Here is a 230686-nt window from a genome sequence, read left to right on the forward strand (position 1 = left end):
CCGGCCGCAGCCTTCCTGCGTAACACCCGCGACTGGCGCCCGCTGCTCACCGGCAAACCCGTGGGTTGGAGCCAATGGAGTGAGGGCCGCATCGCCAAAGTGCTGAACGACTGCGAAGCCTATGTGCAGAGCCTGAACGAGCGCTTCACCAACCCCAAGGGCATCAAAGACCCGGCCGCCGCAATGCAGCCACCGCCGGAAGACGCCGTCGCTAGCGAGAGCAAGGGCTGAAGCGTCGGCCTCGGTGCCGGCTGATCGCCCGGAACACTGGCCAGCGCGGCAGAACGGCCAGACTCAGAGGTCGAGCGCCTCAGCTGCCGGCCACCCTATGCGTACGACAGGCAGCGCGGCGACGTCGGTACTGGCGGTGAGCTGATGACAAATGCATTGCGAAACCAGCGCTGGAACGCCACACTCTGATTCGAAGCCGGCTGCGTGATCGTCGCGCGCTGCGCCGGCCGATCATGCGGATGGCGGCCGTCAATGATGATCGTCCGAGCTTGTCTTAACTGAGCGGACACCGCCAACAAATCGACATGGCAACCATCCATTAGCGAGCCAATTATCGATGACGCAAAGCAACCCCTTCGCCACCTCCAGCCCCGACGCTGGCATCCGGCAAGCCGGACGCACTCCTGTGACAGTCCCGCCGCACCCGCAGTGGCCCGAGCTGTCCAGCGGCGACAAAGCCGACCTGATCGCGCATATCCGCACACTGATGGCGCAACAAAAGGCGGTTCTGGTCGCGCATTACTACACCGATGGCGATCTGCAGGCGCTGGCCGAGGACAGCGGCGGCAGGGTCGCGGACTCACTGGAGATGGCCCGCTTTGGCACCGAGACCACCGCCGAGACGCTGATCGTCTGCGGCGTGCGTTTCATGGGCGAAACGGCGAAGATTCTCAACCCGGAAAAGCGTGTGCTGATGCCAGACCTGGCCGCCACCTGCTCGCTCGACGAGGGCTGCCCGGCGGATGCCTTCAGCGCCTTTTGCGATGCCAATCCTGACCGCCAGGTAGTGGTCTATGCCAACACTAGCGCGGCGGTCAAGGCGCGGTCCGACTGGGTGGTGACATCGAGCATCGCCCTGCCGGTGGTCGAGCATCTGCATGCCCGGGGTGAGAAAATCCTCTGGGCGCCGGATAAGCACCTCGGGCGCTATGTGCAGCGCATGACCGGCGCCGATGTGCTGCTTTGGGACGGCGCCTGCGTAGTGCACGAGGAGTTCAAAGGCTTCGCGCTTGAGCGCGTGCGCCGTCTGCACCCAGACGCCGCCGTGCTGGTGCATCCGGAATCCCCCGATGAAGTCGTCGACCAGGCTGATGTGGTCGGCTCCACTACCCAGCTCATCCGCGCCGTGGTGGACATGCCGCGCAAGGAATTCATCGTCGCCACCGACGCCGGCATTTTCTGGAAAATGCAGCAGCTCGCGCCCGACAAGAAGCTCATCCCCGCCCCCACCGCCGGCGAGGGCGCCACCTGCGAGAGCTGCGCCCATTGCCCCTGGATGGCGATGAACGCGCTGCAAAACCTGGCGCGGGTGCTGGAACGGGGCGATCAGGAAATTCATATCCCCGAAGACATCCGCGTGCGCGCCGTGGCGCCGATTCAGCGCATGCTCGACTTCGCGCGGGAGAAAGGCATCGGCGGCTCTGCGCAACCAAAAAGTTAGGAGCCAGCCAACCGAGGATTGCGAACTTTTTTCAGGATTGATGATGATGAAAACAATCGAGATTGATGACGACCTAGCCGCGGAACTTGAGTGCCTTAGCGATGGTTCGGTCAAATTTCCGGCGATCATCGAAATGGCTTTGCTGCGGTTCATCGAAACAGAGAAACCCTCGCGCACCGATCGCGACATCCTTGATCAAAACGCGAACACACTAAACACGGAAGCAGAAGATGTTCTCGCCTTCCAGGTGATGCCTTGAGAAGAGGCGATCTTTATCTTGTGCGTCACCCGTCGTCGCGCGACCCAAAGCGGGCAAGAGCCTTTGTCGTCGTAAGCCGACAAGTCTTGATCGACTCAAAATTCTCCACTGTCACCTGCGCTCCGGTTTACAGCCGATACCACGGTCTCTCGACTCAGGTCCAGCTAGGCACCTTGGAAGGACTGAAGCATGAAAGCGCAATCCACTGCGATGAATTAATCAGCCTTCCGAAAGCGAGCCTCACACACTACCTGGGCAACTTATCATCCGCAAAGATCCTGCAACTCAATCTGGCATTGCGACAGGCTTTGGACACCTGACAACCCTTGTTGCCCTACCCCACCCACACCCGCGCGTTGCGGAAGAGCCGCAGCCAGGGGCCGTCCTCGCCCCACTCGGGCGGGTGCCAGGAATATTGCAGGGTGCGGAACAGGCGTTCGGGATGCGGCATCATGATGGTGGCCCGGCCATCATTGCTGGTCAGGGCGGTGATGCCCTCGGGTGAGCCGTTGGGGTTGGCGGGGTAGCGCTCGGTCCCTTGGAGTGTCGATGGGTTGCCATCGGGCTCGATGTAGCGAAGCACGGTCAGCTCGCGCGTCTGTTCAAGGTCCGCATCACTGTCAAAGACCGCGCGTCCCTCGCCGTGGGCGACGGCGATCGGCAGGTGCGAGCCGGCCATGCCGCGCAGCAGGATGGACGGGGACTCGGTCACTTCCACCAGACTCAGGCGCGCCTCGAACTGCTCGCTGCGGTTGCGCGCGAAACGCGGCCAGTGCTCGGCGCCCGGGATCAGCTCCCGCAGGCTGGCGAGCATCTGACAGCCATTGCACACACCTAGGGCGAAAGTTTCGCTGCGCGCGAAAAAGGCCGCGAATTCATCCCGTGCGCGATCATTAAACAGAATGGTACGGGCCCAGCCCTGGCCTGCGCCCAGCACATCGCCGTAGGAAAACCCGCCGCAGGCGGCCAGGCCGCGAAAATCGCTCAGGCTGACATGGCCGCTCAGAATATCCGACATGTGCACGTCGAGGCAGGCGAAGCCGGCGCGATCGAACGCCGCGGCCATCTCCAGCTGACCATTCACGCCCTGCTCGCGCAGCACCGCTAGGCGCGGGCGGGCGCCTGTGTTGATCAGGGGCGCGGCGATGTCCTCGGCCGGATCGAAGCTCAGCTCGGTGGCGCCAAGGCCCGCATCATCAGCCTCGATGCGCGCGAACTCTTCATCGGCGCAGTCGGGGTTGTCGCGCAGACGCTGCATCTGGTGGCTAGTCTCGGCCCACAGCTGCTGCAGCTCGGCACGCCCGGCCTCTAGCAGCAAGCGCTCGCCGCAGCGCAGCTCGATGCGTTGATCCGCACGTGGCCGGCCCAGGCGCTGTACGCACTCGCCCAGGCCCCAGGCCAGCAGCTGCCCGTTGACCTCATCGGCCTGCGCGGCGCGCACCTGCACCACGGCGCCCAGTTCCTCGGCAAAAAGCGCGCCCAGCACCTGACTGTCCGTGGCATCGGCGCCGAGCCAGTCGCTAAGATCAAGCTCCAAGCCGCAATGCCCGGCGAAGGCCATTTCGCACAGAGTCACCAGCAGGCCGCCATCGGAGCGGTCGTGATAAGCCAGCAGCAGGCCGTCCTGGTTCAATTGCTGAATGGCGGCAAAGAAGCCGCGCAGCAGGGCTGGGTCGTCCACATCGGGCACCGCGTCGCCGAGTTGCTCATAGACCTGCGCCAGCGCTGAGGCGCCGAGGCGATGCTGGCCGCGACCGAGGTCGATCAGCAGCAGCTCGCTTCCGTTCTGAGCGGCTCCCGAATCCTCCCCGAGATCGCCTCGCAGCTCGGGCGTCAGCACACGACTAGCATCCGTCACCGGCGCCACCGCGGAAATGATGGGCGACAGGGGCGCAGCCATTTCGCGCCGCTCCGGGCCGCGCGGTCCGTCCGTCTCCCAGACGGTTTTCATGCTCATGGAGTCCTTGCCGACCGGAATGGCGATGCCCAGCTGCGGGCAGAGCTCGAGCCCGATGGCCTTGACCGCATCGAACAGGCGCGCATCTTCGCCGGGATGCCCGGCCGCGGCCATCCAGTTGGCCGAGAGCTTAATATCGCCGAGATCAGCGATGGGGGCGGCGGCGATATTGGTCAGCGCCTCGGCCACTGCCAGGCGCGCGGCGGCGCCCGCGTCGAGCAGCGCAACCGGCGGGCGCTCGCCCATAGCCATGGCCTCACCAGTCACACCCTGGTAGTCGGTGAGCGTGACCGCGCAGTCGGCGACCGGCACCTGCCAGGGGCCAACCATCTGATCGCGCGCCACCAGGCCAGTCACCGTCCGATCGCCAATGGTGATCAAGAACGTCTTGGCCGCCACCGTTGGCAGGCGCAGCACCCGCTCCAGCGCCTCGCGTAGGTCGATACCTTCCAGCGCCAGGGGCTGACAGGGCGCGGGCAGGCGCTGGACCTCGCGGCGCATTTTCGGCGGCTTGCCGAACAGCAGCCCAAGCGGCATGTCGATGGGGGTGTCATTGAGATGCTCATCGCTCAGGCGCAACTCGGGCTCCGCGCTGGCATGACCGACTACGGCATAGGGGCAGCGCTCGCGCGCGCAGATGGCGGCGAAATCATCGAGCCGATCGGCCGCCACTGCCAGCACATAACGCTCTTGGGCCTCGTTGCACCACAGCTCCATCGGCGACAGACCGGCATCGGCGCTGGGGATGGCGCGCAGCGCGAAATGCCCGCCGCGTCCGCCGTCCTTGACCAGCTCAGGCAGCGCGTTGGACAGCCCGCCGGCACCGACATCGTGGATAAACAGAATCGGGTTGAAGTCACCCTGCGCCCAGCAACGGTCGATCACTTCCTGGCAGCGCCGCTGCATCTCTGGGTTGGCGCGCTGCACCGAGGCAAAATCCAGATCCTCCGCCGAGGCGCCACTGGCCATACTGGAGGCCGCTCCACCACCCAAGCCGATCAGCATCGCCGGGCCGCCGAGCACCACCAGGGGCGTACCGGGCGGAAACTCCTGCTTAGCCACCTGCCCGGGGCGAATGGCACCGACGCCGCCGGCGAGCATGATCGGCTTGTGGTAGCCACGCAACTCGCTGCCGCCGTTGGCCAGCGGGATTTCCTGCTCATAGGTGCGGAAGAATCCAGCCAGATTCGGCCGGCCGAATTCGTTGTTGAAGGCTGCCGCGCCGATCGGCCCCTCCAGCATGATGTCCAACGCCGAGACGATGCGCCCGGGGCGTCCCCAATCCTGCTTCCCTAAATGCTCCCGGACCTGCTCCCAGGGTTGCTCGCAACCAGGCAAGCGCAGATTGGATACCGCAAAGCCGCACAACCCCGCCTTGGGCTTGGCGCCGCGACCGGTGGCGCCCTCGTCGCGAATTTCCCCACCCGAGCCGGTGGCGGCGCCCGGATGCGGCGCGATGGCGGTGGGGTGATTGTGCGTTTCCACCTTGAGCAAAATTTCGAGCCGCGCATTATGCTCGCGGTAGCGCCCGCCGTCAGGCGAGGCCACCAGCCCCTGAGCCGGCCAGCCAGCGATGACCGCGGCGTTGTCCTTGTAGGCCGAGAGCACATCGCGCGGCGCCGACTGGCTGGTGTTGCGGATCATCGCAAAGAGCGTCTGCGACTGCTCATCACCATCGATGACCCAGTCGGCGTTGAAAATCTTGTGTCGGCAGTGCTCGGAATTGGCCTGGGCAAACATCATCAGCTCGACATCGCTGGGATCGCGACCGAGCGCGCTGAAGCTCTCGAATAGATAGTCGATCTCGTCGCTTGAGAGCGCCAGGCCAAGCTCGACATCCGCCTGCAGCAGCGCCTCGCGCCCGCCGTTTAAGACCTCGATGCGCCGCAGCGGGCGCGGCTGCGGCTGTTCGAACAGCACCTCGGCCGCGCTCTGATCGAACACCAGAATTTCCGTCATACGATCATGCAGCAGCGCACCGGCATGGCGCAGCGCGTCCTGATCGATGGCATAATCAGCGCTGAGATAGTAGGCCGTGCCGCGCTCGATACGCGACACCCAGGTCAAGCCGCAGTTGCGCGCGATCTCCGTCGCCTTGGTCGACCAAGGGGTTTGAGTGCCGGGACGCGGCAGCGCGAGCAGCAACAGTCCCTCGGGCGGACTCCCTGCGGCCAGTCCTTGGGGATCGAGCAGTTGCGCGAGCCGCTCGCGCTCATGTGCGGGGGGCGACTCGCCGGATTCGTCATCCCGTGGTTCGAGCTGAACGAAATGCAGATATTCCGCCGCGAGGCGCAGCGCGCCCAAAGTGATTTGCTTCGTCCCAGCTTGGTCTGGGTCGGCTTTTTTTGCGCCGGCCTGTTCCAGCCGCTGGCGCAGTTTTTTCAGACGGAATTCAGACAGCGCTGGTGCGCCGCGCAGACACAGCATAGCGAGGTTACCTTTGGTCGCGGATAATCCGTGCCGGCCCATCTTAAGCCGATTCGCGCGAGGGCGCGAAATCGAAATCAACCGGCGGTCAGCGCATGCGAAGGTCCCGTCGATGCCTTAACCAACACTTCTGCCGATCGCAAAGACGATGTCCTTTGTCGAACGGCGTTCAGGGCGATTTTGCTATCAGGTTCCCATGGCCACGACTGACACCGATCCGGATTGGCCGGATACCTTGCATTTCCGCCCCATCGGACGCATACACTCGCCGTTCGACGACAAGTTCGGCATTCCGCGCCAGGCACGCCTGGCTCCGGCCGCGCGGGCACGACTGAAAATGCTCCCCCCCTACGATCGCGAAGAAGCCTTCAACGGGCTCGAGGGCTTTTCGCATCTCTGGCTGGTGTTCGTATTCCACCGCGACTGCCTCGCGGCGGACTGGCAACCCATGGTGCGCCCGCCGCGGCTGGGTGGTCGCGCCAAAGTCGGCGTCTTTGCCAGTCGCTCGCCCTACCGGCCCAATCCCATCGGCCTGTCCGCGGTGGCCTGGCACGGGCTTGCGCGCGACGACTCCGGCCTGCATCTAAAGCTCAGCGGGGTCGATCTGCTCGACGGCACACCGGTACTGGATATCAAGCCCTATGTGCCCTATGCCGATGCGCTACCCGACGCCAGCCCCGGTTTCACCGCCGGGCTCGAGGATGCTGTCTGGTCGGTGAGCATTAGCAACCAGGCCGAGCAACAACTTGCCGGGATCGACCCGGAAGGCACACTGCAGCTGCGCGCGCTGATCGAGCAAGTGATCGCGCTTGACCCGCGTCCGGGCTACATGGACCGCTACCCGCAGCGCGATACCTTCGCGCTGCGTTTGCATGGTTGTGACATTCAATGGCAAATTGCAGGCCAGCGTGCCATTGTGACGCGCATCACAGCGGTTACCTGAACGCGCGAGATCAGCGGTCAGCTATACTCGGGTTGTGAGTAAAACCAATTACAGGTTCCTACTGGGGAAAAACCATTGCAGATTCCGGAAGTCAATTGGGAACAACTGCGCCAGTTCCGGCTAGCGCTTGCCGTCAGCGGTGCCTTTTTTCTGCAAACCCTTCTCATCCCCGGCGTGCCTCCCGCCTGGCTGAGTCTGTTGCTGGTCACCGTTGTATGGGTCTACCAGGCCTTGCAGGCACAGCCGCACAGCAAAAACCTCGCGAGCGCATCGAGCAAAGAGGTTGCCACTCTCGCCGAAACCCGCCGCTGGGATCATGAAATCTGGAGCCTGGTGGTCGAGGTCGATGAGCTGATCAAAAACGAAATCTCCGAGCTGCGCGAAATGGTGCACCAAACCCTCGGGTTGATCTCCAATGCCGTCAGTGACCTGCAAAACAGCTTCTCCGGCATGCTGGCCGAGTCCGAAACCCAGCAGGGTCTCGTCAACAACCTGATGCAAGGCAGCGAAGGGAACCCCTCCTCGGGTGGGGAAACGCACATCGATGTTAATGATTTCCTAAAAGAAAACAGCATCCTGCTGACAGAGAACGTCGAGCGACTCATCAACATGGGCAAAAACAGCGTGGAGGTTGCCCATCAGGTCGACGACCTCTCGACGCAGATGGATGGTATTTTCACGCTGCTCGACAGCGCCAACAGCATCGCGCGGCAGACCAACCTGCTCGCACTTAATGCCGCCATTGAGGCCGCCCGCGCCGGCGAGGCCGGGCGTGGCTTTGCCGTGGTCGCGCAGGAAATTCGCAAACTCTCCCAGGACTCGGCCCAGTTCAACGACGAAATCCGCGATCAGGTGCAGCAGTCTCAACGCATCTTCACCGCCACGCGCGAGATCGTCGGGCGCATGGCCTCGCAGGACATGAGCACCTCCATCAACGCCAAGGGCACGATGGATGAGATGAGCGAAAAGGTTCAGGCCATGAACGCCATGGTCGCCTCAGGCATCGATGAGATTGGCAACGTGGTTGACCGCCTGCGCGAAAACGTCAACACCGCCCTGCGCCTGCTGCAGTTTGAGGACATTACCCGGCAAGTGCTCGAGCGCGCCGACAAGCGCATCGATTTCCTCGAGCGTTTCGCCGCCGAGCTCAACCAACTCCCCTTAGCCCAGAACGACGAGTCCGGCGAGGAGGTCGAGGCCGCCAAGACACGGCTCGAAGCGCTGCGCTCTGAGGTGGCCGACGCCGCCCACCGCGCCGTGAGCCAGCAGAACATGGCCGCCGGAGAGCTTGATTTCTTTTAGCCGGCGAACTCCTGCCAAAATGGCGCGGCATCGGCGTAAACTGATCACTTGGCAGCACGCCACCGCCCGCACCAGCCCGGGTACCAGAGACCGGAACAACCGCCACAACCTACTCCCGGGACGCCTGCCACTGGAGCATTCGCGGCCCGAGTGAACATCGGAGAAAGCCATGAGCATCACCCGACACATCGATGAATCCAAGCAGCAAGTCGTCATTAAGATCGACGGCCGCTTCGACTTCGCGCAGCACAAGGCCTTCCGTGACGCGTATCGCGATATACCGTCCGGCAGCAAGTCCTATGTAGTCGACCTGTCCTCCACCTCCTACCTCGACAGCTCGGCGCTTGGCATGCTGCTGTTGCTGCGCGAGCATGCCGGCGGCGATTCCTCGCCGGTGCGCATCCAGGGCTGCGGCGAGGATGTGCAGCGGGTGCTCAAGATCGCCAACTTTGAGAAGCTCTTCCGCCTCGATTAATGCCACCGCGTGATGCCCGCGCGCAAGTCATGCCCGCAATTCATGTTCCTGAGCCATGTTCTCACTTCATCTGCCCGAGCCATGCTCCCGAATAATCCACCGGCAGCACCCACAGTTTTTCATCCGTTCGCATGAGTAACGCCGAGACCCAGGCGCGCCCCGGCAGCCAGCAGCCAGGCGACCAACAGCTCGGCGCCCCGCGCGGCAAGGCGCTGGTCGTCGATGACGAGCCGACCAACTGCCGCCTGCTGACCCAGATGCTCCAGCGCGAGGGCTTCTCCGCCATTGAGGCCCACAATGGCGAGGAAGCCATCGCCAAATTCGACAACGAGCATCCCGATATCATCTTCATGGACGTGATGATGCCGGGCATGGACGGGTTCGAAGCCACGCGCATCATCAAGGCCCGCACCGGCAGCGAGTTCGTGCCGGTGATCTTCCTTACCGCGCTGCGCGATGAAAAATCCCTGATTCAGTGTACCGAGGCCGGCGGCGATGATTTCCTGTCCAAGCCGTTCAGCTTCGGCATCCTCAAGGCGCGCATCCAGGCCATGGAGCGCGTGCGCGATCTCCAGCGCTCCATTGCCGCCAAGAATGCAGCACTCTCCACCCTGATCGAAAAAGACCAGGAAGAGCAGAAGCTTGCCGAACGCCTGCTGAGTCGCGCTGTCAACACGCGTAACGCTGCCACCGGGCGCTATCGCTTCGTGCAGCGCCCAGCGACCACCTTCAGTGGAGATCTGGTGCTGTCACAGTACCTGCCCGACGGCGGGCTGCGCATTCTCATTGGCGACTTTACCGGTCACGGACTCGCAGCCGCCATTGGCGCCATGCCGGTGTCGGACATCTTTCACACCATGACATTAAAAGGCGTGGATGATGACCGCGTGCTGTCAGAGATCAACCGCAAACTCTACCAACTGCTGCCGGCGGACCGCTTTATGGCCGCCTGGCTGATTTCCATCGCCCACACCGGCACCACTTTGCGCTGGTGGAACGGCGGCATGCCAAGCGGTTGGATGCAAACTCGCCATGGCCTGGTCGAGCTCCACTCCCACAGCCTGCCGCTTGGCATCCTGCATCCGCTGCCGGAGCGCGAGCATGCCAATCACCTGCAGGCCGAGCCCACCGACCGCCTGCTGCTGATGAGCGACGGGCTACTCGAAACCGGCACCAAGCCAGACGAGCTGATGTTTGAGGACAACGGCTTTCCGCAGGTGCTCGAGCGCTGGAAGCACGGTGAGCCCGTCATGGACCACCTGATCGAATCGCTCGATGAGTTGCGCAGCGGCGAGCCCTTCGATGACATCACCATTGTCGAGATCCCGCTGGGTAACTCGGACTATCACTCCTCTCCGGCATCCAAGACCGCGCTCTATCAATCCGGCTGGCGCTGGTCGATCGAGCTGGCGGACGCGCGCCTCGACACCCTGCCCGCGCTTGAGGACCTGCTCGGCTCCGTGGGTCTGCTTGAGGGCCTGCACAATCACATCGGCGCGCTGCAGACCATTGTCACTGAGCTTTACACCAACGCCCTTGAGCACGGTGTTCTGAGGCTCGAGTCCAGCATGAAGGCCACCCCCGACGGCTTCGAGCTCTACTACCGCGAGCGCGAACGCCGCCTGGCTGTGCCCACGCCAGGCTGGATCAAGCTCAGCTTGAGCTACCAGCCCGGCTCTGGGCGCCAAGGACGCATCCGCATCAGCGTGCGCGACAGCGGCCCTGGCTTCGATGATGAAGAACCCCTGCAGACCGATGCCTCCCAACCTTGGGGACGCGGCATGAAACTGGTGCGCGATCTGTGCGAGTCCGTCAGCCATAGCCGCAATGGCGCCGAGGTCGAGGCAATTTATGCCTGGTAACTTTTTGCGCCTGCCCTCGCTCCACCACTCCATCCGTGACTGAGCTCCATGACTGAGCAGAAAAATCGCCAAACATCATCCGCGCTCAGCGATCGCATGCTGCAGGTCATCAACGCCACGCCCGTTGCCATCTGCATCACCAATGCCCAAGGTCTGTTTGAGTTCGTCAACCCGGCCTACTGCCACTTTTACGGCTATAGCGTCGAGGAGTTACTCGGTCAGCACTTCACCCTGGTGGTGCCGGATGAAAACAAGACACTGATGCATAAGCTCCATGACCGCTTCATCGCAGGTCACAATGAGGTGCGTGGGGAGTGGGAGGTGCTCGACCGCTGCGGCAACATCAAGCAGATCATTGCCGACGCGACCCAGATCACCGGCAATGACGGGCAGCCGCGCAAGGTCACCTTCATCATGGACATCACCGAGCGCATCCGCCACGAGCGCATGCGCGCGGACATCGAACGGCTGATGCGCCATGACCTGCGCACGCCGCTCAACGCCATTCTCAACATACCCGACCTGATCCGCGACGATGGCAACCTGACCGCCGAGCAGCTCGAACTGCTCGACATTGTCGAGCGCTCCGCGCGCACCATGGTGGAGATGATCGATGCATCGCTCAATCTCTACAAGCTTGAGGCCGGCGGCTACCCGTTGCAGGGCGAGCCCATGGACCTGCTCGAGCTACTCGCGCGCGTGCTGTCGGACTGCGAAAAATTCGCCGCCAGCCAGGGTCAGCAGGGACGGCTGCTCATCGACGGCCAGCCCGTCACCGCGGCGGATCGCTGCATCCTGCGCGGCGAACCGCTGCTGTACTACAACCTGTTCGCCAATCTGATCAAAAACGCCTTTGAGGCATCGCCCGCCGACGGGCAAGTAAAAATCAGTCTCGAGCGGGGAGGCGAAGGCGCAAGCGTCAAGATCCACAACCAAGGCTGCATCCCGGCCGAGATTCAGCCGCGCTTCTTCGACAAGTACGTCACCCAGGGCAAGAGCAGCGGCAACGGCCTGGGCACCTACTCAGCCCGCCTGATCGTCAATGCAGTGGGCGGGACTATCGGCTTCGACAGCGCCGAAGACACCGGCACCCTGCTGTGGGTCGAGCTACCCGGCGACAGCCGCGTGACTGAGCGGTCCGATTGAGGGATTTATGCAGCCAGCGCTCCGCGCAGTCGGGGCTCCAGCAGGGCGTACTCCTGCTGTAGACGCCCCACCAGATCGGCCGCTATGGTGAGATCAGGCGCCGACTTCTCGAGCTGCTCGGCTAGCTCCTGCAGGTGCGGCGCAGAGACCGCGCCGGCCAGCCCTTTCAGGCTGTGCCCCTTAAAGTGCAGCCCGCCGAGGTCCCCCGCTTCCAGCAAGACGCGCATTTCCTTGAGCCGCTCGGGCGCATCGGCCAAAAATTGTTCGATGGTGGCATCGGCGATTTCCCGATCATCGCCGAGACGGCGCATCAACTCAGCAATATCGAAACGCTCATCCCCCCCCCCCGCTGGCGGCATCCTGTGCGATGAGTCGCGCGGCATCATAGCGCACGCCGCCGTTCTCGACCGGGGTGGCCTCGGCTGGGCTGGCGGAGTCCGCTCCTGCCACCTCGGGCTCCGGCGCGCCCGGGGACGCCTGCAACTGCCCCGTGCGGAAACCGCCAGCACTTGCCGGCATGGCGTCTGCCTGAGGCTGCGTGCCCGACAGCCGACTGGCATAGGCATTGGTTTCGGTCTGCAACCGCTCGATCAGATCGCTGGCTACGCCGAACAGGCTGTCGAGCTCGGCATGCAGCTCGGCGCTTAGCGGCAGCACGTAGAGCTCGCTCAGTGCCTTCAGCACCTTCTCGGGCTGCGGTATTTCATCAGGCGAGACACTCCGCGCACCATAGCGACGGCGTTCCGTTGTGGGCCCCGCCGACAGAGCTGAGGTCTGCAACGGCGACAAGCCCGCCTCAGTGACCGCTAGCGAATCAACCCTCTCCAGCGGGTCCTCGGAGCGCATTGGCACCGCCACATCCTCGGCACCGAGCGCGGCATCCAGCTTTTCATCCATCAGCACCGCGCGGTCGCGTCCCGACGACTTGGCGCGATTCAACGCCCGATCGGCCAGCTCCAGCAAGTAGGTCGCCGGATGCGCGTCATCGGCGCGAACCGCCGCCACGCCCAGGCTCACGGTGACATGATTGGCCGCCGAGGAATACTTGTGCTCTAGCGCAAGTTCCTTGACCGCCGCGCGCATGGCCTCAGCCGTAACCCGCGCGCCTTCCAGGTCGGTATCCGGCAATAAAGCGACGAACTCCTCACCACCATAACGCGCGAGTAGATCGCCCTGTCGCTTCAGCGCGCTGCCAAGCGCCGCCGCGCCCTGTTGCAGGCAGATATCTCCCGCGCCATGGCCGTAGTGGTCGTTCAGTGCCTTGAAGTGATCAAAGTCGATCATGATCAGCCCCAGCGGCTTGCCGCTGAGACGCGCACGCTGCCACTCCTTGTGCAGCAGGGTATCGAACTTACGCCTGTTGTAAACATGCGTCAGGCCGTCGATGTAGGACATAGCCTCAAGCATGTCCGCTTTCTGGCGCATGTTGATCTGATTGCGCACCCGCGCGCGCACAATCGGCAAACTGATAGGTTTGGTGATGTAATCGGCCGCGCCCAGCTTTAGCCCGACCTCCTCGGCCGCGCTGTCGCCAATGGCGGTAACGAAAATAACGATAATATCCTTGGTGTTGTCATCCGCCTTGAGCCGGCGACACACCTCAAAACCGTCGATCTCCGGCATCATCACATCGAGCAGGATCAATGCCGGTTTGTCCGGCCCCTGCGCAATGGCCAGCGCCTCCTCACCGCCGCGGGCCTCGGAGATGTGATAGCTGTCACGCAGCATGCGCGAGAGCAAATAAACATTCGCCGGTTCATCATCGACGATCAGTATTCGGTAATCCTGCCTGCTCACGATTCTGTTACCGCCAACTTCTCCGCCAACTTCCCCACGAGCCCCGACAGGCCCCAATGCGCTCTCATCAGTTCTTCATCCTAGCTTGCCGCGCGATTTACCGCCACCACCCCGGGCTTTTTCACGTTTGAGAACCGGGCTTGGCAGCCCGCCACCCATGAGCTAGCCAGCTTGCATCATCAAGGGTCAGACAGAGCGCATCGTGCCAGTCATTTCCACTCAGACGGCGGTAAAACTTAAGCCCCATGACCAGGCTCAGCGCGTACGCGATCGTCGTCGCCGCAGCGGCACCGGCGAGCCCGAGACAGGGAATCAGGATCAGGTTCGCGGCCAGGTTAACCACAACAACTGCCAGTGCGACCAGCATGTTCAACTCCGGGCGGCCGCGCGCCGCGATATCGTTGGCAAGCACGCGATAAACCGCCATCAGCACCATGCCCGGCAGCAGAATCCACAACGGTAGCACAGCCGCGGCGTACTCGCTGCCAAATACCACATCAATCAAGGTATGCGCCAACCAGGCCAGCACCAGGGCGGCCATGGCAGTGATCAGCAACAGCCACCGGGCGATCAATGGCGTGAGCTGCTTGCGCTTGGCGTCATCGCGCGACAGTTGCGCCAGACGCGGAAGCAGAACCGTACTCACCGCCTGGGAAATCAACCACAGCTTCTCGGCCAGGGCCACCGCGATCACATACACCCCGACAGCCGCCGGACCCAGAAACAGATTAGCCAGAAAGACATCCGCTTTGTAGTTGAGGAAGGCCAGGATATTTCCGACATGCGCCTTCCATCCGTAGCCGAGTGAACGCTTCAAACAGGTTGCGACTCCCGGTCCCCTGTCATCCGCCCGAATCCATTCCGCCACCCAGCGCAGCGTCAGCCCGAGCGCCACCAGTTGCGCGACAAGCTGGGCACCGAGCAGCCCGGTCAACTCCCGGTGACCGCCAAGACTGAGACCCGCCACGAGCAGCAGCAGCATGGCCGGCTGCACCATAGCCAGCAGATTATAGCGCCCGAACGCCTGCAACCCCTGCAGCAGACTATGCAAATAGCTGTTCAGGAGCGCGAATGGGTAAACCCCGAGCGCGAGCCATAAAGCGCTGGCGTCGATGCCGGGAAACAGCCTCTGGCGTTGCCACAACAAGAGCGCTGCGCCAATGACCAGACCCACCAGGCCAACCAGCAAGAAGATCACCAGATTTGCGACAAAGAGTGCGCGCACGCCGGCCTGCTCAGTCCCCAGGTAATAGACGTTTGCCGGAGCAACGCCGAAATTGAGCAGGGACACAAGCAGCGTCGGCAACAGCAGTGCAACGGCATAAGCACCGTTCGCTGCGGGTCCGTAGACCCGGGCAATGATCACAATGGTCAACAGGCCGAACAGCGCCGCCGCAAGCTGCCTGACAAAGGTGGCACCGACATGCCCCATCAGGCGGCGCAAACCGAGCCCGCGGGTCATCTGTGGGCCTGCTGCGGCGGCGGCCCCGCGCCCGTGCGTTCTAGCAACCGCTGATAGGCGTCGACCAGGCGACTGACAACCGCCGGCTCGCCATAGCGCGCCCGGCAACCGGCACGCAGGGCATGGGGGTCATAGCGCCAGGCCGTTAAGCGCAAACGCCGCAGCGCCTGCGCCAGCGCTGCGACATCGTCCGTCGGCACCAGCAGCCCGTCCTGCTCGCGCACGATAGATTCCGGCCCACCACAACGGGTCGCGATCACTGGCTTGCCAAGCGCCAATGCCTCGATCAGCACAATGCCAAAGGTTTCATAACGGCTCGGCAGCACTAGGGCATCCGCAGTGGCAATGAGCTCAAGCACCTGCGCGCGATCGAGCACCCCGAGAAAGCGCACCCGATCGGACAGGCCAAGCTCCTCCACCATGGCCTGCAGGGCCTCGCGTTCCGAGCCGTCGCCGCCGATGTCCAGGCGCACCCTGGGGTCTGCGCGAAAGGCACTCGCAAAGGCCCGCAGCAAAACATCCATGCGCTTGTTCGGGGTCAGCAGGGCAACAGCCGCAAAGCAGAAACTATCCGTCTTCTCCCGGGCCGCATGCCGCGCCGGCAAGGGGTGATCGAGAAAAGCAGGGTCGACCGTGTTGGGCATTTCCTCCCACAGACCCACCTCCGCCCCAAGCGAGGTGCGCAGTTGCTGCGCAAATGCTTGACTGACCGCAAAACGACGCGAGGCCGCGCGCGCGGCACCGGCCGCCGCGCTCAGCTCAGTCGGCTTCAGCCGGCCGAGCGCATAACCGGAGTAATGCTCGGTCACGACAAACGGGATGCCATCGCGGCGCTGAATGCGTTGCGCCAGCACACCGGCATTTAGCAGACAGTGGGAGTGGATCACATCCGGCTGACCATGAATCGCCCGATAACGGCGATAAAGGCGCAGCCCCAGGCGCACCCAGAGCCGGATATTCCCGTAAGGAATGCCGGGTAGCCAGGCCCATGCATCGTCGCTAATGACCGGTACCTCCGGGTAGGCTCGGGCACTTGGCTTGGCAGCTGCCGCGACCATCACTGGCAGATCAGGCGCCGCTGACTCGGCGATGTCCCGTCTGCCTGAGATACCAAAGCGCCAATCCCGCAGGGAATGCAGCCGCGGGTGGATGACACCCACCTGCACCCCCTCGCGCGCCAGCGCTCGCACCTGCTGGCGCACATACACGCCAGCCACGTCATTTTCCGCGCGCGGATACCAGGTGGAGATAATTAGCAGGTGCAACGCAAACCGCTCAGCAACAGGCATCCGCTCGGGTGCCGCTGGCGACCACGCACCAGCCATCGATCATGCCTCGTTGCAACGGACGCAACGGCAGCGCCAGCAACGAACGCAGCGCCATCGCAAAGGTGGGTGCGTAAATCAACGGCAAGGTGCCGGCTGGCGTGAGCTCAACATCAGTCAGTCCGCTGCGCGAGAGGATCAACTTGAGCTCAAAAGGGGCAATGGGGTTGATATGGCCATAGGCCAGATTCGGCTCTTCGAAGCTCCAGAATTGCCCCTTATGCAGAAACAGCAGGCGGGAAAGCCAAGAGGCAGAGTTGGGCGTGCTAACAACCACCGTGCCGCCAGGCCGGGCCAGCCGCACCAGTCCGCGCACATAGGCCCAAGGGTTTTCGACATGCTCGATGACCTCGATGCCGCACACGGCATCGAAGCAGCCAGCATGCGCGTCGATGAAGTCCGCCCATTGCGTCTCGGCATTGAAATCCACCCGATGATAATCGATCGCGCGTGCTTGCTGCGCACAATCGCCATCGTTCACGTCCACGGCCGTGACCTTGTAGCCGAGATCATGCAAGCGCGCCGCCAGCGCACCCTGCCCGGCTCCCATATCGACAACGCGCGAGCCCAGCGGCACCCGTTGGCGGATGACGTGCGCGACCTGCTCATGCAGCCCTGGGTCTGCGCGGATCAATATCCCGTCGTAATACTCCAGCGGCTTTTTGCGCAAATACAGCCGGGGGCGGGCGGCACTATTCATAGTTGTTGGCAACCACGGGCAGCTTGAGCACAAAGCAGCCGCCGCCGAGTGCACCGGCATTGCTGACTTCGATGAAGCCGCGCGCTCCGTTGGCCGCGCCATGGCGCTCGGCCACCAGAGCGCAGAAATGCAGGCCCAGGCCAGTATTCCCCATCTTCGCATCCGGTGCGGCGCTGTCGTGCAACGTGCGCCGGCCCAGCATGCTTTCCGGGTAACCCGGGCCGTCGTCGTCAATCGCCAGCACCAGCCAATCACCGTCGCGTCGCGCACTCAGGCGCACGGTACTTGTGGTGTAGCGCACGGCGTTTGTCAGCACGTTCTCAATCAGCGAGCCCACCAGGTAGGCATCGAGCGTCCAGGCCAGTTCCTCATCGCAGGCGATGTTGCAAGACAGCCCGCGCTGGTCGAGCAGCGGCTTGTTGTTCAGCCAGCTGTCCTCAAGCAGCTCATAGAGGTTGGTTTGCTGAAAATTCTGCGGATACAAGCCATGATCATGGCGATAGATGGTCAGCAGCTTGGTCAGATTATCTTTCATCCGCCGCGCTTCGTACTGCAGTTGCGCGAGCGCTTCGGCCTCGGCCGGCTGCTTGGCGCGGTCGGATTCAGCCAGCGTGTCCACGGCGTTAAGCACCCGATTCAGGGAGTTTTTCATGTCATGGATGCCAATCGCCAGCACGGCGCTGAAATCCACTCCGGCATCGCTATTCATAAGTGGTCTCCGCAGTGCGCGCCGCGGCCAGTGCCGGATAGCGCCCAAGCTCGCCGATTGCGTCAACCGCCTCGGCCAGGGCGGCGCCGACGCGTTTGGGCACCGGGGCCTTGCCGAGCAGGGCGTCTAGCTCGCCGAGCAGCACGTTCTGCCCGGTGCCGTCGCTCGGCGCCAGACACAGCATTTTGCCAGCCAGCTCCCAATAACCGAGCTGCGGGTCATCGGCGCAGTTGCGGCTCATGGACTTCAAGCGCCGCTGCGCCTCGCGCATGTCGCCACGCGCCGCCAGTGCCTTGATCAGCGCCAGGTAATCCGCCGGATCGGGCAGCCCCATCTGCGCCGCGATCTGAATCGCGCGGCGCCAGGCGGGTTCGGCCAACTCGTAGCGGTGCAGCCGCATCGCCAGGCGCGCCAGCGCGCGCTGGCGGCGTAGGGATTTGGGCGAGCGCTCCAGCGCGGCCACCAGAATGTCCAGCGCTTCGGAGGAGCGGTTTTGTTGCTCGCACAGGGCGGCGAGACGATCATGCGCGGCCATGTAGTGCGGCGTCAGCGCGATGGATTCGCGATACAGCGCCTCGGCAGCCGCGGCATCTCCGCGCGCGTCCATAACCTGCCCGCGCCGGGTCAAGGCCCAGGCCAGCGGTCTTTCCGCCATCGCCTGGGTGCAGGCGGCCTCGGCGCCGTCGAGATCCCCCGCCGACAGTGCCAGCTCAGCGCGAATGTTCAGCAGCTCCAGACGATTGGGCGGATTCTCGCCCAGCAGCGCATCAAGCACCTCCAACGCGCCTCGTGGCCCCTGCGTGCTGAGCGCACGCGCGACCGGCCCGAGGGGCTCGCGACGGCGCAGTGCCCGTCCGAGGCGCGCGCGCAACAGATCCTTGGTGAAGGGCTTGGACACATAGGCATCGGGCGTGAACTCAAGCGCCCCCATGACCATCTCGTTGGAGTTCTCGGCCGTGACCATAACAAAAACGGTCGCGAGATTGATCAGCCCTTCGGCGCGCGCCTGATCAAGCAGCTGCTGCCCGTCGATGCCATCGCCGAGATTGTAGTCGCACACCACGATGTCAAACCGCTTGGCGCGCAGCGCGGCCAGGGCATCTTCTCCCGTTGCCACCGGCGTGATGTGATCAAAGCCGATGGACATCAGCATCTGGCGCAGCGTGCTGCGCATGTTCTGAAAGTCATCAACAATCAGCACCGTCTTCTTGGCCAGATTCATGCTGACACTATACCGGACAGTGCGCTATTTTTCGCTGTCTGGGTGCTTAATTGGCGGCGGGTTTTGGGGGCGGCTCCGGGGGCAGGCACCGGTCCCGGGGGACGCCGTGAATACATCCATGTAGGCTTGCGATCGCATCCATGCGATCGAACACCCCCGCGACCGATACCTGCCCCCGGAGCTCATAGTGCTGGGCTGGCGGCTGGCGGACTGGTGGACGGGTGGGCGGATGGAGGTCTCTGGGATTTGGATTTGGATTGGATTGGATTTGGATTGGGGTTGGGGTTGGGGTTGGCGTCGGGGCTCAGGCGTAAATGTCTACACCAAAAATGGCGCGCACGTATTCGCGCTCCTGGCTGGTGCTGACAGCATGGTAGGCGTCGAGAGCCTGGCGTGCCTTGGGGTTATTTTTCTCGACCTCTGGTGCCGAGGGGCGGGTGTGGCGGCGGTTGAAGCGCTCGGCCTGCTCTGGTTCGAGCACCGGGCGCGGGGTGAAGGGTGCCTGGGCGGTGCGTTCTTCGGTTGCGGTGGTTGCTGTAGGCTGCGCAACCTCGCGCTCCGCCGGCGTGGGCTGATCCCACTGACGGTAAAGGTTAACCTGGTTAAGATGGCCGGAGATCAGCATAAATCGGAGCGAGCCGGTTGGGTCCTGTCAACGCTCGTCCCAACACCCACCCAGTTGCGCAGCTGATTGCTCTCATCAGATGCAAAGCACTCGTGGGAGTATTGCCGTTGTGACGAATGCTGGCGATCTCTAAGTATAGTAGAGACAGCCGAAAACGTCCGAAGTGCCAGGACAAGCACCATATTTTAGCCCTCACAGCGAACTACAAGGCCGGATCACCGATGCAAGAGCCGCTTCCCAGCCCGGATGACATGCCCTCCCGTTTTGGCCGCGTCATGTTGTTTGCCGCCTGGATCGTCGGCCTCGCGCTGCTCGGGCTGTTCTTTCACCAGTATCTTGAGGGCGAGCACAACCCCAACCGCAACCTGGAGATATCCGCGAGCGCCGACGGGCGTGCCGAGGTGGTGCTCAAGCGCAATCGCCTCGGGCACTATGTAGCGCCTGGCACCATCAACGGCATGCCCGTGACCTTTCTGGTTGATACTGGAGCCAGCGCCGTCGCCCTGCCATTGGACCTGGCGCGCGAGCTTGGGCTGCCATTGCGCTCAGGCGGGCGCAGCAAGACGGCCAACGGTATTGTCAACACATGGACGACCCGTATCGACAGGCTTGCCATCGGCGCCCTACACGCCCTCAATGTCCATGCGGTGGTCATGCCCAACATGCCTGGGCACGAGGTTCTGCTTGGCATGACCTTTCTGCGCCGGGTAGAGCTATTTCAACACGATGGACGTCTCACCCTTCGCGCGCCAAACTAAGGCAACTTCGTCTAACAATTTTATCTTGAAACTATGCCTAATATCGAGAAACGCCTGTTCGCTTTACCTGATTTCACAATCCAGCCCATCGACAACCATGCGGTGATGCTAATTCGCTCTGACACCGGCGCGGTAGCGGCTGTAGATGCGCGTTGGCAGCATTTTTTAAGTGATCTACGTGTATTTCGCACCCTTCCCGCGCACGCCTCAGTCATTGCGAATAACATCCCTCAACTCCGCGGCCATGAAAACGGATTGGTCAATGGGTTTAAAGACCTGGTGTCACGCGGCCTGTTTTATTCTGCGGATGAATTTCTATTAAAACTCGAATCAGGTTCCTATCCCGCCTCCCCCAGTCACAAACCTTTGACACTTTGCATAAGAACCTGCAATCGCCCTCACCTCTTGCGTCGGCTTTTGCAATCTCTGGTTGAGAACGCAAAGCGTTTTAAATCACGCTGGCCGGTTGAGATATTAGAGGACTCCAAGCACTCTCATGATTGTCTTGCCAACCGTTCGCTTGCTGCAGAGTTCGCGACACAGCTAGATTTGCGCTATGTCGGACTGGAAGAACAGGAGAGTTTTATCTCGGAGTTATGTCGGCACCAGCCCGATGATTGCGACTCCCTGCGTTGGCTCCTCGACCCAAAGCATCCTGCCAACGTCAATCAACCGACGCACGGCCGGCTCTATAATCTCGCTTTTCTAATGCATGCGGGGCAGCGGATATTGTTGATTGATGACGACACCGTTCTGCGAGCGCTGCAACTGCCAAACGCTTCTAAACAGCCTATCTTTCGGATTCAACCTGCGCCCGGCGTCTTTTTTCCAGATTCAGAAACTGCCAATTCCTGCCTTCAGCCCTTCGATGGCGATCCACTAGCGGCTCACGCAGATTACCTTGGGCTCCCAATCGTTTACGCCATCAAAAGAATGACTGATTCCCGTCTTGAGCAACGCCTGCTAGAAAATCAGTCAATTGACGACATTCCGCCCCCCAAAAACAAAACCGGTATCCTTCGCTATACGCACAACGGTTTCCTTGGTGACACTGGAACAACGAGTGACCACCTGCGGTTGTATAAGCTCCGGCTAGATGCACCCGAACTTGTAGTTGACCCCGAAGCATACCTCAGGTTCAGGCATGCTCCCCGTTTTGCCTTCGGGAGCAGCGATTCACCACAGATACTGAGCGGGACCCACCTTCACCATGCGACCTGCGTCGGACTTGATCTATCTGATCTGATGCCGCCAGTCATCCCAACCGGACGGAGCGAGGATGGCCTGCTTGCGTCCCTCATGCGCTTTCTCTATCCTGCCGATGCCGGACTGCGCCACGCATTTGCACTGGAACATGGGCTTGAAGCAGTGAAACCTTGGGCTTTTGAAGCCGAGCTTCTATTTAAGCCATTTGACGTGTCGACCGCAGCCAGCCTTTGGACAAGCCAACTCCCCTCTGGGTTGGACCTCACCCCATCGCAGCGCTGGTCGCTGCTTGCCCAAACGCTTCGCAACAGCGTTGAAAGCGGCACTCTCCCTGTCCGCTTAGCTGGCATGCTAGAACAACACAGAAATGAAAGTCTTTCATTCCAATTTGCCGTCATCCACGGCGAACTCGCCATTCACACAGCAAACACACCCAACGGAATCAAGCAAATCCCGGATGACAGTCCTTGGCGACAAGAACTTGAGGCCATAAGCTATCGGCTGTCTCAGCAGCTCCGTGACAGCCATTCAGCCCCCGATACCTCCCCGGAATTGGATCGGATTTGCTCCAAGATTGATACGTATTCCCAGGCGCTTGCCCCATGGACTCGCGCCTTTGAATCTTCACAGCAATGATCTGTCACGCAGAATTTGCCGTCCATCGCATGCTGGAGCCATGCCCTCTGAGTTTTCTGTTATCAATTTCCCGTAAAACCTGAGACTTACCCAAAACATTTTTCCACAGTACGGTGGTCATGTCATGCGAATGGGCGAACGGTCAGCATCCGCCTCACTAGCCCCCCCCTCAGCCAGTCCAGCATGCGTTTCAAGCAGCTCTCGTTCGGCCAGTTATCGGCGCCTACTGTCCAATTACCTTATCAAAAGGCCTCTACCAAGAGGGCCCGGCGTCATCACAAGGTCCAAATATCTCTGAAACAAGCTATGCCGCAACGCGATAACCTACGCAATGCAGGAGAGAACATCCTTGAATACAGAGCACTCATTCTGTACCACAAAAAAAACCGGCTCTAATTGAGCCGGTTTTTTTGACGTCACAGGGTCAGCTAATTGTCTACATCAGGACTATATATATTATTCACTGACATAGATCTCTCAACATTTCCCTACGCCTTCCTCGGTGTGACTATTTCAGCTGATAGCTGTAGCCATGATTTGTCATGTCACCGGTGAAATAAGTCGCAGAGCTCGCTCTACGCATCTGCAACATAACGCCGTAAGACGGGAGGCCACGGTACTGATAGAGAGCATCTCCACCCGAGCTATTCAGCTGAAGATTGACCCAGCCGTATTGAGCGTCAGGATTATCCAAGGCTGTCTGTACATCCAGGAAACTCCCAATTGTAGACTGCAGCGGATCAGGGTCTCCTGTGACAAAGTTAATTACATTTGTCTCATACGGCAGCACGAACGGGTTGTTTGGCGCCGGAGAGAAGATTGGTCCCTCTGTCCCCATACCTTCCTCACGGTCGTAAACGTAAGCCTGAGCCGTTACGAGCGAATTGGCATTGTCGCGATCTGGATTATCTGTAGCCGTATTAACAGCAGCGAGGTTCCAGAGATTGCTGAACGGCGCAACCTGAGCCTCCGGAGGAGTAACTCGTTGCCCCGAAGCGTTTCCTCCTGCAGTCGCAACATACAGCGCTGAATTGTCGCCTCGGCAATTCAGAACGTTAACACCGTTATTTCGCCAAGCGTTATTGCCGGCTTGTACATTAGCGCAGTTTTGGTCAACGTGATATCCCTTGGTCGGGAAATTCACTACCCAGTTTGCGTACTGATCGTTGGGAGCGTAAGAAACCCATGAATTATAGACGTTGGTCCATTTGAAGCGATTCTCAACGCTGTCTAACCCAGTAATGTCCCAAAGCTTAGCCGGCATAGTCCCGAGCGTTGGCTCAAGGAAGTACACGGCGCTCTGCGCGGTCATTAGCCCATTATCTTCACCAGGTGCGCAAGCAGGCAACACGGAACTTTGATCCTGCCCTGGAGCTAGAGGCTGAACTGCTGGAGCTACTGACGAACAGACAACAGCATCTAAGTGGAGCGCTTCGGTACCAAAACCAGCACCGAGGTCAGAGCGAACGTAAACAACGTTTGCTTTCAGAGGCGCAGGATGCCTAACCGGGCCGAAGCCAATATCTGTAGCGGGGTTGAAAGTGCTGGCAGGCCCACCATAATTGGTTTGCGCACCAGAACGTTGTGCATAAATTTGGGCAGGAGTACCGCTACTGGTGTCGACCTGAGACGAGATTGCAGAGGCATTGATACTGTTCGCAGCCATTCCGTTGAAGGCACCGCCTAAGTCGGGGATAGGAGCTGCGTTCGGATCAGCGACCGACCGAGCCTGAGCGCCGGCGCAGTTGTTTGGCTGGCCTTCGGCGTTGTGAGTGATCATCCAACCGATGCCATCTGGGCCTAGATTACACCGCTCACCAGCCTTGCACTCACCCATGACTAACAGCTCGATATAACCTTCATCCATTCTGTAATTGGACTGCGGACCGCCATCGTCGTTTTGGCCTGAATATGCAAGCGCCAGCAAAGGCGCACCAGCCATAGGGACCGTTGGTGACGTGCAGCTCGTATCATTGGTCGGCTTTAGGATAGGAGCAGCACCCTCACCATCCCCAGCAGCAAGGAAACCGGTCCAGACATCATGGGGCGAGAGGAAAATGGTGAAGTCGAGCACATCTCGACTGTTCCGGGCCTCACGGAAGCGTACCTTGACGGCAAGCGCACTGTCACTAGTGTTTGTAAGGTTGATACCGGTATTCCAACCGCCATTAACCGTGTAATACGGTACGATGGCTGCTTGGCCAGTCCCAGTTGGCGAGTACCCTGTCGGCGCATTTGCGTCCTGTGCGAACATGGGTCCGGTGGTAACGAGAGCCGCGCCACCGATCGCAGCGGCAACCGCAGCACTCAGGCGAGCCTTTTTCGTATTCATCATCGTCGATATCTCCGTGCGGATAAAAAAACTATGGCTTCTGGCCCGGTTCGTCTTGAGCCATACCGGGTATGTTAAACGATTGGGACTGGTGCCACCACCCCCCTTTCTCATGCACCCACCGCTCCGTCAGGTAACGCTCAAACCGAATGGGCCTGATTTCATCGAAGTAGGTGATTTCGTGATCGACTAGAAAACCGATTTCGACTGTGTCGTCATCAATCTGCTCGATCTGGATCGGCTCGACGCCGTACCAAGTAACGTGAGGCCCGATCTGGCCAGAAAACTCTGAGGCAGTGACGGTTTCACGAAACTCTGGGGTCTCGTAGGCCCACGCCGCGGCGAAATCTCTCGCAATGAGCGCATCCCAACGCTCTTTGAAAGCCTTAATGAGGGCAACTGACTGCTCATCCTGCGGAAGATTCGGCTCTGGCCGCGACGAGAGCACAATTTTCTCGGCCTCTGACGTGGTTATTCCGACTGGGCCGAACTGTGGCTCGGCCACCGTGTCATCCGAAGCATGTGCAACGCCTGCTAGCGCCACAAGACACACCACCACAAGGGCTAGACGCGCAACTGTTGAACTGACCAGCGCGCGACACAGGAGGGCCGGGTTCATGAAATCACCCGTAGCGATTGATCTCTGCTTGACCGGAGGCCGATGGCAATTTCGCAACACTTGGAGCACCTAACAATTCTTGATCTAAGGTATTTCGGTGAACTTTAGTGCGTTGCGCCTGACCTGTCAACTGTATTTTTCCCAGAAAAGCCGATTTTTTGCAACAAATCGCAAAAAAACCTCTGGTTGCAGCGCTTACTAAAGTCTCCCCTCTAGCTAACTGTTTTGCGGTGAAAAGCCATGTACAATCTTTTCCCAACCATCGGCAAACAAAATCCCGTTAGCTGAGTTGTTATGGCAAAAAACATGCTGGTGGTAAAATCGGCAAAAATTACTCTCCTGGTTTCCAAAAAGGGAGGGCTGGAGATAGCGCAGACTCGCTGAGTTAAGCACCACGACCAATGCTGCCGGCACCGTGACAAGTTACATCTCACGGTCTCGGTCCGAAGACAGGCCCGTTTGTTGGCGTCCGCGGATCGACTGCAGGCTCTTCGCCAGTTGGCGCCAGACCGTCTCCAGGGGGCTGAGGGTTGCGTTCACTGGCAGGGACATCAGGATCCGTTTCTTTGGCTTCCGGCTGGCCGGCTGCGCTGCCGCTGCGAGGCAGTTGCGCAGTTGAGGGCAAGCGTGTGGGTGGGATAAGAGGGGGAGCATTGGCGTAATCGCGCAAAGCAAACACGCGCTCGTTATCCTGATTACGCAAGATGAGACGGTCCGCCTCAATACTGCGAACCGTCCATCCCTTCAAATCGTCTCCCGGTCGCAACCGGTGCGGCTGCGGCTCCCGTGGTAAACTAACCCAAGCCAATGTGCTGTCAGGGCTGATCAAAACGCCGCTAAAATCGAGCCCTTGCAGAGCGCTGTCGTCAACAGGCTCTGGCTCCGGTGTTCCGTTTTCGGGGCCGTCAGGGGTCTTCTCAGGCGGGCGGCGGTCGGGTAAGAACAGTGTCCGTTCAACCACTGCGGCATATTCTTCCTTCGGTGGCGGGGGGGTGAGCAGATCCGCCGCGTCAGGTAACTTTGTCGCTGGCTGCGGGTTTGCGCCCACGGTTTCAACGGAACTCAGGTCAAACTCTGGCTGATTTCTCCAGCCATACCACTGGAGCGCAAGCACAGCTGCTAGTGTGCCAGCCATTATCGCGAGCAAGATTTTCACGCCGGCAACACCGCCTCACTGCGCTTGCGAAGGTCAGACGTGTTCAACTACTGCCTCCAAGGGAGAAGCCAAATATGTCCAGGCGTAGCGTTAATTCATCGCGCTCGCGCGGATCAACCTGACCAGGACGCCGCTGCACCTGAGGCCGCAAGGGTACATTGCTCGCGGAACTGCGCAAAGACATCTGATCGACAAAGAGAAATGGACGAGCAGCTTCGATACGGTACAGAACATCCAGCACGGCTTGCGTGCTCCCTTTGAATTGTATCCGCACCCGAATCCGCTGTGGCCGCTCACTGGCATCAACAGGCAGAATCTGCGTGCTGATCGGGTCAGCACCGGCCGCGCGGATAATATCTTGCACCTGGCTTTGGAGCTGTGCACCTGCCAGTGCGGGCGTTTCAGCATCAAAATAAAACGCTCTGGTATCATCGCGATTGCGTACCTGTTCAAGCTCTGCTCGCAAGCTCGGGAGGGTTGCCAGTATGCGCTGGTAGTTTGTAATCTGCTCGCGTGATCGGTCTATGCGACTGTTTAGGTCCTGCACCTGCAGCCACCATGGCCAGATCAACGATGCAAAAACAACCAATGTAATCCCGGCAGGCACCCCCCAAGCCAACAGGCAACGAGCGCCCGGGACGCGCATCGCGATCATGGCGACGCTCGCCGGTACTGGAAGGCAATATGGAAGCGCTCCTTACCGGTTTGGGAAACCTGCATGACCGGCGAGCGGAAGGTGACCTCACTGATACCTGGCGCTTGCTCTAAAATGTTCAGCAACTCAGTCGCCTGACCGGATTCTCCGCGCACGTCCACGTCTTCGTTTCGGTAATTGACGGTCTGCACCCAGGTGTTATCCGGGAGCCGTTCGGTTAGCTCGCGCAGAAGGTCGATCATGCGCGGCTGCGCCGCTTTGCGATTAAGCACCGCGACACTGCCGGCGCGTGCGCTCTCAAGCTCTTCGCGAATAGTTGGTACCTGCTCGGCGTCCGCTCGCAAGCCTTGAAGCACTCCCGTCAGTTGCTCAAGCTGCTCCCTCTTCTGCCGAACCGGGGAATTCATGACCGCCGCAAGCAGGGCGCAAATCAGAAGCAACAGCATTATGTTAATGAGCCAGCCATAGGAACCCCGACGCGAGCGCTGTGCGTCTGGTAGCATGTTTGCGCCATCCCAGGCTCCCTGCCAGCAAAGTCGGGCAGCCGGCGATCCAAGTTGCCGCAGCCGCTCCAGCCAATGATCGGCAAGATCTCGACGACACAACGCGAGACGGACATTGAGTTGGCCGCCTCGCGGCCGAGTGCCCTCGGTAAAGACGTCGTAGTAGACTTCTTGCGAATTAAAGGGCGTCAAGCGACCCAGTTCGTAGCCGATGACTTTCCGCAGACCAGCCTTAACCTGCGCCGGTAAACTGAGTGAGCGAGTGAGTACATCTTCTGCCGGAAGCTCAAGCACGGTTTCACGCCAGCCGCTGCGTGGGCGAGTAACCAGATTGTTCAGACTGGTATCGACTCGGTCCGTCAGGACTGTGATGGGAACGCGCTCAGACTCAAGCTGCCTCAGCAACAACGCATCCTCTCCGCGCGGACTCACGATCAAGGTCGGCGCCTGTCGCTGGAGCAACCACTGACGCAAAGACCGCGGAAGACACTCCCGGAGTTCGCGACGCCAGACCCACAGCGCGTTCCCCAACCGAGTCTCGCGGAATGGAGGGAGGCGCAGGTTCATTCGCCAGTCAGTCATCGGGTACGCTTCTCGCCACAGGGAACTCCAGGCTCTCTCGGCGCCATAGTACCTCAAACGCCGACGGTCCGCTCGGAGTGGCTTCAACTAGGGCTTCCAGCATTCTCCCGCTATACTCACCGCGCGATGCAGTCACACGAATTAAGTATTCAGGGCCACCACGATCAGGCGCGGGCGCAGCTACGGCATCTGGCACTGTAGGCTCATCCCGCTCATCCACAAGCGCTTGCGCATCTTCAAGCGATATATTTTGCATGGCCGCCAGCGCTCTTGCCGAGGCAAATCGCGGCTCGAACCGCGCACTGCCAGACGTTGAACTTCCTCCAAACACCGGTCCTCTTGGCGCCCTGGTTCGTTGGCCTCCGCCGATTCTCAGGTCTGGCTCCAGAGCCTGATACAGCGCAAACGTCATTCCCCGCACCTGCAGCAACTCCTCGACGCTTTCAAACGGTTGATCAGCCGCACCGTAGCCATAGCCTTCGCTCTCGTAAACATCATCCTCAGCACCATTCAGCCCGGGGAGCTGATCCCGGTCGCGCCAATCACCGATCGCGCCGACCAGTGCATCCAGTTGATCCGGCTCAGCGCCCGCAAGTTCGAGCAAGGTACGTAACTGCTCCCCTGCAACACTATTGAGGTCGATTCGCGAAGCTTGGTTGAAAATCCGAATTGAAATTTCAAAACCATCAAGTAGCACGCGATGCGCGGAACCATTGGGGAGCCAGACTTCCTCCGGAGCGGCGAACTCAGGCTGCGACATCAGGTTCGCCATCGCAAGCGAAACCGCCCCGTCAGCCATTGCGCGGAAACGCGCACCGTCGATTTCGTTTCGCACCAGTGCCTGCTGGCTGCGCTGCGTCATGGTTAAACTCAACGCCATGATGGTCAGCAGTGACAACACCCAAAGCACCAAAACCAGCGCGATGCCAGACTGACAGCGATGGTGATGTTGGAGCGATCGACGCCTAACAAGAGATACGGGTCCGCCCACGCCCACGTGCACAGACAAACAAAGGGCGCTGGAGTTGGGGCAGCACATTGTCAATGCGTTATCTATGGCAGCCGGCACTGACAAGCTTCCTTAAAGGGGCTCAGGAATTTCGGTAGCTCCCGGCAGAGTCACCAGCGCTATGGGCCAGGCCTGGTCATCCGCTGTTAAGTCAAGCTGCACGCGCATCGGCAACCCTTCTGCGTCAGTCCATTGGTCGAACCAAGCCGGGCTCTGCTCGCCCTCTGCAACACCAAAATAAGCAAGTTTGAAGCGACCTACATCAGGAACCATCAGTGTCTGCCCATAGGCACCGCCGGCCAAATCGCGATCGCGTCCATCGACGCCTGAGTCCGGCCCAAAGCCCTCCAGTAATGGCTCCCAGGCGGGCACATCACCAGAGCCATTCAGCACGTCTGGATGGAGTAACCAACGGGTAAGCATTAAACGTTTGCCACCGCTTTCATTGTCTTGGAGGGTTAGGCGAAGGATATAAAGCCCGGGCACAGAAGCACGCGCCGACAATGGCGCAACCCATTCAAGGCGGTCCGTTTCGCCGGCAAAGATCGTCCACTTGCGAGCGTCTAACTGGACCGAAAGATCGCGCGTTTGGCGCAAACTTCGTTCGATGAAAACCCGCGCAAGCCGAATATCTGCGACCCGCTCGGAGAACGTCTCCACTCCCTCCCACGCGCGCGAACCGAGCCGCAAGCCAGAAAAGAGTAGCAGCGTGATGATGCTCAACATGAACAACGCGATAAGCAGCTCTACCAGCGTAAAGCCGCGCAAATTTGCCCGTGGCAAGCTCACGGCGATACCCTGCTCAGACGCAGACTTTCAAGAACGACTCGACTACGGCCCGAACCGCGCCCTGGCCATGTTGCCACGGAGCGCACCGAAAAAAGCCGAAACTCGCCCTCACTCTCCAGCCCGGCAGCTAAATCAGAAGCGCCAATGTGAACAATCCAATCGATCCCTTGCTCGGGATCACCGCTATAAGTCCCTTCCGATAATGGGATGTCGAGACCTACGCTGTTTAATCTGGACTCGGCCACAACTGCGGCACGCGCGTAGTCGAGACTCAGCGAGGTTGCATTCATGCTGCTCGAAAAAATTTGCAACAGCACACCAAGTGATAGCGCGAGGATTGCAAAAGCAACCATCACCTCCAGCAGGGAAAACCCGGACTGCGCGCAGCGACTCATCTCAGTCGGGCTCCCAGTCCGCAATTAGAACACGCCCAGTCAACCAGTTAACGCCGACTTGATATCCGTGGCCATCTCGCGTCAGGATCACATTGCCGCCAGTGGAACTTCCGTCGGGAAAAAAGCGAACGCCACCCTCATCATCGCCGCGCATTTCCCGCTCAGCCCCGAGTAATTTCAGATCGATGCCAGAGGGAAGCCTGCCGTCGCGCCCGGTGGCAGCAATTCGGTAGCGGTTGTCCGCGACGTTCAGAACCCAAGCCTGATCCTGCCCGGAACTAATCGCTAGCTCGCGCGTGACCCGCAACGCCGATGCGGTGCGGCGCGCGGCGGCCTTCAGCTCAACGCCTGGCAACGCAGCTGAAATCAGCGGTGGAGTCAGCGAAAGCATCAGACCTGCGATGGCAAGAACCACCAGCAGTTCAACCAAGGTGAAACCATGTTCCGAAATATTGAGCGCACGCATTTTGCGGCTTATTTCTGATCAAACAATGCCTTAGCTTACTCCCAACTTGAAATATCCCGATTGTCCCCCTCGCCACCCTCTTGACCATCTGCTCCGAAGGTGATTATGTCGAAGGGTCCGTGCTCCCCCGGCGACCGGTATTGATATTCGTTGCCCCAAGGGTCTTTGGGCACCTGTGCTTTCTTCAGATAGGGTCCTTTCCAGTTAGGAGCGTTACCGGGGTCCTTGACTAGCGCCGCAAGCCCCTCGGATGTGCCAGGATACTGCCCAAGTTCAAGCCGATAAAGATCGAGAGTAGCTGACAGATCCTCAATCTGGAGTTTAGCCGTTTTGGTTTTCGAACTCCCCAGGAATTTCATGACCTGAGGGCCAACCAGCCCCGCCAGCAGACCAAGAATGGCCAGGACGACCAGGAGCTCGACAAGCGTAAAACCACGAGAAATACCGCGGCGATGGCGAATTGTGTTTGGCATCTTAAAACCTTCTGTCAGTGACTTGCCTCAACCAGTAAGCTAGGTATTGTACCCTTTAGTTAAAAGGCTCGCAGCCGCCTTGCACGCTCATCAACATCATCCCCAGGCGAGACCCCATGGCTTCCACTGATTTTGGCTCCACTCTTGAAAGTAACCGCGCTGCCGGCACTCGCTTGGAACTCTTGCTTTTTCGGCTTGATAGCTCGCAACTCTACGGCATTAACGTCTTCAAGGTCCAAGAGGTCGTACCTTGGCAGCCAATGTCAAAAATGGCACGATCACACCCGCTAGTGCTGGGAGTAGCGACTCTTCGAAACCGTATCGTGTCCGTCATCGACCTCTCTTTGGCTATGAAGATGCCGGCCCTCCATGAGCCAGAGAAGGGCCAGATTATCGTGACTGAGTACAACCGCTCCGTACACGGCTTCTTGATTCGGCGTGTCGAAAAGATTATCCACACACAATGGAATCAAGTCCAGCAACTGCCGACCAAGCTTGGCCAAGACACCTATGCCACAGCAGTGACTCTGGTTGACAAAGAACTGGTTCAAATTCTTGATGTAGAAAAGGTGCTCGACCAGGTTGTCCAGGCCAAGACCAATGTATCGGGAGTGCTAACCGAGCAAAGAGCTGCCCAGGGTCTGCGCGTACTTGTGGTCGACGACTCTTCGGTTGCCCGCCTTCAGATCCAGCGCGCACTCGAGCAACTAGGCATTGAGTGCACACTTACCCACGACGGACTCAAGGCACTGGATTTACTCGAACAAATGATTGCCGATGGCGTCGACATCGCAGAACATTTTCTGATGATAATCTCAGACATTGAGATGCCGGAGATGGATGGCTATGAATTGACTACTCGCATCCGCGCGAATCCCAGAACCAACAACATTTACATCCTGTTACACTCATCTATTAGCGGAGTGTTCAATGTCAGCATGGTAAAACGCACTGGCGCGAATAAGTTTATTCAAAAATACCACCCTGACGATCTTGCTAAGGCAGTGCTGGGCCACCTCCAACAAAAATCACACACTAGCTGAGCGGCTCTGCACTTACCCCAACTTCCAGTCCGCACCGTTGCCATGCTGCCCACAATTGTTAGACGATCAGCACCTAAAACGCCATCGCTCATTTGCGCATCGGCATCAGCAAGAAGTCAGCCGAGATGTCGCAAAACTATTAGCTTCCAGTTGCTACATCGGCAACAGCAGGTGGTTGCACGGCGGTTGCCGGAGTGCTAGCTGAATCGCGCCTTAGAGTCTCCAGTAAATCGGTGTAAGCAGCGACTGCGCGGGAGCGCGGATCAAAAAAAGCTGGGGGCACGCCCGCCCGGCTTGCATCGCGGAGTCGGGTATCAACCGGAATGTAGCCGTGCCACAAATGTTCAGTATAGTCACGCCGCAACTGCGCCAGGCTTTCAATCGATGACCGGGTACGAGGATCGAAGTACGTCGGAACAATCGTGTAACTGAGCGAACGCTGGCGCACCCGCAACACCATGTTGATGGTACGAAGCATACGCTCGAGGCCCTTCATAGCAAGAAACTCCGTCTGGACAGGAATCACCAGGCGATCGCACACAGCGAGCGCGTTAATCAGCAGGATACCAAGTACCGGCGGACAATCGATAAGGACGTAGTCATACTTGTGTTCGAGCGGTGGCAGAAACCTCTTAAGCACTAGACCAAGGCCGTCAAGCCTTCCCGACTGCCGGTCCAGGCCAGCGAGTGCTGTCGTGGCAGGGACCAAATCCAGGCGCGGATGATCAGTAGAATAAATCAACCGACTTATGTCAATATTCCGGCGCTCCGCCGTGGCAAGGAACATATCGTAAGTGCTGAATTCCAACTCATCAGGATCGTACCCGAAGTAAGCCGACAAAGACGCATGCGCGTCGATATCAACCATCAGGGTCCGGAAGCCCCAAGCTGCTAGGAGACCGCCGAGAGCAACAGCCGTTGTTGTCTTGCCAACGCCCCCTTTCAGATTGGCTACTGTCCAGATCTCCATGTACCCTCCAGAAGTTCTTGCCGCCTTATGCATCGCAGGTCGCGCCGGCCTTTGGCTAATGACCAGCCTTTAATCTCCGCCAACATGTGCCCCGCGACCCTCAACCCACCCTACCCAAGTCTAGCCGAAAAGGCTCAGGTCAAGCGCTACCGCGCCGACGTGCTAGTCGCTATAAGCGGCCATCGCACTATGGCGAAAAATTGACGCCCAGTAGGCCGCCAGCCATCCTTAAGCAGATTCCATGCCCATTTTAACCAACTAAGATGGTCTGATGGCATCCACAGTCTGATGCGTTATATCATACCCCTTGGCCACGCTAAAGAAATGCACTGCAAATTTTGAAAGTTTTGCTTTTCAACGCACTTCGTTCCTTGGAAAATGCCGGGTTCTTCGCCGAAAAGCGACAATTGAATCAAAAAAGTGGACCCCTTGGGTCTGCGCATAGAATGACGTCACATCGATCGCTTTCAGTCTCTCCGGATTATCCATGCGAAACGGCAATCCGCTTGAGCAATGTATGTAGGGATCATAGAGATGCGTAACCAACGCCCTAGCAACATCAACAAATGAGGTATGGTTTCCCAAATCTTTGAAGGCATCCCACAAATTGGTATGCGTGTCCTCAACGACATAAACCCCATTAGCAGCCATCTGAGGATAAAGACATCCAAAGCTAGCCAACTGTTGGCTCACCCGATGCCCGCCATCGTCAATTACAATATGGAAAGGACCAAACTCTGTCATCAGCCTACGCAGAAATGCGCAATCAGACTGATCTCCGACCCGAACGAAAATATTCTGTTTTTCATCCTGAAACCTGCTGCAACTTTCCTCAACATCAATCCCAACTATTCGAGCTGAATCGTGAAAGTAATCCTTCCATAATGTCAAAGATCCGCCTTTATGAACGCCAATTTCAAGAATGCTAATACCTTCTTGTTTTTGAAAGGGCCGAAACAGCGCCTCGTAGATCTCAAAATAATGATGCCACTTCGACACGGTCCCGTCACTGCGCGCGCAATACGCACGATACAGAGCATTCGCTCGGGAATGCGGGCAACCATCCTCTTCGGCATTCAGAGTCTCCAAGTCTAGCAACCCTGATGCTTCTAAGGTGTCAGCAAGCAACCGTTCCCCTGCTGTTTTCTTGAGCAAAGTTTTACCTAGTAAACTTCTCATCTTAGACTCGTTGCAACACTACTATCAGATTAACAGTCCGATCTACGGCAAGATTACCGAAACACCCATCGTCGATAACGCGCGACTCGCGCCACACTGAAATCCAACCCAACCAGACAAACCTATGTCACTCTATGATCTTGACCGCCAACTCCGGTTCCTTCGTTTCACAAACCTTCCATGGCTAAAGCGCATTTCTCTATGGCAGGCACCAACGCGGTTGCTCTCCAACAACCTGCTACTGATATTTGGTGCTCAGCGCAGCGGCACGACATTGATGTTCATGCTCCTGACAGCCCATCCCCGCATCACTGGGCTCGATGAAAGTCACGCCCGACCAATCTACCAAAGCACCGACCTACTACCGCCATGGCCGGTAATTGCTGCCAATAGCTTTTTGCGGCAGCGAACGGTTTTCAAACTGCCTGTTAGCTCCGCCCGGATGCAAGATATCATCTCCATTTACAAAGGCTGCCAAATTATCTGGATGATTCGTCACCCTTTTTCCGTTATTGCGTCCATGCGCAATCTCACCTTTCCCGACGGTCAGAGCTGGTTAGAAAAATTCGCCTTGTCGCAGGCTAAATCAACACTTGCTCTAACCTCACCCGATGCCATCTGCGAACTTGACGTTCTTGACCACATCTCGCTCGGTGCCGCACTTTGGAAACACCGCCTTTTACTCATGGAACAATACCAACAGGGCAATGTGAATGTCTACCCAATTCGCTACGAGGAGCTGGTCACCGAATCTGAAGCGGTGCTCCGGCCGCTTCTTGCGCAACTCAGTCTATCCTGGTCAGACCAACTACTCGAACATCATCGCCTGCATCAAGGCGCCAAGTATGCCGGTTTGGCAGACGGCTCGCGCCCCCTTGACAGAGACGGTCTCAACAGGGGAAGAGAGCTAACTGATATTGAGCAGCAGAAAGTCTGGGACATAGCAGGTGATGTTATGGTTCGATACTCCTACCACTGAGCAACATAGCTGTAAGGGTCACCGACAGACCACGCAACAATCAATGTTTAAAAGCCTCTTTCTAAACCATGATTAGGCCAGGTTGGGGTACAACGATCGACTTAACCCTAAATCGCCATGCACTGAATGTCACGTTTGACCGAACTTTCCCGTGAACAAAGAACTCAGCATCTTGCCGCTAAACTACTTTATCCGCATAAGAAACTTAGGCGATAAAATCTCCCCTGTTATCGTTCAGCACATACTTAAAGTCCGTCCAATCTGGTCCAATCGCACTGACATACCACACCTGGTAGCGATCGGCAGTCTGGTCACAAGCGCCGGACCGGAGTCCTATCTATGGGGCACAGGTCTAATGTCGCCCGAACACCAAATACCCCCACTCACTCGATCACGCATCCTTGCTCTGCGGGGCAAACTCAGCGCATCCACCCTCGCACGTCACACAGGCCCTATACCGGATATTCCGTTGGGCGACCCAGGCTTCCTTTTACCTACCATTTTAGGCGTAGCAAGGTCTGCGCCAGCTTTCGAGCTAGGCGTAGTTCCTCATTATGTCGACAAATTTCATCCTACCGTAACAGCATTTAGAACCAACTCATCCATAACCGTTTTAGACATACAAACAAATCCCAAGAGCTTTCTACAGCAACTCGCTCACTGCCGCTGTGTTATTAGTTCTTCGTTGCACGGACTGATTTTTGCTGAGGCGTTGGGAATCCCCAACGCTTGGGTCGTTTTTTCTGATCAAATCGCCGGCAATGGTTTCAAATTTCGCGACTGGTTTTCCGTTTGTGGCGATTGCCCCAGTCAGCCCATCCGGGTCAGACAGCCGTTACCCATAAAGACGCTCGCCGGCGCATGCGAGTTGCATCAACCAAATATCGCCACCGAGGCTTTGCAGAACGCGCTGCGCCAACTCCCACAAAACATTCAGCAGAGACCGACTCATTTCATCCGCCCAGCGCGTCCTGCATCAAAACTAACGCCTATCTTTATCATTTCATATAACCGTGGGCGCTATCTGAAGAAAATTATCTCATCCTATTTACGATTTAATCGTCCCGTAGATATTGTGATTCATGATAACGGTAGCGACGATCCAGAAACCCTGATAATCCTAAAGAACTTACAGACTAAGGGCATCGAGGTTTTTTATCATAAGCCGATCTCACATCCGGACGAACTCAATGCAGTAGATGAAACGGTACAAGAGTATTTCAAGCGCTGGGCGGAACCTGTTCCTTACGTGGTTACTGACTCTGACATCGACATGCGACTTGCTCGCGCTGATAGCTTAGATGTCTACGATGCTTTTCTAAACCGCTTTCGGGATATCGAATGCGTTGGCCCAATGTTGAAAATTCGCGACATACCGCGCGATTATCCACTATTTAATCAAGTGATGAACCGCCATATCGAGCAATTCTGGCAACAAGAACCAACCTGGCACGATTTCCCTTTCGGATCTATCGCTGCGATCCGTGCCCCTATCGATACGACTTTTGCTTTGCACCGCGCCGGCGAGAGCTTTCGTCGATTAAAAAACGGCATGCGTCTATATTCCCCCCACGAAGCACGTCATCTTGACTGGTATATCTGCGGTGAAGAACATCAGCCGTATTCCCAGTCCGCTAGCAAGCAGATCTCCCATTGGAATTCGCGCGAGCAGTTTTCTTTGCATTGTAATACACCATTACAATACTCGAGTTTCCTTGACGTCGCCTCGCATCAGGCAGGCAGCAGACGCACTGAGATAGTGCACATCAATGCAGACAACATATTGCAGCAACGTCAAGAGTGAGCGGACAGCACTTGAGTTGAGCTTCGCTCCGTGGCGCGTTACTGCCGCAGTCTCTCATGAAGCGAGCTCAGCTCACTTATCCGTGCTATGAATTGGGATTGGCTTCTTTTCCTGTACTTATCCCGCATAAAACGGGACGCGTTTTCACCCAGCTTGTTACACAGTCTAGGTGATTTTAGCAAGCTCATGATCTTATTCGGCATCAACTCAAAAGAAACGCAACAATAACAATGTTCGGGAATTACTTTTTCTAGTCCTAGACATGGCTCAGTGACGAGACAGCAACCGAGCGCCAATGCTTGGACAATTCGCGGATATTCCGTATTCAAAGTCTGATAAGCATGCACATTAAGCACAATGCGTGACTTTCTCATTGTGTTTTCAAGATCGTCACTCTCGGTTGGCGATAGTGTAATTCCATGCTGACGCAGGTAATTAAAAAGCTTTTCACGACGCGGCGTTCTACTTCCCACAATACATAAATCCCAGAGCGGCTCATCGCGACAAGCTTTTTTTTGTTCTGGCAGGGCAATATCAACGAAAAATGGAAACACTTCGAGCGCCAATGGTGCGAGATCGAACGAAAGAATCTCTTGTTGCTCGGGAAGAAAATTCAACACCGCATCGTACATTTTTGCACGCTGAATCATTGCCTGTCGTTTTCTTTCAATCCAATCACGCGCCGATGCGTCAGTCATTCCGCGTGGAGAAAGGTCATAAAGTAAAGAAAAGTTGATAAAAACATAAGTGCTGTTCTCCTGCTTCCTGAAAGGCCCAAACGGGTCGCCGATAACCAAGACAAGAGCATTCTCAACAATCACTTTCTCTGACACGTCATCCTGAACGCGAAATTCCACCGCGGTAAGACGCCCTCCCTCGTGGCGACCGTGGCAATGCTGCTTAACCAAGAAACGCTCTAATTCATTCAGTATCCAATGAACTGTGTCACGCACATACATGTAACTTTGGCGGTTTACAATAAGGTAAGCTCTCGCAAAACACTTACCGCGAGCACGCTTAAACAATAAAGAGAAGCCTTTAAATGCCATTGGGTTTCCTGAAACTGATTCGCTCAGATGGTCATGCATTTAATATCATATTCATAGAGAGTACAGGGTGACTCTTCAGGTCCCTGGCGGTTCTAGCCATGTAAGCTAGGCAATAGTGCGATAATATTGACCGCTGGGGGATTGATCGCCCGGCGTTTGGTGCCGGGTGGCGGTCTGCGTGCATGGTGGGTTGTAGGCAGCCTCAGCGCTGAGAAGTTGGCGTACTCCCGCTGGCTGCTGGCGATCTGCTCATCGGGCAGGCGTGGCTGGTTTTTAGCCTTTGTGCCTGTGCTGACTACCGGGCTTGCGCTCGCTTTTTATGCGCCGCGACTTCGGTGGCGGCTTGTTGGGTCGATCTTGCGAGGGTGGCGTGCTGAAGGTTTCGGCTGTTCTTGGCCAGTCGCGCTGCATGGTCTTTGATCCGCTCGGCCTGATGATCCGTGACGCGGGTCAGCAACAAGAACCGCGCCAGTCAGCCAGCCCCTCCTGAAGCGCTACGTATTGAGCGGATGAGAGCGCAACGTCAGGCATGCTCTGAAGTTAAGTGACCAAGGTACCCTTTGGTAGAAGGTCCTGCACAGTTACCCCAAAGACACATAGGCCGATATGTGACCGACCGTTCACGGACATTTCGGCGAGGAGATTTTACGCTAAAAATTTGATTGGTGGGCGCGGCTGGTTTCGAACCAGCGACCCCTGCCGTGTGAAGGCAGTGCTCTCCCACTGAGCTACGCGCCCAAATTTGCTATGAGCTCGAGTTTAGCCCGCGACCATTACGCCGTCAATTACAATTTGCTTGAAGACATTCTTCAGACTCAACGTGACGCGGACAGCTTGAACGAACTCCTCGAGCCCCGAGAATAATCATCCAGCATCAGCGGCACTGCATCCGACCAGCAATCCGCCATCAGAATATTCACAAATATCCAACCCCCGGAGCGTCGCGAAGAAATAGATTCTCGAGCAAACAAATCATTGCCTGTGTCGATACCGTTGAACTGATAATGACCGTCTTAATTACTAGCGCCCCAACGTTTCGCACACCGACTCAATTAGCTGATGATTTAATTTACTATTTTGGCAACAATCGACTTAACCGCACCCGCAATTTGGCCTAAGAGAGTGCAGGAGGCGCCGGCGAGCCAAGCGAGGTTTAAATAGCTGCTGCACTTGGCGGCCGATTTTGCACGAATTGCGGAACATCGGGTGCGTGCCGCGCCCCCTCAAGAGGGTCGATCAAGAGGATTTTCGGCGTTGACCTCCCTCTCAACGACCGATAACCTGCATTATGCTCCCTACTAGATACCCCATAGATCCACAGGATGGCTTGGATTCCCTATCCGCCCGGGTCTAAATACACTTAACACTGAGGAAACACCATGATATCTCGCTTTTTTATCGCCCTGCTAGCGGCCGTCGTTCTCGCGGGCCTGCTCGCCTGAGACAGCCGACGCCCAGCTTGAGCCTTAGGTGGGCAGCTCGCATGGGTTTGAGCTAGACACCCTTGGAGACGAGCAGCATATTGATCTCTGCCGCGTGCAAAGACGCGCGTCTTGATCCCACCGCCGGCCGCATGAACATAAATTGGTTTAAGGTCATCTGCACGGGACCCGTTTGACCTGCCGGCACTGAGGGATGACCATCTGGCGCCACATGTAAGATAACAAAGCGAAAGCGTCCCTGTTTTTCCAAAACATTTCACTCGATAACGATCATGAATCTAACAAACTCTGAAGGACGCCATCGGGATATCCTTCACGCCCGGCGTACAGCGATTCTCGTCATTGGAATGCACCGTAGCGGAACATCCGCGCTAACTCGCGTTCTGAACATCTTGGGTGCCGATCTCCCAACAGACCTCATGCCTCCCGTCATGGGAAATAACGAGATCGGATTTTGGGAGTCTCTTGGCGTTCAAGGTATCAATGACCGAGTTCTCGAGTCCGCCGGGTCCGCATGGGATGACTGGCAACGCTTGCCTCCAGCGTGGTTTAATTCACCTTCTGTACGAGAGGATTTTCTAGGTAAAGCCCTGCCCTTATTGAAACACCATTTTGGTCATTCCGCTTTTTTTGTACTCAAGGATCCGCGTATTTCGCGCCTGCTTCCACTCTGGCTGGAGGCCCTTCAAGAATTCAACTGCGATGTCCGCTGCCTAATTCCTTATCGCAATCCTTTAGAAGTTTCGGCGTCGCTTAGAGCGCGTGATGGCTTTCCTTCGACTAAATCACATCTCATTTGGCTGCGGTACGTTCTTGATGCCGAGCTTTCCAGCCGACAGGTTCCGAGGGCAATAGTTACGTATGACAACCTGTTAGATGATTGGCCGAGCACTCTTGACGCGTTATCGCAGAAACTAGACTTAGTCTGGCCGCGTTGGTCTCCGACCACAAAGGATCAAATTGAAAAATTTCTTAGTTCGAGCCATCGACACCACAGCATTCCGAACGAAGTTATATTCGATCAACCACATCTTAGTCCTTGGGTTAAGGATACCCACGCCGGGTTTTGTGAGCTTGCGTCAGACCAAACGGAAAGTATCGCTTCGATAAAGCTCGACGCTGTCCGTCAAGAATTCGACCGCGCTTCGGATTCTATAGGTACTGTCTTTAATTTCGAAAAAGAAACCATGGATGCGCATCTTGCTGATCTGCGGTTGCGTAAAGAGGAACTTGAACTCTCGAATGTTGGTCATGAGTCCCACATTACACAACTGCAAGGCCAAGTAGCTGACTTGGTGAACAAAGTACAGGACCTTTCAGCGCACCTTAGCAGTGTCCAAATCGAGGCGCGCGACGCAACCAGCCTAAAGCTGGATCTGCTGACCAAACTAGACGCAATTCAATCTACGGCTGCGTGGCAACTCGCCGCCCCCGTTCGCTATGCCGAAAACCGCTTTCCAAGGTTTGTCCGTCTCTTGGCTGCTTTACCTAAATTGGTCTGGTGGACTTTGTCTTCCAAGTTGCCGCAACGTCTCCGGTTAAGAAAAGCAGCTGCCGTTCTCCTGAAACGGGGGCTATTTGATCGGAAGTGGTACGTAGAAAACAATCCAGACGTGCTCCTTCAGGGTCAGGACCCGCTAATCCACTGGCTAATCTTCGGTTGGAGAGAGGGACGGAGACCAACCCCAGAGCCAGACAGCGACTGGTTTGTGTCACTAAATTCAGAGATGGCGTCAAACGGACATAATCCTCTGGTTACCTACCTTCTAAATGATAGAGAAGCCGAGAAATCCGAACGCAAAAGTACTTCGGCGCCCGTAGGTGGTGGACTTCCGCGGCTGTATTCCCAGATGCTCGCAACGGCAGATCGAAACTCTTTTAACGCCGATCATGTTGCGGAACCTGATGCGGGCTTGGATTCGTCATTATTCAATGTGAAACTGATCGCGTTTTATCTGCCACAATTCCACCCTATTCCAGAGAATGACGAATGGTGGGGGAAAGGCTTTACGGAATGGACGAATGTTACAAAGGCTGTGCCGCAATTCGAAGGTCATTATCAACCCCAGCTCCCAGGTGAACTTGGATTTTACGACTTACGGCTCTCGGAAGTGTTACACAGACAGGTCGCATTGGCGATTCAACATGGGCTGTCTGGTTTTTGCTTTCATTACTATTGGTTTGCTGGTCGTCGCCTTCTTGAAAAGCCGCTGAATCAGTTTACCTCGGACAAGAGTATCAAGTTTGAGTTTTGTATTTGCTGGGCCAATGAGAACTGGACCCGTCGTTGGGATGGGCAAGAAAGCGAGATCCTGCTCGCCCAAGAGCATTCACCAGCAACTGACGAAAAATTCATTGATGATGTGGTCCCCCTTTTTCAGGACCCACGCTACATAACGATTTCTGGGAGACCGGTACTTATAGTCTACCGGATTGACTTATTACCCGAGCCCAAACTCACTGTGAAACGTTGGCGAACAAGGTGCCGAGAGCTCGGGTTGCCCGAACCCTACTTAATCGCAGCACGGACCTTTGGACTCAAAGATCCCCGTCCCCATGGCTTTGATGCCGCAGTGGAATTTCCACCGCATAATGTGGATGTACTGGACATTACAAAAAGTACTGCGCTTCTAAACCCAGCCTTTCAAGGGCGCATTTTCAGCTATCCTTCGCTGGTTTCGAAACAAGTCGTCCCAAAACCTAGCGAGCCGTGCAGGATATTCGGCTGCGCCTTTCCTGGATGGGATAACGAAGCTCGTAAACCAGGTAAAGGCCACGTTTTCTGGGGGGCAACACCTCGGCTTTATTCAGAGTGGTTGGACAAGTTGTGCCGCGATGCGGGCGCTCGATCCGTCTCTGATGAGCGTATCGTTTTCGTAAATGCATGGAACGAGTGGGCCGAGGGTGCTCATTTAGAGCCCGACAGACGCTTCGGATATGCGTATTTGCGCGCTACCGCTCAGGTCCTTCGCAAGCATGTATCTGCGACATCCGGTTTGTCGGGGGGAATAAATTGGTTATCCGGAGAGCCCGTGTATCGAGAAGCAGAAATTGCTGTTGTCGTACATGTTTTTCAGCTCGACACTTGGAAACATATCGCGGAAAAACTTGTGCATATACCAGAAAGGTTCGATCTCTTCATAACCTTGGTAGACGAAGATGGCGTTGATCTAGTTAGAAACAATCTTCCGGACAACGTCAGGCAGTGCTTTCTTGGTGTCACGCCAAATCGCGGGCGCGATATTGAGCCGTTTCTACATTGCCTGCCATCAATTTACAACCTAGGCTATGAGATTGCTTTGAAGGTCCATGCAAAAGGCAATACTACACAAAAAAACGGGATCGACTGGGGACTGGATTTGATCGGTAAGGCGCTTGGTTCGACTAAGGCAGCAAAGGGAATAATTAATTTAATGCGAGCCCGCCAAGGTATTGGACTGGTTTCGCCAACAGGTCACCTCCTTCCAATCGAATACTTCTGGGGCTCGGCCGAGGATGCCGAACTTAATAGACGGAATTTTGAACGACTTGCTTCGCAGGCAGCATTACCGCGATTAACAAAAGGCTTTTCTTTTCCCGCTGGATCAGTGTATTGGTTTCGACCGCGCGCATTCCACGCACTGACAACAATATCGATTAGCGACGGGACATTTCCGAGTGAGGGAGGGCAGAGAGATGGAACACCAGCTCATGCTGTCGAACGTTTAGTTGGATTAGCGGCTTCAACTGACGGGTGGAGCACCGAAGTTACAAAGACAGCGAATCCGTTTGAAGAGTCAACAAGCTGGCTCATGGGAATTGAGCGTGGCACCTACCCATTCGCACATCCAACCTTTGACGCTATCCCGTATTCTCACCCTGTCCAAGGAATCCGGTGACAGATCAATCTGGACTTGCGCGGCGCAGTGGGGCCTCCCGCGCATTTTTCAGAAAATTGTAAGCACGACGTAAAGCGTCACAATCACTTTTTTGCTACGAAGTCAGTCTGAAGCCAGCCTTTGCAACAGCATGCGCTGCCCAAGCTTGGGGATATTTCACTAGTGTCCCAACGTTTCGTACACGGTCCACGTAAGTACTTATATTTAATATACATTTAGGATTTTTCGAGAAAATCGACTTGAACGCGTCGGCTCATTTCGCCCAGCCTCCGTCCGGAATCTTTGACTGGAGGCTAATTGCGAATGTATACCGGCAAACTCGTTTTCTCACAGTTAACCGAGCATCTTCCGTTGCCGGCTTTTCGGCAGTGCGTGACGCGTTATCGTGGCAACCATAAGATCAAATCATTCTCGTGTCTCGATCAGTTCCTGAGCATGATGTTCGCGCAACTGACCTATCGGGAAAGCCTTCGAGATATTGAAACGACTCTGCGCGCGCATTCGAGCAAGCTTTACCACATGGGTATTCGTGGAGGGATATCGCGGAATACCCTTGCTAACGCCAACCAGGTCCGTGACTGGCGGATTTATGCCGACTTCACTAGCACGCTAATTCAAATCGCCCGTGGCCTCTATAGCAACGAAAAACTCGCGCTTGACCTTGAGCAGACAGTTTACGCCTTTGACTCATCCACAATCGATCTTTGTCTTTCTGTTTTTCCATGGGCGCCTTTTCGGCGCACGAAAGCGGGCATAAAACTCCATACATTACTGGACCTACGCGGTAACATACCGAGTTTTATCGCAATTTCCGACGCAAAACTGAATGACGTCAAGGCGCTAGATTTGCTGACTATTGAGCCGGGCGCTTTCTATATCATGGATCGTGCGTATCTAGATTTTGAGCGTCTTTATCGCTTTCAACTCGCCGGGGCCTTTTTTGTTATTAATCGTTGCAAAAGTAGTCGCAGCTCAAGAGAGCCCGTCCAATATGTACTTGGTATCGGGCAATCGAAAGAAACTCTTGATGAGCTTGGTTTGTTTCTGTATGGAGCGAAGAATCGCCATGAGGTGGTGTTTCATATCCTCTTTGCTGAGGATAGAGCGCTTGGCCAGTCGTGCTTTGGCGTGATTCCAAACCTGCTCATCGGGGTTGAACTCAGGGCTGTAGGCGGGCAGGAACTCCAAGTCGATGTCTCCGTCCTGCTGGTCAATGAACGCTTGGGTTTCTTTGCTGTGGTGGTAAAGCGCATTGTCGGCGATCACCATGATGGGCTTGCCGACATCCTTGCGCAGCTTCTTCAGAAACGCGATGAATCGTTGGGAATTCATGCGATCAGCGATGAAGCTGAAGCGCATCTCGCCGCGTGGGGAAATGGCACTGATGACTTTCAATCCAAAGCGTCCACCACTGTTGGCAACCACGGGCGTCTCGCCGATTTTCCCCCAAGTCGTCCCGCGATGGGCATCACTGCGCACAGCGGCCTCATCGAGGAAAAACAACTCCGCACCGCGCTGGCGTGCCTTGGCGACGGCCGCTGGAAAGGTCGTGTGGAGATAGCGCTTGCGCTGTTTCGGGTTCTGCCTGTAGGACTTGTAAATGGGCCGCTGCGGGCTCAGTCCCAAATGCCCCAGCAACCGACTGACGGCGCTTTTGCTGAGCTTAATGCCCAGTTCCCGTTCAATCACGCCGCGCAAGGTATTCAATGTCCAGAGGCAGAATTCAAACTGATACTGTTGCGGAGAACCCTGCGTGACAGCCTGATAAACCCATTGCATCGCCTCGGCAGAGACTTTTCTCGGCCTCCCCGAGCGGCGGCCTTCTTTCAATGCGTCCCACCCACCGGCGCGGTAGCGCGAAAGCCAATCAAAGACCGTGCGCTGGGGGATACGGTAGACGCGGGCCACCACATGCACCGGTTCTTGGCGAAGCACAATCGCCTCGACCACCTCTTTGCGCTTCTGATTGCGAAGCTCAATCTTAGTACTCATGCCGCAATGATACACTGCAAGAACTTTTGCAACAATTAATATACGCGCCAAATCGAATACAAAGATGCGAAGATTGCACTCTCGCCCGGTCGACAAGACAATCGGATTAAGATGCGACCAAACTGTCTCTCTAACAGGTGTCAATACGGCCTTGCGTTATCCGCAGCATCTTCGCCGCATTAAGTTCATCGATCCAGCAACGAATAAAGAACTGGTTTTCTTAACAAACAACTTTGCTTTGTCCGCATTCACGATCACAGAGCTTTATCGGAATCGCTGGTACGTAGAACTGTTTTTTAAATGGATCAAGCAACACCTGCGCATAAAAGCTTTCTTTGGCACGACTGAAAATGCAGTCAAATCGCAAATTTGGATAGCGATCTCGACATATGTATTAGTAGCAATTGTAAAGAAACGATTGAATATCAATGAAAGTCTGTATAGTTTGCTACAGGTTCTGAGCCTGACGTTGTTCGAGCGTGTGCATATAAATCAACTACTTAACCATGTTCCCGACAAATACACAGATCAGGAAAACGCTAAGCAATTGAATTTATTCGATTAAACGTTGGGACACTAGTGGGGATATTTCAATGTTTAGCCGACCGCAAAGCAAGAGCGCGGCCTATATTTTTAGAAAGCGGCCCCTGTCAGTCGGGCCCCGTCGCAAGTAACTTCTGAAGAGAAGATCGAATCTCTGACAAGAAAGCACTACAACGCGTTATCAATTTTGTCTAGTGTTGCTTACACCAACTAACCCACATTTCTCGCAACGCCCTCTCCATGTTGAAGGTAAAACTATGGCCGTCACAGAACGGCGAGTCCTGCGTTTGCAAGCGCAAGCTTTTCGTTAAAGTATCGCGCCAAACATGATCCGTTGCCAGAGCACGCGCGATAGATTAGGTATTCGCTCTCATCATTAGCAACCAAATCTGACCGCCCGATGGCCTCAAGAATACTGCGACTGACCCGGCCGACCCAGGTCCCTCTCAGGGTGACGACTGGCGTCCCCATCCACAAGGCATCGGCTGTTGTTGTTGCTCCCCCGTAGGGGGTTGGGTCAAGCGCAATGTCAATACGATTGTAGTACGCAAAGTGCTCGGCGTGCGACAGCCGTCCGACAAACTCAATGCGTTCAGGCGCGATTCCATGTTTAGCAAAACGTTCCTGAGTCTGCTTTGATACTGACAAATCGCTGAAGGCTCTATCTTTTAGGATGAGAGAAACATCTGACACTTGCTTCAGCAAACGCGCCCAAAGAGCGATCGTCTGATCGGATAGCTTAGCGCTTTTGTTAAAGCTACCAAATACAATATCGCTGTTTTTGGTCGCTCTTGGCTCAATTGGAATATCAACTTCGGGCGGGGTGTAACAGCATACCATTACCCATAACTATCCCTGACGCTGCGGTAAGCCTCCAGCGCCATGACAAAATCGGGGATGCGCTGCAACCCAATCCAGAGCGTCTTCGGTCCCGGGAACCCATCGGATTTGCGGTTGAGAAAGCCGCCCAGGGAGGCGACCATGCGCACCATGGTATCGAGCGAGGGCGGCTGCTCGGGTGGCGCTTGTTTCTGGGTGACCAGATAGACCGCCTTCCATTCCTCCTCGGCAAAGACCGCATCGCAAGGCAACTCCGGGCACTCGCGCCCGAGCATGGTCAGGTACAGCACCCGCCACGCGATGATCATGTACAAAGCGAGCGCCGGCTCCAGGCGCTCGCGCGTCTCGAGCTGCAGCTCCTCGATGCGGCAGCCACTTTTTAAGATCCGGAAAAAAATCTCCACTTGCCACCTGCAAAGATACCAGGAGAGCGTCTCGATGGCCTCCTCGGCGCTCTGCACCGCCAGATTGGTCAGCAACAGCCAGTTGAGTGGCTCCTCGCCGGCGGGTGGATTGACCTCGGTGGCGAGCAAGGCCGTGACCGTGACATCGGGCAAGGTGCGATCCGGGCGCCAGGGTGCCTTCAGGGTCACGCGCACCACCTTGATCTCCTGCTTGACCTGGCGTGCTTTGGCCCCCTTGGTGGCGGGACGCTCGAAGGTGATCTCGGTGAGCACCGCAGCGGCGTCCAGGGCCTCATTGAGCTTTCTGCCATCGGCCAAGCAGCGGTCGCGATGCTGCACCCGTACCAGCCAATCGGCGCTGTTCTCGGGGATGGGCGCTTCAACAAACAGGTCGTAGATGTCGCCCTCGCGATCGGCAACATAGGTCAAGCGCGTGTCGCTCAGTTCCTCGGCCAGCGCATTGACGCGCGCGTAGCCATCGACCCAGCGCACGCTTTCTTTCTCCTCCAGTGGGCGGCGCGAGTCTTTGTCCTGGCCCAGGCTACCGGGCTCGCGCACAAAAGTGTGCAAATCCAGCAGCCCCAGCGCGAGGCGCTCGGGCGTGACCGCCAAGGTGGGATGGATGTACATCCCATAGCGGCTCTCAAAGTTCAGTGGCCCAAGACCGACAATGCCTTTTTTGGTTGTATAGTCCAGCTCGCTGGTATCTTGGATACACAGCACCCGCGGATGCTCGCGCAGACGTTCTTCGGTACAAGCAAAATGGGGTGCGAGGATCTGCTCGGCGGTGACCGTGGGATGATCGAAAAAGCGATAGGCGGCCCGGGTCTCATACCAACCGTTGCAAGCCCCGGGAATACTTTGTGTCGGCTTGGCGCCGAGGGTTTCAAGCACCTGTTGGGCGCGATGATTCAGGCGCTTGTCGCCCAGAGAGATGTCCTGCAGTTCAGAGGCCAGCGCGATCATGCCACCACCCCCAGGGCGGCGCGGAAGTCCGCCGCCAGCGGGTAGACATAGATCGCCTTGCGCGGCAGCGCGGCCCGATGGGTGCGGTCGCACTTGCCGCGCCCGGTGGTTTCGCCCAAGTCGTGCCAGTTGGCGGCACGGTAACAGGTCCCGGCAAAGCGTGGGGTCTCGACAAAGGTCTCCAGCAGCACCAGACGCTCGCCATAGCGGGCGGGAAAGTCGACACTGACTTGCCGCGCGGCCAAGGACAGCACCTTGGAGGCGAGGTGTTTGACCTGCACCCAGGGCAGGATGAGGAAGCGGGCGTTGTTGAGCACCCGTCCCAGGTGTGCTTGGCGCTGCGCGGGCGTCCAGCCAATCCAGCGGTCGCGGGCAGCGACTTTCCAGGCCGCCGCGCCAAAGCCGATGGCGCCGAGCAGACCGCCATCCCACTGGATCAGGTAGCGCAGCTGCGCACCAGGCAGGGGACTGTAGCCGAGGTAGTGGTAGCGCTCGATCAGGCCGTTCCATAATTGCGAGGCCCTTCGATCATCAACGCGCGCCAGGCGCAAGCCGCTGAGCGCGCGCAGCGGGACGGACACTGGGATCGGTTCGGGCCGGGACTCGGGGCGCGGGACGAAGCGCCGCCCATTGCCATTGCCGCAGGTCGGTGGCGGCAGCACAATGAGCCCGGCACGATGCAACCGCAGCAGTCCCACCCGGGCACTCATGAGCTTGGGGCGGCCTTGGATATCGGTCCACTCCAGCGCGCGGCACACCCGCCGAGCGATCTCCGCGCGCAGCGGCGGCTGCGCCAGCGCGATCTCCTGGCGAATGCGCGCTAAGTCGGTCTCGTTGAAAGGGCGCCCACATAAACGGCTTGGAATCGCTTGGTCCATGGTCTCCCGTCCCCTTGCTGAAGATGAAAGGGCATCTCAGCAGAACTCGGGAGCTGTGTCCAGCCCCGGACGACGCTGGGGCGGGGAGATATGGGTAATGGTATGGTGTAACAGAGGTAACAATTCGGCATGCGCCATACCCGCTCGGAAAAGTTTGCGTCCTCATTTTCCGGCGCAACGCATGAGTCGGCTAGAATATAGTCAATTGCGGCAAGACCAGTTGTGTCAGAGTACCCAAGCCAAGTGACCTGCACTGGCGCCGGGCGTTGGGCAAATACCGGCAACCGGTTGTGCGCGGTATGGCCTGATAGGTCGATCAAAATATCAATTGCGTCTGCGCGTATCTTGTCCGCGGCGGCTCTGTCGCTCAACCCGGCAAGGTTGACCCAGCTATCCACCTTCTCAGATAACTTGTCCGTATAGCTATCGTGCTTGCGGCCTGTGTTGTAACAGACGACGTCGAAATCTTTGTGGTTATGATTTGCAAACACTCCACTTACAAAATATCCAACAGGATGTTGTCGAAGATCACCTGACACATAGCCAATTCGCAATCTTCGGGTTGGATCGGGAAGATTGCGATGTATGATCTTATCTTGGCTGGAGTTAAAGCGTTTGCCGTACTCCAACGCGGCGGAAGCGAGGGCGTTGGTGGCTGTTACTTCTGAGTAATGCAGAGTAAAAAGCCTGTTAGAGTGTGCTACCGCATTGTCGAGCGCGACTTCCAACACCCTCTGATAACAGGCTAGCGCTTCAAGATGGCAACCATAATCAGTAAGTACGTCACCGCGATTGTCATTTGCATTCACATCGTCTGGCCGTATTTGCAGCGCCGCTTCGTAGGCTGCAAGCGCATCATTCAGGCGTCCCAAACTCTGCAAGACATCACCACGGTTGTTGTGCGCCCCGGCAAAATCTGACCTGATCAGCAGGGTAGTCTCGTAGCACTGCAGCGCTTCCTCAAAACGCCCGAGGTCCTTTAGAACATTGCCTCGATTAAAATGCACTTTGGCGCTTTTCGGTCTGATGCGCAAAGCTTCATTATAGGACTCAAGGGCACCCTGCAGGGCACCAAGGTCCAGCAATGCATTACCGCGATTGACATGGCCTTAAAAAATTCTGGGCTGATTTTTAATGCGGCATCGTAAGCGGCTAGCGCATCATATAGGCGGCCAAATTTTTTAAGAACCTGCCCGTAGTTCAAGTAATAGGCGGGATTAGATCGCTCGATATTGATTGCTTTTCGGATCAGTGACTCTGCTGTTTCATGATCACCTGCCTGATGCGCGGCGAGGCCGAGCAGGTGGAGAGCGTCGGCATCTTCTGGCTCAGCGGCAAGGATGGCGCGATAGATTTCCGCAGCGGCCTGAAGATCACCGCTTTGGTGGCACTGAACACCCTGTCGCAAAAGCTGTCCTGCCTGACTGGGCTGGGATCTTGCGCGGCGCTGTCCCTTTCGCGCGGCGTTCTGCTCTGATCTGCGCTTTTTTCTATTCACTGATATCGGCGACGGGCAAATCGGACGATCATGACTTACCAGGGAATCGGCTGCCCATCGCGGAAAAAGCCCCCGCTGGGACCGTCGTCTGACAAGGTGGCGGCCCAGACGATGCCTGCGGCGCCTTCTTCGATGGAACGCGTCGCGTTGCTGCCGCCCATTTCGGTCCGCACCCAGCCGGGGCAGACGGAGTTGATTTTGATGCCGGTGTCTTTAAGTTCGTCGGCGAAGATGCGGGTGACGGCGTTCATCGCGGTTTTGGATAGCCGATAGGCGGGGGCGAAGCCATTCATGTCGCTCAACTGGCCCATGCCGGAGGAGACGTTGACCACCCGCCCTTGGCCTTGCATCAGCGGGATCAAGCTCTGGCATAGGCGCAGGGCCGACAGGGTGTTGGTCTCGAAAGCGCTGCGCAGGTCGGTGAGATCAGCGTCGAAGATGCTGGAGCCGGGCGTGCCGGGAGGCGGATCAGGGAAGATGCCGGCGTTATTGACCAGCACGTCGATGCGGCCGAATTCTTTGCTCAGGTATTTGCGCAGGGCCAGCACCGAGGGTTCCTCGGTAACATGCAGCGGGAAGAAACGCACGTCGAGGCCTTCGGCGGCGAGCTTGCCGGCGGCGCTCTGGCCCTCGGCCTCGCGACGGGCGGTGAGTATCACGCGGTAGCCACGAGCGCCGAGTTGGCGGCAGGTTTCCAGGCCAAGTCCGCGATAAGCGCCGGTGACGACGGCGACGGGTTCGGTATCCATGGGCGACGAAGGCTGATGCCAGAGTTTGTGACGGCTGGTTGTTCGAGTTGGATGTGCTGATCTTGCGGCTGAATTCTGTGCCACTGGATTATGTGCTATTGAATTCTATGCCAGTATAGCAGCCTGGAATCGAAGTCCCGCAGTTACGCATCACCAAGAGGCCAAAATCAGGACTTCGCGCATCGGCATCCCATCTGCACCATAAGCATTGCCCCACCCGCGACAGAAACCCCGCGACATGAGCTCAGCGCAAAACCCGCCTCCCGACCCGATGGACCAGATCCGCATCCGCGGCGCCCGCACGCACAATCTTAAGAATATCGACCTCGACCTGCCGCGCAATCGGTTGGTGGTGATGACCGGGCTGTCGGGCTCGGGCAAGTCGTCCCTCGCCTTCGACACCCTGTATGCCGAGGGCCAGCGGCGCTATGTCGAGTCGCTCTCGGCCTATGCCCGGCAGTTTTTGTCGCTGATGGAAAAGCCCGATGTCGATCACATCGAGGGCCTGTCCCCGGCCATTTCCATCGAGCAGAAGACTAGCTCGCATAATCCGCGCTCCACGGTCGGCACCATCACTGAGATTCATGACTATCTGCGCCTGCTGTTTGCGCGCATCGGCATCCCGCACTGTCCGGAGCATGACGAGGCGCTGGCGGCACAGACAGTCACGCAAATGGTGGATCAAATCCTCGCGCGGCCAGAGGGTGAGAAGCTGATGCTGCTCGCGCCCATTGTGAGCGATCGCAAGGGCGAGTATCAGGCGCTGTTCGCGGAGCTCAATGCCCAGGGCTTTGTTCGTGCGCGCATCGACGGGGCGCTGTGCGAGCTCGATGTGCCGCCGGCGCTGGACGCCAAGGCCCGGCATGATATCGAAGTGGTGGTGGATCGCTTCCGTGTGCGGGCGGATCGCGCGCAGCGACTCGCGGAGTCTCTTGAGACGGCACTGGCGCTGTCTGGCGGCCTGGTGCGCCTGGCGGTCATGGATGAGCCGGGCGCGCCCGAGACCACCTTCTCGGCCAACTTTGCCTGCCCCCGCTGCGGCTATAGCCTGAGCGAGCTGGAGCCGCGGCTGTTTTCCTTCAACAACCCCGCGGGAGCCTGTCCGGCCTGCGACGGGCTTGGGCATGAGCTGTTCTTCGACCCCGACAAGGTGGTGCAGCAGCCGGCGCTCAGCCTGGCCGAGGGCGCCATTCGCGGCTGGGACAGCAACAATCGCCACACCTTTCGCATGCTTCAGGCGCTGGCCGCGCATCTGGGATTTGACCTTGAGACACCCTGGCATGCGCTGCCGGCGCCGATTCAAGCCCAGGTGCTGCGCGGCACCGGGCAGGACAAGCTCAAACTCAAGCTCCCGCACGAGCGCGGCAGCGGCAAACAGCGGGTGTTCGAGGGTGTGCTGCCGATGCTCGAGCGTCGTTATCGCGAGACCGACTCTACCCTGGTGCGCGAAGAGCTTGGCCGCTATCTGTCGCGCCAGCCCTGCCCGGCTTGCAACGGCACCCGCCTGAACCGCGCCGCGCGCCATGTGCGCATCGGCGGGAAGAATCTGCCCGAGCTGTCCGCGCTGCCGGTGGGCGACTGCCTGCGCTGGTTCGACACGCTGGAATTGAGCGGCCAGCGCGCGGCCATCGGCGAGAAAATTCTGGTTGAAATCATCCAGCGGCTGCGCTTTCTCGCCGATGTCGGCCTGACTTACCTTAGCCTGTCGCGCGGGGCCGATACCTTGTCTGGCGGCGAGGCGCAGCGCATCCGCCTGGCCAGCCAAATCGGCGCCGGACTGGTGGGGGTCATGTACATTCTCGACGAGCCGTCCATCGGCCTGCATCAGCGCGATAACGCCCGCCTGCTTGATACTCTGCGGCGACTGCGCGACAGCGGTAACACGGTGATCGTGGTCGAGCATGACGAGGAAGCGATGCGCGCGGCCGATGAGATCGTCGATCTCGGCCCCGGCGCGGGTGTTCAGGGCGGGCGCATCATTGCGCAGGGCACGGCTGCGGAGATTATGGCTCAGCCGGACTCGCTGACTGGCCAGTATCTCTCAGGCGCGCGCCGCATCGAGATCCCAGCCCAGCGCCGCACGGCCGATGGCGACCGCTGGCTGCGTCTGCTCGGCGCGAGCGGCAACAATCTGCAAGAGATTGACATCGCAATCCCGGTCGGCATCTTTTGCGCCGTCACCGGCGTGTCGGGTTCGGGCAAATCCACCCTGATCAACGACACCCTCTACCCGATCCTGGCGCGCGAACTGAACCAGATCACCACTGGGGCCAGCACCCAGGGTGCGCCCTATCGCGAGCTGCAGGGACTCGAACATTTCGACAAGGTGATCGACATCGACCAAAGCCCCATCGGCCGCACGCCGCGCTCCAACGCCGCGACCTACACCGGGCTCTTTGGCCTGATTCGCGAGCTGTTCGCCGCGGTGCCCGAGTCACGCGCGCGCGGTTATGGCCCAGGCCGCTTCAGCTTCAACGTGAAAGGCGGGCGTTGCGAAGCGTGCAAGGGCGACGGGCTGATTCGCGTCGAGATGCATTTTCTGCCCGATCTCTATGTGCCCTGCGACGCCTGCGGCGGGCGGCGCTACAACCGCGAGACGCTGGAAATTCGCTACAAGGGCAAGACCATCGACGAGGTGCTGAACCTGACCGTGGAGGATGCGCTCGCCTTCTTCGCCCCGGTGCCCAAACTCAAGCGCAAGCTCGACACCCTGATGAGCGTCGGCCTGACGTACATCGCGCTCGGCCAAAGCGCGACCACCCTCTCAGGCGGGGAGGCGCAGCGCATCAAGCTCAGCCGCGAGCTTTCGCGCCGCGACACCGGCCGCACCCTCTATATTCTGGACGAGCCGACCACCGGCCTGCATTTCGAGGACGTGCGCAACCTGCTCGCTGTGCTGCATCAGCTGCGCGAACGCGGCAATACCGTGATCGTCATCGAGCACAACCTGGATGTGATCAAGACCGCCGACTGGGTGATCGATCTCGGCCCAGAGGGCGGCGATGGTGGCGGGCGCTTGGTCGCGGCGGGCACCCCAGAGGCTGTTGCCGAATTCGAGGGGTCTCAGACGGGCCGCTTTCTGCGCAGGCTTATCTTTGCTGCGGCCTGAGAAGAACGTCCGCGACAATGCGCTATCCGCAAGATCGCTCAATTCGGCGCGATTAGCGCAGCCTCGATTGCCGTCAGAACTCAGAGAAAACAGAAGGCATCACCACGCCACGCGCAGCGGCAGTTGGGCACCGTAGGCATGCACCTCGCGCACGGTCACATCCCAGCGCGCCAGGCGTTCGGCCGGGTCCGGGTGCGTGTTCACCGAATGGCGCTCGCCATGCTCGGTGCGCCCGGCGCGCGCAAGCTTGGCCCACATGCTGCGCGCCCGACTGGCATCATAGCCGCCGGCTTCGAGAATATAAGCAGCAAGATAGTCGGCCTCGTTTTCCTGGTCTTTGGAATAGCGCAGTTGTCCGACCATTGCACCCACACCTGCGCCCATCAGGGCCGAATCGGCGATGCGCGAAGACCGTTCGTCACTGGCATAGTTCCCACCGGAGGTCGACGCCGCGCCGAGCGCGCCCATGACCAGACCACCCACCAGGGCGCCGCTCATGGCATTCATTCTGGTCTCGGCAATATGATTGGCGGCGTGATGTCCCATCTCGTGGGCAATGACCATAGCGATTTCCTCGTCATTCCGGGCGTAGCTCAGCACGCCTTTCTGGATGACGATGGTGTCGGCCCCGGCGGCAAAGGCGTTGAGCTCGGGATTGGACGAGTAGCGCAGATCCCATTGGCAGTTGTCCTCACCCATCTGGTAACACATCTGCGTCGCGCCGGGCTCGAGTCGGTTGAAAATGGCCCGAACCTTGGCCTCCGCGGCGCGGTCGCCGATTGGTCTCGATCGCGGTGGCGGCATGCTACGGATTTCCTGGCTCGCCTGCCCGACCGCCGCCGGACTCACCGGCTGTGACAAATGCACCGGCGTGGCGCAGGCGCCGAGGAAAAGCGTGAGCAAGGAGGCAGTCACCAAGGCCAAGCGAGGCCAGTTGGCATGAACGCATTGATGCCGGGCTTGATTGAAGAAAGATTGATTCATCATCACAAACCGATCAGGCAGAAAACTAAAACCGCTGGGGCCAGCGCCGGGCACCATGCAATACACGCAGAATGAGAACAAGGTCACCAACTACACGATAAGCCACAATGTAAGAGGTTCCGCTGATCACCAACTCGCGGGTATCCCTGACTCTGCCCAGGCGACCAATGGACGGATTTTGCGTCAACTGAGAAACGGCTGCAAAATCCGCTCAGCCACCTGCGCGGCCGTTTGGGGATTGTCTTCGGCGATATAAGCCCTAACCGCCTGCAAATCGCCAATTGCCCGTTCGTGCCATTTTAGCCGCAACTTGGCGGCTCCAGTTCAAAGCTCGCCCCCCAACTGCGAAGCCAGCGTTCGACCTCCTCATGTTCCACGATGCGCGCCTGGCCACTCTCGAGTTCACTTACGGCATCCTGAATGGCCGCCACCTGCCAGTCCTCATGCGCGACATAGCGCTCAATGGCGTCGACCATCAGCGACCCAGGCTGGCACCCAGTCGCCTGAGCCAGCAGGTTCAGACGATTCAGGGTCTCTGACTCCAGCCGGAGCGACACGGTTTCCTTCATACCCTTACCTCAGGTGTATTGGCCGACCTAAGAAACCAAAGATTGTGGACCAACACTCCAGGCCAACACTCCCAGCAATGCACCCTGGACTTGAATCAAGGCTGCGGTATCCGGTTTTCCGGAACCCGCCCAACAAGATGAACCCGAGAATCAGCGAAAGTTCCACACCAAGGCCAGTGTCAACAGCAGCAGAAGAATGCCATGCAGGCGATAATCCCACCACCAGCGGGTTCCGGGCTCGGGTTTGGACAGCGCCGGTGACCAGAGTGCCGGCGAGCGCTCAGCGGCGCTGACCGGCCAGAGCCAGCTGGTGGCGAGAAAAATCCCGGCGCTGACAAAAAACAGCAAGCCAGCAATCAGGGTGAAATGCAGGGTGATCACACCAAGCAGCCAGAGCCCGAACAGCACTGCCGAGATCAGATGCCCGCCGAGCAGCGTCGCGAGCGCGCTGCGCGGTCCGGCGCGAGCGACAAAGGCGCCGAGCAGAAAGACTGCGGCCACCGGCGGCACCAGGTAGGACAGCGCGGTTTGCAGGTAATGGAACAGCCCCTCGAAATGGCCGATCAGGGGTGCGATGATCGCCGCGAGCAGCATAAAGAGCAGGATGGCGACACGACCGATCCAGGCGGTGCGCCTTGGGCTCAAGCTGGGCCAGGCGGGCTTGATGAAATCGAGCGTCAGCAGAGTGGCGGCTGAATTCAGGGTGGAGTCGATGCTCGACATCAGGGCGGCGACCAGCGCGGCCAAAATCAGCCCGGTCAGACCCACCGGCAGCAGCTCGGAGATCAGTGCCGGGAACACTTGATCGCCATGCTCAAGCCCAGGCAGTATCTGAATCGCCATCACTCCGGGCAGCACCATGATGAAAAGCACCGGCAGCTTGAGCAGCCCTGCCAGCAGCGCGCCGGCGCGCGCGTGGCTGATGCTGCGTGCGCCCAGCACCCGCTGCACGATGAACTGATTAGTGCACCAGAAGTAAAATCCCAGCACCGGCACGCCGATCAGGGTGCCGAGCCAGGGTAGGTTCGGGTCATCCAGCGGCAGGAACAGGTGCAGCCGCTCGGGCGGCGTGGCCGCGACCAGCGCGCCCCAGTCGAAGCCGAGCTCGGCAAAGCTGAGCCAGGTGACCAAGCAGGCGCCGATGATGAGCAAAATGGCCTGGAGCACGTCGGTGTAGACCACGGCGGCCAGTCCGCCGGCGGCGGTGTAGCTGGCGGCGACTGCGGCCAGCAGCAGCGCGGCGGTGAAGAGATCCAGACCCGGCACCAGACTGGCCAGCACCAGGGCGCCGGCAAAGAGGGTGCCGGCGGTGTCGACCAGGATATTGGCGAGCAGCGTCAGCGCCGAGAAGTAACGCCGCGCGCGGCGGTCGAAGCGGCACTCCAGCCACTCGGGCACAGTGCCGATGCGGGCATTGAGATAGAGCGGAATGAACACCAACGCCATGACGACCAGAATGGGCGCGGCCATCCATTCGTAATTGGCGACCGCCAGCCCCCAGGTGTAAGCCGCGCCGGCCAGGCCGATCAGGGTGGTGGAGGAGATGTTGGAGGCAAAGAGCGACAGCCCGACCGGCGCCCAGTGCAGCCGCCGCCCGGCCAGGAACAGGTCCTGATCATCATGGGTGCGCCGCGCGACCAGCACGCCGATGACGGCAATCAGCACGAAGTAACCGCCGATAACGGCCAGATCGACGGCGGTGAGCGAAATCTGACTGAGGTTGATCTCTTTCACACGAACCTCGGCAAGCGTTCAGCCGTCATCCCTTGCCTGTTCGGCCGTTTGCGCGAGAAAGCCATCGATTTCACATGCAATGCGTTCCATCAGTGCCTCGACCGAGGCATGGTGCAAAGCGACCGCCGCCTGCGCGCTGCCTGCCGGGTCGCGGGCCGAGAGCTTGAGATTGCGCAATTCCTCGACACGCCTGGCCAAGGCTTCGCGATCGAAGCGAATTTCCGCGCGCAGTCGCTGGATGGTGCCGTTCATAATGACTCCCCTTCACTGTCGATGCGCTCGAGAAGGCTCGGCGGCGCTTGCTCAATCTCGACTAGATCGACGGGAGCTTGGAAGATGTTCATCAAGTCTCCAAGCGCGGCGAAGTAGCGCTCGGGCATCAGTCCGGCAACGGCCAGATCCACGTCGCTGTCGGCATGGCAACGACCTGTCGCGAGGGAGCCGAAAAGCACCACCCGCGTTGCACCATACTGATCTCGCAACAAGGCAACAGCCTGCGGCAGGTGCCGGCGCAGCTCAAGCGCACGCGCGCGGCCTTGGCGGTCGGATTCTTGCGCTAAACAGCGCAAATGCGCGGCGGCTTCAGCCGGCGTTACGACCACCGGTGGCCGGGCTGCGTCTGACGCCAAGTACGCGGAACTGTCAGATCGGGAGTTGCCGAACATGCCACAACGACCTCGCTCGATTAGCTTGCTTGATTAGCTCGGGCGCGCGGATTCTTCCTCGTCCTCATGACCACTCGACTGGTCATCGCCATCAGCCGGAGTCTGCGACGCCGCTCCCGACTCATCTGACTGCGACAGCTCTGTCAGCGATGCTGGCTCTGCATCGGGCGCCGGCGGCACCTGACAGGCGGCAAAGAAGTCGTAGTGGTCGATGGCTTCGAGAATACCGGCCGCGAAGGGCTCTTGGGCGAAGTAGATGCTCTCGGTGTCGATCAGCTTGGAGAGTTCCTCGTTGTGGCGGTTGGCGACTACCACGGCCAAGGTGTTGCCGCGCATCATGTCCTCGTCGGCGCCGGAGCCGCCGGCACACAGGCAATGCTCGAGCGGAATACCCCATTGGTCCGCTACATAGCGCAGTGCTAGCCCTTTGGATGCGCGCGCGGGGACCACGTCGAGGAACTGGCCGAAGGACAGATTGAGATGGACGTTCAGGTCGGCCTGATGCAGCAGACTGCCGATGTCATCGAGCGAGGGCGCGTGCTCAGGGTCGTAGAAGAAACTGACCTTGAAGCGACTTTGCTCGGACTTTTGCTGGGGCTTGACGCCCGGCAACTCCACGAGCAGGTCGCGCACCCGACGCGGATACCACAGGTTGTCAATATGCCGCGTCCAGGAGCCGTCGGCCGTGAGCTGGGGCGCGTAATAAATCTCGGTGCCCAGGGCGGTGATGAGCACATCGGGGCGCGGAATACCGTAGCGGCGCATGATAGCCAGCGCCGAGTCCAGCCGCCGGCCGGTGGCAATGCCGAAGGTGGAGCACTTGCGGTTGTCGCGCAGGATGCGGATGAAATCGGCAAGCGAATCCGGATCGCCGAGCAGGTTCTGGTCGAGATCGGTAAAGATGGCGCGGTCGTGGTAGAGAATTCGGCGGCGTGACAAGGGCGCTTGCGGCGGCGGCTGGACTTTCTCAAGCAGCGGGTCTAGCGCTTCCATGTAGCTGTCAGCATGAGCGCTCCAGGCATAGTGCTCGCGCACCCCGGCTAGGCCATTCTGCGCCAGTTTGCGCCAGCCGCTGGCATCGCACAGCACCTTGAGCAACGCCTTGGTGATGTCCTGCTTGTCGAGAGGGTCGATCAGGATGCCGTTTCTACAGTGGTCAATGATGTCGATGGGCCCACCATCCTCGGTGGCGACAATGGGCAGACCGCTGGCAGCGGCCTCAATCAGCGTCAGGCCAAAGGGCTCGGTCAGTGCGGGATTGATGAAGACCCCGCGCGAGGCAGCGGCAATCTGGTAAAGCAGCGCGACCTCATCGGCGCTGTGATGCTTCGGATAGGCCACCCGGCCGTAGAGATCGTGAAGGTCGATCAACAGCAAAATGTCGGTCAGCACCGTCTGGGCGCCGCTGTCCATGTCGCGCAGATCATCGCGATTACCGGCGACGATGACCAGATTCGCCGTTCTTTGCAGCTCCGGCGACTCACCATAAGCCTCAACCAGGGTGGCGATGTTCTTGCGCTCATCGGGGCGCGACAAGGCGAGAATCAGCGGCTTTTTCGGCTCGCGCAGAAAGCGCAGCAGCTCGTTGCGGATGGGCGCCTTCTGCTCGCGGCCATCGGGCGGACGGAAGCGTTCCAGATCTGTCCCGGGCGGAATCACCTGCATGCGCTCGGGCTGGTAGTGATCGTAGAGCCCGTATTGTTCTTCGATCTCCTGGGTGGTGCTGGTAATCACCAGGCTGGCCGCCCCCAGGGTTTCTTCCTCGGCATTGATACGCCGGGTCATGTTGTAGCGGGTGTCGATCACATCCTGCTTGACTCCAGAGGCCAGCAACCGTCGCCGCTTAACGCGCCCAAGCGAGTGGCCGGTATGCACCAAAGGCACGCCGAGCTGGGCGGACAGACGCACACCGACATAGCCTGCATCGGCGTAATGAGAGTGGATCAGGCAGGGCAGCCGGTCGGACTCGCGCAGAAAGCTCAGCGCATTATCGGCAAAGGTGTCCAGATGATCCCACAGCTGTTCCTTGGGCAGATATTCCGGTGGCCCGGCCTCGATGCGCACAATGCGCGCGCCGTCGCCGATGGGCTCGATGGGCACGGCGTAGTCCGGACTGATATTGGGGTCATCGACCAAGCGGGTGAAAAGGTCCACCTGATCCACATCCGGGCGCTTGGCCAGCGCGCGGGCCAGCTCGATGACGTAGAGAATCTGGCCGCCGGTGTCGGCATCGCGGCCCAGTTCCAGATCATGGCCGCGAAAGAGGCCATGGATACTCAGCAGGACAATGTAACGGGAGGGCGCGTCAGCAGTCATAATCATCGTGAAAAATCATGGTGGCAGGGGATTCAAGCGGATAGGCTAGAATCACGATAAGAAGCCAAGGCTTGATGGTGGATCACCGGTAGACATTTTCCGGGGTGGTCGGCACCATAAGCCTTCAGATGCAGTCTAACAAACTCAAGCGACCTTTCTCTGCCGCACTGATTCAGCCCCTTTTCAGGCGGCCAGCTTCCGGCCCGCGCAAGATGCGCCCTGGGCACGATCGGCGAATCCGCACAGCCCTCCAACAGCACAAAACTCGGGGTACGAGGTCCATCACACCAGGTGGCAAGCCTGAGCAGACCCTATAAAGGAGCACTTAGCATGCCAAGCACTGATACCACATCGCTTTATCAAGCCTTTCCGCATTTGCGCAAAATCGACGATCTTTGGGGCACGCGTGGCGCGCGCGACCTCCTCCAATCCCTGCTTTATGACAGTCGTGAGGGCAGCCGACACGGCTTTGAGGTCGACCATGCCTCGGCACTTTTCCAGCTGCTGATGGAGCATGACAGCCTCTTTCCTCAGTTCGATGACTCGCGCAGTTCAGATCCCGGCGCCGGCGACCCCCGGTAAGCAGCTAACCTGATAGCCAGCGCCGAGCTCTAGGCGCTCCGGAAAGGCGCGCGCGCACTCAGGTCGCGCCTGCGGACAACGCGGATGAAAATGGCAGCCGGACGGCGGATGGGCTGGCGATGGCATATCACCACTGAGGCGAATCACCTCACGTCCGCTGTCTTGGTCGATGCTGGGCACGGCGGACAAGAGCGCGCGGGTATAAGGATGGCGCGGATCAGTCAGCACCGCCTCGGCCGGCCCCTGCTCGACGATGCGTCCGAGATACATCACCGCCACCTGCTGGGCCAGGTAGGACACCACTGAGATATTGTGGGTGATGAACAGATAAGCGATGCCAAAATCCAGCTGCAGGGATTTGAGCAAATTGAGAATCTGCGCCTGCACCGAGACGTCCAGCGCGCTGGTTGGCTCGTCGCAGATAATGACTTTCGGTTCCACTGCCAACGCTCTCGCGATGCAAATGCGCTGGCGCTGACCGCCGGAGAACTCATGCGGATAGCGCATCATGGCCTCCGCGCCGATGCCGACGCGCTCGAGCAGCGCCGCCACCCGTTCGCGCCGCTTCGCGGCTGATTTCTCGATACCAAGCGCCTGCAAACCTTCCCCGACAATGTCGCCGATCAGCATGCGCGGATTCATAGACGCGAAGGGGTCCTGGAAGATGATCTGCAAATCCTTGCGCAGCCGGCGCATGCGCCCTGGTGCCAAGGCGGCGAGGTCCTGTTCCCGACTGGGCTGCCTGGCTGACGCGCCGCCGCGCTTCCCAGCTGAGTTTCCAGCCGGCGCGCGGTAAAGCACCCGCCCCCCCGTGGGCCGCTCGAGCCGCAACAGCCCCTTGCCCACCGTGGTTTTGCCGCAGCCGGACTCGCCGACCAGCGCCAGGGTCTCGCCGAGGTTAAGCGCGAGATCAACCCCATCCACTGCTCTGACGTGACCGACGACGCGCTTGAACAACCCGCGGCGGATCGGGAACCAGACCTTGAGACCTTCGGCGTGCAACAACGGCTGCAACTCGGGAGCGACTGTCGCGTCGGTTCGGGGGCCGCCCGCAGAGTCGGGCTTGCCTTCAGGCTCTGACTCCAGATTGCCTGAGCTCGCAGCCCGAGGCTCAGTCACGTCAAGCCCCGTATCCGAAACAGCGCCCGCAAGGCGATCCAGGCCAGAATCAGAGCCAAGATCCGGCTCCGAGCTCGCATCCGTCGCAAACCCAGCCCGATCCTCGCGCCACAGCAGGCAGCGCACTTGCTGATCCGGGCCGGCCTGATGCCAATCCGGCAAGGTTGACGGACAGGCAGCAAACGCCAGCTCGCAACGCGGTGCGAAACGACAGCCACTGAAGGCTTGATCGAGCGGCGGCACCCGCCCGGGAATCATTGCCAACTCGCCGCCACGCTTGTCCGCCGTCGGCAGGCTTTCGAGCAGCTTGCGACTGTAGGGATGCGCCGGTGCGGCGAAAAACTCAGCACAGCTTGCCTGCTCGACGATCTGCCCGGCGTACATCACCGCCAGGCGGTCAGCCGTCTCGGCCACCACGCCGAGATCATGGGTGATTAACAGCACCGCCAAGCCGGTGTCGCGCTGCAAGCCTTTGAGCAACTGCAACACCTGCGCCTGGATGGTCACATCCAGCGCCGTGGTTGGTTCATCGGCAATCAGCAACCGCGGATTGCCGGCCAAAGCCATGGCGATCATCACTCGCTGCTTCATGCCACCTGAGAGCTGATGCGGATATTCCTCGGCTCGCCGCTCCGGGTCGGGAATGCCGACCGCGCGCAGCAACTCGACGACCCGCTCTGAGATCCGCGCATTCCTGCCGGCGCTCTGGTTCTCATGCAAGCGCACCGCCTCGCCCACCTGAGTCCCGACCCGCAGCACCGGGTTCAGCGAGGTCTGGGGCTCCTGAAAAATCATTGCCAGTTGCCCGCCGCGCAGCGAACGCATATCGCGCTCCGGCAGGTTCAGCAGTTCCTGCCCGCCCAAGCGCACCGATCCCGCAACAATGCGTCCCCCAAGCGGGAGCAGCCGCATCAGCGAGAGTGCTGTCATGGACTTACCGCAGCCGGACTCCCCCAACAACGCCAGGGTCTCGCCGGGCGCGATACGCAGATCAATGCCATCGACCACGGTCACTGGCCGCGCCGCCCCGCCAAGCTGGGTGCGCAAACCGCTGACATTCAAAACCGGATCAGGCACCGGATTGGCCTCTGTGAAATCTTGGTTGGACATTGATATTTCGCTTCGATCCGGGAGAGATTAAAGAGGCGAAACGCGGCTCGCCAGAGGGCCCCAGCAGGCTTGCTCAGGCGCGGTTCAACGACTTGAGCGCGATGCGGATGATCTCCTCGGTGGAGTCCGCCTGCTCGCTGGCGGCGCGCGCCATGCGGGTGGCATCGGCCGGGCGGTAGCCGAGCGCCTCAAGGGCATGCACGGCCTCGGTCAGCGGGCTGATCTCCGCCGTCATCTGGGGCGTGCGGCCGGTCGTGGTTGCCGCCGTGGTGCCCGCCGGGGGCAAGTCGGCGCCGAGGCGGTCTTTCATTTCGATCACCAGGCGCTGGGCGGTTTTCTTACCCACGCCGGGCACCCGGCACAGTGCGGCGAGGTCTTCGTACTGAACGCATTCCGCAAAGCGCGCGGCGTCCATGGAAGACAGGATGGCCAGCGCCATTTTTGCGCCCACGCCGGTGATTTTGAGCAAATGGCGAAAGAGCGCGCGCTCTCCCGCGCTGCCAAAGGCATAGAGTACGTGGGCATCCTCGCGAACAATCAGGTGTGTTTGCAGGGTAACCGGGGCGCCAAGCTCGGGCAGGTCGTAGAACACCGACATCGGCGCCTCGAGCTCATAGCCTACGCCCTGCACATCCACCATCAGCTGCGGTGGATGCTTGGCCAGCAAGGTTCCGCGAAGGCGTCCGATCATGGTCGAAAGTCCCGCCATGAGGCCGCCGCGCGCTTGCGCGCCGGGATACCCATGGAGTGCGCGTGACAGAGCGCGATGGCCAGGGCGTCAGCCTCGTCCTCGCCCGGCAGCGTCGTCAAAGACAGCAGCACCCGCACCATGTGCTGTACCTGGAGCTTGTCCGCGCCGCCGGTGCCAACCACAGCGAGCTTGACGGATTTGGCGCTGTACTCGTGAACATCCAGCCCACCCTTGAGGCCGGCGCACAGAATGGCTCCACGCGCCTGCCCGAGCTTGAGCGCGGCGGTCGGGTCGCGCGCAAAAATCAGCTGCTCGACGGCCATCTCATGCGGGCGGTGCTCTTCGACCAGCACGGCGATGCGATCGAAGATCAGCTCCAGGCGCTCTGGCCAGCCATATTGACCAACTCGAATGCAGCCGCTCGCAACACAGCGGCTGTGCCGCCCGTCGCTATCGATCACCGCATAGCCGGTGTTGCGTGAGCCGGGGTCGACACCCAGAATACGGTGGCGCAAAGCTGGGGGCGCAGTCATAGTGTTTTCCTGCGGCGGGCTCTTGGGTTTTTGGCGCTTTGCTTGATGGCGCCTTGGTTGATCGAAAAACAGCTGGTGGTCACGAGAAATGCCATCTTCCCTAGCCCTTGGCTGATCAGGCATCCAGCTCCGCCATGATGTCATCGCTGATGTCGGCGTTGTGGTAGACATCCTGCACGTCGTCGAGATCATCGAGGGTGTCGATCAGCTTGAGCAGTTTTTCTGCCGTGTCGCGGTCGAGTTCGACATTGGTCGCGGCATTGAAGCTCACCTCCGATACGCTGGTGTCAAAGCCCGCCCCGGCCAGAGCCTCGCGCACGGCGGCGAAGGTCTCGGGCAGGGTCACCACGTCGAGCGAGCCGTCCTCGTTGACCACCACGTCCTCGGCGCCGGAATCCAGACCGGCCTCGATCACGCTATCCTCGTCGGTGCCTGGCTGAAAGCTGATCACGCCCTGCTTGGTGAACAAATAGGCCACCGAGCCATCAGTGCCCAGATTGCCGCCATGTTTGCTGAAAGCATGGCGCACCTCAGAGGCAGTGCGGTTGCGATTATCGGTCATGCAATCGACCATGATGGCGACTCCGCTCGGGCCATAGCCCTCGTAGCGGATTTCTTCGTAATTGTCGCCGTCATCGGCGCCGGCACCGCGCTTGATGGCCCGGTCAACGGTGTCCTTGGGCATGTTGGCGCCCACGGCCTTGTCGATGGCCAGGCGCAGGCGCGGATTGGAGGAAGCGTCCCCGCCGCCCTCGCGCGCAGCGACCGTGACCTCACGGATCAGCTTGGTCCAGATCTTGCCGCGCTTCTTGTCCTGCGCAGCCTTGCGATGCTTAATATTTGCCCACTTACTATGGCCTGCCATGCGCTGCCCTCAAAATCGTCCCATCGTTACTAACGCTCATGGTGCAGCAAAATCCAGGAGGATGAAGCTGCTGTTTCGTTCCCGTAAGGTACCGGCCCGCGTCCGCAGCCTGTCGAGCGGGCTGCGGACGCGGGCTGGGTGTTCTGTTGGGCTGCAGTTTAGCATCCGACATCGAGTGAAGCCGAACGTCGTTAACGGCAGACGCAACCCGATAGCTTGCGACTGGCGTTGTCCCGGATGAGTCTTCACAGACAAGGCATTACGGACATTCATGCAGCATCACCTGAACCCTCAACGCCAAGTAACTTGGATCATGGGTTTTTTCTCTAAACAGGTTAGACTTTGACCCCAAGCGACCAATGCCGCAGAATCACAGCAGAACAGCATGAACATAGACAGCGTGCGCATCATGCTGCTGAACATCAGCCGGGAGACGTCCCAGTGTCGAACATGACGCATTTCGAGCATCCGTTGAACGAGCGCATTCGCACCTTTCTGCGACTTGAGCATCTGTTTGAAAAATATGACCATTTCCGAGCAGACGAGACCACATGGGGAACGCGCGCGGCGCTTGAAGGTCTGCTGGATATTCTTGCGATCACCTCGCGCTCGGATATCAAAAGCGAGCTGGCTAAGGAGCTCGACCGCAACGCCAACGCGCTCGGGCGCGTGCGCGATCAACCGGGCGTCGACCCGGGCATGCTCGACGATGTGCTCGCCCGTCTCGGGGCGGCGCAACGTAGCTTGCTTGCGCTTCACGGGCAGATCGGCGCGGCGGCGCGCGACGATGATTTCATGAAAGCCATCGCCCAGCGCAACAGCATTCCCGGCGGTGCCTGCAGCTTCGACCTGCCGCACTATCACCACCTGCTGACCAAATCACCGGAGGCACGCGCGCAGCTGCTCGCGCGCTGGAACACCGAGCTTGAGCCGGCCAAGAACGCGATTGATCTCGTCCTGTCGCTCGCGCGTTCAAGCAGCAACGCCCGCTCGATCACGGCGCAGCAGGGATTTTTTCAGGAAACGCTCGAGACAGGCGCGCCCACCCAGTTGATCCGCGTTGGACTCAACCCGGATCTCGACTGCTTTCCGGAAATCAGCGGACATCGCAACCGCTTCAGCATCCGCTTCCTGACTGCCCAGGGAACCGCCCGCCCCACCCAAACCGCGGCCGACATCCCATTTGAGCTGACCTGTTGCGTGTTCTGATCGTCAGTGACAGTCCCCTGCCCAACCTGCGGTAAAGATGTTGTCTGGTCGCCCGACTCGCGTTGGCGGCCGTTCTGTAGCGCGCGCTGCCGGCTGATCGATCTGGGCGACTGGCTCGACGAAGCGCATCGTATTCCGGGTGATCCGGGAACCCCTGACGAAATTGCTGACGAAGAGACTCAGACACGACAACACTGAGCGCCAAGAGACACCAAAGCTGTGGCATCAGTTGGCCACAATCCGGCGCGATGTGGGAGGGTCGGCGCCCCGGCATCAGCCAAGGCAGCCAGCCCCCCAAAGAGCTTTCAGCGCTTGATCCAGAGTCTCAAGTTGCGCGAACTAACATCCGCGTCTCGCGTACTTCCCGTAAACGAAGGCTCGACGTCCTCGGAAATTAATCGCCAACCAAGTGCGATTCTTGACCCAGCCCAAAGCAGAGTGGCAGGACCCGCCTCGAAGCACCCCAATTACCGCACAGTCCGTTGACGGACACGAACGCACATTCAAACCCGATGTCGTCCGGAAAGGGATCGCCGCATCAGCATTTTCGGGCAAGACGGCCATGGAGCCGACAGCAAGCGACCCGAGCAGAGCCAGCACTGCCGGAGACATCAGATAACCAACTTTTGTTCTAGCCACATGCATTTTAATCACCTTATTTTGTGGATTTTCAAAGTCATGAAGTCTGCTCCACGCTCATTTCCGCAAGAGCGGCTTTAATTATAGTCTGAAAATGGCAAATTTTTGCAATCCTGACGCGTTTGTGTGTCTCCGCCGGCCCGTCATGGAACACGCAGCAAAGCCACTTAAGGAAGCCACGACCACAGTTCTATCAAGAAAAAGCGTACGAGCGCTTTGGTAAAAGCGATGATCACCAAGGTCTGTCCCGCCTCGATTTTGGCATATCCGCTCATTCCGGTTTTCAGCGATTCATCTGGGTTCGGCAGCATCGCGACCACTGTGACAATGGGCCCGTAGGTTTCCATTGTTGTGTCGGGCGCAATTTCTGTCACAGCTCCCGAAAAGCCTTGGTACGGATTCATCCACGCTTTGAATCGAACTTTGCTCCCAAGATGGACATCTGAAATATCCGCCTCGGGCACACTAATTTCCACCCGAACTGTCCGTGTGTCTTCCACGACGGCAAACAGCTCACCTTCAGCGAGATATTTTGAACGGAGGTTTTGCAACGTCAGGGTAACGATGCGCCCGGTAATCGGCATGCGCAGGTAGGTGCGCCGCAACTCCTCGCGAAAATAGCTCAATTCCTCCTGCAGCTTTTCGAGTTCGGCTTGCGCCGCTGCGATTTCGTTGGGATTGACCTGCGCTTTCAGCGCATCTAAATTCGCCAGGTTTTCCGCGACCTTTTCAGAAGCAATATCGCGCTCTCGTTTGGCATCCTCGTAATTCTGGACCGAGACAGAATCATTTTCGAAAAGCCGAGCGATTCTGTCCGCCTTATCTGTGTTGTATTGGAGCTCAAGGCGGGCGATATCCAATTGCTTCTCGGCCAAGCGAATCGCTTCCGCTGAAGGCGTCGTGCGCAGGCGATCAATCTCGTACTTTTTTGCATTGACGGCCGCTTCGGTTGCCAGCACATCTTTTTGTTGCCGGTGATTGGCCATTACTGCAATCACCGTTCCCTTATCAACCATCTCCCCGCCGTTGAAGAATACTTGCTCGACGATTCCCTCCCGATCGGGATAAACCTCATGTCGAGCAAACGGCAGAATCACCGCATCGCCCCCAACCTCGTAGGCGTAAGGCAAAAACAGGCAAGCAAAGAGAAAAATCGGCAACAAATAGCGCCTGCCAAGACTGAAAATTCCTTTTCCAGAGGCTCCAGAAGCGCCGACTTGCGGTTTGACTAGACGCAGCTCTTTAAATGACTGACTCTCGGCCCCGACTCCGCTCTTCGTCGATTCCATCGGCGCAATTTGGAATCCTGGCGCCGACCTACCCTTATGGGAGCGCTGACGCAGAAAATGATGCGTCACGTAGGCAAAGAGAACAAGAAACAGCGCGACTCCAGCTCCTTGATAACTCGACTCAAGCCGCCGAGCCAGTATTGTCGCAACGAGCGCAATAAGGAGGGCGGGAAAAGCGATCGATGCCGCCCCAAACAACGCTAACGTCGGAGAGTCCTTGATGTATTTTCCGACCACGCGTGGTCGCCCAAAGATCAATCCGCGCAGTGCACTTTTTGCACGATCGTGCAAATTTGGGATCCGAGAATAATTTGCCAGGAACCGATAGCCGTCGCTAGACCACAATGGCGTCGCAGCCAGAAGAAAACTGATTGCCGCAACAAACGCCAACTTAGCTCCCACGATGGATAGAAGGCTTCCCGATGGGCGCATGGCGAGCCACAATGTCGTGCCCAAGCTGAATAGGACCATGCGCACCAGCAAAGGTGTGGCACTCAGCCACATGCGCTGCGATCTGTTTGTGTCTGGCGTTAGAAGAATCTGCGCATTGAAACGCGGGATCAATCCAAACGCTAGCACCAAACCAAAACTTGGCACATCAAGCCCAAAGTGCCGCCCAACGACCGCCCGCATGACCTGAATGCTCAGATTTACCGTAACAGCCATGAAGACCAAGTGTCCCAGCAGCCCAAACTGGAGCCTCGCAGTGGCGAGTGAATCCGCCACCAAATCCCGGTTCAACCACACAGCTACGACGGAATAGAACAGCAATACAGGGATCAGCCAAAGCGCAAAGCGAAACGGTGACATGACCCGCAGCAGAGCATCCGAAATGCGCTCTGGTCTGAGAATGTGCCAATGCCCCGCAGGCGCGGACTCCTCTGCCTCGCCTTGCAATTCCTCACCCAGGTCTAGCCGCGTTGCTTCCAGCTTGCGAGACTCTTCCGTTGCCGTCTCCGTTTTCTGAGAGTCCCCTTTCCGTGGTTGGCCTGATTGCGCCTCACCCGATAGCGGCGCAGCTAGCCTCGACTTACCCAACCGGCTGGGGGTATTCTGTACATCGTTATACTGAATCGGAGGCGCTTGCTCTTGGCTTTCATTGAGCAACCCCCAATCCTTTAACATTGAGAGAAGCTCCTCGAAGGCATCCATCCCCTCTTCCCGGCCGAATCTTGCGCGAAATTCTGCCATCAGCGTCTCAGGGTCATAGGGGCGCTGTAATGCTTCGATCAGGAAGGCTTCCTCTTCACCGAACTCGAACACTTTTCCAGAAGCCGGATCGCGGACTTGAAAAATTGCGCTATCTTCCGAACACTTCAGCAAGACGCCCCTGCGCAACCCCGGCATGGCTCGGCTGGAATTCTCTTTCATCGCATAATCACTGATGACCGATTCCCCGCTCTCACTTCATTCTCGGCCTGTCTTGGTTGAGCGCAACATCAGATATCGTGAGGCTGCAGCAGGCGATCCAAATTCTTTCACCCTCGACATCTACCACGAACGACTTAAGCCGGGAGAAAAGAAACGGTCCATTGTTGTATTTATTCACGGCGGAGGGTGGAATGGAGGAGACAAGGCATGCTTTTTGGCATCGAATGGACAATCCATGCCGGAGCATTTTGTCAGAAATGGCTACGTGTTTGCGTCCGTCAACTACCGCCTTGCTGAAAGAGCCGAATCGCCGCCTGTTGGAATTCCTGACATGGCATCCGATATTGCAAAGGCCCTCAAATGGTTGTCAATCAACGGACGACGCTATGGCGGGAGGAAGACCGAATTTATTCTTATTGGTTATTCATCCGGAGCCTACTTGGCGATGCTTGTGGCGACTCACCAGAAATACCTCAGCTGTTTTCGCCTCGGCCCCGACTTGTTATCAGCTGTCATTGTTCTCGACATGCCGCTCTTCGATATTCCAATGACGGTCCAAATTTTAGAAAACAAAGAAAGTGGACTTCCGGATCAAGAACGACGACTTCAGAGCCTTTATCAATTTTTCGGAAAAACACCTGCTGAGCAGGAAGCCCTATCGCCTGCCCATCAACTCGGACCATGGCTGACTCAGACCGCGTTCCTGATCGTTTCTGTTGGCCAGCACTTTGGACATCGCCAGTGGCTCACCAGGCGCATGGGAGAGAACTTCCAGCGACGACTTGCCAGCATTGGCGCGCGCGTTAAGCATTTACATTTTGAAGACAGGGACCACAAAAATCTCATCTTGCAATTTGACAGCGAACTGGCCAGTAGTATTGATGGCTTTCTCCGCTCCCTACCATCTCTGCCAAGTCGAGCCACTCGTGCCTGACCAACCTTGAGAATGCCCCCCGGTGTGGGAACCCATTTCTGATGAAGGAAAGCCCTGCTGTTCCTGGACGATGGATGCCACTAACCGCATCCCGGTTGGCATTAAAGCTTTCAGGCCCCCACGATTCGCCAGCAGAACAAGTCCGATTTTTGGCTCTTCAAGCCAGATGATCGCTGCACTGAACCCGGCCACCAAACCTTCTTTGAAATGCACATCCAATCCTCGCGGAGTGTGTCGAATCCGATGCGCATACCCAACCGCCAAATTAGGCTGTTCTTGCCCAACCTTATCAAGCTCGCGGTTTACCTCGGCAGCCGCGGAACTCAGAGCCCCGCTGTTCAAACCGGTTAACACCCTCAATAGGCGGTTCATGTCGTTGACGTTACTGATAAGGCCGCCGGAACCAGCTAGAACCCCCATGTCTGAAGGGGATACGGCGGTCAGCGAATCGCTCTGCTCGTCATAGCGATAACCTTGCGCGAACGCGTACCCGCTATCAGTGCAAGCCGCTACTTGCACACAGGTGCTGTTCATCTCAAGTGGCTGCATGACCACGTTTCGAATTAAATCTCTCGAGTTCCGATACCCGTAATGGTTTTGGAGCGCCATGCTCAGCATACCAATCCCAAGGTTCGAGTACCTGAAACTTGTTCCGGGAGTCATTGAAGGGCTACAACCTTTATCCCGCACACAAGCCTCCATGTTTGCTCTGCTGTAATTCTTTGCAGGCATTATTTTTCGCTCACGTGCGTCTTGGGCAGCATTATCTCGCTCTGTCAGGTTAGAAGGAAAATTTGGCAATCCGGAGCGATGCGTTACAAGCTGCTGCAGCGTGATGCGCTCGTCAATATCTAACGAATCATCCAAGAGGTCATCGACCTTGGTGGCAAGCTGTACGTCCCCGTCACTAACGGCCTTAGCCAATATCAAGGCGACAAACATCTTGGATACAGAACCGATAGCAAACAAGGTTTCGCCATCCACCTTAACCTGTTCACCAATCCGCTGACTGCCAAAACCGAGCGACAGGGTTTCGTGATCACTGACAAAGCCGACAGCTATCGCTGGCGCTTGATCCTGGGCTTGTTCTCCGACAAGAGGGCTGACAAATTGGGCGATAAGATTATTTATTTCGCCATCAGCTAGCGAAGCGGACTCACCATTCGACAGCGAAGCCCACTCACCATTCGACACCGAAGACGACTCAAAAGACGAGTCCGAAACAGAGAACGGGCGATCGTCCAAGTCGGGTAGCGGCCCCGGCGAAAAAGCGCGGCGCGAAGAAACGACCGGCGCATAGCGCAGATCAGGTAGTCGTCCCCGATTAACGGTCGTGCCTGACCCGGGATACGGTGGCGGCCAATATTGCGGGGTACCCTCTAGAGATGAGAGAGGCGCCAGCGTGGGTGGATATTGTTGATTATTTTGGGCACATGAGAGAGTTGCGGTTATTGATGTCAAGGCAACAACCGAGAGCACCGCGAAAATTTTGCGATCTTGATTCATATAAGCCCTGCGGTCTGCCGGTTCATTGAGAGACGGAAATATCGACCAAGCGCTCTAAAACCCCGATCACGGAATCGCAGAGTCCCTGGATGCTTTCTTTCTTGAAGCGTTTTTGGCCAAAAGCGAAACGAAAGACCAGCTTGCCTTTAATGATTCCAGCGCCGATCTCTATGAGGTGCCTGCGCGTTCCTTCATCAGACTCAGCCAGTTGTATTTTGCCGGTTTCCGCTAGCGCGCCCCACTCCGCATGCACATGAGACCGTTCGTCCCGCGGCGTATCCGCAGCATCGGTCTGCCCTGCGAAGTTGAATGTCACGTCAGGCTCCGGAATCGCTAGCATTGCCTGCCTGACATTTTCATCCGTGCTCAAGTAGCGCAATGCTGAATAGCTAATGCCCCGAGCAGGAATACTTTCGACGGTCTCAAGTGCCGCTTTTATCCTATGAACAAGATTCTGGGATGATTCAATGGTAAGAGTCACAGGATAAAAACTCGTGAACCAACCGAGCGAACGCGAAAGGTTTAAGTCGGTACCAACAGGCTCACGCCCTTGGCCTTCAATCTTGATGTGGATGACTGCGTTTTCAGTCCACTCACTGAACCCGATCGCAAGTCCTGCCAGTAACAGATGGCTTAGCCGGCTTTCAAAGATTACCGGAGCCCGCTCGATTAGCCTCTGAGTTTTCGCAGCTGACAATTCGCCAAAAATCGAAGATGTCGTCGATAGTGAGTGGTCCGAGCCCGGGAAATCTACCGGGAGTGGTTGTCGCTCAAGCGCGCGCGTCCAATAGGACACATCAGCCATCGCCGCTGGTGAGTTTGCAAAGTCCACCAAGGCCTGCGCCCATTCCTTGAAAGAGTTTGTCTTTAAAGGTAAGCGCGGCGTTTGAACGCTAGCAAGCTGCCGATAGACAGTCATTAAGTCTTCTACGAAGGGCGACCAGGATACGATATCCATCACAAGATGATGCACGATCAGGAGTAAACGCCCTTCCTGGTTAGACCCGGCGTTAAACCAGCATACTTTGAAAATTGGTCCGCGTTGAAGATCGAGCGAGCCGTTCAAATGCGCGAAGGTCTCGTCAATCCGCGCTGCCCAATCAGGTTTTGGCAATGCTGAGAGGTCAACCGTGCTGAAAGGAACAGAATCGATATCCAAAGAGTTAAATTGCTGCCAAGCGCCCTGGCTATCTTGGCGATACCGCATACGCAAGGCATCATGATGCGCGCTGACCGCACGAATGGCCTCTTCCATCTTGGTGCGGTCCAGTGCTGTAGGTGTCGGGATCACCATCCATTGATTGAAATAGGCCGGTTTTCTGCTTTCTTGTTCGAAAAACCAGCGCTGAACGGGCGTCAGCGGCACATCTCCGCCCACCAAGCCCTGTTCAGCCTCAATGGCAACTGTGCCAGCGCCTAGAACAGCGGCAAGCTCGGCGACGGTCTGATGCTTGAACATTTCCTGCAAGGACAATGGATGACCGGCCTCGGTGAGTCGAGCAACAACGCGGATGCTCATGATTGAGTCGCCGCCTAGCTCGAAATAGTTCGAGTGAATTCCAACCTTTTCCAGGCCAAGGACGTCCTGCCAGACGTCTGCAATCAATTTTTCGAGATCAGTTTCGGGCTCAACATAGGCATCCTCGGATTGCAGCTCGCTTGCAGTGGGCAGCGGCAAGGCGTTGCGGTCAATTTTGCCACTCGTCGTCATCGGAAATGCGTCGCACGGCACCAGAAAAGCAGGGACCATATAATCCGGCAGGGTACTTCTTAGGTATCGGCGCAGCCCATCGATGTCGGGCTGGGTTTTATCCACCGAGGTGACGTAGCCTGCGAGTCGACTGACCCCTTCGCTGCGATGCACCACCACAACCGCTTGATCGACTTCGGGATGACGCTTTAAGACAGTCTCGATCTCACTGAGCTCGATACGATAGCCACGAATCTTTACCTGATGATCCAAGCGCCCCAAAAAATCCAGCTGTCCATCAGGAAGCCACCGGACCAGGTCGCCTGTGCGATAAAGGCGCTCCCCGGGTTGATCGGAAAACGGATGGGGGACAAAAGCCGCAGCGGTCTGACCGGGCCGGTCCAGGTAACCGCGGCTCACGCCTATCCCACCGATGTATAGCTCGCCCGGCGTCCCGACAGGAACGGGTCGCATGCAAGAGTCAAGAACATAGGTCTCAACGTTCGGCAACGGGCGTCCCAACGGCGGCTTGCCGCCCGCACTCCAGCCCCATGCAAGAGTGGCGCCGATGGTCGTTTCGGTCGGACCGTAGCCGTTCATGAAGTGGCGGTTTTTTTGCCAGTGACTGGCCAAATCCGGGTCTAAGCTGTCTCCGCCAACAGTGAGGCCTTTCAGTTCGGAAAGCTCCCCAGACACCCTCGGCATAGCCTCCAACGCGGCTGCGGAGAGCGTCAAAGCGCTGATATGTTGCCTCTTCAACGTGTCGATGAGCAGCGGACCTGGCATCAATGCGTCTTGGTGGGCAAGATTCAGAGTTGCTCCGGCTACCAAGGTGCGAAAGATTTCGCCGATGGCTGCATCGAAACTTAGCGAGAGCGTCTGTAGAACCTGGCTTTCATGGTCGATTTTGAACAGAGGAATCTGCGCACGAATCACATTGGCCAGATTGCCATGCTGCACCATCACCCCTTTTGGTAGCCCTGTCGAACCAGAAGTGTAGATGACATAGGCGAGATTCTTAGAATCAATGGCTACCGGCGGCGGTGTCATTGACTGTGCCGAGTCAGCACTGGCGAGCTGATCAAGGATTAGCCGATCGCACCCGTCCGGAACTCTCTCGGCCAGCTCGGGTTGGGTCACGGCCAGAGAGACATTTGCATCCTGGAGGATATAGGCTATCCGCTCCGGCGGAAGACTCGGGTCGATAGGCAGGAAAGCGCCCCCAGACTTCATAATGCCGAGCAATCCAATGAATGTTGCCAAGGAGCGCTCGCCAAACCACCCGACGACTATCTCCGGGCCAACGCCATGTTCGCGCAAGCGATGCGCAATCTGGTTGGCGCGCTGGTCGAGTTCGCGGTAGCTCAAAGCCTCTCCGCCAAGGCGGATGGCAATCTGGCAAGGCCGAACGACGGCGTGCTCGGAGATCAACTCATGCGCGCAGCGCGTTGTTTTTTCACCTAGCCCTGACTGACTGAACTCGCGGACAATGCGGTGACGCTCTTTCGGAAGCAGCATGGGCGCATTATGCAACGCTCGGTCCGGCTCGCTAACAGCGAAGCGAATGAGTCGTTTCAAATGAGCACCCATGCGTTCGATAGATGCTCGCGAGAACAGGTCGGCATTGAAAATCAGTTTGAGCTCGAGGCGATCTTCCCGTTCCTGGGCATTGAGCACCAGGTCGAAATTTGCCGTCTCCTGCTCCGGTGCAAGCTGGCGCGTTAGTGCGTTGCCAAAACCTAGTTCCCGCTCGATTTTTTGATGAACAAACAGCACCTGGAATAATGGATTATGGCCAAGATCGCGATGCACACCGAGGCGCTCCACCAGTCGCTCAAATGGCACCTCCTGATGATCGTAGGCATCAAGACAGGTGCTACGAACTTCCTCGATGAACTCGCGGAAACTTTGCTGCCCTCTAACTCGACTGCGGATGACGATGGTGTTTACAAAATACCCGATCAGACGCTCGAGATGCGGCTGAGCACGGTTTTCAGTCGGGGTACCAACGCAGATATCGTCTTGCCCTGAGTGGCGCGCTAAAAGCACCTTGAACGCGGCCAATAACACCATGAACATCGTGGCGCCTTGTTCAATCGCGATATCCCGCAAGCCTTGTAGTAAGTCTTCCTCAAGCCAGACGCTAACTTGACCGCCGCGATAACCTTGCGCCTCTGGTCGCGGATAATCACTTGGAATCTCCAGAACACTGACTTCTTCGAGCTGGGTCTTCCAATACTCAATGTGCGCCGCGATCTGTTCTCCCTGCATCCAGTCGCGTTGCCAAATTGCATAATCAGCATATTGGATTGACAGCGGCGGTAATCGCGCGGGACGATCCTGACTGGCAGCGACGTAGAGTTCGTTTATCTCGTGCGACATAATTGCCATCGAACGGCCATCCGCGGCAATATGGTGAAGCGTCATCGACAGGGTAAAGACATCCTCTTCGCTTTTAATCAACTGATAACGGAGCACTGGCCCCGCCTCCAGGTCCCACGGGATACGGGTCTGCTCACGAAGCTTTCGCTCGACCAAATCCTGCCTGACTTCGCGAGGCAACTCGGTAAGATCCTCGAAAGGAATCGTGACAGGCTGAGCCTCCGCGATAACCTGAAAAGGCTCGCCATCAATGGCGGAAAAACTTGTCCGCAGAGTTTCATGGCGCTCAACCAGCAGCGTCAATGCTCTATCGAGCGCCGAGCGGTCAACTTTGCAACCGAAGTGGATAACGCAGGGAAGAGTATAAGACACGCTTCCCGGGTTGAGCTGATCAATCAACCACATCTGTTGCTGGGAATAGGACAGAGGCGCCTTTTTTCCATGCTCGATCTTGGTCAAATCAGGCTGCGACAACGCAAGATCCGGGATACCAGAGGCGAGACATGCGTCGATCCACGCCGCCATGTCCGTCACGGTTCGCGCCTTCATCAGGACACTGAAGGGAATCGACAGCCCGTAGCGCTTACCCAGCTCGGTGATAATGCGAACTGCCATTAAGGATTCGCCGCCAAGCTGAAAGAAATCCGATTCCGCTCCGACTTCACCGAGACCGAGAAAGCGAGCCCAAACCGCTGCTACGGACTTTTCTGTCGGCGTATCCGGTGCACGCGACACCGTCTCCTTCTCGATAATTCGAGCCATCTCCGTAACTTTGGGCTTAGGCAAGGCCCGGCGATCGGTCTTTCCATTCGGAGTTAACGGGATACTCTCAAGAGGCAGATAGAATGCGGGAGTCATGTGCTCTGGCAGCTTTTGGCGAACATGCTTGCGCAATTCAGCGGCAAGCGGAGGAACTTCACCGGTTGTGACAATATAAGCAACCAGACGTTGGTCTTCTGAAACCACGACAGCAGCCTGAGCAATTTGCGCGTGCTGTCGAATCACACTTTCGATCTCCTCCAGCTCAATTCTCAGACCCCGCAACTGAACTTGCTGATCAATCCGCCCCAGGTACTCAAAATTGCCATCCGGCAGCCAGCGTCCAAGATCACCGGTTTTGTACATACGGCTTCCGGGAGTCGAGCTGAACGGGTTGGGAAGAAATGCCTGCGCGGTCAGCTTCGGTTTTTCCCAGTAGCCATGCGCGACATGCTCGCCGGAAAAATACAGCTCGCCGACAATTCCAACCGGAACCGGGCGCAAAGCCTCGTCCAGCACGTAGCCCTGCATATTTCCCATGATCCGGCCAATCGACATCGGATCGTAAGGAAGATCTTCTGTGGTGTCGCAACGGGTAACATCCCAGATCTCCGTAGCTCCGTACAAATTCGTCAGAACAGCATCTGGCATTGCTGCGACGAAGCGCGCGGACAGATCCCCAGGCAGCGCTTCGCCGCTGCAGATCCAGTGGCGCATGCGTGGCAGCCGCTCGCCGAGGTCGGGCGCGGTATCGAGCATCGAGCGCAGCAATGAAGGCACCAATACCATGCGTGTCGAACCCGACTCCGCTAGCGCATCAACGAGTTTTGCCGGGTCTTTGACCTGGTCATCAGGGATCAGGGTGAGTGGCAAGCCATTACTCCAGGCGCTCCAAAGTTCCCACCCTGAGTCGACGAAACAGATGGAAGTCTTTGCGCAGAGTGCCTCATCCGACGCAAAAGAGTGCGGCTCGATGAACATGCGATTAACCGGCACACGATGCGGGATCATAATTCCTTTCGGTATTCCAGTTGATCCCGATGTGTAGAGCACATAGGCAAGATCTTCAGGGCTTAGCGTCAGATCTGGATTGGTTACTGGCTTAGCGGACCACGTATTCGCTTCGAGGTCGAAACAAATAATTCGCGATACCATGTCCTTAAACTGCTGCGCCCATTTTTCCTGACTGACGAGCAGCGACGCGCCTGAGCTCTCCAGCATCAGTTTCAAGCGATCGAGGGGATAATTTGGATCAAGTGGCACATAAGCAGCGCCCGCTTTTAAAATGGCCAACAAGGTGACCACCATGTCGAACGAACGGTCCAGGCAGAATGCTACCAACTGCCCCCGCCCAACACCGATTGAAATCAAGTAATGCGCAAATTGATTCGCTTTCTGATTGAAAATGCCATAGCTGTAGGATTGATCTAGGTAGTGAACAGCAGGTGCATCTGGAGTGGATGCTGCGTGCTGCTCGAACAACTGATGCAGGGCCATGTGCGCTGGGTATTGGGTGTGCGTTTGGTTCCATGACACCAGTGTGCGCCTCGACTCTTCCTTGGACACCATCGAAAGCTGTCCAACAGGCATCTCCAGGCCCTCTGACATGGATTTCAGGAGCGTCACAAATTGCTCGCCTAATTGTCCCGCGCTGCCTCTGGTAAAGCGACGGTTGTTGTAGACAAGGATCAATACCAAGCGATTCAACGCAGGCTTCGCAAACAACAAAAGCGGCATGCTTTGGTTGATTGGTGCCATCACACTATCTTCGCCTTCCTCCGCACTATCCTCCTCAGGCTGATGCGTGTTATTTATGTCGATGACCGACTCGAACAACAGACTTCCACGAGGCACTTCGCTCCAGCGTTGGATCTGAGCAAGTGGGCTGTGCTGATGCTCGCTCAGCGCAGTTTGCTGTTTTTGCACATACTTCAGCCAATCACTTAAAGGCGCTGCATCATCTACCCTTACAAGCATCGGCAGTGTATTGAGAAACATCCCCACCATCCTCTCGATCCCCGTTAAAACAGGCGACCGGCCAGACACCAGAGAACCGAAGACTACAGTCTCTCGTGCACTGTATCGACTTAGTAGCAAAACCCAGGCCGCCTGAATCACGGTATTGAGCGATACCTGACTGCGCCTCGCCATTTCCCTCAGCCGTTCAAACTCAGTGCCCTTGATTTCTAGGGGCCACTCTTCGGACTTAAGCGGGTAACCGGCCTGCCGCCCGGCACCGAGATCGTAAGGCAGCGGCGTGGGCTCACGAAAATCTTTCAGGTAGTTTTGCCAAAAACGTCTCTCGCCCTCAGGTGATTGACTCTCCAACCACCCAATGAAAACACGAAACGGGCGAGGCGGCAGGAGATTCGCTGTGGTCCCGCGCAGAATCGCACGGTAGCAGGCTCGCACCTCTTCCAGGAGAATCGGGTTCGACCAACCGTCGAGCAGTAGATGATGATGACTGAATACGAGAAAATCAGACTCCGACGATCGCTTTATCAGGAACAAACGGAAAAGCGGCGGCCGGGCTAGATTGTAGCCCTGTTGCCGATCCTGGCTGAGAATGCTACGCAGTTCGATCTTTTGCTCCCAACGCGACAAATGCGCCAAGCTCCGCTTCTCAATCCGAACCTCGACCTTTGGATTGACAATTTGTAACGGCCGATCCAACCCCTCCCAGAGAAAAGATGTACGCAGCACTTCATGTCGATCAACCACCTGTTGCCATGCTTGCTCCAACGCCCAATGGTCAATCTGATTGAGCAGATGAACGCCTTGGGAAACGTACATCCCCACGCCCTCGTCGGCCAGGGAATGAATAAGCATCCCTTCCTGTAAGGGCGAGAGTGCGTAGGTAAGCCCGCGCTCGCCTGACTCTTTGTCACTACGTGCCTCTTCCGAGATGCCTGATACACCGCCACTTAAATCTTTGCTAGGATTCCGGCTACTCATTCAAGCCATCCCTTTGCTACTGAGAGATAATCGCCCCGCCCCACCAAGGTCATTTGGTATCAACTGTTTTGACCAAAGCTCAAAAGATCTCCTGAGAGTCTCACCTGTACACCAAGCAACATGAGGCGACAGAATCGTTTTCGCACACGTGCTTAACGGATCTCCTATTGGCAAAGGCTCTTGTCGAAAAACATCTGCGCAGTAGTACCCGAGATGCCCATCCTTCAAAGCGGCGATAACTGCTTCCCCATCTACTAAGTCGCCACGCGAAACATTAATCAAAATGGCGTGCCTTTTCATCCGCTGGATAGCTTTTGCATCTAGCATCTGACGCGTTTCTTCAGTAAGCGGAATAGCAAGCACGACACAATCACTTTCCTGCAATAGTTGATCGATCCCCACCCAGGACACGTTCGCAATGGGAGGATGCCTTGCGAGATCACGTTTCACCACCAGGGTTTCCATACCCCAGCACCCACACAACTCGACAATGCGTCGCCCAATATTCCCAAACCCGACCACCCCAAGCGTCTTTCCCCGCAAAGTGAGATTCGTGGTCAGCGCTTGATTCCACTGCCCTTGCCGCACGGAGAGATCGAATTGCACAAGCCCTTTACTAGCACAAAGCAGTTGTGCCAAAGCAAATTCCGCCACCTCATTGCAATAAACGTCGTCCGGCAATTTTGTTATTTTAATGTCACATTCTGCGGCTTTACCGTGATCAATCAAGGAGGAAACGGACTGATAGAGGAAATTAATTTGACGAATACGCCCTCGCAACTTCTCCAGCAAGGCCGAGTCAAACACAAAATTGAAAACATCGACCATTAAGACGTCGATACCATCTTTTTCTATCGTTTGAACTAATTCATCTCGAGTAATATGGCCCTCACGAAACTCCCCTGCGATATATTCCGGATAGAACTTTTCAAGATTCTCTCGACAAACCCCAATATAAAGTAGCTTCATCGACTTTAATGGGCACAATCACAAAATCTATCAAAGCAAGATTGTAACCGCATCGCAATGAGATCCATATCTGCCTCATCAATAACTATTGGCGGAATAATCTTGATGCTGTTAAAGTTAACTCCACAGGCATAAACGATAACATGCTCATCCATACAGATAGACATCAGTTTCTTTGCAAGACGCTCAGAAGGTTGCCCAGACTTCGGGTCGACAACGTCAAAGGCAACCGCAAAGCCGACGCCGCGCAAATTCTTCACGCACTGCTTAGCATTAAGAAACTCTAGCTTTTTTAGAAACAAAGCCCCGCGTTCCAGAACATCATCGAATATCTTTTCTTTCTCAACGTATTGCATCAGTCGATTCGCAACGCGCAAACCAAACGAACTATTATTGAAGGTTGTTTGGAACGCCGTGCCCCGACTTGGCACATTATCGAACAATTCAGCCCGAGCAATCACAGCGCTGACCGGGAAGAACCCACCGCCGATCGACTTCGACAGCAAGACGACATCCGGATACTCGACTCCATATTGCTCATAAACAAACAACGAACCGGCACGCCCGAAGCCAACTTGAATCTCATCCATGACAAGATTCACGCCATGCTTCTTGCAGAGTTGGCTAAGCCCTGGAAGAAACGATTCTTTTGGAATTACAAAACCACCCGCGCCTTGAATTGGCTCAACAATAACCCCAGCTACATCGTGAGTGGAAAACAGCCGCTCAATAGTCGCCAAGCTTTCATCGACGGATACATCGTTATGCTGACTCGGAAAGGGTACAGATAACGTAAAGTCCGAAATTGGGACCCCATATTGCTCCTTTGCGACTAACTTTTCATCGGCAAGTGACGCTGCCGCTTCACTCACGCCATGAAAAGCACCTTCGAACGCGATCATATAACGCTTTCCACTACCAAAACGACAAAGTCGGACAGCATCGGAGACGGCGGCAGACCCCCCGATATTAAAATAGACTTTATAGCTTCTCTGATCACGCCCCACCTTGCGTGCGAGGATTTCGCTGAGCTCGAGTTTATCCTTTGAGTGGAAAGAATGGATCTGGTCGACCTCATTTACAGCCTCTTGCACAATCTTTACAATCGGCGGATAACAATGGCCAAAGTTGACCGAGCAGTAATTAAGCACTAAGTCCAGGTATGGTTCCGGATCACCATCGAACCACACCCACATCCCCTCTGCCTTCACGGGATTGACAAAACGATCATACATTTTAGATTCATCACAAGGGCACGCGTACGCATCCCTGATCGATTCATAATGACTTAATTCAGAAACAGCCATACCCTTCCCCTATTCAGGAAAAACAATCAGATTCGTATAGTTCTTGCAATAATGCGCTTTCAAGCAAAAAACCACGTCAACTCCTGGTACAGATCAGTACGAGCTCACCGCAATCAGTACATCTGCTGACATATACATTCCGCACCCGATCATTCACAGAAGCTAGACATATCTTCTTTCATCTAAAGGGAATTACTAACGTACCGGCAATTACTGCTCGCCTATTTCTCCCCCGTTACGACTTACGCAGAAGTATCATCTTCATTCGAGCCCTCTTCCCCGAGAATGTCCTCATACGGGACCAACTCTGCGAAAAGCGCCGCATATCGCTGAGCTTCTTGATGTGAGTTCTGCGTTTCTTCGGCAATTTGCTCAAACTCCTGATGCTTTTGGACCAGCCATTTGCTGTGAAGAACGGCGGCTCTGAATTCTGCTGCCGCATCTTCCCAAGAATCTTTGCGCATATATAACTCGCCAAGCATGCGATGGGCGATCCCAAGCTTCTTATCCCCCTTGGTCAAATTGACCAACAGGCGTTGCGCTTCATCTAACTCCCCGATTTTGACTTTTACCTGAGCAATTCCAAAAATCGCCGCCACTTGCGCAGGGTCAAGTTCACTGGATTTTTCAAACGCCTGAATCGCTTTCTGATATTGTTTCTCAGCAACATAACACCGCCCAAGAAATTGATGGCACTCAGCGCGTTCGGGGGCAATACCGACGGCTTTTTCGCAAGCGTCTGATGCACGGTGGTATTGTTTCAATTTGAAAAGCAGACCGGCAAGATGAAGCAGACTATTAAACGACTCCAAGGTTGCGTCTTTCAGCTTGTCAACCTCGGCGAGGGCGGCGTCTGGGTCGTCCTGTTTAAGATAGATCTCCCCAAGCGCCAGGCGCGCGCTGTCGAGTTGTGGATTGAACGCCAATGCTTGCTGCAACCAATTGATCGCCTGATCAAACTCACCTTGCCTCACATGTATGCGCGCAATACTCAACCGCGCCACGCTAACGGACGGATTAACCTTCAGCGCCTCTTGAAAATTCTCTAACGCTTTTTGATCCTCGCCCAAGCGAAGGTACGCGTAAGCAGAATGCAAGAGCGCCGGTAAGAAGTCCTTACGAATATGAAGGGCGCCCGCGTAGTGCTCCAGCGCCTCATCATCCAGCCCTCTTTTTGCGTGGACCTTCCCGAGGCCCACATAGGCCATGGCTATGTTCGGGTCTTTTTCAAGGATTGCTTCGTAGGCTGCAAAAGCATCATCAAGACGATCATCCTCGACTAGTTGCTGCGCTTCATCTAAAGCAGCCTTCAGTGGGTGACGGCGTTGCCTGCGTTGGCTTGCCGGCGGCGCAGTCGTGACTGCTGTTTCGGCGTCAACTTGAGCCTCCTTTTCCGTGTCAGCATCTTTAATTTTTACGTTCCAATTAGCCATGCGCGTCCGTCCTGCTTGCTAGGGGAAAAATTCCAGACCAAGATTAGCTATTTAATGTGACTTCTTTTCAGCTATTCTTTCGTTCTATCTTCATCCTGTACTAATTCATTCTTGAGGCTTAAGGGCCGCATATCAGCCCATACCGTCTCAATATAATCTAGACAATCTGGCTTCAGGCCTTGCTTGCCCGCATCCCTCCAGCCTAGTGGCAGGTCACGGTCCGCTGGCCAGATCGAATATTGTTCCTCATGATTAACTACAACTCGCCAAATTGTCTCGCCGACGGTGCTTGACACGCTCATCGCCACCCCTGATTGAGAAGATCAACTGAGTAAATCACGTATTTTTTTTGTTCTTGCAAATACATCATCTTCAAGGACTCAAGACGCGGACGGCAGCCTAGGGACAGATTGAAAGCTTCTGCCCTCGACTTGTCGAACAAAATTGTCATAGATTTCGAACCCGGGGGCTTGCTCATGCTCGTATTCATAACCTCGCTCCCGTTCGCTTTGCTGATCATCCTGTGTTTGGAGGTAGGTTACAAAGGAGTTCTCGAGAGGCAACCCTAGAAATATGTAAAGCCACTGCACAACATCGGCCATTTGTTCAGTCAAAGAGTAAAAGGAAAGACAAGCTTGTTTTTCCGACTCGATAACCTCTTCGCTTAGCTCTACGAGATTCTCACAATCCCTGCGCATCCTTGCCAAAAATGCTTCTTTCCACCCCTCAATCCGAATTGGATCGATATCTGTTTTCGCCATCGTCGAAATCCTAACTAAGGCCAACAAGGAATCGATGAGCTCGCCGGATGGTCGCACCAGGAGGACGAAGCGAGCAAGTGGATACATTTCAATGAGGCGAGGAATTTTTGTGTGGCTGGTTACCTCTTTTGACAAATAGATCGCGTCATCACAGGGCGCCAGGAAGGCCATTTTCTGGACTACCTTCTGATGAATTGCCAGCATTCGCGACTGACGCGCCTCGGTTAACTCCGGAAACGAATCGAGAGCAGGCAGAAGCCCGGCATACGGAAACCGCAGAAACACAAAAAGATGGTGCAAAAATCTCTCTTCGTAAAAAATTCCATCTTCTTCGTAATCGTACAGCATATTCGAATGCATCCGCATCGCTACTCGCCCAGTTTCCGTATTGGGCCAGTAACTGATTTTCTCGAGCAGCGGTTCCAGCTCTAGCCAATGCACTAGCTTCTGAACACAAATAAACGGATACCGCCATTCGAAATGGCGAATCGCGAAAAAGTTCCTCTGATCCGCAGCCAGGGTGCGATGCAGCAATGTGGTCCCACATCTTGGCTCACCAATGATGAACACTGGGCGAACCGTCTGTTCTCGGTAGTGCGGAAACAGAAGCTCGTCGATGAACCACAGAAGCGTCCAGAGAGGCATTAGGGCACCACTTCTTAGCAGAAAAAATCCTTGCTGCAACCGCGCGCGAAAACCGATCTCGGGTTGTCGTTCAGTTAAAACATACCTCCATAGCAGGGCATAGGTGCGCAGGTCAGGAAACGGAGCAAAAAGAATCGTTACAGCAACAACAATAAGAATGAGAAAAATGAATATCATCAGGCTTACGGCAGAAAATAAGCGGACAGACCGAGACAAAGGTGGATTAAATGTTTGGGGCTTATGTTATCATAATCCAGAGGTTAGCAAACTTTTCTAATACCGTCGGAATGTCCATCAGAACTGTAATCCATTAAAGGTAGTGGGGCCATCATGTCGCTGTCGATGTGCGCCCAGCAGCTTCAGGAACCCATCGGCGAAGCGCTCTAGCTTGGCCTGACCAACACCGCTGATGCCGGCAAACTCGGCGCGGTTGCCCGGGCGGTGGGCGAGGATCTCGCGCAGGGTGGCATCGGAGAACACCACATAGGCTGGCACATCCAATTCGCGCGCGAGCTTGCGGCGGTGCTCGCGCAGGGCTTCCCAGAGCGCTTTTGCTTCCGGGTCGCTGGGTGCCGTGGCGACCGGCTTGCGTGCGGCGCGCTTCTGTCCCTTCTGATCCGGGTCCTGGCGTAGCCGGATTCCGCGCTCGCCGCGCAGCAGCGGGCGGCTTTTTTCCGTTAGCCGCAGACCGCCGTGGCCTTCGACATCCACCGCGATCATCCCGGCGGCAACCAGCTGACGATAGACCGAGCGCCATTGGTCGGCGGTCAGCTCGCGGCCTATCCCGTGAGTGCTGACCTCATCGTGCCCGAAGCGGCGCATGCGCTCATTGGTCTTACCGAGCAGTACGTCGGTCAGGTAGCTGGCGCCGAAACGCTGGCCCGTGCGGTAAATACAAGATAGCGCCTTCTGCGCGGCCACCGTGCCGTCCCAGGTCGGCACCGGCTCAAGGCAGGTATCGCAATTACCGCAGGGCTCGGGGAGTTGTTCGCCGAAGTAATTCAGCAGCACCTGGCGGCGGCATTCGGTGGTTTCGCACAGGCCAAGCATATTGTCCAGCTTCTGGTGCTCGAGACGCTTGAACTGTTCCTCGGCATCAGACTCATCAATGAACCGCCGCAGCATGACCAGATCGCCGAGGCCATAGGTCATCCAGGCATCCGCTGGCAGCCCATCGCGCCCGGCACGGCCGGTCTCCTGATAGTAGGCCTCCAGGCTCTTGGGCAAGTCGATATGGGCGACGAAGCGCACGTCCGGCTTGTCGATGCCCATGCCGAAGGCGATGGTCGCGACCGCGATCAGCCCTTCCTCGCGCAGAAAGCGCGCCTGATGCACGCGTCGCTGCTCAGCCGCCATGCCAGCATGATAGGGCAGCGCCTGAAATCCCTGCTCGCAAAGAAACTCGGCTGTATCCTCGACTCCGCGACGCGAGCGGCAGTAGACAATACCCGCATCACGCGGATGCTCGCGTTGAAGAAATCCTAGCAGCTGCTGGCGCGGATTGCGCTTTTCAACAATGCGGTAGCGGATGTTCGGGCGGTCGAAGCTGGAGACGAACTGGGCATCGCGCGGCAGCCTGAGCCGCTCCAGAATCTCGTTGCGGGTTGGCGCGTCGGCGGTGGCGGTCAGGGCCACCCGCGGCACTTGGGGCCAGCGCTGGTGCAGCAGATCGAGCTGGACATACTCGGGGCGGAAGTCGTGCCCCCATTGGGAGACGCAATGCGCCTCGTCGATCGCGAACAGCGCAACGGGCAGGCGCTCAAGCAGGGCCAGAAAGCGCTCGGTCAGCAGACGCTCGGGCGCGACGTAGAGCAGGTCGAGCTGTCCGCCGAGCAGGGCGCGCTCTACCTGCTCGGCCTCGCCGCGCGCAAGCGAGGAATTCAGGAATGCCGCCCGCACCCCGAGCTGGCGCAGCGCATCAACCTGATCCTGCATCAGAGCGATCAACGGAGACACGACAATGCCCGTCCCTGGGCGCAACAGGGCCGGAATTTGGTAACACAGGGACTTACCGCCCCCGGTCGGCATCAGCACCAGGGCATCGCCACCGGCCAGTACCCGCTCAATCACGGCCTGCTGTTGACCGCGGAAGGCGGGATAGCCAAAGACGCGGTCCAGAATCTCTATTGCAGTCACGAATACGTTTTCAGTTTCGCGCCCCTCAGCCGCGTGTCTCGGAGAGCAGCCGGTCGATCAGCCCCTCGGCCTGACTCAGGTAACCACTCCCGAACAGATTCAGGTGGTTGAGAATGTGGTAGAGGTTATACAGGGACTTGCGCGTGCTGTACCCGGGCGGCAGCGGCCAGGCTTCGCGATAGGCGGCATGAAAATCGCCGCCAAAGCCGCCGAACAGTTCGGTCATGGCTAGATCCGCCTCACGGTCGCCAAAATAAACAGCAGGATCGAAGATGATGGGTGTCCCGTCGCGGTCATAGCCGATGTTGCCGCCCCACAAATCACCATGCAGCAGGGAGGGCGCCGGGGCATGGTCGAGCAGTGCCGGCAGCGCTTCCATCAAGCGCGCGCCGCGCTCCTGCAGGCGCCCGCCATGGCCATGACGCGCGGCTAGCTCGAGCTGAAAGCCCAAGCGCTGCTCGCGCCAGAAGGCAATCCAGTCGGCGTTTGGGCTATTCGGCTGCGGCGTCGAGCCAATGGTGTTCTCTCGATCCCAACCGAAGGTCTCGCGGGTGCAGCGGTGCATCCGCGCCAGCTGCCGCCCGGCCTCAGCGGCGCTGTCACCGCGCTGACGCCCGAGATCGATCCATTCCATGGCGATGAACGCGTCGCAGTCGGCCACACCGGTGCACAAGGGCTGCGGAACTCGCGGCCCACCCGCAGCCGCTAGCTCCGCCAGCCCGGCCGCCTCGGCCTCGAACATTGACAGCGTCTCGCCGCGGTTGATCTTAACGAAATAGGCCCGCTCACCGTCATCGAGCTGGTAGGCCGAGTTGATACAACCGCCACCAATCGAGCGCGGCGCGGATGGAGCGAAGGGCGTGCCGCTCGCGGCGGCGATCTGTTCGGCAATCTGCGACCAATCCATGAGCGATGCTGTATTTGTCGATATAAACGTTGATAACAAAGCAACCCGTTCAGCAAGGCTGTAACAAGCGCACCTGGTCCAGCACTTAACGCCACCGCGCGCGCAAGAATGTCATCGCTTTTCCTGAGTACACCGTTGTCGATGGCACTCGGCATTCCCTCGCCCCAGACCGCCCGGCAATCAAATCGCGCGTGGCGTTTCCAGCAGACGCTTCAACAACGGGCTGGTGCGCGGAAAATGGGCGCGGAGAAATTCCATCTGATCGGCCAGCACATGCCGCCCCATGAGATAGATGTACTCTGCATGTGTGGGCGTAAAGGGCACGGCCAACAACTCCATGCGCGCGGCCTCGGGTGTGCGCCCAGCCTTGTAGTTATTGCAGCGCACGCAGGCGGTGACAACATTATTCCAAGCATTGCGCCCACCTTGACTGATCGGACGGACATGGTCGCGCGAGAGGTGTCGGCCCGAAAAGTGCCCGCCGCAGTAAAGGCAGATATGATTATCCCGCTGAAACAGCGTGCGATTGCTGAGCGGCGGAACGTAATCGTCGCGCAGCTTGCTTGGCGCATGCTGCGCGCCATGGGTGGCGATGATGGAATGCACTTCGAGCTGGCTGCGCTCACGCGATTTCGCGTTGATACCGCCGCGCAGCAGAAAAATGGCATCCCCGCAGGAGTATGCGACCTGCCCCAGGAAATACAGCCGCGCGGCCACGCGGTAGTCGATCCACTCCAAGGGCATACCGCCCAAATCAGTTCGAAGAACTTGCTGACTGAGTAACACGATGATACGAGCCTGAATCGACGCTGATGGGTCAACGTTGGGGGATCGACGCATGCGGTGCATGATACCGCCTCTGCCCGCCAACGCAACTTCCACATGCGCATCGGGGCTTGACATCGCGACCAAGACTGTCAACAAGCGGAAATCTGGCCCCTAGCGGAATCCGTCACGCGCAGCAGAAGCCAGAAAACGCCATCAAAACCACCCGACATCAGGTCTTTCCCATTGTTTTTATTTGTTTTTCATGGGGCGATCAAAAATTGCGCAATGTTAAGAAGCGTTAATATTTTCGGCCACTTGGAACCCATGTGACAGCCTTATCCCCACAGTTATCCACAGCCATTGTGAACATCTGTCCGAAACAGCACCAGCCAGGCACGCCGACAAGCGACGGCCACATAGTCAATGATCATTGTTCAAACTGGCGGCTGATTCCCGCGCGACCAAGCATGCAGCGGTACCGACTCCCGCTGCCACCCACCATCCAGAGCCGCCAAGGACCAGCCAAGGTCCCCGCCACCCAGCACGCACCGCGATGACGCCCGCCAGCAATTGCCAAACAATTCTTCAGGTCGCGGTCGCCGCCCCGCTGCCTGACCTATTCGACTACCTGCCCCCAAGCGGCAGTCACGCAAGCCCGACACCCCAGCCTGGCATGCGCGTTCTGGTGCCTTTCGGACGCGGTCGCAGGGTCGGGTTGATCGTCGCGCTCGCCACCGAGAGCGATCAGCCGCCGGAGCGGCTCAAGGCGGCACTGACGATTCTGGACCGCGCGCCGCTGCTACAAGCCGAAGACCTGGAGTTCATTCTCTGGGCCGCCCGCTACTACCGCGCTGCGCCCGGGGAAGCGCTCTTTAGCGCGCTGCCAACCCGGCTGCGGCGGCCCGAGACTCTGCAAGGGCGCGACTTACCCGGGTGGCGTCCGACCCCGGCCGGTCAAACCGCCGAGCTTGATGCGTTCAACCGCGCGCCGCGCCAGCGCCAGAGCCTGGCCTACTTGCAGTCACATCCGGAGGGTGTCAGCCAACGCCAGCTCAATGAGACACTGGGCACATGCGGCCCCAGCCTGCGCGCGCTGGCCGAAAAGGGCCTGATCGAGGCCTGCCGAATCGCACCGCCTGCAGCTGCGTCCCCGCCCCCCAGCGATACCGGCGCAGTGATTGCGACTGCACTAACTCCGGCAACAACGCCGAAAACAGCCGCAGCCGTCATCACCGCAGTCACGCCAAAGCTTGATCAAGCCCCTAGCCCAGAACGCAGCCCATCGGCCGTTCCTGCGCCCGATCCGGCGCCTGACCCGGCAATTGATCTGGCCCAAATTCTGGCACCCGGCCCAGCACTTAACCAACAGCAGGCCGAGGCAGTCGCAGCGGTGCGCGCCAGCCAGGGCTTTGCCGGCTTCCTGCTCGATGGCATCACTGGCAGCGGCAAGACCGAGGTCTATCTGCGCCTGATCGGCGATGCGCTCGAGTTGGGCTGCCAGATTCTGGTTCTGGTGCCCGAGATCGGTCTGACCCCACAGCTCGAGCAGCGCCTGCGCGCACGCATTCCGGCCCCAATGGTCGTGCTGCATTCGGGCCTGAGTGAGCGCGAGCGCGAGGACCACTGGTTGCAGGCCGCACGCGGTAGCGCACGGGTGCTGCTTGGCACCCGCTCGGCCATTTTCCCCCCCCTGCCGGAACTTGGGCTGATCATCGTCGACGAGGAACATGACCTGTCGCTCAAACAGCAGGACGGTTTTCGCTACTCCGCGCGCGACCTGGCCGTGCGCCGCGCGCAACTGGCCCAATGCCCGGTGGTGCTCGGCTCGGCCACCCCGGCGCTCGAGAGCCTGCGCAACGCCGAGCTTGGGCGCTACCAGCGCCTGGTCCTGTCGCAACGTGCAGGACAGGCGCGCGACCCGCGCATCCTGATCACCGACATCCGTGGGCAATATCTGGACACCGGTATTGGCGTCACTCTGCATCAGCGCATCGAGGAGACCATCGGTGCCGGGCAGCAAGTGCTCTTGTTCCTCAACCGGCGCGGCTTCTCGCCAGTGCTCACCTGCCACGACTGCGGCTGGATTAGCGAATGCATTCGCTGCGACGCGCGCCTAACCATCCACCGCAATCGCGGTGAGCTGCGCTGCCATCACTGCGGCCTGATCCGCCCACTTCCAGCGCGCTGTCCTTACTGCCAAGGACCAGACTTGCGCCCGCTCGGTCAGGGGACCGAAAGGGTCGAAGACAGCCTGCGCCAGCGCTACCCCGGCATTCCGCTCGCGCGCATCGACCGCGACAGCACCAGCCGCAAGGGTGAGCTCGAGCGCCTGCTCACCGGCGCCTTGAACGGCGATTTTCGCATCCTGCTCGGCACCCAAATGCTGGCCAAGGGCCACCACCTGCCGGGCATCACACTGGTCGGCATTCTCGACCTCGACCACGGCCTCTATGGCGCCGACTTCCGCGCCACCGAGCGCATGGCGCAACTGCTGGTGCAAGTGGCCGGACGTGCAGGACGCGCGGAGAAACCCGGCACAGTCATCTTGCAGACCCGCCACCCGCATCATCCGATGCTGCGCGCGCTACTCCAGCATGGCTATGGCGCCTTTGCCCGTGCCGCCCTTGATGAGCGCCGCGCCGCGACCATGCCGCCGTTCTCCTATCAGGCGCTGATCCGTGCAGACAGCCCGCGAGAGGAAGCCGCGCTCGCCTTCCTGCGCCAGACAGCGGCCCTTGCCCGCGAGCACCAGCGCCCCGGCATCGACGTCTGGGGCCCGGCACCCGCCGCTATGGAACAACGCGCCGGCCGCCACCGCGCCCAACTCCTGCTGCAAGCCACAGAGCGCGGCCCGCTGCACCAGCTGCTCGACCGCCTGCTGCCGCCCCTGCGCGCCCTGCCCCGTCCGCGCGACCTGCGCTTCAGCCTGGATGTGGACCCGCAAGAGACGCTATAGCCTGCCTGGGCATCCGTTGAGCTGGCCTGCCAGTCTTGTCCGCTGGCGAGCGGTCAAAGAATTCCGCTACCATAGCTGTAGTTTCCCAAGCGGTCTTACACACGCATGAAGCAAGCACTCCTCCAACAGGTCAAACAAGCCTGGACCGCGATCGCGGCAGCGGATGGTCTCGACCCTGCCGCTCCGTCCGGCCGCATCCAGGTCGACCGCACCCGCGATCCCGCGCATGGCGATTTCGCCACCAATGCCGCCATGGTGTTGGCCAAGGCGGCGCGCTGTAAGCCGCGCGATCTGGCCACCCGGCTGGTGGAGCAGCTGCCGGAGTCGGGGCTGATCGCGCGCGTTGAGATCGCTGGACCTGGCTTTATTAATTTCTTCCTCGCAGAGACTGCTTACCTGAGCCTGATCCCGGACATCCTTGGCGCCGGCCCCGCCTATGGCCGCAGCGACCAGGGCAGCGATGAGCGGGTGCAGGTGGAGTTCGTCTCAGCCAATCCGACCGGGCCGCTGCATGTCGGGCACGGGCGCGGCGCGGCCTATGGCGCCGTGGTGGCCAACCTGCTCGAAGCAGTCGGCTATAAGGTGCATCGGGAATACTATGTCAATGACGCCGGCCGGCAGATGGACATCCTGGCCACCTCGGTATGGCTGCGCTATCTGGAGCTGTGCGGCGAGGAATTGCGCTTTCCGGCCAACGGCTACCGTGGCGACTATGTCTGGGACATCGCGGCATCCTTGCATCGCGAGCATGGCGATGCCTATCGCCAGGAGGCCAACGCGGTCTTTGAAGGGATACCCGAGGATGCGCCAAGCGCCGATGAGCTAAGCGAAGCGGGCGAGCCGCTGCCTGCGGCCCCGTGCGGCGACAAGGAGGCCCATATCGACGCGCTGATCGCGCGCGCCCAGCAACTGCTGGGCGATAACCGCTACCGACTGGTGTTCGAGCTGGGGCTGAACAGCATTCTCGATGACATCCGCGACGATCTCGCCCAGTTTGGCGTGGAGTATCAGGAATGGTATTCCGAGCGCACCCTGGCCGAGAGCGGCGTGGTGACCAAGGCCATCGAACGGCTGCGCGCCGCAGGACATGTGTATGAACGTGAGGGCGCGCTTTGGTTTCGCTCCAGCGACTTTGGCGATGAGAAAGACCGGGTGCTGGTGCGCGAGAACGGCCAGAGCACCTACTTTGCCTCCGACATCGCCTACCATGCCGACAAGCTCGAGCGCGGCTTCAACCGGGTATTCGACATCTGGGGCGCCGATCACCACGGCTATGTGCCGCGCGTTAAAGCGGCCCTGCAGGCGCTCGGTGATGATCCGGGCCGGCTGGATGTGCTGCTGGTGCAGTTCGCCATCCTTTACCGCGGCGGACAGAAGGTACAGATGTCCACCCGTTCGGGCCAGTTCGTCACCCTGCGCGAGCTGCGCAAGGAGGTTGGCAAGGACGCGGCGCGCTTTTTCTACATCATGCGCCGGTGTGAGCAACATCTAGACTTTGACCTGGATCTCGCCAAGAGCCAAAGCAACGACAATCCGGTCTACTATGTGCAGTATGCTCATGCCCGCATCGAGAGCGTGCTGCGCCAGGCGGCAGACAAAGGACTAGCAATCGAGGGCACGGCTGCGATGGCCAGGGGCGTGGCGAGTGACCCGGCCGATAGTGGAGCCAACAACGCAGAAAGCCCCGGTCAGCAAGGCATCAGTCAGCTCGCGCGCTTGACAGAGCCGCACGAGCAAAGCCTGCTGCGCACCCTGTCGCGCTACCCGGAGGTCGTTTTGGCCGCAGCACTCGAGTCCGAGCCGCATCAGCTCACGCATTATCTGCGCGAGCTCGCGACCGACTTTCACGCTTACTACAACGCGCATCAATTCATCGTCGAGGATGCCGACTTGCGCGAAGCGCGCGGTGCGCTGATTCTGGCGATCCGCCAGGTGCTGCGCAACGGCCTCGGGCTGATCGGCGTTTCGGCGCCTGAGGCGATGTAGTCATCACAACTTAGCTCTCGGTTTTGGGCCGGATGGCGGGCGCGGGGGTTTTCAGCGGCAGGACGCCGCTGGAAAGCCTACAGGGAAGTATTCACGGCGTCCCCCGCGACTGCCATCCGGCTCAAAACAAGCCGAAACACCTGCAATTCCTTTGTCAACCCCAACGCCCCGTCTGGATTTGGATTATGGCGAGAACCACGACAAGAAGCAGTCCATCATCGCGCAAGCGCGACCGCCCACAGAGCACCGGTGCCTTCTGGTTCCTGCTCGGCGCCCTGGTCGGCGCCTTCGGCATGGGGCTCGCCTGGATGCGGGACGCCAGGATTCCACAGCCCGCCACCCAAGCGCCGGTGGCCGAGGCGCCGAAACCGAAACCAACGTTCGACTTTTTTGAGACGCTGCCGCAAGAAGAAGTCCTGGTGCCGGTTGAGGAGGCCGCGGCCCCACAAGCACCGCGCCCGACACCCAAACCTGCCGAGAAGGCGGCGTCAACCGCGCCCAAGCCCGCCTCGACACCCCCGCCGGCCGCAGCCGCGAAATACCAGCTACAACTCGGCTCCTTCCGCGATCGCGCGGATGCCGAGCGGCGCAAGGCTGAGCTGGCCCTGCAAGGGCTCAGCGTGAACATCGTCGCCGCCGACGTCGGCGGTGCAAAAACCTACCGACTGCGAACCAGCACCTTCGACAAAGCCGGCGCCGACGCCCTGGGCAAAAAGCTCCAGGCGCAGGGCGTCAGCAGCATGGCCATTCGGGCCGATTAGCCGGTTACATCGGCAACCCCGCTCTGGTCACCCCCGACCGCCGCGACTGACCTTACGCAACAGAGCGTCCAGGGCTGAGGTCGGCAACAAGCGCCGCAAGACACCCAGCAGATGGGTTGGTAGCGTCACGGCGTAACGGGGTTTCGGCCGCGGGTGCTCGAGCGCGAGAATGAGTTTTTTCAGCACCGCCTCGGCCGGCAAAGTGAAGGGCTGCACCGCGCCTTCCTGCTCTAGGCGCTCCGCCATGCGGCGATAGGCCTCCTCGTGCGGACTCCCTGTGGGATCGACATACCGCTCAAAGGCGGTTCGCGCGTTGCCACGAAAGCGGCTCTCGATCGGACCGGGCTCGATCAGAATGACCTTGATGCCGCTGCCCGCAAGCTCCAGCCGCAAGGTGTCAGTGAGTCCCTCAAGCGCGAACTTGCTCGCCACATAGGCACCGCGAAATGGCAGGGCTACCAGACCGAGCACCGAACTGTTCTGAATGATGCGGCCGCTGCCCTGGGCGCGCATCAAGGGAATGATGCGTCGGGTGAGATCGTGCCAACCGAACAGATTGGTCTCGAACTGGGCGCGCAGCGCCTCGGGTGTCAGGTCCTCTACCGCGCCGGGCAAGCCGAAGGCGCCGTTATTGAATAGCGCATCCAGGCGGCCGCCGGTTAGCGCGAGCGCTGCCTCCAACCCGTTGGCAATGCTCGTGCCATCGGCGAGATCAAGCCGCACGGCGGCAAGCCCCGCCTGCTCCAACGCTTGGACGTCCGCAATGTTGCGCACGCTGGCGATGACCTGATGGCCGCGCCGCGCGAGCCCGAGCGCGCAAACCCGCCCGATGCCACTGGAGCAGCCGGTAATCAGAATGCGGCGTGGCTCGATCTCTTTCATGCATTTAACCTCCGTGCTGGCACCGGTGCGCCCTGATGCCTCTTGGTCCTGAGCGCATCCGGCAAGGCTTGCAGGCGCTTAACTGCGGGAGCGGCAGCCGCCGTCATCCGCAACCAGAACCTCGGCCAGAACCTCGGCCAGAACCTCGGCCAATACAGGCCGCGCGGTGCTGGTCCGAGCCGGCCCAGAATTGGGGCCTAATTTGGATTAAAAATTTTTTATCGCACCCGCTTGCTTCTGGCGCAGAACAACCCCATATTGCGCGGGTTAAACATTGCGTTAAAGCGAGGACCCGACCATGCCCATTTACGAGTATCAGTGCCAAGCCTGCGGTCATGAGATGGACGCGTTGCAGAAGATCAGCGACGCGCCGCTGACCGACTGCCCGGAATGCGGGGCACCGACACTGAAGAAGAAAATCTCGGCTGCCGCTTTTCGCCTGAAAGGCTCTGGTTGGTACGAGACCGATTTCAAAAAGGACGGTCGCAAAAACGTGCATGATTCAGGCGATAAGCCCGGAGACAAAGCCTCCTCTGGCGATAAGAAGAAAGGGGACGGCAAGCCGGCCACCACGGCCGACAGCACTAAGAAGACCGCCGCGAGCGATTCGGGCAAGTCCTCCAGCACCAGCAAGCCGGCGAGCAACAGCAAGGCCGCCTGAAGCCCACTCCCCCTCTCTTTGGCACGCGCCTCGCAACGCCATCCAGCGGATCTCTCCAGCACTGGAAGCGCCCGCGGGGCGCTTCGCACAACAGCGGCCCCAGGCGGCGATCAGGATTCAGGCCGCATCGCGCCGAGATGGCGACCGACCGCGATCCAGCTCCCGAATATGCCTAGCGCGGTGCCGCCGCCAATCAGGGCCAGGGATGGCAGCGGGCCAAGCGCGCGCAGGTGAAAGACACTCTGATAGCTCGCCGCGAGCTGATCCGCCGGCAGTTGCATCGCCGCCACGGTGAGCCACACCATCACCCAGGCCATCACACCGCTGAGCAGGCCGTACCAGGCGCCGCTGTAGAGAAAGGGCCGCCGAATAAAGCCGGTGGTCGCCCCCACCAGGTGCATGACGTCGATTTCATCGCGGCGGTTTTCGATCTCCAGGCGGATGGTGTTGCCCACCACCAGCAGTACGCCTAGCGCCAGCGCCAGGCTGAGCAGCCCGAGCGCGCGTTCAAGCAGCTCCACCAGCGCCTGCAGGCGCCGCGCCCACTCGGTATCCAGGCGCGTGAAATTGACATCATCAAGCTGCTCAAGGCCATCAAGCAGCTGCGTCAGTTGCTTCACGCCCGTCAAATGCGGTGCCGGAAATACCGAAATCACCACCGGCAGCGGGTTCTCGCTTAGCTGATCCAAGGCGGCTCCCAAGCCGCTGTATTCACGAAACTCAGCCAACCCCTGCTCGCGCGAAATCACCTGCGCGCGGACGATATCACTACGCGCCTGCCAGCGCCGTGCGAACTCCTCGGCGGCAGACTCGTCCACACTGGACTCGAGAAACACCGAAATCGCCGCTGAGCCTTCCCAGTAACCACCAAGGGCCTTGAGATTTTCTGTCAGCACAAAGAGCGAGGCCGGCAGCATCAGGGCCACCGCCATGGCCGCCACCGTCATGCCGGTTGCGAAAGGCGCGCCCAACAGGCGCCGCAAGGTCGTCACCGCATTGTCGCGATGATGCGCCATCCAGGCCTCGAAGCGAGCGGAGAACGGGCGTTGATGACGGCGCGAGCGACCTTTCATGCGCGCTTTACCAGCCACCGCTGTCCGCATCCAGGCGTCCGTCGCGTAAGCGGATGATCCGGTGTTGCATGAAGCTGACGATATCGATGTTGTGGGTGGCGATCAGCAGGGTTACACCAACATCATGAAAGCGCTCGAACAGACCGAAAATCTCCCGCGACAATTCCGGGTCAAGGTTACCAGTGGGCTCGTCGGCCAGGATGACCGGCGGGCGCGCCACCACGGCACGCGCGATGCCGACACGCTGCTGCTCACCGCCGGAGAGGGTGATAGGCAAGGCGCGTTCGAAGCGCAACAGGCCGACCTGATCCAGCGCCGCGCGCACGCGCTTGCCGATTTCCATGCGGGTCATACCGGCCACGATCAACGGCAGCGCAACGTTGTCAAACACCGTGCGATTAGACAGCAGCCGGTGATCCTGGAAAATCATGCCGATCTGGCGGCGAAAGTGCGGAATCCTGCGCGCCGGCAGATCACCGATATTCTCCCGATTGACTAGCACCTGACCTCGGCTTGGGCGATCCAGCAAGCCAATCAGGCGCAGCAGGGTGCTCTTACCGGCACCGGAATGCCCGGTCAGAAAGGCCATCTCGCCGCTGGCCAACTCAAAGCTCAAATCCTTGAGCGCATCGCCGCGCTCCGGGAACCGCTTCCACACACGCTCGAAGCGGATCATGGTCGCGTTCCCCAGAGTTGCGTCTGCCAGAGTTGGGTCCACCGGGGTCGCATTCCCCGCGCGCAAGCACCTGTGCTTGCGCCCGAGACAGGCCGCAAGAGGGTTTGTGCTTCGCGTTTTTGGGTAAGACGTCTCATCAACTCATCACCACATGCAATAGCCACTGGCCGCCGGTCACAGCACCGACGCATCTCAGGGCGACAAGAGCGCATCGAGGAATTCGTTCGGCTCGAAGTAGCGCAGATCATCGATCTGCTCGCCCACGCCAATGAAGCGAATCGGGATGTGCAGTTGATCAGCCAACGCAAACAGAATCCCGCCCTTGGCGGTGCCATCGAGCTTGGTCAGGGCAATGCCGGTCAGCGGGATGGCGCGATGAAACTCCTGCGCCTGATGCAGCGCGTTTTGCCCGGTGGTGGCATCCACCACCAGCATGACTTCATGCGGGGCATCGGGGTCGATCTTCTGCATGACTCGAGCGATTTTCTTGAGCTCTTCCATCAGGTTGCTCTTGGTATGCAGACGCCCGGCGGTGTCGGCAATGAGCACGTCGATGCCACGCGCGGTGGCAGCCTGTAGGGCATCGAAAATGACCGATGCCGAATCCGCGCCCTTACCCTGGCTGATCACCGGCACCTGGTTGCGCTCGCCCCAGGTCTGCAACTGCTCGACCGCCGCGGCGCGGAAGGTGTCGCCGGCGGCCAGCATGATGGAATTGCCCTCAGCCTGCAGCTGCTTGGCTAACTTGCCGATGGTGGTGGTCTTGCCGACGCCATTGACGCCGACCATCAAAATCACCTGCGGACGGCCGGACGCGGGCTGTCGCACGGGCGCGGCACTCGCGCTCAGGATTGCATCGAGTTCGGCACGCAGGGCCTCGACCAAGGCCGATGGCTTGGACAACTCATGGCGGCGCACGCGCCCAGACAGATCGTCGATGATGCGGGTGGTGGCAGGCACGCCGACATCCGCTGTGAGCAGCAGGGTTTCGAGTTCCTCGAGCAGGTCCTCGTCGATCTCCTTGCGACCGCTGACCAAGTCGCCGATATCGGCATTGAGGATCGCGCGAGTGCGGTTGAGTCCGGTCTTAAGCCGCGCGAACATGCCGCGGCGTTGGTCGGCTGCCGCCGCGGCTTCAGCCTCTGCCTTGGCGGCGCCAAGCAGGCTGGCGCGCGTGGCTGCCGATTCCGCTTCAGGCTTGGACTCAGGCTCCGTCGCGACTTCGGTCCCTGAGCCGGTTGCCAACTTGGTCCTGCGCTCGGGCTTGGACGTCGCAGACGGTGCAGCAGGCACTGCCTGCTCAGATGCTTTGGGCTCGGGTGCCTTTGGCTCGGGCGCCTTGGGCGGAACTGGCGCTTGGCGCTGCCCTGCCACTTTGGAGCGCGCTGGCTCCGACTCCGATTCTGGCCCTGGCTCATGCTCCGACATTTCGTCGCCACGGCCGCGCAAGCGGGCAAAAAAACCGCCCTTCTTGCCGCCTTTAGCCTCCGGCTTACCCTTCTCCCCAGCTGGCTCCCCAACGGGCTCGCCAGCCGGTTCGGCAGTTGCTTGGCGATTGGGTTCGGGAGTCGAGGTGACCGGCGCCGCCCGGGTGGCGACTAGAGCCTCATGCTTGGTAGATTCCGCCTGGGCGGGAGGCGGCACGGGCAAGACAACATTGCTTGGGCGCCCCATATCGCGACTGGAACGGATGTCTTGATCAGTGACAGCCTGGGCTCGGGCCTCGGCGGCCGCTTGCAACGCGGATTCATGCGCTGCTTGATCAGACGCGGATTGATCCGACTTCTGTTTCTTTTTCCCAAATCCAAACATGGCTTGCGACGATTTCCTGCAACCTGAGGTTGGCCCTGGAAGCGGTTCGCGTCTTCTCGCCCGCGCACCGGTTCCAGGCACTGTATCCAATGCTCCGGTATGCTAGCAGAAGGTGCCGCGCGAGTTCTGCCAGATGCCTGCTCCAGTTGTCCAATCGACTCACGGAGCACTTGTTCCAGCCCAGTTGTTCGAGCCCAGTTCGGACTTCGTTTCAAGCCCAGCTTTTCCCTATGCTGGAGTTTTCCTGCTCCCGCCCCAATAGTCCGCCCACATTCGAGCGACCATTTCGTGCTTCCCCTTACTACCGACAAAGAGCTTCATCGGAGTGCCATGAGGATTTTAATGCGTTACCCCGGATACCCCGTGCTTGCGCTGCTCGCCAGTTCGCTATCGTTCGGCGTCCTGGCAAGCCCAGTGCCAACGGACAATCTGCCTGAGGTCAAGCCGACGGCCACAGCAGCTGAGTCGGCCCCGGCATCACAGCCCCAGGTGTTGGAGCCCAAGGTGTTGGAGAAAGTGCTGGACAATGGGCTCAAGGTCCTGGTCAAACCGGATCATCGCGCGCCCATCGTCACCTCCCAGGTCTGGTACAAGGTCGGCTCAAGCTTCGAGCATGGCGGCATCACCGGCATCTCCCACCTGCTTGAGCATATGATGTTCAAAGGCACCGAGAACCTGGCGCCGGGTGAATTCTCGCGCATCATCGCGGCCAATGGCGGTGATGAGAATGCCTTCACGGGACGCGACTACACCGCCTATTTCCAAACGCTCGCCGACGACCGGCTGGAAATCTCGTTCGAGCTGGAGGCCGAGCGCATGCGCCGGCTCGCGCTGCCGGCGGAGGAGTTCGCCAAGGAACTGGAAGTGGTCAAGGAGGAGCGCCGCCTGCGCACCGACGATGATCCTGAATCTCTGACCTTTGAGCGCTTCAACGCCGCTGCCTACGAGGCCTCGCCCTACCGCATTCCGGTGATCGGCTGGGCCAGTGATCTCGAATCTGTGCAGGTGGAAGATCTGCGGGCCTGGTACCGGCGCTGGTATGCACCCAACAATGCCACCCTGGTGGTGGTAGGCGATGTCGAGCCCGATGCGGTCTTCGCCCTGGCCGAAAAGCACTTCGGCCCGCTGCAGGCGGAAGCCATCAGCACGCCCAAGCCGCGCACCGAGCCCGAGCAACTTGGCACCAAGTCGCTCACGGTGGAGGCACCGGCCAAGGAACCTTACCTGTTGTTCGGCTACAAGACGCCGGCGCTGCGTGATCTCGACCCTAGCAGCGACCAGGCCTGGGAAGCCTATGCGCTGGAAATGCTGGCCGCGGTGATCGACGACGGTGCCAGCTCGCGCTTCAGTCGCAACCTGGTGCGCGGGCAGCAGGTAGCTGCCGCTGTCGATGCCAGTTACAGCGCGTTCAGCCGCTTGTCTGGCATGCTGCTGTTCGACGGCACACCGGCCAAGGGCAAAACCATCGCCGAGCTCGAGCAGGCGATGCTCGCAGAGATTGAGCAGTTGCGCGAAGAACCGGTCACGGACGCGGAGCTCGAGCGCATCCGCAACGGGCTGATTGCCGGCAAGATCTATGAGCAGGACTCAGTCTTCTATCAGGCCATGCTACTCGGACAGCTCGAGACCGTCGGGCTCGGCTGGCAGCTCGCCGATGACTATGTGAGGCATCTCGCCGCGGTGACGCCTGAGCAGATCCAGGCCGTCGCCCAGAAATACATCCAGCCCGAGAACCGCACCCGCGCCGTGCTGGAGCCTCAGCCAATTGACGAGGCGGCACAACAGGCATCGGCTGCCACAGCCGTCGGAGGTTATCAGCATGTTCGCTAAAGTCACTGACTCTCGGCTCGGCGGCAACGCGCGGCAAAGGCGGCGATCGACCCTGCTGGCAGGCCTGCCATTGCCATTGCCGTTGCCATTGTTGGTTCTCTCGGCGCTACTGGTCAGTCATAGCGCCTTGGCCGGGCCGGAAATCCAGCATTGGATGACCGATCAGGGTGCCAAGGTACTGTTCGTCGAGGCACCCGACCTGCCGATGCTCGACATTCGCGTCGCCCTCGACGCGGGCAGCGCGCGCGATGGCGAACGCCCCGGCATCGCCTCTTTGAGCGCGGGCCTGCTGACACAGGGTGCGGGCGATTGGGATGCCGACGCCATTGCCGAGCGGGTCGAGTCCATCGGCGCCCAGCTCAGCGCCAGCACAGAGCGCGACATGACGACCGTGAGCCTGCGCACCCTGACCGACGAGCCTGCGCTGAACACCGCGATCGAGACCCTGACAACCGTTCTGAGCACACCGCGCTTCGAAACCGAGGATGTCGAGCGAGTCAAGCGCAACCGTCTGACCGCGCTGCGACAAGCCGAGCAGGACCCAGGGACGGTCGGGCGCAAGGCATTTTATCGCGCGGTCTTTCGCGACCATCCCTACGCCAGCGACCCATCCGGCACCGCCGAAAGCGTCGCCCAGCTCGCACCGGAGGACTTCCAGCGCTTCCACCAGGATTATTACCGCGCCAGCGGTGCGACCATTGCCATGGTGGGCGCCATCGACCGGGCGCGGGCCGAACGCATCGCCAAGGCGATCAGCGCCGGCTTGCCAAAAGGCGAAGCGCCGCCGCATCTGCCGCCGGTCGCGGGGCTCGATCATGGCGATACCCAGACCATCGACTTTCCGTCCAGCCAGACGCATCTTTACGCCGGTGCGCCTGGCATGAAGCGCGGCGATCCGGACTATTTTCCACTTTACGTCGGCAACCACATCCTCGGCGGCAGTGGCCTGGTGTCCTTGCTGATGGAGCAGGTGCGCGAGAAACGCGGTCTGTCGTACAGCGTTTATAGCTACTTCCTGCCGCTCGCGCAGCGTGGGCCTTTCATGCTTGGTCTGCAGACCAAGAATGTCCAAGCGGAACAAGCGTGCGAGGTGCTGCTTGAGACCCTGCGGCAGTTCATTGCGCAGGGCCCGAGCGAGAAGGAACTGGACGACGCGGTTAAAAACATCACCGGCGGCTTCCCGCTGCGCATCGCCAGCAATAGTAAGATTGTGTCCTATCTGGCCGTGATTGGTTTCTACGACCTGCCACTGGATTACCTCGACCGCCTCACCGACCGCATCCGCGCCGTGACACGGGAGCAGATCCAGGATGCCTTTGCGCGTCGCGTGCATCCCGACAAACTGCAGATCGTGATGGTGGGGCAGCCGGTCGCCGCGGCCGAGGAACCAATGGAAGACGAGAGCGGCGAGCAGACATCAACACCTGACACCGGAGCAAACGCTGGCGACATCTAGCCGGAAAGGCCCGCGTGGCGGATCGGATACCAGATCAGATCCTAAAGCGCGCTCCAAGTCGCATCGGGTGGCAGATTCACACTCACCGCGCCGCTCACATCAGCGCCAGCTGAGGCTGATCGGCGGTCGCTTTCGCGGCCGCCGACTGCCCATTCTGGATCAACCCGGTCTGCGACCAACCGGCGACCGCATTCGCGAGACCCTTTTCAACTGGCTGGCGCCCATCATCACCGGCAGCCGCTGTCTGGATGTCTTCGCTGGCAGCGGCGCGTTAGGGTTCGAGGCTCTATCGCGCGGTGCCGGGCAGGTCGTGATGCTCGAGCGCAACGCCAGAGTCGCGCACCAACTCAGCGCCAATGCCCGCCTGCTCTCAGCCGATGGGCTCGACATCCGAGAGGCCGACAGCCTGCGGTGGCTGGCCAGCGCCGAGCCAACCCCTTTTGATATCGTCTTTCTCGACCCACCGTTCGCAGAGCACCTGCTCCCCGCCACCCTGGAGCAGCTCAGCGTTCGTCCTTGGCTGACTTCAACTGCCCGGGTCTATGTTGAAACCGACGCGCGCGAGCCGCTACCCGATCTGCCGTCAGGCTGGGAGTGGTTGCGAGAAAAAACCGCCGGGCAGGTGCGCTTTGGGCTGGCAATTGCGAACACAAAAAGTTAGCCCGCCTGTATGCTTATGGTCAACTTCGTCCTGACGGAGCATGCAAAAAAACGTTGTCGCAGAAGACAGATTTCTCTGGAACTGATTGAGCGGGCAATCACCAATCCAGAGCGCATCGAGATTGACGACTTGGATCCATCTCTCATTCACGCGATCTACTCAGTTCCGGAAAAGGAGTTTCGTTCCCTCCGTGTCATCTACAATGAAGCACAAGAGCCTGTCCGAATTGTGACGGCGTTCTTCGACTCTTAGCGGAGAACTCGATGAAACTTGAATATGACCCTGAGGCTGATGCTGCTTACTTCGAAATCGCCACATCAGATGTTGCGGAAACGAAGGAACTCGAGCCTGGCATTTTCGGTGACTACGACGACGAAGGCCATCTGGTTGGCCTAGAGGTTATCGCAGTCAGCAAACGTGCAAGTTCAGCAACTTTAAAGGAAGTCGCTTAAAACGTTGCCAGGTTTACCGCCTTCCCCCGTAACTATCGCCGGTCCATCCAGTTCTGGATCCTTCAGCCCGCACCCTCGCTTGGGAGGCGCGCGACATCATTAATCCGCCGGCACCTGTGGCTGTGGCGGCGGATGGCCCGGTCGCGCGAACAGAAAACCCTGCAGGTAGTCGACTCCAGCCTCGCGCAGCCACTCCCACTCGGCGCGGGTCTCGATGCCCTCGCCGACAATGGCGATGCCCAATTCCTTTGCCATGGCCACGAGGTTAGAGACAATGGCCTGCTTGGATACCGTGCTGTCGATGCCTGTAATCAGGTCCCGGTCGAGCTTGACGATATCGGGGCGCAGCCGCTCGAGCAGAGTCAGGGAGCCGTAACCGGCGCCGAGATCATCGAGCGCCACACGAAAGCCCGCTGCGCGATACTCGGCCAAAATGCCAACCAGGTCGCGGGTGTCGGCCAGCTCTTCGGTCTCGATCACCTCAAAGACAAAACGCTCGGGCGCCCAGCCTGTCTTGCGCGCCGCGGCGATGGTGGTGCGCAGGCAGAAGGCCGGGTCGTAAATGGAGGTCGGCGTGAAATTGATGAAAATCGGCGTCTCGATGCCCAGGCGCCAGGCGTCTTCGATCGCCTGCAGCCGCGCCGCGCGGTCGAGATGGAACAGCATGTCGGCCGCGCGCGCGGCATCGAACAGCGTGCCGGGAGAGACGATGTTTCCCTCGTCGTCCAGACCTCGCAGCAGACACTCATGCGCATAGGCGCGGTCCGGCTCACGCGCATGCACAATGGGCTGAAAATGCATGGTCATGCGCCCGGCTTCCAGCATTCCGCTCAGCCATTGCCCGCGCACCAAGCCGATCCAATGCGACAGCGGCTCGACCGACGCGAGCAGCCCGACCCCAGGCTGCACGCCATCCGCCGCGAACAGCGCCTTAGTGCGCGCCAGCTCGGTCTGGCTAAGCCAGGCAGCTAATTGCTCCAGCAGCGCGGGCAGCTGCCCGCCGCCGGTTGCAATCCGGATCAGGTCGTCGCTGTTGCTATCATGTTGCCAGCCAGCCGCGGCCAGTGCCGTCAGCAGCTTTGCACGGGAATGTTCGAGCGGTGGCGCAAGCCAAAAAGACCCGGCTTCCGTCGGCAGCAGCGGAATTTGTTCACAACCGCGACATGACATGTGCACACCCCATGAAAACTAAAGAAAAGCGCGGGCGCCGCGCTATCGCTCCGTGGGGTCGCGGCCTGATTGCAGGACGCGAACACCACCCCGGTGCGACAGGATAGCGATTGGAGCAGGAGATTGCATGTGCACGGCTAGATTAAAAACCGCCGCCAGTGCGAAAGCCGCTGCCGCCACCGCCGCTGCGTTGTCGTGCCGGCCGCCGGGAAGAACCCGACCCGCGTGCTCTGCCGGCCGGATTGAACCCGCCACCCCAGTGCGAACTGCGCCCAAAACCGCCTAAGCCCGATCCCGAGCCCGAGTCGCTGCGCGGCGCGCGATAGCGTTGCTGTTCGCGCAGCACCTGCCAAAGTCCTTGGCGGTCAAGCAGGCCGTTGACGAAGCTGGCGAGCATGGTGCGAGTGAGGTCGCCATCCTGAAAACTCGAGCCCGGGCGATCATAGCCCTTTCGGACAACATCGTGACGCACAGCTTCCAGCTCGCCGAGGCGTTGGCGTTGCGGTGCAAGGCCCTGCTGCAGCCCACGCAGCGAGGCCTCGAGCAGACGACGTTGATCTTCGCGTTCGAGCAGACGCGCGACAATCCGGTCATCCTCCGGGAAAGGCGTCGCCAGTGCCTCGCGCCGCAGCGCCATTAAATCATCGTGCGCGAGCTCGGCGGCTAGGTGCGCGATGGCTTGTTTGCTGTGATCGTCCTCTCCGCTGGCAAAGCGCCCGCGCTCCTCAGCGAGCTGGCGCTCCTCGGCCATGGCGGTCTCGATTTTTTCATCGAGCGCGCTCAAGGCATTCTGCTCGCTGTCCAGTTCCGCATCCAGCGCGGTGATGCCATCGGCTTGCCGCGCCCCGTCCTCAAGCTGTTCGAGCGCCTCCAGCGCAGCATCCGCCGCGGTCTGAAGTGCCTCGGCATGCTCGCGCAGGCGCAGGGGGATTTCGCGCAGGCGGGCAAAATTGGCGCGCGCATCCGCGTAACCAATCAGGCGCGCGACCTTGGCGTCCAGCCAGCGGGTCAGCGGGTTGCCCTTTTGCTCCGTGGTGGCATAGCGGCGCTTCCAGAGGTACATAAAGAGCGGATCAGCACGGTAGGAGGTACCCTTGGCTTCTTCCTCCTGGGCACTTTCGTCGGCTTTTTCCGCCGCATGCATGGCGGTGCGCTCGGCCTCGGTAGCACGTTCGCGCGCCTGACGGTAGTCGGGGTCTTCATCAAGCCGCGCTTGGGTGCGCGCCTCAGCGGCATCGACAGCGTCGGCGGCTTGCTCCACACGCTCGGCCTGGATCTCGCCTTCGGCCGCGAGCTGCTCGCGCTGGCGCGCCGCAGCCGTAATCCGTTCCTCAAGCTGGTGCAAGGCCTGTTGCCGTGCCTGTAGCAGATTCAAAACCTGCTGCTCGGCCGCGTCCATATGTCGCTCCAGCTCGCCGCGGCTTAACTGGTCGACACGGGTGGCCGCCAACGCGCGATAGTCCTCGACATCGGCCTGCTGCAGCTCGAGCAGCGAGCGCTGAGCCGCCTCCAGGCGCGTCTCGGTCTCGTTCAGCGCGCGGCGTTGCTCGGCCAGGCTCTGGTCGATGGATGCCAGCATTTGCCGTCCTGGAATCATGTCAGACCTCTACCATTTGGTTATGGCACCGCCGGTTGTCGGCATCCGATACTCTGGCTGCAGCGCCCCGAGCGGCTTGTGACCAAACTCGGCGTTCTGAATGATGCCGTCGTCGCGCTTGTCTTCGGCGATGCGCTCGAAGGTCGGGTGATCGACGCGCAAGCCCCAGGCCGAGACGGTCTGTGTCTTGCCAGTCTCCTCGCTAGTGACCGGCACCTCAAGCGCCCGACCGGCAGGGTCGATCGCCTCGACAACAATGTAATAGTTGCGCGCCTGGGTATTGATGTCGGGCACCCGCCAAACACCGGTGCGCTCGCCGGGACGATTGACGATGCGAAGCTGGTATTCCTGTGCCAGCAAGGCCTGCATGGCGTCCAGCTTGGCCAGCGCCTGACGCGCGCCCTCGCGGTCATCCGCCGCGACCGCGAACCGGCCGGCATCGCGCAGACGCTCGGCTTCCTCTCGCGCAGTCTCGGTGCCGGCTAAGGCGATGGTGTCCGCGTAAGCCGTGGCAATGCGCTCCGGCAGGGCGGCAGCGGGCGCGACCAGGATGAAATAGTAAAGTGCCCAGCCAAGGCAGAGCACGCCCAGTGCGCCGAAGAGCCATGCCCCCCAGCGCCCGCGGCTGACGTAAATCCGCGCGAAGCGCACCGCCCAGCTGTCGGGCGGCGGCCGGTAGACGAAGCGGTCCTCCTTGAGCGCGGCCACGCCCTCGTCGAGGATGTGCTCGGGCACCTCGATGCCCTGCCCCTGATAGATGCGGTGCAGCCGTGCTTTCAGGTCCTGCTCCCGCCCCGCCGTATCGAGCTCGCGCGCGGCCAGCTGCTGACGACGGCGCAAGGTGTCCACCACATCCATCGCCAGCATGACGTCGTCGAGCGGCGCCTTGTCCACGGGCGCACTCGCCGCGCTATCGGCGCCCGCGGCCTTCATGCCGGGCCGACCGCCAGGCCCTTGCCCTGCTCAGCCAAGCGCGCCAGCTTGCGCTTGCCGTCTTCCACGGCGTTACGGATTTCATTGGCATTCGCGGTGCTTTGGACGCGCATCTCCTCGATAATCTCGTGCGAGCGGGTCTGCCAGTCGACCACTGAGTCGACCAGCTTTTTCACCGCATCGGCGCGCACCGTCGGTCCGTAGCCGGCGCGCACCGCCGCCTCCTGCACCTGGCCGCCGATGTCGGCGAGCACTTCGAGCGACTGACTGACGCCTTCCTTCATCGCCTCCACCGTGCGGGTGCCTTCGTGCAGGCCGAACATGCCGGTGAAAGAGGCCGTCAGAGCGGTCAGCACCACCTCGTTGGTGCTGAAAAAGCTCACCGCCTGCGCATAGACCCGCTCCTTGGCAGTGGTGGTCTGCAGCAGCCGCGCCATCACCACCTCGGAGGTGTTGTAGGCGATGGTGAGGTTGTCGGCCAGGTCCTTGGCGATCTGATAGCGCTTCTCCTCACCTTGCAAGGCGCGCACCTTCTCGTCGCGCGCCAGCTCGAGCTTGGCACGCGCGGCCGGGTCCTCGGTCTGGTTTTTCTCAGTCGCAGCTGCTTGAGCATGATCTATCGTGTCCATGGCCGCCTTGACCTCCGCCTTGGCGGCATCGAGCCTGCCCTCGGCGGTCTTGAGCACCTCAAGCGCGAGAATCTCGGACTCCTTCAGCGCTCCGCGAAAATCCTGATAAGCCTCCAGAATCTTGCGCTCGCGCTGGATTTGATCGCTGGTCGCGGCGGTCACATCCAGATAGGTCTGCTTGATCTTGTCGAAGCGGCTCGCAATATCGCCACGGGTGGCTTTCATCCACACATTGCCCAGCCGCTCGAAGGTATCGAGCTTACCGTCTTCGATCTGATCTACCATCGTTTTAGCATCGTCACGGATGCTGTTAAACGCACTGGTAATCTCCTGATAGCGCTCGCCAATCTCCATGGCCTGCACTTGCACGCGCACCACGTCGTTGAACAGCGACGCCTGACTCAGGGTGCGCGCGATCGCCGCTACACGCGCTTCGTCAAGATCGGAAATCTGACCAAGCAGCGCAATGATGGGCGCCCGCTCGTCGCGCTCTTCTGACAGCAGGCCGAGATCCTGCAGCCGGGTCATCGCCCGGTCAAGATATTGCATGGGGGTGGCACTCATGATCCTTCCCTCAAATTACCGGTCAGCTCGCGTCGTGCGGAATGCGAATTTTCTGGCCCGGGTAGATCAGATCCGGGTTCTTGATCACCTCCCGGTTGGCCTCAAAAATCCGCCCATAGGCGTTGGCATCGCCATAAAAACGCTTGGCGATCGCCGAGAGGGTATCGCCGGATTCAATCAGATAAAATTCCACCTTGGGCGCGGATGCGGCATCCGCCGACGCTGGCACCTCAAGCGCGTCCACCTTCACCTCGGCAACGCCCTGGATGTTTCCGGCCATCAACACCGCCTTCTCCATGGCCTCCGGACTGTCCGCCTTGCCCTTCAGCGAGACCACGCCATTGTCATAGCTGACGTCCAGCCCGCTCAGGCCCGGATTGTCCTGCTCGATTTCCTGCTTGATCTTCTCGCTCGCCTCTGCTTCCTTGCCAAAGACCTTCTTACCCACGCTTTTTGCAAAATCGAAAAGTCCCATTGCTCTGTCCTCCGCTGGATTGTGTGGCTGAAAATAGGGTCGGCCACTCCAATTGGAAGCCGGCCGCAGCAGCAGCAGTTTACTGGCATTCCATGACGGGCGTGAGTGCGCAATGGGTCATTGGCGAAATGTCCACCCCCTGCAAGAGTCAACGCCTGTCGCATAGATGAACTAGACTCAGGGGAAAGCTTAAGGTTGCGTTCCACGCCGCCACTCGCCGCGCCGCTCAGAGGCGCCAGCAACCTACCGCCCGCCCGCCACCGCCGGAGGTCACCATGTCCGCACTCGCCATGCTCATCCCCAAGCGCCAGCCCGCCCCGGTCTGGAACTCCAACTTACAGCCCCTGGACCTAGAGCTCGAGCAAGGCGTCGATCTGCCCGTTCTCGGCACCGTCGCCGCCGGCCTGCCCATCGAGGCACTCGAAGACCGCGAAACCATCCGCGTCCCCGCCCACATGACCCGCAAAGCCAGCTATGCCCTGCGCGTGCGCGGCCACTCCATGACCGAAGACCAAATCCAGGATGGCGACATCATCATCGTCGAGCAACGCCAGAGCGCCGAGAACGGCGAAACCGTGGTCGCCCAGATCAACGGCGACCACGTCACCCTCAAGCGCTTCTACATCGAAGCCGACGGCATCCGCCTGCAGCCCGCCCACCCCGACATGCAACCCATCTACCTGCGCCACGAGGAGCTTGAAATCCTGGGTATCGTCACCGGGGTGATGCGGTTGACGCTTTAGACGGATCGCCGCGCTCTGGATCAGCAAGAGTTCACCGAGCAAGCTCCGATCCTGCAGCAGGGTTACCGATCCGACTCCCGCCATATCCTGGTGGAAGCTGAATGCCGGCGCTTCTATCTCGGGCATGGCCGCAACACCGGGGCTGCACCGAAGCGCGGTTGTGGGAGAATAGGATGGTCTTCCTTCCCATCGCTGGAGCTCGATTTTGATGAAACCTGCCTATTTGCTGTCTCTGCTGGTGCTGGCCGTGGTGGTGCTCGCGCTGTTCGATCGGCCGGCCACCCGCCCGTTGCCGCAAACCGCTGCGGTCGATGCGGCGACTGCTCAAGCTGCGGCGCCCAAGCCGGCGCCTGCCGAACCAAGCCCGGATGAGGTACTGCGCAAGAAAGCGCTGTCCGCCGGACTCAAGCCGCTGCCAGAAGGTCCGGGGCCGATCACGGACAATGCGCTGACGCCGGAGCGTGTCACGCTCGGCCGGCAACTGTTCTTCGAGCCACGTCTGTCCGCCAGCGGGCTGATCAGTTGCCACACCTGCCACAACCTGGCGCTCGGTGGGGACGACAATATGCCCACATCGGTGGGGCATGGCTGGCAGCGCGGGCCGCGCAATGCACCAACGGTCTACAACGCGGTCTATAACACCGCCCAGTTTTGGGATGGCCGCGCCGAGGACCTGAAAGCCCAGGCCAAAGGCCCGATTCAAGCTGGCGTGGAAATGGCCAACGTTCCGGAGCAGGCGGTCGCGACCCTACGCAGCATGCCTGAGTACATCGAAAGTTTTAGCGGCGCCTTTCCAGACGCTGCCGAGCCGCTCAGCTTCGACAATCTCGCCAAGGCCATCGAAGCCTACGAGGCCACCCTGGTCACGCCGAATGCGCCCTTCGACCGCTGGTTGCAGGGAGAGGATGACGCGCTCGACCCACAGGCCAAGCAGGGTGTGGCGCGCTTTATCGACAAGGGCTGCACTGCCTGCCACAACGGCGTGAATGTCGGCGGACAGGCGTATTTTCCCTTTGGGCTGATCCGCAAGCCGGACGCGCATATTCGCCCACCGGGAGACAAGGGGCGCTTTGCAGTGACCCACACGCCGAGCGATGAATATGTCTTCCGCGCCGCGCCACTGCGCAACATCGCGCTGACCGCGCCCTACTTCCACTCCGGGCAGGTCTGGTCACTGCAAGAGGCCATCGCCGTGATGGGATCGGCCCAGCTGGGTATCGACCTCACCGACGAAGACATCGCCCCCATCGCCGCCTTCCTGCGCAGCCTGACCGGAGTGCCGCCCAAGGTCGACTATCCCATGCTCCCGGTCGAAACGGCCGAGACTCCCAAGCCGCGGCTCTAACTCATGGCGGTGGACACACCGCAGCAACTACACGGGATGGCGATCTCGGCAGCAATGATGCCGCCGAGATCGTCGAGCTGATTGGCCATACTCACCATGTCCTGTATGCGATGACCCAGGGTTCTACTCACCGAAACAGCAGCTTAACCCTCCCTAGTGGTGCCGCACCATGAACCTTGGCAACCAGGGTATGGCTCAGTAGCGGCCTCCGGTTTTCAGCAGATAGTTGCGCATTTCGGCACTTTCTAAGTTCATGCGCATCAGGTTGCGGTGGGTGATGCGGAAGATTGCGCGCATGAGCTTATGCGCGAGCCGCGGTTCTGGCTCGACGAGGGTGTCGAACGCCTCGGGCTCGAGCGTCAGCACGACTGCGGGCCTGTCAGCGCGCAGGGCCGCGCGCCTGGGTGCACCATCAACAAAGGCGCGCGTGCCGGCGCATTCCCCAGGCCGCATGACATAGACGCTTTCCTCACGCTCGCCAACCAGCTTGCAGACATTCAGGCGACCACTGGCCAGCACGAAAAGAGTTGGTCGCTCCTCGTTTTCCGCGACCAGGGTCTCGCCTGGTTCGAGCATCACTTCGCCCATCAGCGCGGTGAGGCGGCGGGCTTCTTCCTCGGTCAGCTCGGCTCCTAGAACCGATTCGCACAGCACTTGGATTTTTTCATCATCAGTCATGGTGTATTTCCTCGGCAGCGTTGCGGAGATTGCTTGGCAGCTTGCGCGCGCGGACTGTTTCAGCCGGCATTGCTTGTGTCAGCTAGCGAGGCCGGGGTAGTCCGTGTAACCTTCCGCGCCGCCACCGTAGAAAGTTGCCTGATTCGGCTCGTTGTACGGACCATTGCGGCTGATTCGATCCGGCAGGTCCGGATTCGCCAGGAACAGCCGCCCAAAGGACACGCAATCCCCATCGCCGGCGGAGATGGCCGCGCGTGCCCGCTCTGGCGTGTAACCTCCATTCAACATCAGAACCCCATCGAAACGCTTACGGGTGAAATCGCGCATCTGCTCCATGCGTGGCTCGGCGCCGGCCATGACATCGGTATCGGCAATCTCTAGCACGGCAATGCCCAGGCGGTTGAGATGATCGGCGACGGTGCCGAAGGTCTCGGCCGGGTTGGCATCGGCCATGCCGTTCAGGCCAAACAGCGGGGAGAGACGCACGCTGACGCGCCCTGCCGGCACCTCGGCTAGCACCGCGTCCATCACCTCAAACAACAGCCGGCAGCGATTGGTCAAGCTGCCACCATAGCCGTCGGTACGGGTGTTGGTGTTGCTGGCCAGGAACTGATGCAGCAGATAGCCATTGGCGCTATGCACCTGCACGCCGTCAAAGCCGGCCGCCATGGCGTTGCGCGCCGCGCGGGCGTAGTCGTCGATGGTGGATTTGATCTCAGCCGCGGTCATGGCCTGCGGCGGGGAGACCGGTGTCAGACCGCCACGGCCTTCGGCATCGACAGTGAACACTTGGCAACTATCACAGTGGATGGCCGATGGCGCACGCGGCGCCTCGCCCGGATGCAGGGACTCGTGCGACATCCGCCCGCAATGCCACAGCTGCAGCAGCATGCGCCCGCCGGCGGCATGCACGGCATCCGTCACCAGACGCCAGCCGGCGACTTGCTCGTCGGTATAAATCCCGGGCGTCAGTGCATAGCCGGTGGCGATCTGGGAGATATTGGTCGCTTCCGACAGGATCAGTCCCGCACCAGCGCGCTGAGCATAGTAATCGGCATTCAGTTGCCTGGGAACATTGCCCGGCTGCCCGGCACGCGAGCGCGTCAGGGGCGCGAGAACGATGCGATTGGGCAGCTCAAGCGCTCCAGCGTTGAGCGGGGAAAACAACGGGTCATCAAGGTGATTTTTCATTTTTTTGCTCTCTCCTGCCTGCTCTCCAACAGATGGTAAACGGATGGCCGGTCAGATGAGAATCTCTGACGCCAAGTGTCATCATCATATCGCCCATCGGCTGAGGGGCGCGGCAGATTAACAAATCGTCATGGTTCGAGGCTTGCCCAGAGGCGTCTGTCTGCATTAGAAATTGCGCCGCCTGGCGGATGCTGAAGCGCAGCGCTTCGCACGAGGTGCCAACGCGCGCGCCGTCTGCCGATTGAATTCTAAGGAGAGACGCCATGATCGAAGTACGCGACCTGAGCCGCCATTATGGCGCGCTCAAGGCGGTTGACCAGGTGTCGTTTGACATCGGTCGCCGTGAGATCGTCGGCTTGCTCGGCCACAACGGGGCTGGCAAGACGACCATCATGAAGATGCTGACCGGGTTTCTGGAGCCAAGCCGCGGCACCATTCGCATCGCGGGGCTGGATATCGCCGCCACCGCTCGACAGGCGCAACAGGGCTCCCGCATAGCCCCGCGTATTCAAGTGCAGCGCCACATCGGTTATCTGCCTGAGAACTGCCCGCTTTACCCGGACATGACGGTGCTGGATCACCTGGATTATCAGGCAGCCCTGCATGGCATCTCCGGCGCTGCACGCGCCAAAGCGATCCGCCGCGCGGTCGCGCGCACCGCGCTCGAGGCCAAAGCCAGGGCGCAGGTCGCCACCCTATCGCGCGGCTATCGCCAACGCCTGGGCGTGGCGCAGGCGATCCTGCACGAGCCGGATATCCTGATCTTGGATGAGCCGACCAATGGGCTGGACCCATCCCAGATCCACCACATGCGCGCGCTGATCCGCGAGCTGGCCGAGCAGGCGACGGTCATCATCTCCACTCACATCCTGCAGGAGGTCGAAGCCATCTGCGAGCGGGTGCTGATTATGCGCGCCGGGCAGTTGGCGCTGGACAGCAAGCTCGGCGACTTGGCTGGCGCGGCACGGCTGCTGGTGACCCTGGATCAGCCCGAAGGCGCGGCGCGTGAAGCGCTGGCTGCGGTCGACGGAGTGACCGGATTCGCACCGTTGACAGCGACTGATGGGCACTCGAGCGGGCAACACAGCTACGCCCTGGGCACCGCGGATGCCAGCGCGCTGGCGCCACGCATTGCCCGGCTGATCAACGAAAAAGGCTGGTCTTTGTATCGGCTGGAGCCGGAGCGGCATGATCTGGAAGCGCTGTTCAAGGCCGTTTCCAGTCAGGAGGTGACTCATGGCTGAGATCCAGCGCATCGTCCGCAAGGAGCTGTCTTATTACTTTGGCTCCCCGGTGGCCTATCTGTTCATCGGCGCCTTTCTGGCCGCCTGTCTGTTCGTATTCTTTTGGGCCGAGGGCTTTTTCGCCCGCAATATCGCCGACACCCGGCCATTGTTCGACTGGATGCCGGTGCTGCTGATCTTCCTCGCCGCGGCGCTCACCATGCGGCTGTGGAGCGAGGAGCGCCGCGCGGGCACCCTGGAGCTGCTGGCCACCCTGCCGGTGCCGACCTGGCGACTGGTGCTAGGCAAATTTTTGGCGGCATGGGCCTTGGTCGCGGTAGCGCTGGCGCTGACCTGGCCGCTGCCTATCACCGTCGCCATCCTCGGGCCGCTCGACTGGGGGCCGGTGTTCGGCGCCTATCTGGCGACCTTGCTGCTGGCCGCCGCTTATCTGGCAATCGGCATGTTCGTCTCGGCGCGCACCGATAATCCCATCGTCGCGCTGATCGGCACGGCACTGATCTGTGCCGTCTTTTATTTGATCGGCTCCCCGGCGCTGACCGCCCTGGTTGGGCACAGCGGCGGCGAAATCCTGCGGCTGCTCGGCAGCGGCTCGCGCTTTGCCTCCATCACCCGCGGGGTGATCGATCTGCGCGATCTTTACTATTACCTGAGCATTCTCGGCGTCTTTATGGCGCTCACCATCGATAGCCTCGAGCGGTTACGCTGGGCGCCAGACTCCGACCGCCCAGCGGCACATCACCGCTGGAGCCTGATCGTCGGTCTCACGGCCGCCAATCTGCTCGCGGCTAATCTGTGGCTGCAGCAGGCCAACTTTCTGCGCGCCGATCTGACTGCCGGCCATGTCTACACCATCTCCGATGCAACCGAGAATTACCTGAACCAACTCGAGGAGCCGCTGCTGATCCGTGGCTACTTCAGCGCCGAGACCCATCCGTTGCTCGCGCCCCTGGTGCCCCAGCTGCGCGATCTGCTGCGCGAGTATCAGGTCGCCGGCAAAGGCAAGGTGCAGGTGGAGTTTGTCGACCCGGCCGAGTCGCCGGAGCTTGAGCGCGAAGCCGGTGAGCAATATGGCATCCAGCCGGTGGCCTTTCAGACTGCGACCAAGTATCAAGCCTCGGTGGTCAATTCCTATTTCGACATCCTGGTCAAATACGGCGATGAATACACCACGCTCGGCTTCCGCGACCTGATCGATGTGAAGGCGCGCGGCGAGACGGACCTGGACGTGCAACTGCGCAATCCGGAATATGACCTCACCCGCGCCATCAAGAAAGTGCTCTACGGCTACCAGAGCGGCGGCGACCTGTTCGCCGGAGTCCCTGAGGCCAATGGCGAGCCCATCCACCTGCGCGCCTTCGTCTCCGACCCGGCCAGTCTGCCCGTGCCGCTGCCGGAAGTGCGCGCGGATCTGGAGCAGGTCGCTGCCGAGCTGAGCGATCAGGGCGGCGAGCGTTTTGACTTCGAGCTGATCGACCCGGCCAGCGATCCCGCGCTGGCCGACGAAATCGCCGAGCGCTATGGCATCGCGTCCTTGATCCTTGACCTACTCGACCCGACGCCCTTCTATTTCTCCCTGGTGCTGGAGCAGGGCGAAACCGCCGTGCCCGTGCCGCTGCCGGAGGAGCTGGACAAAGCGGGCCTTGAGCGGGCGCTGGAAGCCGGAATCAAGCGCTTTGCCCCCGGCATGCTGCGCACCATCGCGCTCTACACGCCCGAGCCCGCGGGCGGTGGCTTCATGGGCGTGCCAGCCGGCCCCGGTTACCAGCTATTACAGGAGAGCCTGCGCCAGAGCTTCAACCTGCGCCAGACGGATCTCGCCGACGGCCAGGTGCCGACCGACGCTGACCTGCTATTGGTAGTCGGCCCCAAGGACTTCGATGAGAAACAGCGCTTCGCGGTCGATCAGTTCCTGATGCAGGGCGGCACCGTCGTGATGGCCGCCTCGCCCTTCGATGTCGATTTGAGCGGCGGGCAGATCAGCGCGCGCAAGCAGCCCACCGGGCTTGAGGGTTGGCTCGCGGGAATCGGCCTGGAATTGGAGCCCAGCCTGGTGCTGGACGCGCGCAACACGCCCTTCCCGATTCCGGTGCAGCGTGATCTTGGCGGTTTCCAGGTCGAGGAGATTCAGATGCTCGACTATCCCTACTTCCCCGATCTGCGCGGGGACAGCCTGTCGGCCGACAACGGCATCACCGCCAACCTGGGGCAGCTGACCATGAACTGGGCATCGCCGATTCGCATCGGTGCGAGCGCGAGCGCGGAAGCCGAAGCCGACGCCCAAGATCAGCCCATCGCACCCGCTGACCTGAGCAACCGTGTCGCGGTGCTGCTGCAAAGCTCGCCCGATGCCTGGACCAGCGAGTCCACCGAAATCCAGCCGAATTTTGATGCCTACGGCCCGCTGGGCTTCCCAACGGGTGACGACATCGGCCGCAAGACGCTTGCCGTCGCCGTCAACGGTCCGTTCAAGTCCGCCTTTGCCGGTCAAGCCTCACCGCTGCTCGCGGATGGGACGGATGCGAAAGACGCAGCGCAGGCTGACACCGATGCAGTGGATGAGAACAACGCCCCGCTGGGAGACGATGACAGGCTCGACGCCACCGCCGGCGACAGCGAAGAAGACGCCGATATAGCAGCCCCGCCACCGGTCATCTCTGCCGTGGTCGATCACTCCCCGGCCGCCGCGCGCCTGATCCTGATCGGCTCGACCAGCTTCCTGACCGACACCGCCATCAGCCTGGCGTCCGAGGCCACCCAGAGCGGTTATCTCAAGCCGCTCGAGTTAATCGAGAACGCGGTTGAGTGGTCGCTGGAGGATCGCGGTCTGCTCGCACTGCGCGGACGCGGCCAGTTCGGCCGGCTACTCGAGCCGGTTGGACGCGACGGGCGCATGTTCTGGGAATATCTCAACTACTTGCTCGCGCTGGGCGGACTGGTGCTGCTGTATGTCGTGCACCGCATCCTGCGGCGGCGGCACCAACAGGCCCAGGCAGCCATTCTGGAGGGATGATACATGGCTGAGACAACACGAGATAAAGCAACCGCTGAGGCTTTTGAGCGCGCAGCGCCCGAGGATGCACGCCCAAGTCAAGCGCGGGAACCAGCAAGCTCCAGCTCCGGTTGGCCGGCCGCGCTGCGCACTCCGCTGGTGATCGGCCTTGGCGCCCTGCTCGGGGTGCAGCTGCTGCTCGCGGCAGTCACCAGCGGCGGCAGCCACCTGGCACCGACCGCGACCAACACCGCGCTGGCCGCATTCGACGCCAAGCAGATCGACAGCATCGAGATCGCCACCCCGGAAGGCGAGACTGCGCTGATTCTGAGCCGAACCGGCGACGGCGACGGCGACGGCGACGGCTGGGACATCCCAAGGCTCGGCGACTTCCCGGCCGACAGTACCCGCGTCGATCAGTTGCTGGAAGCCCTGGCTGGGCTGCAGCGATCGCTACCCATCGCCACCAGCGAGGCCGCGCGCGAGCGGTTCAAGGTCGCGGATGACGCCTTTGCCGAAAGCATCACACTCAAGCGCGGCGATGATAAGGTCGCTACCCTGATTCTCGGCGACTCTCCCGGTTTCCGACGCCGTTACCTGCGTCCCGCGGACGACGATGGCGTCTATGACGTGCGCTTCGATGTCTTCAACCTGTCTGACCAGCCCGGCGAGTGGATCGCCCGCGACCAGTTGCGCCTTGCGCGCGAGCAGATTCAACGCCTGTCCGCCGATGGCTGGAGCCTGAGCAAGGACGACGACACCTGGAACCTGACGGGTGCCGACAACGAAGGCCAGCTCGACCAAGCGAAAGTCGAGGCGCTGCTGACCACCTTGGCCAATCTCAGCTATCGCGAGATGCTGGGCACCGAAGCTCCCGACGGCTTCGACCTCGCCGCGCCCACCCTTGCGCTCGAGATCGGCCTGGCCGATGGCGACAACCAGCGCTATCTGATCGCCCCTCGGCTGATCGCCCCCCGTCCAATCGCCGATCAACCCGGCGACACGGAAGGTTCCGAGGATGCAGCTGGGGCCAGCGCCGGTGGTGATACCGCTGTTGAAGAGGACTTTGTGCTCAAGGTCGAAGGCCGCCCTTACTACTTTCTGCTGTCGGACTTTGACCTCGGCCCGCTGCTCGGGCTCGATGCCAGCAAGCTGCTCAAAGCACCGCAGCCGACTGATCCGGCGGCATCTGATTCGCCTTCAGCTGCCGGTAGCGCAGAGACAACGGCTTCGCCGCCCCCAGAGCCGTCCCCAGAGCCATCCTCGGAGCCGCCCCCAGAGAATGACGCCATGTGAATCACAGCAAACACACTCGTCCCTCTGCTATGCTGATGTTTTATCGTCCCCCTGAGCCGAGAACTCATGCGCAGCATCGTCTACCCTGGCACCTTCGATCCGGTCACCAACGGCCACAGCGACTTGATCGCGCGCGCCGCGCGGCTGTTTGATCATGTCGTGGTCGCGGTGGCAGAAGATTCGAGTAAAGCCTCGACCTTCACGGTCGCGGAGCGCCTCGAGATGCTTCGCGGCATCGCAAGCAATCACAGCAATGTGGAAATCACCTCTTTTTCCGGACTGCTGGTAGAGTTCGCGCGCGGCCTCGGCATCCCTGTCATCATGCGCGGGCTGCGCGCGGTGTCGGACTTTGAGTATGAGTTCCAACTCGCGGGCATGAACCGGCGCATGGCCGCGGATATTGAGACGTTATTTCTGACACCGGCCGAGCAGTACGCCTATATTTCATCATCCCTGGTCAAAGAGGTCGCGCGGCTCGGGGGCGATGTGTCCAGTTTCGTGCCGCCGAGCGTCTATGCTGCATTGCGCGAGCGCTTTCGCTAAACTGAGCGGGACCCGATCTTGAAACTGCCACTCAGCGAACATCAGGAGTTTTTCCCATGGCATTAATCATCACCGACGAATGTATCAACTGCGACGTCTGCGAGCCCGAGTGCCCCAACGGCGCCATCTCTCAGGGCGACGAAATCTATGTGATCGAGGCGGACCTCTGCACCGAGTGCGTCGGCCACTACGAGACATCGCAATGCGTCGAGGTCTGCCCGGTCGACTGCATCATCACCGATCCGGAGCACACCGAGACCGAAGACCAGCTGCGCGCCAAGTACGAGAAAATCACCAGCGAGAACGGCTGAGTCCGCTCGCTCTGTGGCGCGATCCGCTGTCGCCGGATCGCGCCATCTCCTCTCCGCTTCCCGCAACTGCATCCTTCCCATGCCTAGAAGCACCCGACGGTCGCTCCTCCCACGGAGCGCCGCGTTATTGCTGTGCGCCGCCGCTTTTCTCGCGGCTTTTCCCCCGGCTTCGACCCCGGCCTGGGCCCAGCCCAAACTCCCGCCCGCCGCGGCGATCGCAAGCGCCCATCCGGCCGCGACCGCCGCCGGCGAGCAGGTGCTCAATGCTGGCGGAAATGCCTTCGATGCCGCCATTGCAGTGGCCGCGACCCTGGCGGTGGTCGAGCCTTACAGCTCCGGACTCGGCGGCGGCGGTTTCTGGCTGCTATATCTGGCCGATGAAGACCGCAGCGTCTTTGTCGATGGCCGCGAGCGCGCGCCGCTTGCCGCCAACCGCGACATGTACCTCAATGCTGCGGGCGAGCTGGTGCCGGATTTATCACTGAACGGTCCACTGGCGGCCGGCATCCCGGGCGTTCCGGCTGCGCTCGATCATCTGGCCGCTCAATACGCTCGCCTGCCCTTGGAGCAAACTCTTGCTCCAGCCATTCGTCTGGCGCGCGATGGCTTCCCGGTCGACTCACATTACCGTCGCTTGGCCGAATGGCGCCTTGAGGTGCTGCGCGCTTCCCCGGCCGCGGCCGAGCAATTTCTGGTCGACGGCCAGGTGCCCGCCGAAGGCTATCTACTGCGCCAACCAGCCCTTGCGACCGCACTGGAGCGCATCGCCGCGCGCGGTCGCGATGGCTTCTACACCAGCGAACTGGCCGAGCAACTGGTCAATGGCGTGCGCGAAGCCGGCGGCATCTGGACCATGGAGGATCTGCGCGACTATCGGATCATCGAGCGCGCGCCCTTTGTCTTTCACTATGGCGACTGGACCATCACCAGCGCCCCGCCGCCATCCGCCGGTGGAGTCGGCCTGGCGCAGATGATGCGGATGCTTGAGAGCCTGGAGTCCGAAGGTCAGGAGCTAAGAGATCGCGACCGCGTCACGCGCACGCATCTGATCGTCGAGAGCATGCGCCGCGCCTATCGCGACCGCGCTGCATTCCTCGGCGATCCGGACCAGATCGAGATGCCACTCACGCGATTGACACATCCCTACTATGCGGCCGGACTTGCCCGTGATATCGACCCGAGCCACGTCACACCCAGCATTATTTCGAGCGCATCGGAAGGGTCGAGCGGACCAAAGGCGCCGACGGACGTCCCAAGCGAGGGCCAGGACACGACCCATTTCTCCATCCTCGATGCCGCCGGCAATCGCGTGGCGGCAACCCTCAGCATCAACTACCCCTTCGGCTCTGGCTTCGTCCCGCCCGGCACTGGCGTGCTGCTGAACGACGAGATGGACGACTTTGCCGCCCAGCCAGGCGTTGCCAATGCCTACGGGCTAGTCGGTGGCGAGGCCAACGCCATCGCACCCGGCAAGCGCATGCTCTCGAGCATGAGTCCGACCTTCGTTGAATCCGACCAGGGCGTCGCCATCCTTGGCACGCCGGGCGGCAGCCGTATCATCACCATGGTGCTCAACGCCATCCTGGCGCTGACCGAGGGCGGCACGCCGGACGACTGGGTTGGCGCACCGCGCTTTCATCACCAATATCTACCCGATGTGATCCAACATGAGCCGGACGCCTTCACGGCCCGCGAACAGGCGGAACTCCAGGCTATGGGGCATCGGCTGAAAACAGTCGACCCAGCCATGTTCGGCAACATGCAGCTGCTTTACTGGGATCGCGCGCGCGCCGAGGTGCAGGCGGCCTCTGATCCGCGCGGCCATGGCACGGCGGTCGTGCTACCCGCTCGCCAACCAACCGCAGCTGCCAGCAAATAGCATCGCACTCGCAAGCTCGGCTGACCTGTGAGAGTCGGCCGCAAACACCTCTGAGGAACTCATACCATGTCCCGACTTTTCATTGTTCTACTCGCAGCCTTTGCGGTCGCGAGCCTCAGCCTGCCCGATACCGCGGATGCCAAGCGCTTCGGCGCCGGGCGCAGCCTCGGCAAGCAATTCACCATGCCGCGCAAAGCCCAGACGGCCCCGCGCCAGTCCGAGCAGCGCACCAACCAGAGCCAGACGCAACCGGGCGCCACGCCGCCGCGCCAGAGCGGCGCCAGCCGCTGGCTCGGCCCGCTCGCCGGTCTGGCCGCCGGCGGCCTGCTCGCCTCGCTCTTCTTTGGCGACGGCTTTCAGGGCTTTCAGATACTCGATTTCCTAATCATCGCCGCACTGATCTTCGGCGCAATAATGCTCTTCAAAGCCCTGCGCCAGCGTGGCACCGGCGGCGGTCTAGGACACCCCATGGGTCGGGTCGCTACCGCTGGCGCACCCGGGCATGCACGCCCACCTTCGCTGGGAGATGCCGCACTCGGCGGCAGCGCGCAGACCATCGCCACCGCTGCTAGCACGGAAGAAGCCTCCCCGACCTGGTTCGACGCCGGCGCCTTCGTCGAGGGCGCCAAGACGCATTTCATCCGCCTACAGGCAGCTTGGGATCAATCCGACTTCCGCGACATTCGCGATTACACCACGCCGCAACTGTTCGCCGAGATCAAGCGCGAGCGCGAGGCACTCGGCGACGCACCCAACTACACCGAAGTCGTCACCCTGGACGCAGAGCTGCTCGGCGTGCAGCGCGACGCCGACCTGGTTGTCGCCAGCGTGCGCTTCACCGGCCTGGTCAGAGAAGACGAGAATGGCACCGCTAACCGCGTCGACGAGGTCTGGCATGTGCAACATGACTGGAACAGCCCCGAAGGCGATTGGGTGATCTCCGGCGTGCAACAGCAGGGCTGAGTCTGGCCGTGATTCCTGCCCAGCCGCCATCACCGAGACCGCATCGCCATGAAATTTCCCTACGGCACGGCTGACTTTCACAAAATTATCACCGAGGGCTACTACTACGCAGATCGTACCGCGCACATTCGCACGCTGGAAAACGCCGGCGAGCAACTCCTGTTATTGCGCCCGCGCCGCTTTGGCAAAACCGCCTGGCTGACCACGCTGGAGAACTATTACGATCTGGCCCGTGCCGGGGAATTCGACGCCCTGTTCGGTTCGCTTGCCATTGGTCGCGACCCTACCGCGCGGCGCAATCAATACTTCGTGCTGCGCTGGGATTTCTCCATGGTCGATGCCAGCGGCAGCCTGGCGGAGATTCGCCAAGCCTTGCACAATCACATCAATGGTCAGGTGGCCGATTTTGGTGTTCGCTATGCCCAACAGCTTGGTGGCCCGCTGCGCGATCATCCCAGCGATGGCCTGGTGGCCCTGCGGGCCGCCGTCAGTGCCGCCCGCACCCAAGGGCATGATGTCTATCTCCTGATCGACGAATACGACAACTTCGCCAACGAACTGATGCAGGGGCGGCACGCGGATTATGAGGCGTTGGTTTCTGGCGAAGGTCTGCTGAAAACCGTATTCAAGGCCGTCAAGTCCCTGGCCTCCGGTCAAGGCATCGACCGGGTGTTCATCACCGGGGTCTCGCCGGTGGTGCTGGCGGATATTTCCAGCGGCTACAATGTCTCGAAAGACATCAGTCTTGATGCCCGCTTTGTCGATCTGTGCGGATTCACCGAATCCGAAATGGCCGCCGTGCTGGATCAGCTCGCCGCCGAACAAAAGCACGCTCCGGAGTGGTCGGCACGCATGCTGGAAACCATGCGCACCTGGTACAACGGCTATCGCTTCGGCTACGAACCCGGCCCCGGTCTCTACAACCCGACCCTGGCGTTGTATTTCTTCGATGCCCTCGCCGCCACCGGGCTGCCGCCACGGGAGATGCTCGACAATAACCTGGCGATGGATCGCAACCGCATCGACTTCGTCGCCCGTCAGCCGCATGGGCAGGAGTTGATCGGCGCTGCGCTTGATCCTGAGCATCCGCCAGTGATCGCCAGTCTGGCGCACCGCTTTGGGGTCGAGGATCTGCGCCGCGCGCCCGGGGATGCACCTTTTCTTGGCTCGCTGCTGTATTTTCTTGGCGCACTCACCCTCAGGGATCAGACGCCAATCGGCGAGCTGGTCATGGGCATCCCCAATCTGGTCATACGCAAGCTCTATGTCGAAAAGTTCCGTGATCAGCTCTTCCCCGAGTATCCCGAACGCGAAAGCCTGCGCGCGGCAGCCAAAGCGCTCTACACCCAAGGCAACCTCGCTCCCCTGATCGAGGTGCTGGAAGCCAATCATCTGCAGGTGTTCGATAATCGCGACTATCGCTGGTCGAACGAGCTGACCGTCAAGACTGTGTTTCTGGTGGCCTTGTTCGCCGACATCTTCTATGTGATGGACTCGGAAACCGCCATTGCGCGCGGCCATGCCGATCTGTCACTGATGGTGCGCGAGGAGATGCGCCGCTTCGCGCTGCTCGATCATCTGTTGGAGTTCAAGTACCTGAGTCTTCAGGATCTCGGGGAAAGCGCAGAGCGCCTGCGGCAGCTATCGCGCGAAGAACTCAGCGCACGGCCCCAGGTCGCCGCCCTGCTCGACGAGGCCGAAGCCCAGCTTGCCCGCCACCGCCAGGAACTCGAACCGGACTACGGCGGGCGGCTGCGCCTGCACACCCATGCCGTGGTGGCGCTGGGGTTCGAGCGGCTGCTGTGGCGCAGCACTCCGGACGCGGCCTTGTGATTCACAGACGGCCATGCGCCGCCAAAGCGATCACAGCAACGTGATTGATTGGCGGCGCTTGGAGCGTTGGCACCGGGGTCAAGGCTGTCGCTCAGGCTGACGGCAGTGATCGAGCGGGGGCTGGAGCCCAGGGCTCACTATGTGAAGCTTCACATAGCGACCCTTAGCAGACATTTGCAAATGGCTGCGCTCGTAAGGATATGTGGCAGAAATGAGACCGGTTCATTAGCACTCCAGATTGACAGTTCTGTTGCTTGGGATGGTCTGTGGATCGCAGGCAAGTCTGGCGTGCCGAGGCCTAAAGGATCGACGTTGCCCCAAATAGATCTTGGAAAGCCGCGATGTCGAGTAACTGCGCATCGTCGCTGGCGCTGAGGCCCGTCAGCTCGATCCGCACCAAGCCGCCTTCCCCTACCCAGTTAAATTCCACCATACCGTCGTCGAAATCATCGTTCACCAGCGTCGGGGCATTGCCGCTGGGAAACGCCAGGACGTCACCAGCACCAAAACCGGCAATGCTGTAGTGATAATCGCCAGGGTGAATGTCGAAATAGAAGTCTCCTTCACTGGCATCGCTGGGGTTTGTGTTGCCAGCAGTCACCTCGACTGTCGTCATCGGCGCAATCCCGCCATCGGCTTGGATCATGACGCTCTGGCTCACTTCATTGGGGGCAGCCCCAGCGGCCGGCACCGTCGTTCCAAATTCTGCCGCCAACGCGCTAAAGCTCAGCGGGGTCTCGGTATTATCGCCGAGATAGTAGTTGAACGATTGGGGTTGACCGAGAAAGGTGACGGTCTTGCCCAAGACTGAGAACTGCACGCCGTCGGCAGCAAAGCGCACAGAATCCACCAACAGCCCGGCTGGCAGCCGAACCTCACTGATTTGATTGTCAACCACGGTCACCGACTCACTGAGGTCGAGGTCCAGGATGTAGGTATCCGTGCCGCCAAAGTCGAGCACCTTATCGTAGGTGCCGGTGATGGAGAAGGTGTCGTTACCCGCGTCAAGATACTTGATCATGATGTAATCCCATTGTGTTAAAGCTGTCCAATCAAACCCACATGCCCCTGATGCAGGCACCGCGGACAGGCAAGGCGTCCGGGGCAGCCCAAAATCTCTTGGGGGGCTTGGGGGTAGTAATCACCACGAAAGCGCATCCTGTTCAATGATGCCCGCGCGCTCACTCGCCAACGCCGCCCGCCCCAGGCGCATCTGGTTGCCGTCGTACCACAGCGGCGCACTCACATCGGTGAAGAGCAGCTCGGTGCCATCGGCATCCCCTTGGGCGCGGATGGTCGCGACCCAGCGGTCATTGCGGGTGATCTCCGCCCCATTGCCTTGCTGGCGGAAGCGGTAGTCACCCAGCGCGCCGTCGAGATGCACGCGGTCGATGTTTTGGTCAACCTCCACGCCGGGGGTGCCAACCAAGCGCAGGGTATCGCGCGCGGGGGTGCCATAGGCGTCAGCAAGCTCGGCCAGATGCACCACGGCATTGGGCTCGAGCAGCAACCGGTTGGGACTGAGGTTGTCACTGAAGGGTCCCGTCCCGGCTGCCGCCGCCGGGTCGAAGCTGTCGCCGAGTTCGCTGGCATCGAACTGTTGGGCTCGGCTGCTCAGCGGTTGATGACCCAGTAACACCTGCTGGCCGCTGAAGTGCAGCCAGGTGCCGCCTTCATCGGTGGCCACTGCGGTGCCGTGCGCGCCGCCTTGGACGACGATGCGGGCGCTGCGGTTGGGGCCTTCGATCCAGACGGTGTTGCCGGCTTGGCTGAAGCGGTAGTCGCTGAGCGCACCAGGCAGTTCGATGCCGTCGATGTTTTGGTCGATCCAGCTGCCGCGTCCGCCTTCCAGACGCACCCATTCTTGGCCCTGTTGGCCATAGACGTACAGGCGTTCGTAGAGGCTGATGCCGTTGTTCACCGGGAGCAGGAGGCTGGCCATCTCGCCGCGATAGCCGGGGCCGCCGGGATCGACGAGGGTGCCGTTGGTGAGGCCGTCGGCGTCATAGGGGCCTCCGTCCTGGAGTTGGTAGTCGAGGCGGATTTTGATGCCTTCAGGGGTGACGGCGGTGGCGATGTTGTCCCAGGCGCCGGTTTGCCGATTGCGGTAGTAGTAGCCGTTGACGGCGGCGTCGTTCTCGACGTAGACGGAGAAGTCGAGGGTGGCGCCGGGCTCGAGCCCTTGGACTTGGAAGGCGATTTCGCCACAGCCGAGGGTGAGGTCTTCGGGCAGATCATCGGGTGGCTCGCGGCGGGTGACATCGCTCAGCTCGGTGCCAACGGGGGCGGCGAGGGTGACGAAGCGCGGGCGTTCGCGTTCGGGACAGTCGGCCCCGGTGAAGGCGCTGACATGGGCTTGTTCGACATCGGGGATGCCGTCGCCATTGCCATCGCCCTGGGTTTGACCGTCGAGACTGAGCACCTGGCCTTCGACGGCATCGGGAATGCCGTCGATGTCTTCATCGGGCAGTTGCGACCAGATCTCATCACTGGGGATGTCGGGGTCGGGATTATAGGGCGGCAGGCCGTCGGCATTGGCGCCGCACCAGGTGCTCGCTCCGCCGTGCTGACCGCTGCAATTCCAGAACCAGGGGCCGGTGCCGGCGATGGCGCCGGCGGTGCCGCTGGCGCACAGGTTGCTGCTGGGGCGGGTGGCGAAGGTGGCGCCGCTGGCGGAACCGCAGCGGCCGTCGACTTCGGCGGTGGTGGCAGTGCAGGAGGCATCAGTCCCGCCGTAGAGGCCACTACAGGTCCAGGACCAGGGGCCGGTGCCGGTGACCGCACTGGGGACGCCTAGGTTGCACAGGATGCTAATGGGCGCGACCGTGAAAGCTTCGCCCTCGGCGCTGCCGCAGCGGCCGTTGATGGGGCTGGGAGTGCCGCCACCTCCACCACCGCCGCCCCCGGTGGATTCAAAGATGACGGAGACGGTCTTGGCCTCCTTCACGTTGCTCAGGGTGCAGGGGTTGGTGCTGCCGGAGCAAGCTCCGCCCCAGCTGCTGAAGCGGTAGCCGCTGTTGGCGGTGGCGGTGCATTGGCTGTCATCGCCTTCAGGGACTGGATTGGGAGTGCAGCTGATGCTGCCGCCAGTGCCGGCGTTCTCGGTGATGCTGTAGCTGTTGGTGGCGCAGGTCACCGCCACATCGGTGACATCGGCCATGACATTGCTGCCGGAGCCGTTGCTAACGGTGCAGGTCTGCCCGTTGGGCTGGGTCAGCACGGTGACCGCGTAGCTGCTCCCGGAGGCGACCGCGGTGTCGAAGGTGAAGGCTTCGCTGGCCGAGACGGTCTTGTCATCAGTGCCGTTGTTCTGCAGCACCACCGATTGGCTCGAGGCCAGCCCGGAGACGGTGCCGCCGATGCTGTAGAGCTGAACCACCTCAAGGAGCACTTTCCCTGAATCGCTCGTGGTATCGATCGTGGCCGAATAGCCGGCGGGCAGTGTGCCGACCGCTAAGGTATTGTCGGTCAGGCTGCCGGTGTAGGTAATCAGGGTATAGGTGCCGGCGCCAAAGCTCCCGAGATCGGTGACATTGAGGGTGCCATCCAGGGTCAGGTCGCCGGTAACGGCAATCAGGTCGCTATGGGTGCCGGCGGTGCCGCTGGGGTCGCCAAGCTCGTAGTCGAGCACCGAGCTGTTGTTGAGCGTGAGCGGGCCGAGGCTCAGGGTGCCGGCGGATTTGCCGGGTGCCAGTGCGGCGCCGTCTGCAACTGTGACGCCGCTGGCATTGGTCAAGCCGCCGCTGCCGCCGACGGTGCCGGCATCAACACTGAGGCTGCCGGTGAAGTTGGGATTGGCGTCGTTGATCCGCAGGGTGCCGGCGCCAGTCTTGGTCAGCGCGCCGGTGCCGGCGATGGCGGCGGTCTTGGTGGTGTCGTCATCGCCATCGGCGATGCCGAGGGTCTTGCCATCCGGGACATTGATGGTGGTGGTGCCACTGTCGTAAACAAAGAGCACCTCGCCCTGAGCCTGGCCGTCCTTGGCGCCGCCGCCGTTGTCATTGCCACCCTTGCCGGGGGTGAGCGCATAGCTGCCGCTGAGGCTGATCCCGTCCAGGGTCAGGCTGCCGCCGTTGGCAACGAAGAAGGCCCCGCCGAGCGCGGCACCGCCGCCGCCGTCGGCATTGGCGCCGCTGCCGCCAGCGCCGCCGTAGCTGCCGTAGCTGCCGCCGGTGCCGGCGTTATAGCCGCCGCCGCCACCGCCGCCGAAACCGCCGTCGCCGCCACTTTGCCGCAAAGATGGGTGGTCGTCGTTCCGCGCGCCGCCACCACCACCACCAAAGCCGCCGTCACCGCCGTCGACCGGGTTAGCGTTTCCGGTTCCGCCCCCGCCGCCGAAGACGCCGCCAATGCCGCCGTTTTGGTTCATGCCACCGCCACCGCCGCCGCCGAAGCCACCTTTGCCACCGCCGCCGCCGAAGCCACCACTACCACCACCACCGCTGGCGCCGCCATCGCCACCTGTGTTGTATTTGCCTCCGCCGCCGCCGCCAAGGGGGGCACCCTGATCACCAGGACCACCGCCGAAGCCAGCGCCGTCTCCGCCCTCGCCGCCGCCTCCGGTGCTGCCGGACGCATTGTCCTTGGCTCCGCCGCCGCCGCCGGCGTAAGAGGCTGTGGCGTCCGCGCCCATGCCCTGTTGACCGCCACCGCCACCGCCGTATTGGCTGTCTCCAGAACCCGCGCTACCGAACTCTCCGCCACCACCACTGCCGGCACCACCCTTGCCCCCAACAGCAGCATAACCGCCACCGCCGCCGCCACCTATGCCGGCATCGCCGCCCGCGCCTTGGAGGCCGCCACCGCCTCCACCACCTCCTTCGGAGATAACTGCTCCGCCATCGCCCCCGGCGCCGCCAACCGCGGTCGCGTTCGTGACGGTGACCCCGCTCAGCCCTGCATTGGCACCGTCGTAAACGAGCACCGCGGCACCGGCGCCAAGACCGCCACCGCCACCCCCGCCTGTGTCCGACCCATTCACTCCGCCGTCGCCCCCAGCTCCACCGGTGGCCCTGACATCGGTGATGGTGAGGTTGGAGATCTGGGTGGTGCCGCCGGCGACGACGAAGGCGCGGTAGGTATTGTCACCATCAAGGGTGTGCCCATTGCCGTCGAGCGTGAGGTCGCCGCGGATCATCGGCAGGACGTTGTTCAGCTTGATGTCGGCAGTAAGCTGGATGGTGCTGTAGTCAAGCGTCGTGCCAAGCACAGCACTGTTGCTGATGTCGAAGATGGCGTTGCGCAGGCAGGCCTCTGTACTGACCTGGAGCACGCCGCTCGTGGCGGTGCCGCAGTCGCAGTTGGTGGGATCAAGCGACCAGTCGCAAGGCGCGGCCCAGAGCGCGCTGGGGCCAATCGCGATCGCGACGGCGAGCGTGAGTGGGTGGCGGCGGAAGGCGTTTGCTTGGGTCATGACTGCAGTCCCCTTGTTTTGGACAAATTCAAGGTCGTTTGCGACAGCGCGCAACCAAGCTCGCATGGCACGCGAAGTCAGCGGCGCTATTTGGCCGGCGTCGCAAGCGGCATTGGGTTTGTGCGGCTTTGATCCAGTCGGGCGATATCACGGCGATCCTGGTTCCTCGTCGCTGCACCGCTCGGATGCTTTACAAGGAGCCTAATTGGCTGTTTTTGATCTGACTAGGTCATTTTGCGCAAGACTTGCAGCTGGGGACCAAAAAAAATGCAATCACCAATATCGCCGGGCGCGGCTCAGCCTGGGGCGGGCCAGGGCCGCGAATGGCCGCCGAGGCGGGATCGGGATTCAGCGCGCCAGGGTGGCGGACGGGGGCTCTTTGTACAGCTCGCGATAGGCGCGCGCGAAGCGGCCAAGGTGCATGAAACCCCAGCGGGTGGCGATTTGGGTGACCGAGGTGCCCGCGGCGGTGGTGGCGACGAGTTCGGCGCGCGCGCCGTTTAGGCGCAGCAGGCGCAGGTAGGTGTTTGGTGTCAGCCCGAGCTGGTCGTGAAAGGCGTATTGCAGGGTGCGCGCGGAGACGCCCGTGTGCAGGCATAAATCGACCAGGCTGGGGTTGGCGCCCAGCGCGAGCTGCTCCTCCATGTAAGCCTGCGCGCCGCGGACAATGTGCAGGCCCCGGCGGCGGGCATGCAGGCTCGGATGGTTGCTGGGGATGACCTCATCGGCGGCGCTGACGGTGAGCAGCACCAGTTCCAGCAGGTTGCGGCGCAACGCTTGCACACTGGCACCGCGGTGGCCGGTGCGCGGATCGCGGGCGATGGAATTGAGCGCGCGCAGACTGAGCTGGAACGGCACCCTGCCTGCCAGCCCGAGGGACTGCAGCCCACCGCCGTTGGCCAGGCGCTCGGCCAGGGGCTCATCCAGCGCGGCAAGCCCTTTGAGCAGCGCGGCTTGGTCGAGGCGGACATAGCGGGTAGAGATACCGCCGGGGACGACGGCGTCGAACACGGTGTCTCCGGGCATGAAGAACAGCTGATCGGCAACGTCCGCGGCAAATTGGGAGAAGCGGGCCTTGCCGGCAGTGTGATCGATCAGGGAGACGGTGCAAGTGCCCGGCGGCATGACGCCGACTTTGTGAATATCCTGGCTTTGGTGCTCGCGCACGATCTCAATGCCGTCCAGGTCGACCCGCTCCAACAGACCGGAAAAGCGCCCCGCGCTGAGCTGGCGACAATTGAATTCAGACATCCAGGTCTGTTCATCGGCGGCCTGGGAGGCGTCGATGAGGGCATGGCGCTCGGGTTGCCAGATCTGGGGCCTTGGGCCACCGCGCGGTTGGGGGCTGGTGGCTGGAGCGGTGTTGGAGGACATCAGGAAATTGGCCAGCGGCAAGCCAACTGACATAGCGCATTGACAGGAAATGCTTTAAGCCTATGTCAAGATTCCACAACTGGCTATCCTGGTTTGTGGTGATTTTTGTCGATTGGCTCACGATTGTGGAACTCGGAAGGGACAGGGCTGCGGCCATGTCTTCGCACTCAAGGCGCTCAGCTCGCCTCGAAAAGGCACCTCCAAAAGACGCCATTAGGTTTTCGGTTTGGAGTCCATCAAAAATACGCGCAGGCCGCGTGCCAGGGTGGCTGAAGGGGGCTCCTTGAACACCAGGAACCCGCCTTTGGCTATTGCGATTTCTGCGGCGTTTTCCATACTTTAGCGTTGGCAGCTGGGGCAATAAAAGCTCGATCGCTGCCCGATGCGCGCGAGGCGGATGGGCGTGCCGCATTGGTGGCAGGGCTCGTTGGCGCGAGCGTAGACACGCAAGTGCTGGGCGAAGTACCCGGGGGTGCCGTCCTCGCGCAGAAAGTCCCTGAGGGTGGTGCCGCCCTGCTCGATGGCCTCGCCGAGCACCTGTTTAATGGCGGCGGCAAGGCGCTGGTAGCGTGAGAGGCTGATGCGACCGGCGGCGCGGGCAGGGTGGATGCCTGAGATGAACAAGGCCTCGTTGGCGTAGATGTTGCCAACGCCGACCAGCAGGCGGCTGTCCATGATCAGGCTTTTGACGGCGGCGCGGCGGCCGCGGGAGATCTGATGCAGGTAGCTGCCGTTGCAGGCGTCCGACAGAGGTTCTGGCCCGAGGCTGGCGAGCAACGGATGGGCCTCAGCCGGGTCGGGAATCCATTGGAAGATGCCGAAGCGGCGTGGGTCGTGCAGACGCAGGCAGGGGCCAGTCTCAAGCGTCAATTCGATATGGTCGTGCGGGCGATAGGCGGTGCCCTCGGGGACCAGGCGGAGGCTGCCGGACATGCCAAGATGCGCGAGCACAACGCCTTCCTCCAGCGACAGCAGCAGATATTTGGCGCGGCGGCGCAGGCTGATAATCCGCTGACCGGGCAGGCGTGTTTCGGTCTCGCGCGAGACCGGCATGCGCAGGCGCCCGTCGCGCACCAGCACTCGGCGAATACGCTGGCCGGTCAATGCCGGCGCGATGCCGCGCAGGGTGGTTTCGACTTCGGGTAATTCGGGCATGCGCGGATGGGCGGTCTGAGGAGTGCTGCCGGTTAATCCGAGGTGGCTCGGGAGGCAGCAGCAGCGGGGATGCCAGTTGGTGCCTCACTTGATGTCTCAATCGCGGAGTCACCAAGAGCCGCATCTGGGCCAGCGGTCGAGCTAGCATCTGGAGCACCAGTCGCAACACTTGCCGCGTCTTCGGTGGGCGCGCGAGCGGCATCTTGGGCAGTACCAGCCGCGTCGGTATGCTCGGAACCTGGAGATTCGGTGCGCAACAGATAATCCTCTGGCGGCGTGAGCAGCGGCAGCAGCCAGCGGTCGTCGATCAGCAGGATGTCATTGCCCGCTTGCAGGTAGCGGCGCCGGTCGATGGGCTCGGCGGCGCCGGCGCGCAGGTGGATGTCATTGAGGTCGAGCTCCAGCCAGGGGTCAGCCAGCCCTAGATCGGCGAGCGCCGCTGGCGCATCCCGCGCGTCACCAGCATCGCTGTTGCCAACGCCGAATGCCCGCGTGGCCGGGGCGCGCAGCAACGCGGCCAGGCGCTCGGCCATGGTGTCGTTGATCCGACCCTGCAGGGGCCCGTGCATGGTCCAGCCCTCTGGGGCGGCCACAAGCTCAAGCGGCGTCTCCTGCCCGTGGCGGATGCGGATGCGCGTGACGGTCTCGGGTGTCAGACCCACCACATCCGCCAGACCCTGCGCCGGCTCCGGCTGCCAGCGCGCGAGCAGCAGGAGCAGCGCGCAGGCCAGCAGCAGCGCGCCATTGATCAGCCAGCGACCGCTCATGGGGTGTTCCTCCGTTCAGCCATGCCGTCGGCGCCAGACGCTGGCCAGTGCCAGCAGTAAAAACCCAAGCGGCAGAATAACCAGCGCGAACAGGCTAATGGCGAAAGCCTGGCCGGTCGTCAGCGCAAGCGGCTGATCGTTATGATCCGCCTTGGCCTCCATCAGCTCCTCGCCGCCAAGCCAGCGCAGCAGGCGCAGGCCAAGCTCGCGATTGGCGCCGCGCTCGAGCGCGGCATTACTGAGAAAATCCCCGTCCCCGACCAGCACCAGGCGCTGCTCGGCCAGCGCGGAAGCCGCCATGGCGCCGCCGCCCGCGCGCAAGGCGCTAGGCACCGCGCGCTTCAGGGCGAGCAGAAAGGGCAGCGGTCCGGGCTGCTCTCCCAGATCGGCATCGCGCGCGATCTTACCGCGGATGGGTCCGGTTTCGTTCCAGCTTTGCTCGCCGCTCGCCAGTTCGGCGACCAGCTGCCAGTCGGGGGCCAGACGGGATGCGAGATCGGGCGCGAAGGCCACAGCGCCGGGAAAGAAAGCCGGCGCACCAAGCCCCTGCCACAGCGCATGCGCCGGCCAGTCCGCGACCACGGCGACATTGGGCGCCGCAACATCGAAGGCGCTGCCAGCCGCGTCGACGATTTGCCCCGGCAGTCTCTCGATGCCGAGCGCTTCCGCCAGGGGCGCGAAGCCCAGCCAGTCGCCCGGATCGAGCAGCCACAGCAGATTGCCGCCGGCCGAGACATAGTCGATCAGCGCCTCGGCCTCGCCGGGAAAGAGCGCGATGGATGGGGTACTGAGCACCAGCACGTCGGTATTCGTCGGGATGCGGCTCAGGCGTGCCAGATCGACCGGCTGCAGACGAAAACCGCGTTGCTCCAGCCACTGCCCCAGGCGGCCGATGTCGCGACCGGTGCCGCCGCTTGGGCTGCGCTCGCCATGGCCTTCCAGCAGCGCGATCCAGGGCGCGCGCGTCTGGCTCAGGCGCGCGATGGCGTTGGTCAGCGTCGGCTCGTCCAGTCGGGCGAGACTCTCGCGCCGGCCTTGATAGTCAAGCACCAACTGTCCAAGCAGGCGCACGTCGAACTCGCGCGCCAACTCGGGAGCACGAATTGGGTCGATATAGTCAACCTTCACCTTGTCGCTGGCACGGCGATAGCGCATCAGCACCTGCTCGATCTCCCGCACCAGCGGATGATCCGGCGCGACGAAGACGCGCAGCGTCAGCGGCGACTGAAGCGCGGATAGCACTTCCAGACTTTCGGTGCTCAGGACGTTGCGCCCGGTGCTCGACCAGTCCCAGTAAATTTCATGCCGCGCCAAATGCCACCCAGCTAACAACACCAAGGCCCACAGCAGGATGACATAGACAGCATCCGCCAGGCGCCGGCTTAGCTGGCCAGCGCGGGATGACGCAGCCGGTTTGTCTTGCCGATCCGTGATTGTCATAGGGGCGCGGGTTGAAGCAAATGATTCATCCAGCCAATCTGGCACTGTCATTGAAAACGCAGGTTGGCCAGCCGGCGCTCAGCCATTGCCAGGAAGCAGGCGGCGAGCAGCAGGAAATAGCCGAGGTCACTCAGGCGCACAGCACCGATTAGAAACCAGAACAGGTGCTGGCCCCAGGACAACCAGTCGAGCAGACCCAGGCTCAGGGTTGCCGCGGTCTCGGCGCGATTGATGACCGACAGCAGAATCAGGATACCGTAGGCGATCACGGCCGCCGCCGCAGGCTGAGCACTCAGACTGGCGGCGAACAGGCCGACCGCCGCGAACAGCAGTCCCAGCAGCCAGAGGCCGAGGGTGGCGGACAGGCACAGGCCGAGATCCACCGGCGCGCCAAGTGCCAGCGACAGACACAGCAGCAGCGGCAGCAACGCCAGTGCCAGCAGCACCACGGCCAGCGCCAGCCATTTGCCGAGCAGAATCTCGAACGAGGATAGCGGAGCGGCGGACAACAGCAAGTAGCGGCCATCGCGCAGCTCGCCACTCAGCAGTCGGCTGGCAAGCAGCGGTGCGATTAGCAGCAGCATCACGGCAGCTGCACCGAACAACTCGCGCACCAGTTGCCGATTCAGCGCGCCGATGGAGATTTGCTCCAGGCTGTCCGGATCGACCCCGACAAAGGGATCGAGCAGATTCAGAAACACCCAACCCAGGATGACGGAGCAAGCGGCCAGCAGCAGCCAGACCAGGCCAGTCTGGAACAGCGTCAGGGTTTCGCGTCGAGCAATGACCCACAGCATGACTTGCGCCCTCAGTCCGCCTGATCCGCCAGGCCGAAGCTGTCCAGGAACAGTCGTTCGAGATCACTGGGCTCCGGGCTCAGCTCGGCCAGGCCAAAGCCACGCTCGACCAGGGTGCGGCTAACCTGCGCTGGCGTGCAACCGGCCTGCAATTGCAGCCGAATGCGGCCATCCTCCAGCGCCTTCGCACTGGCCACCGGCTCTAGCGCCTCCAATGCGGCCGGCGTGCTCGGCGGCACCAGGCGCACCCGAATCTGTTGAGAGACTTGCCCCCCTCCAAGCTCACCGCGGTAGAGCGCGCTGCCGTCGCGCAGCATCAGCACCGAGGTGCAGAGATGCTTGATTTCATCGAGCCGATGGCTCGAGAACACCACAGCGCAGCCGCGCTCGGCACGGCGGCGGATCAGCCCTCTGAGCTCGCGGCTTTGCAGCGGATCGAGCCCATCGCCCGGCTCGTCGAGCAGCAGCAGCGGGGGATCATGCAAGAGCGCCTGGGCCAGACCGGCGCGTTGGCGGTATCCTTTTGACAATTTCCCGACCAGTCGCCCTTTGACGGTCTCCAAGCCACACTCGGCGATCACGCTCGCGACGGCCTCAGCCAAGCGCGCGCCACCCAGGCCATGCAGGCGGCCGCAGTAATGCAGATACTCGTGCAGACGCAGATCAGGATAAATCGGCGCCCGCTCCGGCAGATACCCGAGCTGACGCTTGGCCAGCCTTGGCCGCCGCGACAGATCGGTCCCGAGGATGCGAATACAACCACTGCCAGGTGCCAGCTGACCAGCCAGCATTTGCAGACAGGTCGTCTTACCGGCACCATTGGGGCCGAGCAGACCCAGGATCTCGCCGCGGGCCAACTGCAGCTTGAGCCCCCGCACCGCCTGACGGGTGCCAAACTGGCGACTCAGCGCCTCGACTTCCAGGACCTTTTCCATTTGCCTTATTTTCGCCTGCCTTTTTCCGCCTACCTTCTGCCGTCCGCCCTTTTTCGCCAATCAGTGGGTCGCTTTTTGCCGATGAACCATTGAATAACAGAGCATTTTTAACCGAGCAAGCGCGCTGGACAGCGTCAATTCAGCCGCAACCAGCTTAACCCAAATTTTCCGCCGGATGCGTCCGCAAATCATTCCTCACCACGATCCACTCGCCACTAAAACCACTAACCACCACCATGCTACTTGGCGTCGACACCGGCGGAACCTTTACCGACTTTGTGCTGTGGCAGGATGGCCGGCTGCGGCTGCACAAGTGTCTATCGACACCGGCGGCGCCGGAGCAGGCCATCTTGCAGGGTATTCGCGATCTCGGCCTGGTGCCGGAACACTTGCGCATGATCCATGGCTCGACCGTGGCCACTAATGCGGTACTGGAAGGCAAGGGCGTGCGCACCGCCTATGTGACCAACCAGGGCATGGGCGACCTGCTCAGTATTGGCCGCCAGGCGCGTGAAGAGCTTTATGCACTCGAGCCCAGTGTGCCGCCGCGACCCGTGCCACGCGCACTGTGCCTTGAGCTACCTGTCCGACGTGCAGCCAATGGCGACATCATCGAACCACTGAGCGAAGACGCACTGACGGCAGTGCGCGCATCGCTCAGCGCGCTGGCACCGCAAGCGGTAGCCATCAATCTGCTGTTTTCTTATCTCGACAGTGAGGACGAGGCCCGCATCGCCGCGGCCGTGCCGGAGGGGATTTTCGTCTCCCGTTCGTCCGAAATCCTACCCTTGCAGGGCGAATACGAGCGCGGCATCGCCACCTGGCTGAACGCCTGGGTCGGGCCGATCCTTGCCGGTTACCTGAAGCGCTTGCAGCAAGGGCTGCCAGGCGCCCAAATTCGCGTAATGCAGTCGAGCGGCGAGGCCCTGGCCGCCGAGCAGAGCGCGCGCACCGCGGTGCGCCTGCTGCTGTCCGGGCCGGCGGGCGGCCTGGTCGGTGCGCGCGCGGTCGGCGAGCAGGCGGGGCTGCACCAGTTGCTAAGCTTCGACATGGGCGGCACCTCGACCGATGTCGCTCTGATCGACGGCGCGCCGCGCCTGACGACTCAGGGGCGCATTGGCTCCTATCCGGTGGCCTTGCCCATGGTCGACATGCACACCATCGGCGCCGGCGGCGGGTCCATCGCGCGACTCGACGCCGGCGGCCTGCTGCTGGTCGGACCGGAATCCGCCGGCGCCGATCCGGGGCCTATCTGCTATGGCAAGGGCGGAACTCAAGTCACAGTCACAGATGCCAATCTGGTGCTCGGGCGTCTGCGCCCGGAGGCTTTTCTCGGCGGGCGCATGCGACTCGACACCGATGCCGCGCGCGCGGGTCTTGCCCGACTCGGTCAGGCCATGGGTATGAGCGCCGAGAATGCTGCGCTGGGCGTGATTGCCATTGCTAATGAGCACATGGCCGGGGCCTTGCGGGTGATTTCAGTTCAGCGCGGCATCGACCCGAAGGGTTTCACACTTTGTTCTTTTGGCGGCGCCGGCGGTCTGCATGTCTGCGCGCTCGCCGAGGCACTGGAGATGGATACAGCGCTGGTGCCAGCCCATGCCGGGGTGCTCTCCGCGCTTGGCATGCTGGTCGCGCCGCCTGGGCGGGTGTTGACTCGTGCCTGGCTGCAGCAGCTCGATGCCTGCGATAGCGACGACATTCTGAAGGCACTCGATGATCTGGCGCGCCAAGCCAGCGCAGAACTGGTCAGCGAGGGCATTGAGCAGGCGGAGTTGACCACGGAGCGCTCGGTTGATCTGCGCTACCTTGGGCAGTCAGCGACGCTCAATCTTCAGTGGCTCGGGCGCAGTAAAACAGAGCAAGCCTTTGCGCGCCTCCATCAGCAACGCTATGGCCACCTGCTCGAGCGACCGGTGGAGATCGTCAATCTGCGCGTGCGCCTGACCGCGCCGCCGGCGCAGATCGCGCTGGGGCTGGATGGTCACGAGCAAAGAGACGGAGAGGTGTCAGCCGGGGTGGATGCCCCAGCTGAAATTGGGCCAGCTGAAAGCGCCGCTTATGGCGCCGACAAAGCAGCAAGGGTGTTGCAGCGCGCAGCAATGAAACGGCAGGAGACAGTCACCGGACCGGCGATTGTACTCGACCCGGTCTCGACGACCTGGATTGCACCCGGCTGGCAGGCCAGATTGGATGATGCAGCAAATCTGCGGCTCAGCCGGGCCTGGGCGGCCCTGGGCGGTTGAACCCTAGTTGGTCGAACGCGGCTTGTCCTTAACCGCTTATTTGATCTTCCCTTCTTTGTACATCACATGCTGGCGCACGACGGGATCATATTTCTTGATCTCCATCTTGCCGGGCTGATTGCGCTTGTTCTTGGTGGTCGTGTAGAAATGACCTGTGCCGGCACTGGAATTCAGCCGGATTTTATCGCGAGCGGCTTTTGCCATTGCTCATCTCCTAAAGCGTGTTTAGATCTTTTCCCCGCGGGCGCGCAGCTCGGCGACCACGACCTCGATGCCTTTCTTATCGATGATGCGCATACCCTTGCTGGTGACGCGCAGGCGCACCCAGCGCTTTTCCGCCTCCACCCAAAATCTGTGGTAGCGCAGATTCGGCAAGAAACGGCGGCGGGTCTTGTTGTGGGCGTGAGAAACGTTATTCCCGGCCAGCGGACGTTTGCCGGTGACCTGACAGACTCGAGACATGACGGCTGACCTCGTAGAGAAACTGAAAGTGCGGGGCCTATGGCGCGCGAGTTGGTCGCACGCGCGTGGGCCGCGCAGCAGAGGGGCGCGCGGAAACCGCGCCGATGTGAACCGGAAAATATAGCTTCCCGGGAGAAATTGGTCAAGATATCGCAGCACAAAACGCGCTCCGCTGTGATCCAGCCTGCCCCAGACGCGAAATTCCCTGCTGAATCGCGGCCATTTGCTAGGCTTGATGATAAAAAGGGCGCGTGTGGAGCCAATCAGCGCGCGACGCTTTTCTCAAGAACAAGCACTCAAATAACAAGCTCGCCTAACAAGCTCGCCCGTCCTGTGCGGAGTTAAGCACCGCCAGAGGCAAGGCCCTGAACACAGCCCTGTGCAGAACAACGGGGCAGAACAAGGGGGCAAAACAAGGGGCCCGACACGAGGCCTGCAAAAGAGCACACCACTGAGTAGATCACGGGTAATAACATGTTCAACCTTAAGAACGTTCGACTCCAACCCAAGCTTATTGGGCTCATGCTGATCTCGAGCCTGGTGCCCTTGATCATCGTTGCCTGGTGGAGCGCGCAATCGGCGCGCGATGCACTGATGCAGGACGCCAACGGCCGCCTCGAGGCGGTGCGCGGGATCAAGCAGGGCCAGATCGAACGCTATTTTTCCGAGCGCGAAGGCGACATCAGTGTTCTGGTCGACATCGTGCGCAAAATCCAAGCCGATGCAACGGCCGCAATGGCGGCGCTGCACACCGAGAAACAAGAGCATATCGAGCGCATTTTCGCGCGCTGGAAAGAACAAGTCACCCAGGTTGCAGCGAACACCGACCTGGCAGAGACCATCGACGTACTGACAGGCAATCAAGCGCCTTCAAGCTTTGACGGTTTGTTTGGCGCTAACCAGGCTGAGGCCTCGAATACTGCTGATCCTGGGCAGGAGCGCGAGCAGCTCAAGGCGCTCGCGGAGGAACTTGGCTGGAGCGATCTGCTGCTGCTCGATCGCAATGCGCAGATTCTCTATTCGGCTGCCGACGCCGAGAGCATCGGGGGTTCCGCCGAAGGTGCGCTAAAACGCGGCATTGAAGCGCTACAGGGTGACTCTGCCGAGCAGTTGGCCATCGCTGACTTTCAGCCCGATCCATCCGCCGATGGCCAACAGCGGGCTTTCATGGTGGCGAAAATCGCCGGCGCGCGCGGGCGCCTGAGCGGCTATGTCGCCATGCCAATCTCAGCAGAAGCGCTGAATACCGTCGTGCAGGCACGCGCCGGAATGGGCGAGACCGGGGAGAGCTATCTGGTCGGAGCCCTTGATGGTGAAACCGCCTTTCGCAGCAACATGCTCACCATGGGCGACGGGCGCTATGTGATCGGCACACCCATTTCGACCCCTTACATCGAACAAGCGCTCAACGGCGAGAGCGTCACTAGGATCTTCACCGACAGCAGCGGCAAGCTGGTGTTGGTCAACGGCAGCCCGCTCGACATTCCCGGTCTCGACTGGGCCATTATCAGTAAACGCAACCTTGAGGAAGTCCTGACCCAGGCCGCACCAGGAGAGAGCGAGGATATCTTCGCCCGCTTCGTGGAGCACTATGGTTACTATGACCTGTTTCTGATTCATCCAGAAGGTGAAATCTTCTACACCGTCGCCAAGGAAGCGGATTACATGACCAACATCGTCGATGGCGAGTTCAAGGACTCGAACCTCGGCGAGCTCACGCGGGAGGTCCTGCGCACCCAAAAATTTAACCTGGCGGACTTTGCCCGTTATGCGCCATCGGCTGGCGCGGCGGCGTCCTTCATCGCCACGCCGATGATGAAAGGCGACCGAGTAGAAATGATCGTCGCCCTGCAAATGCCACTCGCCCCGATCAACGCCATCATGCAGCAGCGCGATGGCATGGGCGAAACCGGCGAAACCTACCTGGTGGGCCAGGACAAGCGCATGCGCTCGGACTCCTTCCTCGACGCGACAAACCGCAGCGTACAGGCGTCGTTTAAGGGGACGGTGGCGGACAACGGCGTCGACACCGACGCCAGCCGCGCAGCGCTGGCGGGCGAGACCGACACCCGCATCATCATCGACTACAACGGCAACCCGGTGCTGTCGAGCTTCACGCCGGTCAAGGTCGGCAACACCACCTGGGCGCTGCTCTCGGAGATCGACCGCGCCGAGGTGATGGCACCGGTATGGCAGCTCATCCGCAACATCGCCATGATCACCGGGTTCTTTGTTTTGGTCGTCGTGGTGATTGCGCTGACCTTTGCCCGCAGCCTGAGCAAGCCGCTGGTCGAGGCGGTCGGCGTGGCCAAGCTGGTGGCCGACGGTGATCTGCGCGCCAATGTCGCGAGCGATCGCAAGGATGAGATTGGTGAGATGCTGACCGCCATGCATAACCTGGTCGAGCAGCTGCGCGGGATCGTCGGCGACGTGCTGACGGGAGCCGACAGCTTGAGCTCCGCCTCCAGCGAGGTCAGCTCCACCGCCCAGGCCCTCAGCCAGGGCGCCACCGAGCAGGCCGCCAGCGTCGAGGAGACCACGGCGAGCATTGAGCAGCTCAATGCCTCGGTACAGCAGAACACCGAGAATGCGCGCGTGACCAATGGCATCGCCAAGAGCTCGGCCGATGAGGCACGCGAGGGCGGCGAGGCGGTCAACCGCACCGTCAAGGCGATGAAGGAAATCGCCAGCAAGATCGGTATGATCGAGGAGATCGCCTACAAGACCAATCTGCTCGCGCTTAATGCGGCGATTGAGGCCGCGCGCGCTGGCGAGCACGGCAAGGGCTTCACCGTGGTGGCCGCCGAGGTGCGCAAGCTGGCCGAAAACAGCGGCACGACAGCCCAGGAGATCAATCAGCTCGCGACTAACAGCCTGTCGATTGCCGAGGATGCCGGACGGGTGCTCGAGCAGATGGTGCCCAACATCGTCAAGACCGCCGAGTTGGTGGAGGAAATTACCGCCGCCTCCGGCGAGCAGGCATCCGGCATTGGTCAGATCAACGAGGCCATGGGCCAGCTCGACAAGGCCACCCAGCAAAATGCCTCATCGTCTGAGGAGCTGGCAGCCACCGCCGAGGAGCTCAGCGGTCAGGCCGCGCAGTTGCAGGAGACCATGGCCTTCTTCAAAGTATCGGGCGGAAAGCAGCAGCGCGCCACGGCCAGCAAGCAGCACGCGACGGCCAGCAAACCGCGCGCGTCGGCACAGCGCCATGATGACTTTGCCGGCCAGAGCAGCGATGATGACACATCTTCACAAGACTTCGAACGCTTTTAGGCGGAGACCCGAATGACAGAGGCAACTGCATCCCAGCAGCAGCGCAGCGCTGGAACCGACGTCGCCGACGAGGCGAACCAGTATCTGACTTTCTCGGTGGCGGAAGAACGGCTTGCGATGCCAATCGACGCTGTGCAGGAAATCATCGAAACCCCGCAGATCACCCAGGTGCCGATGACGCCCGACTACATCCGTGGGGTCATCAACCTGCGCGGCAATGTCGTGCCCATTGTCGATCTCGCCGCACGGCTCAATCGCGGCGCGGCGACCCTGTCCAAGCGCAGCTGCATCGTGGTGGTCGAGGTGGAGTCCAACCGCAGCAGCTATGTGTTTGGCATGCTGGTCGACGAGGTCAAGAATATTCTCGACATTCCGCGCGAGAACGTCCGCCCGGCGCCCACCTTTGGCTCCGACATCAGCACGGACTTCATCCAGGCCATGGGCCGGGTGGAGGATGTGTTTGTGATCATCCTCGCCATCAACCATGTGCTCTCGGTGCAGGAACTGGCCGAACTGCAGAAGATGACCGAAGGCGCCAGCCTCAGCGTGCCGGAAGTCGGCGGCTGACCTGCGGCTGCCCGCCCCCTGTGATGTTGTCGACTTGAAGACCGCGCCGGGCTGGATCGCGAGCCCGGCTGCGGCCGGTTCAGGACCGGTCCGGATAAAGCGGCGGCAGCTCCGCTTCAGCGTCGGTTGCCCGCGCATCCGTCTGCCCCAGGGCAACGCGGACCTGGTCCCAGAAGCCCTGGCCTGACCAATCCTCCCCCGGGGGCGCATAGAGCGCACGTTCCAACTCCACAATGGCTGCTTCGGCGCCTTGGGCTGCCGCAGCGCCTGTCACCCCCGGCTGGTCCCGTCCGCCGAGTCGCCGCGCCAGCATGCCGAGATTCAGCGGCGGATCATCCGGCCAAAGTGCTCGGGCGAGTGCCAGCAAGGCATCGGCGGTAGCTTTCGGGTCATTGTCCGCCGCCGCCTTGCGCACGGCCTCCCGCAAGGCGCTCTGGCGCGGCTGGCGCCCGGTTGGGCTGATGGCGGCGCCCTTGGCGCTGCCTGTGACTGCAGCCGACGCCCTTGCGGATTGATCACCACCCTGCGCCGCGCTGCGTTTCCCGAACGCGACCATGGTTGCCACACCCGCGGCTGCCAGCGCAAGCAGCGCGAGCAGGGCGCCGAGCAGTCCGCCCCAGATGTCAGAGCTGCCCGCACCTGGAGAGGCGGTATCGCCACGGTCTTCCGAGTCGGGCGTCATCTCACCGGAATCCGCGACCGCGGGGCGGTCGGGTTGGGCTTCAAAATCCGGTGTGGCCTCGACCGCTTCGCGATCGGGCGGAGCCGCCGCTCCTCCTGCAGCCGGCGCGACCTGCAGGCTGAGCGCCGGCACAACTGTCTCGCGTTCGCTTTTCGCCTGAATGTCCCACCAGCGCACCTTCAACTCCGGCAACTTGAGCGTGCCGGGCTGGGTGGGAATGAGCGTCACCGCCTGTTTGCTGACGGCATAGACCACCTGGCCATCGGTGCGGGTTTCGTTCTCGGTCGGCTCACGATAGGTGCGCACAGCATCTGGCACCTGCATATCGACATCCGGGATCTGACTGCCAGCAAGTCCTTTCGCGGTCAGCGTCAGGGTCCGAGTGACCGGCTCGCCGACGCGCAGCGCAGGCGGCTGACCAGCCCAGGAATCCGCAACCGTCAGCGCCTCAGCCGGCAGCCAATGACCGCCGCCGAAATCATCCGGTCGTGCGGCGACCTCAATCGTCAGCGCCCGGCTCTGTGCCCGCACCTGCTGGCCCGGCTGCAACATCGACAGTGGGTCGCTCGAAAAGTTGGAGCCAAAGGGAAAATCCTGAAACATGCGATCCAGACGCGGATCGCCGGAAGTTCGATTCCCGTTGCCAGCCGTGCTGCCAGAACGGCCTTGGGCGTTGGGCGTCAGCTCGCCCTCGAATACCACAGGCGGGATACGCAGCTCACCGCTGCGCTCCGGGCTCAGGCTATAGCGCCGCTCAATCACCTGATACTCTCGCCCATCGCGATTGGCGCTGTAGCGCTGATCCGGTCCCAGCCGCTCAAGCACCGCGCCATCAGCACGCGGATCGGTCAGGGTGCCGCCGCGAAGCGGCAGGGCGCTGTAGAGGCGCACCACCACCGGCAACTGCTGCTGCACCATCACCGGCTCATTGCTCGCCACCCCATCAGGCCGCTCAAGTTCGAGTTCGACAAAGACATCATCCCCCGGACCACCGAGCGCGCCCTGCGGAACCTCCGTCACCTGCACCTGAATCGGCCGGGTTTTCTCGGAGCCAACTTCAATCGCCGGAATGGTCAGCTCCCCCAGCCGTTTCGGGCCCAAGGTGATGCGCCACTGCAGGCTGCTGCTCGCGCGTCCATTGACGATGCTGATCTGCGAGCTGCGGCCAGTGCCAAGGATGTCAAAGTCCTGCTCCAACGGCCCAAGCTCCGGCTCGATACCCTGCCCCTGCCCTTCGGCCTCGATGGTCAAGGTCAGCGCATCGCCCTCATAGACCTGCTGACGGTCCACCATGGCGCTGACAGCAGCGCTGGCAAGCGCTGGCCAGACAAGCCAGGCGCACAGGAGCAGGGTGACGGGACCGAACCTCAAACTCCGCGCCGAGGTCTGGAGCACCTTTTTCTTAGCTCGCGCCATCATTGCTTGCGTCCCTTTGAAAACTGATAGGTTGCGCTGATTTCCGGAATTGATGATCTCCGGCCATCGGTCATTGAACAGGGTCCGAACAGTGATTGGACCACAGGCAACAAGAATCTCCCACTCTGTTGGCCGAGAGCGTCATCAGCATCCACCATGCCTACCAGGGCTCTCCCGCCGCGACGCCCTGCTCCGGGCCGGCACGCTGACTGTATTGATAGAGGAATTTTCGCCGCAGCAGGCCAGCCGGGTCATCGGGGATGCGTCTGAGCCACTGATCGGCGGCGGCGCGCGCTTCCTGCTCTTCGGGGCTTTGATCGGCGGACTGACCGGCAGCCGCGGCTTGTTCGTTTTCGTCTCCTGTCTCGGCGTCGGCTGACTGAGCCGCCTCGGCCGCGGCGCGATAATCCTCGGCCGCCTGCTGCTCAGCTTGTTGATCGCGGCCGGACTCGATCTCGTCTTCGCCAGCAGGTTGGTCCTGATCGGCGCCGCTCTGTTGCTGTTGCGGCTGTTGCGCGTCAGATTGTTCGTTCGTATCGCCGTCGGAAGGCTCTTGCCCGGCATTCGCCTTATTCTGCTCTTCTTGCTGATCATCTGGCCCGCCGGATTGCTCCTGTTCGGAGCCGTCCTGTTGGTCGTCGCCTTGCGGCTGATCGCTGTCGCTTTGGCCAGACTGGTTCTGTTCAGACTCATTTTGGCCGGACTCGCCCTGATCTTGATTCTGGCCCTGATCTTGGCCTGACTCCTGATCTTGCTCCTCGTTTTGGTCGCCGGAATCTCCGCTCTGCTGCTCTTGTTGCTGCTGTTGCTCCAGCGCCGCCTTGACCTGGTCGCGATTGTAACGGGCGTCCTCCTGCGCCGGGTCCTGCGTCAGCGCCTCTTCGTAGGCAGCCAGTGCGTCCTCGAGCGCGCCGGCGCGCGCCAGAGCATTACCGCGATTGTAGTGGTCGGTGGCGGTTTCGCCGGCGGCGAAATCCTCCGCGGCAGATTGATAGTCACCGGCGCGATAGGCTGCGGTGCCACGGCGTTGCGGATCGCGCGCCAGTTCACGTGCGCGCTGGTGGTCTTGCTCCGCCATGGCTTGGGCGGCTTGCTGATCCGAGCGCCACCACAGATCGTCCCAGCCGAGTGCTTGCGCGGGCGCGGGTGCCAGCGTCAGCATTGGTCCGAGTACGAATGGCAAGGTCACCAGCAGCCAGCTGCGGCGAAAGGCCAGAGCCGCCAGCGGCAGCAGGGCCAACACGATCCAGGGACCGAGCGGATACCAGGCCTGGGCCTGGTTCTCGGTCAAAACCGCCGGCAGCGCGCGCCCGGCGGTGCTTGAGCGCAGCACGGTGGCCAGGTCGCGGTCGTCGGAGGTCAGCGGGGTATAGGCGCCATTACCCGCCCGCGCCAGCGCGCGCAGCGCGTCGGTGTCCAGCTTAGCCATCACCGGCCCCTCGGCACGGCGCACGCCGGGCACTGGCGCGCCCTCCTCGGTGCCGACACCGATCACCGCCAGCCGATAGCCTTTGGCCGCCAGCGCCTCGGCCGCCGCGCGCGCGCGGGAGTCACCGGCATCGTCGCTAATCAGCACCACCTCGCCACCCTGAGCGCCGGCCTGCTCCAGCAGCGCACCGGCACGCTCAAGCGCAAGATCGGGTCGGCTGCCAGCTACCGGCATGATCTCCGGCTGCAGCGCCTCGAGCATGGCCGTGATGGTGGCGGCATCCTGGGTCAGCGGCGAGACGGTGAAGGCGTCGCCGGCAAAGGCGATCAGCCCGACGCGACCATCCTTCACCCGAGCCAGGATATCGGCCACCTTGTAGCGCGCGCGCGCCAAGCGGTTCGGCGTCAGGTCTGCAGCCAGCATGGAGCGCGACAAATCCAACACCACGACGCGGTCGGCGCCGCCTGAGTAGGTCGGCACAGGCTTGCGCTCGAACGTCGGATTTGCCAGCGCCAGCGTGGCGATCAGCCAACCGAGGCCGAGCAGCATCAAAGGCAGCCGCGCCGCAAAGCGGTTGAGCTCGGCCGGCTCGATGGTCAGCACCGGCAACAGCCGCTCGTCGATCACCCGGCGCCAGGCACTGCTGGCGCCTTGGCCGCTGGCGCTCAGCCACAACAAAAGGGCCAGCGGCATCAGGGCGAGGAGCCACCAGGGATTGAGAAAGTGAAAATCGCTGAACATGGTTTGGGTGCGTAGAAGTGCTTTGTCGATTAAAGACTCTTGTTGACTGGCGCGTGCTGATTGGCGCGAGTCCTTTGCTCCGGCGCGCTCGCACCCGGCACGGACAGCCTGCCGTTGGAGAGCGCCTTGGCCAATGCCGCCAGCGCACTCAGCGCGAGCGCCAGGCCAAGCGGCCAGGCGAAGAGCTCGGCGACCGGGCGGAAGCCTTCCTGCTCGGACTCGACCGGCTCGAGCTCATCGAGCAGGGCGTAGATCGACTGCAGCTCGCGCAGGTCGCGGGCGCGGAAGTAGCGCCCACCGGTCTGCTCGGCAATGGCCTTGAGCGTGCGTTCGTCGAGCGGATTGCGCCCAAGCGACATGCCGAAGGGGCCGCGCGGATCGGAGCCGATGCCGATGGTATGGATTCTCACGCCAGCCTCGGTGGCCAGCTCGGCGGCCTTGTCTGGCGCGATGGCGCCAGCGGTGTTGGCGCCGTCCGTCAGCAGAATCAGCACCCGCTGCTCGGCAGGCTGATCGCGCAGGCGCTTGACGGCCAAACCAATGGCATCGCCAATGGCGGTTGCGCGTCCGGCGAGTCGAGTAGCGGCCTCGAATAGCAGCGTGCGGACGGTTTCGCGGTCGAAAGTCAACGGGGTTTGCATATAGGCCTGCTGGCCGAACAGAATCAGGCCGACGCGGTCACCCTCGCGGCGCTCGATGAAATCGCTTGCGACCGCTTTCACAACGGTGAGCCGGTCGGTCACCCGCGCGCCGATCACCATGTCCTTTGTTTCCATCGATTCTGAAATATCCACCGCCAGCATCAGATCGCGCCCGGCCAGCGGCAACGGCAGGGGCTCACCGATCCATTGCGGCCGCGCGGCAGCTAGCACCAGCAGCAGCCAGATGAGCAGCGCCAGCAAGACCAGCAGCCCGGTAGGCCGAGCACTCGATGCCTCCGGCCCGCGCATGACCAGGGCATAAAAAGGCACGCGCAACGCAGCGCCGTCGAGCGCGGGCGCGCGCGCCAGCAGCCAATAGGCCAGCAAGGGCAGCGGCAGGGCAAAAAAGGCCCACCAGTGGGCGAAGCTGAAGGTCATGGCAAGAAACTGAAGGTCATGGTCGTTGGTGCCCCTGACTTAAATCTTGGGCTTGCGGCTCGCGTTGGGCCGGGTGACGGTCGCGGGGGACGCCGTGAATACTTCCATGTAGGCTTCACGGCGGCGTCCTGCCGCCGAGACCCCCGCGCCCGTCACCCGACCCAACACTCAAAGTCCATCCGTGCTGTTAATCTAAAGTTCATGCGTGTCGGTGCTCAACGTTGCTTCGTTCTGGTGCTCGCAGTTCATCTGTGATTCTGCATAAAGTGCATTCGTGCTGGCAGTCGCGGTCCATTTCTACCGGCAATCAAAGCACATTCTTGGTCGCGAGCTTCTTCGTGGGCAGAGGATGGAGGTCCGACACGAAATCTTTACTTTACTCACCATTCCAACCCACCAGGTCATAAGGATCATAGGTTCCTTGCCAGCCAGTCGCGAGCCAGCGCGCGCAGCGCCGGGGCATCGCAGTCGGGGGCCGGGGCATAGGCGCCTTGTTCCAGCACCCGGCCGGCGCCTTTGGCGAATTGTCCACTGCCGCCGGTTTGGTCGAGAAACGCAAGCCAGGCAGCGCCGGTTAGCTCCGCGACCTGCTCACGTGGGAAGCGGCGCAGGGCGACGCGCTTGAGTAGCGCGGAGACACCGGCGATGAGCTGCTCGCAGTCATCGACGGCGGGCAGGCTGGCCAGCTCGCGCAGGACCCGATTGCGCAGCCTGCGGCGGCGCCACCAGCGCCATGCCAGACGCCCGAGCCATAGCAGCAGCGCGAGCAGCAGCAGGCCTAACAGCCACCAGCCGGGGGCCGGCGGCCAAAGGGACGGCAATCCAGGCTCGTGGATGTCGCGCAGGTCGAGCTGCGCGAGCAGCGCGGGGTCTGCCTTCATGCGGCGGCCTCCCGGGTCGCAGCGGCCCGTGCCTGGACGCTTGCCGGCAGCGCCAGAGCGCGCGTCAGTGCGATCGCCGGGTCATCCTGGGTCATGCAGCGCTGCAGCGGAACACCGCAGCGTTCGATCAAGGCGCGCACCTGGGTGCGGCGCTCCTCGAGCACCCGGTGATGATCGCGGCGGAGCGACGCGCTCAGGGTATCCAGCAGCCCGGTGCGGCGTCCGTCGCTGATGCGGTAACGCCCTGGCGGCGGCGGCGCGAGCTCGAGCGGGTCAAGAATTTCAATGGCGAACAGACTGTTGTGGACGGCGAGCTGGCTCAGATGGCGCTCGGTCTCGGCATCCGCTGAGACGAAGTCCGACAGCAGCCACACAAGGCTGCCGGGGCGAATCACATGGCGCAGGCGCGCGAGCGCGCGGCTCAGCTCACCCGCGTGCAGGGTGTCGGCCAAGCCGACCGCCGGATTGCCGGCATCGACCAGGGTGCGGATCAAGCGCATCTGCCCGCGACGTCCGCCAGCGGGCTGAATCTCGCGATGCTCGCCGTTGAACAGCAGGGCGCCAACGCGGTCCCCGCGGCTGACCGCGGACCAGCCAATCAGCGCGGCCAGGCGCGCGGCCATCACGGATTTGAACGCCCCGCGGCTAGCGAAGAACATGCTCGGGCCGAAGTCGGCGACCACCACCACCGGGCGCTCGCGTTCCTCATCGAACACCTTCACATGGGCGTGCCCGGCGCGCGCGGTGATGCGCCAATCCATGTTACGGATGTCATCGCCGGCCTGGTAATGGCGCGATTCGCGATAGTCCATGCCGCGCCCGCGAAAGCGCGAACGGTGCTGCCCGGCCAGGACCGAGCGGGTGAGCCGACGCGGCGCGCCTGCAAGCCGAGCGGCGCGCGCCTGCAGGGCGATCAGATCGCCGGCATCGACACGCCAGTCCGCATCAGGCGCGATTTGGGGCCTGGGGAGGTTCATGGGGTGTGCTTGCTCCAGGCCAACTGCCGTCTTGCCGATAAAACATCCGCTTCGATCATGAGCCAGAATCCGAGGGGCCTAATCTGCGTGTTCCAGTGTCGAGCATTGAGACCGATCAAATCAGCGGCACGCGCTTGATGAGCTCCGCGACGAAGCGATCAACCGTGATGCCCTCAGCCTCAGCGGCATAGCTCATCAGCACCCGGTGGCGCATCACATCGAACACCGTGGCATGGATATCCTCAGGCGTCACATAGTCGCCACCACGCAGCCAGGCCCGCGCGCGAGCGCAGCGGTCAAGCGCGATGGTCGCCCGCGGACTGGCGCCATAGTCGACCAGCCGCGCCAGTTCGCTGTCATAGGGAGCCGGGTCGCGCGTGGCCAGCACCAGCTGGACCAGATATTCCTCGAGGTTATCGGCCATGTGCAGATCCATCGCCTGGTCGCGGGCGGCAAAGATCTGCTTTTGGCTGAGCAGGGGCGCAGGGACTTGCTCGCGATGGGCGCGACCGCGCGCCTCATTGCGCGCGATGGCGAGAATCTGGCGCTCGGTGTGAGGATCGGGGTAGCCGACTCGCACATGCATCAGGAAGCGGTCGAGCTGGGCCTCCGGCAACGGATAGGTGCCTTCCTGCTCGATGGGATTTTGCGTGGCCATGACCAGAAAGGGCTCGGCCAACGGATAGGTGCGCCCGCCGACCGTGATCTGACGCTCGCCCATCGCCTCGAGCAGCGCGGACTGCACCTTGGCCGGCGCGCGGTTGACCTCGTCGGCCAGCACCAAGTTATGGAACAAGGGTCCGGGCTGGAACTGGAAATCCCCCGTTTCTGGCCGGTAAATGTCAGTGCCGGTCAGGTCTCCCGGCAGCAGATCGGGCGTGAACTGCACGCGCTGAAAATTGCCCTCGATGCGCGCGGCAAGCGCCTGAATGGCCGAGGTCTTGGCTAGCCCCGGCGCGCCCTCGACCAGCAGATGGCCGGAGGCCAGGAGCGCAATCAGCAGCCGTTCCACCAGTGCGTCCTGGCCGACGATGCGCGCGGCCAGTTGGCGGCGCAGCTCGGCAAAGGCGTGCGCAACATCCACCGCCTCGGTCGCGGCCGTCCGCGGGGCACTTGCCGGAGCGGCCGGTCTTTGAGTCGCTGTCATGCATAATCTCCATTCAATGTGATCATTCCGATGCGCTTCGGTCCCACCGCTGGCAGCCCGGCATCCAAGTCCAGACACCCAGGGTCATCGCCGCCGAGTTGGCACAGGCTCGCGCACAGCCTCGTTCAGAAACAGGATAGCCCGTAATGTTATGCGACTGCCTTAACATCCGCGTGCGAAAACATTACCGAGTGTTAAGGTAACCCATGACCAGCACCCGGACACTGCCGGGAACAGCCCCCCGGATATCCGCTGCCGGCGAGACCGACTATGAGCAACGATAAGCAACGATGAGCAAGGGCTCCCTGCTTGCGCGCGGCATGCGCGCTCTAATACTCACTCTCTTTCTGCTGCTGTTGGGCTCGATTCTGGCCGTCGCCGCCTTGCGCTGGTTCAATCCGCCGACCTCGGCAGTCATTGTCCAACATTGGGTAAGCGAGCACCTCGCAGGGAAGGAGCCGCCGGTGGTGTATCACGAATGGGTCGACAGGGATGCCATTGCCCCATCGCTCAAGCTCGCGGTGATCGCCGGCGAGGATCAGCGCTTCCCCGAGCATCTGGGCTTCGACCTGATCGAGCTTCAAGCCGCATGGGAAGATTTTCGCCAGGGAGAACGGCTGCGTGGCGCCAGCACTATCAGCCAGCAGACCGCCAAAAACCTGTTTCTTTGGAACGGGCGCGATTATGCCCGCAAGGCACTGGAGGTCTGGTTTACCCTGCTGCTGGAAACCCTGCTGACCAAGGAACGGATTCTCGAGCTCTACCTGAACATTGCCCAATTCAGCGCCGACACCTATGGCGTCGGCGCCGCAAGCTGGCGCTATTTCGACCGCCCCGCTGCCGCCATCAGCGCCGAACAAGCCGCCCGCATGGCCGCGGTCCTGCCCAACCCGCGCATTTACCGCCTCGATCAGCCATCAGCCAAAGTGCGACAGCGCGCACGCTGGATTCGCCAGCAAATGCACCAGCTTGGTGGCGAGCGCTATTTGCGGCAGCTAGGGCATTGATGAAAATAGAGAATCGCAGTCACAGCGCCTTGCTCGCACAATTTCGCTAGCTGGCGGCCCATAGAGGGAGTCAATCCGCAATCTGGAGTGATTCGACCCACAGATAGATGGTCCCGGATGCATTTCGATCAACTTCAGCAACCAACCTGACCTTGGTGTCCGGGCCGATCTTCCGGTTTTGCCAGACAGGCGGCTCGATCTCGACCCGAACCTCACCCGTCTGATCCCGGAAGGTATAGTAATCCTCTCTGAGGTGGGAAAGGATGTTACCCGTTACAGTGACATAGGTGTCGACAGGGGCCTTTCGCGCGTCCTCGACCGTACTCACTCGACCGCTCGCCGCCGGCCCCGTGAACTGGGCGAAGGCCGTTGAAGATAGAAGCAGACATCCAATCACCAGCAGCACGGAACTTTTCACTTCTCACCTCTTTCGTTAACAATTTGGGAGTCGAACTGAAACCAGGATGGTAATGGTTTGTCCGAATTTCAATCCTGTAGAACTGCTGCCCGAGATCCGGCATGCTTTTGACGATAAACCACTTTTTTGGGGGTTGCTGTTGAACCATTCCCGTGATCCTGACAATGACCAAGAGCGGCTGGTTCGCGCGCTGTTTTCGCGTCGCCGGCCTGTCACCAGCATCGTCATCACCGGCTTGGTGGGTTGCGATCAGTCGCTCCTTCCGGATTTGACTGCCCGCCATGCTCGCAAGTCAGATGCGCCTGTACCATCTTGAGTTTGCCGTAAGAAACGTCGTCGCCGAGGCTTTCCTTGACCGGCGTGAGCGCTTCGGTGCCGATCTGGGCGAAGACGGTGGTGATGCGCGCGAGCTTGTCTTGGTCGACGAAATCGGTGACTGCCAGCTCTCCGGTGCCAATGAAGTGGGCCAGATGGCCTTCGATGGTGGTGGTTTTCAGTGAGCGTTCTGCGGCGATCTCGGCGATGCCCAGGCCCTCGCGGTAGAGGCGATAGCTGAGCCGGCGACTATCGCCGGGCTGGACTTTGGTCTTGGGCTGGTTCTCGGGGTCGCCCCCTGATGGACCCTGATGCGCATCCGGGGGCGGATGCTGGGCGACAAGCTGAAGGATCTCCGTGCCATAACGCTCGGCGGTGCGCATGCCGATGCCTGGGATGGCGGCCAGGGCATTCAGGCTGTCGGGGCGGTTGGCGGCGATCTCGCGCAGCACGGTACGGGTCAGGATGCGATAGCGAGTTTCGCCGGTGCGCTCTTCGTCGGCTTGCTTCTGCTCGCGCCAGTGGCGCAGCCCGTCGAGCAGGGGATCGTCTTTGCCCTTTGCAGGCTGCGCGCTCGTGCCTTTCCTTTGTCGCGCCCCGGTGCGGGGATCGTCAATCTTGGCTTTCGCCAGCGCCACGAGATAGGCCTTGGCGGAGAAGCCGTGGGTGCAGCTCGCGATGCCGGCGGTCTTGATCGCGAGCAGTTTGCGCAGTTCCTCGACGGCCTGGCTGAGTGTCTTGCGCAGCGCCTTGTTGTCGGTCTCGCATTCCAGGTCGGCGAGCCAGGGAGCAAGTCCCTCTGCAAGCTTAGCGGTGAAATAAGCCGAGGCCTTGCGCAGTCGCTCTTGCAGGTCGGGATCGCCCTCGGGAATCCGGTCGGTGCGAAAGCGGTGCTCCAACTCGCGGCGGAATTTGGCGCTGACGGTGACAAGCTCGTCGCTGATCCGACGCTCGAGCGTGTTCATGGCCTCGATCGGGTCGTTGGACTGAGCGACGCCCGCACCGTGCAGGTCGATGACGCGATGATTCGTGCGCAGCAGGCCAAGCAGCCGCCGCAGCCGAGCACCGAGCTGGTCGAAATCCCAGCACTCGCGCAGCAGCCGCTGCTGGTAGTCGATGCGCGCGGCATCGAGCTGGTCCTGGGTGGGCGGTTGCCGGGTAGCCTCATCGACATAGTGGGAGACGCGCTGGTCGGTCTTGACCGCGTGGCGTGGGATGGGCGCGCTCAGCACCAGACCCTCGAGCGTCTTGCAGCGGCTGAGGCCCACATAGACCTGGCCATGAGAGAAGGCCGCGGCGGCGTCGATGATGGCGCGCTCGAAGGTCAGGCCCTGGCTCTTGTGGATGGTGATGGCCCAGGCGAGACGCAGCGGGTATTGGGTGAACTTGCCGATGACCTCCTCGGTGATGGCCTTGGTGTCGGTGTCGATGCTGTAGCGGATGTTCTCCCAGGTGGCGGGCTCGACGGTGATGTCGCCATCATCGCCAGGGCAGCGCACCAGGATGCGCTCGCGCTCCAGACGCGTGACGGTGCCGATCTTGCCGTTGAAGAAGCGTTTGTCTTCGCCGCTGTCGTTGCGCACAAACATCACTTGCGCCCCCTGCTTCAGCGTCAAGGTGGCGGCGGTCGGGTAACTGTGGGCCGGGTAGTCGTCCTCGATCTCTGCCTCGAACTCACGCGGCTTGGCGGCGAGGGCGCGCAGCCGGGTGTCATTGATCTGATCAGCGGCGCGGTTGTGCGTGGTGAGCGTGATATAGCCATCCGATTCCCTGGGCGCGAAATCGGGCTGATAGCGGGCATTGAGCTGCGCCAGCGCCGCCTCATCAAGCCGGTTGTCGCGCACGGCATTGAGCAGCGCGATAAAGTCGGCATCGGATTGGCGATAGATGTGCGTGAGCTCGATGGGCACCACTTCCATTGCCGCCAGTGCCCGGCTGCTGAAAAAATACCCGGAGCTGTAGAAGTCCCGCAAAATAGCCCAGTCCTGATCTGGCACCACGGGCGCGAGCTGATGCAGATCGCCGATCATCAGCAGTTGCACGCCGCCGAAGGGCGCATCGGTCGCCCGCTCGCGCCGCAGCATGAAGTCGACCGCGTCGAGCAGGTCGGCGCGCACCATGCTGATCTCGTCGATAATCAGCAGATCGAGGCTGGCGATGATGTCGCGCTTTTGCCGGTTAAAGCGCCGCTCCGCCGCCTGGCGCTGGGCCTCGCTGCCGGGCACGAAAGGCCCAAATGGCAGCTGAAAGAAGGAATGCAGAGTCACGCCCCCGGCGTTGATGGCCGCCACCCCGGTCGGCGCGGTGACCACCATGCGCTTGGGCAGATCCGCCTTAGACATGATGTTTTGACCTGCCCATCCTCAACGCATGTAGGTTATGTTGAGGATGGAGAACCACCGACACAGAGCCACCTTGAGGAGAGCAGGTCATGAAGCAGTTTAACCCAGCAACCGATCGCATCGAGAGCGCATCGTCCCTATCCGCCTTGCTGCACGGGAGTAACCAGCCGGAACACAAGCACGGCGCCTATATTGGCCTGGATGTGCACAAAGACACCATCGCCGTGGCGGTGGCTGAGCCGGGACGTCAGGAGCCGATTTATCGTGGCGAGATTGCTAACAAGCCCAAGAAGATCGAGCAACTCATCGCCCGTCTGAGCGAAGCCTATGATGGAGCGGTGCTGTTGTTCTGCTACGAAGCCGGTCCCTGCGGGTATGGACTCTATCGCCAGCTTCTCGCCAGCGGCCATGATTGCCAAGTCGTTGCCCCATCGCTGATTCCCAAGAAAGCCGCCGAGCGCATCAAGACCGACCGGCGCGATGCGCTGAAGCTCGCGCGACTGCTGCGCAGCGGCGATCTCACCGCGGTTTGGGTTCCCGACCAAGAGCAGGAGCGCATGCGCGATCTCAGCCGCGCGCGCGATGATATTAAAGCCCAGGAACGCAAAGCCCGTCAGCAGCTCAACGCCTTTTTGCTGCGTCACGGTCACCACTGGCCCACCGGCAAGACGCGCTGGGGTGCGGCGCATGAGAACTGGCTGGCCGGACTGAAAATGGCCGATCCTTGGCAGCAGGTGGTGCTACAGAACTACATCGACGCTGAGCGGGCCGCCGGTGAGCGCGTCGCTCAGCTCACCGATCAGCTCATGCGCGCATTGCCGGAGTGGTCACTTGCCCCCGTGGTTGACTCCCTGGTGGCGCTGCGCGGTATCGACAAGCTCGCCGCGATCGTGCTGCTCGCTGAACTGGGCGATATCAGTCGTTTCGACTCCCCGCGCCAACTGATGGCCTTCCTCGGACTGGTCCCCAGCGAGCACTCCAGTGGCGGACGGCGGCGCCAAGGGGCGATTACGCTCACCGGCAACAGCCACGCCCGGCGCATGTTGATCGAATCGGCCTGGAGCTATCGCTTCCCGGCACGCCAGACCAAGCATCTCCGAGGCAAGGCCGTGAACGCCTCAGCCGGGGCCAGACGCATCGCCTGGAAGGCGCAGGTGCGCCTGTGCGGGCGCTACCGCACGCTCACCGGTGCCGGCAAAAACACCAAGCTGGTGTGCGTGGCCATTGCCCGGGAGCTGGCCGGTTTTCTCTGGGACATCGTGCGCCAGGAGATGCCTCAAGTGAACGCCCAAGCGGTCTGATCAGTGGCCGCATGTTGAGCCAATGCTGACAACCCGCTGACGCAACCCCAATCGATTCAACCATGGAGAACCCAACAGACACCTTGATTCAGGGCATCCGCGGCCGGTGTGGAGAACCCTTGTTTGGGCTATACCGGTGGTGCGCGGGAGAATCCCATCATGGGCATCCCACGTGCCGATCCCTGCTCTTAGAGAAAGGCCAGCTCCGCGACGCAGTGAAGTCCGGTGGTACCCAATCCACGTATATCAGCATGATCCACCGTCGCAGTCTGCCGCTGGGTGCCCTGAGCCAAGGTGTTTGCCATCACCGGCCCGAGAACAACGTTTTCGAAAAAAGACAAAGAAGAAGAGGTGGTTAAACAATAGTTACTACCAAACATTGACAGGTCAAAACATATCAGCCCATATTTAACATTTCCACGCCGAAAATCGGCGTAAGTCATTGAAGTTTTCTCTGGAGAGAAAATAATATCCTGCCGGATCAGTGACTTGAAACTGGCGACCCAAATGTAGTGCCATAATATTACGGAGCCCCATTGACGCGCGCGCCCGCGCAGCGGAGCATGCGTGCATGTACATTCGCCGCACCACCATCAAGAGCCGACGCACTGGTCAGCCGTACTTCACCTATCGGCTGGTGGAGTCGGTGCGCGAAGCCGGGCGGGTGCGCCAGCGCACGGTGCTGAATCTCGGCCGTCACTTCGAGGTCCCGCGCGGGCAATGGCCGGCCTTGGCACGGCGCATTGAGGCCTTGGTGGGCGGGCAGTCGGAGCTGTTCATTGACCTCGATGCCCGTTGGGAGCCGCTGGCGCAACAGTTGGCGGCGCAGGTGATTCGCGCCCGCGCGGGGGAGGATCCCTCCGAGGGGAGCGCGCCCAACTTCCAACGGGTCGATGTCGAGACAGTCGATGTGGTGCGCCCGCGCAGTGTCGCGGTCGAGCATGTCGCCTTGGCCGCCTGGGGGCAGATGGGCTTGGATGAAAAACTCACGGCTTTGGGCTTCAGCGGCCCGCAACGCGCGGCGGCCATCGGCAATGTGATCGGTCGCATGGTGGTGCCGGGTAGCGAGTTGGCGACCCATCAGTGGTTGCAACAGCGCAGCGCCCTGGGCGAGTTGATCGACGTTGATTTCGCCGACCTGGATCTGATGGCGCTCTACCGCATCACCGATCGGCTGCTCGCCCACAAACCGGCATTGGAGTCCTTCCTGTATGCCCGCGAGCGCGATCTGTTCGAACTTGATGAAGTGATTACGCTCTACGACCTGACCAATACCTATTTCGAGGGCAGCGCCAAGCATAACGCCAACGCCGCCTTTGGCCGTTCGAAAGAAAAGCGCAGCGACTGCCCGCTGGTCACCCTGGCGCTGACGCTCGATGCCAGTGGCTTTCCCAAACGCAGCGAGGTGTTCGCTGGGAACGCCGTGGAAGCCGAGACGCTGGCAAAAATGCTGCGTGCCTTGACGCCCGAGCAACAACGCACCCCACCGACGGTGGTGCTCGATGCCGGCATTGCCACCGAGGAGAACATCGCCTGGCTGGTGGCGCAGGGCTACCGCTATGTCGTGGTCAGCCGAAAGCGACATCTGCAGTTCGATCCCGAGGCGGCCTGTTTGATCAAAGAAGACGGCCCACTGACCATCCGCGCCCAGCGGGTAGTCAAGAAAGAAACCAACGAAGTCGAGCTGTATTGTCACTCCAGCCAACGTGAGCTCAAAGATCGCGGCATTGCCGATCGCTTCGCGCAACGCTTCGAGCAGGCCCTGCAGCAACTCGCCGATGGGTTGCACAAGCCAGGCACCGTCAAGCGCTTTGAGAAAGTCATCGAGCGCATCGGGCGGCTGAAGCAGAAATATCCGCGTGCCGCGCGCTACTACGAGATCAGCGTCGACCCCGATGAGAAAGGGAAAAAGGCCAAGGCCATCCGATGGTCGCGGATCACCCCGGTCGATGACACCTTGCCCGGTGTCTATTGCCTACGCACGAATCAAACCGAATGGGATGAAGCGCGCCTATGGCACACCTTTGTCATGCTCACCGATCTGGAAGCGGTGTTTCGCTCCCTGAAGTCGGAACTCGGCCTGCGCCCAGTCTATCACCATAAAACCGACCGGGTTAGCGCGCACCTGTTCATCTCGGTACTAGCCTACCATCTGGTTCATACCCTGCGCTTGCAGCTGAAAGCCGCTGGCATTCATCTGAGCTGGGAGGGCATCCGCCGTGAGCTCGATGGGCAAGATCGCGTCACGGTTGAGCTCAAGCGCGACGATGGGCGCACCCTGCATATTCGCAAAGCCACAAGGGCGGAGCCGCGCCAGCAAGCCATTTACGATGCCTTGGGCGTGAGTGATCGCCCGGGTGGACAACAGCTGACTTTGATCTGAATGAGCAGCACCGGCGGCAAAATCGCAAATGTAGTGCCATAACGGACATCTGTGTACACTTATCCTGCTGAAAATCAAGATAATTCTGTGACCAGTTGTTAAATATGGGTTAAGGCTGTGCAGAAAGGTCGTCTTTCCGGTACCAGCCTTGCCAGTCAGGAAGATACTGCGGTTGGTGTCGCGGACGAATGCCTGGGCCAGCTGTAATTGCAGGTTGTCCGATGCCACCCCATGCGCCCCCTTAATGGCTCAGCCCATTGGTCCGGCCGCGCGTTTTTCCAGATGCCTAGAATAGGCCCGTCAACCTGAATCCACTCGCGCCTGCTCCACCGCGGCGGAGACGCGCACGCTGAGCAGGTGTACGCGGCGGCTGTCGGCGCGCAGAACGGTGAAGCGGAAGCCTTCGATCTCGATGCGCTCGCCGCGCACCGGGAGCTTGCCGAGGGCATGCACCACCAGGCCGCCGATGGTGTCGACATCGTCGCCGGCAAGGGTGCTTCCGAAGTATTCGTTGAAGTCCTCAATGCTGGTGCGGGCCTTGACGGTGTATTCCCCCTGGCCGCGCTTGAAGATGGCGGCGCCTTCGTCGAAGTCGTGCTCGTCTTCGATCTCGCCGACGATCTGCTCGAGCACGTCCTCGATGGTGGCAAGGCCGGCGGCAGCACCGTATTCGTCGACCACGATAGCCATGTGGTTACGGCTGCCGCGGAATTCCTTCAGCAGCACGTTCAGGCGCTTGCTCTCGGGCACGAAGATGGCGCTGCGCAGGTGGTCGCGGATGTTGAATGGGCGGGTATTGGTCTTGGTGCAGTAGGAGAGCAGGTCCTTGGCGAGCAGAATGCCAAGCACTTCGCTTTTGTCCTCGCCAGTGACCGGGAAGCGGGAGTGGGAGGATTCCACGGCGACGGCGAGAATTTCCTCAAGCGGAGCTTCGCGACGCACGGTCACCATTTCGGCGCGCGGGATCATGATGTCCTCGGCGCGCAGGTCGGAGACCTGCAGCACGCCCTCGATCATGCTCAGCCCATCGCGGTCGAGCAGCGCGGCGCGTTCGGCGTCGCGCAGGATGTCCAGCAGTTGGTCTTTATCGCGCGGCTCGCCGCCGAGCAGCCGGCGCAGACGTTTGCGCCAGCCGTCCCCGGGCGAGCCGCTACGCGGTCGGTCGTTACTCATCGGCTCCGTTGCCTGTTTCATAGGGTGGCTCGAATCCTAACCCGGTCAGGATGCGGGTTTCCAATGCTTCCATGTCAGTGGCTTCATCGTCGAGTTGATGGTCATACCCGAGCAGATGCAGGGTGCCGTGCACCACCATGTGCGCCCAGTGCGCCTGTGCGGGCTTGCCCTGATCGGCTGCCTCGCGAATCACCACCGGGGCGCAGATAACCAGATCGCCCAGCAGGCCAGTGAGTGGCACGCCGGGCGGGTGCTCGAAGGGAAAGGACAGAACGTTGGTCGCACCGATGCGCCCGCGGTAGCTGCGATTGAGCGCGGCGCTCTCGGCCTCATCCACCAGGCGGATGGTCATTTCGAGCGCGGGCGACACCCGGCCAGCAGCAAGCGCGGCGGCAGCCCAGGTTTCCAGTTCCAGAGCGGCCGGCACTTCCGCCAGAGTGGCACATTGCAGGTCGACAACCAGCGGGGATTCAGCTCCGGGATCTGCGCTGGATTCGGTGCGGAGGTCCGCGCCAGCGTCAGGGCCAAGGCCTTTGCCAGAGGCTGCACCAGCATTAGGGTCGACATCGGTGCCAGAGTCCGGTCGAGATTCGGGCGGGGCCGCGGAAGCGGAATCGGGGGACATAGTTGCGGACGACATGGTCACTTCACTCATCAGGCACCACGGCGCGCCCGGCGCCTGAGTCACCGTCGAAATCGGAACCAGAACCGGCATTGCCCTGGCGCTGCTCGTGATGATCGTAGGCGTTGACGATGCGCTGCACCAGGGAATGGCGCACCACGTCGCGCGAGTTGAAAAAGGTAAAGCTGATGCCGTCGACCTCGCGCAGCACATCCGCCGCCTGACGCAGGCCGGAGGGCTGGCCGCGCGGCAGGTCGATTTGGGTCACGTCGCCGGTGACCACTGCCTTGGAGCCAAAGCCGATGCGCGTTAAAAACATTTTCATCTGCTTGGGCGTGGTGTTCTGTGCCTCGTCCAAAATGATGAAGGCGTCGTTCAGGGTGCGCCCGCGCATGTAGGCCAGTGGCGCAACCTCAATGACATTGCGCTCAATGAGCTTGTTCACGCGCTCGAAGCCGAGCATCTCGAACAGGGCATCGTAGAGCGGGCGCAGGTAAGGGTCGATCTTCTGCGCCAGATCGCCGGGCAGAAAACCCAGGCGCTCGCCCGCCTCGACCGCCGGGCGCACCAGCAGCAGGCGGCGCACGCGCTCGGTCTCCAGTGCCTCGACCGCGCTGGCCACCGCCAGATAGGTCTTGCCGGTACCGGCGGGGCCGATGCCAAAGTTAATGTCATGGCGCAAGATAGCGTGCAGATAGGCCTGCTGGCTCGGCCCACGGGCGCGTATCAGGCCGCGTTTGGTTTTGATAAGAATCTCGGGCAACTCGGGCTCGTTCACGACTGCCTCGATGCCGGACTGCTGCCAAACCTGCTGCAGGTGGAGGTGCACGGTCTCGGGGGAAAGAGCCTCTTCATCCGTCAGCGCATAGAGTTCGCGCAACAACTGTTCGGCATGGGGCAGGATCGCGCCCTCGCCGATCAACCGGAAGCTCATGCCGCGGTTGTTGATCTCGATGCCAAGGCGACGCTCGATCAGACGCAGATGCTGATCGAACTGTCCGCACAGGTTGGCTAGGCGGACATTGTCCTCGGGAGCAAGCTCGAGATCGAGACTGTCTGGGGTGCTGGGACTGCTCAAGGGAGAGTGAGGGGGGTGGCGCCTGCGTTATCGCCCGGGAGTCCGCCTGGAAACCCATCGGGATCAGGGCCGAGATCCAGGCCAGGGTTGGTGCCAAGATTCGCAGCAGAATTGGCGACTGGACCGAGCCACTGCCCGCGCAGCGAATTGGGCAAGGCCTCGGTGATATGGACATCGACGAAGGAGCCGATCAGCTCGGCTGGAGCGCTGAGATTGACCACCCGGTTGTTCTCGGTGCGCCCGCTGACCTGCTTCGGGTCGCGTTTGGATGGGCGCTCAAGCAGCACTCGCTGTACGCTGCCGACCATGGCCTGGCTGATGGCTTGGGCCTGGCTGTTGATCAACGCCTGCAAACGCTCGAGGCGCGCTTGCTTGACTGCGCGCGGGGTGTCGTCCGGATAACTGGCGGCCGGCGTGCCGGGCCGGGGACTGAAAATGAAGCTGAAGGACTGATCGAAGCCGATGTCTTCAATCAGCTTAAGCGTGGCTTCAAAGTCGGCCTCGGTCTCGCCCGGGAAGCCAACAATGAAGTCAGACGAGATGCTGATATTCGGCCGCACCTCGCGCAGGCGGCGGATCTTCGCACGATATTCCAGCGCCGTGTGGCCGCGCTGCATCAGCGCAAGGATGCGATCCGAGCCGCTCTGCACCGGCAGATGCAGAAAATCTACCAGCGCCGGCACTTCGGCATAGGCCTCGATCAGCTCGTCGGAAAACTCCACCGGATGCGAGGTAGTGAAGCGGATGCGCTCAATGCCGTCGATGGCCGCGACATGGTGGATCAGCAACGCCAGATCGCCGGGCTCGCCGTCGTCCATCAGACCGCGATAGGCGTTGACGTTTTGCCCGAGCAGATTGACTTCGCGCACGCCCTGTTCGGTAAGCCCGGCGATTTCCGCGATCACGTCATCGAAGGACCGGCTGAACTCGGGGCCGCGGGTGTAGGGCACCACGCAGTAGGTGCAGTATTTTGAGCATCCCTCCATCACCGAGACATAGGCGCTGGGTCCCTCAGCCCTGGGTGCGGGCAGATGATCGAATTTTTCGATCTCGGGGAAGGAAACGTCAATCTGAGTGCCAGCGCGCACGGCATCGAGCATGCCCGGCAGCCGGTGCAGCGTCTGGGGGCCAAAAATAATGTCGACAAAGGGCGCGCGCTCGCGCAGAGCCTCTCCTTCCTGACTGGCCACACAGCCGCCAACGCCGATAACCAGATCTGGCCGTCGGGTTTTTAGCGGACGCCAGCGCCCGAGCTGGGAGAAGACTTTCTCCTGTGCTTTCTCGCGGATGGAGCAGGTGTTCAGCACCAGGACGTCCGCGTCCTCGGGCTGGTCGACCCGTATCATGCCGTGCGATGCCCGCAATACGTCCGCGATGCGCGCGGAGTCGTATTCGTTCATCTGGCAGCCCTGGGTCTGAATGTAGAGCTTTTTGGTCATCAAGAAGATAACAACGGCGACTTCGCCGTATGGACAGGGCGGACAAGGCTAGACCATTGTCCGCCCGCGGTCCAGTGGCAGGCGCCAAGCGGTGTCGCTGTGAGAGTGATAACAGATCTAATGTTCGGTTTTGGGCCGGGTGACAGGCGCGGGGGGTTTACAGCCTTACTACTTCTCGCGTGGGAAAGGCCAGGCCATCAGGCCGCCTTCCATCACCTTCACATTGCGCCAGCCGTGGGCCTTTAGGATGGACGCCACCTCATAGCCACGCAGGGAGATTTTGCAGTAGAGAATGAGCTCCTGGTCCTTATCCTGCGGGAGTTCATCGAGCCGACCGCGGATCGCGCCCTGCGGAATCAGGGTTTCCCCGATGCCAAGGCGCATCTGCTCGAACTCGACTGGGTTGCGGGTATCGAGGATGAAGACATCCTCCCCGGCGTCGACCTTGCGCTTGACCTCGCTGACCGAAATGCCCTGCATGCGCCCCTTGAGCTTGTTCTCGAGCGCATGGGCGGCAACGATGACGTGATCGAGCGCGAGCGAATATGGCGGTGCATAGGGCAGATCGGCATTCACCATGTCTGTGACCCTGAGCTTGCCCATGATGGCAGTGGCCATGATGGCGACCCGCTTGCTGACATCGCCCGGTCCGACGCACTGAAAGCCCAGAATACGCCCGCTGCTGCGCTCAGCGACTGTTTTGCTGATCAAGAGCTTGCCACCCATGAACACCGGAATATCCAGCCCCGAGATCACCACGGTTTCGACATCAAGCCCGGCATCGCGCGCGGCCGCCTCGGACAGGCCGGTGACACCGACGGTGAAGTCGAAGATCTTGCAAATACCCGTCTGCGTGTTGCCGGGAAAGCGCGCGCTACCGGGCTCGATAACATTCTGCCCGACCACGCGGCCCTGTAGATTGGCCAGATCGCCATAGGGCGCGCGATTGTGCTGACCAGTGATCAGCGAGGTGCATTCCACGCAGTCGCCGGCGGCATAGATGTTCGCGTCCGAGGTCTGCATGAACTCATTGACCCGAATCCCGCCCTTGTCGCCGATCTCAAGCCCTGCCATCTGCGCAAGCCCGATATTGGGCCGCACACCCACGGCAATCACCGCGAGCTGCGCCGGCAACTCGGTGCCGTTCTCGAGCTTCACCCCGGCGAGATGTCCATCCTCGCCAAGAAACTCCGCGACACCGTTGCCGACGATGATGTCGGCGCCATTCGCCCGGGTGTGATTTTCGACCAGCTTGGCCAGATCCGGGTCGAGAAACGGCAGCACCTGGTCGGTTTTTTCGATAACGGTGGTCTCGATCCCGGCCAGGCGCAGCGCCTCACACACTTCGAAACCAATCAGCCCGCCGCCGACAATAATGGCTTTGGTGACCTTGCCTTGATCGCGGATGGCGCGCAGCGCGTCCGCATCCCCCATGGAATGCAAGGTCAGCACACCTTCGAGGTCGAATCCGGGGGCGACCGGGCAGACCGGCGCCGCGCCCGTGGCCAGGATTAGCCGATCATAGGGGATGGTCGCCTTCTCATCCGTCTCCAGGTTCTTGTAGGTGACGGTCTTGTTGGCCGAGTCGATGCCGATGGCCTCGGTGCGCACCAGGGCGTTGATGCGTTTGGCCTTATCGAAGAACTTGGGATCGCGTGGAATCCCCGCCGGCGTGCAGACGAGCAGATTGCGGTCATCGAAGGTGCCGCCAATGTAATAGGGAAAGCCGCAGGAGGCCATGGACAGATCGGGCTCGCGCTGGATCAGGGTGATATCGGCGAACTCGTCCGTGCGCCGCGCTTTCGCGGCCGCCTTGGGGCCAGCGGCAGAGCCGCCGATGATGACGATTTTCAGAGGATCTGATGACATGCTTTGACCTAACTGTAGTAAATCCAAAAAAAGAACACCGGGTTACAGCCCGCAAATGGGATATCGGTTTGTGATCGAAACGCGCTTTGAGCGACTTATCCCATCGAGGATACCGCAGACAACCGAAACCAACAGGTGGACAGACCATGCAAAAAAAGATGTTTCTGCGCCAAAGTATCCATTTTTGGCACATCCTCGCGCACGCGCGGATGTTTCCGCTATAGTGTGTCCGCTGGCACTTGGCACCTGCCAAAACGCGATGCGACTTCGGCTCACAACCTAAGGCCGCAGTCCTCCAGACAACCCAGATTTAGACCTGGCTGCAGACACAGTTTCAGAACCAACCTTACGAGGGACGCACAGATGCACCATCCACACCACAGCCCACGCCATTCCCGCACCCGCGGACTCGCCACCGGACTCATCGGCCTTATCGCCGTGGCGCTCGGCGGCTGCCAGGGCGGCGGCTTGATCGCACCGGAAACGCCCCAGTCCAACGCTTTTCTTGATCAAATCGGCGACACGTGCGGCAAGCTAAAGATCGGCAATCAACCGCTCGATTACCTGCTCGACATCAATAACAACGACACCTACTTTATCGACGAGGCGAGCAAGCTGTCGGCCGGTGAAGTGGATAAAGCAACCTTCGCCAGCGACATTAATTCCCAGTACCCAACCGGCACCAACGGCCCCGCACTGGAGTGTATTTTTGCTCAGCTGGAAGGAAACGCGCCATGACAATTGGATGACGGGCGCTAAAGCCCGGCTGCGCAAGCGCCAGGCAGGTGAGGAAGCCGGGCCGAGCAGACCCGGGACAGGGGTCTTAGCCGCCCTCAGTGGCGGCGAAATCCCTGGCAAAGCGCACGAAATCGGCGTCGGACAATGGCTTGGCGAACAAATACCCCTGCCCCAGCCAGCAGCCCTCCTCAAGCAGAAAGTCACGCTGCTGCTCGGTCTCGATGCCTTCGGCCAGCAGCTCGAGCGACAGGCTGGTGCCGAGCGCGATAATGGCGCGCACGATAGCGACATCGTTGGTATCTTCGGGAATGTCCGAGACGAACGACCGGTCGATCTTTAGCTTGGTCAGCGGCAGGCGTTTGAGGTAGCTCATCGACGAGTAGCCGGTGCCAAAGTCATCGACAGCCACCTTGATGCCAGCCTGGCGCAAGCGGTGCAGGCAGTCGATTGAGCGCTGCGGCGACTGCATCACGGTGGACTCGGTAATCTCGATCTCCAAAGCGCTCGCCGCCAATCCGCTGCCCTGGACGATTCCCAGCACTTTCTGCGCCAGCTCCGCCTGTTCGAACTGGCGCGCGGACAGATTCACCGACATGCTCGCCCGCGGCGACAGCACACCCGCCTCGCGCCAGACACGCATCTGCTCGCAGGCGGTGCGCAGCACCCAGTCGCCCAGCGGATTGATCAGACCGGACTCCTCGGCCAAGGGAATGAAGTGCCCGGGCGAGATCATGCCGCGCTCGGGATGGCGCCAGCGCACCAGCGCCTCAACACCGCTCAGCGCTCCGGTATTGAGATCGACCTGCGGTTGGTAATAGAGCTCGAACTCATCGCGCTCCAGCGCCTCCTGCAGGTTCACTTCCAGCTCAAGGCGGTCGCGCGCGTCGGCGGTCAACTCTTCGGTGAAAAAGCGCGTGGTCTTGCCGCCGTCGGCCTTGGCCGAATAGAGCGCGGCGTCGGCCTTGCGCAGCAGATCATCGGCGGTCTCGCCTTGCTTCGGATACAGCGCAATCCCGATGCTCGCCCCCACCAGCACGCGCTGGCCCTGTAACGCGAAGGGCTCTAGCAAGACCTCGTGGATGCGCTCGGCCAATCCGGCTGCCACGCGTTGTTGCTGGAAGGGTCGGGGAATAATCCCGAATTCGTCGCCGCCAAGGCGGGCCAGGGTCTCCTGTTCACCCACCAAATGCTGCAGGCGCGCGGCCACCCCCTTGAGCACTTCATCACCGTCGTGGTGATCGAAGCTGTCGTTGATATGCTTGAAACGGTCGAGATCGACTATCATCACCGCCAGACAGGCCCCGTGGGCGCGCGCCTCGGCAATACCGGCGCTCAGGCGATCGGCAAACAGCAGCCGATTGGGCAGACTGGTCAACAGGTCATACTGCGACAGGCGCATCACGCTATGCTCGCTGCGCTTGAGTTCCGCTGCTATGGCCAGTTGCTCTGAGATATCCCGAGCGACCTCGATGATGCCGACAATCTCGCCCTGATCGTCATAGAGCGGACTGGCCGAGATCTCGTAACTGCGCTCCGCTGGGTCGTCTTCGCCAGCCTCGGCGATGCTACCCTCGCTGCCTTGCTCGAGATGGACCACTTTGGACGGCTTACCGAGTTGCAGCACCGCAGACAAGGGGCACTCCCGTCCTCGCTCGGCGCAAGGTATGTCGCTTGAGTAAAGCAGCTGATGGCAGGTCAGGTCTTGTCCCGTCAGACCGCGGGATTCCGCCAGCCGGGCGGCAGCGCTGTTGATGCGGATGACCTGATAGTCTTCGCAAATCACCATCAGGGGATCATCGATACCGTCGATGACGTGCTGCAGAAAGCTGCGCTCTCTTGCCAGATCGGCCTCGGCTTGGCGTCTCTCGGTCACATCAAGGCCGGAGCTCAGGGTGCCGATGATCTGGCCGTCGGCATCACGCAGGGCACCGTTGTGCCAACTGATGATGTGCTCGCGGCCATCGGCCGACAAAATGGGTTCATCCAGGGGGGCGACCCCGTCGAGTTCGCCATCGCGCATCTGGGGAAAGAAATGACCGGCCTCAGCTCGCACCCGCTGCGGCAGGAAGTGCTCGACCCAATCCATGCCGATGATGTCTGCTTCCTCGCGACCGAGCAGAGCGCAACCTTTGTCGTTGATCAAAGTGACCCGTCCATCAAGGTCCAATGCGACGATGATCACACCGGCAATCTTCAGATAATCCGCCGCCCGCTGACGTTCGCGCTCGGCATCGCTCAGCGCCTGTTTGAGCAGGGTCACATCGGTATGCGTGCCGACCAGACGCAAGGGCTCGCCGTCATCGTCGCGCACCAGGTAGGCGCGCGCCAGCACATCGATCCAGTGGCCGGACTTGTGCTTGAGCTTGATCTCGATGGTGAAGCCACTGGTCTTGCCAGCGGCCACCTGGTTTAACAACTCCCAGGCACGCTTGTCGCTATCGGGATCAGCCACGCGTTTCCAGGTCGCGATATCGTTGGGCAGTTCGTCCTCGCGGTAGCCGAGCATCTCTTTCCAGCGCGGCGAATAGTAGACCTCTTGCGTGCGCAGGTTTATGTCCCAAAGCCCGTCATTGGTGGCGCGCATCGCCAGTTCCAGACGCTGCTGGCTGTGGCGCAGGGCGTCCTCGCTGCGCACCAACTCGGTGATGTCCTGGGCCATCGACAGCACCCGGGTCTGGCCGCCGATTTCGATCAGAGTGCCGGAATACTGTAGCTCAAGCTGTTCTCCGGCCCGATTGCGCCCGCTCACCCGCTGATTGCGAACCGACTGATCGCGTCGCAAACGCGCCAGCGTCGCCTCGCGCTGCTCCGCCGTGGCGATGCCGAGTTCGGGCCAGGAACGTCCAACCGCCATACCTCTGGGATAGCCGGTCATCCGCTCGAAGGCGGGATTAACATCCACGAGGCGCCCCGAACTCGGATCGGACAGGCTCATCAAGGTACCGGTGGACTCAAATAACCGCTCGAACAGGTTCGCGTATTCCTCTCGGCCGGACTCGGCCTCCTTGCGCTCGCCGATGTACTGCAGGATGCCGCGAAGATACCGGGGCTTGCCGAGATCGTCAGTGACCACCTCCGCCGCCGTGTTCAGCCAGGTGGTACGATCTTGCGAAACATGCGCCCGAAACTCGCAGGAAAATGCTTGGCCACTTGTCAGTGCGTTCTCAAGCGATTCATTGAGGGATGGAAAATCCGCCGCATCCACCACCTGCTCGAACAGACGCGTTAGCGGACTTTCGCGCATCTCGGCCCGCCAACCGATCAGGGACTCAACCTCCGGCGACCACTGAACCTGCCCCGAGCCTAAATCACAGGACCAGAAACCAACGCGGGCGAAGTGGCGCACCGCCTGCAGTTCGCTTTCGCGCAGTTCCAGTTTGCTCTTCAGAGCATCCACTTGGGCTGACAGATCCCCGAGCCTTTCCCCGCGCGCATCCACTGCCCTGGCACTCTGACCATCGTCGGGAGCGCCGTCCAGGCGCGCCCCCTGCTCACGCCATGACCGCCTTAGCTGCTGGCGCAACAGCAAGGCAGTGAGTATCAGCAAGAACAGCCAGAGCCCGAGAGTTTCAGGCAGTCCGAGCCGAATCTGACCGAGAACGCTTTGCGCGAGCAAATAGAATGCAACGGTAATGGCAGCCGAGATCTGCAGCCACAGCCGGAACCACTGCGGCAAACGCGCCCAATGGGAGCGGAAAAACGAGGGTCCCTGCCCGCTCATTCGGTGCTTCTCGCCCGTATGGCTGAGTTCACAATAACTCCTGGCAGCAAGAATGACTGCACAAAGCATCTCCGGATCAATCAGGACCGCTCGAACGTGCTGCAACTGCTCGCGGCGATGCAGCACGCGAGGCCACACCACTTAGAAGCACCACTACTTAAGTGGGACTCTCCGCTTCCCCATCCATAACGGCTGCGCCGCCGAATCTGCAGCGGCGGCGCTGCCCAAGCGGGACTATACCATCATGCACCATGGAGATAAGGGAACCTCATGGGGCCGAGCCCGCGTCCAACTGAGCCTGCCACCTGGACTTGACCGCGGTGTATTGCGGCGCGCGGGTGTCATTTCGGGTGAGAAGATTCAGCGGCGCGCCGTGGTTTCGTGGATAATGCGTTCAAGGGCAAGGTCACTGGACTGGCCGCAGCCGATCACAAGGAAGCGCGATTTCCATGATTGATTACGCCTGATTGATCAAGCAGTTCGCGAGATTGAGCAGCACTGGCAGACTGGGAACTCAATGCTTGAGGCGCAGCCACCTAACGCCATTTCCCACGCGGTTATTTCCCCGGGGGTTCTGACGCGTTTCCCTGTACCGCGCTCCCCGTGGGTGCATGGCGAGCATGCCGTGCGTTGCGGTGAGCGGGCGATCATCAAGCTCGGGGATGGCAGTCAGCTCGCTGGACTGCTGACCAATTTCGACCCCGAGTTAGGGCTGCTCGTCCTGGAATACCAAGACGAGCCGATCGAGATCAAGCTTGCCGACATCAAGATCATGCATCTGCCGACCTGGCGGCGGCTAACCCCGGAGGCAGCATCCGGCGAGCGCGCGATGTCCCCAGCCGAGCTCGGTTGCCAGGCATTTATCGTGCGCTTCAAGGATAAAGATGAGTTGAAGGGACTCACGCTTGGCTCCCATAATGACGCGAATGGGTTATATCTGTTCCCCACCCAGAACCAGACACGTTATCTGTCTGTTTTTATGTCTCACATACATATCGACAAACAAAGCATCAGACCCCGCGCCGGAGCCAATCTAGCCGGGGATTTGCTGGTTGGGGCCCGGCAGGTTGAAGCGACGCCCGAAGAGCCCGCGGCAAGTTCCACTCCGCCGCAGCTGGGTGACTTTCTGACGCAAAAAACCGTCCTCAGCGGCGACGACCTCAAAACCGCCCTGCGCGAGCAGAAAGAAATGCCCACGGTGCGCCTGGGCTCAATCCTGGTGCAGCAAAAGCTGATCACCGAGGAGCAGCTTCAGCAAGCGCTGGAAGAGCAAACGCACGGCCACGGCCTGCCTCTTGGCAAGTTACTGGTGAAGATGGGTCTGCTCAAGGAGCAGGACATCCAGCAGGCGCTGGCGCGCAAACTGGGCATTCCCTTTGTCGATCTGAAACGCTTCCAGCTCGATCACCAGCTATTCGAGCTAGTCCCGGAAGAACTGGCGCGCAAGCATCTGGTGCTGCCTTTGCATGAGCATGGTGACAATCTCATTGTCGCCATTCCCAACCCGCTCGACTGGCAAGCACTCGAAGCCGTGCGTTTCGCCACCGGCAAGCAGATCGACACAGTCATGGCGCCGGAGCAGGCCATTTCTGCAATCATCAATCTGGCCTATGGCTCCCGCGGTCTGGAAGAAATCTCGTTCGAGGAAACCGAGGACGACATCGACGACCTCAATGATGACGCGGCCACCCAAGATCATATCGTAGTCCGTTTGGTCAACAAGCTCATCCTGGATGCGGTCAACCTCGGCATCTCGGACATCCACATCGAGCCTCAGCTCGACAAGAACCAGAGCCGCGTGCGCATGCGCCGCGATGGCCAGTTAATTCAACACGCCGAGTTTCCGAGCAGCCTGCATCGCGCCGTGGTATCGCGCATCAAGGTCATGGCGTCGATGGACATGACCAGCAGCATGAAGCCCCAGGATGGGAAGATCGATTTCAGCCGCTTCAGCAAGACCAAGCTCGAGCTGCGTGTCGCCACCATTCCCACCATCAATGGGCGCGAAGACGTCGTGATGCGCCTGTTGCAGCGCGGCGACCCGATCCCGCTGGCCGCCATGACGCTCTCGCCCGAAATCGAAACACAGCTCGCCAAACTCATTCATCGACCTTTCGGGATTTTTCTGGTCTGCGGCCCAACCGGCTCGGGCAAGACCACAACCTTGCACTCAGTGCTTGCGGAGTTGAACTCGACCGAGCGCAAAATCTGGACAGCCGAAGACCCGGTCGAAATTACCCAGACCGGATTGCGTCAGATGCCGATTGATGCGCGCAAAGGCGTGACTTTTGCAACGGCCCTGCGCGCGTTTCTGCGCGCCGACCCCGACGTGATCATGATTGGTGAGATGCGCGACGAGGAAACCGCGCAAATGGCCATCAAAGCATCGCTGACCGGCCATTTTGTCCTCTCAACGCTGCACACCAATACAGCACCGGACAGCGTCGTGCGTCTGCTAGACATGGGCTTGGACCCCTTCAACTTCGCTGACGCCCTGCAGGGCATACTCGCCCAGCGGCTGGTGCGACGACTGTGCGAGCAATGCCGAGAGCCATATTTTCCGAACGAGGACGAGCTCGGGCGACTGGTGGACATTTACCTCAGTGATTTTCTTCCGGCCGATACTCCCGAGACAGCTCCTCCAACTCAGGTCGATCTACTGAAGGACTGGCGGCAGAGATTCGCCGACAAAGACGGCAAGCTGCGCCTGTTCCGCGCAAAAGGCTGCCCCGAATGCGATGACACCGGCTACAAGGGCCGCATTGCGGTCCATGAGCTTCTCGCCTCAAGCCGGCGGATTCGCGGACTGATCGCCGTCCGTGCCCTGGTGACCGACATCCGCTTGCACGCTATGAGCGAGGGCATGCGCACCCTGCGCCAAGACGGCATCTTCAAGATGCTTTTGGGAAAAACCGATCTGGCTCAACTCAAGACCTTAAGCGCCGATTGAGTGAAAGCTGGTTGTTATGGGTTTGCACGCCAACTGCGCACACCCATATTCTCGATCGCATTCGGACATCAACACGTCAACCGCTGCGCCCACCCCCCAAGAAAAGGGGGACGCGCAGCAGTCGACGCCCTTCCTAACCCAGGTCTCAGAGCCTGTGCGCGCGCAGGACCTCAACCTGATCGCGGTAGATGATCCCGGAGAAATTCTCGAAGAACTTCTCGCCAATCTCATTGGCGATGCGCTCGGACATCTCCGGCTCCAATGTAATCACCTCGATCCGCACGTTGCCATAGTTGTCGGACACCGTCGGATCACCGGAGGAACGCAGGTTCTTGCTGCCCTTGCCGCTGGCCGGCGTGACTGTATAGCCGCTAGCACCGGCTGCGTCGATAATGCGGGTCACCTCGCGTAGCAGCATGCGTTCCGTCACGATGGTGAGCTTGATGGCTTGCTGAATCATCGGATATCACCTCATGTAAGTTTCACTGTGCCAACTCCGGCTACTGAGTGCCGAAGACCACCTGCGCCAGCCCCAGGAACAACGGAATGCCGATGGCAATGGCGACCGGAGTACCCAACGCGGTCGAGGCACCGATATAGGCGGACGGATTCGCGGTTGGTATCCCCGCGCGCAGCGTGGGCGGGCCTGAAATATCGGAGCTCGAGGCCGCGATCACCGACAAAATCACCACGCCTCCGGGGCTGAATCCCGTCGTAATATGCGCGATATAGCCAAGGCCGAAAGCGATCAGACCATGCACCAGTGGCGCGACGGCCCCGTAAACAGCGTACCAGTGCGCGACCTTGCGCAACTCATTGACCCGCGCATAGGCCTCCATCCCCATCACCAGCATCAGCACAGACAACAAGCCACGGAACAGAGGCTCGTAGAAGGATTCATAGACGAATTCCGGTCGTGTGAGAAGCCCCAGGGCCATGCCCAACAACAACGCCGAGAGCGCCGAGCCACGCAGGCTATCTGCAACGATGGGCCAGATCTTGACCCGCGTGCCGCCCCCGCCCTTGCGCTTGCTCAAGTAGACATTGGCCATCACGATAGCCAGCACCAAGGCCGGGATGTCCATGAAGGGATAGAGCGCCGGTGCCCAGGCCTCGTAGGTGATGCCCTCGGAATCCATCACGGCCATGGCGGCAGCCAAGGTCGAGCCGCTCACCGCACCAAACAAACCAGCGGTGGCGATGCCCTCCTCGGTGCGAATCTTGGGCAGCATCGCCAGGGTGAACCGCCCCAGTAACACGATAACCACCCCGATCAGCACCGCAAACAAGGCCGGCAGCAGCATCTCGCCGAGCTCGGCCTCACGGATTTTCATCCCACCTTTCAAGCCAATCTTCATCAGTAGCATGAAGACTATGAACTTGTAGATGGCGTCCGGTACTTCCAATCGACTGCCAAGCGCCGCAATCACCGCACCCCCGATCAGGAACCCCAGGGTTGGTGATTGAAACTGCGTGGCGAAACGGGTCAGGAAATCCAACAGAAAGTCCATCGATTCGCTCCTCTTCGCTGTTTTAGTTCGCGACTTTGCCGTCTGTTGCCGCGATATCCGCGACCACTGCGCCCGTGGCCGAAACAGGCTGGCAACGCGGCCAGCGACGGATCAGCTTCCGGGCGGTCGGTAACACTATGAGGTGCAATTCGATAGATTAAAACTGATTTTTCTTATACTGAGAATAGACAATAATAGATAGATTTTTGTCACCCTAGCCACGGGCGACTCGCCCAAGAAAGGGTCACTCCTGTCGTATCGGGCAAGCTTGAGTCAGTTGGGTGAAGCCAGGCTGGCAGCAGCAGACTCTTGGCGCGCCTTGTCGATCAGTTGGTCGGCAATGACTAGCAAATCCTCGTAGCCCTTAGCGCCGCTATTGAGAACCGCATAGCGCCCACCGACGGCGATCATTGGCACCCCATCGACCTCGTAGCGCTCGCTCAGCGCCTTGGCCCGGCCGACTTTGGTCTCAACCGCAAAGCCCTGGAAAATCTCCGCGAACGCATCGCGATCGACGTCCTGCTCTTCAACCCAATCCAGCATCGGGCCCTCGCGGTAGAGCGCGATACGCTCCTCGGTGACCGCCTTGAAGACCTGCTGATCCAGCTTATCGAGCACGCCAGCAAGCTCGAGCGCGTAATACAGGCGCGCAAGATTCTTCCAGGCGGCGCGCCCGAAAGTGACAGGCACCCGACGGAACTGGACATCGGCCGGCAAGCGCGCAGCCCAGTCTTTGACTAACGGATTGATGTGCGCGCAGTGCGAGCAGCCGTAAGAAAAAAACTCCAGCACCTCGATGATGCCAAGCTCGTCAGACGGCTGCGGTGGCGAGATCGCGCGCCATTCCTGACCCTCGCGCAGCTCCCCCGGAGTCTGTTCCGCCGCCTGATCCGGCGTCTTTTCAGCAGCCTGTTTTGCCATCAGGGAAACCGGCAACAGGGCACCGCCAAGGGCCGCCAGAACGCGGACATGAAATTGCCGACGCGATAACATCATCTAAAGACTCCTTGCGAATTAGGACAGTAGTCAGCAACCAGGTTGCATCCGTTAGCGCCTGCTCCGTCTGGATATCAGGCACCAAAGCGCCAGTGCCAGCACCCCGAGGTAAAGCACCAAGGCCCAATTAGCCAGTGACAGGCCGAGAATGACCAGTTCTCGATCCTCGCAAAACCCACCTGCCATGAACAGCGCCGGCCACAGCGATCCCAGCCATTCGACCAATCGCTCGATGGGGCCCATCTCGGCACCCATGCAGGAGATGCTGCCCGGCGGCTGCAGCTGGAGCCAGGTCTGATAAGTTGCCACCATGGCGCCGGTGAGAGCCAGTGACGCAAAGGCGCCGCCGGCCAGCGCGCCCCAGGGCGCCCGCAACAGGGCGAGCAATGCCAGGGGCGTCATCAACAAAAACAGCAAGCGCTGAAAAATGCACAGGTGGCAGGGGTCGAGCTGCAGCCAGGCTGTCAGCACGATGCTGGTCACCGCCGCCACCCCACAAACAAGGGCGAGCGCCAACCAGTGCCAGTTAGAGCGGGAAAAGTTCATTGCAAAAGCCGTTGGGTTTCAGTCTTAGCTGCTTCAACGCCCGGACGCGGGGCGCGCTACAGCATGGCTTTCGCCTCGCTGACCATGTCCTCGATCATGACTTCGAGCTGGGCGATCTGTATCTCCCGCAGCCCAAGCGCCTGAGCTTCAGCCGTGGCCGCCAGCATAATGTCCGGGTCGGATTGCTGGCCGACGCCAAGTTTCAGACAAACCCAGTCGAGCAGGCGCGTCACCGCCAGCAGCCTGTCCTTGTGATCGAAAGACGGCGTGTGATGGTCGCGCGCGGTCAGCGCATAACACTCCGGTAGCTCCCACTTTTTCATCAAGCGATAGCCGATCTCATTGTGCATGGCCCCAAGCAGTTCATCGGTGACTTGCTCGGTCACCGAAACGCCGACCTTGGCGTCATCGCAGAGCGCGTCAAGCGCTTTGAGCAGAAACAGCTCGCCAACATCATGCAGCAAGCCACTCAAGAAGGCCGCTTCGGCCTCGCCGCGCAGCCCGCAATTCTCGGCAATCCAGCGCGATCCCGATGCGCAGACGTAGGCCCGCTGCCACAACTGCCCCATGCGCTCGGCGGTCGACTGACGTTTGGATTGATAGGCCATCAGCTGCGAGGCCATCATCGCCAGACTGGCGACTTTGTTGAGACCAAGCCGCAGCACCGCGCCACTTAAGGTATCGACCTGTTTCAGACCGCCGTAAAAAGATGAATTGGCCACCTGAAGAATGCGGCTGGTCAATGCCTGATCACGCATAATCAGGGTGGTCATCTCGTTCATGGTCGCGGTTTCGGACTCTTTGAGTTTTTGTACGTCCAGCGCGACACGGTTGAACACCGGCAATTGCTCGCTGTCGGCGTCGAAACGCTCTTCAACCAGCGCGATTAAGCTTTTTTCGCTCATTGTTAACTCGTTTTGTTGCGTGGCGACTAACGCACCCGATGCATGCCGGCCCGACCCGATCGATGCGGCTCTGCGCTAGCGCCCCTTTTGTTTTGGCTGTTTCGGCTGTTCCGTCTGGCTCGCCCGCGCGGGCGACACGCCAGCGCGGCGAATGATTCCCTGGTAAGCGGTTTCAGCGCAATCGACAACTAGGCGTTGTGTTCGCCCACCATCGCCACTATCTCCTGGAAAGCGCGCGGGTGCCCGCCTCGCGGCAGCTTGGCTGCAACCTCCTCAAGACTGGTCAGCCCCTGGCCCGCCTTGGCCAGCCCGTCCTCAAGCAGAGTCACCAGCCCCGCCGACTGGATGCCAATCCCGCGAATCTTGCTTGAGAAAGAGTGATTCAATAACGCCTCTCTGATGCCATCATTGGGCAAAAGCAACTCAAACACTGCGATCCGACCATAATACCCGCTGAAATTGCATTTCTGACAGCCACGCCCTTGCCGGAACTCGCCGCCAGCAAGCTCGGCCTGGGTCCAGCCAACCCGCTTGAGGTCGCGCGGCAAGGGTTGGTGGCGCTCGGCACAATGATCGCAAACCCTGCGCAGCAAACGCTGAGCTAGCACACCGACAACGGTGGATGCGAGCAAAAACGGCTTGACCTCCATACCGATCAGCCGCAGCAAGGCGCTGACGCTATCCTCGGCGTTGAAGGTTGAGAGCACCTTGTGGCCGCTCAAGGCAGCCTGCATTGCAGCTTCAGCCGCGATCCGCTCGCGCATCTCACCCACAACCAGCACATCCGGGTCCTGGCGCATCAATGCGCCCATTCCGCGCATAAAAACGCTTGTGCCCGTCTGGTCGAGCCCGCACTGAGCAGTCCCGGTGATCACCGCCTCGACCGGATCTTCCAGTGTCGAGATGCTGGTTCCGACACCCTTGAGCTGGTCGATGCAGCTGTAGAGCGTGGTGGTCTTACCCGAACCGGCCGGCCCAACGAACAGAATCACCCCACCGGGCAATTCCAGTGCATGATCGCTGAAGCGCTCGCGCGTTCTTGGCGCGATACCCGAGGCAGAGAAGTCGCGCCGCGCGTTATGGCCGCTTGGCAAATGAATAACAACCTTGTCACCGAAAACAGTCGGACAGAAGGACAGGCGCGCAGCGTGGCGTTCGCCGGTCTCGGGGTCCTTCAGCTGGAAGGTGCCCTCTCTGATTCCAGCTTTGGTTTCTGTTTTGGCCCCAGCCTGAGATTCAGTCTGGACTGCCGGGGGGAAAGCGGAATCGATATTCGCGAGCGTGCGCAACCAGCTCGCCATGCCTGCGGCCAGATCGGGTGCCAGCTCGCGAAACAGCGTCAAGCCGCCTTCAATGCGGAAACGCACGCGCGCGACCTCAGCCGCCGGCTCGATGTGAACCTTGCTGGCTCCGGTTTCAAGCGCACTAAGAATCAGCGCTTCGACCTGAGGGCCGATATTCGATTTATCGGCTTCATCCGCAGGCTTGGCTGCGCCGTCGCGGTTGCCTTCATAGTCACTCAGCAGATGCTCGATGGCCCGGCGCGTCGCAAAGGCCGGTATCACGTTCACATGCTCAAACGCGGCCTCCGCCTCATGGCGCGCGGCCGCATCGAGCGGATCAGCAAACACAACCCAAACGCCCTCGGCTTCCTGCCGCACCGGAATTGCATGCAGGCGCCGACACCAATCCGGCGTCACCTGCTTGAGCAGCATCGGGTCGATTTCCGAGAAGGTTGGTGCCTCAAGCGAGAATCCCAGCTGATCCGACAGCACTTCAATCATCCGCTGCTCGGAAACCAGCCCATTGTCCAGCAAGATTTCACTCAGAGACTTGGCGTTTTCACCCAACTGCGCTTGCGTATTGAGCGCCGCGCGAAAGTCGCGGGGCTTCAGGTACCCGAGTTCAACCATCACCTCGCCGAGATTGACCCTGTGGCCGTGCTCGCGCAAAGCGTCCCGGAACTTTACCGGGTCCAGATATCTGAGCTCGATAAGCGCTCTGGAAAGCGGATAATCCTCGTCGAGCTTCTCGCGCACGCGCCTGGCGTGACGCAGGTGTTCCTGATCGATCAATCCAACATCGATCAGAAGCTTGGCGACATTCTCGCCAGGCTGCCAGGCTTCGACCGACCCTGGGAGGTGCGTCGGCGCTGCTTGCGTGGAGGCTGTTTGCTGGCTCACTTGTTGTTCGCTCTTCAAGACTGACTCCAGTCGTCATGCCGGATCATCATACCCGGACGGGACCAGCGCGCGATAGCGACAGCCCGCCGCCTGAATTCAGTGGTAATCGGCATCTTCAACCTCAGCTTCCGGGCCGCACGGGGGTATCCGGTAGCGCTGACTGAAGCGGATTACCAGAATTGCCAGCGACACCAGCAGCACCGCGCCGCCTTCGTAAAGCAGAGTTTCCGGCACGATCTCCTTGCCCTGCAGCACGATCAGACGCGACAGCGCCGTGACAGCGATGAACATGGGAAAGGTGAATGGCACTTCCCGTCGCAGGAAGTAAACATTCGCCATGGCCATGATCTCGATATAGATGAATATCAGCAGCAAATCCTCGAGCCGGATCTCCCCACGCTCGGGAATCGCCACGATGATCTGGCCAATTCCGGCCAATGCCAGCCCACCGACGACGAGCAGCACCAGCTTCTCCACATAGCTGAAAAGCCCCGACAGAAAGCTGTCAAGCCGTTGCTCAAATGGCATCATGATTGCAGACTCCGCATTCCATTGAGTATCAGTCTAGCAAATTCGCGATACCGACAAGCAGGCACGCAGCGAGCCGCGCGCCGAACGCGACTGGCAGCGAAAACTCCATTTTGTCCCAAACGCACATTGTCCGATAATAATCGTCCCGCATTTGCCAACCAGACCAGATATTTTGACGATCGAATCCGCTTGGTTCGCTGAGAATTGCCCGCAACCGGCGCTGCTACCGGCATCGGTGTCCGCGCTCGATATTGCCCGCTGGTATGCGCACGATCTCGCGAACTTCCTCCTCGCCCCCTCCTACTGCGACCTCCTGCGCACCTATCTGCCTGTCTGGCGCCTGCCGCTGCCGGAGCGGTGGTTCTTCGTGCCGCATTCCATCGAAGACACCGCCATGCACTGCTACCGTTCCGCGATTCGCGAGGCGCTTGAGCGCGGACGCGGAAGCGCCGGTGGCCATGAGATCGCCCAGGTCCTGGAGGAATGGGCGGCGGCGCCCGGATTCAAGCATCCCGAACTCGACGGCATGCTCGCCAGCCTGCTGCCTGATCGCACCCTGGAGCTGCGCTATCCCGATGCGCTCGATCCCGACTCGGCGGTGCGCGAGCAATACCGGGTCATCGGCAACCGCGCGCATCACCGCCGGCTGCCGCCGGACTCGGGCAACGCCTGCTGGGCGAAAGAGCCTGAGTGGGCGCCCTGGCACTGGAACGACCAGGGCAAGGATCTCGTCAACGCCTTCTTGCGCCATGAAGGCGCCATCGCGAACGACAGCAGCGACGCTTCACAGCCAGGCTAATTCGGTCTAATTCGGCTGAATCCTGCCCAGTCTTAACCCGTTCCGCCCCCTTTGGCAAAATAACCCCATGCAATTCGCGGTAGGATAGCCGCCATCGCCGGGCAGTGACTTATTTCAACGCCCCTTCGCCTCTTCGCCTCTTCGCCCCCCTCGATTACGGAGACTGCTCCATGCCCTTACCAATCGCCACCGCGCTCGGCGCGAGCGGCCCATCAGGCCTGCCCCCCGCTGTCGACGCCCCTTGCGAGCACATCGCGTTTCGCCACCGGCCGAGCCTCGCCTACTATGCCGCCAACCAAACCCCTGGCCGCCCGCTGGTGCTGATCCATAGCATCAATGCCGCGCCCAGCAGCTTTGAGGTCAAGCCGCTGTTCGAGCACTACCGCCAACAGCGGCCAGTCTTCAGCCTGGATCTTCCCGGGTTCGGCCAGGCCGGGCGCGGCCCCTCGGAGTATTCGCCCGAGGGTTATGCTCACGTCATCAGCCAGTTTCTCGAGCAGGTGCCAGATCAGCCGGTTGACCTGTTGGCGCTCTCCCTGAGTTGTGAATTTGCGCTACGCGCAACCTTGTCCGTGCCGGAGCGGGTGCGTTCCCTGGTGCTGATTTCACCCACTGGCTTTAGCAAACGCCAACCGCCACCGCGACCAGTGAGCAATGCCATCCACCCGCTACTGGCCGGGCTGCCCTGGAGCCAGCCGCTGTTCGATCTGGTCGCCTCCAAAAGCAGCATCAATTACTACCTGAGCAAGTCTTTCATGCAGCAGGCCCCGCAGGAGATGCTCGACTACGCCCATGCAACCTCGCACCAGCCCGGTGCACGACACGCACCACTGACATTCTTGTCGGGCAAACTGTTCACGCCCGAGGCGATGTCCAGCCTGTATGGCCGCCTGACCAGCCATCCCACCCTGGTCCTGGCCGATCGCGATCCCTATGTGCGCTTCGACGGCCTTGATGACTTCATCGCCACCCACAACAACTGGCGTCGCGGCCGGGTCGTCCCCAACATGGGCCTGCCGCATTGGGAAGATCTGCCCGCGACCACCAAGACTCTGGATGAATTCTGGCAGTCACTGGCGCAGCCGGCCGGCTGAAGGGTTACCGCGAATCACAGGGATTCATTCTGTGGGCCGGTCGGGGCTATGAGCGTGAGGAACAGGGAGCGTCAGGAACAGTCAGATAGCCAGAGCGCTCAGCGGCGCAGAAAATGCCGGACGCGATCGATCGCGCCCGGCAGGCTGCGCACCAGATCGACACCAGCCTTGAGAACGCCCTCGGCGCGACGCAGCCGTTCCAGGCGTTTCTGCTCGGCCTCCGGCCAACGGACGCGCAACTGCTGGTTCAGCGCCGCAAGATTCCAACTCCGGGCATGCTCACCCAAGGCCACCAACAAGGTGCGCTCGGGTGGGACTGACAATGCCGTGCTTGCCGCATGCAGGGCGCGCGCCATGCTGCGCTCTTTTGGGTGCTGTCCCGCAAGTGGATCATAGGGCGGCTGCCATTCAAGCACCGGCTCCAGGCGATCTGCATGGGTCAGCACCAGTAGCAGCGGAACCGGGCGCAACCGCACATCGCTATCGATGCGCTCGCGCAGCACCTTGAGCGCGCGCTGATCCGCGGCCCGATCGGCACGGTGGGCGGCGGCAACCCAGATGACCAGGTCCGCCTCGCGCAGCTGCACGAGCCAGGCCGCCTCGGTCTCAGCCGCAAGCGGTGGGCTGTCGATCAACTCCCAGGGTGTGTCGGCGCAACGATAACCGGCGGGGCTGGAAGCGGCGCGACTCGAGTCATTCGCCTTGGTGCCAGTGGCTGCGCCGCCCATGGGCTGAGCAGCATTTGGCTGAGCAGCATTGGGCTGGGCAGCATTGGGCTGGGCAGCATTGGGCTGGGCAGCATTGGGCTGGGCAGCATTGGGCTGGGCAGCATTGGATTGGGCACCGACAGTCTGGGGATCGATGGAATGGGCTGGCTCTGCAAAGCCAACTTCGGCAGCACCCTGGCTGTCGGGCGTCATTGGCGGGGCCGGATAAGGCGTCCATTCTGAGGTTGTCTGCGTCAGCCCGACCGGCGCGACCTCCCGGCCGAGCAACGCGTTGACCAGACTCGACTTGCCGCTGTTGCGCTGGCCGGTGACCAATACCCGCAGCGCCCCGCTGCCGGCGTGGCTGGACTCTTGACGGCTGCTTCGCGGCGGCGGCTCAGCGTACTTGCGGTAGGTGCCCGAGTAAAGCTCGATGGCCACTTCGCCGATCTCGCGCACCAGCACCTTGGCCATTACCGCGCGCGCCTCGCGTCCTAGCAAGGTGACACCCTGCTCGATGACCAGTGAGCGCACTTCGGCCATCACCGCGCTCAGTGGATCGGCCAGGCGCATCACGCGCCAGGCATTGTTGAGCCCGCGCGCCGGTTTGAGCCCACGCCCGAGCAGATCGCCGCCCCTGGCGGCCCAGCTCAGGCGCAGATGGCGCAATATCGGCAGTTCCTCGCTCAGGATGTGGCGCAGACGGCGCGCTACCTCCTCGAGCATCAGCAGGACCTCGGGCAGGGTGAAATTCAGTACCGCGGCTTCGTCATCCGGCGCATAGGCCCGGGCCACCGCGCTGACGGTGCGCCGCAGCAGCCGGTCGACCGCCTCGCGATTGGCCAGGTCCTCCGCCACGGTCGCTGCAGCCAGTCCCGCGAGTGCCTCGCGCGCCTGACGCTCGGCCACCGCGGCACCAGGTTGTGCCATGCCGACCGGTATGCCCGCCGCTGGATCGCGCGGCAGCAGGCGAAACAGCGCCAGCAGACCCATCAGCACCGCGCACAGCCCCAGCCACCAGGCCAGCCAGCCCTGCTGCGACAACCAGAGAATGCCCAACAAAGGCAGAACCGAAAAGGCCGCCGAGACCAGCGTCAGCGTCAGCAGCTCCGGCCACAGGCGGCGTACCAGCGCTTGCCAACCAAGCGGTGAATGACCTTCTGACTCTCTCAAGCGGATTTTCTCCCGAAAGTTCTCATAGGAATCACAAATGCGCTTCCAGTTTTGGGCCGGGTGACGGACTCGGGGTCTCAGCGCCCTTGATCTGATCTGGCACGCCGCTGGGAAGCCTACAAACGCCACCAACAACGTAGCAAACTCCCGCGTACAATGGGGCCTACGGGTCGCGCGAGCCTGTCTCTCGTGGGGCTTTCAGGGGACGGTGGATGCCGAGATTCGGCTGGTCATTGACGTCCCCACGACGCGGGAGGCTCAGTGATGAAGCGACCACAGCGGGCGTTGTCGGTGCGCATTGCCTTTGAACCGAACCGGTTTTCAGCCGAACGCTTGAGCGAGATCTACGCCCAGCTCAAGCCGACGGAATCACGCCCAATCGAAACGGCTCCTGCTGCGGCAAAGACCGCTCTACCACAGCGCCAACAGCGCCGAGGTGCGCGATGAGCCAGCCCCTGAACGTCGCCCTCTATGCCCGTGTCTCCTCCGATCGCCAGGCCAAGGCCGGCACCATCGACAGCCAGGTTGCGGCGCTGAAAGCGCGCATTGCCAGTGATGGCGAACAGCTTCCCGAAGAGCAGTGTTTCATCGACGCTGGTGTCAGCGGCGCGACCCTCATTCGCCCGCAACTGGAGCGGTTGCGCGATCGCGCGGCCATGGGCTTGATTGATCGGCTCTATGTGCTGGCCCCGGATCGCCTGGCGCGGAAATACGCCCATCAGGCCCTGCTGTTGGAAGAGTTCCAGCAAACCGGTGTCACCGTTGTCTTTCTCAATCATGCCGGCGGTGTGAGCCCGGAAGAAGACCTGTTATTACAGATGCAAGGCATGATTGCCGAATACGAGCGGGCGAAGATCATGGAGCGCAACCGTCGCGGGAAATTGCATGGCGCGCGTCATGGGCGCGTCAATGTGCTTGGCGGCGCGCCTTACGGCTATCGCTATCAGCGCAAGCAACTCGATGGCGCACCGGCGCAGTATGTGATTGATCTGTCCCAAGCGGCCACCGTGCGGCAAATCTTTCATTGGGTTGGCGTGGATCGCTTCAGTATCGGCGAAGTGACCCGCCGGCTTGATGCCGAGGGCATTCCCACCGCCACCGGCAAAGCGCATTGGGACCGCAGTGTGGTGTGGGGAATGCTGCAGAACCCGGCCTATATGGGTCGTGCCGCCTTCGGCAAGACCCAGTCACAGCCGCACCGCCCGCGCGTGCGCCCCGCCCGCCACAGCGCCGAAACGCCCAAGAAGGCCACCTCCGTCGTGCGTACCCCGCGCGCGGACTGGATTGAGATCCCTGTCCCGCCGCTGGTCAGCGAAGCGCTGTTTCTCGCCGTGGGGGAGCAATTGGAGGAGAATCGCCGCCTGGCACGCCAACGCCGGCGCGGCGCGCGCCATCTCCTGCAAGGGCTCATCGTCTGCGGGCACTGCCGCTATGCGTATTATGGCAAGCCTGTCAGCAAAAGCGCGGCCAAAGGTGGACAATGCTATGCCTATTATCGCTGCGTCGGCACCGATGCCTATCGCTTTGGCGGTGAGCGTATTTGCGACAACAAGCAAGTGCGCACCAGCCGGCTCGATGACCTGGTGTGGGAGCAAGTCCTGGCGTTGTTACAACAGCCTGAGCGCTTGCAGCAGGAATATGAACAGCGCCTCAATCGCCTGCAGCAGGCTCATGCGTCGCACACCGATACAGATGTGCTGGAAAAACAGCACCAGCACCTGAAACAAGGGAAATCGCGGCTGATCGATAGCTATACCGAGGGGTTAATCGATAAAAGCGACTTCGATCCCAAAATGGCGCAGCTCAATAGCAAACTCGAGCAACTTCACATTCAGATTGAGACAGCTCGCCAACAAGATGCTGGCCAGGCCGAACTGTTTCTGGTGATCAATCGGCTGGAGGAATTTGCCGCCGCGATTCAGGAACGTTTAACCGGCCTGGATTTCGAGACCAAGCGCGGCATCATTCGCGCGCTTGTCAAGCGTATCGAGATTTACCATGAGGAAATCCTGGTGGTTTTTCGGGTTGATCCCGATCCAAACATCGGCGACCCGGATGACAACGGCACCCCGGAAAAACCATCGGAGCAATCCAATGGAGCTTCAAGTATGCAAGATTGTAAGCGGCGTTCAAGGATGTATTCACGGCGTCCCCCGCGACCGTCACCCGGCCCAGAACAAAACGCAAGTCAATCCCATACAGATGGCACATCAGCGCTGACGGCGCAGGCCATCTTCGCTGCGGGCGCGCTGCAGGGCGCGTCTGTAGGCATCGCGATAATGCGCGCGCAGCGCCTCGCGATCCGGCGTGCGGCCCGCCGCCTGCTCGGCGAACAGCAGCATGGCCACTTCGCCAATGGCCCAGGTCAGGGCGAAGGTCCAACTCGCGGTCAGGGCGCTGCCCCAGCCGACGCCGAGCTTGAGCACCTGCTGCGCCAGCCAGCTGCCGCCATACCCCAGCGCGAAACCGCCGCCCAGGGTCGAGATCAGCTCCTTCCAGGCATCGCGGCTACTGTCGCGTCCGGCAGCACGGGCGATCTGCGCCACCATGGCCGCCTGCAGGCTGGCCGAGCCAAGACCACCCAGCAGCGGGAGCGGCACCGCATTGGCGGTGGCCGCGGCCAGCGCCCAGGGCAGAATCAAGCGCCGACGCTGGCTCTCATCGCCGAGCGGCTGGGCAGCTTCCTTCAGCGCGACCACCACATCCGGGAGCAAGCGCTCAAGTGCCGCCCAGAGCGCGCCGCCACCATAGTCCACCGGCGCTAGGCCCTGCTCTGGGCGAGTGAAATCAATCGGCACGAATACCGGCGCCGCTCCGGGCAGCTGCGCGAACAGCTGCCGTTGCACCTGCAGCGCGCGCGTCAGCGAGGGCGGCAGTGCCGCAAGCGCGAAGTCAGCCTCAGTGCCGGTGAAGGGATAGGGCAGCCCATGCCCGGTTCCCGGCGGATAGAGGTGATGCAGACAGCTGTGCGCCACGATCAGCGGCCAGCCGGGATGGGCGCGACGCAGCTTGCGCACCAGCGCGAACAGTTCATCGAGTGCCAGATCCTCGACCCTGACCACCAGCAGGAGCACATGGGCCTGGCACTCGGCCGCGTGCAGCTCATCGAATGGCGCCTGCACCGCGCTGTCGGCCAGCCCGCGGGTGTCGAGAAAGCGCAGCAGCGGACGCTGCTCGGGAAAGGCATAGAGGCGCGAATGCGCAGTGAAGGGCTCAAAGCCATTGCCGATCTGATCGCGCGCCTGCCCGGTCAGTTCGGCGACGATGCTGGTCTTGCCGGCCTGGGTTTTGCCCAGCAACCAGATAACAGGCGCCTCGGCCTCGACCCAGGCGGCGACACGCTCGAGCGCTCCAGCCGCCATGATCAGAGAACCCGCGCCGCGCTCAGAACCTGATCAGGCCGGACTCGAGCAGACCGACCACAATCAGATAGATGCCCACCACATAGCTCAAGACGGCCGGGCGCAGCAGCACCAGAATCCCGGCCACCAGCGCGATGATGGCTTTGAGGGGCAGAGCAGCACCGTAAAAAAAGGCCACCAGCCCGAGGATACCGACAGCAATCAAGTAGGCCGCGACCATCACATTCAGCAGTCGCGGCAGCAGCAGGATCAGCACGCCGGCCAGAATGGCCAGCGCGGCTTCGATTGGCCATTGGTTGAGGAAAGATAAATTCACTATGGCAGCTCCGTGGAGACTTAAGGCACAGTTCCTGGCGCCAATCCGGCATCAGGTGGCATCACACTCTCGTAGGGGATGTCGATGGCATCGCCCGAGACATCACGGCCCTCCTCATCGACGCGATCGCGGGCAATGACGATCTCAACCCGGCGATTCTCCGCGCGCCCTTCCGGCGTGTCATTCGTCGCCACCGGCCGGGTATCAGCGTAGGCGCGAATCTGCATCCGCGGCGCCAGATCGGGCTGACTTTCACCAATATGATGCACCACGGCCGCCGCGCGCGCGGCGGATAGCACCCAGTTAGAAGGAAACTGCAGTGTATTGATCGGCAGATCGTCGGTGTGGCCGGCAACAATCAGATTACCAGTGGTCACCGACAGGGTCTCGGCGATCTTGTCGAGAATCGGGAGAAAGGAATCCTGAAGGCGTGCGCTGCCAGAGGCAAAAGACCCTTTCTCGCGAATGCGGATCAGGATTTCCTCCCCAACCACCTCCACCGCAATCAGCCCCTGCTCGATCTCCTGTTCCAGCGCCGCGGCAATCTCCTGCGCCGCTGCTTCGAGCTCCTTGCGCATCTGGTCCGGACCAAGCTCGCTCTTGGTTTCATCCGTGGTCTGCTGGCGCAGCTCCTGGGCCAGGGTTGGCGTTGGCTGCCCAGGACTGAAATCGGGCGAGATCACCGTGGTGCCCATCGGGATGGCCTGCACGTCAACTTCACGCTGCACGCCAAAGGCCATTTTCATCGAGCCGGCGATCTGCTTGTACTTATGGATATCCATCTCCGAGAACGACAGCAGCAACACGAAAAAGCACAGCAGCAGCGCCATCAGATCGGCGAAAGTTGCCATCCATCCTGGCAAACCTTTGGGACATTCTTCAGCCCTGGCCATGCATCACCCGTGATCAAGCGTCGAGGCGCGTTGGCTGGATGGGAGATAGGTAAGCAGAATCTGCTCCATGACGCGCGGATTGATGCCGGACTGGATGGCCGAGATGGCCTCGAGCACGAGGTCCTTGATAGTGCGTTCCTCCTCGCTCACCGCCTTCAGCTTATCCGAGATCGGAATGGCGAAACCGTTGGCGATGAGGGCTCCATAAAGGGTGGTCAGAAGGGCTACGGCCATGGCCGGTCCGATGGCCTTGGGATCATCCATGTTCGAGAGCATTTGCACCAGACCGATCAGGGTTCCGATCATGCCAAAAGCGGGAGAATAGTCGCCGATCGACTTCCACATGTCCATGCCCCGGCGGTGGCGCTCGATGGTCAGATCAATCTCCTTCGACAACAGGCGCTCAACCGTCTCCGGCGGATGACCGTCAATACAGAGACTGATGCCTTTTTCCAGAAACGGCTCGCTGATGGTTTGATTCTCGAGCGCCAGGATGCCTTCCTTGCGCGCCACGGTGGCAAGCTGGACCGCCTCTTCGATCAACTCGCGCGGCGGCGTCGATGAGTGAATGATGGCCTTAAGCCCGATCTTGAAGGAGCCAAAGAACTCGCCAAAGGAAATCCGCACCAGGGTGGCGCCCAGGGTTCCAAGGACCACGATCAAAATGGACGGGACGTTGACAAAGACGCCGATGTCGCCGCCAACCAGGATCGCGCCAACGGCCGCGATTACCACGACAACGAGGCCAACAATGGTTGCAAAATCCATGGGGAAAAGACCCGCCCTCAAGTGATTGAACGCGTCTTATTCTACGCAAAAATCCGACGCACTGGGGCGAGCCCGGAAAAATCGGCTCAGGTCTGCGGCAGCGCACCGGTTGATAGCATTCATGCACCATGTCGCGGCAAGCGCCATTGCCCGCTGATGGTGCGCCAGCATTGCCTGCGGCATCGAGGCCATGGCGCGCGTATTGCTGTAAGCTTGCGGATTTCGTTCCCACGCAAGCGCCCCTGAAGCCGCTACCAAGGCCGCAAGAATCCTTCATGCAGACCCCGCTACCCGACTTTGCCCCACTCGATATCGCGTGGGTGCTGCTGTGCGCCTTTCTGGTCTTTCTGATGCAGGCGGGGTTCCTGTGCCTGGAATCCGGCCTGGTACGAGCAAAAAACAGCATCAATGTCGCGGTCAAGAACCTGATGGACCTGTGCCTGTCGGCGCTGGTCTTCTGGCTGTTAGGCTATGCGCTGATGTTCGGCAATAGCTATTCCGGCCTGGTCGGGCACGATAGTTTTTTGTTCGATGGCGCGGACTCGCCCTGGCTGATGAGCTTTTTTCTCTTCCAGGCGATGTTCTGCAGCACCGCGGCCACCATCGTCTCGGGCGCGGTGGCCGAGCGCATGCGCTTTTTCGCCTACGGGCTCACGGCCATCATGCTCTCGGCGCTGATCTATCCGGTCAGCGGACACTGGGCTTGGGGTGGCGCGGCGACCGGCGAGGCGACAGGCTGGCTGGCGCGGATCGGCTTTATCGATTTCGCCGGCTCCACGGTGGTGCATTCGGTCGGTGGCTGGACGGCGCTGGTGGCGGTGCTGCTGCTCGGCCCGCGCAGCGGGCGCTTCAGCGCACAGGGCACCCGCCCAATTGCCGGCGGTAATCTGCCGCTTGCCGCACTCGGTGTGATCCTGCTGTGGTTCGGTTGGTTCGGGTTCAATGGTGGCAGCACCTTCGCGCTCACCGCAAAGGTACCGCTGATCCTGTTCAATACCTTTCTGTCCGGAGCCGCCGGCGGTGTCGGCGGTCTGTTCTACAGCTATGCGCGACGCGGCTACCCGGTGGTCATGGATCTGCAAAACGGTGTCATCGCCGGCCTGGTCGGCATTACCGCCTCCTGCCATCTGCAGACGCCTGCGTTTGCCGCGCTTATCGGTCTGATCGCTGGTCTGCTGGCCTCCTGGGGCTCAGCCTGGCTTGAGCGCCGGCGCATCGATGACGCTGTCGGCGCCATCCCGGCGCATCTGTTCGCCGGTATCTGGGGCACCCTGGCCGTGGCCTTGTTCGCCCCGGCAGAGGCTTTTGAGCTTGCCGGCGGACGCCTGAACCAGCTCGGCGTGCAAGCGTTCGGCATCCTGACTATCGGTGCCTATTCATTTACCCTGAGCCTTGTGGCACTGTGGCTGATGAATCGCGTCTATCCACTGCGCGTCACCGCCGAAGAAGAACAGGTCGGGCTGAATGTCGCCGAGCATGGCGCCAGCACCGAAATCCTCGACCTGCTCGGGGAGATGGAACAGCAACGCCGACGCGGGGACTTCTCCCGGCCGGTGAGCTGTGAGCCCCACACTGAAGTGGGCCAGATCGCGCGTCAGTACAATGACGTGCTTGGGCGGGTCAACGACGAGATTCACCGCCGCGAGCAGCTTTTGCACGACCTGGCGGCGAGCGAAACGCGCAAGAGCGCCATACTCGACGCGGTGCTGGACTGCATCATCACCACCGACGACCACGGCAAGGTACTGGAATTCAACCCGGCCGCCGAGCGCACCTTTGGCTGCTCGCGGCGGATGGCGATCGGGCGGAAGATTTGCGACATCGCCATCCCCTCCGACCAACGCGCGACCTTCGAGGCCGGACTGCAATTGCAATTCAGCGGCGAGGGACATTTCTTGCTTGATCGCCGCATCCAGACCCTCTTAAAGCGCAACGAGGGCGAGAGTTTCCCCGCCGAGCTCAGCATCACTCGGGTTCGCGGTGGACAGAACATCGAATATAACCTCCACATCCGCGACATCACGCGGCAACGCGAGGTCCAGCGCCGGCTGCATCAGCTCGCGCACTTCGACATCCTGACCGGACTGGCCAACCGTGGGCATTTTCGCCAGCAGCTCGACTACTATCTGCTGACCAAGCCGAGCGAGAAGGTCGCGGTGCTGTTTCTCGATCTCGACCGCTTCAAGCAGGTCAATGACAGCCTCGGCCATGAGGTGGGTGATGAGCTGCTGCGCGGCGTCGCTGAGCGCCTGCGTCATTGCACGCGCAAAGAAGATGTCGTCTCGCGCTGGGGCGGGGATGAGTTTGTCATCGCACTACTTGGCGTCGGTGGTGTGGACAACATCCGGCACAAGGCGAGCGAGCTCGTTACCAAGCTGGCCGAGCCACATTTGCTCGACGGCAAGCCAGTGCGCTCCCCCACCAGCATTGGTATCGCGGTCTATCCAGAATCGGGCGAGACTGCGGACCTGCTGATCCGCAACGCCGACCTGGCGCTCTACGAGGCCAAGGACGCCGGACGCAATAACTTTCAATTCTTCACCCCAACACTGGCCCGTTACCATGCCGAGCGCTTTGACCGGGAGAACGACCTGCGCGAGGCACTTGCGCGTGGCGAGTTCGTCCTTCACTACCAGCCCCAGTTCGATCTCGACAGCGGAACCCTGACCGGTACCGAAGCATTGCTGCGGTGGCGGCACAGCGCCGAGGGATTAGTCGCGCCGAGTGTCTTCATTCCCATCCTCGAGGAAAGCGGCCTGATCTTGACCGTCGGCGAATGGGTGTTGCGCACCGCCTGCCGGCAGCAGGCGCAATGGCGGGCAAAGGGGGTCCCAATCCCGCGTGTCGCAGTCAACGTCTCTGGCAAGCAGTTCCTGAAGCCAGAGTTTGCCGATCTGGTCGCGCGCATCCTGCGCGAAGAAAATCTGCCCGCAAGCACCCTGGAGCTTGAGATCACAGAGACCGTGCTGGCATCCAACAACCAGATGTCCATCGACGTGCTCCACAAGCTCAAGGCAATGGGCATTGCCATTGCCATCGATGACTTCGGCACCGGCTACTCATCGCTGAGCTACCTGAAGCGCTTCCCGATCGATGTGATCAAGCTCGATCGCTCCTTCGTTGGCGAATGCGACCGCAATAGCGAAGATGCCGCCATCTGTTCGGCCATCATTTCCCTGGCGCGCAGCTTGAAACTCGACACCCTGGCCGAGGGCGTCGAGCGCGTCGAGCAAATCGCCTTTCTGCGCGCGGAAGGCTGCAATAGCTACCAAGGCTTTATCGCCGCCCCGGCGCTCTCGGCCACTGAACTAGCCGACTTTATCGAACGGAGGGCACACCAATCGATGACACACTAACCGGGGATGCGCCAAAGGAATTTGCATTAGCCCGGCGCTTTTTCTGCTGGAACACAAAAAAAGGGCATTCAAAAAGCGACAGTCGCTATACTGAAACCAGATCCCCCTGCTAAACCAGTGGATTCTCGGGTATCCTTGCGAGCCATTTAACAGCAGCCGCCCGACCGATCGGTCGCAACAGCACCCACAGATGTGCGCCGCCGATCCCGATTGGGCAAGCTCCGGCCTGCGTCCTGACAGCATTGTCATCGGGCCGGTGACGCCATCAGGTGCCATTCATGCCTACTGCCGATTCCGCCGGATCGCAATCCGCTGAATCAAAACAACTGTCGCGACGCGAATCCCGACGCGGACTCGCCATCCCCATCCTGGCCGGCATCGGACTGCTGGCCGTCTCCGTCATCCTGGCCATCTGGCGCACCGGGTTGCAGCAATCCGAGCTCGAGGAAAAATTCCTGACCGAGACCCTGGGACTCGCTCAAGCCCTGTCGCTTTGGTCCGACCAGGCATTCGACGCCGCCTTGGCGGGCAATGAACCCAGCGCAGAATTCACCCAACTGAGCTGTCATTTACACCGCTTCGCCACCTTTGCCGGCTATGCGGGAGCCTGGACTCTGATCGCGCGCGACGGCGAATACCGGCTCGGCCCCAGCAGCGATGACCCGTCCAGCGATTGCGCCACCCAAGCCGCACCGGCCATGCAAGCCCCTCCGGCTGACGTTGAGCAGGTCCTGGCAAGCGGACAGGCTGACCTCAGCGCCCGCTATTCACGCGCGCACTTGAGAATGATTTCGGCGCTGGCGCCAGTGCCAAACTCGTCTGGGCCAATGTCATCTGGGCCAAACTCGTCTGTACCAGCATCATCCCCGGAATCCCCGCGCACGACAGTGCTCGTCGGCCTTGACCTGCCGGAGCGCGAATGGCGCGTGGCAATCTTGCGTGCCGCCGTCTTGCCGTTGGCGCTGGGTGGACTGCTGACGCTGATTTTCGCCATCGCGTTCCTGGTGGTTAACCGCAGCGGCGCCAACCATATTGAAACCGCAACCAGCCTGCGCTACCTCGAGCCCATGCTGGCCGCCATGACGGGGGTGGCCCTGACCATCACGGCCACGGCCATCACCTACCAGCTTGAGCAGGACTTCAAATCCGACCTGCTTGAATGGGAAAGCGCACGCACCAGTTTCGACCTGACCCAGGCCCTGCGGTCTTTGTCGCACAACGACAGCGCCACTGCAGCATCCTCCGGCACGCAAGCACCCGCGACCTGGGATGATCTGCCAGGCAATTCTGCAAACTCCGATAGCACCACCATCATCGCCGCGATAAAGCAATCGCTGCAGCATTCAGCCAGCCAGCACAATCGCTCAAAAGTGCGCATCGACGCGAGCATACTTGCCCTGGATGAACACAACGAGGCGCGCTTAGTCGAACGGCTCTCCAAAGACCAGACGAATGCGCAAGACCAGACAGATGCACCCAGAGAGACCCTGGCACCGCTGCCGCCGCTATCCGCCGCCGCGCAACTGCAGGAACTGCTGCCGGTGTTTGCGGGCGATCGGACACTGGCCCTCAGGCTTCGTATCCTTGATGCTCAAGCCGTCAGGCCGACGACAGGCGCAGCCGGCGCCGCAGCGGCCATTGGGCTCATCCTGACCGCGGTCGCCACCGTGCTGGTCATCTGGCTGCGCGGGCGTCTGGCAAGCCTGGAGCAACTGCTCAATCAGCGCACCGCCATCCTGCAGCGGCGCGAGGAGAACTTTGCCGCTATCACCAACGCCGTGCGCGACGCCATCATCATGATGGACGCTGAGTCCAAGGTCGCCTACTGGAATCCCGCCGCCGAGCGCTTGTTCGGCTATACCGAGGCTGAAGCCCGGGGGCAGGATTTACATCAACTGCTTTGCAATTCCGCCACTGCAACCGCCTACCAAAGGCGCGGTTCGGCACAAAGGCCCGGCTCCAGCCCGGTCGTCGGTCAGCTGATCGAGCTTGAAGGCCAGCACAAAGACGGCTCCAGTCTGCCGCTTGAGCTCTCCTTGTCGGCCATGCAGCTCGACGGCCAGTGGCACGGCATCGGCGTGCTGCGCGACATCGCCGCGCGCAAGCGCAGCCAGGCACGCCTGGTCAAGCTGAACGGCTGCCTCGCCAATCTGGGCTCAGATTACCGCGAGAACATCACCCGCATCACAGCGGTATGTGGCGAAATCCTCGAGGCCGACACGGCGCTTTACAACAAGCTCGACAACGGCATGCTCACAACCCTTGGGCGCTGGAATGCGCCCGATGACCTTCCCTACCGAGATCATCCCGAGGGGCACATTTGCTACGACCTGATCAGCGGCCAGAACAGTCGCACCAGCGGACATTGCGGGGCCGTCCCCGGTGATAACGACAGCCGCGAGGCGCTTTTCCTGCGCGACCTGTCCCAGACACCCTATCTGAACACCGACCTGGCGGTGCGCAAGTACGCGCTAAAGGCGTATTTCGGCCATGTCGTGCGCTGCGGCAGCAAAAATGTCGGCTCACTGTGCGTGGTATTCAAACATCAGCGCTCGCCGAGCGACGAGGAAAAGCGCTTGCTCGGCATCCTGGCCGCGGCCCTGACCACCGAGGAAAACCGTCACTTCGCGACTCGCGGGCTCGAACTCAGCGAAAAGCGTATGTCGCTGGCCATGCGCAGCACCGGCATCGGCATCTGGGAGTACGAGCCCACCACCCGGCAGCTGCGCTTGGACGAATCCATGCACGGATTGCTGGCGCTGCAACCGACGCTGGCAGTGCGCTCCATCGACGACTGGATGCTGCGGCTGTTGCCGGAAGACATGCCCAAACTCCATCGCGTCCTGGACAACACCTTCGAGGAAGATGACGAGCTCGATGAGGAAATGCGCGTGCAGATCGCCGAGGACGAGCTGCGTTACCTGCGTATCATTGGCAGCGTTCACCGCCAGGACAGGGACGCAGACTGCTACATTATTGGGGTCTGCTACGACATTACCCGTCGCAAGGAAAACGAAGCCCGCCTGCGCCATGCCCGCGACATGGCGGAGCAAGCCAGTGAGCTAAAAACCCGGTTCCTGTCACAGGTTAGCCATGAACTGCGCACTCCGATGAATGCGGTGCTCGGATTCGGGCAATTACTCGACAGCGACCCGGACTTAAACAGCGACCAGCACGACAGCGTGCGGGAGATCCTCCAGTCCGGCCACCATCTGCTGAAACTGATCGACGAGGTGCTGGACCTGGCGCAGATCGAATCCGGCGAAGCCGATTTGCAAGTGGAACAGCTGATACTGGCCCCCGCGCTGGAGGAATCCTTGGCCCTGATCAAACAAAGCGCCGCAGACCATCATGTGCATATCGACTTTGTCAGACCCGGTGATCTAGCAGTAGCGGTGGACCCCTTCCGGCTCAAGCAAATCCTGGTTAACCTGCTCTCCAATGCGGTCAAGTACAATCGCCCCGGGGGCCGCGTGGGCCTGGAAGCCGAGGCACTGCCCGCCAGCGAAGACGCAGAAGAACGGGTGCGTATCCGCGTCAGCGATACCGGTGCCGGTATTCCGCCAGAGCAGCTCAAGGAACTCTTCGAGCCCTTCCGGCGACTGCCCGATGCACAAATGCAGGGCATTAAGGGCGCCGGTCTCGGTCTCGCGGTGGTCAAGCGTCTGGTGGCCCTGATGAACGGAGAAATCGGCGTTGCGAGTACCCCGGGCGAGGGCAGCTGCTTCTGGATCGACCTGCCGCGCCGACCCGCGTCTCTGGCCACGTCTGGGCTGCTTAAGCCGGAAAGCGCAAGCCCGCTGTTACTCTATGATGAGTGAGAATCGCCCACACGAATCAGGCTTGCCCAGCTGGCTTGCCTATCTGGCTTGCCTAGCTGGCTTGCAGGCCCGGATCGCAAATTTGGCACCTGAACAAAAAAGTGCTGATCGCACCCGAGCAGGAACCCAAGATGATAGCTGAACCGATGCGGAAAGCCGCCGCCCCATCAGCGCTCGCACCAGGCGAGGGCCTTCGCCGCCGCGGCGCGACGCACCCCAGAGCCCAGTGGATGACCCAAGCCCTGTGGATAGGCTTGCTGGTGGCGATCACCCCACTGCTCAGCGGTTGCCCGCAGGACCCGATGGGGCCAGACAATCGCATGGCGCTGATCGCCTTCGGACGTTGCGACTACGCACAGGCACTGCAACTAACCGACATGGCCATAGAGCGCGGCGATGACATGCACATTCAACGCGCCTGGATGCTAAAAGCCGCCATCCTGCGCGATCAGGGTGACACAGCCGCAGCCGAGGCCATCTACCCTAAGCTTGAAGCGACTTGGAAAGCCGCCAAAAAAACCGACCTGAAAACCAGCCGGCGCGAGCGCGACATCGCCATCCTCATCGACATCGCCCACAACGACCGCCGGGCCAACGGCTTAGCGGCAGATTGCCAGCCCTGAATCGGGGTGGATCACTCCTGGGCAAGCGGTTTGACCCAATGGTCGTTGCTTGGCAGGCGCCCGCGCAGGGCACGGAACAAACCGATGGCACTCTGGCCGCTGAGACCGTAGGGATTGAACTCGTCGCTGGTGGAGAAGCTGCGGATGATTCCGCGGATTTCCGCAGTCCAGGGCACATAGGCCATGTCCCAGTCGCCAAATTCGCGCTGGGAAATCTCTTCATGGGCGAGCAGCACCGGGCGGCTGTGACGGGCGTCCCGCATGATGCGCTGGTAGGTGTCGTTAACGGCGCTGCGCGAGCCTTCCAGACATTGCAGGAAGTAAGTCCCATTAAACAGCAGCATGCCGGAAATTGATGCCTTGGCGTTGTTCTTGCGCGATACGTCCAGAATTTGGCTGATGGCCTCTTTGTCGACGCCGGCCAGTTCGCTGCAATAGGTGATCCGCGTGAGATACATAACCGAACCCTCAGTGGTGTGATGCTGATGCCTAGGGGCGCCTTGCGTACCGAAGCATGGATAGTAAGGCGATTTGTGTCAATTTTCATCCCTCGCGGTCTCATCCTGCCTGATCTTTCGGGCCAAGCTCGCGTCCGCTGGACTATCCATTTTGCCGCGCGAATGCTATTGTTTTGCCTTGAAGGTCAACACATTATCGTCCAGCCCCGCCACGCCATTGGCCCATAATGACACAAGATACGCGGCCACCCCAGCGTCTCGGCGACGCACCCCAACACACTCCTGCGGATAGCGCGCTCGCCAAGCGCGACCGTGCCGAGGCGGCGCTGCGCGAAAGTCAGGCCCGTTTCGAGCGCCTGACCGCGGGACTAAAAGACAGTCTCTTTGTCTTCACCACGACCATGGCAGGCGAGCTGCTCTACCTGAGCGACGGCATCCAGTTGCTCGGCAAGGGCGCCTCCCAGGGCCAGCTTGGCCTGCATTGGCGTGACCTGGCCGACTGGACCAGCGAGTCTCGTAACACCCTGCTCAAGCAGTTCACCCGACTCCTGATCGGCGAGGTTGAGCGCGCTGACTTTGAGCTTGCCTATCATCATCCTGGTGGCGACATCCATCATCTCGCCATTCATGCCTATCGGGCCCAAAGTCAGGATGACGGCCATGAGTTCATCGAGGGCATTGCGCTCGATATCACCGAGCGCAATGCCCTCGAGGCCAGGCTTCGCAGCCTCGAGCGCGCCATCGACCAGGCGCCGGTGTCGATTCTGATCACGGACGCGCAATCGCAGATTGAGTATGTCAATCCGTTCTTCTGCGAAATCTCCGGCTATTCGCGCGCGGAGGTTCTTGGCCAAACACCGCGGCTGTTCAAGTCCGGCGAGCACCCGGATGACATGTATCGGGAGCTGTGGAACACGATCAAGCGCGGCGAGACCTGGCGCGGAGATCTCGTCAACAAGCGCAAGGACGGAAGCCTGCACTGGGAGTCGGCGACCATCTCGCCCATCCGCGACGCACGCGGCGAGACGGTCAACTATCTCGGCGTCAAGGAGAATATCGACGACCGCAAGGAGCTCGAGCGCGTCAAAGAGGATGTCGAGCGCATCATGCGCCACGACCTGAAAAGTCCGCTGAATGCCATCCTGGCCCTGCCCGAGCTGCTGCTGCTGGACGACAACCTAGACGACGAGCAGCGCGACTCCCTGGTCGTCATTCAGGACAGTGCCCGCAAGATGCGCGACATGATCGAGCTCTCGCTGGATTTGTTCAAGATGGAGACCGGCCAGTTCGACTATCACCCGCAAACGCTCAATCTGCTGCCGGTTCTGCGCCAGGTCACTCGCCTTGCCGAGACGCGCATCTCGGAGCGGCGGCTGCACATCCACTATCGCATCGACGGCATCGAGGGTGACCCCTCGCCCGAGCAGCCGATTTTTATCCGCGCTGACGCACGTCTGCTGTTTTCGATGTTATCCAACCTGATCACCAACGCGATTGACGCCTCACCGACGGATGAGCGCATTGTTCTGGAGCTGCGCCTTGGTGACCCGCTGCTGCTCGCTATCATCAACCAGGGCGTGGTACCCGCCGCGATTCGCTCACATTTTTTCGAGAAATACCGCACCTACGGCAAGAAGGGCGGCACCGGGCTCGGCACCTACTCAGCCAAGATGATGGCGACCACCATGGGGTTCGATATGCGCATGGAAACCTCGGATGCCAGTAACAGCACCCGGATTGAAATCTCTATGCCTGCCGGGCGCATGGGGGACTAGACGCGTTCGCAACCTCCGGGGTGCGCATGTGTATTACCACAGCCTGTGTCAGCACGGCCAGAGACCGCGTATCGCGGCAACTCCCTGAGCACCGTACGCCCAGGCGCGATGCACATCATCGGCTGTTAGCCCACCAAGGGCGTAGACCGGCAGGCGCGCAGGCCGGACCAGGCGCGCGAAACCGTCCCATCCCAAGGCTTGCGCGCCGGGATGACTGCGGGTGGGCTGCACCGGCGATAACAGGGCATAGTCGAGCTGCAGTTCGCCGGCATGCGCCAGATCCTCCGCCGTGTGGCATGAGGCGCCAACCAATCCTTGTCCGGTGAGCGGGCGCGCACTCAACTGGTGCAGGCGCGCGGCGCTCAGATGCATCCCTTGCGCCAGCTGCTGGTGCAGCAAAGGGGCAATTACCTCGGGTGAGCGATTTAGCACCAGCGGAATAGCGCATGCCTGAAAAATGGGGGCAGCGGCGCGCGCAAGCGCGGCAAATCCGCTGTCGCTAAGGTCATGCGCGCGCAACTGAACCAGCATCGCACCGGCATCGGTGGCGCGCTCAAAACAGGCGAGAAACCGCGCCATTCGCGGCTCTTGCGCCGGATCGGTCGCGTCTGGTGCATCTTGTGGTGTGATCAGACAGAGCGACGGCAGCTTGAGGGCGCTGATCACTGGACGGTCCGCGGGCGGGAATTGGTCTGGGTCGAGTGCATCAACCGGGGACCAGGCGAGCGGCTGTCCCTCACAGCCGCGCGGCTCGCCGCGGTAGCTCAGCACTAGATGCACATCCAGCAGCACATGACGGTCGCCATAGTCGTGTTCGACCTGAATCAGCGGCCGGCTCGCCTGCAATGCGATACCGAGTTCTTCGTGCAGCTCGCGCCTGAGCCCATCTACTGGCTGTTCAGCGGGTTCGAGCTTGCCGCCTGGGAATTCCCATCGCCCACCCTGATGGCTCTGCGCGGGACGCTGCGCGATCAGCACCCGGCCCGAGCCATCCCTCAGCACACCGGCGACGACATGGATCGTCGCGCGGCTCATGGGTGACGCGGCTGACGGCCCTCAGCTGCGATATTCGGCGTTGATGCGCACATAGTCGTAGGACAGATCACAGGTCAGCATGGTCGCACTCGCCCGCCCGCGCCCAAGGCGCACGCCGATGCGAAAGTCATCTTGGCCCATGACCCGCGCGCCATCTTGCTCGCGATAGTTTGGATCACGCCCGCCACCGGAGACGATACAGACCTCATCGAGCCACAGGCTGACCGGTTCGATTGCAAGTCCTGGCACCTTTGCGCGACCGACGGCGGCGAGAATCCGACCCCAGTTCGGGTCGCCGGCAAAGAGCGCGGTCTTGACCAGCGGTGAATGCGCGATGGTCGCCGCCACCTCGCGTGCCTCGGCCAGTGATTCTGCCTCGCTCACCTCAATGCGCACCAGCTTGGTGGCGCCCTCGCCATCGCGCACAATGGCGGTAGCAAGTTCCAGGCAGAGGGAGTCGAGTGCTTGCTGAAAAGCGCGGCTCTCCGGCTGCTCCGGCCAGGCCAAGGGGGGGTTGCCAAGCCGGCCGGTGGCAGCCAGCATGCAGGCATCGTTGGTTGAGGTATCGCCGTCAATGCTGATGGCGTTAAAGGAGCCGGCCACGGCCTGCTGCAGCGCTGCTCGCACAAAGGGCGCCTCGGCTGCGGCGTCGGTGGCAATAAAGGCGAGCATTGTGGCCATGTTCGGGCAGATCATGCCCGCGCCCTTGGCCATGCCAACCAGGGTGGCGGTGTGCTCGCCAAGCCTGACTTCGCGTTTGACCAGCTTCGGCTTGGTATCCGTGGTCATGATCGCCCGCGCTGCCAATTCCCAGCCGGCTGCCTCGAGCTTGGCAAACAGCTCTGGCACGGCGGCGACGATGCGCCCGACTGGCAAGTCCTCACCAATCACTCCAGTCGAAAACGGAAGCACCTCGCTGGCGGCAACCCCGCCCGCGTTCGCCACGCTCTGGCAACACTCGCGGGCATCGTTAAGCCCGCGCGCGCCCGTGCCGGCATTGGCATTGCCGGAATTGATCAACCAAAAGCGCGGGGATTCTTGCTGTAGGTGCGTTCTTGCAAGCTCTACGGGAGCTGCACAGAAGGCGTTGCGGGTAAACACCCCAGCGCATTGCGCGCCTGGGGCTAATTCAACCAGGACCAGATCGTCCCGGTCGGCATAACGCACGCCAGCCGCATGCGCCGCCAAGCGCACACCCGCAACCTGAAAGTCGCTCATGCAGCGCCCTTAATCAATCGCAGAGACGGCCCGGGCATGAGACTCAACCGATTTTGCCATGGCACTGCTTGTACTTCTTACCGGACCCGCAGGGGCATGGTTCGTTACGTCCAACCTTGCGCTCGGAACGCACAAAGGGCTGGTGTTCACTCGCTGCGCCCGCGTCCCGCCGGTTCTGGCTGTCGCCCGGGCTCGCCCCCGCGCCAGACCCGGGCATTGCGGGTTCATCTGCGGGAGCATCAAGTCCAGAGAAGGCTTCATGCTTGAACTCAAAGCCGCGGCCTTGGGCCGGTCCGGGCTCGGCGAGCGCATCCATCCCCGCAGGCCCCTGCACCTGCATGCGCGCGAGGGTGCGCACGACATCTTGCTTGATGGTGTCGAGCAGCCCCGAGAACATCTGGAACGCCTCGCGCTTGTACTCCTGCTTGGGGTTCTTCTGCGCATAGCCGCGCAGATGGATGCCCTGGCGCAGGTAATCCATTTGCGCGAGGTGTTCTTTCCATTGCGTATCGAGCGTCTGCAACATCACCGCCTTCTCGACCTGGCGCAGATTCTCTTCACCGATCTGGCGCCTTTTGTCCTTGTAGCGGGCGGACAGTTCATCGTCGATACGCTGGCGCAGCGTTTCCTCATGCAGCTCCGGATCTTGATCAAGCCATTGCTGGATCGGCCAGTCACCGCCAAACTCATCGACGAGCGCCTGGATCAGGCCTGGGACGTCCCATTGTTCTTCCAGACTCTGGGGCGGAATATGCTGATCGATCAGGCGGCCGAGCACGTCCTGGCGCATTGCCTCGACGGTGTCGGAGATGCCGGTTGCGTCCATCAGCTCACGGCGCTGCTGGTAGATGACCTTGCGCTGATCGTTGGCGACGTCGTCGTATTCCAGCAGTTGCTTGCGGATGTCGAAGTTACGCCCCTCGACCTTGCGCTGGGCATTCTCGATTGCCTTGCTCACCCAGGGGTGCTCAATGGCCTCCCCTTCTTGCATGCCGAGCTTTTGCATCATATTCGCCACCCGATCGGAGGCGAAGATGCGCATTAGGTTATCGCGCAGGGACAGATAAAAACGACTGGAGCCCGGGTCGCCCTGGCGGCCGGAGCGCCCGCGCAACTGGTTGTCGATGCGGCGGGACTCGTGGCGTTCGGTGCCGATCACATGCAGGCCGCCGGCTTCAATGACACGCTGGTGGCGGATTTTCCAATCACCGCGGATGCGCTCACGCTCGGTCTCGCTGTGCGCATTTTCGAGCTCGGCATCGAGGTTGCCGCCGAGCACGATGTCCGTGCCGCGCCCGGCCATGTTGGTGGCAATGGTGACCGCGCCCGGCTCGCCGGCTTGGGCGATGATTCCGGCCTCACGCTCATGCTGTTTGGCGTTGAGTACCTCGTGCGTGATCTTCGCGGCATTGAGCTGCTTGGAGACCAGCTCGGAGGTCTCGATGGAGGCGGTACCGACCAACACCGGCTGGCCGCGCGCGACGCAGTCCTGGATGTCCTCGATAATCGCCTTGTACTTGTCGTCCTGCTCGAGATACACCAGATCCCCATGATCAGCGCGGATCATGGGCACATTGGTGGGGATAACGACCACTTCCAGCCCGTAGATCTGCTGGAACTCGAAGGCCTCGGTATCCGCGGTACCGGTCATGCCGGCGAGCTTGGGATAGAGCCGGAACAGGTTCTGGAAGGTGATGGAGGCGAGGGTCTGGTTCTCCTGCTGGATACTGACCCGCTCCTTGGCCTCGATCGCCTGGTGCAGCCCTTCGGACCAGCGCCGCCCGGGCATGGTGCGGCCGGTGAACTCATCAACAATGATGATCTGCCCGTCGCGGACGATGTAGTCGACGTTTTTCTGAAACAACGCATGGGCGCGCAGCGCCGCGTAGACATGGTGCATCAGCAAAATGTTGGCGGCATCGTAGAGGCTCTGGCCCTCCCCGAGCAGACCAAGCTCCGTGAGCATGTCCTCGACCTTCTCATGCCCGTCCTCGCTCAGGTAGACCTGACGTGCCTTCTCATCGACTGAGTAATCGCCAGGACCAAAGTCCGGTTGGCCTTCTTCGTTGGTGATCGGCTCCTGGCGCTCAAGCTTGGGCACGATCTGGTCGATCTGCACATAGAGTTCCTGATTACCCTCAGACGGACCCGAGATGATCAGCGGCGTGCGCGCCTCGTCGATCAGGATGGAATCGACCTCGTCGACAATGGCGTAGAAGGGATCGCGCTGCACCCGCTGCTCCGGGGTGAAGGCCATGTTGTCGCGCAGATAGTCGAAGCCGAACTCGTTGTTGGTGCCGTAGGTGATGTCGGCGTGGTAGGTCTCGCGCCGGGTCACCGGGCGCAGGTGCCGAAAACCAATCCCGTCGGACGGCTCGAACTCCGGGTCATAAATGTAGGAGGCAGAATCCGGTCCCATGCCGCCGGAGGAGTTCACCACCCCGACCGAGAGACCGAGGAAATGATAGACCTGGCTCATCCAGGCGGCGTCGCGGCGGGCGAGGTAATCATTCACCGTCACCACATGCACGCCTTTGCCGGGCAGGGCATTCAGATAGGCCGCGAGGGTGGCGACCAGGGTTTTGCCCTCGCCGGTGCGCATCTCGGCGATCTTGCCCGAGTGCAACACCATGCCGCCGACCATCTGCACGTCGAAATGGCGCATACCGAGGACGCGCTTGGCGGCCTCACGCACCACGGCAAAGGTCTCGGACAGCAGATCGTCAAGCTTGGCGCCCTGCTCCAGGCGTTCGCGGAACTCGGCGGTCTTGCCGCGCAGTTCCTCATCTGACAGCGCGGCCAGATCGGATTCAAACGCGGTAATTTGCTCGGTGGTTTTCAGCAGGCGTTTGACCAGTCGCTCGTTGCGGCTGCCGAAAATCTTCTTAAAAACATTCATCCCCATGCGTGGCTCTCAACGGAAGCGCAAATTGGGCGCCAGTATAGCGCCAAGCGCGCGCCCGCGGCCATGGCGCGCCGAAGCTGGCATGCCAATCCTGACCCGGCGCGGTGATCTGACTTGGTGTTCTTAGAGACTCGCGACGCGCCCAGAGCCGTGGGGATTGAGGTAGCTCCTGGGATTGATCGGAACGCCGTTCTTGCGCACCTCAAAATGCACATGCGGCCCGGTGGAACGACCAGTGGAGCCGAGGGTGGCGATTTCCTGACCACGGTTGACCAGGTCACCTTCCTTCACCCGGTTTGCTTTGTTGTGCGCATACCAGGTCTCAAGCCCATTGCCGTGGCGAATCTCGACGATGTTGCCATAGCCATGCTTGCGCCCGGCAAACACTACCAGACCGTCGGCCATGGCCAGAATCGACGTGCCGACCTTGGCGGAGATATCGATGCCGTTGTGCATGCTACGCCGTCCGGTAATGGGGTGGCGACGGTAGCCGAAGTCTGAAGTGACGACCCCGCCCGAGCGCAATGGCCAGCCGTCTGGCCGGGTGTGCTTGGTCAGATCGCGCTCCATGATCAGGGTTTCGAGCAGGCCGAGCTTGCGCTTGCGGTCGTCGAGCGCAGAGAGCACTTTGGCCAGGTCTTGCGCGACCTCATTGATGCGGTTGGGTGGGTCTTTGTAGTGATCCGGACCACCCGCTCCGGCGGGGTTCTCGAAGTCGAATTCATCGCTGTTCAGCCCCGCCATTTTCACCAGGCGCTGCCCGAGAGCATTAACCCGCAGCACCTCGGCCTGCATTTCCGCGACCCGCACCGCGATGGTGTCGATATGGGCCTGAATCTGGCGTTTTTTCTGTTCAAGCTCGAGCTGAGTGGCTTCAAGCTCCTGCGCCAGTGCGAGGTTCGCAGTTTCCGGAGCAGGCTCGTTGAGCCGGTATTTTCCAAGCCAGTAGCCAAAGCCACCAGCCATCAGCCCAATGAGCATAATGCTCAGCAAAACAACAGAGCTGAAACCTTGCTCGGCGACGAATGATTGACGTCGATGCATAAGTACCCCTGAAAATTTCTTTCCAGTAATTGAAAGAACGGTTTAAATGATTGAATCCGAGCAGGGCCGTCGCTATCCTGACCGATGACTGGTTCAGGGCATTGGCTGACTCAGGACTGGTGGACTCAGGTAAGCTTTCCCCATCGCGCCCTTTGTTGAGCGTCGTGGATCTTAATTCGCGTCTTCCGCGTTATGCTAAAAAAACTTCAACCTGCCAGAAGCCTGGCGGGGCTTGATCAGAAAAACTTTGATCACAACACCTTTGACCGCAAGAACTTTGATCACAAGACCTCTGATAAAAGCAGGCGAGATCAAAACCAACGTGATCAAAGCAAAACTCTTGCCAAGCTCTTGCGCGAGCTTGCCGATCGCGAGCGCTTGCTTGACCAGGTCAAACCGCTACTCCCTGATGATGTCCGCAGCCACTGCTGCCAGGCAAGCATCGACGATGACTGCTTGCGGCTTTTTGCCGACTCGCCAGTCTGGGCCTCCAAGCTCAGACTTCTGACCGGACCATTACTGAGTGCTCTGGCAGAGCGCGGCCTGATGCTCGAGCAATGCCAGGTGCGCGTGTCTCCCCCCTCCTCGGCGACCGGCCCCGGCACCTTGTACACCAATTCCGACCGACGCGCCAATCCCGGTACGGATTTGGGTGCGGATTTGGGCGCGCTAGCAGGCGCAGCCTCAACTGTTAACGCGCACCGCCGTGAAACTGATAACGGGGCCACAAGAGGCGGCTCCGGGCGCATCTCGGAAATGGCTGCCTCTCATTTACAGCAGGCTGCGAAGGGACTGCCGGACGAGCGCATCGCTGCCTGTTTCAATCGGATTGCCCGGCATCACGGGCCAGGTGTCAAAACAAAACCTTGAGATTGGACGCAAATTAACGGTAAAAATTAAGCGACGGGAACCGGCTGCGCATAACTGATCGGCGCCTTCTTGGGATCGCCAAAGGTGACCTCCTCCCAGGCATCCTGGTTTTCGAGCAAGGTGCGCAGCAACTGATTGTTAATCGCGTGGCCGGATTTATAGCCGTGGAATGCGCCAATGAGTGAGTAACCAAGCAAATACAGATCACCGATCGCGTCGAGGATCTTGTGCTTGACGAACTCGTTGTCGTAGCGCAGCCCCTCCTCGTTCAACACCCGGTAGTCATCCACCACTACCGCATTGTCCATGGTGCCGCCGAGCGCAAGATTTTGCTGACGCAGCGCCTCAATATCGCGCAAGAATCCGAAAGTGCGGGCGCGACTGATTTCCTTGACAAAAGACGTGGTGGAGAAATTGATGCTGGCCGACTGCTCACGCGACGCGAATGCCGGGTGATCGAAATCGATGGCGAAAGATACCTTGAAACCGTCGAAGGGATCAAACTGGGCGAATTTATCCCCGTCCTCGACGCGGATACGGCGCTTGATGCGAATGAAGCGCTTCGCCCGGGACTGCTCCTCGATTCCGGCGGACTGAATCAGGAACACAAAGGGCGCGGCGCTGCCGTCCATGATCGGCACCTCGGGCGCACTGACGCGGACGTAGGCGTTGTCGATGCCGAGGCCGGCGAAAGCAGACAACAGATGCTCAACTGTCGAGATACGCACACCGTCTCGCACCAGGGTGGTGGACAGTCGGGTATCGCCGACGTTGGCGGGACAAGCCTTTATTTCGAAGGGTTCGGGGAGATCGTCGCGAATAAAGACAATGCCTGTGTCCACGGCCGCAGGTGAAAGCGTGAGATAGACTTTTTCGCCGGTATGCAATCCGACGCCAGTGGCGCGGATAATGTTTTTTAATGTTCGCTGCCGGATCATTGTAAGGCTCTCCGTTCGCTGCGGCGGTCCCTGCGGTGTCGCCAACTGCTTGCTCATGCTCGAGTTGTTATCGCTCTGGGTGCGATCTTCCTGGTCGGCAAGATCGTCGCCCGCCTCCGCCGTGGAACCGGGTGGTTCAACCGCGCTCCGGCCAGTAACTGTTACAGCGCCTGCTCCAGTGTCTACACCAGCGTATAACCAGGCATCCGTCGAAGCTATTGATTCATCTGCTGTATCTGCCCCATCCGCGCGAATGCAGCAGGCATCCGTCGGGAGCGACTTGTCTCGCTGGCGTGACCGGGCACTCATACGCGAGGACTCGGAATTAGCTCCAGTCGAGCCAGTTCTCGGGCGCCATATTAGGGTTTTCCCGCAGTAGAATCAAGCACTATGAGTCGCTCCGGCGCAAAAACGCCACATTTCCCGACCGTCCGGAGGCCGCGCGAACCGAAAAAAATAACCTTTTATCAATGAAACGCAAAGGTTTAGATCATTTATTTAACCCATGATGGTGAATCAATCAGGCTGGCGGCGCGGCGTCTGACGCACGACCGCACCGCCCCGTTGCGCTTGCTGGCTCCATGCGCTCAATCTGCCTGTCGACGCAGGAAGGCGGGAATATCGAGATAATCGAGGTCCGCCGCCGCCGAGCCACCCTCGGCTGCCGCTGCATTGGCCGCCGCACGCTTGTTGCGGATGTAGGCAGGCTGATCCATGTCGCGATAATCCGGTACCGAGGCGCGCTCGGGCTCATTTGAAACCAGCCGCATTTTTGGCTGATCGGCATGGGCGGCGGCGCGCGCCCCCAAGCCTGTGGCCACGACGGTGACGCGCATTTCCTTGTCCATGCCGGTGTCGATGACGGTCCCCACAACCACGGTGGCCTCATCGTCGGCAAAATCCCGCACCGTATCGCCGACCTCGGTGAACTCGCCGATGGTCAGGGAGCTACCCGCCGTGATATTGACCAGGATGCCGCGCGCGCCGGAGAGGTCGATGTCCTCCAGCAGCGGGCTATTGATGGCCGCCTCAGCGGCCTCACGTGCGCGGTCATCGCCACTGGCGGAGCCCGTGCCCATCATGGCCACGCCCATCTCCGACATCACGGTCTTGACGTCGGCGAAGTCGACGTTGATCAGCCCCGGCCGGGTGATCAGCTCGGCGATACCCTGGGTGGCGTTGCGCAGCACGTCATTGGCGGCGCTGAAGGCACCGAGCAGGCTCATATCCTTACCGAGTACGGCAAGGAGCTTTTCGTTCGGGATGGTAATCAAGGAGTCGACGGATTTAGCCAATTCCTCGATACCAAGATCGGCGACCTTCTTGCGCTTGCCACCTTCGAACGGGAAGGGTTTGGTCACCACGGCGACGGTCAGGATGCCAAGCTCGCGCGCGATCTCGGCGACCACCGGAGCCGCTCCGGTGCCGGTGCCACCGCCCATACCAGCGGTGATGAACACCATGTCGGCCCCCTCGAGCGCATCCTTGATGCGATCACGGTCTTCTTCAGCCGCGCTGCGACCAACACCGGGGTCGGCGCCAGCGCCTAGCCCCTTGGTGATATCGGTACCAAGCTGCAGAATGGTCTTCACGTTGGAATTTTCGAGTGCCTGCGCGTCGGTGTTGGCGCAGATGAACTCGACCCCTTCGATATCAGACGCCACCATATGATTCACAGCATTGCCGCCACCACCGCCAATGCCGATTACGCGGATCACCGCGGTCTGGGTCTGGGCATCTAGCAATTCAAAAGTCATCGCAGTTCTCCTGATAAGTTCCGTTGAGAGGGATTAAGAGTCGTATGTCGCGTGAGGCCAGCGCCCCACCCTTTCTTGCTTTTCCACATTTAGACGTCGCCGCTCAGCCATGAGCGGAATTTGTGCAAAGCAGCACCAAAACCGCTTCTTTCCCGATACTCGGGATGCGTCTCGAAGCGATGCTGCTTGGCGTAGATCAGAAGGCCCACACCGGTGGAATAGATCGGATCGCGCATGCGGTCCTCGAGCCCGGTGAAGTATTGCGGCACGCCGATGCGTACCGGCATCCGAAACACGTCCTCGGCCAGTTCCACCAGGCCCTTCATCTTGGCGCTACCGCCGGTCAGCACCACGCCGCCGGGGACCAGGTCCTCGAACCCGCTGCGGCGCAACTCGCCTTGCAGCAGCCCGAGCAATTCCTCATAGCGAGGCTCAACCACATTGGTGAGGGTGTGGCGTGAGAGTTGGCGAGCGGGCCGGTCGCCGATGCTCGGCACCTCGATGCTGTCGCTGCCGGCGGCGTCGCCCTGGGCGCAACCGTGGTTGATCTTGATCGCCTCGGCATGGTGAATGGGCGTGCGCAGCGCCACAGCGATGTCATTGGTGACCTGATCGCCGGCAATGGGCACCACCGCCGTGTGACGAATGGCGCCATCGGTAAAGACCGCCATGTCGGTGGTACCGCCGCCCATATCGATCAGGCACACACCGAGCTCTTTCTCGTCTTCGGTCAGCACCGAGTAGCTGGAGCTGAGCTGGTCGAGCACCAGGTCGTCTACTTCCAGCCCGCAGCGGCGGATGCACTTGACGATATTCTGCGCGGCACTCACGGCACCGGTGATGATGTGCACGCGGGCTTCGAGGCGCACGCCGCACATGCCGACCGGCTCGCGGATGCCCTCCTGATTGTCGATGATGAATTCCTGCGGCAGGATGTGGAGGATTTTCTGATCCGCCGGAATGGGCACTGCGCGCGCGGCATCGATCACCCGGTCGATGTCGCCCTGACCAACTTCGTGCTCCTTAATGGCTGTGACCCCATCGGAATTCCGACTGCCGACATGACTGCCCGAAATCCCCGCATGCACTGAGTGAATCTCGCACCCGGCCATCAACTCGGCCTCCTCGACCGCGCGCTGAATGGACTGCACCGTGGACTCGATATCCACCACCACGCCCTTTTTCAGGCCGCGCGACGGGTGGCTACCCAATCCGACGATCTCAATGCTGTCGTCCGCCTTGATCTCGCCCACCAGCGCGGCCACCTTCGAGGTGCCGATATCGAGACCAACTACCAAGTTTTCTCTGCGTCTGGACATATTCCTGTGCTCTATCGCTTGTCGTTGACCGCGGCCATGCGTTTTCCCTGGGCGTGCAAATCGTCCCCGTGTTCGGAGTGCCAGCGCACCGCCAGACCGTTGCTGTAGCGCAGATCGATCCGCTCGGGAACCGCCACGGCCTCGATGCGCGGGAAAGCCGCGAGCAGCCGATCGAAGCGCTGATCGAGCTGCTCGGTGCCAAAATTCAGCACTGGCCCGCCGAGAAGCTCCAGGGTCCAGTCCCCGCGACGATCGCGTCCGAGCCCGTCAATCAATAGGCCCAGATCGGCCAGGCGCGGCTGCCAGATCAGCAGGCGATCCACCACCTCAGCGGCTCGCTCATCTGGCCCGGACAGGCGCGGCAGACCGGCGGGAACCCTGCGATCCTGCGGGCGGAAGATCACACCTTCACGGGTGACCAGCCCGTCATCGCCCCAGCGTGCGATCGCCTGATGCTCGTTCACCTGGAGGATCAGCCGATCTGGCCACACCCGCCGCAGACTCGCGCCCTGCACCCAGGGCAGCGCCTCGATCTGCTCGCGCAGGCTGGCGAGATCCTGCGACAGAATGCCGCCGGTCAGGTGGCTCGCCACCTGCTCCTGCAAGGCTTGGCGCGAGAGACTGCGCATCTCGCCATCCACCGCGATCGCGCGAATCGGCAACACGCGCGGCTCCCACTCCGCCGCCAGCCACAGCCCTGCCGCCAACGCAATCATCAGCGACAGCGCGACGAACAGCCGCGCCAGCAGCGTCTCGGTGGTCACCCCCAGACGCATCGGGCGACTGGGTGAGTCGCGCCTGAGACTGGCAGCGATCAGGCTGTAGTAGTTGCGATCGGAGGGATCGGGCATGGGTCCTTCGCTTCGGGTTGCGGTTAATGGCGTGTGTTGAACATCAAAACGACGGTCAGGCGCCGACGGCGGCTTGTTTCAAGCTCGTGCGCAGGATGCGCGCAACCAGCTCGTTGAAATTCATTCCGCGCGCCGCTGCCGCCATCGGCACCAGACTGTGATCAGTCATGCCGGGCACGGTGTTCACTTCCAGCAAGCGCGGCTGGCCCTCGGCATCGAGCATGAAGTCCACCCGGCCCCAGCCGGTCGCGCCAATGGCATCGAAGGCGCGCAGGCACAGCTGGCTGTAATAGGCTTCCTGCTCCGCAGACAAACCGCACGGACAGAGATACTTGGTCGTATTGGCGCTGTACTTGGCCTCAAAGTCGTAGAAGCAGTTGGGCGTCTCGAGCCGAATCAAGGGCAGCGCCTCGCCGTCGAGGATGGCGCAGGTGTACTCCGCGCCGCTCAACCAGGACTCCGCAATCACCTCGGCGTCGAAGGCCGCCGCCTCGCGGTAGGCGTCTTCCAGCTCCTGCGGCGAGTCAACCCGCGCCATGCCGAGGCTCGAGCCCTCGCGCGCCGGCTTGATCATCAGCGGAAAGCCCAGCGCGGCCGCGGCGTCCATGTCCTGGCGGCCCCGCAGCACCGCGAAATCCGCCGTCGGCAGGCCACTGCCGGCCCAAATCTTCTTTGTGCAGACTTTGTCCATGCCGATCGCCGAGCCGAGCACGCCGGAACCGGTATAGGGCATGCCCAAGGTCTCGAGCGCGCCCTGGATCTGACCGTCCTCGCCGCCGCGTCCGTGCAGGATGATGAAAGCGCGCTCAAACCCGCCCTTAGCGAGCCGCTCAAGCACCTGGCTGTCAGGGTCGAGCTCGTGCGCGTCCACGCCAAGCTCGCGCAGCGCGGTCATGACCGCAGCGCCACTTTTCAGCGAAATAGGCCGCTCCGCCGATTGCCCGCCCATCAGCACCGCCACCTTGCCAAAGCGTGCGGCTTCGTCTGTGTTCATGCCTGCTCCCCTCCGACGCGATGTACCTCGGGACTCAGCCGGATGCCATGTTTCTGCTCGACCTCGTCCTGCACGCGTTCGATCAGCGCGAGGATGTCCGCGGCCGTCGCGTCGCCGCGATTGATGATGAAATTGGCGTGCTTCTCCGACACCACCGCCCCACCGACACTGACCCCTTTGAGACCTGCCGAGTCGATCAAACGCGCGGCCCGGTCTCCGGGCGGATTGCGAAACACCGATCCGCAGTTGGCACTCCCGGTGGGCTGGGTTGCTGAGCGTTGCGTCAGCAGCTCCTTGATCCAGGCCGCACCGACTTCCGGGTCACCCGGCGCCAGACGCAGCTCGGCCGACAGGAACCACTCGCCCGGCGGTCCCTGCACAGAGCGATAGTCCACCTTGAAATCCTGTGGTTCGTGGTCATGAATCTTCCCGGCGCGATCAATGGTCCTCACGCGACTGACAAAATCCCAGGTCTCCGCCCCCCAGGCACCCGCATTCATCGCCAAAGCGCCGCCAATGGTCCCGGGAATCCCGGCGAGGAATTCGATGCCGGTCAAGCCCATACGCACCGCGAAGCGCGCTGCCTTGGCGCTGGCCACCCCGGCCTCGGCGCGCAGTCGTTCTGGACCGATGCGCACCAGCTCGGCGAGACAGCCCTGGGTCTCGATCACGGTGCCGGCGAAGCCCTCGTCGGCCACCAGCAGGTTGCTACCGAGACCGATCCACAGCAGCGGTTCCTCGGTTGGTAAACCGCGAAGAAAATTGGCGAGGTCCTCGGCATCCGCCGGTCGATAGAGGCGCGCCGCCGGCCCGCCCACACGCCAAGAGGTATGCCTGGCCAGCGGCTCGTTATGCCTCAGTTCGCCGCGCAGCGGGATGCGCTCTGGAGTGCTCATGTCACCCGCCCTCCCGCGACGACGCGGCGCCCGCCCCAGTGCCCGCCGCAGGACTGGCCAAATGCTCCGGCAAGCGCGCCGCCAGCGCGCCAATGTCGCCGGCACCGCTGACCAGGACCATGTCGCCGTCCTCAAGCAGATGCCCGAGCACGCCCGGAACCTCCTCGAGATCGGCCACAAACACCGGGTCCACCTGCCCGCGCGCACGAATGGCGCGACTCAGGCTGCGTCCATCAGCGCCCGGCAGCGGCTGCTCGCCGGCGGGATAGACCTCGCACAGCAGCAGCACATCGACATCCGAGAGCACCGCGGCAAAGTCCTCGAATTGCTCCATGGTGCGGGTGTAGCGATGCGGCTGGAACGCCAGCACCAGACGCCGGCCCGGCCAACCTTGGCGAATCGCGGCCAGGGTAGCGGCCACCTCACGCGGATGATGACCGTAGTCGTCAACCAGAGTGACCCGACGCCCGTCGCCCAGGGTGACATCCTTGACCACGAAGCGCCGCCCGATGCCTTGAAACTGCGACAAGGCCGTCTGAATTGCCTCGGGCGCCACCTGATGCTCAAGAGCCACCGCGATGGCCGCAAGCGCGTTCAGCACGTTATGGCGACCGGGAAGATTCAGCTCGATCGGCAAGCTAAGACCGGAATCGCGATCCTGGACGCGGAAGCTCATGCGCGCGCCCTGATGGCTGATCTCGGTGGCGCGCAGATCGGCTCCGGCCTCGGTGCCATAGGTGCGCACCGGACGCGCGATGCGCGACTGCACCGCCATGACTTCCGGGTCGTCGGCGCACAGCACCGCGAGACCGTAGAAGGGCAGATGGTGCAGAAAGTCGACGAAGGTCTCACGCAGCCGACCGAAGTCGTTGCCATAGGTCACCATGTGATCGGCGTCGATATTGGTGACCACGGCCAGCATCGGCTGCAGCAGCAGAAAGGAGGCATCGCTCTCGTCGGCTTCGGCGATCAGAAATTTGCTGCTGCCCAGGCGCGCATGACTGCCGGCGCTGTTCAGCAGACCGCCAATCACGAAGGTTGGGTCCAGCCCCGCTTCGCCGAGAATGCTGGCGATCAGGCTGGTGGTGGTGGTCTTGCCATGGGTTCCGGCAACGGCCACGCCATAGTAGAAGCGCATCAGCTCGGCCAGCATCTCGGCGCGACGCACAATGGGCACCCGCGCGGCGCGCGCGGCCTCAATCTCCGGGTTTTCGTGGTCGATCGCGGAGGACACCACCACGGCATCCACACCGCGCACCTGCTCAGCGCGATGACCGATGAAGACGGCGGCTCCCAGGCGTTCGAGTCTCTCTGTCACAGCGCCGCGACGGCGATCGGACCCCTGGACCTGGTAACCCAGGTTCAGCATCAGCTCGGCAATGCCGCTCATGCCAGCACCGCCGATGCCGATAAAGTGCAGCCGTCGGATGCGCCCCATACTGGCGGCACTATGCGGCCGATCGATCGGCGCCTGCGCCATTGCGATTGGATTTTCCCGGCTCATGAGGCAACCAACTCCATGCAGGCATCGGCAATGCGCCCGGCGGCCTCGGGCTGCGCTTTCGCGCGCGCGGCTTCCGCCATGGACAAGCGCAATCCCGGGTCGGCGAGCAGTTCCACGAGCGGCTTGGCCAGCGTCTCGGCCGTCAGGTCTTTCTCGAGCAGCAGACGGGCGGCACCGGCCTTGACCAGAAAGCGCGCATTGCCCACCTGATGATCGTCGACCGCAAAGGGGAAAGGCACAAAGATAGCCGGCAAGCCCGCCGCGGCGATTTCGGCCACGGTGAGCGCGCCAGCGCGGCAAATCATCACGTCCGCCCAGGCGTAAGCTTCGGCCATGTCAGATACAAAAGGCTGGATGTCGGCTTGCACCCCTGCCTCCCGATACGCCTGTTGCGCCACTTCCAGCGTGCGCTCGCCGGCCTGATGACGCACCTCGGGGCGTTGCGCCAGCGGCAGCAACGCGAGTGCCCGCGGCACCAGGCGGTTGAGCGCCCGCGCCCCAAGCGACCCGCCAAGCACCAAGAGCCGCACCGGCCCCGATGGATGCGCGCGCCGCTCAGCCCAGCGTTCAGCGGGAGACGCGAGCGCGGCGATCTCGGCGCGCACCGGGTTGCCACTGGCAATGGCGCCACGCGCGGGCGGAAAACTGCCTGGAAAGCCTTCGAACACCTGATCAGCAACGCGTGCAAGCCATTTATTGGTCATGCCCGGCACGCTGTTTTGTTCCTGAATCACCAGCGGGCGGCCCTGGCGCCAAGCCATCACGCCACCGGGCCCGGAGACGAATCCGCCCATGCCGAGCACCAGGTCAGGCGCACGCCGACGTAGCACCTGGCCGGCCTCGCGCAGCGCAACGGCCAGCCGCCAGGGCGCACTGACCAGGGTCTTGATTCCCTTGCCGCGCAGCCCCTGGACCCGGAGCCACTCGATATCGAAACCGTGCTCCGGCACCAGACGCGCTTCAAGCCCGGCACGGGTTCCCATCCAGAACAACTCAGCTCCGCGCGCGCGCAGCGCCTCGGCCACTGCGAGTGCCGGGAAGACATGCCCACCGGTTCCACCGGCCATCACGGCTATCCGCGGTGCCATTGGACACCTCCAGTCGGATTCGGCTCCTGCAGCTTGCGCCGCAGTTCGGCATCGACGCGCAACAGCAAGGCCGCGCTCATCATGGCGACCACGATGGAATTGCTGCCATAGCTCATGAAGGGCAGCGTCAGCCCCTTGGTCGGCAACAGGCCGGTATTCACACCCGAGTTAACGAACGCCTGAATACCGATCAGCAGACCGATACCATGGGCGATATAGGCTGAGAAATCCTCGCCCATCTCACGCGCACGCGCGCCGATGGCCAAGGCGCGCCAGGTGACGAAACCCAGCGCTGCCATCACCGCAGCAAAGCCGACAAAGCCGAGCTCCTCGCCGATGACGGCGAGCAAGAAATCGGTATGCGCCTCGGGCAGGAAGTATTGCTTTTGAATCCCGTTGCCGAGCCCGACACCGAACCACTCCCCTCGTCCGAGCGCGATCAGCGCCTGGCTGAGCTGGTAGCCGCTGTTGAAGGGGTCCGCGAACGGATTCATGAAAGAGGTCACGCGCTCAAGACGATAAGGCTCAAACACCACCAAAGCCACCAGGGCCGCCAGCACCAGTGCAATGAGCACCAAAAAATGCACCATCGGCGCGCCGCCGAGAAACAGCAGGCCTAGCACCGTGGCGAGCAGCACGGCCGCGGTACCGAAATCCGGCTGTGCCATCACCAGGGCACCGGCACCGCCAATCAGCAACATCGGGCGCACCACGTCGCGCACGCTCAGATCGCCTGACAGCGGCCGGCGTACTAGGAATCCGGCGAGATAGACCACCGTAAACAGCTTGACCAGCTCCGAGGGCTGCAGGTTGAATCCAGCGAGGCGAATCCAACGCGTGGCGCCATTGACGCTGTAGCCGATTCCAGGGACCAGCACCAACAGCAGCAGAACCATGCCCCCCAACAACAGCCACAAACCGGCGCGCTGCCAGAAGGCAATGGGCAGGCACCAGCAGACAAAGCCAGCCGCGGCACCCATGGCCAGCGCTATGACGTGGCGGTAGAGGTAATAAAGGGGCTCGAAATGCGGCGCCTGCGCACCGATAGGCATCGAGGCCGACGCCACCATGACGAAGCCGAGCCCGAGCAAGAAAACCAGCGCCAGCGCCAGCGGATAATCCAGCGGCGCCAGGGTCGTGCCGACGCGCTTATGCCAGCTACGCGGCATGCGTGGCATGCGCTCAAGCGGGACCAATGCGGCAGCGGAATTGGCTGCAGTTGTCGCGCCTGTCATCGCCGCATCCTCGTGACGGCTTCGGCGAAGACCCGCCCGCGTTGGCGATAGTCCTCGAACATATCGAAGCTGGCGCAAGCCGGTGACAGGAGCACCGCGTCGCCTGGCCGTGCAAAGCCACGAGCCCGGGCAACGGCGTCTTCCATGTCCTCTGCCCGCTCCAACGGCAGCGCTGCGGGCGCCACGGCCTCGATCAGGGGCGCATCGCGACCGATTAGCACCAGGGCGCGGGCAAATTGCTCAAGCGCCGGGGTCAAGGGAGCGAAGTCGGCGCCCTTGCCGTCACCGCCTGCAATCAGCACCACCTTGCCCTCATGCGGGAGCGCGCGGGCGACGCCCTCAAGCGCCGCGATGGTCGCACCGGGATTGGTCCCCTTGGAATCGTCGATCCAGCGCACGCCGCCGGATTCTTTCACCAGCGCACACCGATGCGGCAGACCCGGGAATTCCCCCAGCGCCGCGCGCATCGGCTCCAGTGCAAGCCCATAGCAGTCGCCCATTGCCAGCGCCGCCAGGGCATTGGCAAGATTGTGCTCACCCACGAGTGCCAGCTCGCGCACCGGGATCAGGTCTTGGTCCCCGCGACAAATCCAGGTCTCCCCGCCCTGCGCGCGCAGCCCCCAGTCCAGATCGCGCTCGGGTTGCCCAAGACCAAAGCTGACAACAGGATCAACACCCGCCGCCAAGGCGCAGGACGCAGCATCATCACGATTGACCACGGCAGCCTCGGCACCTGAGAAAATCCGCTGCTTGGCGCTGGCATAAGCGCTCAGATCGGGATAGCGGTCGAGATGATCGGGGGAGAGATTGAGCAGGGCCGCGACACGGGGGCGCAGTGAAGCAGTGGTTTCGAGCTGAAAGCTTGAGAGTTCAAGCACATAAAGCTCATAACTCGACGCAAGCAACGCCAGCGCCGGCGTGCCGAAATTGCCGCCGACCGCCACATTGAGGCCGGCCTCCCGAGCCATCTGCCCGAGCAGTGCAGTCACCGTGCTCTTGCCATTGGAGCCGGTAATGGCGAGCACCGGCGCCGACACCGCCTGGGCAAAGAGCTCGATGTCGCCGCAGACTGGGACATCGCGCCCGGCGAGATAAGGCGTCAGCGCGCTCAGGGGCACGCCGGGGCTGAGCACGATCTGATCGGCCACCCTAAAGGCACCGGCATCCCAGCCGCCAAGCATCATGGCGACGTCGGGGAATTCATCACTCAGGGTCTCGGCACCTGGCGGCCGGTCACGGCTGTCGGTCACTGCCACCTGGCAGCCGATGCTGGCCAGATAGCGCACGCAGGACAAGCCCGTCACCCCGAGTCCGACCACCAGTACCCGAGCACCCGAGAGCTCGGGCACGGCGCCAATTCGCACACAGGTCCCGGAGCCAGTTTCGGCCCTGGTGCTTGGCGCCATTGGCGAGATGATGTTGAGTTGACTCGCGCTCATCGGATCTTCAGGCTCGCCAGTCCAATCAGTACCAGCACCACGGTGACAATCCAGAAGCGCACGATTACGCGCGGCTCTGGCCAGCCCTTGAGCTCGTAGTGGTGATGCAGTGGCGCCATGCGGAAAATGCGCTTGCCAGTGAGCTTGAAGGACGCCACCTGCAGCATCACCGACAGGGTCTCGAGCACGAAGATGCCGCCCATGATGAAGAGCACCAGCTCTTGATTGGCGACCACGGCAATGGCGCCCAGCGCCGCGCCCAGGGCCAGGGCACCGACATCGCCCATGAACACCTGCGCGGGATAGGTGTTGAACCACAAAAAGCCGAGCCCGGAGCCCACCAGGGCGCCGCAGAAGATCACCACCTCGCCCACCTCGGGGATGTGTGGAATTTTCAAATAATTGGCGATCTCGGCGTGCCCGGCGGCATAAACCATAATGCCCAGTCCACCAGCCACCAGCACCGCCGGCAGCACAGCTAGACCGTCCAGCCCGTCGGTCAGATTCACCGCATTGGAAGCCCCGACTATGACCAGATAGGCAAAGAGGATGAAGAAGGGGCCAAGCTGTATGGCAACCTCCTTGAAATAGGGCACCAACAGCTCGGTCTCGTGTGGCGACGCGGCAGTGAAATAGAGATAAAGCGCCGCCGCCAGGCCAAACACTGTCTGCAGCAGATACTTATAGCGCGCGGGCAAGCCGCGGGAATCGCGCAGAATGAGCTTTCTGTAGTCATCGATCAGGCCAATCAGCCCGAAGGCCAGGGTGGTCAACAGCACCACCCAGACGAACCGATTCGACAAGTCCGCCCACAGCAGGGTGCTGACGGCGATGGCGACCAGAATCAGGGTGCCGCCCATGGTCGGAGTGCCGGCCTTGGAGAAGTGGCTGCTCGGTCCATCGTCGCGCACCACCTGACCAACCTTGTAGCTGCTCAGCCAGCGAATCAGCGGACGACCGACCAGCAGGGCGATCGCCAGCGCTGTGATCACCCCCAGAATCCCGCGCAACGTCAGGTAACGAAAGACAAAGAATGCGCTCTCGTACTGCCCCAGCCAGTTGGTTAGCCACAACAACATGTCAGTTCACCTCCGCCCCGGTGCACAGGGCATCGGCAATCTTGTCCATCGCCGCCAGGCGCGAGCCCTTCACCAGCAGCACATCGTCCGGCTGCATCTCGGCGCGCAGCGCGGACAGCAACTCGCGCTGACTGTCACAGGCCAGCGCCTTGCTAGATGCTTGAGTGGCGGGTTGGACGGAGGACTGGCCGAGCTCCCGAGCGGAAGATTCATTAAAGGCCGCGGCAGCTTGTGCGGCCAGCGGACCAACGGTAAACAACCGCGTGACGCCGGCATCGTGCACCTGGCGCCCCATGTCCGCGTGCAGAGCAGCGCTGTCCGCGCCCAGTTCACCGAAGTCGCCCAGCACCAGCAGCGAGCGCCCGGGCAGATCGGCCAGCACCGCCACGGCGGCGGCGAGCGAGTCCGGATTGGCGTTGTAACTGTCGTCGATCAGCCGCTCGCCCTCGGCAGTGCGACGCGGCTGCATGCGCCGCGCGACCGGCTGCAGCGCGGCAAGTCCGTTGCGGATGGCAGAGACCGGCAGCTCCAGCGCCACGGCCAACGCGGCGGCGGCCAGTGCGTTATTCACATTGTGCCGTCCGGCCAGACTCAGCTCGATCTCCAGCGGCTGTTCCTGACCCGGCAGTTGCGCCGAGAACAGGGTGCGAAAACCATCCTGGTCCCAACGGGTGCGAATGGATTCTGGGTCGGCCCGCAGCAGCGCGCCCGGCCCGGTGCCGAAAGGCAGGCAACGGCGGGCGCCGGCCAGCTCTTTCCACAGAGGCGTCCAGAGCACGTCGGCCATGAAAGCGAAGGTGCCATCGGCGCGCAATCCGCAGGCGATCTCGCCCTTGGCATGCGCAACCCCTTCGAGGCTGCCGAAGCCCTCGAGATGAGCGCGCCCGGCATTGGTGATGACCGCCACCTCGGGCGCGGCGATGCCGCTCAGGTAGCCGATCTCGCCGTGATGATTGGCGCCCATTTCGAGAATCAGAAAATCCTCATCGCGCGCGGCGAGCAGCGTGAGCGGCATGCCGATGGCATTGTTCAGATTGCCCGCCGTGGCGCGGGTGCGCCCGACCTGCTGGCAGATGGCGGCGGTCATTTCCTTGGCGGTAGTTTTGCCATTACTGCCGGTAATGGCAATCACCCGCCCCTTGAAGCGCGCGCGCCAGGCCGCCGCCAAACGCCCGAGTCCCTGCAGCGGATCATCAACGATCCACTGCGGCAGATCGGCTGGCAGCGCCCGGGCGACCATGGCCGCCACGGCGCCTTGCTCGGCGGCAGCCGCGACATAATCATGCCCGTCGAAGCACTCACCGCTGAGCGCGATAAATAACTTGCCGGTGCAGTCCTGACGGCTGTCGGTGGTTACGCCGTCGAAGGCGACATCGGCGCCCTCCAGACGTCCACCGGCACTCGCCACGGCTTGCGCGAGCGTCCACATCATCCGTCTCTCCCCCGCCATTCGCGTAGCGCCTGCATCACCTGGGCGCGGTCGCTGAAGCGTGCCTTTAGCTCACCCATGTCCTGTTCAGTCTCATGACCCTTGCCGGCGATCAAAACTGCATCCTCCGGACCAGCCATCAGCAGGGCGCGGCGGATTGCGACACCGCGCTGACGCTCTGTAATCGTTGAAGTGGACTGATTTGCCGGGCCATCCTTCGCCGAGTCAACTTCCGCGCGGCTTGATCGCGGTTGGTCACTTGCCGCGGCGGATGAAGTCTTCCCTCCAGGCTCACCAATACCCGAGAGAATTTCGGCAATGATCACGTCCCCGTCCTCATGGCGCGGGTTGTCGTCGGTCAGAATAATACGGTCGGCCAGGCGCGCGGCGACCTGCCCCATTAGCGGGCGCTTGCCACGGTCGCGCTCGCCGCCGCAGCCAAAGACCAGGATCACCTGCCCGCGGCAATGCGCGCGCAGCTCCATCAGCGCCTGCTCGAGGGCATCCGGGGTATGGGCATAATCGACCACGCACAGCGGCTCGCCCTCGGCGCCGAAGCATTCCATCCGTCCCGGCACGCCTTTGACGCGCGCAAGTTGGTGCAAAGCGGTCTCGAAGGCCATGCCGCGCGCCAGCAACACCGTCAGCGTGGCAAGCAGGTTTGCGGCATTGAAGCGCCCGATCAGCCCTGCACTGAACTCGCCCACGAGCAGCTCGGCATCCTCCCCATGGCGGCGTGCCTCGACCTCGAGGCGCAGCCCGCGCTGATGCAGCTCCAGATGGCGCGCGCGCACCAGCAGGTCGCAGCGACCCTGCACCGCCGGCGCCAGACTGAGTGCCGGATTCAGGCTATAGAGCGCGAGCTTGACACCAGGCGCCAGGGTCGCGAGCACCCGGGTGCTGAAATCGTCATCGGCGTTGAGAATGGCCCAGCGCAGCCCCGGCAGCGCGAACAACCGCGCCTTGGCCGCCGCATAGGCTTCCATGCTGCCGTGATAGTCGAGATGATCCCGAGTCAGATTGGTCAGCAGTCCGACGTCGAAATGCACCGCATCAGCGCGTTGTTGTGCCAGCGCATGCGAGGAGACTTCCATCGCCACCGCCTCGGCACCCTGGTCGCGCAGTGCAGCGAGCGTCGCCTGCAGACTGATCGCATCCGGCGTGGTCATGCCAGTGCTTGACAATGTCTCAGGAAACCCCTGCCCGAGAGTGCCGACGATGGCGCAGCGCGCCTCAGCCGCCAGGCCTTGCGCGATGAAATGACTGACGCTGGTCTTGCCGTTGGTGCCGGTAATGCCGATCACCTCAAGCGCGGTGCTCGGGTCCTGGTGGAAGCGCGCGGCAATGTCGCCAGTCCGCGCGGCGAGCCGCTCGACCGGGATCACCGGCAGCCCCAACTCAGCGGCCAGCGCCCCGATCTCGCCCTTCGACCACCGCTCGGTGGGTTCGGCGGCAATGGCAACGACACCTTGCCCAACCAGCGCGCGGGCAAAATCCAGCCCATGCGCCCGCCCGCCCTGGCAGGCGAGAAACAGACTGCCCGGCGCCGCCTTGCGGCTGTCGAGCGCCAGAGCCGAAACCGGCACCGGCGCTACCGCAGCCGTCGTCATGCCGACAAGCAGCTCATCGAGCAGCCAGCCGCCGGGACCTTGGGCACGCGCGGCCATCATCTCAACAACTCCGATCGCGGGTCGGAACCGGCGGTCAGCAGCAGCGACGCGGCCGGGTCATCAGGCGGCACGTTGTACAGGCGCAAGGCCAACTCCATGACCTTGGCGAACACCGGCGCTGCCACCAGTCCACCGTAGTATTGCTTGCCGCCCGGTTCGTCGATCATCACCACCATCACAAAGCGCGGCGCGCTCGCGGGTGCCATGCCGGCAAAGACGGCTTGATAGCGCCCATCGACATAACCATCGGGGCCGGCCTTCTTGGCAGTCCCGGTCTTGCCGGCGACTCGATAACCGGTCACCGCGGCACGCTTGGCGGTACCTATTGGGGACACCACAGTCTCAAGCATACGGCGCACCTCGCGCGCGGTTCGCGCGGAGAATGCACGTTCTGACTTGCCACCGTGATCGCGTCGCAGCAGAGTGGCCGGCCGCAGCAGACCGTCGCTCGCGAGCACCGAGTAAGCGCTGGCGAGCTGCAGCGTGCTGACATTGAGCCCGTAACCAAAGGCCAGGGTGGCATGCTCAAAATCCGACCATCCTTCGAAACTGGGCAGATAGCCGGTGCTGGCCCCTGGAAAGGGCTGTTCACCCTCGTCCCAGTGAAGGGGCTGACCAAAGCCCACACGGTCGTACAGCTGCCACAGCAGTGATCGATCCATCTGCTGGGCAATCTTTACAATGCCGACATTGCTCGATTTCGTCAGCACGCTGGTGGTATTCAGTAGCCCGTAGTTGTGCACATCCCGCACGCGGTTGCGGCCCACTTGCAAAAAGCCCGGGCCGGTATCGACGGGACTGGCCGGATCGATGACACCGTTCTCAAGCGCCATCGCGACTACCAGCGGCTTTACCGTTGAACCGGGCTCGAACACATCCGTCAGCACCCGATTGCGCCGCTGCGCCGCCTGCTCCGAGCGCGGAGCATTGGGATTGAACGAGGGCTGCGAGGCAGCCGCAAGCACTTCGCCGGTGTTGACATCAAGCAGGATGGCGGTGCCGCCGACCGCCTGATGCTCGCTCACCGCGCGCTTGAGTTCACGGTAGGTAAGGTACTGCAAGCGCCGATCCAGGCTGAGAGACAGATCGTCGCCATGGCGGGGCGGGCGGATCTGCTCGACCTCCTCCACCACCCGGCCACGGCCGTCCTGTATCACCCGGCGCTTGCCGGGAATGGCCCGCAGACGCGGGTCATAGGCCAGTTCGATGCCTTCCTGGCCCTGATCGTCGATATCGGTAAAGCCGAGCACATGGGCAAAGACTTCGCCGCCGGGATAAAAGCGGCGGTACTCGGTCTCAACGCCGAAGCCCTCCACATCGTAGCGGCGCACAACGGCCTCGGCTGCTTCGGCCAGACGCGGTTCGACGCGCCGACGCAGGTACATGAAGCCCTTGTCCTGATGATTGGCCAGACGCTGTTCGAGCACCGCCGGGTCGAGTTCCAGGCTGGTTGCAAGTGGGGCGATAGCCTGCGGTCGCTTGCTCAGCGAGCGCGGGTCGATACTCAGACTGGCAACTGCGGTGCTAATCGCAAGCGGCTCTCCGTGACGATCCATCACCATGCCGCGACGAGCGGGAATTTCGCGCTCGCGCACTGAGCGCAGCTCACCCTCGTGCTTGAGAAAATCGGTCTCCAGCACCTGGCGGTGAAAAGCACTCGCCAGCACCGCGCTGAAGCCAAGTCCCAGGCAGGCCAGCAGCACCAGCCGCCGCGCCTGAAAGTTAGGCTTTTGCGTCAGCGCCTTCTGCCAGCGCTCGGCGCGTTTTTGCCGCTCCGCTTTAGTTGCCATGGGTCACAACCTCCAGCACCCGCACTTCCGCTGCCTGCGGCAAATGCATGCCGAGTTCCTGTCGGGCACGATCCTCAAGGCGCGAATGCGCGATCAAGGAGGCTTCCTCTAGGCGCAAGCGGCCCCACTCCACATCCAGGGCGTCGCGCTCGGTGCGCGCCTCCTGCAAGCGCACAAACTCGGCGCGGGTAAGGAACTTGACATAGGCCACCGACACGGCGCTCGCGATCACCGCGAAGGCCAGCAGAGCGAAGCCAATCAGGCGCGGGCGAGTCATGGCAGACGCTCCGCCACCCGCAGGATGGCGCTGCGCGCGCGAGGATTGGCGGCGATCTCCGCCTCGCCCGAACGCTGCGCGCCGCCAATCACCCGCAGCGGACCGCTCGCCTGAGGGCCGCGCACAGGCACGGATTTCGGCACCACGGGCCCGCGCGACTGCTCGCGGATGAAGCGCTTGACGATGCGATCCTCAAGCGAATGAAAGCTAATCACCGCCAGTCGCCCGCCGGCCGCGAGCACGTCCGTCACGCCAGCAAGACAGGTACGCAATTCCTCGAGCTCCTGGTTGATCAGGATGCGCAGCGCCTGAAAGCTGCGCGTGGCCGGATGCTTGCCGGGCTCGCGCGTGGGTACCGCGCGCTCGATCAACCGCGCCAGCGCGCCTGTGGTAGTCAGTGGTCGTTCGGCACGCTCGCGCTCAATCGCGCGCGCGATACGCAGCGCGAAGCGCTCCTCGCCATAGTCCTTCAGCACTCGGGCGATCTCCGCCACCGGGGCACGTGCCAGCCAGTTCGACAGGGGCTCGCCGCTGTTCGGGTCCATGCGCATGTCAAGCGGGCCGTCCTGCGAGAAGCTAAAGCCACGCTCGGGCGTGTCGAGCTGCGGTGATGAGACCCCCAGGTCAAGCAGAAACCCAGCGACATGTCCAGCCACGCCAAGCTCAGCAAGGCGCGCTGGGGTCTCAGCCAGCCGACTGTGGTGGACTTGCATCCGGCTGTCGCGCCGCTGCAGGGCTTCGCCCGCAGCAATGGCCTCGGGGTCGCGATCGAACGCAAGCAGGCGACCAGCCGCCCCCAGCCGCTCAAGCAGCGCGCGCGCATGCCCGCCGCGCCCGAAGGTCGCGTCGACATAGATGCTTGCCGGATTGATCGCCAATGCCTGCATGGTTTCTTCCAATAGGACAGGTTGATGTTCTCGATGCCAGGGCGCAGTGCCGTCCCCAAGGTCGCCACCGCCGGCCTCGGCCATCCCGTTCTCCGTTGTGCGGCCTGGGTCCAGCCGGGCCTAGATCGAAAGTGAGCCGAGCTCGGAGTTCGCGGCCAGACTTGCCATGTTGAAAGAGGCCTCGGCCTCCTCGAGGGTCTTGCGCCAGGCCGCCTCATCCCAAAGCTCGAATTTGTTGCCAACGCCGACCAGCGCGGCGCGTTTATCGAGCTGCGCGTAATCCCGCTGCTCGCTGGTGACCATCACACGCCCCTGAGAGTCGATCTCGACCTCGTTGGCGTAGCCAATCAGCAACCGCTGCAGGGCCCGGCTTTGCTGGTCGAAGGACGGCAAGCTCATGAGCTTGCGCTCGATCTCTGTCCAGGTGGAGTCTGGATAGACCAGCAGGCAATGTTGCGGATCAGCAGTAATGACCAGTTTGGAGTCGCACAGACGCGCCAATCGCTCGCGCTGTCGCGCGGGGATCGCTAGACGCCCCTTGGCGTCGAGATTCAAATAACTGACTCCACGAAACACGTTGATTACCGCCCGGCGACTTTTCTCCTAATTCCCCACAGTTCCCCACTAGCGATGATATTAGGAGAGGTTCCGCCACCGGTCAAGGAGGCTTGAGCGATTTTTGTCGATCTGACAGCAACTTACGGAGAATTCTTACGACCGACTCAAACAAAAAATAAAACTGTTGTTTTTCAGTGTTATGAAGCAGTATTATGATGTAAAATCGAGTTATTGGCGAGGAGTTTGGCAGGGGAGATCAGGCGATTTAGGGACTACACCGAGGCAATCCCAGCATGCTGTCGGTGGGCGGTATTTCGCGCGATTGCAAGGGTAATTCAGGCTAGACAGAGAAATACGCGCGCCCCAAACCACCGCTCGTCGGAAAAAGAGCGGCCGGAAGCGTCCGGAGAGTGAACGGGCAGCAGGGGGCTGCGAAGCTGGTGGGGAGAAGTGGGGGGAAATTATCCCGCCTTGACGATGCGCTCGATCTGACGGCGGTGGGTGCTGGTATGGAATGCGGCGAGCGCGTGCCATTGCGCGGCCGACAAGGCGCCGAACCAGGGGTGTGGGCAGCGATTGCCGGCATGGAGGTTACCGAGCTTATCGACGACCTCGGTATAGCGCTCGAGCAAGGTAGCGAGGCTGTCAAGCTGCTCGGGGCCAGCACTGGCGACGGGCTTGAGGTCTTCGAGCGGGAAATCGACGCCCGGATCATGGCCCGCGTAAAGCCGTGGCAAGAGCGCCGTGATGGCCGTGTTGGCAATCACCAGATGCTCGAGCGTCATATACACCGACCAGTTGCAACTGTCGCTCTCGACCCCAAGAAAGCGCCGAATCCGAACGCGTCTTTGCCCTGCCTCGACCGACAACCCCGATGCCAGCGCGAGCGCCAGGCGAGACTCCTCGCGAAACATAGCGGTGATGCGGTCCTTGGAATAGAACCTGGCTGTCAGCCGGATGCTCGTGGCAAGCAGCGCGCGCTCCAGCGCGGGAATCCCGACGCCCTCGGCTTTCCGCGGCTTTTGTCTCATACTGACCTCATCACAACGCTTGCTACTTGCCGGCGGAGCCCTGTTTTGCTGGGGGCTGTTTTGTCGGGCGCAGTTTCTTTGGGTTCATTTTTTTGGGTGCTGCGCCGGGGCCTGCTTGCCGGTTTGCTGCTTGCCCCAGGTATCGCGCAAGGTGACGGTCCGATTCAGCACCAAGCGGCCTGCCTGGCTGTCGGAATCGACCATGAAATAGCCCTCTCGCTCGAGCTGAAAACGCTCGCCGGGTTTGGCGCCTGCCAGGCTTGCCTCGGCCTTGCAGGCATGCAGGACCCGCAGCGAGTCCGGGTTGAGATCCGCGCCAATATCGCCCCCGCCAGCACCGGGGCTGGGGGTCTGAAACAAGCGGTCATAGAGTCTGACCTCGGCATCTACTGCGCTGTCCGCCGCCGCCCAGTGGATGACACCTTTGACTTTCCGATCCGCCGGATTGCACCCGAGCGTTTCTAAGTCGACCGAGGCGCGCAGCTCCAGCGGGTTGCCGTCCGCGTCCCGGATGATGTCCTGGCAACGGATCACATAGGCATTGCGCAGGCGTACCTCCCCACCCGGCACCAGGCGTTTGTAGCCCTTGGGAGGATTGTCGGAAAAATCCTCGCGGTCAATCCAGAGCTCGCGGCCGAAAGGCAGGGTGCGCGTGCCCATATCGGCATCTTTCGGATGGCGCGGCGCCTCGAGCGCATCAACGCGGTCCGCGGGCCAGTTCTCAAGAACAACTTTCAGCGGGCGCAGCACCGCCATGGCACGCGGCGCGGTAGCGTCGAGATGATCGCGAATGGCGCTCTCGAGCATACCCATTTCGACCAGATTATCGGCTTTGGTCACGCCAATGCGCCCGCAGAAATCGCGGATTGACTCGGGTGTATAGCCGCGCCGGCGCAGCCCGGCGATGGTCGGCATGCGCGGATCATCCCAGCCGGTGACCATGCCCTCCTCGACCAGGCGGGTCAGAATGCGCTTGCTCATCACGGCATATTCGAGATTGAGCCGGCTGAACTCGATCTGGCGCGGGCGCGACGGCACCGAGACATGCGCGATGCACCAATCATAGAGCGGGCGGTGGTCCTCGAACTCCAGGGTGCACAGGGAATGGGTCACGCCCTCAAGTGCATCCGAGAGCGGATGGGTGAAATCATAGGTGGGATACAGGCACCAGGCAGCGCCGGTCTGATGGTGGATCGCCCCGCGCTTGATGCGATAAAGCACCGGATCGCGCATGTTGATGTTGGGCGAGGCCATGTCGATGCGCGCGCGCAGAGTGCGGCTGCCGTCGTCGAACTCGCCGGCGCGCATGCGCTGAAACAGCTCCCGATTCTCCGCCACCGAACGGTCGCGATTGGGGCTGTCGCGCCCGGGCTCAGTCAGGGTGCCGCGATAGGCGCGGGTATCCTCGGCATTCAGGTCGCACACGTAAGCTAGGCCTTTGTCGATCAACTCGAGCGCAAAGCCATAGAGCTGCTCGAAATAATCGGAGGCGAAGAACACCCGCTCGCCCCAGTCGTAGCCGAGCCAGCGCACGTCGGTCTTGATGGAGTCGACGAATTCCGGACTCTCTTTGAGCGGATTGGTATCGTCAAAGCGCAGGTTGCACTGACCGTCGAAGTCCACGGCGAGACCGAAGTTCAAAACAATGGACTTGGCATGGCCGATGTGCAGATAGCCGTTCGGCTCCGGCGGAAAACGCGTGATAATGCGCGCATGCTTGCTGGCGGCAAGGTCTGCCGCGACGATCTGGCGAATAAAGTTCGTGGCGGGCGTGGCGGGCGCGACGGTCTCAGGCATCAGGCAGGACTTCCGGAAATCAGAGAAACAGCTGGCGACCCCATTCCCCGGGGGTTCCCAGAGGCGCCGACTGAAAGAACTGCCCGAAAGGATACTACAGCTTGCCGGCGCGGGACATCGGCGAGCAGCCGCCTCGCCCGAGTCTCGCGCCGACGCGCTGGGCCTCAGCCCAAATCCGCCTTGGGCAGATTCCAGACCTCTGGGGAGTTAAACAGCCGATTGAGCAGCAGTTCGCGCTGCATCTCGAGCTCGCGCGGCATGTGATCGCCAAAGCGCGCGAACAGTTCTTCCTGATCATGGCCTTCCTGGCGGCCGATTTCCTGGTCGACGCGCATGATGGTGTCGAATTTCTCCTCGCTGAAGTCGATTCCGGTCCAATTCAGAGCCTCATACGGCGGCAGTAACCCGTAAGGGCTTTCAACCGCAGGTGCGCGGCCCTCGCAGCGCTCGACGATCCATTCCAGCACGCGCATGTTGTCGCCAAAGCCCGGCCAGACGAAATGGCCGTGGTCATCCTTGCGGAACCAGTTGACGCGGAAGATGGGCGGCGGCGTAGCGACCTTTTTCCGCCCGATGCGCAGCCAGTGCTTCCAGTACTCGGCCATGTTGTAGCCGCAAAACGGCAACATGGCCATGGGATCTCGGCGCATCGACTTCTGCGCCACGGCCGCGGCCGTCGCCTCGGAGCCCATGGTGGCGGCCAGATAGACGCCGTGCTCCCAGCTGAAGCTCTGGAACACCAGCGGGAAGTTCTTGCTGACACGCCCGCCGAACAGAAACGCGCTGATGGGCACACCGGCCGGATTCTCCCACTCGGGATCGACCGACGGGCACTGGGACGCCGGCGCCGTGAAGCGCGAGTTGGGATGCGCGGCCGGTCGGTCGCTATTCGGCGTCCAGTCGTTGCCCTGCCAGTCAATCAGATGCGCAGGCGGCTCCTTGGTCAGCCCTTCCCACCAGACATCGCCATCGTCGGTCAGCGCGGTGTTGGTGAAAATGGCATTTTCCTTCAGCGACGCCAGCGCATTGGGATTGGAGCTCTCATTGGTCCCTGGCGCGACGCCAAAGTAACCATATTCCGGATTGATCCCATAGAAGCGCCCATCCTCTGGATTCGGCTTGATCCAGGCGATGTCATCACCGACCGTCGTCACCTTCCAGCCCTCGAAACCCGCGGGCGGAATCAGCATCGCGAAGTTGGTCTTGCCGCAAGCGCTCGGGAAGGCAGCGGCGACATAGTGCTTTCTCTTTTCAGGCGACTCAACACCGAGAATCAGCATGTGCTCGGCGAGCCAGCCCTCGTCTCGCGCCATCACCGAGGCAATGCGCAGCGCGAAGCATTTTTTGCCAAGCAGCGCATTGCCGCCATAGCCGCTGCCAAAAGACCAGATTTCCCGTGTCTCGGGGAAATGGACGATGTATTTGTTGTCGATGTTCGCCTCACAGGGCCAGGGCACATCGTCCTGGCCGGGCTCGAGCGGCGCACCAACACTGTGCACGCAAGGGACGAAATCACCGTCCTCGCCCAGGGTGTCGAGCACCGCCTGCCCCATCCGCGTCATGATGCGCTGATTGGCGACAACATAGGGTGAGTCGGTAATCTCGATGCCGATGTGCGCAATCGGCGAGCCAATCGGCCCCATGCTGAACGGGATGATGTAAAGGGTGCGCCCGCGCATGCAGCCGGAGTAACGCTCCTTGAGCTCGGCGCGCATCGCTTTGGGGTCCATCCAGTTATTGGTCGGGCCGGCGTCTTCCTCGCGCTCGGAGCAGATAAAGGTGCGATTCTCCACCCGGGCGACGTCACTCGGATGCGAACGCGCGAGAAAACTATTGGGGCGCTTCTCCGGGTTCAGGCGGATGAAGGTTCCGCTCTCGACGCATTGATCGCAAATGCGCTTGTATTCCTCTTC

At 61.0% G+C, this 230686-nt stretch carries 180 protein-coding genes, 1 tRNA gene and 3 pseudogenes (2 of these 184 running past the window's edge); 58 read left to right on the forward strand and 126 right to left on the reverse strand.

What is annotated here, in order from left to right; translation table 11 throughout:
* The 4 genes from Thiosp_RS22050 to Thiosp_RS24865 all read left to right on the forward strand — a co-directional run.
* On the forward strand, nucleotides 1-231 hold the 3' portion of the coding sequence (locus Thiosp_RS22050) for a dynamin family protein (protein WP_201069323.1). 1284 nt of this gene lie to the left of the window's left edge; 231 of the gene's 1515 nt are visible here — the last part of the coding sequence; its start codon lies off the left edge, out of view; the stop codon is at nucleotides 229-231.
* Between the two features lie 337 nt (nucleotides 232-568).
* Complete coding sequence (gene nadA / locus Thiosp_RS22055; protein WP_207188167.1) at nucleotides 569-1672, forward strand: quinolinate synthase NadA; 1104 nt, start codon at nucleotides 569-571, stop codon at nucleotides 1670-1672.
* A gap of 46 nt (nucleotides 1673-1718) precedes the next feature.
* On the forward strand, nucleotides 1719-1931 hold the full coding sequence (locus Thiosp_RS22060; protein ID WP_201069322.1) for a hypothetical protein: 213 nt from the start codon (nucleotides 1719-1721) through the stop codon (nucleotides 1929-1931).
* A 20-nt stretch (nucleotides 1932-1951) separates the two neighbouring features.
* Entirely contained in the window at nucleotides 1952-2251 is a 300-nt protein-coding gene (locus Thiosp_RS24865) for a type II toxin-antitoxin system PemK/MazF family toxin (RefSeq protein ID WP_407702802.1), read from the forward strand.
* Nucleotides 2252-2265: 14 nt separating this feature from the next.
* Here the strand turns inward: Thiosp_RS24865 and purL are convergent, their stop codons facing one another.
* Nucleotides 2266-6315 carry a phosphoribosylformylglycinamidine synthase gene (purL, locus tag Thiosp_RS22065; protein WP_201069320.1) on the reverse strand — a complete coding sequence of 1350 codons (4050 nt, stop codon included), beginning with the start codon at nucleotides 6313-6315 and terminating at the stop codon, nucleotides 2266-2268.
* Nucleotides 6316-6511: 196 nt separating this feature from the next.
* On the opposite strand from purL, the gene tsaA reads away from it, so the two are divergent.
* From tsaA to Thiosp_RS22090, 5 genes are all read left to right on the forward strand, one after another.
* The gene (gene tsaA, locus Thiosp_RS22070; protein WP_201069319.1) at nucleotides 6512-7258 is read left to right on the forward strand and encodes a tRNA (N6-threonylcarbamoyladenosine(37)-N6)-methyltransferase TrmO; all 747 of its coding nucleotides are present in this window, start codon (nucleotides 6512-6514) and stop codon (nucleotides 7256-7258) included.
* Between the two features lie 75 nt (nucleotides 7259-7333).
* Nucleotides 7334-8560 carry a methyl-accepting chemotaxis protein gene (locus Thiosp_RS22075; protein WP_242519051.1) on the forward strand — a complete coding sequence of 409 codons (1227 nt, stop codon included), beginning with the start codon at nucleotides 7334-7336 and terminating at the stop codon, nucleotides 8558-8560.
* A gap of 169 nt (nucleotides 8561-8729) precedes the next feature.
* Nucleotides 8730-9035, forward strand: coding sequence for an STAS domain-containing protein (locus Thiosp_RS22080; RefSeq protein ID WP_201069318.1), 306 nt, complete (start codon nucleotides 8730-8732; stop codon nucleotides 9033-9035).
* Nucleotides 9036-9166: 131 nt separating this feature from the next.
* Entirely contained in the window at nucleotides 9167-10897 is a 1731-nt protein-coding gene (locus Thiosp_RS22085) for a SpoIIE family protein phosphatase (protein WP_201069317.1), read from the forward strand.
* 48 nt (nucleotides 10898-10945) lie between these two features.
* The gene (locus Thiosp_RS22090; protein WP_201069316.1) at nucleotides 10946-12043 is read left to right on the forward strand and encodes a PAS domain-containing sensor histidine kinase; all 1098 of its coding nucleotides are present in this window, start codon (nucleotides 10946-10948) and stop codon (nucleotides 12041-12043) included.
* Between the two features lie 5 nt (nucleotides 12044-12048).
* Here the strand turns inward: Thiosp_RS22090 and Thiosp_RS22095 are convergent, their stop codons facing one another.
* From Thiosp_RS22095 to Thiosp_RS22130, 8 genes are all read right to left on the reverse strand, one after another.
* On the reverse strand, nucleotides 12049-12354 hold the full coding sequence (locus tag Thiosp_RS22095) for an Hpt domain-containing protein (RefSeq protein WP_274607989.1): 306 nt from the start codon (nucleotides 12352-12354) through the stop codon (nucleotides 12049-12051).
* A gap of 22 nt (nucleotides 12355-12376) precedes the next feature.
* Complete coding sequence (locus Thiosp_RS22100; protein WP_323696707.1) at nucleotides 12377-13840, reverse strand: diguanylate cyclase; 1464 nt, start codon at nucleotides 13838-13840, stop codon at nucleotides 12377-12379.
* Between the two features lie 121 nt (nucleotides 13841-13961).
* Nucleotides 13962-15302 (reverse strand): oligosaccharide flippase family protein, encoded by a 1341-nt coding sequence (locus Thiosp_RS22105; RefSeq protein WP_201069314.1) that lies wholly within the window; start codon nucleotides 15300-15302, stop codon nucleotides 13962-13964.
* A complete protein-coding gene (locus tag Thiosp_RS22110; protein WP_201069313.1) occupies nucleotides 15299-16627 on the reverse strand; it encodes a glycosyltransferase in 1329 nt (442 codons plus the stop codon). Before Thiosp_RS22110 ends, Thiosp_RS22105 begins: the two co-directional genes overlap by 4 nt.
* Nucleotides 16578-17327 (reverse strand): class I SAM-dependent methyltransferase, encoded by a 750-nt coding sequence (locus Thiosp_RS22115; protein WP_201069312.1) that lies wholly within the window; start codon nucleotides 17325-17327, stop codon nucleotides 16578-16580. The genes Thiosp_RS22110 and Thiosp_RS22115 overlap by 50 nt, the downstream gene beginning before the upstream one ends.
* Nucleotides 17320-18036: a sensor histidine kinase gene (locus Thiosp_RS22120; protein ID WP_201069311.1), complete on the reverse strand. Its 717-nt coding sequence runs from the start codon at nucleotides 18034-18036 to the stop codon at nucleotides 17320-17322. The genes Thiosp_RS22115 and Thiosp_RS22120 overlap by 8 nt, the downstream gene beginning before the upstream one ends.
* Nucleotides 18029-19258, reverse strand: coding sequence for a response regulator (locus Thiosp_RS22125; RefSeq protein ID WP_201069310.1), 1230 nt, complete (start codon nucleotides 19256-19258; stop codon nucleotides 18029-18031). Before Thiosp_RS22125 ends, Thiosp_RS22120 begins: the two co-directional genes overlap by 8 nt.
* Nucleotides 19259-19562: 304 nt before the next feature.
* Nucleotides 19563-19883 (reverse strand): hypothetical protein, encoded by a 321-nt coding sequence (locus Thiosp_RS22130; RefSeq protein WP_201069309.1) that lies wholly within the window; start codon nucleotides 19881-19883, stop codon nucleotides 19563-19565.
* Between the two features lie 221 nt (nucleotides 19884-20104).
* Here Thiosp_RS22130 and Thiosp_RS22135 point away from each other — a divergent pair, with 221 nt between their 5' ends.
* Both Thiosp_RS22135 and Thiosp_RS22140 read left to right on the forward strand, forming a co-directional pair.
* Complete coding sequence (locus Thiosp_RS22135) at nucleotides 20105-20641, forward strand: retropepsin-like aspartic protease family protein (RefSeq protein WP_201069308.1); 537 nt, start codon at nucleotides 20105-20107, stop codon at nucleotides 20639-20641.
* 33 nt (nucleotides 20642-20674) lie between these two features.
* Nucleotides 20675-22483, forward strand: a complete 1809-nt coding sequence (locus Thiosp_RS22140) for a hypothetical protein (protein WP_201069307.1) — start codon at nucleotides 20675-20677, stop codon at nucleotides 22481-22483.
* Between the two features lie 508 nt (nucleotides 22484-22991).
* Here Thiosp_RS22140 and Thiosp_RS22145 read toward each other — a convergent pair.
* The 10 genes from Thiosp_RS22145 to gspG all read right to left on the reverse strand — a co-directional run bounded on the left by Thiosp_RS22145 (nucleotide 22992) and on the right by gspG (nucleotide 31462).
* Nucleotides 22992-24818, reverse strand: a complete 1827-nt coding sequence (locus tag Thiosp_RS22145; RefSeq protein WP_201069306.1) for a hypothetical protein — start codon at nucleotides 24816-24818, stop codon at nucleotides 22992-22994.
* A 28-nt stretch (nucleotides 24819-24846) separates the two neighbouring features.
* Complete coding sequence (locus Thiosp_RS22150; RefSeq protein ID WP_201069305.1) at nucleotides 24847-25434, reverse strand: hypothetical protein; 588 nt, start codon at nucleotides 25432-25434, stop codon at nucleotides 24847-24849.
* A gap of 430 nt (nucleotides 25435-25864) precedes the next feature.
* Nucleotides 25865-26590, reverse strand: coding sequence for a hypothetical protein (locus Thiosp_RS22155; RefSeq protein WP_201069304.1), 726 nt, complete (start codon nucleotides 26588-26590; stop codon nucleotides 25865-25867).
* Between the two features lie 43 nt (nucleotides 26591-26633).
* Nucleotides 26634-27245, reverse strand: coding sequence for a type II secretion system protein GspM (gene gspM / locus Thiosp_RS22160; RefSeq protein WP_201069303.1), 612 nt, complete (start codon nucleotides 27243-27245; stop codon nucleotides 26634-26636).
* Nucleotides 27242-28180, reverse strand: a complete 939-nt coding sequence (locus Thiosp_RS22165) for a PilN domain-containing protein (RefSeq protein WP_201069302.1) — start codon at nucleotides 28178-28180, stop codon at nucleotides 27242-27244. Before Thiosp_RS22165 ends, gspM begins: the two co-directional genes overlap by 4 nt.
* Before the next feature lie 142 nt (nucleotides 28181-28322).
* Nucleotides 28323-29228 carry a type II secretion system minor pseudopilin gene (locus Thiosp_RS22170; protein WP_201069301.1) on the reverse strand — a complete coding sequence of 302 codons (906 nt, stop codon included), beginning with the start codon at nucleotides 29226-29228 and terminating at the stop codon, nucleotides 28323-28325.
* 183 nt (nucleotides 29229-29411) lie between these two features.
* Nucleotides 29412-30128, reverse strand: a complete 717-nt coding sequence (locus Thiosp_RS22175; protein ID WP_323696708.1) for a prepilin-type N-terminal cleavage/methylation domain-containing protein — start codon at nucleotides 30126-30128, stop codon at nucleotides 29412-29414.
* Nucleotides 30125-30523 carry a type IV pilus modification PilV family protein gene (locus Thiosp_RS22180; RefSeq protein WP_201069300.1) on the reverse strand — a complete coding sequence of 133 codons (399 nt, stop codon included), beginning with the start codon at nucleotides 30521-30523 and terminating at the stop codon, nucleotides 30125-30127. The genes Thiosp_RS22175 and Thiosp_RS22180 overlap by 4 nt, the downstream gene beginning before the upstream one ends.
* 1 nt (nucleotide 30524) lies before the next feature.
* A complete protein-coding gene (locus Thiosp_RS22185) occupies nucleotides 30525-30989 on the reverse strand; it encodes a GspH/FimT family pseudopilin (RefSeq protein WP_201069299.1) in 465 nt (154 codons plus the stop codon).
* Between the two features lie 35 nt (nucleotides 30990-31024).
* The gene (gene gspG / locus Thiosp_RS22190; protein WP_201069298.1) at nucleotides 31025-31462 is read right to left on the reverse strand and encodes a type II secretion system major pseudopilin GspG; all 438 of its coding nucleotides are present in this window, start codon (nucleotides 31460-31462) and stop codon (nucleotides 31025-31027) included.
* A 116-nt stretch (nucleotides 31463-31578) separates the two neighbouring features.
* On the opposite strand from gspG, the gene Thiosp_RS22195 reads away from it, so the two are divergent.
* Entirely contained in the window at nucleotides 31579-32505 is a 927-nt protein-coding gene (locus Thiosp_RS22195) for a chemotaxis protein CheV (protein ID WP_201069297.1), read from the forward strand.
* A gap of 139 nt (nucleotides 32506-32644) precedes the next feature.
* Here the strand turns inward: Thiosp_RS22195 and Thiosp_RS22200 are convergent, their stop codons facing one another.
* Together Thiosp_RS22200 and Thiosp_RS22205 are read right to left on the reverse strand one after the other, a co-directional pair.
* Nucleotides 32645-33475: a ParA family protein gene (locus Thiosp_RS22200; protein ID WP_201069296.1), complete on the reverse strand. Its 831-nt coding sequence runs from the start codon at nucleotides 33473-33475 to the stop codon at nucleotides 32645-32647.
* Between the two features lie 354 nt (nucleotides 33476-33829).
* On the reverse strand, nucleotides 33830-34654 hold the full coding sequence (locus Thiosp_RS22205) for a class I SAM-dependent methyltransferase (RefSeq protein WP_201069295.1): 825 nt from the start codon (nucleotides 34652-34654) through the stop codon (nucleotides 33830-33832).
* A 124-nt stretch (nucleotides 34655-34778) separates the two neighbouring features.
* Here Thiosp_RS22205 and Thiosp_RS22210 point away from each other — a divergent pair, with 124 nt between their 5' ends.
* Nucleotides 34779-35633 carry a sulfotransferase family protein gene (locus Thiosp_RS22210; RefSeq protein ID WP_201069294.1) on the forward strand — a complete coding sequence of 285 codons (855 nt, stop codon included), beginning with the start codon at nucleotides 34779-34781 and terminating at the stop codon, nucleotides 35631-35633.
* A 151-nt stretch (nucleotides 35634-35784) separates the two neighbouring features.
* Nucleotides 35785-37437 (forward strand): polysaccharide pyruvyl transferase family protein, encoded by a 1653-nt coding sequence (locus Thiosp_RS22215; RefSeq protein WP_201069293.1) that lies wholly within the window; start codon nucleotides 35785-35787, stop codon nucleotides 37435-37437.
* Between the two features lie 38 nt (nucleotides 37438-37475).
* Here the strand turns inward: Thiosp_RS22215 and Thiosp_RS22220 are convergent, their stop codons facing one another.
* Nucleotides 37476-38525 (reverse strand): glycosyltransferase family protein, encoded by a 1050-nt coding sequence (locus Thiosp_RS22220; protein ID WP_201069292.1) that lies wholly within the window; start codon nucleotides 38523-38525, stop codon nucleotides 37476-37478.
* A gap of 624 nt (nucleotides 38526-39149) precedes the next feature.
* A tRNA-Val gene (locus Thiosp_RS22225) sits at nucleotides 39150-39224 on the reverse strand.
* Between the two features lie 976 nt (nucleotides 39225-40200).
* On the opposite strand from Thiosp_RS22225, the gene Thiosp_RS22230 reads away from it, so the two are divergent.
* Nucleotides 40201-43806, forward strand: a complete 3606-nt coding sequence (locus tag Thiosp_RS22230; RefSeq protein WP_201069291.1) for a glycoside hydrolase family 99-like domain-containing protein — start codon at nucleotides 40201-40203, stop codon at nucleotides 43804-43806.
* Between the two features lie 303 nt (nucleotides 43807-44109).
* Nucleotides 44110-44754, forward strand: a pseudogene (locus Thiosp_RS22235) (IS4 family transposase); the annotation flags it as partial.
* A gap of 24 nt (nucleotides 44755-44778) precedes the next feature.
* Here the strand turns inward: Thiosp_RS22235 and Thiosp_RS22240 are convergent.
* Nucleotides 44779-45798 carry an IS630 family transposase gene (locus tag Thiosp_RS22240; RefSeq protein WP_323696709.1) on the reverse strand — a complete coding sequence of 340 codons (1020 nt, stop codon included), beginning with the start codon at nucleotides 45796-45798 and terminating at the stop codon, nucleotides 44779-44781.
* 43 nt (nucleotides 45799-45841) lie between these two features.
* Between Thiosp_RS22240 and Thiosp_RS22245 the strand changes: the two are divergent.
* Nucleotides 45842-46363, forward strand: a pseudogene (locus Thiosp_RS22245) (transposase); the annotation flags it as partial.
* A 242-nt stretch (nucleotides 46364-46605) separates the two neighbouring features.
* Here Thiosp_RS22245 and Thiosp_RS22250 read toward each other — a convergent pair.
* The 5 genes from Thiosp_RS22250 to Thiosp_RS24870 are packed head-to-tail and all read right to left on the reverse strand — an operon-like array spanning nucleotide 46606 to nucleotide 50783.
* Nucleotides 46606-47181 (reverse strand): O-linked N-acetylglucosamine transferase family protein, encoded by a 576-nt coding sequence (locus Thiosp_RS22250; RefSeq protein WP_323696710.1) that lies wholly within the window; start codon nucleotides 47179-47181, stop codon nucleotides 46606-46608.
* Nucleotides 47181-48551 carry an IS4 family transposase gene (locus Thiosp_RS22255; protein ID WP_323696602.1) on the reverse strand — a complete coding sequence of 457 codons (1371 nt, stop codon included), beginning with the start codon at nucleotides 48549-48551 and terminating at the stop codon, nucleotides 47181-47183. Before Thiosp_RS22255 ends, Thiosp_RS22250 begins: the two co-directional genes overlap by 1 nt.
* A complete protein-coding gene (locus tag Thiosp_RS22260; RefSeq protein WP_323696489.1) occupies nucleotides 48548-49429 on the reverse strand; it encodes a DUF4338 domain-containing protein in 882 nt (293 codons plus the stop codon). Before Thiosp_RS22260 ends, Thiosp_RS22255 begins: the two co-directional genes overlap by 4 nt.
* A complete protein-coding gene (locus Thiosp_RS22265; RefSeq protein ID WP_323696711.1) occupies nucleotides 49372-50514 on the reverse strand; it encodes an O-linked N-acetylglucosamine transferase, SPINDLY family protein in 1143 nt (380 codons plus the stop codon). The genes Thiosp_RS22260 and Thiosp_RS22265 overlap by 58 nt, the downstream gene beginning before the upstream one ends.
* Complete coding sequence (locus Thiosp_RS24870; RefSeq protein ID WP_407702803.1) at nucleotides 50409-50783, reverse strand: tetratricopeptide repeat protein; 375 nt, start codon at nucleotides 50781-50783, stop codon at nucleotides 50409-50411. The genes Thiosp_RS22265 and Thiosp_RS24870 overlap by 106 nt, the downstream gene beginning before the upstream one ends.
* On the opposite strand from Thiosp_RS24870, the gene Thiosp_RS22270 reads away from it, so the two are divergent.
* The gene (locus tag Thiosp_RS22270; RefSeq protein ID WP_323696712.1) at nucleotides 50697-50906 is read left to right on the forward strand and encodes a hypothetical protein; all 210 of its coding nucleotides are present in this window, start codon (nucleotides 50697-50699) and stop codon (nucleotides 50904-50906) included. The genes Thiosp_RS24870 and Thiosp_RS22270 overlap by 87 nt on opposite strands.
* 56 nt (nucleotides 50907-50962) lie before the next feature.
* On the opposite strand, the gene Thiosp_RS22275 is transcribed toward Thiosp_RS22270, so the two are convergent.
* Entirely contained in the window at nucleotides 50963-51676 is a 714-nt protein-coding gene (locus Thiosp_RS22275; protein WP_201067555.1) for an SDR family oxidoreductase, read from the reverse strand.
* A gap of 271 nt (nucleotides 51677-51947) precedes the next feature.
* On the opposite strand from Thiosp_RS22275, the gene uvrA reads away from it, so the two are divergent.
* Nucleotides 51948-54785 (forward strand): excinuclease ABC subunit UvrA, encoded by a 2838-nt coding sequence (gene uvrA, locus Thiosp_RS22280; RefSeq protein WP_201067647.1) that lies wholly within the window; start codon nucleotides 51948-51950, stop codon nucleotides 54783-54785.
* A gap of 99 nt (nucleotides 54786-54884) precedes the next feature.
* Here uvrA and Thiosp_RS22285 read toward each other — a convergent pair whose 3' ends face one another.
* The 7 genes from Thiosp_RS22285 to Thiosp_RS22315 all read right to left on the reverse strand — a co-directional run bounded on the left by Thiosp_RS22285 (nucleotide 54885) and on the right by Thiosp_RS22315 (nucleotide 61059).
* Nucleotides 54885-55688 carry a M48 family metallopeptidase gene (locus Thiosp_RS22285; protein WP_201067557.1) on the reverse strand — a complete coding sequence of 268 codons (804 nt, stop codon included), beginning with the start codon at nucleotides 55686-55688 and terminating at the stop codon, nucleotides 54885-54887.
* Nucleotides 55689-55794: 106 nt separating this feature from the next.
* Nucleotides 55795-55956, reverse strand: a complete 162-nt coding sequence (locus tag Thiosp_RS22290; RefSeq protein ID WP_242518673.1) for a type II toxin-antitoxin system RelE/ParE family toxin — start codon at nucleotides 55954-55956, stop codon at nucleotides 55795-55797.
* A 112-nt stretch (nucleotides 55957-56068) separates the two neighbouring features.
* Nucleotides 56069-56338 (reverse strand): CopG family ribbon-helix-helix protein, encoded by a 270-nt coding sequence (locus Thiosp_RS22295; RefSeq protein WP_201067560.1) that lies wholly within the window; start codon nucleotides 56336-56338, stop codon nucleotides 56069-56071.
* A gap of 150 nt (nucleotides 56339-56488) precedes the next feature.
* Nucleotides 56489-58072 (reverse strand): sodium:solute symporter family transporter, encoded by a 1584-nt coding sequence (locus Thiosp_RS22300; protein ID WP_201067562.1) that lies wholly within the window; start codon nucleotides 58070-58072, stop codon nucleotides 56489-56491.
* A gap of 18 nt (nucleotides 58073-58090) precedes the next feature.
* The gene (locus Thiosp_RS22305) at nucleotides 58091-58324 is read right to left on the reverse strand and encodes a hypothetical protein (protein WP_201067564.1); all 234 of its coding nucleotides are present in this window, start codon (nucleotides 58322-58324) and stop codon (nucleotides 58091-58093) included.
* Entirely contained in the window at nucleotides 58321-58701 is a 381-nt protein-coding gene (locus Thiosp_RS22310) for a nucleotidyltransferase family protein (RefSeq protein WP_201067566.1), read from the reverse strand. Before Thiosp_RS22310 ends, Thiosp_RS22305 begins: the two co-directional genes overlap by 4 nt.
* A gap of 69 nt (nucleotides 58702-58770) precedes the next feature.
* Nucleotides 58771-61059, reverse strand: coding sequence for an HAD-IIB family hydrolase (locus tag Thiosp_RS22315; protein ID WP_242518676.1), 2289 nt, complete (start codon nucleotides 61057-61059; stop codon nucleotides 58771-58773).
* Nucleotides 61060-61383: 324 nt separating this feature from the next.
* On the opposite strand from Thiosp_RS22315, the gene Thiosp_RS22320 reads away from it, so the two are divergent.
* The gene (locus Thiosp_RS22320) at nucleotides 61384-61635 is read left to right on the forward strand and encodes a hypothetical protein (protein WP_201067568.1); all 252 of its coding nucleotides are present in this window, start codon (nucleotides 61384-61386) and stop codon (nucleotides 61633-61635) included.
* Here Thiosp_RS22320 and Thiosp_RS22325 read toward each other — a convergent pair.
* The 4 genes from Thiosp_RS22325 to Thiosp_RS22340 all read right to left on the reverse strand — a co-directional run bounded on the left by Thiosp_RS22325 (nucleotide 61606) and on the right by Thiosp_RS22340 (nucleotide 65953).
* On the reverse strand, nucleotides 61606-63864 hold the full coding sequence (locus Thiosp_RS22325; RefSeq protein ID WP_201067570.1) for an ABC transporter ATP-binding protein: 2259 nt from the start codon (nucleotides 63862-63864) through the stop codon (nucleotides 61606-61608). The two genes, Thiosp_RS22320 and Thiosp_RS22325, sit on opposite strands and share 30 nt — an antisense overlap.
* Before the next feature lie 73 nt (nucleotides 63865-63937).
* Nucleotides 63938-64555: a Holliday junction branch migration protein RuvA gene (gene ruvA / locus Thiosp_RS22330; protein ID WP_201067572.1), complete on the reverse strand. Its 618-nt coding sequence runs from the start codon at nucleotides 64553-64555 to the stop codon at nucleotides 63938-63940.
* Nucleotides 64552-65088 carry a crossover junction endodeoxyribonuclease RuvC gene (gene ruvC / locus Thiosp_RS22335; RefSeq protein WP_201067574.1) on the reverse strand — a complete coding sequence of 179 codons (537 nt, stop codon included), beginning with the start codon at nucleotides 65086-65088 and terminating at the stop codon, nucleotides 64552-64554. The genes ruvA and ruvC overlap by 4 nt, the downstream gene beginning before the upstream one ends.
* A gap of 115 nt (nucleotides 65089-65203) precedes the next feature.
* Complete coding sequence (locus Thiosp_RS22340) at nucleotides 65204-65953, reverse strand: YebC/PmpR family DNA-binding transcriptional regulator (RefSeq protein WP_201067576.1); 750 nt, start codon at nucleotides 65951-65953, stop codon at nucleotides 65204-65206.
* 450 nt (nucleotides 65954-66403) lie between these two features.
* On the opposite strand from Thiosp_RS22340, the gene zapD reads away from it, so the two are divergent.
* Nucleotides 66404-67162 (forward strand): cell division protein ZapD, encoded by a 759-nt coding sequence (gene zapD, locus Thiosp_RS22345; protein ID WP_207188083.1) that lies wholly within the window; start codon nucleotides 66404-66406, stop codon nucleotides 67160-67162.
* Nucleotides 67163-67168: 6 nt separating this feature from the next.
* On the forward strand, nucleotides 67169-67360 hold the full coding sequence (gene yacG, locus Thiosp_RS22350; protein WP_201067578.1) for a DNA gyrase inhibitor YacG: 192 nt from the start codon (nucleotides 67169-67171) through the stop codon (nucleotides 67358-67360).
* A gap of 608 nt (nucleotides 67361-67968) precedes the next feature.
* Here the strand turns inward: yacG and Thiosp_RS22355 are convergent.
* Nucleotides 67969-70461, reverse strand: a complete 2493-nt coding sequence (locus Thiosp_RS22355) for an HlyD family secretion protein (protein ID WP_201067579.1) — start codon at nucleotides 70459-70461, stop codon at nucleotides 67969-67971.
* A gap of 13 nt (nucleotides 70462-70474) precedes the next feature.
* Here Thiosp_RS22355 and Thiosp_RS22360 point away from each other — a divergent pair, with 13 nt between their 5' ends.
* Entirely contained in the window at nucleotides 70475-71395 is a 921-nt protein-coding gene (locus Thiosp_RS22360; RefSeq protein WP_201067580.1) for an alpha/beta hydrolase family protein, read from the forward strand.
* Here Thiosp_RS22360 and Thiosp_RS22365 read toward each other — a convergent pair.
* The 10 genes from Thiosp_RS22365 to Thiosp_RS22410 form a co-directional block, all read right to left on the reverse strand.
* The gene (locus Thiosp_RS22365; RefSeq protein WP_201067581.1) at nucleotides 71360-72901 is read right to left on the reverse strand and encodes a serine hydrolase domain-containing protein; all 1542 of its coding nucleotides are present in this window, start codon (nucleotides 72899-72901) and stop codon (nucleotides 71360-71362) included. The two genes, Thiosp_RS22360 and Thiosp_RS22365, sit on opposite strands and share 36 nt — an antisense overlap.
* Before the next feature lie 22 nt (nucleotides 72902-72923).
* A complete protein-coding gene (locus Thiosp_RS22370) occupies nucleotides 72924-80687 on the reverse strand; it encodes a non-ribosomal peptide synthetase (RefSeq protein ID WP_201067582.1) in 7764 nt (2587 codons plus the stop codon).
* A complete protein-coding gene (locus Thiosp_RS22375) occupies nucleotides 80688-81656 on the reverse strand; it encodes a 2-hydroxyacid dehydrogenase (protein WP_201067584.1) in 969 nt (322 codons plus the stop codon). It lies immediately after the preceding gene.
* Nucleotides 81657-81661: 5 nt separating this feature from the next.
* Nucleotides 81662-82963 (reverse strand): aspartate aminotransferase family protein, encoded by a 1302-nt coding sequence (locus tag Thiosp_RS22380; RefSeq protein WP_201067585.1) that lies wholly within the window; start codon nucleotides 82961-82963, stop codon nucleotides 81662-81664.
* Nucleotides 82964-83205: 242 nt separating this feature from the next.
* A complete protein-coding gene (locus tag Thiosp_RS22385; RefSeq protein ID WP_201067587.1) occupies nucleotides 83206-84396 on the reverse strand; it encodes a tetratricopeptide repeat protein in 1191 nt (396 codons plus the stop codon).
* A 71-nt stretch (nucleotides 84397-84467) separates the two neighbouring features.
* A complete protein-coding gene (locus Thiosp_RS22390) occupies nucleotides 84468-84698 on the reverse strand; it encodes an MbtH family protein (protein WP_201067589.1) in 231 nt (76 codons plus the stop codon).
* Between the two features lie 78 nt (nucleotides 84699-84776).
* The gene (locus Thiosp_RS22395; RefSeq protein ID WP_201067591.1) at nucleotides 84777-85979 is read right to left on the reverse strand and encodes a sulfotransferase; all 1203 of its coding nucleotides are present in this window, start codon (nucleotides 85977-85979) and stop codon (nucleotides 84777-84779) included.
* 117 nt (nucleotides 85980-86096) lie between these two features.
* Nucleotides 86097-87938 carry a DNA helicase RecQ gene (recQ, locus tag Thiosp_RS22400; protein ID WP_201067593.1) on the reverse strand — a complete coding sequence of 614 codons (1842 nt, stop codon included), beginning with the start codon at nucleotides 87936-87938 and terminating at the stop codon, nucleotides 86097-86099.
* Between the two features lie 25 nt (nucleotides 87939-87963).
* A complete protein-coding gene (locus Thiosp_RS22405) occupies nucleotides 87964-88845 on the reverse strand; it encodes a fructosamine kinase family protein (protein ID WP_201067595.1) in 882 nt (293 codons plus the stop codon).
* A gap of 180 nt (nucleotides 88846-89025) precedes the next feature.
* Nucleotides 89026-89634 carry an HNH endonuclease gene (locus Thiosp_RS22410; RefSeq protein WP_201067649.1) on the reverse strand — a complete coding sequence of 203 codons (609 nt, stop codon included), beginning with the start codon at nucleotides 89632-89634 and terminating at the stop codon, nucleotides 89026-89028.
* Between the two features lie 532 nt (nucleotides 89635-90166).
* Here Thiosp_RS22410 and Thiosp_RS22415 point away from each other — a divergent pair.
* The 3 genes from Thiosp_RS22415 to Thiosp_RS22425 all read left to right on the forward strand — a co-directional run bounded on the left by Thiosp_RS22415 (nucleotide 90167) and on the right by Thiosp_RS22425 (nucleotide 95316).
* On the forward strand, nucleotides 90167-92569 hold the full coding sequence (locus Thiosp_RS22415; protein ID WP_201067597.1) for a primosomal protein N': 2403 nt from the start codon (nucleotides 90167-90169) through the stop codon (nucleotides 92567-92569).
* A gap of 105 nt (nucleotides 92570-92674) precedes the next feature.
* On the forward strand, nucleotides 92675-94555 hold the full coding sequence (gene argS / locus Thiosp_RS22420; protein ID WP_201067599.1) for an arginine--tRNA ligase: 1881 nt from the start codon (nucleotides 92675-92677) through the stop codon (nucleotides 94553-94555).
* 185 nt (nucleotides 94556-94740) lie between these two features.
* A complete protein-coding gene (locus Thiosp_RS22425; RefSeq protein ID WP_201067601.1) occupies nucleotides 94741-95316 on the forward strand; it encodes an SPOR domain-containing protein in 576 nt (191 codons plus the stop codon).
* 27 nt (nucleotides 95317-95343) lie between these two features.
* Here the strand turns inward: Thiosp_RS22425 and Thiosp_RS22430 are convergent, their stop codons facing one another.
* Nucleotides 95344-96198 (reverse strand): SDR family oxidoreductase, encoded by an 855-nt coding sequence (locus Thiosp_RS22430; RefSeq protein ID WP_201067604.1) that lies wholly within the window; start codon nucleotides 96196-96198, stop codon nucleotides 95344-95346.
* Between the two features lie 298 nt (nucleotides 96199-96496).
* Here Thiosp_RS22430 and Thiosp_RS22435 point away from each other — a divergent pair, with 298 nt between their 5' ends.
* Nucleotides 96497-96859 carry an FmdB family zinc ribbon protein gene (locus tag Thiosp_RS22435; RefSeq protein WP_201067606.1) on the forward strand — a complete coding sequence of 121 codons (363 nt, stop codon included), beginning with the start codon at nucleotides 96497-96499 and terminating at the stop codon, nucleotides 96857-96859.
* Nucleotides 96860-96969: 110 nt separating this feature from the next.
* On the opposite strand, the gene ftsX is transcribed toward Thiosp_RS22435, so the two are convergent.
* From ftsX to ftsY, 3 genes are all read right to left on the reverse strand, one after another.
* Entirely contained in the window at nucleotides 96970-97932 is a 963-nt protein-coding gene (ftsX, locus tag Thiosp_RS22440) for a permease-like cell division protein FtsX (protein WP_201067650.1), read from the reverse strand.
* A gap of 7 nt (nucleotides 97933-97939) precedes the next feature.
* Entirely contained in the window at nucleotides 97940-98608 is a 669-nt protein-coding gene (ftsE, locus tag Thiosp_RS22445) for a cell division ATP-binding protein FtsE (RefSeq protein ID WP_201067608.1), read from the reverse strand.
* 192 nt (nucleotides 98609-98800) lie between these two features.
* Nucleotides 98801-99772, reverse strand: coding sequence for a signal recognition particle-docking protein FtsY (gene ftsY, locus Thiosp_RS22450; protein ID WP_323697136.1), 972 nt, complete (start codon nucleotides 99770-99772; stop codon nucleotides 98801-98803).
* Nucleotides 99773-100762: 990 nt separating this feature from the next.
* On the opposite strand from ftsY, the gene Thiosp_RS22455 reads away from it, so the two are divergent.
* The 5 genes from Thiosp_RS22455 to Thiosp_RS22470 all read left to right on the forward strand — a co-directional run bounded on the left by Thiosp_RS22455 (nucleotide 100763) and on the right by Thiosp_RS22470 (nucleotide 104819).
* Nucleotides 100763-102250, forward strand: coding sequence for a M16 family metallopeptidase (locus tag Thiosp_RS22455; protein WP_201067610.1), 1488 nt, complete (start codon nucleotides 100763-100765; stop codon nucleotides 102248-102250).
* Nucleotides 102240-103706: a M16 family metallopeptidase gene (locus Thiosp_RS22460; RefSeq protein ID WP_201067612.1), complete on the forward strand. Its 1467-nt coding sequence runs from the start codon at nucleotides 102240-102242 to the stop codon at nucleotides 103704-103706. The genes Thiosp_RS22455 and Thiosp_RS22460 overlap by 11 nt, the downstream gene beginning before the upstream one ends.
* 67 nt (nucleotides 103707-103773) lie before the next feature.
* Nucleotides 103774-104367: a 16S rRNA (guanine(966)-N(2))-methyltransferase RsmD gene (gene rsmD, locus Thiosp_RS22465; protein WP_323696714.1), complete on the forward strand. Its 594-nt coding sequence runs from the start codon at nucleotides 103774-103776 to the stop codon at nucleotides 104365-104367.
* A gap of 15 nt (nucleotides 104368-104382) precedes the next feature.
* Entirely contained in the window at nucleotides 104383-104619 is a 237-nt protein-coding gene (locus Thiosp_RS24875) for a DUF4258 domain-containing protein (protein ID WP_407702804.1), read from the forward strand.
* A gap of 11 nt (nucleotides 104620-104630) precedes the next feature.
* Entirely contained in the window at nucleotides 104631-104819 is a 189-nt protein-coding gene (locus tag Thiosp_RS22470) for a DUF2283 domain-containing protein (RefSeq protein ID WP_201067615.1), read from the forward strand.
* A gap of 99 nt (nucleotides 104820-104918) precedes the next feature.
* Here Thiosp_RS22470 and Thiosp_RS22475 read toward each other — a convergent pair whose 3' ends face one another.
* From Thiosp_RS22475 to lysM, 5 genes are all read right to left on the reverse strand, one after another.
* Nucleotides 104919-105989, reverse strand: a complete 1071-nt coding sequence (locus tag Thiosp_RS22475; protein ID WP_201067616.1) for an EAL domain-containing protein — start codon at nucleotides 105987-105989, stop codon at nucleotides 104919-104921.
* A 142-nt stretch (nucleotides 105990-106131) separates the two neighbouring features.
* A complete protein-coding gene (locus tag Thiosp_RS22480; protein WP_201067617.1) occupies nucleotides 106132-107586 on the reverse strand; it encodes a coiled-coil domain-containing protein in 1455 nt (484 codons plus the stop codon).
* A 9-nt stretch (nucleotides 107587-107595) separates the two neighbouring features.
* Nucleotides 107596-108519 (reverse strand): DUF6384 family protein, encoded by a 924-nt coding sequence (locus Thiosp_RS22485; RefSeq protein ID WP_201067618.1) that lies wholly within the window; start codon nucleotides 108517-108519, stop codon nucleotides 107596-107598.
* Nucleotides 108516-109712 (reverse strand): cell surface protein, encoded by a 1197-nt coding sequence (locus tag Thiosp_RS22490; protein ID WP_201067620.1) that lies wholly within the window; start codon nucleotides 109710-109712, stop codon nucleotides 108516-108518. Before Thiosp_RS22490 ends, Thiosp_RS22485 begins: the two co-directional genes overlap by 4 nt.
* 22 nt (nucleotides 109713-109734) lie before the next feature.
* Nucleotides 109735-110187: a peptidoglycan-binding protein LysM gene (gene lysM / locus Thiosp_RS22495; protein ID WP_201067622.1), complete on the reverse strand. Its 453-nt coding sequence runs from the start codon at nucleotides 110185-110187 to the stop codon at nucleotides 109735-109737.
* A gap of 275 nt (nucleotides 110188-110462) precedes the next feature.
* Here lysM and lexA point away from each other — a divergent pair, with 275 nt between their 5' ends.
* A complete protein-coding gene (gene lexA, locus Thiosp_RS22500) occupies nucleotides 110463-110930 on the forward strand; it encodes a transcriptional repressor LexA (protein WP_201067624.1) in 468 nt (155 codons plus the stop codon).
* A gap of 208 nt (nucleotides 110931-111138) precedes the next feature.
* Nucleotides 111139-112275, forward strand: coding sequence for a cytochrome-c peroxidase (locus Thiosp_RS22505; protein WP_201067626.1), 1137 nt, complete (start codon nucleotides 111139-111141; stop codon nucleotides 112273-112275).
* On the opposite strand, the gene Thiosp_RS22510 is transcribed toward Thiosp_RS22505, so the two are convergent.
* From Thiosp_RS22510 to Thiosp_RS22520, 3 genes are all read right to left on the reverse strand, one after another.
* Nucleotides 112272-112406: a hypothetical protein gene (locus Thiosp_RS22510; protein ID WP_274607943.1), complete on the reverse strand. Its 135-nt coding sequence runs from the start codon at nucleotides 112404-112406 to the stop codon at nucleotides 112272-112274. The two genes, Thiosp_RS22505 and Thiosp_RS22510, sit on opposite strands and share 4 nt — an antisense overlap.
* A 64-nt stretch (nucleotides 112407-112470) precedes the next feature.
* On the reverse strand, nucleotides 112471-112953 hold the full coding sequence (locus tag Thiosp_RS22515) for a Crp/Fnr family transcriptional regulator (RefSeq protein ID WP_201067628.1): 483 nt from the start codon (nucleotides 112951-112953) through the stop codon (nucleotides 112471-112473).
* A gap of 78 nt (nucleotides 112954-113031) precedes the next feature.
* On the reverse strand, nucleotides 113032-114144 hold the full coding sequence (locus tag Thiosp_RS22520) for an alkene reductase (protein WP_201067629.1): 1113 nt from the start codon (nucleotides 114142-114144) through the stop codon (nucleotides 113032-113034).
* 263 nt (nucleotides 114145-114407) lie between these two features.
* On the opposite strand from Thiosp_RS22520, the gene Thiosp_RS22525 reads away from it, so the two are divergent.
* The 8 genes from Thiosp_RS22525 (at nucleotide 114408) to Thiosp_RS22560 (ending at nucleotide 125205) form a co-directional block, all read left to right on the forward strand.
* Nucleotides 114408-115388, forward strand: coding sequence for an ABC transporter ATP-binding protein (locus Thiosp_RS22525; protein ID WP_201067631.1), 981 nt, complete (start codon nucleotides 114408-114410; stop codon nucleotides 115386-115388).
* Nucleotides 115381-118401 (forward strand): Gldg family protein, encoded by a 3021-nt coding sequence (locus Thiosp_RS22530; protein WP_201067634.1) that lies wholly within the window; start codon nucleotides 115381-115383, stop codon nucleotides 118399-118401. Before Thiosp_RS22525 ends, Thiosp_RS22530 begins: the two co-directional genes overlap by 8 nt.
* 3 nt (nucleotides 118402-118404) lie before the next feature.
* Entirely contained in the window at nucleotides 118405-119676 is a 1272-nt protein-coding gene (locus Thiosp_RS22535; RefSeq protein ID WP_201067636.1) for a DUF4340 domain-containing protein, read from the forward strand.
* Between the two features lie 66 nt (nucleotides 119677-119742).
* Complete coding sequence (coaD, locus tag Thiosp_RS22540) at nucleotides 119743-120219, forward strand: pantetheine-phosphate adenylyltransferase (protein WP_201067638.1); 477 nt, start codon at nucleotides 119743-119745, stop codon at nucleotides 120217-120219.
* Nucleotides 120220-120275: 56 nt separating this feature from the next.
* Complete coding sequence (locus Thiosp_RS22545) at nucleotides 120276-120530, forward strand: YfhL family 4Fe-4S dicluster ferredoxin (protein ID WP_201067640.1); 255 nt, start codon at nucleotides 120276-120278, stop codon at nucleotides 120528-120530.
* 79 nt (nucleotides 120531-120609) lie between these two features.
* Complete coding sequence (gene ggt / locus Thiosp_RS22550; RefSeq protein WP_201067642.1) at nucleotides 120610-122409, forward strand: gamma-glutamyltransferase; 1800 nt, start codon at nucleotides 120610-120612, stop codon at nucleotides 122407-122409.
* 66 nt (nucleotides 122410-122475) lie between these two features.
* Entirely contained in the window at nucleotides 122476-123372 is an 897-nt protein-coding gene (locus tag Thiosp_RS22555) for a Tim44 domain-containing protein (protein WP_201067643.1), read from the forward strand.
* 48 nt (nucleotides 123373-123420) lie between these two features.
* Nucleotides 123421-125205 carry an AAA family ATPase gene (locus tag Thiosp_RS22560; RefSeq protein WP_201067644.1) on the forward strand — a complete coding sequence of 595 codons (1785 nt, stop codon included), beginning with the start codon at nucleotides 123421-123423 and terminating at the stop codon, nucleotides 125203-125205.
* A gap of 298 nt (nucleotides 125206-125503) precedes the next feature.
* Here the strand turns inward: Thiosp_RS22560 and Thiosp_RS22565 are convergent, their stop codons facing one another.
* From Thiosp_RS22565 to Thiosp_RS22600, 8 genes are all read right to left on the reverse strand, one after another.
* Nucleotides 125504-126226, reverse strand: a complete 723-nt coding sequence (locus Thiosp_RS22565) for a hypothetical protein (protein WP_201067645.1) — start codon at nucleotides 126224-126226, stop codon at nucleotides 125504-125506.
* A 120-nt stretch (nucleotides 126227-126346) separates the two neighbouring features.
* Nucleotides 126347-130618, reverse strand: coding sequence for a choice-of-anchor U domain-containing protein (locus tag Thiosp_RS22570; RefSeq protein ID WP_323696716.1), 4272 nt, complete (start codon nucleotides 130616-130618; stop codon nucleotides 126347-126349).
* Nucleotides 130619-130966: 348 nt separating this feature from the next.
* Nucleotides 130967-131992 (reverse strand): helix-turn-helix domain-containing protein, encoded by a 1026-nt coding sequence (locus tag Thiosp_RS22575; RefSeq protein WP_201066665.1) that lies wholly within the window; start codon nucleotides 131990-131992, stop codon nucleotides 130967-130969.
* Nucleotides 131993-132331: 339 nt separating this feature from the next.
* Nucleotides 132332-133147, reverse strand: coding sequence for a bifunctional DNA-formamidopyrimidine glycosylase/DNA-(apurinic or apyrimidinic site) lyase (mutM, locus tag Thiosp_RS22580; protein ID WP_201066666.1), 816 nt, complete (start codon nucleotides 133145-133147; stop codon nucleotides 132332-132334).
* 32 nt (nucleotides 133148-133179) lie between these two features.
* The gene (locus tag Thiosp_RS22585; RefSeq protein ID WP_201066668.1) at nucleotides 133180-133914 is read right to left on the reverse strand and encodes a hypothetical protein; all 735 of its coding nucleotides are present in this window, start codon (nucleotides 133912-133914) and stop codon (nucleotides 133180-133182) included.
* A gap of 15 nt (nucleotides 133915-133929) precedes the next feature.
* On the reverse strand, nucleotides 133930-135354 hold the full coding sequence (locus Thiosp_RS22590) for a GldG family protein (RefSeq protein ID WP_201066669.1): 1425 nt from the start codon (nucleotides 135352-135354) through the stop codon (nucleotides 133930-133932).
* A gap of 47 nt (nucleotides 135355-135401) precedes the next feature.
* Nucleotides 135402-136151 carry an ABC transporter permease subunit gene (locus Thiosp_RS22595; protein WP_201066670.1) on the reverse strand — a complete coding sequence of 250 codons (750 nt, stop codon included), beginning with the start codon at nucleotides 136149-136151 and terminating at the stop codon, nucleotides 135402-135404.
* An 11-nt stretch (nucleotides 136152-136162) separates the two neighbouring features.
* Nucleotides 136163-137086, reverse strand: coding sequence for an ABC transporter ATP-binding protein (locus Thiosp_RS22600; RefSeq protein ID WP_201066671.1), 924 nt, complete (start codon nucleotides 137084-137086; stop codon nucleotides 136163-136165).
* Nucleotides 137087-137322: 236 nt separating this feature from the next.
* Between Thiosp_RS22600 and Thiosp_RS22605 the strand changes: the two genes are divergently transcribed.
* The gene (locus tag Thiosp_RS22605) at nucleotides 137323-139332 is read left to right on the forward strand and encodes a hydantoinase/oxoprolinase family protein (RefSeq protein ID WP_201066672.1); all 2010 of its coding nucleotides are present in this window, start codon (nucleotides 137323-137325) and stop codon (nucleotides 139330-139332) included.
* Nucleotides 139333-139368: 36 nt separating this feature from the next.
* On the opposite strand, the gene rpmG is transcribed toward Thiosp_RS22605, so the two are convergent.
* Nucleotides 139369-139536: a 50S ribosomal protein L33 gene (rpmG, locus tag Thiosp_RS22610; RefSeq protein ID WP_200281922.1), complete on the reverse strand. Its 168-nt coding sequence runs from the start codon at nucleotides 139534-139536 to the stop codon at nucleotides 139369-139371.
* Nucleotides 139537-139557: 21 nt separating this feature from the next.
* Nucleotides 139558-139794, reverse strand: a complete 237-nt coding sequence (gene rpmB / locus Thiosp_RS22615; RefSeq protein WP_201066673.1) for a 50S ribosomal protein L28 — start codon at nucleotides 139792-139794, stop codon at nucleotides 139558-139560.
* A 522-nt stretch (nucleotides 139795-140316) separates the two neighbouring features.
* On the opposite strand from rpmB, the gene Thiosp_RS22620 reads away from it, so the two are divergent.
* Nucleotides 140317-143070, forward strand: coding sequence for a methyl-accepting chemotaxis protein (locus tag Thiosp_RS22620; protein ID WP_201066674.1), 2754 nt, complete (start codon nucleotides 140317-140319; stop codon nucleotides 143068-143070).
* A gap of 12 nt (nucleotides 143071-143082) precedes the next feature.
* Nucleotides 143083-143637: a chemotaxis protein CheW gene (locus tag Thiosp_RS22625; RefSeq protein ID WP_201066675.1), complete on the forward strand. Its 555-nt coding sequence runs from the start codon at nucleotides 143083-143085 to the stop codon at nucleotides 143635-143637.
* 79 nt (nucleotides 143638-143716) lie between these two features.
* On the opposite strand, the gene Thiosp_RS22630 is transcribed toward Thiosp_RS22625, so the two are convergent.
* The 6 genes from Thiosp_RS22630 to Thiosp_RS22655 all read right to left on the reverse strand — a co-directional run bounded on the left by Thiosp_RS22630 (nucleotide 143717) and on the right by Thiosp_RS22655 (nucleotide 151989).
* Nucleotides 143717-145738: a BatD family protein gene (locus Thiosp_RS22630; protein WP_201066677.1), complete on the reverse strand. Its 2022-nt coding sequence runs from the start codon at nucleotides 145736-145738 to the stop codon at nucleotides 143717-143719.
* 157 nt (nucleotides 145739-145895) lie between these two features.
* Nucleotides 145896-147905 carry a VWA domain-containing protein gene (locus Thiosp_RS22635; protein ID WP_201066679.1) on the reverse strand — a complete coding sequence of 670 codons (2010 nt, stop codon included), beginning with the start codon at nucleotides 147903-147905 and terminating at the stop codon, nucleotides 145896-145898.
* A gap of 29 nt (nucleotides 147906-147934) precedes the next feature.
* On the reverse strand, nucleotides 147935-148984 hold the full coding sequence (locus Thiosp_RS22640; protein ID WP_201066680.1) for a vWA domain-containing protein: 1050 nt from the start codon (nucleotides 148982-148984) through the stop codon (nucleotides 147935-147937).
* A gap of 410 nt (nucleotides 148985-149394) precedes the next feature.
* A complete protein-coding gene (locus tag Thiosp_RS22645; RefSeq protein ID WP_201066681.1) occupies nucleotides 149395-149865 on the reverse strand; it encodes a DUF4381 domain-containing protein in 471 nt (156 codons plus the stop codon).
* The gene (locus tag Thiosp_RS22650; protein ID WP_201066682.1) at nucleotides 149862-150842 is read right to left on the reverse strand and encodes a DUF58 domain-containing protein; all 981 of its coding nucleotides are present in this window, start codon (nucleotides 150840-150842) and stop codon (nucleotides 149862-149864) included. Before Thiosp_RS22650 ends, Thiosp_RS22645 begins: the two co-directional genes overlap by 4 nt.
* Before the next feature lie 115 nt (nucleotides 150843-150957).
* Nucleotides 150958-151989 carry an AAA family ATPase gene (locus Thiosp_RS22655; RefSeq protein WP_201066683.1) on the reverse strand — a complete coding sequence of 344 codons (1032 nt, stop codon included), beginning with the start codon at nucleotides 151987-151989 and terminating at the stop codon, nucleotides 150958-150960.
* A 290-nt stretch (nucleotides 151990-152279) separates the two neighbouring features.
* Between Thiosp_RS22655 and mtgA the strand changes: the two genes are divergently transcribed.
* Nucleotides 152280-152996, forward strand: coding sequence for a monofunctional biosynthetic peptidoglycan transglycosylase (gene mtgA / locus Thiosp_RS22660; RefSeq protein ID WP_201066684.1), 717 nt, complete (start codon nucleotides 152280-152282; stop codon nucleotides 152994-152996).
* Between the two features lie 70 nt (nucleotides 152997-153066).
* Here mtgA and Thiosp_RS22665 read toward each other — a convergent pair whose 3' ends face one another.
* Together Thiosp_RS22665 and Thiosp_RS22670 are read right to left on the reverse strand one after the other, a co-directional pair.
* Nucleotides 153067-153414: a NirD/YgiW/YdeI family stress tolerance protein gene (locus Thiosp_RS22665; protein WP_201066686.1), complete on the reverse strand. Its 348-nt coding sequence runs from the start codon at nucleotides 153412-153414 to the stop codon at nucleotides 153067-153069.
* A 227-nt stretch (nucleotides 153415-153641) separates the two neighbouring features.
* Entirely contained in the window at nucleotides 153642-156071 is a 2430-nt protein-coding gene (locus Thiosp_RS22670) for a helix-turn-helix domain-containing protein (protein WP_242518555.1), read from the reverse strand.
* A gap of 89 nt (nucleotides 156072-156160) precedes the next feature.
* Between Thiosp_RS22670 and Thiosp_RS22675 the strand changes: the two genes are divergently transcribed.
* Nucleotides 156161-157372 carry an IS110 family RNA-guided transposase gene (locus tag Thiosp_RS22675; RefSeq protein ID WP_323696718.1) on the forward strand — a complete coding sequence of 404 codons (1212 nt, stop codon included), beginning with the start codon at nucleotides 156161-156163 and terminating at the stop codon, nucleotides 157370-157372.
* A 188-nt stretch (nucleotides 157373-157560) separates the two neighbouring features.
* On the opposite strand, the gene Thiosp_RS22680 is transcribed toward Thiosp_RS22675, so the two are convergent.
* The gene (locus tag Thiosp_RS22680; protein ID WP_323696719.1) at nucleotides 157561-157815 is read right to left on the reverse strand and encodes a hypothetical protein; all 255 of its coding nucleotides are present in this window, start codon (nucleotides 157813-157815) and stop codon (nucleotides 157561-157563) included.
* Between the two features lie 128 nt (nucleotides 157816-157943).
* On the opposite strand from Thiosp_RS22680, the gene Thiosp_RS22685 reads away from it, so the two are divergent.
* Nucleotides 157944-159755, forward strand: coding sequence for an IS1634 family transposase (locus Thiosp_RS22685; RefSeq protein WP_323696449.1), 1812 nt, complete (start codon nucleotides 157944-157946; stop codon nucleotides 159753-159755).
* 300 nt (nucleotides 159756-160055) lie between these two features.
* Here the strand turns inward: Thiosp_RS22685 and Thiosp_RS22690 are convergent, their stop codons facing one another.
* From Thiosp_RS22690 to Thiosp_RS22710, 5 genes are all read right to left on the reverse strand, one after another.
* A complete protein-coding gene (locus tag Thiosp_RS22690) occupies nucleotides 160056-160928 on the reverse strand; it encodes an HlyC/CorC family transporter (RefSeq protein WP_201068651.1) in 873 nt (290 codons plus the stop codon).
* Nucleotides 160921-161568 (reverse strand): rRNA maturation RNase YbeY, encoded by a 648-nt coding sequence (ybeY, locus tag Thiosp_RS22695; protein WP_407702751.1) that lies wholly within the window; start codon nucleotides 161566-161568, stop codon nucleotides 160921-160923. The genes Thiosp_RS22690 and ybeY overlap by 8 nt, the downstream gene beginning before the upstream one ends.
* A 7-nt stretch (nucleotides 161569-161575) precedes the next feature.
* Nucleotides 161576-162628 carry a PhoH family protein gene (locus Thiosp_RS22700; RefSeq protein WP_242518882.1) on the reverse strand — a complete coding sequence of 351 codons (1053 nt, stop codon included), beginning with the start codon at nucleotides 162626-162628 and terminating at the stop codon, nucleotides 161576-161578.
* Nucleotides 162625-164067 (reverse strand): tRNA (N6-isopentenyl adenosine(37)-C2)-methylthiotransferase MiaB, encoded by a 1443-nt coding sequence (miaB, locus tag Thiosp_RS22705; RefSeq protein ID WP_201068560.1) that lies wholly within the window; start codon nucleotides 164065-164067, stop codon nucleotides 162625-162627. Before miaB ends, Thiosp_RS22700 begins: the two co-directional genes overlap by 4 nt.
* A 168-nt stretch (nucleotides 164068-164235) precedes the next feature.
* A complete protein-coding gene (locus Thiosp_RS22710; RefSeq protein WP_201068561.1) occupies nucleotides 164236-165936 on the reverse strand; it encodes an FAD-dependent oxidoreductase in 1701 nt (566 codons plus the stop codon).
* A 363-nt stretch (nucleotides 165937-166299) separates the two neighbouring features.
* On the opposite strand from Thiosp_RS22710, the gene Thiosp_RS22715 reads away from it, so the two are divergent.
* Complete coding sequence (locus Thiosp_RS22715) at nucleotides 166300-166674, forward strand: hypothetical protein (RefSeq protein WP_201068562.1); 375 nt, start codon at nucleotides 166300-166302, stop codon at nucleotides 166672-166674.
* 85 nt (nucleotides 166675-166759) lie between these two features.
* On the opposite strand, the gene Thiosp_RS22720 is transcribed toward Thiosp_RS22715, so the two are convergent.
* Complete coding sequence (locus Thiosp_RS22720; protein ID WP_201068563.1) at nucleotides 166760-170395, reverse strand: EAL domain-containing protein; 3636 nt, start codon at nucleotides 170393-170395, stop codon at nucleotides 166760-166762.
* 517 nt (nucleotides 170396-170912) lie between these two features.
* On the opposite strand from Thiosp_RS22720, the gene Thiosp_RS22725 reads away from it, so the two are divergent.
* Nucleotides 170913-173345 carry a GspE/PulE family protein gene (locus tag Thiosp_RS22725; RefSeq protein ID WP_201068564.1) on the forward strand — a complete coding sequence of 811 codons (2433 nt, stop codon included), beginning with the start codon at nucleotides 170913-170915 and terminating at the stop codon, nucleotides 173343-173345.
* 145 nt (nucleotides 173346-173490) lie between these two features.
* On the opposite strand, the gene Thiosp_RS22730 is transcribed toward Thiosp_RS22725, so the two are convergent.
* The 7 genes from Thiosp_RS22730 to Thiosp_RS22760 form a co-directional block, all read right to left on the reverse strand.
* Entirely contained in the window at nucleotides 173491-173805 is a 315-nt protein-coding gene (locus tag Thiosp_RS22730) for a P-II family nitrogen regulator (RefSeq protein WP_201068565.1), read from the reverse strand.
* 40 nt (nucleotides 173806-173845) lie between these two features.
* The gene (locus tag Thiosp_RS22735) at nucleotides 173846-174856 is read right to left on the reverse strand and encodes a sodium-dependent bicarbonate transport family permease (RefSeq protein WP_201068566.1); all 1011 of its coding nucleotides are present in this window, start codon (nucleotides 174854-174856) and stop codon (nucleotides 173846-173848) included.
* A 273-nt stretch (nucleotides 174857-175129) separates the two neighbouring features.
* A complete protein-coding gene (locus Thiosp_RS22740; RefSeq protein WP_201068567.1) occupies nucleotides 175130-175852 on the reverse strand; it encodes a thiol:disulfide interchange protein DsbA/DsbL in 723 nt (240 codons plus the stop codon).
* A 51-nt stretch (nucleotides 175853-175903) separates the two neighbouring features.
* On the reverse strand, nucleotides 175904-176398 hold the full coding sequence (locus Thiosp_RS22745) for a disulfide bond formation protein B (protein WP_201068568.1): 495 nt from the start codon (nucleotides 176396-176398) through the stop codon (nucleotides 175904-175906).
* A gap of 56 nt (nucleotides 176399-176454) precedes the next feature.
* Nucleotides 176455-177303, reverse strand: a complete 849-nt coding sequence (locus Thiosp_RS22750; protein WP_201068569.1) for an HDOD domain-containing protein — start codon at nucleotides 177301-177303, stop codon at nucleotides 176455-176457.
* 188 nt (nucleotides 177304-177491) lie between these two features.
* A complete protein-coding gene (locus Thiosp_RS22755; RefSeq protein ID WP_201068570.1) occupies nucleotides 177492-179504 on the reverse strand; it encodes a GspE/PulE family protein in 2013 nt (670 codons plus the stop codon).
* Between the two features lie 78 nt (nucleotides 179505-179582).
* Nucleotides 179583-180014, reverse strand: a complete 432-nt coding sequence (locus Thiosp_RS22760) for a phosphate-starvation-inducible protein PsiE (RefSeq protein WP_201068653.1) — start codon at nucleotides 180012-180014, stop codon at nucleotides 179583-179585.
* 175 nt (nucleotides 180015-180189) lie between these two features.
* Here Thiosp_RS22760 and Thiosp_RS22765 point away from each other — a divergent pair, with 175 nt between their 5' ends.
* Together Thiosp_RS22765 and Thiosp_RS22770 are read left to right on the forward strand one after the other, a co-directional pair.
* Nucleotides 180190-180816 (forward strand): hypothetical protein, encoded by a 627-nt coding sequence (locus Thiosp_RS22765; RefSeq protein WP_201068571.1) that lies wholly within the window; start codon nucleotides 180190-180192, stop codon nucleotides 180814-180816.
* A 170-nt stretch (nucleotides 180817-180986) separates the two neighbouring features.
* Complete coding sequence (locus Thiosp_RS22770; protein ID WP_201068572.1) at nucleotides 180987-181910, forward strand: alpha/beta fold hydrolase; 924 nt, start codon at nucleotides 180987-180989, stop codon at nucleotides 181908-181910.
* Nucleotides 181911-182008: 98 nt separating this feature from the next.
* Here the strand turns inward: Thiosp_RS22770 and Thiosp_RS22775 are convergent, their stop codons facing one another.
* A complete protein-coding gene (locus Thiosp_RS22775; protein ID WP_201068573.1) occupies nucleotides 182009-183790 on the reverse strand; it encodes a dynamin family protein in 1782 nt (593 codons plus the stop codon).
* A 443-nt stretch (nucleotides 183791-184233) separates the two neighbouring features.
* On the opposite strand from Thiosp_RS22775, the gene Thiosp_RS22780 reads away from it, so the two are divergent.
* The gene (locus Thiosp_RS22780) at nucleotides 184234-186555 is read left to right on the forward strand and encodes a recombinase family protein (protein WP_323696720.1); all 2322 of its coding nucleotides are present in this window, start codon (nucleotides 184234-184236) and stop codon (nucleotides 186553-186555) included.
* 336 nt (nucleotides 186556-186891) lie between these two features.
* Here the strand turns inward: Thiosp_RS22780 and Thiosp_RS22785 are convergent.
* The 4 genes and pseudogenes from Thiosp_RS22785 to Thiosp_RS22805 all read right to left on the reverse strand — a co-directional run.
* Nucleotides 186892-187152 (reverse strand): annotated as a pseudogene (locus tag Thiosp_RS22785) (hypothetical protein); the annotation flags it as partial.
* 22 nt (nucleotides 187153-187174) lie between these two features.
* Nucleotides 187175-187468 carry a DUF3096 domain-containing protein gene (locus Thiosp_RS24880; RefSeq protein WP_201064791.1) on the reverse strand — a complete coding sequence of 98 codons (294 nt, stop codon included), beginning with the start codon at nucleotides 187466-187468 and terminating at the stop codon, nucleotides 187175-187177.
* Between the two features lie 20 nt (nucleotides 187469-187488).
* Complete coding sequence (locus tag Thiosp_RS22800; protein ID WP_242518372.1) at nucleotides 187489-188319, reverse strand: flagellar motor protein MotB; 831 nt, start codon at nucleotides 188317-188319, stop codon at nucleotides 187489-187491.
* 45 nt (nucleotides 188320-188364) lie between these two features.
* Nucleotides 188365-189129, reverse strand: a complete 765-nt coding sequence (locus Thiosp_RS22805) for a MotA/TolQ/ExbB proton channel family protein (RefSeq protein ID WP_201064796.1) — start codon at nucleotides 189127-189129, stop codon at nucleotides 188365-188367.
* A gap of 275 nt (nucleotides 189130-189404) precedes the next feature.
* On the opposite strand from Thiosp_RS22805, the gene amt reads away from it, so the two are divergent.
* The 3 genes from amt to Thiosp_RS22820 all read left to right on the forward strand — a co-directional run bounded on the left by amt (nucleotide 189405) and on the right by Thiosp_RS22820 (nucleotide 196929).
* Nucleotides 189405-192485, forward strand: coding sequence for an ammonium transporter (gene amt, locus Thiosp_RS22810; protein WP_201064799.1), 3081 nt, complete (start codon nucleotides 189405-189407; stop codon nucleotides 192483-192485).
* Nucleotides 192486-192763: 278 nt separating this feature from the next.
* On the forward strand, nucleotides 192764-196306 hold the full coding sequence (locus Thiosp_RS22815) for a sensor histidine kinase (RefSeq protein ID WP_201064802.1): 3543 nt from the start codon (nucleotides 192764-192766) through the stop codon (nucleotides 196304-196306).
* 230 nt (nucleotides 196307-196536) lie between these two features.
* A complete protein-coding gene (locus tag Thiosp_RS22820; protein WP_201064807.1) occupies nucleotides 196537-196929 on the forward strand; it encodes a hypothetical protein in 393 nt (130 codons plus the stop codon).
* Nucleotides 196930-196940: 11 nt separating this feature from the next.
* On the opposite strand, the gene Thiosp_RS22825 is transcribed toward Thiosp_RS22820, so the two are convergent.
* Nucleotides 196941-197387 carry a BLUF domain-containing protein gene (locus tag Thiosp_RS22825; RefSeq protein WP_201064820.1) on the reverse strand — a complete coding sequence of 149 codons (447 nt, stop codon included), beginning with the start codon at nucleotides 197385-197387 and terminating at the stop codon, nucleotides 196941-196943.
* 227 nt (nucleotides 197388-197614) lie between these two features.
* Between Thiosp_RS22825 and Thiosp_RS22830 the strand changes: the two genes are divergently transcribed.
* Nucleotides 197615-199162 carry a sensor histidine kinase gene (locus Thiosp_RS22830; protein WP_201064823.1) on the forward strand — a complete coding sequence of 516 codons (1548 nt, stop codon included), beginning with the start codon at nucleotides 197615-197617 and terminating at the stop codon, nucleotides 199160-199162.
* Nucleotides 199163-199210: 48 nt separating this feature from the next.
* Here Thiosp_RS22830 and Thiosp_RS22835 read toward each other — a convergent pair whose 3' ends face one another.
* The 4 genes from Thiosp_RS22835 to Thiosp_RS22850 all read right to left on the reverse strand — a co-directional run bounded on the left by Thiosp_RS22835 (nucleotide 199211) and on the right by Thiosp_RS22850 (nucleotide 205364).
* Entirely contained in the window at nucleotides 199211-200197 is a 987-nt protein-coding gene (locus Thiosp_RS22835; RefSeq protein WP_201064826.1) for a Nudix family hydrolase, read from the reverse strand.
* Nucleotides 200198-200218: 21 nt separating this feature from the next.
* A complete protein-coding gene (gene argJ / locus Thiosp_RS22840; protein ID WP_201064828.1) occupies nucleotides 200219-201415 on the reverse strand; it encodes a bifunctional glutamate N-acetyltransferase/amino-acid acetyltransferase ArgJ in 1197 nt (398 codons plus the stop codon).
* A gap of 43 nt (nucleotides 201416-201458) precedes the next feature.
* Nucleotides 201459-204320 carry a preprotein translocase subunit SecA gene (secA, locus tag Thiosp_RS22845; protein ID WP_201064832.1) on the reverse strand — a complete coding sequence of 954 codons (2862 nt, stop codon included), beginning with the start codon at nucleotides 204318-204320 and terminating at the stop codon, nucleotides 201459-201461.
* A gap of 123 nt (nucleotides 204321-204443) precedes the next feature.
* On the reverse strand, nucleotides 204444-205364 hold the full coding sequence (locus tag Thiosp_RS22850) for a M23 family metallopeptidase (protein ID WP_201064834.1): 921 nt from the start codon (nucleotides 205362-205364) through the stop codon (nucleotides 204444-204446).
* Nucleotides 205365-205556: 192 nt separating this feature from the next.
* Between Thiosp_RS22850 and Thiosp_RS22855 the strand changes: the two genes are divergently transcribed.
* On the forward strand, nucleotides 205557-206234 hold the full coding sequence (locus tag Thiosp_RS22855) for a DUF721 domain-containing protein (protein ID WP_201064836.1): 678 nt from the start codon (nucleotides 205557-205559) through the stop codon (nucleotides 206232-206234).
* 26 nt (nucleotides 206235-206260) lie between these two features.
* On the opposite strand, the gene lpxC is transcribed toward Thiosp_RS22855, so the two are convergent.
* The 20 genes from lpxC to Thiosp_RS22955 form a co-directional block, all read right to left on the reverse strand.
* Nucleotides 206261-207172, reverse strand: a complete 912-nt coding sequence (gene lpxC / locus Thiosp_RS22860) for a UDP-3-O-acyl-N-acetylglucosamine deacetylase (protein WP_201064950.1) — start codon at nucleotides 207170-207172, stop codon at nucleotides 206261-206263.
* Between the two features lie 587 nt (nucleotides 207173-207759).
* Nucleotides 207760-208929 (reverse strand): cell division protein FtsZ, encoded by a 1170-nt coding sequence (ftsZ, locus tag Thiosp_RS22865; RefSeq protein ID WP_201064839.1) that lies wholly within the window; start codon nucleotides 208927-208929, stop codon nucleotides 207760-207762.
* Between the two features lie 89 nt (nucleotides 208930-209018).
* Nucleotides 209019-210248, reverse strand: coding sequence for a cell division protein FtsA (gene ftsA, locus Thiosp_RS22870; RefSeq protein WP_201064842.1), 1230 nt, complete (start codon nucleotides 210246-210248; stop codon nucleotides 209019-209021).
* Nucleotides 210249-210259: 11 nt separating this feature from the next.
* On the reverse strand, nucleotides 210260-211099 hold the full coding sequence (locus tag Thiosp_RS22875) for a cell division protein FtsQ/DivIB (RefSeq protein WP_201064846.1): 840 nt from the start codon (nucleotides 211097-211099) through the stop codon (nucleotides 210260-210262).
* 55 nt (nucleotides 211100-211154) lie between these two features.
* Nucleotides 211155-212093, reverse strand: a complete 939-nt coding sequence (locus Thiosp_RS22880; RefSeq protein ID WP_201064849.1) for a D-alanine--D-alanine ligase — start codon at nucleotides 212091-212093, stop codon at nucleotides 211155-211157.
* Nucleotides 212090-212989, reverse strand: coding sequence for a UDP-N-acetylmuramate dehydrogenase (gene murB, locus Thiosp_RS22885; RefSeq protein WP_201064852.1), 900 nt, complete (start codon nucleotides 212987-212989; stop codon nucleotides 212090-212092). Before murB ends, Thiosp_RS22880 begins: the two co-directional genes overlap by 4 nt.
* 1 nt (nucleotide 212990) lies before the next feature.
* Entirely contained in the window at nucleotides 212991-214493 is a 1503-nt protein-coding gene (murC, locus tag Thiosp_RS22890; protein WP_274607894.1) for a UDP-N-acetylmuramate--L-alanine ligase, read from the reverse strand.
* Nucleotides 214490-215581, reverse strand: a complete 1092-nt coding sequence (gene murG, locus Thiosp_RS22895; protein WP_201064855.1) for an undecaprenyldiphospho-muramoylpentapeptide beta-N-acetylglucosaminyltransferase — start codon at nucleotides 215579-215581, stop codon at nucleotides 214490-214492. Before murG ends, murC begins: the two co-directional genes overlap by 4 nt.
* A complete protein-coding gene (gene ftsW / locus Thiosp_RS22900; protein ID WP_201064858.1) occupies nucleotides 215566-216816 on the reverse strand; it encodes a putative lipid II flippase FtsW in 1251 nt (416 codons plus the stop codon). The genes murG and ftsW overlap by 16 nt, the downstream gene beginning before the upstream one ends.
* Complete coding sequence (gene murD, locus Thiosp_RS22905) at nucleotides 216813-218255, reverse strand: UDP-N-acetylmuramoyl-L-alanine--D-glutamate ligase (RefSeq protein WP_242518379.1); 1443 nt, start codon at nucleotides 218253-218255, stop codon at nucleotides 216813-216815. Before murD ends, ftsW begins: the two co-directional genes overlap by 4 nt.
* Entirely contained in the window at nucleotides 218252-219334 is a 1083-nt protein-coding gene (gene mraY / locus Thiosp_RS22910; protein WP_201064861.1) for a phospho-N-acetylmuramoyl-pentapeptide-transferase, read from the reverse strand. Before mraY ends, murD begins: the two co-directional genes overlap by 4 nt.
* A 1-nt stretch (nucleotide 219335) precedes the next feature.
* On the reverse strand, nucleotides 219336-220763 hold the full coding sequence (locus Thiosp_RS22915) for a UDP-N-acetylmuramoyl-tripeptide--D-alanyl-D-alanine ligase (protein WP_201064958.1): 1428 nt from the start codon (nucleotides 220761-220763) through the stop codon (nucleotides 219336-219338).
* The gene (locus Thiosp_RS22920) at nucleotides 220763-222433 is read right to left on the reverse strand and encodes a Mur ligase family protein (RefSeq protein ID WP_201064864.1); all 1671 of its coding nucleotides are present in this window, start codon (nucleotides 222431-222433) and stop codon (nucleotides 220763-220765) included. Before Thiosp_RS22920 ends, Thiosp_RS22915 begins: the two co-directional genes overlap by 1 nt.
* The gene (locus Thiosp_RS22925) at nucleotides 222430-224223 is read right to left on the reverse strand and encodes a peptidoglycan D,D-transpeptidase FtsI family protein (RefSeq protein WP_201064865.1); all 1794 of its coding nucleotides are present in this window, start codon (nucleotides 224221-224223) and stop codon (nucleotides 222430-222432) included. Before Thiosp_RS22925 ends, Thiosp_RS22920 begins: the two co-directional genes overlap by 4 nt.
* Nucleotides 224213-224500 carry a cell division protein FtsL gene (gene ftsL, locus Thiosp_RS22930; protein ID WP_201064868.1) on the reverse strand — a complete coding sequence of 96 codons (288 nt, stop codon included), beginning with the start codon at nucleotides 224498-224500 and terminating at the stop codon, nucleotides 224213-224215. Before ftsL ends, Thiosp_RS22925 begins: the two co-directional genes overlap by 11 nt.
* A complete protein-coding gene (gene rsmH / locus Thiosp_RS22935) occupies nucleotides 224497-225471 on the reverse strand; it encodes a 16S rRNA (cytosine(1402)-N(4))-methyltransferase RsmH (RefSeq protein ID WP_201064881.1) in 975 nt (324 codons plus the stop codon). Before rsmH ends, ftsL begins: the two co-directional genes overlap by 4 nt.
* Before the next feature lie 36 nt (nucleotides 225472-225507).
* Nucleotides 225508-225942 carry a division/cell wall cluster transcriptional repressor MraZ gene (gene mraZ / locus Thiosp_RS22940; RefSeq protein WP_207188013.1) on the reverse strand — a complete coding sequence of 145 codons (435 nt, stop codon included), beginning with the start codon at nucleotides 225940-225942 and terminating at the stop codon, nucleotides 225508-225510.
* Between the two features lie 464 nt (nucleotides 225943-226406).
* Nucleotides 226407-226976: a DinB family protein gene (locus tag Thiosp_RS22945; protein WP_201064898.1), complete on the reverse strand. Its 570-nt coding sequence runs from the start codon at nucleotides 226974-226976 to the stop codon at nucleotides 226407-226409.
* Between the two features lie 84 nt (nucleotides 226977-227060).
* The gene (locus Thiosp_RS22950) at nucleotides 227061-228773 is read right to left on the reverse strand and encodes a glutamine--tRNA ligase/YqeY domain fusion protein (RefSeq protein WP_201064900.1); all 1713 of its coding nucleotides are present in this window, start codon (nucleotides 228771-228773) and stop codon (nucleotides 227061-227063) included.
* 164 nt (nucleotides 228774-228937) lie between these two features.
* Nucleotides 228938-230686: the 3' portion of a phosphoenolpyruvate carboxykinase (GTP) gene (locus Thiosp_RS22955; RefSeq protein WP_201064902.1), read on the reverse strand. The gene runs 114 nt beyond the window's last position; 1749 of the gene's 1863 nt are visible here — the last part of the coding sequence; its start codon lies beyond the right edge, outside the window — the gene reads right to left on this strand; the stop codon is at nucleotides 228938-228940.

The organism is Thiorhodovibrio litoralis, from assembly GCF_033954455.1.
GTDB lineage: Bacteria > Pseudomonadota > Gammaproteobacteria > Chromatiales > Chromatiaceae > Thiorhodovibrio > Thiorhodovibrio litoralis.

Bases quoted from the DNA above. Each gene is read 5' to 3' on its own strand.
- nadA (WP_207188167.1), top strand. From the start codon at position 569: ATGACGCAAAGCAACCCCTTCGCCACCTCCAGCCCCGACGCTGGCATC.
- Thiosp_RS22060 (WP_201069322.1), top strand. From the start codon at position 1,719: ATGAAAACAATCGAGATTGATGACGACCTAGCCGCGGAACTTGAGTGC.
- purL (WP_201069320.1), bottom strand. From the start codon at position 6,315: ATGCTGTGTCTGCGCGGCGCACCAGCGCTGTCTGAATTCCGTCTGAAA.
- tsaA (WP_201069319.1), top strand. From the start codon at position 6,512: ATGGCCACGACTGACACCGATCCGGATTGGCCGGATACCTTGCATTTC.
- Thiosp_RS22080 (WP_201069318.1), top strand. From the start codon at position 8,730: ATGAGCATCACCCGACACATCGATGAATCCAAGCAGCAAGTCGTCATT.
- Thiosp_RS22085 (WP_201069317.1), top strand. From the start codon at position 9,167: ATGAGTAACGCCGAGACCCAGGCGCGCCCCGGCAGCCAGCAGCCAGGC.
- Thiosp_RS22090 (WP_201069316.1), top strand. From the start codon at position 10,946: ATGACTGAGCAGAAAAATCGCCAAACATCATCCGCGCTCAGCGATCGC.
- Thiosp_RS22095 (WP_274607989.1), bottom strand. From the start codon at position 12,354: ATGCGCCGTCTCGGCGATGATCGGGAAATCGCCGATGCCACCATCGAA.
- Thiosp_RS22105 (WP_201069314.1), bottom strand. From the start codon at position 15,302: ATGACCCGCGGGCTCGGTTTGCGCCGCCTGATGGGGCATGTCGGTGCC.
- Thiosp_RS22110 (WP_201069313.1), bottom strand. From the start codon at position 16,627: ATGGCTGGTGCGTGGTCGCCAGCGGCACCCGAGCGGATGCCTGTTGCT.
- Thiosp_RS22115 (WP_201069312.1), bottom strand. From the start codon at position 17,327: ATGAATAGTGCCGCCCGCCCCCGGCTGTATTTGCGCAAAAAGCCGCTG.
- Thiosp_RS22120 (WP_201069311.1), bottom strand. From the start codon at position 18,036: ATGAATAGCGATGCCGGAGTGGATTTCAGCGCCGTGCTGGCGATTGGC.
- Thiosp_RS22125 (WP_201069310.1), bottom strand. From the start codon at position 19,258: ATGAATCTGGCCAAGAAGACGGTGCTGATTGTTGATGACTTTCAGAAC.
- Thiosp_RS22130 (WP_201069309.1), bottom strand. From the start codon at position 19,883: ATGCTGATCTCCGGCCATCTTAACCAGGTTAACCTTTACCGTCAGTGG.
- Thiosp_RS22135 (WP_201069308.1), top strand. From the start codon at position 20,105: ATGCAAGAGCCGCTTCCCAGCCCGGATGACATGCCCTCCCGTTTTGGC.
- Thiosp_RS22140 (WP_201069307.1), top strand. From the start codon at position 20,675: ATGCCTAATATCGAGAAACGCCTGTTCGCTTTACCTGATTTCACAATC.
- Thiosp_RS22145 (WP_201069306.1), bottom strand. From the start codon at position 24,818: ATGATGAATACGAAAAAGGCTCGCCTGAGTGCTGCGGTTGCCGCTGCG.
- Thiosp_RS22150 (WP_201069305.1), bottom strand. From the start codon at position 25,434: ATGAACCCGGCCCTCCTGTGTCGCGCGCTGGTCAGTTCAACAGTTGCG.
- gspM (WP_201069303.1), bottom strand. From the start codon at position 27,245: ATGATCGCGATGCGCGTCCCGGGCGCTCGTTGCCTGTTGGCTTGGGGG.
- Thiosp_RS22180 (WP_201069300.1), bottom strand. From the start codon at position 30,523: ATGAGTCGCTGCGCGCAGTCCGGGTTTTCCCTGCTGGAGGTGATGGTT.
- Thiosp_RS22185 (WP_201069299.1), bottom strand. From the start codon at position 30,989: ATGCGTGCGCTCAATATTTCGGAACATGGTTTCACCTTGGTTGAACTG.
- gspG (WP_201069298.1), bottom strand. From the start codon at position 31,462: ATGCCAAACACAATTCGCCATCGCCGCGGTATTTCTCGTGGTTTTACG.
- Thiosp_RS22195 (WP_201069297.1), top strand. From the start codon at position 31,579: ATGGCTTCCACTGATTTTGGCTCCACTCTTGAAAGTAACCGCGCTGCC.
- Thiosp_RS22200 (WP_201069296.1), bottom strand. From the start codon at position 33,475: ATGGAGATCTGGACAGTAGCCAATCTGAAAGGGGGCGTTGGCAAGACA.
- Thiosp_RS22205 (WP_201069295.1), bottom strand. From the start codon at position 34,654: ATGAGAAGTTTACTAGGTAAAACTTTGCTCAAGAAAACAGCAGGGGAA.
- Thiosp_RS22210 (WP_201069294.1), top strand. From the start codon at position 34,779: ATGTCACTCTATGATCTTGACCGCCAACTCCGGTTCCTTCGTTTCACA.
- Thiosp_RS22220 (WP_201069292.1), bottom strand. From the start codon at position 38,525: ATGCATGACCATCTGAGCGAATCAGTTTCAGGAAACCCAATGGCATTT.
- Thiosp_RS22230 (WP_201069291.1), top strand. From the start codon at position 40,201: ATGAATCTAACAAACTCTGAAGGACGCCATCGGGATATCCTTCACGCC.
- Thiosp_RS22240 (WP_323696709.1), bottom strand. From the start codon at position 45,798: ATGAGTACTAAGATTGAGCTTCGCAATCAGAAGCGCAAAGAGGTGGTC.
- Thiosp_RS22250 (WP_323696710.1), bottom strand. From the start codon at position 47,181: ATGGTATGCTGTTACACCCCGCCCGAAGTTGATATTCCAATTGAGCCA.
- Thiosp_RS22255 (WP_323696602.1), bottom strand. From the start codon at position 48,551: ATGATCGCGCTGGCCTCTGAACTGCAGGACATCTCTCTGGGCGACAAG.
- Thiosp_RS22260 (WP_323696489.1), bottom strand. From the start codon at position 49,429: ATGGACCAAGCGATTCCAAGCCGTTTATGTGGGCGCCCTTTCAACGAG.
- Thiosp_RS22270 (WP_323696712.1), top strand. From the start codon at position 50,697: ATGATCACCTGCCTGATGCGCGGCGAGGCCGAGCAGGTGGAGAGCGTC.
- Thiosp_RS22275 (WP_201067555.1), bottom strand. From the start codon at position 51,676: ATGGATACCGAACCCGTCGCCGTCGTCACCGGCGCTTATCGCGGACTT.
- uvrA (WP_201067647.1), top strand. From the start codon at position 51,948: ATGGACCAGATCCGCATCCGCGGCGCCCGCACGCACAATCTTAAGAAT.
- Thiosp_RS22295 (WP_201067560.1), bottom strand. From the start codon at position 56,338: ATGAAGGAAACCGTGTCGCTCCGGCTGGAGTCAGAGACCCTGAATCGT.
- Thiosp_RS22305 (WP_201067564.1), bottom strand. From the start codon at position 58,324: ATGAACGGCACCATCCAGCGACTGCGCGCGGAAATTCGCTTCGATCGC.
- Thiosp_RS22315 (WP_242518676.1), bottom strand. From the start codon at position 61,059: ATGATTATGACTGCTGACGCGCCCTCCCGTTACATTGTCCTGCTGAGT.
- Thiosp_RS22320 (WP_201067568.1), top strand. From the start codon at position 61,384: ATGCCAAGCACTGATACCACATCGCTTTATCAAGCCTTTCCGCATTTG.
- Thiosp_RS22325 (WP_201067570.1), bottom strand. From the start codon at position 63,864: ATGTCCAACCAAGATTTCACAGAGGCCAATCCGGTGCCTGATCCGGTT.
- ruvA (WP_201067572.1), bottom strand. From the start codon at position 64,555: ATGATCGGACGCCTTCGCGGAACCTTGCTGGCCAAGCATCCACCGCAG.
- ruvC (WP_201067574.1), bottom strand. From the start codon at position 65,088: ATGACTGCGCCCCCAGCTTTGCGCCACCGTATTCTGGGTGTCGACCCC.
- Thiosp_RS22340 (WP_201067576.1), bottom strand. From the start codon at position 65,953: ATGGCAGGCCATAGTAAGTGGGCAAATATTAAGCATCGCAAGGCTGCG.
- zapD (WP_207188083.1), top strand. From the start codon at position 66,404: ATGACGCATTTCGAGCATCCGTTGAACGAGCGCATTCGCACCTTTCTG.
- Thiosp_RS22355 (WP_201067579.1), bottom strand. From the start codon at position 70,461: ATGAAAGAGAATTCCAGCCGAGCCATGCCGGGGTTGCGCAGGGGCGTC.
- Thiosp_RS22360 (WP_201067580.1), top strand. From the start codon at position 70,475: ATGACCGATTCCCCGCTCTCACTTCATTCTCGGCCTGTCTTGGTTGAG.
- Thiosp_RS22365 (WP_201067581.1), bottom strand. From the start codon at position 72,901: ATGAATCAAGATCGCAAAATTTTCGCGGTGCTCTCGGTTGTTGCCTTG.
- Thiosp_RS22370 (WP_201067582.1), bottom strand. From the start codon at position 80,687: ATGAGTAGCCGGAATCCTAGCAAAGATTTAAGTGGCGGTGTATCAGGC.
- Thiosp_RS22375 (WP_201067584.1), bottom strand. From the start codon at position 81,656: ATGAAGCTACTTTATATTGGGGTTTGTCGAGAGAATCTTGAAAAGTTC.
- Thiosp_RS22380 (WP_201067585.1), bottom strand. From the start codon at position 82,963: ATGGCTGTTTCTGAATTAAGTCATTATGAATCGATCAGGGATGCGTAC.
- Thiosp_RS22385 (WP_201067587.1), bottom strand. From the start codon at position 84,396: ATGGCTAATTGGAACGTAAAAATTAAAGATGCTGACACGGAAAAGGAG.
- Thiosp_RS22390 (WP_201067589.1), bottom strand. From the start codon at position 84,698: ATGAGCGTGTCAAGCACCGTCGGCGAGACAATTTGGCGAGTTGTAGTT.
- Thiosp_RS22395 (WP_201067591.1), bottom strand. From the start codon at position 85,979: ATGATATTCATTTTTCTCATTCTTATTGTTGTTGCTGTAACGATTCTT.
- Thiosp_RS22405 (WP_201067595.1), bottom strand. From the start codon at position 88,845: ATGGATTGGTCGCAGATTGCCGAACAGATCGCCGCCGCGAGCGGCACG.
- Thiosp_RS22415 (WP_201067597.1), top strand. From the start codon at position 90,167: ATGACGCCCGCCAGCAATTGCCAAACAATTCTTCAGGTCGCGGTCGCC.
- argS (WP_201067599.1), top strand. From the start codon at position 92,675: ATGAAGCAAGCACTCCTCCAACAGGTCAAACAAGCCTGGACCGCGATC.
- Thiosp_RS22425 (WP_201067601.1), top strand. From the start codon at position 94,741: ATGGCGAGAACCACGACAAGAAGCAGTCCATCATCGCGCAAGCGCGAC.
- Thiosp_RS22430 (WP_201067604.1), bottom strand. From the start codon at position 96,198: ATGAAAGAGATCGAGCCACGCCGCATTCTGATTACCGGCTGCTCCAGT.
- Thiosp_RS22435 (WP_201067606.1), top strand. From the start codon at position 96,497: ATGCCCATTTACGAGTATCAGTGCCAAGCCTGCGGTCATGAGATGGAC.
- ftsX (WP_201067650.1), bottom strand. From the start codon at position 97,932: ATGAAAGGTCGCTCGCGCCGTCATCAACGCCCGTTCTCCGCTCGCTTC.
- ftsE (WP_201067608.1), bottom strand. From the start codon at position 98,608: ATGATCCGCTTCGAGCGTGTGTGGAAGCGGTTCCCGGAGCGCGGCGAT.
- Thiosp_RS22455 (WP_201067610.1), top strand. From the start codon at position 100,763: ATGCGTTACCCCGGATACCCCGTGCTTGCGCTGCTCGCCAGTTCGCTA.
- Thiosp_RS22460 (WP_201067612.1), top strand. From the start codon at position 102,240: ATGTTCGCTAAAGTCACTGACTCTCGGCTCGGCGGCAACGCGCGGCAA.
- Thiosp_RS24875 (WP_407702804.1), top strand. From the start codon at position 104,383: ATGGTCAACTTCGTCCTGACGGAGCATGCAAAAAAACGTTGTCGCAGA.
- Thiosp_RS22470 (WP_201067615.1), top strand. From the start codon at position 104,631: ATGAAACTTGAATATGACCCTGAGGCTGATGCTGCTTACTTCGAAATC.
- Thiosp_RS22475 (WP_201067616.1), bottom strand. From the start codon at position 105,989: ATGTCATGTCGCGGTTGTGAACAAATTCCGCTGCTGCCGACGGAAGCC.
- Thiosp_RS22480 (WP_201067617.1), bottom strand. From the start codon at position 107,586: ATGATTCCAGGACGGCAAATGCTGGCATCCATCGACCAGAGCCTGGCC.
- Thiosp_RS22485 (WP_201067618.1), bottom strand. From the start codon at position 108,519: ATGAAGGCCGCGGGCGCCGATAGCGCGGCGAGTGCGCCCGTGGACAAG.
- Thiosp_RS22490 (WP_201067620.1), bottom strand. From the start codon at position 109,712: ATGAGTGCCACCCCCATGCAATATCTTGACCGGGCGATGACCCGGCTG.
- lysM (WP_201067622.1), bottom strand. From the start codon at position 110,187: ATGGGACTTTTCGATTTTGCAAAAAGCGTGGGTAAGAAGGTCTTTGGC.
- lexA (WP_201067624.1), top strand. From the start codon at position 110,463: ATGTCCGCACTCGCCATGCTCATCCCCAAGCGCCAGCCCGCCCCGGTC.
- Thiosp_RS22505 (WP_201067626.1), top strand. From the start codon at position 111,139: ATGAAACCTGCCTATTTGCTGTCTCTGCTGGTGCTGGCCGTGGTGGTG.
- Thiosp_RS22515 (WP_201067628.1), bottom strand. From the start codon at position 112,953: ATGACTGATGATGAAAAAATCCAAGTGCTGTGCGAATCGGTTCTAGGA.
- Thiosp_RS22520 (WP_201067629.1), bottom strand. From the start codon at position 114,144: ATGAAAAATCACCTTGATGACCCGTTGTTTTCCCCGCTCAACGCTGGA.
- Thiosp_RS22525 (WP_201067631.1), top strand. From the start codon at position 114,408: ATGATCGAAGTACGCGACCTGAGCCGCCATTATGGCGCGCTCAAGGCG.
- Thiosp_RS22530 (WP_201067634.1), top strand. From the start codon at position 115,381: ATGGCTGAGATCCAGCGCATCGTCCGCAAGGAGCTGTCTTATTACTTT.
- Thiosp_RS22535 (WP_201067636.1), top strand. From the start codon at position 118,405: ATGGCTGAGACAACACGAGATAAAGCAACCGCTGAGGCTTTTGAGCGC.
- coaD (WP_201067638.1), top strand. From the start codon at position 119,743: ATGCGCAGCATCGTCTACCCTGGCACCTTCGATCCGGTCACCAACGGC.
- Thiosp_RS22545 (WP_201067640.1), top strand. From the start codon at position 120,276: ATGGCATTAATCATCACCGACGAATGTATCAACTGCGACGTCTGCGAG.
- ggt (WP_201067642.1), top strand. From the start codon at position 120,610: ATGCCTAGAAGCACCCGACGGTCGCTCCTCCCACGGAGCGCCGCGTTA.
- Thiosp_RS22555 (WP_201067643.1), top strand. From the start codon at position 122,476: ATGTCCCGACTTTTCATTGTTCTACTCGCAGCCTTTGCGGTCGCGAGC.
- Thiosp_RS22560 (WP_201067644.1), top strand. From the start codon at position 123,421: ATGAAATTTCCCTACGGCACGGCTGACTTTCACAAAATTATCACCGAG.
- Thiosp_RS22565 (WP_201067645.1), bottom strand. From the start codon at position 126,226: ATGATCAAGTATCTTGACGCGGGTAACGACACCTTCTCCATCACCGGC.
- Thiosp_RS22570 (WP_323696716.1), bottom strand. From the start codon at position 130,618: ATGACCCAAGCAAACGCCTTCCGCCGCCACCCACTCACGCTCGCCGTC.
- Thiosp_RS22575 (WP_201066665.1), bottom strand. From the start codon at position 131,992: ATGTCCTCCAACACCGCTCCAGCCACCAGCCCCCAACCGCGCGGTGGC.
- mutM (WP_201066666.1), bottom strand. From the start codon at position 133,147: ATGCCCGAATTACCCGAAGTCGAAACCACCCTGCGCGGCATCGCGCCG.
- Thiosp_RS22585 (WP_201066668.1), bottom strand. From the start codon at position 133,914: ATGAGCGGTCGCTGGCTGATCAATGGCGCGCTGCTGCTGGCCTGCGCG.
- Thiosp_RS22590 (WP_201066669.1), bottom strand. From the start codon at position 135,354: ATGACAATCACGGATCGGCAAGACAAACCGGCTGCGTCATCCCGCGCT.
- Thiosp_RS22595 (WP_201066670.1), bottom strand. From the start codon at position 136,151: ATGCTGTGGGTCATTGCTCGACGCGAAACCCTGACGCTGTTCCAGACT.
- Thiosp_RS22600 (WP_201066671.1), bottom strand. From the start codon at position 137,086: ATGGAAAAGGTCCTGGAAGTCGAGGCGCTGAGTCGCCAGTTTGGCACC.
- Thiosp_RS22605 (WP_201066672.1), top strand. From the start codon at position 137,323: ATGCTACTTGGCGTCGACACCGGCGGAACCTTTACCGACTTTGTGCTG.
- rpmG (WP_200281922.1), bottom strand. From the start codon at position 139,536: ATGGCAAAAGCCGCTCGCGATAAAATCCGGCTGAATTCCAGTGCCGGC.
- rpmB (WP_201066673.1), bottom strand. From the start codon at position 139,794: ATGTCTCGAGTCTGTCAGGTCACCGGCAAACGTCCGCTGGCCGGGAAT.
- Thiosp_RS22620 (WP_201066674.1), top strand. From the start codon at position 140,317: ATGCTGATCTCGAGCCTGGTGCCCTTGATCATCGTTGCCTGGTGGAGC.
- Thiosp_RS22625 (WP_201066675.1), top strand. From the start codon at position 143,083: ATGACAGAGGCAACTGCATCCCAGCAGCAGCGCAGCGCTGGAACCGAC.
- Thiosp_RS22630 (WP_201066677.1), bottom strand. From the start codon at position 145,738: ATGATGGCGCGAGCTAAGAAAAAGGTGCTCCAGACCTCGGCGCGGAGT.
- Thiosp_RS22635 (WP_201066679.1), bottom strand. From the start codon at position 147,905: ATGTTCAGCGATTTTCACTTTCTCAATCCCTGGTGGCTCCTCGCCCTG.
- Thiosp_RS22640 (WP_201066680.1), bottom strand. From the start codon at position 148,984: ATGACCTTCAGCTTCGCCCACTGGTGGGCCTTTTTTGCCCTGCCGCTG.
- Thiosp_RS22645 (WP_201066681.1), bottom strand. From the start codon at position 149,865: ATGAAGGCAGACCCCGCGCTGCTCGCGCAGCTCGACCTGCGCGACATC.
- Thiosp_RS22650 (WP_201066682.1), bottom strand. From the start codon at position 150,842: ATGAACCTCCCCAGGCCCCAAATCGCGCCTGATGCGGACTGGCGTGTC.
- Thiosp_RS22655 (WP_201066683.1), bottom strand. From the start codon at position 151,989: ATGACAGCGACTCAAAGACCGGCCGCTCCGGCAAGTGCCCCGCGGACG.
- mtgA (WP_201066684.1), top strand. From the start codon at position 152,280: ATGAGCAAGGGCTCCCTGCTTGCGCGCGGCATGCGCGCTCTAATACTC.
- Thiosp_RS22670 (WP_242518555.1), bottom strand. From the start codon at position 156,071: ATGTCTAAGGCGGATCTGCCCAAGCGCATGGTGGTCACCGCGCCGACC.
- Thiosp_RS22675 (WP_323696718.1), top strand. From the start codon at position 156,161: ATGAAGCAGTTTAACCCAGCAACCGATCGCATCGAGAGCGCATCGTCC.
- Thiosp_RS22680 (WP_323696719.1), bottom strand. From the start codon at position 157,815: ATGACTTACGCCGATTTTCGGCGTGGAAATGTTAAATATGGGCTGATA.
- Thiosp_RS22685 (WP_323696449.1), top strand. From the start codon at position 157,944: ATGTACATTCGCCGCACCACCATCAAGAGCCGACGCACTGGTCAGCCG.
- Thiosp_RS22690 (WP_201068651.1), bottom strand. From the start codon at position 160,928: ATGAGTAACGACCGACCGCGTAGCGGCTCGCCCGGGGACGGCTGGCGC.
- ybeY (WP_407702751.1), bottom strand. From the start codon at position 161,568: ATGTCGTCCGCAACTATGTCCCCCGATTCCGCTTCCGCGGCCCCGCCC.
- miaB (WP_201068560.1), bottom strand. From the start codon at position 164,067: ATGACCAAAAAGCTCTACATTCAGACCCAGGGCTGCCAGATGAACGAA.
- Thiosp_RS22710 (WP_201068561.1), bottom strand. From the start codon at position 165,936: ATGTCATCAGATCCTCTGAAAATCGTCATCATCGGCGGCTCTGCCGCT.
- Thiosp_RS22715 (WP_201068562.1), top strand. From the start codon at position 166,300: ATGCACCATCCACACCACAGCCCACGCCATTCCCGCACCCGCGGACTC.
- Thiosp_RS22720 (WP_201068563.1), bottom strand. From the start codon at position 170,395: ATGAGCGGGCAGGGACCCTCGTTTTTCCGCTCCCATTGGGCGCGTTTG.
- Thiosp_RS22725 (WP_201068564.1), top strand. From the start codon at position 170,913: ATGCTTGAGGCGCAGCCACCTAACGCCATTTCCCACGCGGTTATTTCC.
- Thiosp_RS22730 (WP_201068565.1), bottom strand. From the start codon at position 173,805: ATGATTCAGCAAGCCATCAAGCTCACCATCGTGACGGAACGCATGCTG.
- Thiosp_RS22735 (WP_201068566.1), bottom strand. From the start codon at position 174,856: ATGGACTTTCTGTTGGATTTCCTGACCCGTTTCGCCACGCAGTTTCAA.
- Thiosp_RS22740 (WP_201068567.1), bottom strand. From the start codon at position 175,852: ATGATGTTATCGCGTCGGCAATTTCATGTCCGCGTTCTGGCGGCCCTT.
- Thiosp_RS22745 (WP_201068568.1), bottom strand. From the start codon at position 176,398: ATGAACTTTTCCCGCTCTAACTGGCACTGGTTGGCGCTCGCCCTTGTT.
- Thiosp_RS22750 (WP_201068569.1), bottom strand. From the start codon at position 177,303: ATGAGCGAAAAAAGCTTAATCGCGCTGGTTGAAGAGCGTTTCGACGCC.
- Thiosp_RS22760 (WP_201068653.1), bottom strand. From the start codon at position 180,014: ATGCCATTTGAGCAACGGCTTGACAGCTTTCTGTCGGGGCTTTTCAGC.
- Thiosp_RS22770 (WP_201068572.1), top strand. From the start codon at position 180,987: ATGCCCTTACCAATCGCCACCGCGCTCGGCGCGAGCGGCCCATCAGGC.
- Thiosp_RS22780 (WP_323696720.1), top strand. From the start codon at position 184,234: ATGAGCCAGCCCCTGAACGTCGCCCTCTATGCCCGTGTCTCCTCCGAT.
- Thiosp_RS22800 (WP_242518372.1), bottom strand. From the start codon at position 188,319: ATGGCAACTTTCGCCGATCTGATGGCGCTGCTGCTGTGCTTTTTCGTG.
- Thiosp_RS22805 (WP_201064796.1), bottom strand. From the start codon at position 189,129: ATGGATTTTGCAACCATTGTTGGCCTCGTTGTCGTGGTAATCGCGGCC.
- amt (WP_201064799.1), top strand. From the start codon at position 189,405: ATGCAGACCCCGCTACCCGACTTTGCCCCACTCGATATCGCGTGGGTG.
- Thiosp_RS22815 (WP_201064802.1), top strand. From the start codon at position 192,764: ATGCCTACTGCCGATTCCGCCGGATCGCAATCCGCTGAATCAAAACAA.
- Thiosp_RS22820 (WP_201064807.1), top strand. From the start codon at position 196,537: ATGACCCAAGCCCTGTGGATAGGCTTGCTGGTGGCGATCACCCCACTG.
- Thiosp_RS22825 (WP_201064820.1), bottom strand. From the start codon at position 197,387: ATGTATCTCACGCGGATCACCTATTGCAGCGAACTGGCCGGCGTCGAC.
- Thiosp_RS22830 (WP_201064823.1), top strand. From the start codon at position 197,615: ATGACACAAGATACGCGGCCACCCCAGCGTCTCGGCGACGCACCCCAA.
- Thiosp_RS22835 (WP_201064826.1), bottom strand. From the start codon at position 200,197: ATGAGCCGCGCGACGATCCATGTCGTCGCCGGTGTGCTGAGGGATGGC.
- argJ (WP_201064828.1), bottom strand. From the start codon at position 201,415: ATGAGCGACTTTCAGGTTGCGGGTGTGCGCTTGGCGGCGCATGCGGCT.
- secA (WP_201064832.1), bottom strand. From the start codon at position 204,320: ATGGGGATGAATGTTTTTAAGAAGATTTTCGGCAGCCGCAACGAGCGA.
- Thiosp_RS22850 (WP_201064834.1), bottom strand. From the start codon at position 205,364: ATGCATCGACGTCAATCATTCGTCGCCGAGCAAGGTTTCAGCTCTGTT.
- Thiosp_RS22855 (WP_201064836.1), top strand. From the start codon at position 205,557: ATGCTAAAAAAACTTCAACCTGCCAGAAGCCTGGCGGGGCTTGATCAG.
- lpxC (WP_201064950.1), bottom strand. From the start codon at position 207,172: ATGATCCGGCAGCGAACATTAAAAAACATTATCCGCGCCACTGGCGTC.
- ftsZ (WP_201064839.1), bottom strand. From the start codon at position 208,929: ATGACTTTTGAATTGCTAGATGCCCAGACCCAGACCGCGGTGATCCGC.
- ftsA (WP_201064842.1), bottom strand. From the start codon at position 210,248: ATGTCCAGACGCAGAGAAAACTTGGTAGTTGGTCTCGATATCGGCACC.
- Thiosp_RS22875 (WP_201064846.1), bottom strand. From the start codon at position 211,099: ATGCCCGATCCCTCCGATCGCAACTACTACAGCCTGATCGCTGCCAGT.
- Thiosp_RS22880 (WP_201064849.1), bottom strand. From the start codon at position 212,093: ATGAACACAGACGAAGCCGCACGCTTTGGCAAGGTGGCGGTGCTGATG.
- murB (WP_201064852.1), bottom strand. From the start codon at position 212,989: ATGAGCACTCCAGAGCGCATCCCGCTGCGCGGCGAACTGAGGCATAAC.
- murC (WP_274607894.1), bottom strand. From the start codon at position 214,493: ATGAGCCGGGAAAATCCAATCGCAATGGCGCAGGCGCCGATCGATCGG.
- murG (WP_201064855.1), bottom strand. From the start codon at position 215,581: ATGGCACCGCGGATAGCCGTGATGGCCGGTGGAACCGGTGGGCATGTC.
- ftsW (WP_201064858.1), bottom strand. From the start codon at position 216,816: ATGACAGGCGCGACAACTGCAGCCAATTCCGCTGCCGCATTGGTCCCG.
- murD (WP_242518379.1), bottom strand. From the start codon at position 218,255: ATGAGCGCGAGTCAACTCAACATCATCTCGCCAATGGCGCCAAGCACC.
- mraY (WP_201064861.1), bottom strand. From the start codon at position 219,334: ATGTTGTTGTGGCTAACCAACTGGCTGGGGCAGTACGAGAGCGCATTC.
- Thiosp_RS22915 (WP_201064958.1), bottom strand. From the start codon at position 220,763: ATGTGGACGCTCGCGCAAGCCGTGGCGAGTGCCGGTGGACGTCTGGAG.
- Thiosp_RS22920 (WP_201064864.1), bottom strand. From the start codon at position 222,433: ATGATGGCCGCGCGTGCCCAAGGTCCCGGCGGCTGGCTGCTCGATGAG.
- Thiosp_RS22925 (WP_201064865.1), bottom strand. From the start codon at position 224,223: ATGGCAACTAAAGCGGAGCGGCAAAAACGCGCCGAGCGCTGGCAGAAG.
- ftsL (WP_201064868.1), bottom strand. From the start codon at position 224,500: ATGACTCGCCCGCGCCTGATTGGCTTCGCTCTGCTGGCCTTCGCGGTG.
- rsmH (WP_201064881.1), bottom strand. From the start codon at position 225,471: ATGGCCGAGGCCGGCGGTGGCGACCTTGGGGACGGCACTGCGCCCTGG.
- Thiosp_RS22945 (WP_201064898.1), bottom strand. From the start codon at position 226,976: ATGAGACAAAAGCCGCGGAAAGCCGAGGGCGTCGGGATTCCCGCGCTG.
- Thiosp_RS22950 (WP_201064900.1), bottom strand. From the start codon at position 228,773: ATGCCTGAGACCGTCGCGCCCGCCACGCCCGCCACGAACTTTATTCGC.